We start from the raw sequence: 230,686 nt of genomic DNA, 5'->3' as shown, positions 1-230,686 counted from the left end.
ATTATATGCTGTACAAGCCTCGCGGTGTTATCTCCAGTGTGCAAGATGAAAAAGACCGCAGAGTAGTGCTTGATTTAATGCCGGAAGTAACCGAACGAGTATATCCAATCGGGCGGCTTGATTATGATACTTCTGGTTTGCTGCTGCTGACGAATGATGGCGAATTCGCCAATATGCTCATGCATCCAAGTCAGAAGATTGATAAAGTCTATGTAGCGAAGGTAAAAGGAATACCAAGTCCGGAAGAGTTGAAACAGCTAAAGCGCGGCGTCATGATTGATGGACATAAATGTAAAGCAGTTTATACCAAACTAATGAGTGCAGACAGAAAGAAAAATACCAGTCTTGTGCAAATCATTTTGCATGAAGGGCGTAATCGCCAAGTAAGAAAAATGATGGAAAGCATCCAATATCCTGTTCAAAAACTCAAACGGGAACGTTTCGGATTTTTAACACTTGAAGGATTGCAGCCTGGAGCTCACCGCAAGCTGACACCAGAGGAAGTACATCGCATAAAGAAGGAATACAAAGAAAAGTAAAAAAGTTGTCAAATATGCCAGCAGAACAACATGCTATACTTGGCAAGAGGTGAGTACACATGGATTCCTTGAAAAAACGGCGCTTTCTCATTCGATTGTTTGTGCTTGCTGTCCTGGCATGTGTGCTGCTTACAGCTGGCTGGAAGCTGCTGAATGATGAGAAGACGCACAAGCTTGAGGCGGGCGAGAAGGCACCAGACTTTGTACTGGAGAATATCCAGACAGGCGAGGAATTCAAGCTGTCTGACCTGAAAGGGAAAGGTGTACTCGTAAACTTCTGGGCAACCTATTGCGAGCCATGTAAACAGGAAATGCCTGTATTTGAAAAAGCAGCTTCTACATATGAAAAACAAGACATTATTTTTGCAGCAATCAGTGCTGATCAAAGCAGCCTCGTTATCAATCGGTTTCGTGATCGTTATGCTCTCTCGTTTCCGTTATTGAAAGATAACGGAAACCAGGTAATGGATGCATACGGTGTTGATGCGCTGCCGGCTACGTTTTTTATTCGAGCCGATGGAACGATAAGCAGGACAGTTTACGGACCGCTGCAGACAAAAAGGCTTGAGACGTATTTGGATGAGATTGTGCCTTGAGAAAAGAGGCGAGTACGATGCAGCAATGCCCCGTTTGCAAAAAGGAAAAGCGACAGTCTGAGGAGTGCTGCAGTCCATGCGAATTGCAGCAAAAGAACTGGGATATGCGATATGATGGCGCTATCCGCCGATCACAGCAGCATAAGCGAACAGTTATTGATACCATATGGCGATTCTTCTCTTCCGTACGAAACGGTATGTGTATACTGATTGTCACTTTGCTTGCAACGGCGCTGGGAACAATTCTGCCGCAGCGGGCTTATATACCTCCGGGCAGTATACCTAAGGAATTTTATGCATCACAATATGGGTTGTTCGGCCGGTTATACCATTACTTTGGCTTTGATATGCTTTATAGTTCCTGGTGGTATATGACGTTGCTTGGCTTGCTTGGTGCAAGTATTCTAATTGCAAGTATTGATCGTTTTTTCCCGTTATATCATGCGTTGAAAAACCAGCCTATCAAACGTCGTGTATCTTTTCTCAGACATCAAAGTTATATCCGGGAGTTAGACGTCCAAGCCCCTGCGGTTTTGGTGAAGATAATGAAAGACAAGCGATATCGTGTTCGGCAGGATGGGGAAGACATTCTGGCGGAGAAAAATCGGTTTGCCAGATGGGGTCCGTATGTCAACCATATTGGCTTGCTGCTCATTTTAACTGCTGCATTTTTAAGGCTGTTTCCGTTTTTTTATCAAGATTCTTTTTTATGGATACGAGACGGAGAGACAGCTGTTGTACCGAATACCAATCAGTCATTATTTATCAAAAACGAGCGTTTTATTGTGGATACATATAATGCAGATGATCCGAAATTCAGTGAGGCGATCAAACTGGAAGGAAGAACGATTCCGAAGAGCTTTACTACAAATATAAGCATCTTCCAAACGGAGAAACATGTCGCAGGTGAAGTGGCTGACCTTGATTTACTGTCGCAGACCCAAGTTGGTGTCAATCATCCTGTGAAAGCAGCTGGGTATACGATTTACCAGTCTGGTTATCAGTTAAATGAGTTCAGCAGCCTCACATTTCGTGCCGTCAACGAAGCTGGACAAGCTGCAGATATAACAATAGATACACAAAATCCCGATACAGAATATCAGCTTGAAAATGGCCTGCGTGCTGTGCTGGTTGATTATTATCCGGATTACCAGCTGGACGAAGATAACGTGATAACAGTGTCTAAATTCCCGCGAAACCCTGCGTTTGTGCTGGAGATAACCGATGGCCAACATGCGGAAAGCGTATTTGCATCGGTGGATGAGGTTGTCTCTGAAACAGGCTCTAACCGCTACAATCTTTCTGCTGTGGATTACGAGACACATCATGTGACCGGATTATCGGTCAAGCGCGACTGGACGCTGCCGGTATTCTTGCTTGGCGGCATCATCTTTATGATTGGGCTTATACAAGGGCTGTATTGGCAGCACCGGAGATTATGGCTTCATAAACAGCAAGATGGGACGTATCTGCTTGCTGGTCATACCAATAAGCATACTTCCTCCTTCGAAAAAGAAGCAGATAGGATGTTAGATAACTATCGAAAAGGAGGGAGGTCCTAATGGAAAAACTGCATCTTTTAAGCGGCTATTTGCTGGAAGCAGCTTTTATTAGCTATTTAGCTGGTGTTATTCTTTTCGCATGGGCCGCTGCGAGACGTAAGCAACGCATGCTATGGAAGCTTGCCTGGGGAATAACGGCGCTTGGCTGGCTCGCCCAACTCGGCTTTTTTATTTTGCGGTGGATGTACAGCGGACATGCGCCTGTAAGCAATTTGTTTGAATTTATGACCTTTTTTGGCATGATGATGGTTTTAGTTCTGCTTATTGTTTATCGGTTTTATCCTTACCCGCTGTTCGCTTTATTTGCACTCATTATTGCAATGTTGATTATTGGATGTGCTGCCATGTTTCCGCAAGAGGTAGCGCCGCTCGTTCCGTCTCTGCAAAGTCATTGGCTGTACATCCATGTCACAACCGCGGCGCTTGGGGAAGCAGTGCTATCAATCAGCTTTTTTGCTGGTTTTCTTTATATCCTGCATGAAACAGATCAAACAAAACAGCATAAAAGCGTATGGGCAATTGAAGGGTTGTTTCTTGTTCTTCTTTCCGTTATCGGTTATATGGTGCTGGCGTTTTTATTCCGGATAAGTGGTTATACAGCTGCGGTAATGACAGCTAGCGAAACTGTCATGTATCAGCTGCCACCGCTAATTGTTCCACATGATACTGTCACATCGGTGTTACCGGTGCAAATCAGCGCAGCAGCGTGGATGCGCGGAGAAAATGCAGCGCAGCAGCTGAATACAATTATCATCTCTGTCATTGCTGGTATTTTTCTTTATAGCATTATTTCTGCAATCTTTAGAAAAAGGATCGGGGCAGTTCTCCAGCCAATCGTACAGAAACTGCCAAAAGAAGCACTGGATGACATCGGATACCGGGCGGTCGCTATCGGATTTCCGATTTTCACACTTGGCGCACTCATCTTTGCAATGATATGGGCGCAGCAGGCATGGGATCGTTTCTGGGGGTGGGATCCAAAAGAAGTATGGGCATTGGTTACTTGGCTGTTTTATGCCGCTTTCCTGCATATACGAATGCTGAAAGACTGGCAGGGAATTCGATCTGCTTGGCTGCTTGTAATCGGATTTTGTATTATTATGTTCAATTTACTGGCCGTAAATTTGCTTATCGTAGGCCTGCATGCTTATGCTTAACATAACAAGAGAAAAGGGGAAGGATCATGGAATCAGAAGCACATATTCTAGTAGTAGACGACGAAGAAAGAATCCGCAGACTGGTACGTATGTACTTGGAGAAAGAAGGCTATACGCTTGATGAAGCAGCGGATGGAGAGCAAGGCCTCCAGATGGCGACGGAAACCGATTATGATGTTATCCTGCTCGATGTTATGATGCCTGGCAAAGATGGCATTGAAGTTTGTCAGGAGATTCGTAAAGAAAAAGGCACACCGATTATTATGCTGACAGCAAAAGGCGAAGAAGCAGACCGTGTAGAAGGTTTTGAAGTTGGTGCCGATGATTATATCGTAAAACCATTCAGTCCGCGGGAAGTTGTGCTGCGAGTTAAAGCATTGCTGCGAAGGTCTTCGACAACAAAATACTTGCATACCGATGCGACAGCGAAGGATTTGCTTGTTTTTGCCCATTTGACTATCGATAAGGATGCGCACCGCGTAACAGCGGATAACCAAGAAGTGACGTTGACACCAAAAGAATACGAGCTGCTGCATTTCTTGGCATCTACACCTGACAAAGTTTATGGGCGGGAAGATTTATTGAAACAAGTTTGGAAGTATGAATTCTTCGGAGACTTGCGAACTGTTGACACACATGTGAAAAGACTCCGAGAGAAGCTGAGTAAAGTATCAGAAGACGCAGCTAGTATGATTGTGACTGTATGGGGTGTCGGATACAAATTCGAAGCGGATAAAAGCTAATGCTCTGGGGAAGTGTTGTCAACAAGCTTTGGCTGACCATTCTTCTGCTCGTCTCGGTTGTTCTTGGCTTGCTGACCTTTTTGCTGCTTGAGTTTTTTGGTAATTTTCATATTGAAGAAGCAGAAGAAAGACTTATGCAGACTGCAGCGAAAGTATCTATTTTACTTGAGGAGATAGATAACCAGGGAACGGTCTTTGATACGGCCAATCGCGTACAGGATCCCAACTCCCGGATTGCAATCTTACAAGGAGATACATTCTGGCTGTCAGATCCTGCTAAACAGTCGGACGCTCTGCCCAGCGTGAACAAAGATTGGTTTTTAGAAGATGCTGAACTAAGCAAGGCAGTTACGGACAGAAAAGAAGTGTCAAAACAGCTTGTTCTTCCTGATACAGATGTAAGTGTCCTTGCTGTAGGCACGCCGCTTGAAGATGGCGATGGTGCTGTTTATGTATACCAATCGTTATCTGTCGTAAAGGAAACGGGCAATCAGACGACGCAAATCATTTTGCTTGGTGCTGGAATCGCGTTTGTTTTAACAACTGTGTTTGCTTTTTTCTTATCTTCCAGAATTACAAAACCGCTTATTAAGATGCAGGACGCAGCAATTAACGTTGCTCGCGGTCAGTTCGGGACAACCGTACCAGTTGTCACACATGATGAAATTGGGATGCTGGCTACTGCTTTTAACAAGATGGGAAGACAATTGGAATTTAATATCAATGCACTCAGTCAGGAAAAAGAGCATCTAAGCAGAGTGGTGAATGCCATGGTTGATGGCGTTGTGATGATCAATCGTCAAGGTGAACTCACGGTAACAAATCCCCCTGCAGAAGCTTTCATTCATGACTGGCAGTTTGAAAATGGAGAAACCTTCCACGAAGTGCCAGGTGTTTGGCTCGAGATCATGGAAAGTGTGGTTACGACTGCATCGGAAGTGACGCGGGAATTAACGATACAAGGAAGAGAATGGGTTATTATCGCCACCCCGCTTTATGACGAAGCTGCGATACGCGGTGCGGTAGCAGTTGTACGTGATATGACCCAAGAACGTCGCTTAAATAAACTTCGAGAAGATTTTATAACGAACGTTACGCATGAACTTCGTACGCCAATTTCCTTGCTCCAAGGGTACAGTGAAGCAATCATAGATGATATCGCTGATACGGTTGAAGCAAAAAATGAACTTGCTCAAATTATCCATGATGAATCCCTGCGGATTGGCCGTCTTGTTAACCAGCTGCTCGATTTGGCCAGAATGGAAGCAGGAGACACACACCTGGTCACTGAGGATGTTGACATTAACCCATTCTTAGAACGGATTGTTCGTAAGTTTCAAGGGTTGGCTGATGATAGACAAATTAAGCTTGGCTTAGTGAATGCGGTAGATAAACAGACATATCAATTTGCGCCTGATTCTTTAGAGCAAGTGCTGACCAATTTAATTGATAATGCGATTACGCACACAGAAAATGCTGGTTCGGTTCAAGTGACAGTTTCCGATGATAGTGAACAGCTTGTTATAACGGTGAAGGATTCCGGAACCGGAATTCCAGAAGAAGATCTGCCGTTCGTTTTCGAACGTTTTTATAAAGCTGACAAATCCAGAACACGAAAAACAGGCAAAACAGGAAATGGCCTGGGACTTGCTATCGCGAAAAATATCGTGCAGGCGCACAGCGGAACGATTAAAGTGACTAGCAGACTTCATGAAGGTACAACCTTTATTATTCGCCTGCCGCAGCATACAAAAAAGATATAATATGATAAAATAAGCTCGATTCAAAGCATGTACGGTGTCGAAAAGACTTGATAGGGAATACGGTGAAAATCCGTGACTGTCCTCGCAGCTGTGATTACCAGCGAAAAGAACATAACCACTGTCCGATGGATGGGAAGGGTTCTTAGTAGAAGAAGGTATCAGTCAGCAGACCTGCCTGTATGCTTCTGTTTCACCGCTTCGGGGACTGAGCGGCTGAAGCGACAGCTTCTGATGCTCTTTCCTTTACTAAAAGGGAGGATTTTTTTATGAAGAAAGTACTACATATGCTGAGTGCACTGCTTTTGGCAGCAGGTATACTCGCAGGCTGCGGGACAACAGAAGAGTCGCAGCAGAATAATCAGCAGGCTGAGCAGCAAAACGAACTGCAAGCCACCATCACCTTAACCGAAGATGGACAAGAGATTAGCTCGGAGGAAGTAACTTTTGAAGAAGGCGCTAATCTGATGGATGTCATGAAAGAGAATTTCGAATTAGAAGAAGAAGGCGGTATGATTACGTCTATTGAAGGCCACAGTCAAGATGAAGCTGCGAATAAATGGTGGCTCTTCACTGTTAACGGTGAAATGGCTCCTGTTGGTGCGGCAGACACAGAACTTTTAGATGAAGATGAAGTAGCCTTCAATCTGCAAAAAGCTTCTTAATGTTTGCAACTCGTAAGCTGACACTGTTGGCCATGCTGACAGCACTTGCTGCGACAGGCAGGATATATGCGAATGTATTGTTCCCGTTTCTGCCTAATATGCAGCCGATGACGAGTGTCGTCATTATTTGTTCCCTTTTGTTAGGTCCGGCTGCGGGTGTAATTATTGCCGTGTTGTCTACCTTATTATCCAACATGATATTGGGAATGGGATTATGGACATTATGGCAAATGATTGCTTGGGGACTCATTGGGCTTTTATTCGGTTTAATCGGGTTGCTATGGAGAAATCCGCATCTGCTTGTTATGACAGCAGCAAGCGTACTGACGGGCTATATGTATGGACTGCTCATATCACTGCCGAACTTGTTTATTATGGAGCATTTTCTTGCTTATTATGTGGCAGGGTTAAGCTTTGACACGATGCACGCCATTGGTAATGGCATTTTCTTTTTTATTTTGTATCCTGTCCTGCGCAAGTTATTCGACAAGTGGATACCTGACCATAGGAAAAGAACCACTTCCTCTTAACAAGGAAGTGGTTCTTATATATGTGTTAATGCTTCTTTTCCGATAACTAAATCACTCAGCTTAATAGATTCTGTAGGACAAGAGTCATGCGCATCTGCTACATCTTCCTGCAAATCCTCCGGCACAGCAAAAGTACCAGTATTGCGATCAAGCAGGACAAATGCCAGTCCTTCATCATCGTAATCGTACACATCGGGCGCAACAGCTCCGCATGTTCCGCAGGCAATACACGTATCCTGGTCCACATATGTATACATTACCATCGGAGATTTCCCCCTTCCGCTTCCAACAAAGCTATCACATGCTTTATACTAAGTGTAGCGCGTAAGGAATCGGAATACAAGTTTAGAAAGGTTGATCCTCATGCTCCTGGCTTCCATCATACTTCAAGCAGTCCAGCCTATCCGCAACGAACGGAGTACAGCCTCCATTTACCATCTCCTCCAAGGCAAACGCTCAGCCCAAACACTTCAAGATGCCCACATGTATGGTCTGACAAATTTGTTTGGTATTTATCCGAAGCTGTCTCGGGAATTGTTTGACCAATTGGCAGAGGACTTACTGGAGAATAAAATAGAGATGACGAAAACACCAATTCCATATTTTGACGGAATGGCGTATCAATCGCAAACCGACATCTTTTTGTATCGGCTGCTTTTGCTTCTCCAAATGCTGTCTAATTCAGCAAACGGAGAAAAGCGTTATATTCCTGTAACCGACCAAGCGCAAGTGCAATATTGGGTCAAGCAGTTATATCGACAGAATCAGCCCGAGCTAACGAATTGGCGAAGCAGCTTATATGAAGAGCTGTACGGCTTGCTTGAAAAATTGCCAGAAATGCAGGCAGGGTTATTCGTCGACCGAATAAGCGGCTATCAGCATATCGGCTTAACAGCAGCGCAGCTAGCAGCGAAATATAAGTTACATGAAATAGATGTGCCGCTATATCAAACATCTACGGTTCATTACTTCCTAAATCAAGTGAGAGCAAACAAATCGCTGTTTCCGTATCTTGGAACGCTGATTGAACAGCCAAAACAACAATCCAACACGATTACATCTACTGCACATAAAACGAGGATGATGCTCGAACGCGGTTTAACACTGGATCAAATAGCAGCTGCCAGAAAATTAACGGAAAACACGATTAAAGATCATATTGTAGAGTTAACCTGGCTGGAAGGCAGAAGGCTGGCGAGCAGATTCATTAGCGAGAAAGATGCAGCTGTTATTATGGATTGTGCAGAAAAGACTGGCACAAATAAACTGAAACAGATTCATGCTGCACTCAACGGAAAGTATGACTATTTCCAAATCAGAATGGCACTTGCGCTGCGGAATAAACAGGAGGTGCAGACGTGAAGACAGACTTGCAGCAAGCACTAAAGAAATATTATGGTTATGATCAATTCCGGACTGGCCAATTGGAGATACTAGAAAGTGTGATGCAGAATCGCCATACACTTGGCGTATTACCAACTGGCACCGGCAAATCTGTTTGCTATCAGCTGCCAGCTTTCATGCGGAACGGACAAGTCATTGTCGTCTCGCCTTTACTTTCTCTGATGGAAGATCAAGTGAAACAGCTGCGAGCAAAAGGATTCAAGCGAGTCGCAGCATTGAACAGCTTTCTTAACTATGAAGATAAGCAGCAAGTGACGCGCAATCTAGCTTCTTATGACCTTCTTTATGTATCACCAGAAATGCTTCAAAATGATTACCTGATCAGCCGCTTGATGCAGCTGGAGATTCAATTGTTTGTCGTCGATGAAGCACACTGTATTTCCCAGTGGGGAAAAGAATTCCGCACCGATTATTTACGCTTGGCAGAGGTGATTCGAACACTTGGAAACCCGCCTGTTCTGGCGTTGACTGGAACAGCTACGCCAGAAGTACAGACCGATATTCAGCACCTTTTGGGAGATTTGGAGATGGAGAAACATATTTACCCAATGGATAGACAGAATATCGCTTATTTTGTTCAAGAAGTACAAGATCAGCAAGAGAAGAATGAAACGATGCTCGCTTTGCTTAGGAAAATGCAGGCTCCGACAATCATCTATTTTTCCAGCCGTAACATGGCGGAAAGTGTTGCGGCGCTGATCCGAATAAATATGCCGGATATGGCATGCGCCTATTACCATGGCGGAATGGAGAATGAAGACCGAATTCTCATTCAGCAGCAGTTCCTTGCTGGTCAGCTTCAGATCATCTGCTGTACAAGTGCTTTTGGAATGGGTGTAGACAAAGAAGATGTGCGTTTGATCATTCATTATCATCTGCCAAATGACAAGGAATCTTTCATTCAAGAAGTAGGCAGAGCTGGCCGAGATGGCGAGGAAAGTGTTAGTGTTGTCCTGTACAGCCCTGGAGATTGGCAAATTCCTGTACATCTTATTGAACAAGATTTGCCTGAACAGTCTTCCATCCAGCAGCTGATGCGAAATCTGTACCAGCGGGTAAAAGCAGGGATGACCGATTTGCCTGCTTACGAGTTAATTGTGCAGCATAACCCGATTGGCGAAACGCAATGGCGATTTTTACTATATCAGATGGAAAAACATGATATAGTAAAGGGAAATCAACTGCAGTATAACGCACAAATCTGGAAGGATTTTCTCGAGCAAATAGAGAAACTTGTTGGTGACCGAAAAAAATATAAATTGGTGCAGCTGCAGCGTATGAAAGAATGGATTTACACAGATACATGCAGACGCCAAATATTATTTGCTCACTTCCAGCGCACTGTACGTCCAGCAAGCGGACGCTGCTGCGATAATTGCGGAGATACCCTTCATGACTGGGAAACACTACCTGTGAACGTGCAGCAAGTTACAGCAGGCTGGCGGGAGCAGCTCCGTTTCCTTTTACAGCAATGAAAACGGATAATGGAAGGAAGGACACTTCAATGGCAAAGACAGAAGAGAAGGACCTCGATCTCGAAGAATTAGTGGCGTCCGTGACCCAGTCAGCGGATGAGGAACAAACAGCTGAACAAGATGAAGTATCTGCTTTGCAAGAGGAAGCACAGTCAGAAGGCCGGCGTATTGATGTGTTAAATCTGCCGCCGCGCCGGACAGTCCATGATGGAGCTCGGACAGGCTTTCGTTTGCGCTGGAATGGCACTCTTGTGAGGTTTATCCTCTTGACAATCATCGTGTTGGCCGGAATCTCGTATATTATGCTGTATACGGATGTCCCGTCGCTGTTTCCAGACTTGTTTTAGTCCGTTTTCAGTTTGTACAACAAGGGTATTTTTAGCACAAAGATTAATATACTAACTATACGTACAAAGCTAACTTATTGAATAGGAAAATCAACTAAAAATTGGACGCATCTCTAGGGATGTGCCGCGTACAAAACATAAGGCGAATCATATGCTATCTATATCTAGAATGGCATCCAAGGGGGAAAAGTGATGAAGTTAGAGCGCGTATCATTAAATCAATTCAAGATCTTTCTTACTTTCGACGATTTAATCGAGAGAGGCTTGACAAAAGAAGATCTCTGGCATGATCTTCCTGGCGTTCATCAGCTTTTTCACGATATGATGTTTGAGGCAAGTGATGAATTGGGCTTTGAATTGGAAGGCACACTTCTTGTTCAAGTTCATATTCTGCAAGCACAAGGGATGCAAATTATTGTTACCCAGTATCCCCAGACAGAAGACTTTGAAGAAGAAGAGGATTATATCGAAATGAAAGTGACATTGGACGAGAGCAGAGAGCTTATCTTTTCCTTCACTGATTTTGAAGATATTATCAGCGTTTCCCATCAATTACAGCAGGTGGGTATTGAAGACGCTGCCGTCTATTTTATGAATGATTTATATTATATGGAGATTCAGACGCTGCTGCATGCGGAACAGCGGGAAAATTTAATTGCAGTAATGTCCGAGTTTGCCAACCCTAGCATCGTAACGTCGGTGCGGCTCAATGAATATGGCAAGAAAATTTTTGAAGAAGATGCAGTACGGCAGATTTGCTCGTACTTCGCTTAAGCTATAGAAGGTACCGGTCTATGAGGTGCCCCTTAAAGTTAGCGTGACGCTGGCTTTGGGGTGCAGCTTCCTATTACCGGTATCTTTTTAATTTTATCTAATTCTATTTGTTCTCATTATCCATCTGTCTGCTTTTTTGATAGAATGGATAGGGAATAGAAAGATGAAATTTTTTAATAAAGATGGGGAAACTTTTAGGAGGTAAAGAACAGTGGCCGACAAAGCTGCGGAATCCACCAACAACAAGCATAAGGAAGTATTACAATCGACACAAAGAGTCGTACAATCGGCTTTGCAGAAACTCGGGTATCCTGATGAAGTCTTTGAATTATTGAAAGAACCGATTCGAATGATGACAGTCCGTATTCCAGTTAGAATGGACGATGGAAGTACCAAGATATTCACTGGATATCGGTCGCAGCATAATGACGCTGTTGGGCCGACCAAGGGAGGCGTACGATTTCATCCAGAAGTAAGCGAGAGTGAAGTAAAGGCGTTATCTATTTGGATGAGTCTGAAAGCAGGAATCGTTGATCTGCCATATGGCGGCGGTAAAGGCGGAATTATTTGTGACCCTCGGGAAATGAGTTTCCGAGAGCTTGAAGGAGTAAGCCGGGGATACGTACGGGCAATCAGTCAGATTGTTGGACCGACAAAAGATATACCCGCACCTGATGTGATGACCAATTCCCAGATTATGGCCTGGATGATGGATGAATACAGCCGAATGGATGAATTTAACAATCCAGGTTTTATTACCGGAAAACCAATTGTGCTTGGTGGATCGCATGGCAGGGAGACTGCCACTGCCCAGGGCGTGACAATTTGTCTGCGTGAAGCGGCGAAGCAAAAAGGTATTACCTTGGAAGGAGCTCGCGTAGTCATCCAAGGATTTGGTAATGCAGGCAGCTACTTGGCGAAATTCATGCACGAAGCTGGTGCGAAAGTAATCGGTATTTCAGATGCTTACGGGGCGCTGCATGACCCGGAAGGCTTGGATATCGACTATTTACTTGATCGCAGAGACAGTTTCGGCACAGTAACCAACTTATTTAAAAGTACAATCTCCAATAAAGAACTCTTGGAGCTTGATTGCGATATATTAGTACCTGCAGCCGTAGAAAATCAAATTACCGAGGATAATGCACACCAAATTAAAGCAGAGATTGTCATAGAAGCGGCGAATGGTCCAACAACATTTGAGGCGACTAAAATACTGACAGAGCGTGGTATTTTGCTAGTGCCCGATGTGCTGGCTTCTGCTGGCGGTGTGACTGTGTCCTACTTTGAATGGGTGCAAAACAACCAAGGTTATTATTGGACGGAGCAGGAAGTGGAAGAAAGATTAGAGAAAGTGATGCTAAAAGGGTTCCATAATGTCTACCAGACTTCACAAACGAGACGAGTTGATATGCGCTTAGCAGCTTATATGGTCGGTGTAAGAAAAATGGCCGAAGCATCCAGGTTCAGAGGCTGGATCTAATCGAAACAAAAACAGTGCTCTTATTCTGCAGCTGTCAGGGTAAGAGCTTTCTCTTTTTTTAAAGAGAGGCAGAAAGGAGACAAGAACATGCAAAAAGAAAAAGTTATCATTATTGGAGCAGGACCATGCGGACTTTCCGCAGCAATTGAACTGCAGCAAGCTGGTATTGAACCGCTGCTTATCGAAAAAGGCAATGTTGTCAATTCTATCTATCAATACCCGACACATCAAACGTTCTTCAGTTCAAGTGAGCGCTTGGAAGTAGGCGGTATGCCGTTTGTAACAGAAATGAAAAAGCCAGTACGAAATCAAGCGCTAGCTTATTACCGGACAGTAGCACAGCGTCGAGATTTGCGGATACATACATTCGAGCGCGTCATGCAAGTAACGGGTGAGGAAGGAAATTTCACAGTCTCTGCGAAAACGATTAAAGACGAAGAGAATACGTACCAAGCTGATTTTGTCATTGTTGCAACAGGCTATTATGATCAGCCGTATTTAATGCAGGTGCCTGGCGAGGAACTGCCGCATGTGTTTCATTACTTCAAGGAAGCACATCCTTACTTCGGTAAAAATGTAACAGTTATCGGCGGGAAAAACTCTGCTGTGGATGCGGTGCTAGAACTGCATAAAGCTGGTGCCAATATTACGGCTCTTTACCGTGGCAGCACGTATTCTAAAAGCGTCAAACCATGGATATTGCCTGAATACGAATCGTTAGCCCGAAACGGATACATTGATCACAGATTCCAAGCACATATTAAAGAGATCACCGAAACGCAGGTTATCTTTGAAGAGAATGGCGAAACGCATACTGTGGATGCGGATTTCGTATTCGCGATGACCGGCTATCGTCCGGATTTACACTTGCTGCAAGCAATGGGCATCAGCATTCATCCCGAGACGGGTAAACCAGATTATAATTTGGAAACAATGGAATCGAATGTACCAGGTATTTACATTGCTGGCGTTATTGCTGCTGGAAACAATAATAATGAAGTCTTCATTGAAAACGGCCGTTTTCACGGCGGGAAAATTGCCGCATCCATTGCATCACGCAGCTGAAGGGAAGGAATTGTCCAATGAAAGGTAAAGTTGTCTTAGTAACGACAGGTGGTACGATTGCCAGCGTACCGAATGAGGAAAGCGGAAAACTCGCATCTGGTGAAATGTCAGGAGAGGACTTACGCAGCCAAATTGCATTGCCAGATCATATTGAAGTATCTGTTGTCAATGCGCTTCAAAAACCGAGTATGCACATCACATTTGAAGATTTGGTTTACTTAAAAGAATTGATTGAACAGCAAATGGAGGATCCGGAAGTACGCGGTGTAGTGGTGACGCATGGTACGGATTCGCTAGAAGAAACAGCCTTTTTCCTTGATTTAACGATACAGGATGCTCGCCCTGTCGTTGTGACAGGCTCACAGCGTGCTATTCACGAATTAGGTTCTGATGTTTACATCAACTTGCGTCATGCTGTATTGACGGCTTATGACAAGCAGCTGCACGATTGCGGCACAGTGGTTGTTTTTAACGAGCGCATCTTCCCTGCTAAGTATGTTAAGAAAGAGCATGCTTCAAATATTCAGGGCTTTAACGCATTTGGATTTGGCTATTTAGGTATTATTGATAACGATAAAGTATATTTATATCAAAAACCTGTTAAACGAAATACATATGCTCTGCAGAAGCCGCTCCCGCAAGTAGAGATCATTAAATGTTATTTACAGGCCGACGGTAAATTTATAAAAGCTGCTCGTGAAGCTGGTGTGCAAGGAATTGTCTTAGAAGGGGTAGGCCGCGGTCAAGTGGCTCCTAAGATGAAAGAAGAAATTCTTCGGAGCTTGGAAGCTGGGATTACTGTGATGCTCACAACAGCTTCTGAGGAAGGGAATGTCTACACGACGTACGATTATGAAGGCAGCGCTTATGATTTATATAAGTCAGGTGTTTTGCTCGGTAAAGATTCAGACAGCAAAAAGGCCCGCATGGAGCTTGCTGTTGCATTGGCTTCGGAACAGAAAGATAGATTAATCTAGACCGGAGGACCCATTTCCTTTTTCTTTCCAGTAGCATATTCCCAAAAAATCAAGAGCATGGTACGATAAAGACAGATTGTTAGTTGGAAGAGGTGCTACCATGCTTACGATTCTTTCCGCTGCGATTGCCCCAGCACTCGCTCTCCTTACTTTCTTTTATTTGAAGGATCGTTTGGAGCCAGAGCCGCTGAGCATGGTACTGCGGACGTTTCTTTACGGGGCTTTGCTTGTATTTCCGATTATGTTTATTCAGTATGCATTGAAAGCTGAAGGGATTGGAACGCACCCCATTGTTTATTCGTTTTTTACGATAGGATTTTTGGAAGAATTTTTTAAATGGTTCATATTTCTATATACAGCGTTCCGACACACGGAGATGGATTCGGTTTATGATGGTATTATTTATGGCGTCAGCATTAGTTTAGGCTTCGCGACGGTGGAAAATGTATTGTATTTATTTGCTCATGGTGTTGACTATGCCTTCACAAGAGCACTATTTCCTGTGTCTTCTCATGCACTTTTCGGCGTGCTCATGGGCTATTATCTTGGCAGAGCCAAATTCGGGAGCAAACACCCTCGGCTGCGAATATTAGCTGCAATGCTAATTCCTTTCCTGCTGCATGGATTTTATGACTACATCTTGGTAGTGGTGCAGTTCCATTGGATTTATATACAAGTACCGTTCATGATCATTTTATGGACGATTGGTTTGCGAAAAGTAAGAGCAGCAACGAAACATCCAATTGAAAACATACAAACGACCAAAATATAGAGTCAGGCAGACAAAACTGCCTGACTCTTTTTTTGCTAACTGGATTGCATATTTTCACTAAGCTGGAAGAAAGCTATCGGTAGTCAGATAAGTTTAGGTTGGAGGAAATGAACAATGAGACAAAGACAAATTCGGCTTTGTAAATGGATCTGTGCCGGTTTCATGTTGTTTAGTGTTGTTGCTGTATCACCGCTCGAGTCAAACGCATTTTCAGACCAGGTAATACAGCACGGCGCCACCGGTGATGATGTTGTGGAACTGCAGGCAAGGCTGCAGTATGCAGGCTTTTATAATGGCAAAATAGACGGTGTTTTCGGCTGGGGTACATATTGGGCACTGCGAAACTTCCAATATGAATTCGGAATGGAGATTGATGGTGTTGCAGGGCAGCAGGCGAAAGATAAATTAACTGCTAATACGAACTATGATAAAGCCTTTGTGATGCGGCAAATTCAAGAAGGCAATACCTTTACTTATTACGGTGGTACGCCGCAGGAACAGCAAGTGAAAAAACGCGGCAACGGCGAAAGCGGAGGAGGCGGCAAACAAGCGCCAAGCACTTCGGCGGTCAATGTACCAAATGGCTACTCCCAAAACGATATTAAATTAATCGCCAACGCCGTTAACGGAGAAGCGCGTGGTGAACCTTATGTAGGAAAAGTGGCGGTAGCTGCCGTTATTTTAAACAGAGTAGAAGACCCTTCATTCCCGAATACGATATCTGGGGTTATTTTTGAGCCGAGAGCTTTCACCGCAGTTGCTGACGGGCAAATATGGCTGACTCCGGATGAATCGGCGAAACAAGCAGTATTAGATGCAATAAATGGCTGGGACCCTTCTGGAGGAGCAATTTATTATTTTAATCCGAATACAGCCACCTCACCTTGGATTTGGTCGAGACAGCAAATCAAAACAATTGGTGAGCATATTTTCTGTATCTAGAAAGGAGAGCGAATAATGTATAAATGGGTGCTTATCGGTGTACTCGCTCTGGCGCTGACAGGAACAGCAATCTGGGGTATGAATGAACGCAAGGAAAAAAACGATATACAGATGCAAGCGGAAAATAATTACCAGCGATCCTTCCATGAGCTGACGTATCGCATGGATTCACTGCATGACAAAATTGGTGGTACATTGGCAATGAACTCGAGAGATTCACTATCACCGCAGCTGGCAGAAATATGGCGCTTGTCCTCAGAAGCGCACACAGATGTAGGACAGCTGCCGCTTGCATTGCTGCCATTTGAGAAAACAGAGAAGTTCCTGACGAATATTGGAGATTTTACGTACAAAACTGCAGTTCGCGATCTTGATAAAGAACCGCTTTCCGAAGAGGAAATGCAGCGTCTGGAAAAGTTGCATAATCAGGCAGGTCAAATAAAAGATGAACTGCGTAATGTGCAAAATACAGTGTTAGGAAATAGTTTGCATTGGACAGATGTGGAGCTTGCGCTGTCAGATGACGAGCATGATCATTCAGATAATACAATTATTAGCAGTTTTCAATCCGTAGAGGACAAAACAGGCGGATTTTCTGAAGAGAAAAATTTCAACAATGGCGCGTTGCCTTCTTCGAATGAAGAGCACAAATTCGAAGGCGTTACTGGGGAGCGAATCAATCAAAAGCAAGCGAAAAAAATTGCTGCCGATGCCTTTGCTCTCAACACAATTAACGGAATTGAGGGCGGAAAATCTGGCAAGGGCTCGGATGTGCCGCTTTATAGCCTATCTTACCAAAAAGACGGCGAAAGCGGTTATGCCGATATCAGTCAAAAAGGCGGCCATCTTCTGACGCTCATGATGCAGCGGGAGCGAGAAGAACCGAAGCTTGGACTTCACGATGCGCAGCAAAAAGCAGAAGCGTTTCTGAAAAAACAAAAGCTTTCCAACATGGAAATGGTCCAAAGCAGTCAATATGATTCGGTCGGTATCTTTTTCTTCGTCCCTGTTCAGGATAATGTACGTATTTATGCGGATATCGTTCAAGTTAAAGTGGCGTTGGATAACGGGGATATTCTAGGGCTTAATGCCCGAGACTATTTCATGAATCATCATGAACGCCAGCTGGAAAAACCAAAGCTGACAGATAAAGAAGCAGCGGCAAAACTCAATCAAAACGTTACAGTTCAAGAAACGCATCTTGCATTAATTGAGAATGACACACATGAAGAAACACTTGTCTATGAAATAATGGGAACCAGAAACAACGATACGTATAGGATATACGTAAATGCCAATACAGGAAAAGAAGAAGAAATCGAGAAACAGACTACAACGGAAGCTAAATTTTTGCAAACGACGTAAGGGGAAAGGCAATCAGCCTTCCCCTTTTTAAATATTTTTGCAATAATAGGAAGAAAGAACGACACAGGGGGAAGGGGTAATACTCTTGCTGAAGATAGGTAGCACTTTAGTATTAGAAAAAATAGCAGCAACAGATAGCGAAGAAAGGGTTCGGTATCGTGCAAAAATAATTGAATTAAAGAATGGGATAATCTACATCGACTATCCGATTAATGAACAAACCAAGCGGACAGACATTTTTCCGGTTGGCACTGCATTTAAAGCAATATACGTAACAGAAGCAGATAGTGCTTTTACCTTCCAAACAGACTTAATTGGCAGAGAAATACTAACAGTGCCATCGTTAAAATTGCGTATGCCAGATCAGGATGAGATAAAAAAAATCCAGAGGCGGCAGTATGTCCGGATTCAGACGAGTGCAGACGTGGCGATGTATGGCGCACAAACAAATGTCCCGCCTGTCTCTTCTGTAACGGTCGATATAAGCGGCGGCGGTCTTTCGCTGCTGCTGCCTGAAAAACATGCATTTACAGAAGGGATGCAGGTAAAACTTTATATAGCGTACTTTTTGCAAAAGAGCGGGCCAGGTTTTCTTGAGGCAGAAGGCAGTATTGTACGTCTCGTTAAAAATGAAAGAAACAGGAAGCATACTGCGAGTATTGAATTCGTTGAAATTCATGAACGGGACAGGCAGGCAATCATTCGATTTTGCTTTGAACGGCAGCGGGAACAGCGCAAAAAAGGATTACGGATTAGGTAGACTTCAAATAGACCAGGACGGCAACCTATGATATGCTTTATGAGGTTTAATTTATGATTATGTAGAGAAAAAGGATTGAATGGAATGAATTCGAAAACGATCGCTATTGCAATTGATGGACCTGCTGCTGCAGGCAAAAGTACAGTATCCAAACTTGTTGCAAAAAAGCTGCACTTTGTTTATGTAGATACTGGAGCTATGTATCGTGCACTTACGCTTACCGCTTTGGAAGCTGGTGCTGACCTGGAATCAGAGAAAGCGCTGCTAACCTTACTTCAAGGTATTGATATTGAGTTAATGCAGCATGAAGAAGGACAGAAAGTATTTGTTAATGACAAAGATGTAACGGAAGCTATTCGCACGAATGAAGTGACAAACCATGTATCTATCGCGGCAAAGCATGCATTAGTCCGAGAAGAAATGGTTAAACGTCAGAAAAAGCTGGCTGCGAATAATGGCATTGTAATGGATGGCCGGGATATCGGCACACGTGTCCTTCCCAACGCCGAAGTCAAGATTTTTATGATTGCTAGCGTTAAAGAGCGGGCAGAGCGCCGTTACAAAGAAAACATAGCTAAAGGATATGAAGCTGATTTAGAGCAGCTGAAAGAGGATATTCGTCTGCGTGATAAGCTTGATTCTGAAAGAGAAGCTTCACCGCTTGTCAAAGCAGAGGATGCTGTGGAGATTGATACGACTGCCTTGTCAATCGATGGTGTAGTGGACAAGATTCTTGCTGTCGTGCATGAAGCAATCGGGCGATAAGGAGAGAATAGTATGTCATTATACACTTTTGGCAAAATGGTAGTCAGCACTGTCCTTTATCCTGTATTTCGCATTAAAGTATACGGAAAGGAACATGTTCCGAAAGAAGGACCGGTGCTCGTATGTTCCAACCATATTTCCAATTTTGATCCGCCTGTTCTTGGTATCACTTGTCCGCGTGATATTGCATTTATGGGGAAAAGTGAATTATTCAAGTTCAAGCCGCTTGGATGGCTTATGAAGAATTTAAATGTGTTCCCAGTCAAGCGCGGTATGCAGGACCGATCCGCACTGCGAGTCGGATTGGATTTACTCGCAGAAGGCAAAACGATGGGTCTGTTTCCCGAAGGAACACGAAGTAAGGACGGAAAGCTTGGCGCACCGCTCCCTGGTATTGGTTTTTTTGCCATGCGTTCGGAAGCAAAAGTTGTTCCATGTGCGATTATCGGCTCTTATAAAGGGGTAAAGCCATTAAAGGTCATCTATGGTCCGCCGATTAATATGGAGGAACTGCGCGAGAGAAAAGCGCCGGCCAAGGAAGTGTCACAAGTAATCATGGATGAGATTCAACTTCTAATAAATGAGCATGTCGGATAGAGACCCTATCGCTTGACAAATATCCTCAAATGTTAGAAGTTAGAAAAAAGGACATTTCTATGTTTTTTTACTTATGTTTTGTCTCGTAAACTGAAGGAGGTCTCTTTGATGGATGAAATGAATGAGCAAGCTACGGATTTCAAAGAATTGTCTGTAGGCGATACTGTAACCGGTAAAGTGGTGAAAGTGGAAGATAAACAAGCTTTGGTAGACATTGGCTACAAAGTGGAAGGTATCCTGCCGATCAGCGAATTATCCAGTCTTCATGTAGAGCATGCTGCTGATGCAGTGAGCGAAGGTGAAGAGTTGACACTTAAAGTGAAAAAAGTAGACGATGAGGAAGTCGTTCTATCCAAGCGCGCAGTAACTGCCGAACTTGCTTGGGACGATTTGGAAGCGAAATTCGAGTCCGGCGAGGTCTTTGAAGCAGATGTGAAAGAAGTCGTAAAAGGCGGTCTTGTTGTAGACGTTGGTCTGCGCGGATTCATCCCTGCTTCCCTTGTGGAAACATACTTTGTCGAAGAATTCGACGAATACAAAGGAAAACCGCTTACGCTGAAAGTAGTAGAGCTGGATCGCGAACAGAACCGTGTGATCCTTTCTCACCGTGCAGTTGTGGAAGCAGAAGAATCTTCCAAGAAACAGGATGTCTTAGATAGCCTGGAAGCAGGTCAAGTGATTGACGGTACGGTACAGCGTTTAACTGATTTTGGTGTATTCGTCGGTATTGGCGGAGGCATTGATGGTTTAGTACACATCTCCCAGCTTTCTCATGAGCATGTCGAAAAAGCATCAGATGTGGTAACAGAAGGTCAGGAGATCAAAGTAAAAGTTCTAGGCGTGGATAAAGAAAATGAACGAATCAGCTTATCATTAAAAGAAACACTTGCTGGCCCGTGGGAAAATATTGGAGATCGGGCAAAAGCGGGCGACGTTCTGGATGGCGAAGTGAAGCGTCTTGTCAGCTTTGGTGCATTTGTTGAAGTGTTCCCTGGCATTGAAGGACTTGTTCACATTTCCCAAATTGCGAACCGTCATATCGGTACGCCGCAGGAAGTACTTGAGCCAGGTCAGCAAGTACAAGTAAAAGTGCTTGATGTAAACGAAGCTGAAAAACGCATGAGTTTGAGCATCAAGGAATTAGAACAAGATGAAAACAATGCTGTCATCAAGGAATACGAGAAGGAAGAAGAGCATTCCGGCTTCCAGCTCGGCGATATCCTCGGTGATAAATTGAATAAGTACAAGCAATAAGTGAAAAACACGGCAGCTTAGGCTGTCGTGTTTTTTTGTGTGCGCGTATAGTTTTTCTTCTTACTAGTTATAATGCAGATAGAAGGGGGCGTGAAGATGGACGGCTTTTATTTTTATTGGGCATGCTGGATCAGCTGGGTTCTTGTGACCTTTTTTATGCAGCACTCACTCGCGCGGACTTTATTTGCGCTTGCTATTCTGCTGACGATTTGTGTTTCCGGGTTTTCCGTAGATCTTGCTGGTCATCGTATATTTGCAACTGTTTTTTTGCTGGCTGTCATTGGCTATTTATTTATTTTTTCCAGCAAGCGTGTTGGACGCGGTACGTTCGGGAGTATTTGTATTGGAGTCGGCTATGCGGGTTTACTTTTATGGGAACTTACAAACCCAGTAGCGTTGCTTTTACCGCGAACGTTTTTATTTGCACTGCTTCTGTTTGCGCTCGCTTACTATCTGACCAGAGAGTTGTATTTGCAAATCGGAATTATCTGTGTTGGCTTCGCAGCAGGTGAAGTCATCTATTTGTTTTTATTGGATGTGTATGGGCTGTACCAGGAAGCTGGGAACTTCAAAGCGATGGATATCCTAGGTGTGACAATGCTGCTTATAATTGGCGCCCAGCTTCTCTATAAATTAAGACATTATTTGCGAAAAAAGTCGAAATGGACAGCTGGCAGCAGCAGTTGATGTCGAAAAAGATTGTTTCCACATGTTGCTTTTGCTAGAATAAAACAGTTAGGTTGCATGTGGAGAACCAGCATATAAAGGAAAGTAGGAAAGGATGTTCCTTTCATGAGGAAATCAGTAGTTGCCATCGTAGGCAGACCAAACGTAGGAAAATCAACGATATTCAACCGTCTTGCCGGGGAAAGGATCTCAATTGTAGAAGATACCCCAGGTGTGACGCGTGACAGAATCTACACAGAAGCGGAATGGCTGAACCAGCCGTTTAACATAATCGACACAGGCGGTATCGAGATTGGTGATGCGCCGTTCTTAGTAGAAATCAGAGAACAAGCAGAGCTTGCTATTCAGGAAGCGGATGTCATTGTGTTCATGGTAAATGGACGCGAAGGAATTACGGGAGCAGATGAAGAAGTTGCAAAAATTCTTTTCCGTTCCAACAAACCAGTTGTACTGGCAGTTAATAAAGTGGACAACCCAGAAATGCGGGACCAGATTTATGAGTTTTACAGTTTAGGGTTTGGGGAACCGTTTCCAATATCCGGAACACACGGCTTAGGGCTTGGTGATTTGCTGGATGCTGTTGTTGGGCACTTCCCAGAACGCGCTGAAATGGTGGAAGATGAAGAAACCATACATTTCAGCTTAATCGGACGTCCGAACGTTGGGAAGTCATCGCTTGTGAATGCATTGCTTAACCAAGATCGTGTAATCGTTAGTGACGTGGCAGGAACAACACGTGATGCAGTTGACTCAACATTCACACGTGAAGACCAGGACTTTGTCATTATCGATACAGCCGGTATGCGTAAACGAGGAAAAGTGTATGAAACGACCGAGAAATACAGTATTTTGCGAGCTTTGAAGGCAATTGAGCGGTCGGATGTTGTTCTTGTGCTAATCAATGCAGAAGAAGGCATTATCGAGCAAGATAAAAAAATCGCAGGTTATGCACATGATGCAGGCAAAGCGATTGTTATCGTTGTGAATAAATGGGATACAGTCGAGTCAGATGAAAAGAAAATGAAGGAATTCACAGACGAGATCAGAGCGCACTTCCTTTATCTCGACTATGCACCAATTGTTTTCTTGTCTGCCAAAACGAAAAAGCGTATTCATACACTAATGCCTGCTATTTTAACAGCGAGTGAGAATCACGCGAAACGCATTCAGACAAACGTTCTGAATGATGTCATTATGGATGCTTTAGCAATGAATCCGGCACCAACATATAAAGGCCAGCGCTTGAAAGTACTTTATGCGACACAAGTAGCCGTCAAGCCGCCAGCTTTTGCTGTATTCGTAAACGATCCGGAACTCATGCACTTCTCTTATGTCCGTTTCTTAGAAAATAGAATTAGAGAAGCATTCGGTTTCACAGGAACGCCAATCAAAATCTTCCCAAGAAGAAGATCTTAATCAGGAACGAGGAGGATATGTATGCCGAAACAGATAGCAGTACTCGGAGCAGGCAGCTGGGGAACTGCCCTTGCCATGGTCTTAGCGGATAATGGTCATAACGTGAGGCTCTGGTCGCATAATCCTAATCAAGTTGCTAGCATGAACGCATCACATCAAAATGAGAAATACCTTCCAGGCATTGTACTGCCTGAAGGTATTACTGCTTATGAATCGATGGAGGAGGCTGTGCGCGATACAGCGGCAGTTATCTTAGTCGTTCCTGCGAAAGCAATACGGGAAGTGACAGCAAAGCTTGCTGACCATCTACCAGCAGATGCTGTTATTGCCCACGCAACGAAGGGCATTGAACCGAAGACAAGCAAGCGGGTATCTGAAATGATAGAGGAAGAGTTACAGGAAGTGAATCACCGTCCTGTTGTCGTTCTGTCTGGTCCAAGCCATGCCGAGGAAGTTGCCAAACGGCAGCCAACGACGCTTAGTGCATCTTCTGTTGATATGGAAGAAGCGCAGAAGATACAAGAACTCTTCATGAATGAGAATTTCAGAGTGTATACGATTACCGACATGGTAGGAGTAGAATTTGGCGGTTCTCTTAAAAATATTATCGCATTAGGCGCAGGTATTTCCGATGGTCTTGGATACGGAGATAATGCGAAAGCAGCATTAATCACGCGCGGACTAGCAGAAATTGCGCGTCTTGGTACAAAGCTCGGAGCCAATCCGCTTACATTTATCGGATTATCCGGAATGGGAGATTTGATTGTGACGTGCACAAGTGTGCACAGCCGCAACTGGCGCACCGGTAATATGCTTGGTAAAGGAATGACTCTTGATGAGGCATTGGACCAGATGGGAATGGCTGTCGAAGGTGTGCGTACGACAGAAGCCGTTGCTGAGCTTGCCCAGCAGGCTGGTGTGGATATGCCAATTACGCAAGGTATTAACCAAGTTCTTTTCCATGGTGCGAAGGCAAAGGATATTGTTGATCAATTGATGACAAGACTGCCGAAGCATGAAATGAACGATCTTCAAGATGTATTGAATACACGCTAACCTTTTTTCTCTTCTTGCATATACTGTTTCGTAGTTAAACTGCAAGGAGGAATAAATGTGGCGGACTTTCAGAAAAACTTGATTGATCAGATTCAAAAGAAATCTAATGTCAAGGCTGATGATATCTATAAGGTGGCTAACTCTGTAAAAAGTGCGAATTTCCAAGATGAAGCAACCGTTCGCGGTCTGGTAAAGCAGCTGGCAGCAATGGCAGGCAAACCGCTGACAAAAGAAAAAGAAGATAAAATCGTTAAAGCAATTGTCGGTAATAACATGCCGGCGGATATGAACACGCTGAGTAAGTTTTTCAAAAACTAAGAAGCGTGAAATGGGCAGAACAACTTACCATCCCTCGCCCTTTACGCATAAACTAACTCGCACCAGCATATTTTTCTAGGTTGCCTTAGGTATATTTAGTCTCTTTTGAGAAGAAGCTCTCTGCTTCTTCTTTTTTTTATGGGTATGATCCCCAACTTCCGTGCATAGATTATCGGCAGAGGGCAATATGCTGTTCGTCCTTTCCTGCAAAAATTAGCCCTTGATGCCAGCAGGCAAGGAATCCATTATTTCTAGCATATTTGGATAGGACAACATCATAAACTGCTAGTGTATGTAGCTAAGACTGTCCATGCATCGAATTAGATCGGGAGGGGATCTTTTGGAAAGAGTAGATATTTTTAAAGATATCTCGAAACGGACAAACGGCGATATCTACCTTGGGGTGGTAGGGGCTGTCCGAACGGGAAAATCGACATTTATTAAGAAATTCATGGAATTGGTTGTCCTGCCTAATATGGAGGATGAAGCGGAGAGAGCCCGCGCCCAAGATGAACTGCCACAAAGCGCAGCCGGCCGGACGATTATGACTACAGAGCCTAAATTCGTTCCAAATAATGCTGTGTCGCTGCAAGTGGATGAAGGGTTGGAAGTAAGTGTTCGTGTTGTAGACTGTGTAGGTTATACAGTTGAAGGTGCAAAAGGTTTTGAAGATGAAAATGGACCGCGGATGATTAATACACCATGGTATGAAGAACCGATTCCATTCCATGATGCTGCTGAAATTGGCACTCGGAAGGTTATTCAAGAACATAGTACTATTGGTGTCGTTGTAACAACAGATGGCTCAATCGGTGAGATACCGCGCAAAGACTATGTGGAGCCTGAAGAACGTGTTGTATCGGAATTAAAGGAAGTCGGCAAGCCATTCATCATGGTAATCAATTCCGTTACACCTCATAACCAGAATACAGAGCTGCTTCGCCAGGAATTGATTGAAAAATATGATATTCCTGTACTGGCAATGAGTGTTGAGAGCATGACAGAACATGATGTATACAGCGTACTTCGGGAGTCGTTATATGAGTTTCCAGTGCTTGAAGTGAACGTAAACTTGCCAAGCTGGGTGATGGTACTCAAGGAAGATCATTGGCTTCGATCAAACTACCAAGCAGCCATTCAGGAAACAGTAAAAGATATCAAACGCCTTCGTGATGTCGATCGCGTTGTAGGGTATTTTGATGAATACGATTATATCGCAAGAGCGAACCTTGCCGGGATGGAGCTAGGCGAAGGTGTTGCTGAAATTGACTTGCACGCTCCAGATGCGCTGTATGATCAGGTACTTAAAGAGATCGTCGGTGAAGAGATTCGCGGAAAGGATCATTTGCTGCAGCTGATGCAGGATTTCTCGCATGCAAAACGAGAATATGATCAAGTATCGGACGCCCTTCATATGGTAAAGCAAACAGGTTATGGTATTGCAGCGCCGAGTTTGCAGGATATGGCACTGGATGAACCGGAAATCATCCGCCAAGGCTCACGCTTCGGTGTCCGTCTGAAAGCTGTCGCACCGAGTATCCATATGATTAAGGTCGATGTTCATTCCGAGTTTGCGCCAATTATCGGTACAGAGAAACAGAGCGAGGAGCTCGTTCGATACTTGATGCAAGACTTCGAGGAAGACCCGCTATCCATCTGGGATTCAGATATTTTCGGCCGCTCCCTCAACTCTATTGTTCGAGAAGGGATTCAAGGCAAAATCTCGCTGATGCCTGAAAATGCCAGATATAAACTAAAAGAGACGTTAGAGCGAATTATCAACGAAGGATCAGGCGGTCTTATTGCGATCATTCTATGAGCGGCAATGAGCCGCTTTATTTTTTTGCAAAAAACCCGTGAAAACGATAAATTTAAGGAATTCTGACGTTAATTGTTGAAATATGATGCTAAGTCGTATATGATAAGCGTTGATATCGCAAAGTGAGCGGTATAGATAGGTATAAAACCTGTCGTCTTAGTGAACAAATGATAGCATACGCTATTGTCTTATTGTTCAAGGTAATGCCAGGGAGGTGTAATGATGAATAAAACAGATCTAATCAATACTGTTGCTGAGAAAAGCGATCTTTCTAAAAAGGATGCTACGAATGCTGTAGATGCAGTTTTCGATTCTATTATGGATTCTTTGAAACAAGGTGACAAAGTACAATTGATTGGTTTCGGTAACTTTGAAGTACGCGAGCGTGCTGCACGTAAAGGCCGTAACCCGCAGACTGGGAAAGAAATCGAAATCCCAGCTAGCAAAGTGCCAGCGTTTAAAGCCGGCAAAGCCCTTAAGGATGTCTTGAAGTAATTACATATGGGCTAAAGTGAGGGATACCTGATTCTATCAGGTATCCCTCATTTTTCTATGGCAAGATGGCAGACAAGACGAATCATACCTTGCTATGCTATAATACTTCTTATACAGTTTGAAATACGAAAAAGGGCGCAGGTGATTGTTTTGTCCTATGCATCCATGGAAGAATTACATACACTACGAAAAAAAATAGAGAATCGCATGCAGCAGGCTTATCTTGACGAAAATTTGGATATACCATACTTAGATGACTACAAGCTGCTGCTGCTGCAGACACTATTTGGTCAAGCTAACCTGCCCGATAAGCAGCAGACAGACTATATCGTCACGATTATGCTGATCCAAATGGCGCTGGATACACATGACCTCGTAATCCGGACGACGAAGGCTGATGAGACAGCAGATGAAAGAGTAGACAGACAGTTAACTGTGCTGGCAGGTAACTATTACAGTGCGCTCTACTATAAAATTTTAGCTGAACTTGAAGATATTGATATGGTCGCTTTATTAGCAACTGCGATTAAAGAGATTAACGAGCAGAAGATGGCACTTTATTATGATACAGATTCTGCTGCTGCGTTTTTCCATATTCTTGGCCGAATGGAAGGGGCATTATTTTATGCTGCCGCATCACCATTCATAAAGACAAAGGAATTGGAACCGCTCGTTGATTATTTTATTATCAGCAGGCTGAACCAAGAAGCATTTATGAATGAGCCGACGCCGCTCATCATAAGACTAGGTAAGATCTTAGAACAAGACCACAGCACCCTGACCATCACCGAAGCAATCAATCAAGAGCTGGAGGAAGCGAGCGAGAGACTGACGCGAAACCTCCACAAAATGCCGCAAGTTTATGCAGCTGCAGCTCGCAGACTTTTGCTTCAGGAAAACCGGCAGGAAGAGTTATATCTGGAAGAAGGGTAATTATGGCACAAGAGACGAAAGAACAGCGTGTACATCACGTTTTCGAAAAAATATACGATCGCTATGATTTTATGAATTCAGTCATTTCCTTCAGGCGCCATCGAGCTTGGAGACGAAGTGTCATGAAGAAGATGAATGTTCAGCCCGGAGATGCGGCGCTTGACGTATGCTGCGGCACCGGAGACTGGTCATTTGCGCTCGCAAAAGCTGTTGGACCGACAGGACATGTGACTGGACTTGATTTCAGTAAAAACATGCTGTCGGTAGCAGAGAAGAAGATAGAAGAGAAGCCGCATGAACAATTAACATTTACTTGGGGAAATGCAATGGAGCTTCCCTTTGAGGATAATACCTTTGACTTTGTGACAATCGGTTTTGGTCTGCGGAATGTCCCTGACTATTTGCAAGTACTAAAAGAAATGTATCGCGTCGTCAAGCCTGGCGGTAAAGTGGTATGCCTGGAAACATCGCAGCCTACTACAATTGGCTTCAAACAAGTATACTATTTTTATTTCAAGCGAATCATGCCAGTCTTAGGAAAACTTTTGGCTAAAAGTTATGATGAATACAGCTGGCTGCAAGAATCTGCGAAAGACTTTCCCGGGAAGAAAGAACTTCGGAGTTTATTCCAGCAAGCTGGGCTGACTAATGTAAAGATTAAAACATATACCGGCGGAGTAGCCGCCATGCATATGGGAGAGAAGCCAGCAATGAAAGACTAAGCTGGCAGCAGTCTTGAACGGATGAAGGTGACGTGAATTGAAATTACCGATGATTTACTCATATTTAAAAAAGGACCTGGACAAAATCGAGGATGCAATGACTGACATAATCCGCGCTGAGCATCCGGTCCTGGAGGATGCGTCGGTACAGCTTTTGCGTGCCGGCGGCAAACGAATCCGCCCAGTGTTTGTCTTGCTGAGCGGGAAGTTCGGCACTTACGAACTGCCACGTATTCAAACAGTAGCCGTGACACTTGAGCTGATTCATATGGCTTCGCTCGTCCATGATGATGTTATTGATGACGCAGAGCTCCGGCGTGGAAAACCCACTGTAAAAGCGAAATGGGACAATAAAGTAGCCATGTATGCAGGTGACTACATCTTTGCGCGTTCTTTGGAATACTTGTCCAACCTAAAAGAACCTCGCGCACATCAGATTCTTGCACATACGATTGTGGAGCTTTGTATAGGCGAAGTAGAACAAATAAGAGATAAATATCGTATTGAACAGCATGTGAAAGATTATTTACGGCGGATACGGCGTAAGACAGCTATTCTAATTGCAGCGAGTTCCCGCATTGGGGCAATTGCATCTGGAGCACCGCTTGCTTATGAACGGGCATTGTATCGCTATGGCTATTATGTGGGCATGAGCTATCAAATCATTGACGATGTGCTTGACTTCACTGCATCAGAAGCAGATTTGGGAAAACCAGCCGGAGGCGATTTGCTGCAGGGGAATATGACATTGCCTGCTTTATTTGCTTGCGAAGATGATGCTTTCAGAGAAAAGCTTACGGAAGCATTTCGTAATCCGGAGCAGTTGAATCAGGAAAAATTGCAGCCATTCATTCAGCATATCAAATCGTCAGACGCTATAAAACGTTCGTTGGCAATAAGTGATCGTTACTTACAGAAAGCATATCAAGAATTGGACAAGCTGCCGCCAACAAGAGATCGTAATACGTTAAAACAGATTGCTAGACATATCGGGAAGCGAAGCTCCTAATTGTAAAACGCTTACATCTTTGGTATGATGGCAGCAAGTCCACTAAAAGGAGAAGTATTATAATGGAAAACACATTTTTGATGGTAAAACCGGATGGCGTTCAACGCGGTTTAGTTGGTGATATTGTAACGAGATTTGAAAAGAAAGGTCTCAAGCTTCGCGCCGCTAAGATGATGGTTGTAACAGAAGAGCAAGCTAAAACACATTACATAGAACATGAAAATAAACCTTTCTTTAGTTCACTCATCAGTTACATCACATCAGGTCCGGTATTTGCAATGGTATGGGAAGGCAAAGATGCAGTTGCGCTAACACGCAGCATGATTGGCGCTACCAAACCGACAGAAGCTGCACCGGGAACAATCAGAGGAGACTATGCCATGGAAATGAGCCGCAATATTATCCATGGTTCTGACAGTGCAGAAAGTGCAGAACGCGAAATCACAAATATGTTTGATGCAGATGAACTGCTCAGCTACGAGCAAGTTACAGCAAAATGGTTATATGAATAAAGAGAGCGAAGTTATATAGCCAGAAAAATCCGAACTTTAATGAATTCTTCTATAAGAGTTTATTTTTAGTTCGGATTTTTTATTATGTCACGGGTAAAGTAGTGGAGATGCATCGTTCGGTTTCCGTTCTCATTCAGCATCCAAAACAACAGCAAAGGAGGATATATGAAAAGCTTAGATTCTCCATGTCGCTAGAGATTATAAGACATAATCAGTTTGCAATTATAAGGCATCATACCTTTACCCATTATACGGAATAGATGTTTGTTTAATTGCTTTTCTGCTACTTTTTTATTATTTTCAGCTACCAAGTCTGCCTGTTATACAGTATGATAGAACTATATACATACAAGACAGGGGAAACGTAACATGTCAGCTGATTATGAATACTTTGTAGAACAGATTAAGGGCAGTACAGGCATTGATTTGTCTCAATATAAGGAAGCCCAAATGAAAAGGCGCTTAACTACATTGCGAGAAAAAAAGGGATTTGCCGATTTCAAAACGTATTTCCATGCTATACGCGGGGATAATTCGTTGATGGATGAGTTTTTGGACCGCATGACAATTAATGTGTCTGAATTTTACCGCAACTATCAACGGTGGGAAGTGCTCGAGAAGCGTATTCTCCCAGAATTACTGAAAAGAAAGAAGCCTTTAAAAATATGGAGCGCTGCTTGTTCTACTGGTGAAGAGCCATACACATTAGCCATTCTTTTAGATCGTTATGCAAAAGGAACGTCCTATACGATACATGCAACAGATTTAGATCAGCGGGTGTTGGAGACAGCTCAAAACGGAAAGTATACGGATCGAGCATTAAAAGAAATGCCAGCTGCCATTAAATCTGCTTACTTTACACAAAATGGACCAATTTATCAAATCAAAGATGAGTTAAAGCAGCATATTCAATTCAAGCAGCATAATTTACTCGCGGACGCATATGAAACAAATTATGACTTGATTATATGCCGAAACGTTCTCATCTATTTCACAGAAGAAGCCAAGGCGAATATTTACCATAAATTCAGCAATTCGCTGGCAAACAACGGCTATTTGTTTGTCGGAAGCACCGAACAGATCTTTAATCCCAGCGTCTATGGAATGAAAGCTGTCGATACATTCTTTTATCAAAAACAATAACAAGCCAATGGTATAGTTATAAAAAAACCAAACGATACTGCGATTTAAAATCACAGCATGTTTGGTTTTTTTCTATTCCTTAATTCTCACAACTCTTGATACATGGTGATGTACAAGCTTAGGAAGGAAAAAAGAGATGGTGAATACGAGCAAAAATGCAATAATCCATGAACGGAACCACGTATGGTAAGAAAAAGCATGCAATCCTGAATTAACCGCTGTTAAAGTGAAAGAAATGATGGCAGTCATTATTGCTGCGGTCAGAAAACTGCAAACAATACGATGTGTTTTTAAATTTACAAACATGATTGTACTCCTTTTGTAACTAATCTCCAATAATTATATCTAATCTTCCTAAGTTGTCAAATGTTCAATATGACGTATAATAGGCATTAAATGGAGTTAAAAGGGGTGAAAACAGTGGACGACATTGATTACAGTCTGCTGAAGCAAATGGCGGTGACGATTGGAGATGTTGCCAAAATTACCGATATTCCAATTCGTAAGCTGCGCTATTGGGAAGATAAAGGTTATATTAAGAGTGTTGAAGAACAAGCGCATACTACTAGAAGGTTTGATTATTACATGATTAAGAAAATCGTCTTGATGAAAGAATTGATCGAAGACGGTTATACAGTAGAAGCGTCTTCTCAAAAAGTCGAAGTGCGCATGAAAAAACTTCGGCAGGTATTTGACAATCTGACTAGAAAATAAATGCAAAGAACAGAATCAGAAATATTGTCAGAATAGTTCCCACATAAGAAACGAGTTATGTTATAGTAAATAAAATTACAAAGAACTACAAACAACGGAGGAATATAGATGCGCTACTTAACTGCAGGTGAATCACATGGTAAACAGCTAACAACTATCTTAGAAGGTGTTCCTTCCTATCTACCGTTGACAGCCTCTGATATCAACGCTTCTTTGCTGGAAAGACAAAAGGGGCATGGTCGCGGGAAACGCATGCAAATCGAGAAAGACTTAGTTGATATTGTTGGCGGTGTGCGTCACGGATACACGCTTGGTTCGCCAATTGCACTTGTTATCCATAACGATGATTTCAAGCATTGGATTGATGTAATGGGGGAAGACCCAGTAGAAGATCCGCAAGCCGTCCGCCGAATTGTCAGCCGTCCGCGACCTGGACATGCTGATTTGAATGGAGCTTTAAAATACGGCCATCGCGATATGCGAAATGTGCTGGAAAGATCATCTGCTCGGGAGACTGCTGCACGTGTGGCAGCTGGAGCAGTTGCTAAGAAAATCTTAGCAGAACTTGACATACATATTGTCGGCTATACAAAAGAAATTGCCGGTATTAAAGCAGCTGAGTATCCGGAATATACATATGAAGAAAGAAATACAATTTCCAGAGCTTCGTCTGTGCGCAGTCTTGATCCAGAAGCAGCCGAAATGATGGTAGACGCAATTGACCAAGCGAAAAAAGACGGTGACTCCATTGGTGGTGTGGTGGAAGTTTACGTCGAAGGTCTTCCGGCCGGAATTGGATCGTATGTTCATTATGATCGTAAGCTAGATGGACGAATTGCTGGAGCGGTATCAAGCATCAATGCTTTCAAGGGCGTGGAATTCGGAATTGGCTTTGAAGCTGCCAGATTGCCAGGAAGTCAAGTACATGATGAGATTGCATGGGAAGAAGAAAGAGGATATTACCGAAAAACAAATCGTCTTGGCGGCTTAGAAGGCGGGATGACGACAGGAATGCCGCTTGTAGTCAAAGGCGTCATGAAGCCTATTCCAACACTTTATAAACCATTGCAAAGTGTGGACATTGAGACGAAGGAGCCGTTCAATGCAAGTATCGAACGTTCCGATAGCTGTGCTGTGCCAGCTGCTGCATTGGTAATGGAGCATGTTGTGGCATTTGAAATCGCAAAAGCGATATTAGAGCAGTTCCCGAATGATCAATTTCCAAAGCTGCAAGAGGCGATCAAAAACTACCGGGAAGAAATTCGGGTGTTTTAATGGAACAAATTACAGTCCAAGCAAGTCAGTCTAGTTATAACGTTTCTGTAGGGGCAGGTATCCGGCATAATCTTGCTGCATTCCTGTCAAAATCCTATCAATCCGTGTTTGTCGTGACAGACACGTCAATTGCCCCCTATTATCTGGACGACTATGTAGCTTCGCTTCAGCCGGCAGCCAATGTTACGGTCAAGATAATAGAGCCTGGTGAGGCAGCGAAGAGCAAGGATATGTATTTTGATCTATTAGACAGCATGTTCGAGGCAGGACTGGACCGCAAAGCACTAGTCCTTGCGCTCGGCGGCGGTGTAATTGGGGACTTAGCAGGTTTTGTCGCAAGCACGTATATGCGCGGTATTGACTTTGTTCAGCTTCCTACTACTATTCTTGCACATGATTCCAGTGTCGGCGGCAAGGTGGCAATTAATCATGATACAGGGAAGAACTTAATTGGCAGTTTTTATCCTCCGACAGCTGTCGTTTACGATGTAGAAACAATTTCAACATTGCCAGAAAAAGAGGTGCGCAGCGGGTATGCTGAATTAATCAAGGAAGCATATATCGGTGATACAGATTTTCTGTATGATCTTCTAGATAGAAACCAGATTGATAAAGAAAATCAAGTCCAGCTTATAAATGATCTATCTCTTGGTATTCGAGTGAAAACAAAAATTGTCGAAGCGGACGAAAAAGAAAACGACTTGCGTAAGTTTTTAAATCTTGGTCATACGCTTGGTCATGCGATTGAAGCTGAAGCAGGTTATGGCACTTTTACTCACGGGGAAGCCGTTGCCATCGGCATGCTGTTTGCATTGGAATTAAGCGAAGAAGAATTTGGCGCAGACTTGCGGCTGGATGCATTCCGCAGCTGGCTCGAACGAAACGAATATCCTTTGCAATTACCTGAATTTTCAGCTGAAAGACTTATCAAAAGAATGCAGATGGATAAGAAGTCAGAAAACAAAGAAGTACATATGGTACTGCTACGTGAAATCGGAAAGCCGGTAACAGAGAAGGTAGAACATGCTAAGCTTTCTCGTGCCGTGACATCTTTCCTTGAAAGGATGAGCTGAGCATGATACGTGGAGTCCGCGGGGCAACGACGGTACAGGAGAATGACGAGAAACAGATAATAGAAGCAACAGCAGCTATGCTGGAAGAAATGGTATCCAAGAACAATATCGAACCGGAAGATGTTGTGCAAGTATTAATTTCGGCAACGCCTGATCTCACGAAAACGTTCCCGGCAAAGGCATTGCGTTCGTTTCGCAATGACTGGACATATGTTCCTGTCATGTGCATGCAAGAGCTGGACATCGAGAGCGGTCTGTCAAAATGTATTCGAGTTATGCTGACAGCACGTACTGCTCTTTCGCAGCCGCACATTCACCACGTCTATCACGGGCAAGCAATCAAGCTGCGTCCAGACTTAAAGGAGGAGCATCAATGAAAGCAAAACAGATTCTAAATGAATTGACAGCTTACAAACCAGGAAAACCGATGGAAGAAGTTCGTAAAGAATTCGGATTGGACCGAATTGTAAAACTGGCTTCTAACGAAAATCCGTATGGTTTTTCTTCTAAAGTAAGAGAGGCGCTGCCTACTTTTGCGGATGAGCAAGAGATTTACCCGGATGGATACGGTACAGCACTGAAGGAAAAGCTGGCTGCGCGTTATGGTGTTAATCTGGATCAGCTTGTATTGGGTGCTGGCTCTGATGAAATTATTATGATGCTTTGCCGTACCTTCCTTGCACCTGGGTTGAACACCGTAATGGCACATCCATCTTTCTCTCAATACCCGCATCATGCTTTAATTGAAGGAGCAGAAGTTCGAGCAATTGAAACGAAAAACGGATTTCATGATTTACCGGCAATGCTGGATGCAATCGATGAAAAGACAGGCATTGTATGGCTGTGTACGCCAAACAACCCAACAGGCAACCATATAAACAAAGCCGATTTTGAGAACTTTATCCGCCAAGTTCCTGCAGAAGTGCTGGTTGTAGCTGATGAAGCTTACATCGAATTTTTGGAAACAGATGATTACTTTGACACATTAGCTGCCCTGGATACATATCCGAATCTGCTAACACTTCGGACATTTTCCAAGGCATATGGATTAGCAGCTCTGCGTGTTGGTTACGGAATCGGTCATCCGGACGTCATCCATAAAATTAATGTAGTCAGAAGTCCGTTCAACAATACTACCATCGCTCAAAAAGCAGCCATTGTTGCGCTTGATGATCAGCAGTTCATTAAAGAATCTATCGCGAAGAACAATCAAGTAAAGCATAGTTTCTTAGCTTTCTGTGATGCCCATCAAATCAAATACTTTGAGTCACATACAAACTTTGTCTTAATTTATGACTTGCCTGTCAGCGGTGATGAACTGTTTCAGCATATGCTTTCTAAAGGGTATATCATCCGTTCCGGCGATGCGCTTGGCATTCCGAACAGTGTCCGCATTACCATTGGCAATGAAAAAGATATGACAGAATTTACTGTATTGCTCGACCAATACCTGACTAGTGTGAAAGAAAGCTAAGATGGAGACAGTCGTAATCGCAGGACTCGGTCTGATCGGGGGCTCGCTTGCCCGAAATATACACACGCATCAAGATGTGCATCTAATTGGAGTGGACCAGCGGGAAAGTACATTGGCATATGCGCTTCAGCACCATATTATTGATGAAGCAATGACTTCTTTTCAAGAAGCTGCCAGTAAGGCTGACATTATTTTGTTAGCCGCTCCTGTTTCCAAATCTGTAGAGCTGCTCCTGCAGCTTGATAGCATAGATTTGCAAAAAGACGTGCTAGTGACAGACGTTTCTTCTGTTAAGGGTCCGATATTTCAGCAAGCAGCTGCTTTGCGCTCTGACAGAATTACATTTGTCGGCGGTCATCCAATGGCCGGCTCTCATAAACAAGGGATTGAAGCTTCCAAGGCGCATCTTTTTGAAAATGCTATTTACGTAATGACGCCGGTGCAGCAAGCAACAGATGTACATATCGACAGACTCAAACAACTATTGTCTGGGACGAAAAGTACGTTTATTACATTATCGGCGGAAGAGCATGATGAGATGACTGGGGTTGTCTCCCATTTTCCGCACTTCATTGCATCTGCACTCGTGCAGCAGGCGAAAAAGTGGGAAGCAAAACATAGCTTTTTGCCGAAACTTGCCGCGGGCGGTTTTCGGGACATAACACGTATTGCTTCTAGTAATCCGGGCATGTGGCAGGATATTTTTTTCCAAAACAAAGAAAAGATGGCCGTGCTTCTGGATGACTGGATTAGGGAAATGCAAACTTTTCGTACACTTCTTGCAGAGGATAAGAGAGAGGAAATTCATACGTATCTTACCGATGCGAAAAGTTATCGAGATGGATTAGAACCGAGAAAAAAAGGTGCTATACCAGGTTATTATGACTTGTACGTTGACATTACGGATCAGCCAGGTGCCTTGCAAAAAGTACTTGCTGTAATTGCGGATGCTGGTTTGAGCATTGTCAACATTCAAATACTCGAGCTTCGCGAAGGACTGACAGGTGTGCTTCGTCTCAGCTTTGCTGAACAAAAAATGCAGTTGAAAGCAAAAGGCGTTTTAGAAGTATTCGGCTACGAAGTGAAGATACAAGATTAAAAGGATGATAGCATTGACAAATATAAAACTGCAGCCGGCTGCAAAAGAACTGACTGGTACGATAACTGTTCCAGGTGATAAGTCGATTTCACATCGAAGCATTATTTTTGGCGCACTTGCAAAAGGGCAGACGACTGTTCGTCATTTTCTGGACGGAGAGGACTGCCTGCGAACAATAGATGCATTTCGAGCGCTGGGTGTCTCGATTGAGCAAGAAGGAAATACAGTTACCATTAGCAGTGACGGGAAAGATAGTTTCAAAGAACCGACTGTACCGATTAACTTTGGCAACTCTGGCACGACTGCCCGTCTGCTGCTTGGTGTATTTGCAGCATTGCCATTTCACATTACTGCATACGGTGATGAATCCTTAACGAAAAGGCCAATGGACCGTGTTACCGTTCCTTTACGGCAAATGGGCGCAAAAATTAACGGACGTGCGGAAGGTAAATATTTGCCTTTGGCAGTTGATGGACAAAAGCTATCTCACTTAACGTATCATACACCAGTCAAAAGTGCGCAAGTGAAGTCAGCGTTATTGCTGGCCGGTTTATTAGCAGACGGTGAAACAAAGATTTCTGAAGACGTGAAAACGAGGGATCATACAGAACAGATGCTCACCAGCTTCGGAGCCCAAGTGGATGTGAGTGGCACAACTGTTACCATTAAAGGCGGACAGACACTGCAAGCAGCTGATGTATATGTGCCGGGAGATATTTCCTCAGCGGCATTCTTCTTAGTAGCAGCATGCCTTGTACCTGGTAGTCAGGTGACGTTAAAGAATGTGGGACTAAATCCAACACGCACCGGTATTTTGGATGTGATGCAATCTATGGACGCAGCAATTGAGATCCAGGAGCACCAGACAGAAGCAGGTGAAAAGATAGGTGACATTACCGTCCGATATGGTCCTTTGAAAGGCACAGAAATCGGAGGCGATGTTATCCCGCGTCTGATAGATGAACTGCCGATCCTAGCGCTGCTTGCAACACAGGCAGAAGGGGAGACTATAATCAAAGATGCTGAAGAGCTGCGCTATAAAGAAAGCGATCGAATTGAAGCAATTGCCAGCACACTGCGAAGTTTCGGAGCAGAATTGGTGACGACTCCGGATGGTCTTGTTATCAAAGGAAACCAAAAGCTGCAAGGAACAGAAGCTGACTCTTTTGGTGACCATCGCATTGGCATGATGATTAGTATTGCCAGTTTACTTGCTGATGGAGAAACAATATTAAAAGACGCGGACAGTATTAACATCTCTTATCCCGATTTCTTTAACGACCTAAAGATGCTTCAAAATAGATAATGTCTGATTCCCTTTGAGGGAATCAGGCTTTTTTGCTGTGCGTAAACACTAGCTTTAGGTTACACTGAAGAAAGAAGCAAAAGCCAATAGGCGTGTAAAATAGAAGGAAGTGTTTAGAATGGAAGAATTAAGTAAAGCAATAGCTCTTATGGAGAATGACAAACCTCAAGAAGCAGTCGATACGTTGGAAGCGTATTTGCCTTCTGCAAGTGAAGAAGAAAAATTCACGATAGCTGAACTGTATATGCAGTGGGGGCTGCACGAGGAAGCAAAAACTGTTTTGCTGCAATTGGAGCAGATGTTCCCGGATGAAATGGAACTCAAAATGATGCTGGCTGAATTGTTTATTGATTTAAATGAAGACCAAGAAGCAATCGATAAGCTCGATCAAATTGTAGAAGACGAAGAATTTTATGTTCCTGCCCAAATGCAGCTCGCTGATTTGTACGAAGCACAAGGATTATTTGAAGTTGCAGAGCAAAAGCTGCTCGCAGCAAAACGATTTGATCCATCAGAGCCGGTACTTGATTTAGCGTTGGGAGAACTTGCTTTATCTACTGGTTCTTATTTGAAAGCTATTACGTATTATGAAAAAGTATACGAAATACAAACAGCAATGGGTGATATTGATATTGCGCTCCGACTTGCAGAAGCGTATGCAGCAACTGGTGAATTCGAAAAAGCGTTGACTTACTACCAAGAAACAGACGTAGATGATGTGGAACAGCTGTTCAGTTATGGATTTACAGCATTCAAATTATCCAGATATGATATCGCAATCAGCACGTGGGAAAAGTTAGTCAAACAAGAGCCGGATTATCTTTCTGTTTATGAATACTTAGCAAAAGCGTACGAAGAAGAAGGATTGATGGAAAAAGCATTTGAAACAGCAGAAAAAGGACTATCATTGGATGAGTTTAACCAGAAGCTGTACTTTACCGCAGGCCGCCTTGCCAGACAGCTTGGAAAGAACGACCGCAGCTATTACCTTGTTCGTCATGCCATTGCGCTGGACCCAGGTTATAAAGAAGCCGTTCTTTATCTGATTGAGAACTTCAAGTTAGATGAAGACCACGAAGCAATCATTGAATTATTGACGCACGTATTGGATACAGATGAAGAAGATGCAGCTTATCGATGGGAGCTGGCACGTGCCTATAATGAAACGGAATCGTTTGAAGAGGCATTAAACGCTTATGGGGAAGCATATACTAATTTCAAAGATGATAGCGATTTTCTAAAAGAATATGGATATTTCTTATTAGAAGAAGGGAGGATGCAGCAGGCTGTCGAAATACTTAAAGAGTATCTTCGTTTGGAGCCGTCTGATATCGAAGTCGAAGAGAATATCAATCGGCTCTTGTCTCAATAAATGTATTGAATTGAAATCTTTTCGCTTTCTGGGAGGGGGCACATATGCATATTTCCGTTACCATGCAGGATAAGAAAACGTTCATTCGCTGGTTCTTAGACAATTATCAATTGAAGCGCAGGGAAAGTGTCTGGATCTTGAATTACTTAATCAATCATGATTCATTTCTTGATAATGTTCATTTTATTCGTGAAGCAAGATTCAGTCCCAGAGGAATCATCATATCAGCCCATTGTTCAGAGGAAGTACCATTTCGGTTTTATAAAGACAATATCGTCACGACCGATGCGGAAAAATCATTCCATGATATTCGCATGAACAAGAAAGACCCTGTCTATATTCAACTCAATTTCAAGAATGCTAATCAAAGTATGGAATATGTTGCAGTACTGGAAGACAATCCTTTCTTGCCGGAAGATCATTATGTAACAAAAGAAGACCGGCAGCTGGCAACAAGACTTCTTGATGTATCCCATTTTCAATACAAAAAGAGAAAGTTGCAAGAAGCAATTGATTTAGCGCTTGATAAGAGAGACGAAAAGAAATTCCGTTTGCTTAGCAGGGCGATGAAACAATTGAAAGACGAAGAGGAAAGTATAATTGAACACATTTAAATTGATGCGCTAAGTTGCGCATCTTTTTTCTTTTTCTATTTATATTCTTCAGATAGACAAGAAATTATCTGCTAAAATAGATAACAAGAAATACATAACAGTTTTTAGGAAAGGGCGCGTCTATGATCTATCGGCTTCTTTTTCATCGGTACATAATCATGCTTTTATTTATAGTTAACCTATTTGGAACAATCTACGGGTATATATGGTATGGCTGGCAGCTCGAAATAACACCAGCTGTCTTTCTGGCTTTTGTTCCAGACAGTCCGACAGCTAGTCTCTTTTTCACTATTTTCTTAGGATTGCTGCTGCTCGGTAAACGTAATGGCTATATTGAAGCACTTGCTATCGTTTCATTATTTAAATATGGCATATGGGCGGTTGTGATGAACTTGCTGACGCTCGCTTTAAATGGAACGCTTTCCTGGCAAGGGTATATGCTGATTGCATCTCATTTAGCAATGGCAATCCAGGGATTGCTTTATGCACCGCTTTATAAAGTGAAGCTTCAGCACTTGGCTGTTGCAGCAATCGTCGTACTGCACAATGATATTATTGATTATGTGTTTGATATGATGCCGATTTACGGCCGGCTGACAGCAGATTATAGTAACGAAATTGGTTATTTTACGTTCTGGCTGAGCATCGTATCCATAATCGTTGGTTATATTGCTACACAGCGGAAAGATAAATCTGTTCATTAAGGCGGATGCTGTCATACAAATAATCACCATTGCATAGGCTGTAGGAACTCCTAAAAAAGAGGGGATGCTCATGAAAAAGCTGCTTCTCGTCATTGTTGTTCTGACAGCCTCTTTTTTTATCGTTGCCAACGTTGCCGCTATTCTGCAGCCATCGCAAACAGAGGCACAATCGCCATCTTACGACAATTCTAATCAAACGTTTGACCAACAAGATTATGCATTGCCTGCGTATTTATACACGGTCACTGTCCCGGAAAACAATAGTTATGATACAGCCAAGTTCTGGGGAATACTTGGTATTAGTGCAAGTATTGTCGGCACATTGGTTTATGTCGGCTATAAAAAATACCGAGCAGAAAATGACAAAAGTGTGAACAGGGATCGTAACAGTTGATTTTTTTCGGAATCTTGACTAAAATTGACCTTAATAAGTTGTTCCATAAACCATTTTACGGAGGAATGCATAATGTCACTAGGTGCTTATATTATCTATATAGCACTGCTTCTGATTATCCCTTTATGGGCACAATCGAAGGTAAAGAGCACGTACAAGAAATATTCAAAAGTAGAAACGTCATCGCTTATGACTGGTGCACAAGTCGCAAGAAAGATTTTAGATGATAATGGTATATATGATGTGCAAATCGAAGAGACGCGCGGACTATTGTCCGACCACTATGATCCGCGTCACAAAGTTGTTCGTCTTTCCAGCAGCAACTACCATGGTCATTCTATGGCAGCTGCCGCAGTATCTGCCCACGAGGTTGGACACGCAATGCAGGATGCAGAAGGTTATGGCTTCCTGAAGTTCCGTACAGCGCTAGCTCCGGCAGCAGCGTGGGGGAATAACCTCTCCTTCATTCTTATTATTGCTGGCGCAATCTTTGGAGCATTACAGCTTGTTGGAGTTGGTATCGCGCTATTCTCTATTGCGGTATTGTTCCAGGTGGTTACATTACCGGTTGAGTTTAACGCTTCAAACCGGGCAATGACGCAGCTTGTATCGACAGGCGTCATCCGTAACGATGAAGAGCGTGCGACGAAGAAAGTATTGAATGCAGCAGCAATGACTTACGTAGCAGCAGCGCTTGTAGCTGTAGCCGAGCTTGTCCGCTTCATCCTTATGTTCTTTGTCGGCGGAGATGAAGATTAATTAAAAAACATCCTTCGGGGTGTTTTTTTTGTGCAAATTTACTTATGACAGAAAAGCAAAACTTAATTGCAGGTCGCATGCCAGAAGGAGATGAGGTGCGTGTGTTTTTTTATCTAACAATTTCCTGAACATCCTGTATCCTAGCAGCCGCCGAACCATATACGCACTCCTTACATAAGATGTTCTAAGAGTGAAGCAGGAGGTGTTCGAATATGAGTGCAGGCGGATACGGAAATGCAGGATTTTATTTGATTGTTGTTTTGTTTATTCTATTGATTATTGTTGGTGCAAGCTGGGCTTAACCTAGTAGCGTTAAGGCTGAAATAGTGTAACAGTTAAAAATCCAAACAACCCTGTGATTTTACAACAGCATCGTTTGGATTTTTTCATGCAAGCAGAAATAAGTGCCTGCTTTATTATTGAGCTTGTATCACTTTGATTAGTTCACGAAGATAATCGGGCAAGTCAGGTGGTCGGCGGCTGCTGACGATATGTCCATCCACAACAACTGGTTCATCATGCCAAATGGCTCCGGCGTTTGTCATATCATCTTTTATGCCAGGTGTGCTGGTGACGTTCACACCATCCAAGATGTCGGCAGAGATGAGCACCCAGCCAGCGTGACAAATTTGACCAATTGCTTTTTTATGTGTATGGAAATGACGCGTAATTTCTAATACACTGTCATAACGGCGCAGCTTGTCCGGGGACCAGCCGCCAGGTACGAGAAGGGCATCATACTGCTGTGGATCTGCATCTTCAAAGGATATATCTGACGTTGCTGGAACGCCGTATTTTCCTTTGTAGACCGTCTCAGCAGTTTCACTTGCTAAATGAACCTCTGCGCCAGCTTCCCGCAATCGTAAAACCGGATACCATAATTCCAAATCCTCGAAATCATCACTCACAAAAGAAAGTATTTTCTTTCCGGAAAGTTCCATTTTCTCACCCCATTCGTTTAGTTCTCTCTACTTTACCAATTCATCGCCCAAGATGCATCTGTTAGCTTAATCTGTTTGATACGGATTCTTTTCTGCATCCAGTGTAAATCCTTCTCCCATCACATCGTGTACTTCGCTTAAAGCGACGAAAGCATGCGGATCAACCGATGTAATAATCGCTTTTAGTCGGACAATTTCATTCCTAGCTACAACACAGTACAACACATCACGTTTTTCGCCTGTAAAGCTGCCGCGGCCATCAAGTACTGTTACACCTCTGTCCATTTGTTTGAGGATTTGATTGGCAATATCGGCACTTTTATTGGAAATGATAGTAGCTCCTCGGGCTGAGTAGGCACCTTCTTGAATAAAGTCAATGACACGCGCACCAACAAATACAGCAACAAGTGTATACATGCCTCGAATCAAATCAAGATAAGTAAGAACGGAAGTGACGATGACGACAGCATCGAACATAAACATCGTGCGCCCCATTGTCCAGCCGACATATTTATTTGCCAGACGAGCGATTATATCGACACCGCCAGTTGTACCTCCAAATCGAAAAATAATGCCGAGGCCGACGCCAATAAATACACCCGCTAAAAGCGATGCGATTAAGAGATCATTTCCTAAGTCAATATGGAAGGAATACGTCTGAAACAATCGCAGAAACACAGATACAGCAACTGTTCCGATAATGGTATATGCGAATGTTGTGCGGCCTAGGAACTTCCAGCCGATCAGAAACAGCGGAATGTTCAACACTAAATTCGTAATAGCTGGATCCCAGTCGAATTCGAAAAGCAAAATAAGTGTTATACCGGTGAATCCGCCTTCACCAAGCTTGTTGGCAATATTAAAATGCACAATACCGAACGAAAAGATAGCCGCGCCAAGCAGGATAAACAAGATGTTCTTCAAACGCAGTTTAAACATAACTTACCTCCTAAAAGTGACAATTCCTTCTATATTATAGACAACTATGGCTAACGCTACAAATTTATCCTGCAGGTAAAAACATTTGTCAAAGATGACTCTTTTAAGCTAACATGGTAATGATATAGCGAAAGGAAGATCGCGATGAGTTCAACATATACAACCAAGGAAATACAAGCACGTGTTGACGCTTATATTTCCCAATTTAAAGAAGGTTATTTTTCTCCGCTCAGCATGCTTGCCCGAATGACCGAAGAAGTAGGGGAGCTGGCAAGGGAAGTAAATCATACATATGGTGAAAAACCGAAGAAAAAAAGTGAAGCAGCTAACACCGTGACAGATGAACTCGGAGATATCATCTTTGTGCTGACATGCTTTGCCAATTCGCTGGATATTGACTTATCTGAAGCATTCGAGCAATCAATGTCTAAATTCGAAACAAGAGATAAAGACAGATGGACGAAGAAGACACAGGAGGATGATTTAGAATGACACAAGATACAATTAAGATTATCGTAGCAGGACCTAGAGGCCGAATGGGGTCGGAAGCGCTGCAGCTGATTGAGCGCACAGACCACTTTGAGCTAGTTGGAGCGATTGATCATAAACATGATGGAGTACGCATCAAAGATATCGAGGGCCTTACAGCCAGTGACGCGGTCATCTATACAGACGCTGCTCGATGCTTCGCAGAAGTGCAAGCGGATGTGCTAATCGATTTGACTGTTCCGGAAACAGGTTATACCCATACAAAGCTTGCAATTGAGCATGCTGTGCGCCCGGTGGTAGGTACATCTGGTTTCACAGATGAACAGCTTGAAGAATTGCATGCATTGAGCGAAGAAAAAGGTATTGGAGCCATTATCGCGCCAAACTTTGCTATTGGCGCAGTGCTTATGATGCAATTTGCGAAGCAAGCAGCAAAGTATTTCCCTACTGTAGAGATCATCGAGAAGCATCATGATCAGAAGCTGGATGCCCCGAGTGGTACAGCTGTTAAGACGGCGCAGTTAATTCAAGAAGTACGGGAGCCTGCTAAACAAGGACATCCAGATGAAAAAGAAACACACGCTGGAGCTCGCGGCGCTGATTTCTATGGCATGCGAATCCACAGTGTACGTCTGCCAGGACTTGTGGCGCATCAGGAAGTGCTTTTCGGTGCACCGGGAGAGCAATTTACCGTTAAGCATGATTCCTTTAACCGTGCATCCTTCATGTCTGGTGTACAGCTTGCTGTAGAACGGGTCATGAAAATGAACGTGTTAGCATACGGTTTGGAAAATATATTGGATTGAGGTGTTGGCTTTGCATATTGCGTTAATTGCCCATGATAAGAAGAAACCAGAAATGGTCCGTTTTGCAGTTGCATACCAAGAAATGCTAAAAAAACATACGCTGTATGCAACAGGTACAACAGGAACTCGTATTAAGGAAGCAACTGGATTGCCCGTGGAGCTGTTTCAGTCAGGTCCGATTGGTGGAGATCAGCAAATCGGTGCCCGCATCGCAACCAATGAAATGGATTTGGTTATTTTCTTCCGTGACCCGCTAACAGCTCAGCCGCATGAACCAGATGTGAGCGCCCTTATGCGTTTGTGTGATGTACATCGTATCCCGCTTGCAACAAATCTGGCGGCTGCTGAAATCTTTATTCGAGGTCTAGACAGAGGCGATTTTGATTGGCGTGAAATCATCCGTGATCGAGAGCCTGACCTATGAAAAAACTGAAAATTGGTATCACCTGTTATCCAACACTTGGGGGCTCCGGCGTTATTGCGACGGAGCTCGGTAAGAAACTTGCCAAAAAAGGGCATGATATTCACTTTATTACGTCAAGTGTCCCTTTCCGGCTTGACACCTTGCTTCCCAATGTATTTTTTCATGAGGTAGAGATGAGTCATTATCCTGTTTTTCAATATCCACCTTATGATTTAGTGCTTGCCAATAAGATGGCTGAAGTCATTGATGAAGAGGAACTTGATGTTTTGCATGTTCATTACGCTGTTCCGCACGCAATCTGCGCTATTTTGGCAAAAGCGATTGCCAAGCGGGATGTAAAGATTGTGACGACACTGCACGGCACGGACATTACGGTGCTTGGTATTGATAATGGACTGCGCAAAATGATCATTCATGCGATTGAGGAGAGCGATAAAGTGACAGCGGTCTCCGAGAGCCTCGTAAAGCAAACGAGAGAGATGCTTGATGTGACAAGTCCAATTGATGTTGTTTATAATTTTATTGATGAAGCGATTTATCATCCAGCCGACGTGAAAGATATCCGGAAACAATTTGGCATTGAGGATCATGAGAAGGTGATCGTACATATAAGCAATTTCCGCAAGGTAAAGCGTGTACAGGATGTTGTACAGGTTTTTTCGTATGTGCAGGAAAAACTGCCCAGCAAGCTGCTGCTCATAGGAGACGGACCGGAATACTCAGACATTCTTCGCAATGTACAGGAACGGGGACTAGAGGATAATGTGCTTTTCTTGGGCAAACAAAATAATGTAGCTGCACTGCTGAATATGGCCGATTTGATGCTGCTGCCATCTGAAAAAGAAAGCTTTGGGCTTGTTTTATTAGAAGCAATGGCATGCGGTGTGCCATGTATAGCGACAGATGTGGGCGGTATACCGGAAGTTATTCAGCATAAGAAAAATGGCTTTGTAACGGAACTTGGAGATGTGTTTCAAATGGCTGCTTTCGCTTTGGAGTTACTCACAGATGAGGAGAAGTGGAAGAACTTCTCTGAAGCAGCAATTCGTCACGCAGAGGAAGCTTTTCATTCGGATTATATCGTTGCGCAATACGAAGCCATTTATAAAGAGGTATTACGATGAAAATATTTGAAAAAGCGTTCCGAGTTATGCACGAACTCGAGCTTCATGGCTATGAAGCCTATCTGGTCGGCGGTGCTGTACGAGATTACTTAATTGGCAAGTCTGTTGGTGACCTGGATATTGCGACTTCTGCCAAACCGGAGCAAGTCATGAAAGTTTTTGATAAAGTTATTCCAGTCGGCATTGAGCATGGAACGGTTTTAGTTCGTTATGAAAAGGAAAGCTTTGAAATTACGACATTCCGAACAGAAGGAACGTATTCGGATTACCGGCATCCAGATCGTGTGGAGTTTGTAACGGATATCACAGCCGACTTAGCACGGCGCGATTATACAGTAAATGCAATTGCAATGAACAGAAATGGCGAGATGGTAGATCCATTTTCAGGAAAAGAAGCAATTCAAAAACAACAGCTCACTACAGTTGGCAATGCATATGATCGCTTTGAGGAAGACCCGCTGCGCATGATGCGAGGAGTTAGATTCGTTTCCCAGCTTGGCTATCAATTGGACCAGGAAGCTCGCGAAGTGATGGAAAGCAGGCGTTCGTGGCTGAACCGAATTGCTATTGAACGCGTTGCAATCGAGCTTGAGAAATTATGCCGCGGCGACCATGCTAAAAAAGCTGTGCGTTTGCTTTCGCAAGCAAAACTGTGGGAGGCATTGCCAGTTTTCAAAAAACATCCTGCTCTAATTGACAAGCTGGAGCAGCGTATGCAGCCGCTCGGCGGATTAAGTGAATGGATCGCGCTTTGCGCCATTTACAGCGGTGTTTCTGTCCAAGACTGGGTGAAAGATTGGAAACTGTCCAATAGCGTCAAACAAGAAGCGCAAGCGTTGTTTGATATAATGCAAAGTGATTTGGCAGCTTGGACAGTTTATCAGCTGCCATCCCACTTGGATGCAGGGTATAGCCGATTGATGGCAATCTATAAGGATAAAGACGTGCAAGCTGATGTTGAGAGAATAAGAGCGCAGCTGCCAATCCATCAGCGGGCTGATTTGGCTGTTTCTGGCGGAGATTTTGTCAGCTGGTTTCCAGACAGAAAAAAAGGCAGCTGGATTCGTGAGTTATTCGAAGCTGCTGAAAAAGCAGTGGTGGAAAACCGAATTCCAAATGATAAAGAACGGCTGAAGGAGTGGGTGCTTCATGGATACAACGCGTAACCGGCTAATTCGAGTGCTGCAGGAGCATGAAGGTGCTTATGTGTCAGGCCAGTACTTGTCCGATCAGCTTGGTATCTCCAGAGCTGCTATTTGGAAGCATATGAAAGCATTGGAGGCAGATGGTTACGAGATTGACGCTGTCCCGCGCAAAGGCTATCAAGTGCGGCAGTCGCCTGATAAATTAAGCAAAAATACGCTCAACTGGCAGCTTGATACTGCCTGGATCGGACGGAAGATTATCTTTGAGAAAGAACTTGATTCCACGCAGATGTTAGCCAAAGCGCTAGCTGACCAAGGAGCTGCACATGGAACCGTAGTGCTTGCTGATAAACAGACGAGCGGAAAAGGAACAAAGGGAAGAAGCTGGCATTCACCGGCTGGAACAGGCATTTGGATGAGCTTGATTATCCGTCCGGAATTTGGTCCGCGAGAAGCAGCGCAGCTAACGTTAGCGGCAGCAGTTGCCATAACAAGAGCTTTCCGCAAAGAAGGCATAGACGCTTGTATTAAGTGGCCGAATGATATTTATCTTAATGAAAAGAAACTGGCTGGAATACTGACCGAAATGCAAGCAGAACAGGATTATATTCATCATATCGTGCTTGGTATCGGAATTAACGTCAACCAGACAAAAACAGATTTGCCGCCGGATATACAAGACAAGGCAACATCCTTACATATCGAGACACAAAAAGAATGGAAACGCCAAGAGCTTATTCACCTCATTTGGAAAGAAATTGAAAGCGTTTATGCACTTTACACAACAGCTGGTTTTGCAAGTATTCGGGAAGAATGGATGCAGCTTGCCTCCCGTCTTGGCCGGAGAGTAAAAGTTACGACTCCAACAGCTGTTTTTGAGGCAGTATTTCAAGGAATTGGTGAAGAAGGTGAGCTGATCTTGGAAAAACAAGATGGGCAGACACAGCGTATTTATTCTGCTGAATTAGAATGGCTAGAGGAGTGAAGCATTGAAAACGAGACTTGATCTTCAAAAGATGAAAGAAACCAATGAGAAAATTACCATGGTAACTGCATATGATTATCCGACCGCCAAGTTAGCACAGCAAGCTGGAATGGACATGCTGCTTGTAGGAGATTCATTAGGGATGGTTGTACTCGGTTATGAGTCAACCATTCCTGTCACTGTAGAAGATATGATTCACCATGGCAAAGCGGTAACGCGAGGCGGAAAGGATACGTTTGTGGTCGTGGATATGCCGTTTATGAGCTATCATGTATCTGTGGAAGAAACTATTCCGCAAGCAAGACGGATATTCCAGGAAACAGGAGCGCAGGCGTTGAAACTCGAAGGAGCCGAGCAGATAATTTTGAATAATATCAAGGCGCTTGCCGTCGGCGGTATACCAGTAGTAGGCCATCTTGGTCTTACACCGCAGTCCGTTCATATACTTGGCGGATATAAGGTACAAGGCAAGAGCGAGCAGACAGCCAAGCAATTGCTGGAAGATGCCAGAAAAGTAGAAGCATATGGAGCCATTGCTCTTGTATTGGAATGTGTACCAAAGCAGCTTGCTGCGCTAATTGCAAAAGAATTAACCATTCCAGTTATCGGTATCGGCGCGGGAGCAGAAGTGGACGGGCAAGTGCTCGTCTTTCATGATATAAGTCGTTTTGGAGTGGATCGTCTTCCGAAATTTGCAGTTAGCTATGCAGATTTAAATGAGACAGTTACAAATGTGTTTACAACATACCGGGAAAATGTGAAGAATGGCGTTTTTCCAAATGAGCACCAAAGCTTTACAATGGATGAAGCAGCGTTGCCTAAAATAGGAGAATGAATATGAAAATCATAACGAATCTTAAAGATCTGCAGCAGGAACGACAGTCTCTGGCAAAGACAGCAAAATCTGTCGGCTACGTAGCGACCATGGGTTATTTGCATGAAGGCCATCAAGCGTTAATGAGACATTCGAAAGCAGAAAATGATATTACCGTGTTAAGTATCTTTGTAAATCCGCTGCAATTCGGTGCAGGAGAAGATTTTGAAACGTATCCAAGAGATATGGAGCGTGATCAGCAGATTGCCGAGCAAGAAGGTATTGATATTGTCTTTATGCCGGATGCATCCGCTATGTATCCGGGTGACAGTACAATCAAACTGCAAGTAACGGATCGCGTCGATGTACTTTGCGGCAAATCTCGTCCAGGACATTTTGATGGTGTCGTAACGGTTTTAGCTAAACTGTTTCACTTAATCCAGCCAGATCGGGCCTATTTTGGATTGAAAGATGCACAACAGGTCGCTGTTGTGCAAGCCTTGGTTGATGATCTTAATTTTCCACTGGAAGTTGTTCCAGTAGCGACCGTACGAGAAGCTGATGGACTAGCTAAAAGCAGTCGTAATGTTTATTTATCAGAGCAAGAGAGACAAGAGGCTCCGGTCATCCAGCAGGCACTGCAGCAAGCAAAACAACTGATTGCTAATGGTGAAAATGAAGCGGAAAAAGTGATAAAGCATGTAAAAGAATTTATTATCAGTAGAACAAGTGGTAGAATAGACTACGTTGAAATTTTATCATATCCGGAGCTAAAGCCTGTTGAAGATATAAGCGAGCGCATTATCATTGCAGCTGCCGTCTTTTTTGAGAAGGCCAGATTGATTGATAATATAGTTTTGGAAGCAGACGGATCTAGGATGGACCGTTTCTAATATAGGGGGCTAGTATATGTTCCGCACGATGATGAAGGCGAAAATTCATCGCGCCCGTGTGACGGAAGCGAACTTGCATTATGTTGGAAGTATAACAATTGATTCACAAATATTGGAGCAGGTAGGTATACTGCCACATGAAAAAGTACAAATCGTAAATAATAACAATGGCGCCCGACTTGAGACGTATGTTATACCAGGTGAATCAGGCAGCGGCGTTATATGTTTGAACGGCGCTGCTGCACGGCTGGTACAAAAAGGTGATGTGGTGATTATCGTTTCCTATGCGATGCTTTCAGATGATGAGCTCATTCAATTTAAGCCGAAGATTGCGCTTATGAATGCAGATAATACAATTCAAGAGATCATCGAAGAAGAACCGCCGCTTACTGTCATGCTATGAGGACAGAAATAGGTAGTTGATTGGACTCTTATCCAGGATAAGAGTCTTTCTTTTCTAAGCAGTATGGAGGGTGGAACATGGACAAATTTGTAGTGGTGGATCTAGAAACAACCGGACACGCGCCGTCGAATGGCGATAAAATCATAGAGGTAGGGATTGTCGTTATCCAAGGACGTGTAGTCACAGATCAGTTTCAGACAATGCTGGATCCCGGTATGCCGATTCCACCTTTCATTTCGCAGCTGACAGGCATATCTGATGAAGATGTGACTGGAGCACCGCATTTTGAAGAAGTTGCGGAAGAAATAGCGGCATTTTTTCAAGATAGTTATGTAGTAGCACACAATGCGAATTTTGATTTGCGCTTTTTGAATAGTTCTTTGGAAGAAGCGGGCTTCTCGCCCATTTCCTGTCCGGTACTTGATACAGTTGAGCTGGCGCGGATTATGCTGCCGACCGCACCAAGCTATAAGCTGAGTGTACTTAGTGAATATCTCTCCTTTGAGCATGATCAGCCGCATCGGGCGCTGTCTGATACACTGGTTACGGCTGAGCTTCTGCTGTCACTACTCGAGAAACTGGACAAGCTCCCATATGAAACAATTGCGCATCTTCTCACACTGGAACGTGCACTTAAAAGTGATTTAAGGGAGCTGCTTGAAGCTAGGCTAGAGGATCTTAGTTTTGAAGCGGAGCAGGACAATGGGTTGGAAGTGTATCGTGGTTTAGCAATCCGGAAGCGGCCGGAAAACGAACGTACCGATGCAGCTATTGCACAGTCTTTCGGTGAGCTGGCCGATCAGGTATATCGGAAAGACGGTTTATTATCGGAAGGCATGCAGCGCTATGAACCAAGAAGCAGTCAGCAGGAAATGAGTGAGCAGATTTATGATGTATTCCATTCCAGCAGACATGCTTTGCTCGAAGCAGAGACTGGGACAGGAAAATCACTTGCTTATTTGCTTCCGGCCGTATACACAGCAGTTAAGAAAAAGAATCGCATTGTCATTAGTACACATTTGACACAGCTGCAGGCACAACTGATGGAAAAGGAGATTCCGCTTCTCCAGCGCTTGCTGCCTTTTTCCTTTAAAGCAGCACTGTTAAAAGGGAAACAGCATTATTTAAGTCTCAGCAGATTTGAATCGGAGCTGCAGCAAACTGCTAATGACAATTATGATATTACGTTAACGAAAGCGATTTTGCTCGTATGGCTGACGATTACAGAAACTGGGGATATTGATGAGGTGAACTTGCCTTCAAGCGGCAAACGCTTCTTTCTGCATATGTCGGCTGATGCAGAGGATACCCAAGATCCGTTTTCGCCATGGTTTTCCCGTTCATTTTACCAACGGGCCAAAAAAGCAGCATGGCAAGCTGATATTATTGTGACAAACCATGCATTGCTTTGCAGTGATATGCAGGAAGAATACCAGCTGCTGCCTTCGTATGAGCGAGCTATCATTGATGAGGCGCATCACTTTGAAGCAACAGCTGCTAAGCATTTCGGACTGGCGCTTGACTACGTATCCATCCATCATATGCTTTCCCATGCCAATAAGGTTTATGACAAAGCAACAGAGCAGCTGCCACATCCCCAAGCAGAAGTGCTGCTATGGCAAAGCTTATGGGAACAAACAAAAATAGAAGCGGATGATATGTTCCGTTATATCCATGATTTTGTTTTATCTCAGCATCGTAATAAACTGGGAACGAACGATATCGGACGAATGCAGCTTCGGTTGGAAGAAGTGCGTCACACAAAGGCGCTGTTAGTGATTGCCGAGATGAGCAGCAGGCTTCTATTCGGTATCAGAGATTGTATCCATCATTTACTGCAGCTCGTGAAAACAGCGGAAAAACAAGCGGATAAAAAGATGGCCGACTCGCTGCAAAATGCAGTCAATCAGCTGCAGTCAATTATTGATTCAATTGAACGTATGTTCCTTGTAATAGATGATGACGAGGTTAAATGGATAGAAGTAGATGTGTATGGAGCACGCAATTCCGTGTACTTGTACAGTGAGCCACTTGATATTGCGGATATGCTGCTCGAGCGCTTCTTTTCAGAAAAGAAAAGCATCGTGCTGACAAGTGCAACCTTAACGATGAAACAGTCTTTTGATTTTATTCAAGCACAGTTAGGGTTAGATGAACAGACGGTCACGAAGCGATTCGATTCGCCGTACTCTTATCAAGAACAAGTACAGCTGCTCGTTCCAAACGATTTTCCCGATGTTCGAGGGAAGGATAACTATCCGTTTATTTACGCAGTATGCGAAGCTATTCTTAGTCTAGCTGCTGTAACAGACGGACGGATGCTCGTGCTGTTTACTTCTTATGACATGCTGAAGAAAGCGCATGGATTAGTAAAGGAATTGACAGATGATCAGGATTATACGTTGATCGCGCAAGGAATCACGAGTGGAAGCCGAGACAGATTGAAAAAGAATTTCCAAAGCAATAAGAAATCGATTCTTTTTGGAACGAGCTCTTTCTGGGAAGGAGTAGACATTCCAGGAGAGGACTTAAGCTGTCTTGTCATCGTTCGGCTGCCTTTTCAGCCGCCTGATCATCCGATTTACGAAGCAAAAGCAGCCAAGCTGAAAGCAGAGGGAAAGAATGCCTTTATGGAACTCGCATTGCCAAATGCTGTCATTCGGTTTAAACAAGGATTCGGCCGACTTATACGTTCTTCCAGTGACAGAGGTATCGTGTTTGTTTGTGATGATCGAATGATGAAGACAAGATACGGCAATTATTTTACTGCGTCCATCCCTGAAGTACCGACACATTACCAAAGCACTGCAGAACTTTTAGAGCTGGCAGAGCAATGGTTATAAAAAAAAGTGCGCCACTAGGACGCACAACTGCTGGGTGAAGGAAGATTTTTGTTGAAAAAACTTTGAACTCGTCTTAGAATTACACCAGTACAACTGGTATAATAAGAATGGATTGCTTCTCAACATGTATTAGTTTGTTGCAGAAAGCTGTGTCTATGAGTAACAAATCATGTAAATGGATTGCTCGGAGGTTACAGGATGGAAAATAATAAAATGGAGACATTGTCCACCGTTCGTGTACAATACAGCAGTGACCTGTACAAGCTGGTTGATTCCCTGAATCGTACACTGAAAGAAAAGGACTTGATGTTCGGACTAGCATTGGATGAGGAAGATCATGATAAGGCGATATTCACGATTTACCATACCTAAGTGGGCTAAAATCACCATTCTCGCTGTTTCGGCTGTACTGCTGCTTTTACTCGGTTGCGGTATATATGTCTACTATACAGCAGAGGACAAGCGTACTGCAGGCTTTGAATCCTCAGAGACCTTTGTTGCAGAACATACTGATCTTGAAGAAGCAGATGAAGTGACACGCTTTAATGGCGAGCATGTATACCATGTTGTCACTGGTAAACAAGCTGACGGACAAGAAGCCATCGCTTACCGAATAAAAGGCGAGAAAGACCCGGAACAAATCATTTATACGACAGAAACTGCTGATGAACAGCAGGCAAAAAGCAGCTGGCAGTCTGCGTGCGGCAATAACTGTGAACTGGACGATATCCGACTTGGATTGCATGAGGATGAACCAGCATGGGAAATAACATTCCATGACGGTGAGGACCGTTTAGGCTACAGCTACTACACACTTGATGGGTTGGAGCAGCTGGAAAGCTTTGCTCTATCCAGCCAATATAAATAAGACAACTACATATGTAGACAGACATTGGAGGTTTTTTTTTGAAGACTACAATTGCAAAGCTTAATGAGCATGTAGGAGAAGAAGTAACAATTGGGGCTTGGCTCCGCAATAAACGATCCAGCGGAAAGATTGCTTTCCTGCAGCTTCGTGACGGTACAGGATTCGTCCAAGGCGTGGTCGTAAAAAGCGACGTATCCGAGGAAGTATTCCAAACAGCTAAAAATATGACGCAGGAAACTTCCCTCTATGTAACAGGGAAAGTTGTAGAAGACAGCCGCTCTTCTTTTGGTTACGAAATTCAAGTAAGCGGTGTGGAAGTAATTCATGCGGCTACAGATTATCCAATCACACCAAAAGAGCATGGAACAGAATTCTTGATGGATAACCGCCATCTGTGGCTTCGTTCTCAAAAACAGCATGCTGTTATGAAAGTCAGAAATGAAATCATTCGTGCTACTTATGCGTTCTTCCACGAAAATGGATATACAAAAATTGACCCGCCAATTCTGACAGGTTCTTCTGCAGAAGGTACGACAGAATTGTTCCATACAAAATACTTTGATGAAGAAGCATACCTTTCTCAAAGCGGACAGCTTTACATGGAAGCAGCAGCAATGGCGTTCAACAAAGTATTCTCCTTTGGTCCGACTTTCCGTGCTGAAAAATCTAAAACACGTCGTCATTTGATTGAGTTCTGGATGATTGAGCCGGAAATGGCGTTTGTGGAACACGAAGAAAGCTTGGAAATTCAAGAGAATTACATCAGCTACCTGGTTGCTTCTGTACTGAAGAACTGCAAACTGGACCTTGAAATTTTAGGCCGTGATACCGAGAAGCTTGCTAAAGTAACAGCACCATTCCCGCGTATTACGTATGATGAAGCAATTGATTTGCTGAAAGAAAAAGGTTTTGATGATGTGGAGTGGGGAGAAGACTTTGGTGCACCGCATGAAACTGCGATTGCGGAAAGCTTCGACAAACCAGTATTCATCACGCACTACCCAGCTGAAATCAAAGCATTCTACATGAAGCCGGATCCAAATCGTGAAGATGTTGTCCTTTGTGCCGACTTAATCGCTCCAGAAGGATACGGAGAAATCATCGGCGGATCGCAGCGTATTGACGATCTGGAACTGATGGAAAAACGCTATGAAGAGCACAACTTAACTGGAGATGCGTATAACTGGTACTTGGAATTGCGTAAGTACGGCAGTGTGCCGCATTCAGGCTTTGGACTTGGACTAGAAAGAACCGTTGCTTGGCTTTCAGGCGTAGAGCATGTTCGCGAAACGATTCCATTCCCGCGCTTGCTGAATCGCTTGTACCCATAATAATAAAATAGAAATATTGACAATCCCTTGTCCTTTAGACGAGGGATTGTCCTATTAAAGGGAGGAGAACCCAGATGAACAACAATCATTTGAACTACCAGCAAATACTGGGAAATCCAATTTCCTTTCCCGGTATTTTAATGGAAAGATATACAACACTTGGCTTAAACGAAACGGAAATGATGGTTATCTTGCATATTTGCTTTTTCCAGCAGCAAGGTACTATGTTCCCAACAACAGATGAATTGGCAGCAAGAGTAACGCTGTCGGAGCGTGATGTAGCATTAATATTGCGAAAGCTTGTGCAGCGCAACATGATTCAAATAGATGATGTGCAGGATAGTGCTGTACGCAGCCAGGCATACAGCTTGAACGGCTTGTGGAACCTCGTCTTTCAGGAAACTGTCTATCCAGAGCCGGAAAAGAACACAGATAAAGAAGAAGAAGCTGCTATCTTCATTTTATTTGAGCAGGAGTTTGGCCGCCCGCTATCTCCTTTTGAGATAGAAACAGTTACATTATGGCTGGATGAGGATATGCAGCCGCCATCCTTAATCAAAGCCGCTCTTCGTGAAGCGGTGCTCATGAGCAAGTTGAATTTCCGTTATATCGACCGGATCTTACGAGAATGGAAACGTAAAGGTGTACGTTCCGTAGAACAAGCACGCAAAGAGAGCAAATCCTTCCACGAAAATCAGCGCCCAGCTGCAGCTGCCGTGCGCGCAGAACAGCAAACAGCACCAGCACGTGATGTGAGTGTATATTACAATTGGCTGGAAGAAGACTGAGGAGGAGCTGCATATGCTGAACAAAACACAAATACGCAGAGTGTTGGATACGATGCAGGATATGTTTCCCGAAGCAGCCTGTGAATTGGTTCACAAAAATGCGTTTGAGCTCGTTATTGCCGTATTGTTATCTGCGCAATGCACAGATAACCTAGTAAATAAGGTAACAAAAGATCTTTTCAAGAAATACCAAACACCAGAAGATTATTTAGCAGTGTCACTAGAGGAACTGCAGCATGATATTCGATCTATCGGTCTATACCGTAACAAAGCAAAAAACATTCAGAAGCTGTGTCAAACATTGATTGACCATTATGATGGAATCGTACCAGATACACGTGATGAATTGGTGAAGCTTGCTGGAGTAGGGCGCAAGACCGCCAATGTCGTGGCATCCGTTGCATTCCATGAACCAGCTATTGCCGTAGATACGCATGTAGAACGAGTGTCCAAGCGCCTGGGATTATGCCGCTGGAAAGATAATGTGACAGAAGTAGAAAACACATTAATGAAAAAAGTGCCGCGAGATGAATGGAGCGATACGCATCACCGCATGATCTTTTTTGGGCGTTATCACTGTAAAGCAAGAAATCCAAATTGTTTAGCATGTCCTCTGAATGACATTTGCCGTGAAGGTAAAAAACGTTTAAAAGCAGAAGCAAATTAAAAAGACAGTCATCCTAATAGGAGTGACTGTCTTTTTGTTTAGCATGTTATTCAGATTGCTGTTGTTCTGAATCTTCGTTTTGATTTTGATCAGCATCGGAACCGGAGTCACTATTGGCTTCTTCTTCAGAATTGTTTTCTTGCTCCTCATCAGCTGGCTCTTCCGCTTGCTCATTGCCTGACTGATCCTCATTCTGATTGGAATTTCCGTTACCATTGTTTCCTTGGTTTCCGTTATTTTCGTTGTTAGTATTACCATTTTGATCGTTATTTTCATTTTGATCATTTTGCTCTTGATCATTCTGCTCGTCTTGATTCGGCTGATTTTCTGTGTCCTGTTCCTGCTGCTCGTCCGCATTTTCTTCAGGATTTTCTTCTTCTTCAGCATTTTCTTCTTCACCAGGAACGGTTACCGAAGTAGCTTTTGCTTCACTTTCTTCACCATCAACTGAAGCCGTAACTGATATATTGTAGGTTTGTCCAGCTTCAACGTTTTCTATGACTGCAGATGTGTCAGTAGTTGTTTGGGAACCGTTAGGCTCAGCACTCATACTGAATTCAGCATCTCCATCGTAATTCCAGCTTACGTTAATGCTATTACTAGCTTCATCATAGCTGGCAGATAAACCAGTTACAGGATCAATCTCTTCCTCAACATAACGTTCTGAAGTTGTTCCTGGAAGGTGGCCTTTCAGGAATAGCTCCGTCAAAATGGAAGAGGAGGGGGTAGCAGAGCTTGGAGAAGCAGCGGGGCGAGAGCCTTTTTCGACTTTCGCCTCCACTACGCTGCTGGGTTTTTGAAACTCTCCTGTGTTTTTGCCTTCGTGCACTTCGGTCATAATTCTCTTAAATAATAATTTGGATACATTTGTACCGGCAGAACCGCCGTCGATTATGGAGTCGTCAGCTGTACCCGTCCAAATGGAAAGTGTATAGTTTGTTGTTAAACCATTCATCCAGGAATCCGGACTGCCTTGTTGACCATCTTTATTTGTTGTACCAGTCTTACCAGCAATATCTAAACCAGAAACATTGGCCATTGTCCCAGTACCTTCTGTCATAACCGAACGCATCATGTCTGTTACCATATAAGCAGTTGATTCACTCATGGCCGCGTTTGATTCTGGTTTCATATCTAATGTACTGCCATCGCTGAATTCAATCTTTGTAATCGCATAAGGCTCTGTGTAGATACCTTCATTACCGAAAGCTGCATATGCTCCTGCCATATCGATGGAGTGGAAGTGCGTACCGCCGCCAATAGCGTCTGATAACAACATGCCGCTTTCAGAATTGAATTCTAATCCAAGTCCATTAGCAAAGTCTTCCGCTTTTTCTAACCCAACTGCTTGAAGCGTTTTAACTGCCGGTATGTTATAAGACTGCGCTAAGGCAGTTCTTGCACTTGTCCAGCCGTGGAATCTATTATCCCAGTTCTGAGGTTCAAAAGGATCCGAACCAGGAATATCAATGGATATCGGTTCGTCATTAATTTGCTCATAAGTTGATGTGTAAACGCCATTCTCAAATGCCGGAGCATAATCTACAAGCGGCTTTATACTAGAACCAGGCTGGTTCCCGATACCTTGAATAGCGTAGTTAAAACCACCAAGTTCATTATTCCGGTTACCGCCAATCGCACGGATTGCACCGCTCTTCGTATCAAGCAAGGTGATCCCAGCTTGCAGCTGTTCATCCGGCCATACAATACCGCTGTCTTCACTAAGTGCACTCTCGACTGTTTCCTGTGCATCTGGATCTAATGTTGTATAGATTTTCATGCCATCCAAGTTAAGGTTAGTATCTTCAAATCGTTCGCTTAATTCTTTTTGTACTTGATCAAGGAAAGCGCCGTATTTATTTGCTTGCGGCTGCTTTTCAATAAGAAGATCTTCGACTTTTGTTTGTTTCGCTTCATCGGCTTCTGCTTGTGTTATTTTCTCGTGCTGTACCATCAAGTCAAGAACAGTATTCATTCGTTCTTGTGCCAAGTCAGGATTTTCATACGGGTTATATGCTGTTGGACGCTGCGGCAAACCTGCCAGCAAAGCGGTTTCCGGCAAGGTAAGTTCGTTTAAGTCGTCTTTTCCAAAGTACGTTTCGGCTGCCGTAGCTACACCGTAGGCATACTGTCCATAAAACACCTTATTCAAATACATTTCTAATATTTCTTCTTTGGAATATTGGCGGTCAAGCTTTAAGGCGAGCCACCATTCCTGCATCTTTCGTTTAACCGTTTTCTCTGGAGAGAGGAAGGAACGTTTGATTACCTGCTGATCAATTGTACTGCCGCCTTCTGCTCCAAATCCGTCTTGGAAGTTAGCGAGTACTGCGCCTCCAGTACGAATGATATCAATGCCGTTATGTTCAAAGAAACGAGAATCTTCCGTTGCGGTGACAGCGTCGATTAGCTGCTGCGGCAATTCATCAAAGTTAACTTTCCGTCTATTCTCCGACCCTAATTCTGCAAATTCTTCACCGTTCATATCGTAGATGATATTTGAGGCGGGGTCAGTCAATTTTTCTTCATCCAAATCTGGAGCAGTAGCTGCGTAATATCCAAACACAGCACCGCCTGCAACAACACATAATACACCTAACAATACAATCGTTAAAATAATTTTCTTCCATAAAGGTTTTTTCTTTTTTGTCTGTTTTCTGCGTGATGCACGAGATTGGCCTTTTTCTGCCATTACTCCTCTTCCTCCGTTCTAAAATGAAGCTGATCGATGATGTGTAAATAATCGACCTTTGCCTGATATCTCATCGGTACCAAGTATCCTTCTTCCGCTATTGTCTCATATGGGATAGATTTTCTGCCACCATCATATTGACGTTTCCACCACGGAAAAAGTTTCTCTGCTTCAAAAAAAAATGTCTGATCACGCGCGGAAAAGCGCATGATGACAAAACAAATAGCACCATGGCTGCATACATGCTCCATATGGTTGATTTGATGTTCGTGGAAATTGGACAGCGGGAAGGAGGTTTTGTTTTTGGTAACCTTCGCTTCGAAGTCTACATACTTTCCGCGATAAACGCCATTATAATCCGTAGTGGATGCTTGCTTGAAATAAGCTTCCTTAATTACCGCTGCACTTCGTTTTGGGTAATCGACTTGGACTATCTGAACAGGGGTAGGTTTTTTATGGATGATAGCCTTTTGCTGGGCAAGATAATATTCATTTGTCTCATTGATATCTTCCTCTAATGTCATCCCCCTGTTTCCAAAATCGACATGCTGCTTGAGTTTAGGGGCAGCAGTCTGTTTGATGATCTTTTTCCCATTAGGATATTGCACATTTCTCCCCCCATTATAGGATTGATCATACCATAATCCTTAGAATACTTCACTTTGTGCCGTGATCTCAACTGCTAAAAGGGGCAATTTCATGACAAATAGTAAAACCGCGCTGCTGCTTGCTTCTATTAAAGAGAAAACAACTGCTGCGAACTTAGATAATATCCGAAGAACGATGGCATATCAAGCATTTTATGAAGCAAATCCAGAAATACGCTGGTCTTTTTTAGCCTCCATGGTTTCCAGGAATGCCGGATGGAATATGACAGATTTACAGCTGGAGATGTTTCAAAGATTGCTGCCTGCTCGAGTCAGAAAACAACTATTTTCTCTGTATGAGCGAGCGAATTGGCTCATTTTTTCAGACGCCTATCCGCAGCTTCTGCTGTACGAAGCACATAAGAAAGAACAAATTAACATGATCGATCACCTGCGTCATTTCCGTGTATCCGTGTATATGGAAGAAGTTTGGCACAATTATATAAAGGAAGGAGATGGACAGCAGCTGCTGTATAGCTTAATCATTAACGAACAGCATGTGATCGGTTCGCCTGTGATTGTACAATCTTTCTATAAAAAACATGTTTTCAGCCGATGGCCGTATCGGCTGCAGGATTTGCTCCGGCTTAATGCAGTCTTTTTTCCAACTTTAAAAGGAGAATTGTATGGACTGCATGCACACCATTTCACAAGCGTGAACAAACGAATACAGCTTGGAAAAAAGCTGAGTAAGCTGCTTTTTGATCCCTTGCTGCATGACATGTTCCTTCAGTTCGCTCAGACTGTGCCGCATTCTGGCTCACGTGAAGATTATGAACGGTACAGCCAATACAGAACCAACAACAGCAAAAAACTGCGAGAGTGCTACAAGATTATTCAGCATGAAGATACTATTCGACCGGATTGGTACCATTGTGGGGGTGTGAAGCAGAATTGGCTGACCGAGCCTAATAAAACAACACACCATCCTGCAGGTGCGTTGTTTTATTGGAAGCGAAGTATGATGAATAGAACAAGCAAGTTATTCAAAAGAAAAAGCAAAGCGGTCGATTAATCGCTTTGCTTTCTTCGGCTTATACGGAAGGACGGTTTGGTCCATCTAACTTCTTATCATAACCATCGCCTGCTGTGCGGGCTGTCGGGCGTTTCTGTCCGGTTGATGTTTTCTTTTCTGGCTTTTTCATCATTATCACCCTCCTTTAAGCTTAGGATGAGCGAAACAGGTCTGATTCATGCGAAGCACGACGTATTTTTTGTTGTTTTGTCAGGTGAGCAGGAGAAGTCAGCTGCTAGCAGAAAACTACACATAAAAGGAGGTATTCATATGCAAAATCAACAAGGGGCAACAAAGGAAGAGCTGCAGCTTGCACTGTTTCAGTTAACTGGTACGTATCGGAAATTAGATCAGCGGCTCACTGTTCAGGCTAATCGTTCTCGTATGGAAATGAAGCAGCCTTTGATTGAACGATTGCTGCGTGCCGAATATCGTCTGGATAGAAAGCGGGAGAAAAGCTGTCTTGAACATGGTAAATTAGCCTGAGAGCTTGTATAATAGAACAACACGATGAGCAGAGAAGGGATATTATTGACAACATTACGCGCCTACAATAACCAGCTATCAGAGCAGATGGCGGTTCTTAAAGAGCGGTTTTTGACGCATGAGCCGCCATCAGATAAAAAAGATAAAGAATTCTTTGAGCTGGTAAAGCGGGAGACAAAGCCGATGTATGATTTGCTTCAGCAGTGGAACGAAGCTGCTGCTGCGTTTGTACAGCAGCGGGAAGTGAATGTGCACCCGCAGCAAATCCAGTCGACAGAAGAGAATATCCATCTAATCATTTTGCACAGCTATTACATAGACATCCGATCGGAACGATATATGGATTACCATCATTCAATCGGTTACGTCATCCAACTGCTTAATGAAGATTTGGAACGGTTAGAAGGAGAGGAAGAGTAAGATGACAAAAGATGAATTGATTAGCTTGGCAAAACAAGCAAGAGAGCGAGCTTATATTCCATATTCGAAATTCGGTGTCGGAGCTGTGGTTTTGACAAAATCCGGAAACGTTTACCAAGGCTGCAATATCGAAAATGCAGCTTATCCTGTTACATGCTGTGCAGAACGAACAGCAATATTTCAGGCAATTGCGAATGGTGAAAAGGAATTTGCAGAGATTGCTGTTGTCGCAAATACCGAGCGTCCGGTGCCGCCTTGCGGTTCCTGCCGTCAAGTAATGGCGGAGTTCTTCACGCCTGAAGCGGTAATCCATATCTCCAATATGCATGGAAACAGTAAAAGCATTACTATGGAAGAATTGCTTCCATTTTCTTTTCAGCCGGACGATTTGTTCTCTGATGAAGAAGCAGCTAAATAAGGATGACCATATAAAATCAAAGTGCGTACGGCACTTTGATTTTTTTAAAATTAATTTATCGTTTGATAGGTTAATTCTTTCTACAACCGGGTATACAGTACTAATTAGAATGGAGGTTGTCCGTTGCATAAGAAAAAAGTCGTAGTAATCGGAGCTGGTCCTGGAGGCTTGACAGCAGGAATGCTGTTAGCGTCAAAAGGATACAACGTAGAAATATATGAAAAAAACAGTGTAATTGGCGGGCGAACTTCACGTTTAAAACTGGGAGACTTTCAGTTTGATTTAGGCGCAACATTTTTTATGATGCCCAAGCTTTTGGAAGAAATGTTTGAGGAAGCGGGACGAAATTTGCGTGATTATGTTCAGCTGCAAAGACTGGATCCTTTATATACACTTCGCTTTGGTGATACAACATTTACCCCTAGAGTCAATAGGAAGGAGATGCTGGAAGAGATTGAGCGCGTCTTTCCAGGTGAAAGTGAAGGGTTTATTCGATTTATGGATAAAGAAGGAGAGAAATTTAATCGGATTGAAAAACTGCTGCGACGTCCCTTTCTACATAGAAGAACATACTTAAGCAAAGATGTCCTGCATGCGCTGCCGAAACTGGATATGTTTCAATCGGTTTACAGCAAGCTGTCCACTTATTTTCATGATGAACGCTTGAAATATGCTTTTACCTTCCAAGCTAAATACCTGGGTATGTCGCCTTGGAAATGTCCAGGTACTTTTACAATCCTTTCTTATCTGGAGCATCAATTTGGTCTGTATCACCCAATAGGCGGGGTTAATCGTGTGTGTGAAGCAATGCGCCAGGTTATTGAAGAATACGGCGGAATTGTTCATACTGATGCTCCCGTTGCACAAGTAGTGACAGATGGAAAGCAGGCAAAGGGCATACGTTTAGAAGATGGATCAGAAATTTATGCCGATGATGTTGTCATCAACGCAGATTACAGCTATAGTGTGCAGCATTTGTTCGAGAAGAAATGGTCAAATAAGTTCCAGAAAAAAATTACCAATAAAAAATACTCCTGCTCTACGATGATGCTTTATCTAGGCTTGAAACAGGAAGTAGATTTGGCACACCATACGGTTGTATTTGCAGATGATTACAAAAAGAATGTAGAGGAAATGACAGAACAGCTAGTCCTTTCAGAAGACCCGTCTGTGTATATCCATTATCCGACAAAACTGGATCCAACGACGGCTCCTGCAGGAAAATCAGCAGTTTACATGCTTATGCCTGTGCCGAACACCGATTCGGATATAGATTGGCAAGAAGCAGCACCTCGAATGCGTGAAAAAATGCTAAGGATACTGGAACGGGAAGCCAATGTCGAAAACGCAGAAGCGTTGATAGAAGCAGAGTATTGTATCACTCCTGCAGATTGGGAAGCGATGAATATCCATCAAGGAGCTGTGTTCAATCTGGCGCATTCACTGGATCAGATGATGTATAATCGCCCGCATAATCAAGTGAAGGAACTATCACATTGTTATCTTGTCGGGGGCGGCACTCATCCTGGCAGCGGGCTGCCAACCATTTTTCAATCAGCCAAAATCAGTGCTGATTTGGTGAACGACTATTACGAAAAAAAAGCATCGCACACGTTTAAAGCGACAAAAGAGAAGGTGACAACGTGAAGATTGCCATAATTGGTGCGGGTATTGGCGGTCTGACGACGGCACTGCTTTTAGAAAGGCAGGGGCATGCGGTAACCATTTATGAACAGCATGAGCAGCCGGGCGGCAGAATGCAATACGAAACAGATGGTGTGTTTCAGATAGACCAAGGGCCGACAATTGTGCTGCTGCCGGATATGATTCGTAATGTACTAAGAGCATGTGAGATTCCAGCCGAGGCGCTCGATATCGTCCAATGCGATCCGTTATATGACATTCATTTTGCGGATGGGACGAGTTATACAAAGTATTCAGATCCTGCTCGTCAGCGGGAGGAACTGTCGCATAAGTTCCCAAGTGAGCTTCCGCATTATGATCAATTCATTTCGGATATGGAAGAAGTATACCGTATCGGAGTTAAACAGTTTCTGGAACAGGATTTTTCCAACAAACGCCGTTTTTTTACACCTGCTAACTTACATTTTCTTTATAAGTCTAAAGCGTATCGCGATGTGCATGCTTATATCGGCAAATACTTTACCGATCCAAAACTGCAGCATGCTTACGCGCTTCAATCGTTATACATTGGAGGTTCTCCCTATGCTACACCGGCGATTTACGGACTGATTTCGTATAGTGAGCATATTCATGGCATTTGGTATGTGAAAGGCGGATATGCAGGATTTGTGAACACATTAGTGTCTTACTGCAAAGAAAGAGGAATTGAAATTCACTGCAATTCCAAAGTAGATCGGATACACAAATCAGCAAAGCAAGTGACTGGAATTAACGTGAATGGTTCGTTTGAAGCTTATGACAGTGTTGTATTCAATGGCGATTTTCCAGCGATACATGATTTGCTTGATCAAAAGAAACCTGCCAGAAAACAGCCCGAGGCTTCGAGCGGCTGTCTGCTCATTTATATCCGAGCAAACCGGAAATGGGACAACTTAAACACGCATCAATTTGTGCTGCCAGAGCAGTTTGAAAAGAATATGCGAGCTGTTTTTGAGTCGCAAACTGTTCCGGAAGATCCGTCTTTTTACGTTTTTCATCCAGGATCCATTGATGCCGCAGCAGCACCTGCGGGAGAATCTGCTCTTTATTTTCTGGTTCCCGTTCCTTCTGGCAATAAGATTGACTGGGAGCAGCAAAAAGACTTACTGGCAGAACGTGTCCTAGACAAAGCAGAGCGCTTGCTTTTGCCAGGATTAAAAGAATCAATTGAATGGCTGAAGGTGCGCACACCAGCAGATGCACAGCATGCTGGACTTTACCAAGGCGGAAGTTTCGGAATTGCTCCGAGTTTGTTCCAATCCGGCGGTTTCCGTCCGCAAAATAAACCTTTTCCAATAAAAGGACTGTATGCTGTGGGCGCTTCTGTCCATCCGGGCGGAGGCGTGCCAATTGTCATGCAAGGAGCTAAAAATCTGAGTGAATTAATCATGAGTGAGGTGGACTATTATGCTCAAAAAACCATACGCGAAAGCATGTGAAAAAGCGATGAAGCAGCACTCCACAAGCTTTTACCAAGCATTCAGCGGACTTCCTTCTCCGCGTCGGGAGGCTGTATTTGTCATCTATACATTTTGCCGAATGATTGATGACAGCATGGATGAACCAGAAAACAGTGTGTATACCTTAGATGAACTGGAAGCACATTTTCGCAATCTTGAACAAGCAGATGGGCATTTTATTTGGCCATCTTTGCGTTGGCTTTTCGATACTTTTCCCAATCTGCAACCTGCGCCTTTCCTTACTCAAATGAAAGGCCAGCGAATGGACGAAGCAAATACCATCTATCTGACATTCGACCAGCTGGAAGATTATTGTTATCATGTCGCGGGATCGGTGGGGGAGATGCTTCTGCCGGTACTGCATGATTATCCGAACGAACAGATTGTACAAGCTGGCATACAGCTTGGAAAAGCAATGCAAATCGTCAATATATTACGTGATGTCGGAGAGGATTTAGAACGAGGACGCCGGTATTTACCGCTCACTATCATGACGGCATTTGATTATACGGAAGAAGCGCTTCATAGCAAAGAGATATCTTCAGAATTCCGCCAAATGGTAGATAATATGATGACAATTGCGCAAGGATGGTTTGCGGAAGGTTTAGCTGGTCTTGATACGTATCCAGAAGACAGCGCCTTTGCCATTACGCTTGCTAGCAGCTATTATGCGGCCATTATGGATGTTATTAAAGAAAACGACTACGACGTATTTCACAATCGAGCATATGTGCCGCAAGTACGAAAACTGGCACTCTATCAAGCTGCCAGAAAACAAAGATCCCGCCGAAAACGAGAATCTATTACGTGATTTATCGCATTTTTACTATTTGGCTGCTGATCGGTCTCTTATTGCTTTTGTTCTGGGAACTTCCAGAATGGTTATATTTTGCAAATAGTATTTTTATGATTTTATATGCGGCGGCAGTGTTAGCAGAAGGGTATCCTTATTTTTTCCAGAAGACTGCCATAAGCAAGTCACTTTTCATTCTAGGTTCAATAGGTGTAACGACGTTGTTAATCGAAGCATTAAGTGTTTATAGCGGATTTCCTTTTGGTGAGTATAGGTATACGCCCATGCTGGGGCTCCCTATTCTGAATGTGCCATTTACGATTGCCATAGCTTGGGTAGGATTCATTGTGAACAGCACGATGATCAGCACACAGAAAAATAAATGGCTTCGGGCTTTAGAGACTGGCACATGGGTAGTGCTCATTGATTTAATACTGGACCCGGTTGCACTAGCATGGGATTTCTGGCAGTGGAATGAAGGCGGATTTTATTATGGAATTCCGGCAACCAATTTTATAACATGGTTCATACTGGCGGCAGTATTGTCTCTTTTGCTTCCTTTACAAAAAGATAAGGCTGCAAATCATGCGTCATTTCGCCTGCTTCAGCTTATGTTTTTATTTTTCGGATTGCTTGCTCTGAAGAAAGGGTTTGTCATCGTGGCTGGGCTTGCCATTGTATTTGTATTGATTACGCAAGGGAGGAAAGTAATTGATTCAGGCAGAAAAAAAGCGTTGGTTCATTGAATTATTCGCTGCATATCAAAAATATTATTTACTTCCTAGGCATTTTGACCGCGTAGAAGCGACTGGAGTTGTACAGTCACCCGTCAAACCTGCCATTTTTATTGCGAATCATAGTTCGTGGTGGGATGGCTTGTTGGTCTTCCAAGCTACGGAAAGGCTTCTCAAAGGGAATCATTATATGATGATGGCACAGAAAGGGATGGAAGAGCACCGTTTTTTTCGGAAGTTAGGCGCTTTTTCAGTAGATAAACAAAAAATACGTGATGTCCTTATCTCGCTGCACTATGCGCGACAGCTGCTTGAGAGTGGCAATCATGTCTGGCTGTTTCCGCAAGGTGAGATTCTGCATCAAGACAAGCGCCCTTATCTGTTTCAAACGGGTATTGGCTATCTGCTGCAGCAATCGGACTGCCCAGTTGTTCCTGTGACGCTTCATTATTATTTTGGGGAAAAGAAAAAACCAAGTGCAGCACTCCATTTCGGTGAGCCAATTACAGAAGACTGGCAAAATATGACGAGAGACAGCATTAGTATGTATTTATCCAAAATACTGGAAGATCAAGCGGATATGCAAAAACAGACGATCATCGGCGGATCCAATACACATCCGCAAGCGCAAATCAGCTAAAAGGAGGAGGACAATGTTTGCTTTATTAATTTCAATCATATGCTTGCTCCTTCTGCAGCTGATCTGGAATCTCTATAATAGTCGAACTTTCCCACAAGCATCTCAACATGTTCCAGCGCCAAGCAAGCAGCGATTGAGTGTGCTCATCCCTGCACGAAATGAAGAAGCAACCATTGGCCGGCTGCTGGAGAGTTTGATTGACCAGCAAGCTTACATAAAAGAAATACTGGTCTTGGATGACCATTCTAATGATCAGACCGCAACGATTGTTCGTCAATATGCGCATAAATTGCCTTTAACGCTGCTTTGTGGAAAAGAGCTCCCTCCTGGCTGGACAGGAAAGAATTATGCCTGCCAGCAGCTCGGCGAAAACGCGACGGGGGAGTGGCTTTTATTTTTGGATGCAGATGTGACCCTGGAAGCGAAAGGACTTCAGCGGCTGCAGCGTTATTTGGATGGCAGATTTAAGATGGTTTCAGCCTTTCCGAGACAGCGTGTTCATACGTTTATGGAGAAAATGCTTGTTCCTTTTATGCTTTTTTTAGTGATATGCCATTTACCAATCAAACAAGTGCAAAGAAGTGACGATCCTAAATTTGCAGCCGCTCATGGTGCTTTTATTTGTATTCACAAGCAAAGCTATCAAAATGCGGGAAGGCATGCCGCTATAAAATCTGCTATTGTCGATGACATGGCCTTGATGCGCTTGATGAAACAAGCAAAATCCCCGGTTGCCTTGCTTCGAGGGGAACAATTTGCCAGTATGCGGATGTATGAAAAGAATGCTGAGGTTTGGCTTGGATTTCGGAAAAACATCTTTTCCGGAACTGGCAACAATATTTTCTTAACGTTATTTATTTGTCTTCTTTATAGTGTGCTGTATATAATCCCGGTTGTATCCGCAATTATTGGTATCGTGAATGGTGATATGCAGACAGTGTTAATGGCTGCAGCTGCTTATGCACTCGGAGTACTGATTAACTATCATATTGCTTTTCAAGCAGGAATACAGAGATGGCTCTGTTTTCTTCACCCGCTTGCATGCAGCTTCTTCATCTTACTCGCGTTCGATGCCATACGTATTCATTGGCGAGGGGAAGGATACGAATGGAAAGGCAGGAGATATTATCAATGAGACGTGCTATTATCATCGGAGGAGGATTGGGCGGCCTTACTGCCAGCATTTATCTTGCGTATGCAGGCTGGCAAGTCCAACTCCTGGAGAAAAACAAAACACTCGGTGGAAAACTGCAGCAAGTCAATGCGGCGGGGTTTCATTTTGATTTAGGTCCAAGTACGATTACAATGAAACATATATTTGAACAAGTTTTTCAAGATACAGGGCGTAAAGCCGGTGACTATCTTAATTTTTATCCGATTACACCAATCGGGAAGAATTTCTTTCCGGATGGGTCGGTTGTGGAGTTGACAGCTGACGTGGAAGTGATGCAGGAGCAAATTGCTTCTTACAGCAAAGCAGACGCCAAAGCGTACCCAGCTTTCTTAGCGGAAAGTAAAAGGCTGTTCCAAATGTCAGAAGAGGCATTTCTCGAAAAGCCGCTATTTCTTTGGGAAGAAAAGCTGCAGCCGCAACTGCTGTGTGATTTCGCTCGCATCCGGCCTTTGCAAACATTTCAGTCTTTGCTGCGCCGTTACTTTCGTCATCCGAATACGCGGAGGCTTTTCGGCAGGTATGCGACTTATATTGGTTCCTCTCCTTATCAGGCACCTTCTATATTTGCGATGCTCGCTTTTCTGGAAACTGGAAAAGGTGTATATGGCATAACAGGCGGCACTTATCAACTCGTCGAAGCATTTGAAAAACTTGCTGCTGAGTTAGGCGTACACATTCAAAAAGAGACAGATGTGACGAGTATTCAGGTTAACCATGGTGCTGTAACCGGCGTGACGACAACCAAAGGTAATTACCCCTGTGATACGTTAATTGGCAATGGCGATGCAATCAGCTTATATAGCGGACTTGTGGATGCATCAGATCGGCCGCATGTTTCAGATACGAAACTAAAGAAATTAGAGCCTTCTTTATCAGGTTTTACGATGCTTCTTGGTGTGAAAAAGCAATACAGTCAATTAGCGCATCATAATGTATTCTTCCCAGAAGATTACCAAGCGGAATTTTCTTCAATTTTTAAAGACAAGCAATATGTGAAGGATCCAGCTTTGTATATTTGTTTCTCAGGAGCAGATGACCCAGATCTTGCACCAACCGGTATGAGTAATCTGTTTGTGCTGGCCAATGCGCCGTACCTGACAGGCATCAATCAATTACAGGATAAACAACAGTACAAAAGAAAGCTCATCCAGCAGCTTGAAACGAATGGGCTTACCGCGCTGTCAAACGAAATTATCTACGAGGAAGTGCAAACACCGAAAGATTTAGCCGTTCGTACTCGCGCATACAGAGGTGCTATTTACGGGATGAGTTCAAACAGCTTTGAGCAGGCATTTTTCCGGATCAGCAATAAAGACAAGCATATTAAAGGTTTATGGTTTGCCGGTGGATCAACGCATCCAGGAGGCGGCACACCAATGGTCACATTGAGCGGAAAGATGACGGCACAAGCCATTATAAAAGGATAGATGCAAAAAGCAGGGGGAAAAGGAATGACAGAAGGACAATCCATACATAATCGAAAAGATGAACATATACATATTACGTTAAATGAACAGGTTCAGGGAAAAGGGATTTCTACTGGATTTGAAAGGTATCGATTTGAGCATCAAGCATTGCCTGAGATCAGTTTTAAATCGATCGACACGTCGACAGTGTTTCTTGGCAAGCAAGTGAAAGTACCTTTTTTGATTAGCAGCATGACAGGGGGGACTCCGCGTGCTCATGAAATCAATCGCCATTTAGCCAAAGCTGCACAAGCAAAGGGTTGGGCGCTCGGACTTGGCTCCAGCCGCGTAGCATTGGAAAATAAAGAGGCAGCTGCCAGTTTTCAATTGCGTGAGGAAGCACCGTCTATTCCAATATTTGCTAATATTGGCGCCGTACAGCTGAATTATGGATACGCCGCTGCCGAATGTGAGCAGATCATCCAGATCACAGGAGCTGATGCTATTGTATTGCACTTGAACAGTATGCAAGAAATTTTCCAGGATGAAGGAGACACAGACTTTAGCGGCTTGTTAAGTAAAATTAGCAAAGTAACTGAGAAGTTGTCTGTGCCCGTTGGTGTGAAAGAAGTAGGGTTTGGTATTGCTCCCGATACGTGTTCGCAATTGATTGAAGCCGGGGTACAATTCATAGATACAGCAGGGGCAGGAGGCACTTCATGGATTGAAGTGGAGAAGTACCGTTCCCAAGACCCCATTAAGCAAAATGCGGCTTCTGCGTTCCTGGATTGGGGCATTCCTACAGCTGTTTGCGTCGAACAGCTTAGTAAGTTGTCCACACCGCCAGCATGTTTAATCGCAAGCGGCGGTATTACAAATGGTGCAGAGGCAGCAAAAGCGATAGCTCTTGGAGCCAACATGGCAGGATTTGGACGTTCAATCTTGCCGGAAGCTGTACAATCAGCGGATATGCTGATGGAACGATTCGAACAGCTGGAACTTGAACTGCGTATCAGTATGTTAGGTATTGGAGCCCAATCTATATCTGCACTGCAACATACGGATAGATTAATTAGAAGAAACGCCTGAAATATAGGTGGTTGTCATAGTACATGTTCCTTCCTCCTTTCATATCTTATAAAGAATCCAATACAGAAAGGGGAAAGAACATGCGCAGAAGACATCATTGCCCGCCGCATCCAGTGCACTGCGGGACGAAGACTGTCGTTGACCCTGTCATGAACAACGTACAACACACTTACTCTCAAGAGGTAATTGAGCATATACACCCTGTCCACACAACAGTGGTGAATCATCATAAAGTGAACAATGTTCATATGTACCCGCATACAACATCCTTCGCAAATGAAGAAACATGCGAAGAAACGCACCTAAGCCCTGTACACGACAACAAACCAATGCCTAATCCTTGTAAAGATTGCGGTCCGATGCCAATGCCAATGCAACAGCCAATGCCAATGCCGCAGCAAGTAAGCCCAGAAATGTACCAGCAGCCGATGCAGCAGCCGCAAATGGCTCCGAAACCAAAACCAACGCAAAAGAAATGGTATTAATCTGACAAAAGAGCTGGCGCAAGCCAGCTCTTTTATGTTTAGATAGTAACAGCAAGCAGATAGGAGAACATGTATCTAATGAAGAAATTATACGTCACAGGATACAAGCATTATGAAATGGGAATCTTTAAGATGAACGACCCTCGTGTCCACTATGTGAAAGAAACAATACGAGACAAGCTGCTCGGATTAATGGAAATCGGTTTGGAATGGGTGCTTTTATCCGGACAAACTGGTATCGAGTTATGGGCAGGGCAAATCGTGCTTGATTTAAAGGAAGCAGATTATGATATCCAGCTGGCGGTTATCCCGCCGTTTGATAACCAAGATGCACGCTGGTCAGAGGAACTGCAGGAAGCATATCAGGAACTGATTATGCTGGCGGACTTTTATCAGCCAATTTACGAAGGCGACTATAAGGGAGCTCACCAATTTAAAGCGCGGGATAAATGGATGTTATCCAAAACCGATGCGGCGCTCGTGATGTATGATGAAAATCAAACAGGCAGCGTGGACTTCTTTCTGAAGGAAGCGCAGCGTTATAAAGATTCACATGACTATGAGATTTATTATATGACTGCACTGGACTTACAGGACACGGTGGAGCGAGAACAGATGAATGATCCATCTTATTGGAACCAGACGTGAGTTGAAAATTGACATTCTGAGTTAGTTTTGAAAGAATATACTTATATACAATCGTATAAATGAGGTGAATTGTGTATGGCTTTGGCAAATATCCAACTAACACAAAAAGATATTTTTGAAAAAAACTTCAAAACCGGCATGCGCGGTTATAATCAAGATGAAGTTGACGAGTACTTGGACAAGATCATTCAAGATTATGAGACATTCCAAAAAGAAATCGATCGCTTAAAAAGTGAAAATGAACGACTGAGACAGCAGCAGTCGGGAGAGGGCAGACAATCCCGGTCCATCTTGCAGCAAAAGGAACAAACACCGCAGCAACCTGCTCCTGTACGAGAAACGCAGACGAATCACCAAGTCAATTATGATATTTTGAAACGTTTATCTAACTTGGAGAAAGCAGTATTTGGCAAGAAATTCGCTGAAAACGATGTTTGAGTCCGGACGGTCTTGACTATTAACGTCGAAACGTCTACAATAAGAAAGCAACTTTAATGAGTGTTTGAGTAATCGCTGCAGCAATGCAGAGGAAAGTCCATGCTCACACAGACTGAGATGTCTGTAGTGTTCGTGCTTGGCGAATTCATAAGCCAAGGTAGCATTATATGCTAACGGCAGGCAGAACGCCTAAGTCTTTGGATATGGCCGACATGTCTTGAAAGTGCCACAGTGACGTAGTCAGCTTGGAAACATGCTGAGTGGAACGAGGTAAACCCCACGAGTGAGCAACCCAAATGTTGGTAGGGGCACCCTTGATTATGGGAATTCAACCTAAAAAGGGACAGGCAATACGCTTGTAGATAGATGATTACTGCCGTTGTACGAGGCTGACCACCGCTCGCAGTGCATCGGTACAGAACATGGCTTACAGAACATTCATTTTGGTCCACTGTATACAACAAACAGCCCTTTCTAACTGGTTTCAGCTAGAGAGGGCTTTTTAATACATAAAAGCGAGGTTTTACATGATGAACAGGCAAGTGACCCTGATTGCAACAGCTGCAATGGGCTTAGAATCTGTTGTAGCACGTGAAGTGAAGCAGCTGGGCTATCAAGACGTAACAGTAGACAACGGAAGAGTGCTGTTCCAGGCAGATCCGTCGGCTATTGCACGCTGTAATTTATGGCTTCGGACAGCTGACCGAATTAAAGTGCTTGTCGGAGAGTTTAAAGCAACTACTTTTGATGAACTTTTTGAACAAACAAAGGATTTACCTTGGGAGACGTATATACAAGAAAATGGCGAGTTCCCAGTTATCGGAAAAAGCGTCAAGTCCACGCTATACAGCGTTCCTGACTGCCAGCGTATTGTGAAGAAAGCTGTCGTTGAACGGTTAAAGAAAAAATACGGTATTGCATCCTGGCTTGACGAATTAGGTCCTCGTCACCGTATTGAAGTTGCCATTTTGAAAGATACAGTAAGTTTGACATTGGATACGAGCGGTACTGGCTTGCATAAACGCGGCTATCGTGTCGGACAAGGCGAGGCGCCAATCAAAGAAACATTAGCTGCATCATTGGTGCTCTTGACAAATTGGCGCCCGGAATTTCCATTGCATGACCCGTTTTGCGGCAGTGGTACGATTGCCATTGAAGCTGCTTTAATTGGTCAAAATATCGCACCAGGGTTCAACCGCGAATTTGATGCGGAAAACTGGCACTGGATTAAATCTGACATTTGGGAAAAAGCGTTAGAAGAAGCAGAAGACTTGGCGAACTACGATCAGGAACTGCATATCTCAGGATCCGATATTGATCATAAAATGATTGATATTGCGAAACAGAACAGCATGGAATCTGGCCTTGGCGAATTGATTGATTGGAAACAGATGCAAGTATCCGATTGGAATCCTAGGCTTCATAATGGCTATATGATTACCAACCCGCCGTATGGTGAACGACTCGGAGATCGTCCTGAGGTAGAAAAAGCATATCGGCAGCTTGGCGGTATCATGCAGGAAAACCCTACTTGGAGCGGTTATATCCTGACATCACATGAAGGCTTCGAATCATGTTACGGAAAACAAGCGACGAAAAAACGCAAGCTATTCAACGGTTTTATTAAGACCGACTATTATCAGTATTTTGGTAAACATATCTGAAAAAGGGGAGCGGATAGTATGTCAGATGCAACACAGCAATATTGGGACTTAATACAGGAACAGAAAGCCTACGAAGAAGCAATAGCCCTTATGCATTGGGATTTGCGTACGAAGGCACCTAAAGCCGGTATGGAACAGCGGGCTGAAGCGATTGGTTATTTATCGCAGCAAGCACACCGCCTGTCTACATCTGACAGACTGAAAGAACTGATTGATGAACTGAAGCCAAGTGCAACGGATGATATTTTAGTGAAATCTTTGGCAGAAAGCGAAAAAGAATACGACCGTAATAAGAAAATCCCTGAAGCCGAGCATAAAGCCTATATTATGCTGCAATCAAAAGCGGAATCTGTGTGGGGAGAGGCGAGAGAAAAAGGCGACTTTAGCTTGCTTCAGCCTTATTTGGAAGAACTCGTTGCCTACAAAAAGAAATTCGCTTCGTACTGGAACCCTAATCAGCATGCTTATGATGTGCTTTTAGATCTTTATGAGCCAGGTATTACAATGAAGAAGCTTGATGAGGTATTCCCAGCGCTGAGAAAATCACTGACACAATTGCTGGAGCAGATTAAACAATCACCTGTGAAGCCGGATGTGAGCGTGCTGGAAACACACTTCTCCAAGGAGCAGCAAAAAGCATTTACCGTGGCTGTCTTGAAAAAAATGGGATATGACTTTGATGCGGGGCGACTGGATGACACGATTCATCCTTTCGAAATTACGCTGAATTCTAATGATGTCCGAATTACAACGCGATATGATGAAGAAGACTTCCGAATGGCTGTGTTTGGTACCATTCATGAAGGCGGGCATGCACTGTATGAACAAAATATCAGTGATAAATTAGCAGCTACACCGTTAGCTGGAGGCACGAGCATGGGAATCCATGAATCACAGTCTTTATTCTGGGAGAATTTCGTTGCGAGAAGTGAAGCATTTTGGAAAGGGCATTTCGAGGAATTTAAGACATACGCTCCTGCATCTCTGCAGGAAATCGATTTTGCTGCTTTCTATCAGGCGGTTAATGAAGTTAAAGCTTCTTACATTCGCATAGAAGCAGACGAATTGACTTATGCGCTGCACATCATGATTCGCTATGAATTAGAAAAAGCTTTGTTTAAAGATGAAATTACGGTTGCAGAGCTTCCAGAGATATGGAATAAGAAGATGAAAGAGTATCTTGGCATAGTACCGGAAAGTGATGCACAAGGCGTTCTGCAGGATATCCACTGGTCCGGCGGTGATTTCGGCTATTTCCCATCCTACGCTTTAGGCTATATGTATGCAGCGCAATTTAATAAAAAAATGCGAGAATCTCTGGATACAGACAGCTTAATAGAAGCAGGAGACTTTGCACCGATTAAACAATGGCTTACAGAGCAAATTCATCAATACGGAAAAGCGAAGAAACCCTTGGAATTGCTGCAAGATGTTACAGGCGAAGGATTGAACGCAGATTATCTTGTCACTTACTTGACGGAAAAATACAGCAAGATCTATCAACTATAATAAAAAAACGATGCAGAGAATCTGCATCGTTTTTTTAGCTTAATGCCTGTGCCATGTCTGGTACGTTCAAGTCAGCTTCTTTATAGATACCTTCTAGGTCAGACTGGAATGTATCGAAGTGTTTCTGAGCTGCGTCGAAGTTTGGCTCCGCTGCTGAAGCATCGATACTTTTGCTGATTTCCTCAAAATAAGATTTCAAAGAGTCAAGTGAAGTTGTATACGTTTCTTTTTGTTCGTCAGAAAGGTTGCTTTCCAACTTGTAATCAGCCAGTTTAGCTGCTCCTTCATCAGCGGCTTTCTTTGCAGATTCTGCCGCTGTGTTTAATGCAGCTTCTGTGGTAGCTTCGTCAGCTGCAGCAGCCTGGTAAGCTGAAATAGGCGCATAATAAGTGCTGAAATCAGCTGTAAAATCCATTTGTGTTTGAAGCAATTCTTTTTTAGTATCTGTTGTTTCCGTCTTTTCTGTCGTATCAGATCCGCTGTCTGATTTACTTTCTGAATCAGCGCTGGCACAACCTGTTGCAAGGATAGCTACGATAGCCATTGATGCAAACAAATACATTAACTTTCTCAAACTAACATCCCCTTTCGTATAGCTTTTTTAGTTTAATGCCAAATTTTTGAATTGTAAATACTTATGAGAAAAGTTAGTCAAATCTGAATAATCTAATAAATATGATAAACAGGAATTTTCGCTATTCTATTGAAACAGGTAACAAGAATGCTATAATAAGAGGCGGATTTTCTAATAAAGGAGCTTTTTTGCGCATGGTGAATAAACAAAGTTTGGCCTGTTTTCTGGATGATTTATGGGCGAAGGGTTTTAAATTAACAGATGAAGACATTCAATTTATTTACTTTGGCAAAAACTTTGCTAATGCATCTGATTGGAAAGTTATTTTTGCTGTCCAGGTAACGCTGCGGTTTCAACACGCGTTTGATGGCAGTTTCTATCTGAGTGTATTGGATTTAATGAAGGAAGACAATGTACAAACAAAAAAACAAGCAGAAGAACTGCTTGCTAATAAAGGATTACATCTTCAATCTCATTGAAGCTGCCGGATTGCTTCCCGTGCAAGCTGATCTGCTGCTTTGTTCTGTTTCTCTGGTATCCATTTAATGAAGAAATAGGGGAAACCACTGCTTAACTGTAGGATTTGCTCTAAAAGGGGCTGAAAATCCTTGTTTTTTGTATGCTCCTTATCAATGGCCTGTACAGCTGCCTGAGAATCAGAGCGCAAGGAGATAATCGCCTCGGGATGATCGTTCTGGCAAATTTCCAGCGCTTTGATGATAGCCCAGAACTCCGCTTGATGATTCGTCATCATGCCAAGCGGAACGCTGTACGTCTTGCGCATACCTTCATAGACGATGACAATACCAGCACCGCTTAACCCTGGATTACCGCTGGTAGCACCGTCGGTATATACCTCGATCAATACCCATTCCTCCTAATCTTCTATTTTACGAGACATACGCTTTGCTCCGTATAAAAACGGCGTGGAGATAATGCTGACAATGAATTTTAATACATAAGTCGAAATGAATATCTCAATCCACACAGACCATTCATATACGCCTGCAAATGCAATCGTACAAAAGACAAGTGTATCTATCAGCTGACTGAACATCGTACTGCCGTTATTCCGCACCCACAAGTATTTGTCATCTGGAAGCAGACGCTTAATGAGCGCATAGAGCCATACATCTAAATATTGACTAATTCCAAATGCAAGCAAGCTTCCAAGTGTAATGCGGGGAATAAAACCAAATATGGTGCTGAGGGATCCTTGGGCAAAGTCGCTCTCTGCTGGGTCAAACAAAAGCACACCTTGCATAATCAGCGTCATCGTGATCAAACTAGCGAACCCGAGTCCAACTACTTTTCTGGCTGCTTTCTTGCCATAGTTTTCATTCAGTATATCAGACGCTAAAAAGATTGTCCCGAACATAATGTTACCCATCGTTGCTGTTAAACCGAATAGTTCAATGGTTTTCGTTACCTGTATATTTGCCACAACTGTCGCCATCCCGACCCATACGAACAATCCAAGTCGTCCGAACAAACGATACATGACTAACAGCAGAATAAAATTTATAACTGCAAATACAATCCATAATATTTCGTTGTTCAATGCTGCTCCTCCTAGTTAAAATTACTTAGACAATGGAAGAGTATACGCTTTTTTCTAAGCCGATGCAACATTCGACAGTATTATAAAGAAAAGCGGCAACCCTATGGATTGCCGCTTATGTACAATATTATAGTTTTACTACGTTAGCTGCTTGGGGGCCTCTGTCTCCTTCGATTACTTCAAAGGATACTTCCTGACCTTCTTCAAGGTTTTTAAAGCCTTCTTCCTGGATGGCGGAGTAATGTACAAACACATCGTTACCGTCCTCAACTTGAATGAATCCGTAACCTTTTTCAGCGTTAAACCACTTGACAATTCCGTTTGGCATATTCCTTATCCTCCTAAAGACGTTTCACAGAAAACGTATAAAATTACAAAAAGACGTGCAAGAAATGAAAAAGGCAGTTTGTTAGAAGGGCGGAATACATGAGCTCTTCTAACAAGCTGCCGACGTTCTAATTCCGCTCATCTTGTTTGCTTGCCACCAATATAGCTTATTTTGAAAAATGCGTCAAGTAGGGAAAAACACAGATGCGATGGGAAAGTAACCGCTTTCCCATCAAGGAAAATAGTCTGCGAGATTGCTTATTACTCAAATATTGCGACATCTTCTCCTTATTTTCTGCCAGGAATCCTCATCGTTGAAGGGATTCTGCGATTCTATTACAATAAAAGAAATTAACGAAGGTCGAAAGGAGGAAAGTTATGGCGATTCAAGTCGGTGTGACAGGCTGGGGCGATCATGACAAGTTATATACAGAGGCAAAAGAGCGACAGCAGAAGTTAAAAACATACAGCACGCATTTTGATGTGGTAGAAATAGACGCATCCTTCTATGCCATTCAGCCGATGAGCAACTACGAAAAATGGACAGCCGAAACGCCGGCGGATTTCTCTTTCATTATAAAAGCGCATCAAGATATGACGGGACAGAGCAGGAAAAAGATGACGCGAGCAGAAGCTGCACGTTTATTTGAAGCTTTTCACTCCTCTATTCAGCCGGTCATTGAAGCAGACAAACTGGCCGCTATTCTTTTTCAATTTCCGCCTTGGTTTAAGGTCGAGAAGGCTAGTATCGATCGGCTTCGCTATATTCGGTCGTTGACAAAAGGGCTGCCGGTCGCCATTGAATTTCGGCATCAATCTTGGTATACAGAAGCCTATCGAACGCAAACGCTGCACCTTTTGCAGGAGTTGGATTTCATCCATACTGTCTGTGATGAACCGCAAGCGGGAAGTGGTTCTGTTCCAGCTGTTCCGATAGCTACGAACAAAGAAATGACACTCGTGCGATTTCACGGACGAAATGTCCATGGCTGGAACCAGCACGGAAGGGAAGACTGGCGGAAAGTTCGCTTTTTGTATCGTTATAATGAAGCGGAATTGAAAGAATGGCAAGCTGCAGCTTCCAGACTCGAGCAGTCCTGTAAACGCGTTGTTCTGCTATTCAATAACAATTCCGGAGGCGATGCGAGTGATAATGCGAAAGAAATGATGCAGCTGCTCGGTCAAAAGCTGCCAGATCCCCCGCCAGAACAGCTTCATTTATTTTGATTAGGAAGGATGTTGACTAGTGGAACAGGAAAAACAATTGGAAGAGATGGAGCGCTATGCGCATACTATCTTTCGAGAAGATGCAACGGGACATGACTTTTACCATATGAAACGGGTGGCAAAAATGGGCCGTAAGATAGCATTTAAAGAAGGTGCGGACCCGTTTCTAACGGAAGCTATTGGCTGGATGCATGATATTGGAGATCATAAACTGTTTGATCAGCCGGCAGATGCCATTGCTGAGGCGCAAGCATTTCTGCGAAGAATTGAATTGGAAGAAAGCACGATACGAGAGATTTTCCAAGTATGCAAGGATATATCATACAGCAAGGGGCGTATACCAGAAACGCTGGAAGGAAAAATCATTCAAGATGCCGACCGTTTGGATGCTATTGGTGCAATCGGAATTGCACGGACATTCGCTTTTGGCGGTGCTGCCAGCCGGCTTATTCATTGGCCGAATGATCCCAAGCAGTCGAGCATTCAGCATTTTTATGATAAACTATTAAAATTGAAAGAAACGTTACATACGGACACAGCTAACCAGATGGCCAAGAAAAGACATGCTTTCATGGAAAGTTTCCTAAATCAGTTTTTTGAGGAATGGGACATGCCGTGTGACGATATACGATAAAAGGAATGTGATAGTTGATGACAACCTCTGAACAAACTTATCTGGATTTATGCAGATATGTCTTAAATAACGGTACAAAAAAAGAAGATCGTACAGGAACCGGTACGGTCTCCGTATTCGGTTATCAAATGCGTTTTGATTTGAACCAAGGTTTTCCGCTCTTGACGACAAAACGTGTGCCTTTCCGCCTTATTGCAAGTGAACTGCTTTGGTTCTTAAAAGGAGACACAAACATTCGTTACTTGCTGGAACATAACAATAATATCTGGAATGAATGGGCGTTTAAGAACTGGGTCGAAAGTGAGGCGTACGATGGACCTGACATGACAGATTTCGGACGCAGATCATTGCAGGATGATTCTTTCCGCGCGGCTTATGATACAGAAATGAATAAGTTTAAGCAGCTCATTTTGACTGATGATGACTTTAGTGAAAAGTTTGGTCATCTGGGCGATGTATATGGAAAGCAGTGGAGAGGCTGGCAGACAACCAAAGGCGAGACAATCGATCAATTGCAAGACATAATTGAAATGATCAAGAAAAATCCAGATTCACGAAGATTGATTGTTTCCGCATGGAATCCAGAAGATGTGCCGACAATGGCATTACCGCCATGCCATACGATGTTCCAATTTTATGTTGCGGATAATAAATTATCTTGCCAGCTGTACCAGCGGAGCGGCGATATCTTCCTTGGCATCCCGTTCAATATTGCCAGCTATAGTTTGCTGACGCATTTAATTGCGAAAGAATGCGGTTTGGAAGTTGGAGAATTTATTCACACAATCGGAGATGCACACTTGTATACAAATCACTTGGAGCAAGTGGAAACACAGCTTAGCCGCACACCTAAACAATTGCCAACTCTGAAAATTAAAGACAGTTTCCGTTCGGTATTCGATGCTGCTATGGAAGACTTGGAAATCGTCGGCTATGAACCGCATCCAGCTATTAAAGCGCCAGTCGCAGTCTGAGGAGGAATACAATGATTTCTTTATTATTTGCAATGGATCAAAATCGCGGTATTGGATATAACAACGACTTGCCGTGGCGCCTTCCCAGAGATTTGCGCTTCTTTAAGGAGAAAACAACAAATCAGATTATTGTAATGGGAAGAAAAACGCTGGATTCGATGAATGGTGCGCTGCCTAACCGAACGAATGTTGTACTGACGAGAGATGATAATTTCGAGGCTGGTCAAGTGATTGTCTTGCATGATACAAAGGAAATAGAATCGTTAGCGGACAAGCATCCAAATCAAGAGATATTCGTTATCGGCGGAAGCGATATTTTTGCGCAAACAGTAAAAATAGCAGACCGTATTTATATGACGTATATAGATGAATCTTTCCCGGCAGATACTTTCTTTCCTGCTATTTCAATGGAAGACTGGCAGGAAACAGGGCGGGAAAAAGGCGAGAAGGACGAACGCAATCCATATGATTATTATTTCATCAAGTATGACCGAGTGAAGCGCTGAATGCTTTACGTGCTATTGCCGCCTGCTTGTTTCTTTCTTCTAATCGTACTGACAATTTATTATCCCGTTTGGAGGAACAAGAGCAAGTTCAAGAAAGAAGGTGAATAAATGCGATCTTTTTATCATTATATGATGACGCATCGCGGACGAAAGAAACCGACCGATGAGAGCCGTCTTGCTGACTGGATGTTCGGTGAACATAACTTCCCAAAGCACAGTTCTTCTTATGATGAGATTAGCGAATACCTAGAGTGGAACAGTCCGTTTCACGGATCTTTACAGGTATTCGACCGTCTGTGGAGCACTTATGAATCGTCGGAATAAGAGAATGATAGGAAGCTGGGAAATTACTATTTAAGCTTTATAAAAATCCAAACAACACTGCAATGAACAGCAGCGTTGTTTGGATTTTTTGCATTGGAAACGAAGCGGAGTTGTGTTAAGGGAAGCCTTCACTCCTGTAAGCAGTGTACGCAGAATCCTCGAAAATAAGAAGCAATCTTCTTGTCGGTGTCTACTTCAAGCTAGAGACAGCATCCCAGAAGGCTGCATGAAGAAGCGTAGATTTTTAATCATTGGGTTTTAGGATAAATTAATCTTGTATTGTCGCAGGCTCGTTTTTTATATCCTAATTTAGGTAAAATTTTGTCAAATATCATTGAAAGTTTACTTGTTTATTTATACTATGGAACTACGCAAGGTGGTGTCAGTTTATGGAAGGCGAAATGTTTGCATGGTGGTGGATTGTTCTAGCATATATTCTAGGTTCCTTGAATGGAGCTTATTATCTTGTGAAATGGAAGCAAGGAATTGATATACGAACGACTGGAAGCGGTAATGCAGGCGCGACAAATGCCGGAAGATCAATGGGGAAGAAAGGCTTTCTGCTCGTTCTTATATTTGATTTAGCTAAAGGCATGCTTGCTGTGCTGCTTGTCCATTGGAGCGGTGGAACAGAAGTTATCGCAGGTCTATGTGCTGTTGCGGCCGTATTAGGGCATATTTTCCCGATTCAGCTTCGTTTTCGCGGCGGTAAAGGAATTGCTGTGTCACTTGGAGCACTTGTAATCTTTTCTTATCAAGCAACCTTTCTCTTAATTGCCGTATTTCTATGTATCTATCTTTTCTTAAGAAGATTTAGTGCCTCAGGATTGCTCGCTTACGTGATTACAGCTGCACTGCTCCCGCTTTTACGGTTGGGCGTACTTACATTCGCAGTTTACGTTGTAGTGACTGTCCTTGTCCTAGCAGCACATCACACACATGTGAGAGCTGCCTGGAGTTATTTGCTATTACGTAACGAAAGGTGACTTACAATGAATTCGACACAATTACAGTATAAAATCGCAACAGAAACATGGGAATTCGAACAAATACACGCTCTGAATTATCGTACGTTTACAGAAGAAATTCCTCAGCATGAAGAGAATGAGGGACGCAGCCGAATCGATCGCTTTAATGAAGAAAATACATATATTATTGGGCTTGACGGACAAGTGGTCGTTGCTATGATTGCTTTTCGTTCGAATAGACCTTTTTCACTTGATCAGAAATTAGATAACCTTGATGATCTTCTTCCTCCGCATAAAGCCAAATGTGAAATTCGGCTGCTTGCTGTTGAAAAAGCTTATCGGAACAGCTTTGTTTTCTTCCGCCTTGCTGAGGCTTTGATTAACTATTGTCTAGATAATGGCTTTGACATGGCTGTTATTTCCGGTGTTATGCGGCAGCAAAAGCTCTACCGGCATATGGGATTCGTTCCGTTTGGTAGTTTGACTGGAAATGGAGATGCGCAGTTCCAGCCGATGTACGTGACGGAAAAATTGTTCCAGCGTAAAGCTCGGGCTTTTCAGCGAATACTTTCGAAGCAAGAACCTGTTAGCTTTCTGCCGGGACCTGTTCCTATGGCCGACGAAGTAAAGCAGGCGATGGGTCAGACTGCACGGTCGCATCGCGCGCCTGTTTTTATTGATCAGCTTCATCAGCTGCGTGACAAACTTAAAAAACTGACACATTCTTCACAGGTGCAAATTATGCTGGGATCGGGCACACTTGGAAATGATGCTGCAGCAGCTCAGCTTTCCCTTCTAAAACAGCACGGACTTATCCTCGTGAATGGTGAATTTGGTTTGCGACTGACAGATCACGCACAGCGGGCAGGACTATCTTTCACTACCTTGGAGATACCTTGGGGACAAGCATTTGATTATCAGCACATTTTAGCAGAAGCAAAGAAGCATCGTGTTGGATGGATCTGGGCTGTACATGCAGAAACGTCAACTGGTGTGCTGCAGGACTTGGATAAGCTGAAGCGAATCACCAAGCATATAGACAGCAAGCTTATCCTGGATTGCTGCAGCTCCCTTGGTAATATGCCCATTGATTTGAGCGATGTCTTTTTAGCAACCGCTGGAAGCGGCAAAGGATTGGCTTCTTACGCGGGGTTAGCATTCGTTTTCTATCATCATGAAATCAAAATCGCAAACAGCATTCCGCGTTATCTGGATCTTGGTCTTTACCATGAATATGAAAGTACACCATTTACACATTCTTCTAATCAGCTCGCGGCACTAACTGTAGCAATCAATCAATGGGAAAAAAAGAATATTATAAAGCAAGTTAGCTTGTTGACAGATAAACTTGTCAGCCTTTGCAATCAAAAGGGAATTTCCATTTTGGCAGACAACACATGCCGTGCTCCAGGTATACTGACAATCACCCTTCCTAAGGAATGCCGGTCCGAAACGGTTGGACGCATACTTGCGGAGAAAGGATTCCTGATCAGCTGCAATAGCAGCTACTTGATTGAAAACAATTGGGTGCAGTTAGCTGTTATGGGGCATCATGAAGAGAAGGATCTGGTTCGTGTCACGGAGGAACTTGCCAGCCTGATCGGAAAGAAGGAAACTATCACCCAATGAGATTTTTGTCCACTGTCAAAGGTTACTGCTCGGTTGGAGCGGTCCTTCTGTTATGTAAGATGTATCTAATAAGTATTATCTATTTCGACTTGCCATTATATGAACCGTTTGATTATATACAGTTGTTTTTTTCAAGTTTGTCGTCTGTCGCAGTGCTCGTGCTGCTGTTATACGTTTTTGCTCGTAAACTGCGAGCCGGCTCACTATTAATTCTGCATATAATCCTGACAGGCGTTCTCTACGGTAACTTACTGTATTTTCGCTTTTACATCGACTTTGTGACATTGCCTATCCTATTCCAATTCCAGAACGTCGGCGGTCTTAGCCAGAGTACAGTAGAATTGATGGACCCGCTAGATTTGGTGTTGTTTGCGGATACCGTTTTTCTGCTAATCTGGTGGCTGGTCAAACGGCCGAAACCGGTGCGTTTGACCTGGAAGAGAAAAGGAGTTTTTACTAGTGCTATTATCCTGCTTATTGGACTTAACATCGGCATTAGTCAAATTGGCGCTGGAGATCAGCATGATGGCAGCTTTAACCGTACTGCTAAGGTAAGTGAGCTAGGTCCGGTTTATTACCACGGATATGATATCTACCAAACTGTTCGCGCTGAGCTCAGCAGTGAATTTGCGTCAAAGAAAGATTATGAGAAAGCTGCTGCTTACCTGGAGCGCACCAACAAGGATATTCAGTCTGATTATTTTGGTGTTGCAAAAGGAAAGAATGTCATTCTTGTGAATCTGGAATCAACACAGCAGTTTGTGATGGGACGAAAAGTAAAGGATGAGGAGATTACCCCCTTCTTAAACAACTTAATTAAGGACAGTTTTTATTTCGATAATGTGTATCATCAAACTGCCCAAGGAAAAACGTCTGATGCTGAATTTATGTTTGATCAGTCCTTTTATCCGTTATCGAGCGGATCTGTTTATGTACGCCGTCCGGATAACGAATACGTATCCATGCCTGAAATACTAGCCAAGTCTGGTTATCATAGTGCTTCTTTCCATGGAAATGTCGCAAGTTTCTGGAATCGCGAAGAAGCATACGATGCATTTGGCTACAACGATTTTTTCTCAATGAATTCTTATGATGTAACGGAAGCAAACAGTGTGAACTACGGTATCAAAGATGGCGCATTCCTGGAACAATCCATGCCTTACTTAAAAAGTTTAAAAGAACCGTTTTACAGTAAGTTCCTGCTGCTGACAAACCACTTTCCTTTTATCTTGGATGATGAGGATATTATGCTGGATGATGCAGATACAGGTGTTGATGTAGTGGATCGTTATTTCCAGACTGTCCGTTATCAAGATGAAATGCTCAAGAATTTTTTTGAAGACCTGAAAAAAGCCGGCTTGTATGAAGACTCTGTTGTAGTTTTGATTGGAGATCATTATGGGATTTCCGAAAGTTATTATGACGGCATTGAAACTTACCTTGATGAGGAACTTTCCACACCGGAGAAACTTGATTTACAGCGGGTGCCATTGATTATTCACGTGCCTGGTGAGGAAGGAAAGGCCATTCATCATCCTGCCGGTCAAATTGATATTCAGCCAACAATCTTGCACCTGTTAGGCATTGATACAAATGCATATCCTCATTTTGGACAAGATCTGCTGGCAGATGATCGTAATTCTTTCGTTGTATTGCGAGATGGTGATTTTATTACAGAGGATGTAATCTACACAAGTCAGCTTTGTTACGACAGAGCGACATCTGAAAAAACGGATATGAGCCTCTGCGCTCCATTTTTTGAGAAACGGAATAAAGAATTGTATTACTCAGATGCCATTTTGAATGGTGATCTGCTGCGCTTTGCCAAATGATGTGTGTGTCCAGCCCTGCCAAGGCTGGACACTTTTTGCTTGTATGCAGATTCTGCTACTGCTGCATGCAGGAGCATCTTTTGTAAATAAAAAATATTTACATAATCTTTCCAACATGCTATTGTAAAAAAGGTTCAATTCATACTTAACTGATAGGGATTATTGATTTTGGAGAGGAGAATTTGGTTTGGACTTATTTACAGCTATTAATATTGTTGTTTTATTAGGATTGCTTTTTGTACTCTATTGGATGCAAAAGAAACATGTTTCCTTTTCAAAACGCGTATTGACCGGATTAGGGCTTGGGATAGTATTTGGAGTTGCTCTGCAATTAATCTATCAGCCTGCCTCCGACACGATTACTCAGACAAACGATTGGTTTGGAATTGTGGGAAGCGGATATGTTAAACTTCTGCAAATGATTGTTATGCCGCTTGTCTTCATTTCTATCGTTGCAGCGTTTACGAGATTGAAGAAGTCCGCCAATCTGGGTAAAATCAGCGGGCTGGTAATTGGAACATTGCTTTTAACAACAGCTATTGCAGCTGCTATCGGTGTTGCATCCGCTGTCGGATTTGACCTGAAAGCGATTGATGTTAATACAAGTGCTGCCGAGGAAGCGAGGGGGCAGGAATTAGAAGAGCGTTTAACTGATGTACAGAGTACAACAGTGCCGCAGAAAATATTGGAGTTCCTCCCAACTAATCCATTCCAGGACTTAACTGGAGCTCGGCCAACATCTACAATAGCAGTGGTCATCTTTGCAGCATTTGTTGGGGTCGCTTACTTGGGAGTAAGAAGAAAACATCCTGAACAAGCTGATTTTTTCCAGAAAACGGTGGAGTCCTTGCACAGTATTGTGATGCGTATTGTAACACTCGTATTACGACTTACACCCTACGGGATACTTGCTTTAATGGCCAGAACAGTTGCAGGAAGTGATTTTAATGCCATCGCAACACTAGGTAAGTTTGTTATTGCTTCTTATGTGGCGCTGATTGCCATGTTCCTGGTTCATTTGCTTATTTTGACTGTTATGGGACTTAGTCCAAAACAATATGTGAAAAAAGTTATGCCTGTTCTGGCATTTGCCTTCACTTCACGCACCAGTGCAGGAACGTTACCATTAAATGTTGATGCACAACGGAATAAGCTGGGCGTTCCAGAGTCTATTGCGAACTTCTCTGCTTCGTTTGGTATTACAATTGGGCAGAATGGCTGCGCTGGCATTTATCCAGCTATGCTGGCTGTCATGATTGCACCTTCACAAGGTATTAATCCCTTGTCGCCGTCTTTCCTTTTCACACTCATACTTGTCGTCATGATTAGTTCGTTCGGTGTAGCTGGTGTTGGTGGGGGCGCAACATTTGCTTCTTTAATTGTTCTCTCCACGATGAACTTGCCAGTAGCTTTAGCAGGTGTATTGATATCGATTGAGCCACTTATAGATATGGGCCGTACAGCGGTAAATGTGAGCGGATCCATGGTATCCGGCCTGGTAACAAGCCGTTCTCTAGGAGAATTGGATACAAAAAAATATCGTTCAGATGATGTTTCCTCTGAAAGTACTGCAGTATAAACTGACTTTTTGATATGCCGTTCCCAGCCGGGAGCGGTATTTTTTAATGAAATGAGATATCGATTAGCTGATTAAACGGAATACGAACAGGATACAAACGGTCTGCCGTATCAAGAAGCAGATATTGTTCAGCTGGTTTCAACCCGGTCACAATACCTGAGACTTTATTTACGTTGCTGCCGCTGCTATAACTAATACGTGCTTTTGTTGTTCCTATTTGAATCAGCCGGACTTTTTGTTCCAGCTCTTCCAGTTGCTGTTCATCTAAAAGTGGCGCCTTTTCAATGCCAATTTCACGCCCCATTTGCTGCAGCATCTCTACATGCTCCGGCAGCATTAAGGATGTCCATTTTATTTTTCCTCGATCATGCACCATACATCATTCCTCCTGTTCTCATTATATACGAACGCGTGTTCCTTTTTCAAGTGACAAAGAACATTTGTTCGTATATAATACAAGTAAATAATAAGCAGAAAGCAGGGATCTAAAATGAAACAAAGCGCAGTGGCAAAATTTTTGAAGCAGCAAGTGATAATGATTTATATGGCAAAAGATGGATCGGTAACCAAACGCCGTATACAGATAGATCGTATAACAGAAACATCTGTTACTGGTTATTGTTATTTGCGAAAACAGCAGCGCACATTTCGACTGGATCAGATTCTCGCCATGCAGCCACAAACAACCTCGTGGCGCATTTCTTCTTAACAGCTATAATCACCTCCGCACTTCTTCCTGAATATTGTACTAGGGATATAACCAGATAAAAGGAGAACGTGCGATGACCACCTTGTTTGATATCCACAATTCTGACTATCACGAGCTAACCTTATGGCAGCAAGATATGCTCCAGAGCTTTCATAGCAAACTATCTGATCAAGAAAGTAAGTTTCCTTGTATTCCAGCAACTGCAGGCCATGCGCTTGACCAATTCCGCTATGGCTTTGCTGATGATCCAACAACAGAAGATGCGGCCAAACAATTGGCCGGTTTATTAGAGGCATATGGAAAGAGTGCAAGAGAGTTAGGTTCTTATACTTCCCTGATTGTGTTTTTTGATACAGCAAAACAGCAAGCGCTTCAGTTGGATGTTCCGGCTTATTTCCAAATCTTCTGGGAGCTGCTAAGCAAGGCGACTGCCTATGATACAAATGACTGGCCTGACCAAATTCCTGAAGATCCTAAAGAGATACTTTGGGAGTATTGCTTTGGAGAAGAAAAGTATTTTATGTACTGCGCTACACCGTCTCATATAGTGAAAAAGAGCCGGAACTTTCCGTGTATGATGCTAGCAATCACACCTAGATGGGTGTTGGAGGAGTTTCAATCAAAGCCGAAGCCTGCAGCAGCGATAAAGAATAAAATTCGGCAACGGATACGCGCGTATGATTCCAACGATGTTCATCCTGATTTGAATGCTTACGGTAACAAAGACAATCTGGAATGGAAACAATACTTCCTCCATGATGACAATTCCTCACCTGCACAATGTCCGTTCCACCGAAGAAAGCAGAACTAGCAATTTCCTGGCGGTTCTTCCCATACCACCCTTAAACAAATCATGCTAGAATAATAGCAGGAGGAATTCGTATGAAACTATTGCATACCGCTGATTGGCATTTGGGCAAGATTGTCAACAGCGTACATATGACAGACGATCAAGCGCTAATCTTAGAGCAGATCAAACTAGTCATAGAAAAAGAACAGCCTGACGCAGTTATTGTGGCTGGAGACTTATATGACCGAGCAATTCCGCCGCGTGATGCGGTCGAGCTCTTAAATAATACGTGGAACTGGCTGATTGGCGAAAAGGAGATCCCGGTATTGTCAATCAGCGGTAACCATGACAGTCCTGATCGCCTTGATTTTGGCAGTCAGCTGTTTAAAGCAAGCAACCTATATATTGAAACAAAACTGCGAGAAGGACTCGAACCAGTGACCTTGCAAGATGCGTATGGACCAGTCCATTTTCATTTGATTCCATATACCGAACCAGCTGATGTTCGGACCTTTTTTAAAGACGACACAATTACTACCCATCAGCGTGCGATGGAACGCATTGTGTCTTATATAACAGACAACAACAATATGGCAGAACGTCATGTTTTTGTTGGACACGCTTTTCTGGCAGGAGGCATGGAATCTGACTCTGAGGAGCGGCTTTCCATGATTGGAGGAAGCCCATATGTGGATGCATCACTGTTTGAACCTTTCACGTATGCTGCTTTTGGGCACTTGCACCAAGCGCAGCGAATTACGAGTGATCATATTCGCTACAGCGGTTCACCGCTGAAGTACTCCTTTTCAGAAGCAAATCATAAGAAATCAGTGACCATCATTGAGTTGGATGAAGCAGGATTTCAATCATTTGAGAAAATTGACCTTGAGCCAAAACGAGATATGCGCATAGTCGAGGGCTATTTTGATGAGTTGATGGAGGGAGTCTCCGGCGGTAGCAAAACAGATTATTTGCATATTCGTTTGCTTGATGACGGACAGCTGCTGGACCCGATGGGCAAGCTGCGCAAGCTTTACCCGAACATCCTTCGATTGGAGCGAAAAGCAAAAAGCGGCGCTAGCTCCATGTCTGATATAAAGGAAATCAAAGAAAAACAGCGCATGTCCCACTTGCAGCTGTTTGCTGCATTTTATGAGGAGATGAAAGGTGAAGCTATACCGGAGCATCGCCAAACGCAAATGGAAACAATCATTCAGCGTCTAGTTGAGGAAGAAAGGAGGGGATAATGTGCGTGCTATTACCCTGCAAATGACCGCATTCGGACCATACCACAAGCCGCAGACTATAGATTTTAGGGAGCTCGGGGCTGAATCTATCTTTTTAATTACTGGACCGACGGGCGCCGGAAAGACAACTATCTTTGATGCAATTTGTTACAGTCTTTATGGACGGGCAAGCGGCAGTGACCGGGATCAGGATTCTCTTCGCAGTCATTTCGCTGCGCCAGGCGAGATTACGGAAGTACGCTATTGTTTCTCCTTGCGCGGAACCGAATATGAAGTAATACGTTACCCGAAACAGCAAAAGAAGAAAGAACGCGGCGAAGGATTTACCGATGATCCGGCAAGAGCAGAATTTTACGAATGGAAAGACGGAGAAAAGTCTCTTATTACATCTCGAATCAAAGAAGTCAATGAAGTTATTGAAGAAAAAATCGGACTTGATTATGAGCAATTTCGTAAAATGATTATGATTCCGCAAGGGGAATTTCGGAAGCTTATCTCAGAAAACAGCAAAGATAGAGAAGAAATTCTCCAGCGGATTTTCCGGACGTATTTTTACGAACGCATGACAGAAACGCTGAAGGACGAAGCCAAGCAATTAAAAGAGAGTTTGCAGCAAACCGAATGGAAAGAACAGCAGCAAATCAGCAAAATTGAATGGCGCTCACAGGAGCCGTCTGAAACAGACAGCGTCCCTGATGTCATGAAAAAACTGCAGCTTGAACTGGATGCAATGGACCTTTCTGTCACCAACAGTGAAAAAGAGCTGATTAATCATAAACAAATTTGGCAGGAACGACAAAAACAGCTTTATGAAGCAAAACAGCTGCTTGCTACATTTGATCATCTGGAACAAGCTTTAAAACAAGATCAACAGCTCCAGCAAAAGCAGCCGGAAATGAAACAAAAGCAAGTACGTCTTCAAGAGATGGAACGCGCCAGCCGGCTTGTGCCTTACGAACAGCAGCTGGCCGCCCGCAAAGATGAATGGCAGCGCCAAGTAAGGCAGCAACATGAGACAAAAACAAAGAAAGATCAGTTAGAGAAACAGTTCGAAACAACCAAGTCTTCATACATGAAAGCAAAGGAACTAGAGCCTCAACGGCAAAAACAGCAAGAGCAGCTTCAGCTTCAAAAGCAGCAGCTGGAACAATTGCAAACATATGAGTTGCGCAAGCAAGAATTGAACAGCATCCAAAAGAAGCTGGAAGAAAAACAGCAGCAAATCAATAAACTAAAAGATGCACAGACGGAACGGAAAAATAAACAGCTTGCACTAGAAAAAGATATAAGCCGAGAATCAGCAATTATACAGGCATATTACGAAGAGCAGCGTGAGCTAGAAAAGATGGAGCAGCAGCTGACAGAAATAGCTCGCTTAAAAGATGCTTTCCGTCAGCTGCAAGAGATGCGTACAAGTTACCAGCAGGCCGTACAGCGATTGCAGGAACAGGAAAAAAATGTGCAGCAGCTGCGCCAGGAAATTAAGGAGATGGAAGAAGCACAAGCAGCTCACCATGCCGCTCATTTGGCACAGCAGCTGACAGATGGCGAGCCATGTCCGGTCTGCGGTGCTACCGAGCATCCCTCTCCTGCACATACGTCTGTGCATGTTCAGTCTTTTGAACTGTTAAAACAAAAAAGAGCATTACTTGAAAACGCCCAGCGTGCATATGATGATGTACAGAAACATTATGTAGAAGCTAAATCCAATGGGCAGGCAATCCGGCAAGTTACCGACGAATTGGCTCAGAGTGTTTTAGGTGACTCGGCTTACGATCAGTCAAAAATAGATGAACTGACAGAAGAGACGCACAAACATAAAGAAAAGATTGCTAGCTCATTACAGCAAAAGCAAAAAGAGCGCAAGCATATCGATCAGTTAAAACAGACACTCGTGCAGATTAAACAAACGTTTGAACAAGAAGAAAAAACTGCTGAAGAGCTGCAAACTACGATTCGGAGTCTTGAGGAATCCTGCCATCACATGGAAGCAGAAGTTCGTTTACAGCGGAAGCAGCTGCCAGACGTACTTCCGGATCCGTCAGATTGGGAGCTTTCCATTAAACAAGCAGAAACTGCACTCCAAACAGCGATAAGCGAATGGGAAGCACTGCAGCATAATTATGAAGAGATATCCAAAAGCAGAGAACAAATTGCGGCTGCTTTGGAATCGACTGCAAAATTCACATCTGATTTGGAACAAACATATCGTCAGCAAGAAAAAGAATATCTTGCGAAGCTTGAAGATGCGGGGTTTGCAAACACAGAAGCATTTCTAACAGCTAAAGGAACAGATAGAGATATGCGGACACTGCAAGAGGAATTAGAGCGCTATGATCAACAGCGCCGCAGTCTCAGCGAAAGAATTGCTGAATTGCAAACGCAGACAGATCAGCGTGAGAGACCGAACCTCACTGTTTATGAGCAAAACGTAACAGAAGCAGAGCAAGTTTTTGAAGCGAATAATACGAAACTAAATGCCGCAAGAAGCTATGTTTCACAGCATAATCTTATTAAGAATTCATTACTAGCACTTCAAGAAGAAGCAGCTGATCAAAAGATTCGCTATTATGATATTGGGGAATTGGCCAATCTAGCTAAAGGAGACAACAGTCTTCGTCTATCGTTTGAGCGTTATGTGCTAACAAGTTTCTTAGATGAAATCATTCTCCAAGCAAATATCCGATTAGAAGAAATGACAGATCATCGCTACCAGCTGAAGCGGAGCGGTCAAATAGCCAAACGCGGAGCACAAAGTGGATTGGACTTAGAAGTGATCGATCATCATACCGGTCAGGAGCGGCCAGTTAAGACATTATCCGGCGGCGAAGGGTTTAAAGCAGCTCTTTCCTTGGCACTCGGGATGTCGGATGTCGTCCAGGCACACGCAGGCGGCGTTGAACTGGAAACATTATTTATTGATGAAGGTTTTGGTACATTGGATGAAGTATCGCTGGAACAGGCGATTGATAGCTTGAAGGGACTGCAAGCCAGCAATCGGGTGCTCGGTATTATTTCCCATGTGCCGCAATTGAAGGAAGAGATTCATGCAAAGCTGCAGATTGATAGTTCCCCAACTGGATCAGCAGCAAAATTTATTTTCCAATAAGGAGGAGACACGATGGGAACACCTATCAATTTTGAAACCATTCTGCGTACAGAAGGCAAAGAAAAACGCATTGACAGTAAAGAAAATATATTTCAGCTTCAGCTGCAAGGTTATCATCTATTTCCGCTGCACCAGCCAATCGAAATTACCCGTACGAAAGAGACAGATGAGATCGGTACAGCTATCATTGTCGAATTAACGCTAAAAGAGCAGCAAACTTTTTGTACGTATCAGCTAATTTCGTTATCAAGCGTCAATTGATGACATTTTCTACTATGTTTTAAGATTTTACATTGGGGAATACTGCGCTTGCCCGGGAAATAGTTCATCGAAAGGGAAATATCTTGCCTTTCTGCTGAATAGACTGGAACAGAATACTTCTTTCTAGCGTACACTGGTATAAATATTGACGCGAGAAGAGGTATAACATGGCAAGAAATCCATTCGGCCCTCCAGTCCGCAGCGGGCAGGGTTTTACCCCTGTGCGCCGGAATCCGTTTCCTTCCAGACAAATAGCTGTACAGCAGGCGCCGCGCACGAATGGCGGTGTAGCTGGTCTTTTGCAGAAGGTTTTAAATCGCGGAGGAGGTGCTAAGACGCAGACAGCAGCAAGAGCCGCCCTGCCGGCAAGCACCAGTACTTCAAGCGGTATATCGTTACTTGACATGGTAAATCATACGCAAAGCGCTCTTAAAGCAGCCGAATCTTTTATGCCTATGGTTCAAGAATATGGACCAATGGTGAAGAATCTGCCCTCGATGCTGAAGATGATGAAGGCGTTAAAAGATATCGACTTTGACGAAGAGGAAGAAAAGGCAGCGGAAAAAGCAGCAGAGGGTAAAACGGAAGAAAGTATGTCTCCGAGTTCGCTCACCGATAAAAAGGAATCAGAACTGGATACCAATACAGCCTCTGTAAAGAAAGAAACGAAAAAAAGTACCGGCGCTTCCCTTCCGAAATTGTATATATAAGCGTGGTACTTGATTTTTTTCTCCAAAAGAGGAAAATATAGAGCATATGATAAAGGAGGGATTTTTAGTGGCATTACAACACGCAACCTTTGCAGGAGGCTGTTTCTGGTGCATGGTAGAACCATTCACAGAACGTCCTGGTATTGAGGCTGTAGTCTCCGGATATACAGGCGGCGACAAACCGAATCCCACATACGAAGAAGTTTGCTCGAATACGACCGGACACGTCGAGGCTGTCCAAATTACGTTTGATTCAGATGTTTTTCCTTATGAAAAACTGGTAGAGACATTTTGGCAGCAGATCGATCCTACAGATGCAGGCGGACAATTTCATGACCGCGGCCAATCTTATGAGACAGCAATCTTTTACCATGATGAACAGCAGCGGCAAGTGGCAGAAGCATCCAAAGCGAAGCTGCAGGAGAGCGGACGGTTCCAAAAAGATATCGTGACGCCGATCCTGCCTGCCAAGCCGTTTTATCCTGCTGAGGAGAAACATCAAGATTATTACAAGAAAAACAAGTTTCACTACAAAATGTACAAGCGTGGGTCAGGTCGTGAGGACTTTATCAAGCAGTATTGGGGTCCGAAAAAAGATAAAGCAAAATTAAAAGAAATCCTCACACCAATTCAGTATCACGTAACCCAAGAGAATGGGACGGAAAGACCTTTCGAAAATGAATATTGGAACAATACGAATGAAGGCATTTATGTGGATGTTGTTTCTGGTAAGGCGTTATTCTCCTCAAAGGATCAATATGATGCTGGGTGCGGATGGCCAAGCTTTACGAAGCCAATCGATTCGTATGAAGTGAAGGAAAACATGGATCTTACACATGGTATGGTAAGAACAGAGGTCCGGTCAGCAGAAAGTGATTCGCATCTTGGACATGTTTTCGAAGACGGACCGCAAGCAACTGGCGGTTTGCGTTACTGCATGAACTCTGCTGCAATGAAGTTTATTCCAGTGCGTGATATGGAAAAAGAAGGATATGGAGAATATTTATATCTCTTTAAGTAAGATTTAGATTTAGATTTAAATAATTATAGCAACTGGCTTTGCTCTTGTTCGCTTGTTTAAGGAACAAGAGCATTGTTTTGGACAAGGAGCATAAAACAATGGATTCTTCGTTATGGCTTGAATATGGCTGGATCTTACTAGTCTTGATTGGATTGGAAGGATTACTTGCAGCCGACAACGCGCTTGTGATGGCGCTTATCGTAAAACACTTACCAGAGGAAAAACAGAAAAGGGCTTTATTGTACGGTTTAGGCGGGGCATTCATTTTCCGATTCGCTTCCTTGTTCTTTGTCAGCTACCTGGTGAACATCTGGCAGATTCAAGCATTAGGCGCTCTTTATCTACTATATATATCAATATCGAACCTTGTTAAATTGAAAAAGAATGGCGGGGAAGAGGATGCTGAAAGCCCGTTCAGTAAAAAGAGCTCCGGTTTCTGGATGACCGTTTTGAAAGTGGAACTAGCAGATATCGCGTTTGCTGTAGACTCCATCTTAACGGCCGTTGCACTTGCTGCATCTTTATCGGCTACCCCGCTTCCGCATATCGGCGGAATGGATGGCGGTCAGTTCCTCGTTGTACTTGCCGGAGGTATGATTGGATTGATCTTGATCCGAATTGCTGCTTCTTATATCGTGAAAATCTTGGACAAGCGTCCAGGACTAGAGGCCGCAGCGTATTTAATCATCGGTTGGGTCGCGATTAAATTGGCTGTTCATACGCTTGCACATCCAGCGCTTAAGCTCATTCCAGAGCATTTCCCTGATTCAACAGGATGGAACGCAACGTTCTGGATCGTGATGGCAATTATCGCAGTTAGCGGCTGGTTCTACAAACCGAAAAGCGAAAGGTCATGATCTGAGTGAGCAGTACTGGTCACATGCGACCTATTTTACAGTCTTATGCAATTGCTCTTATCGGAGGCGGCCTCTTTCTTGCGCTGCATTTGCCGCTTCCGTGGATTCTTGGACCTGTAACCGCGCTGCTGTTATCTAAAATCATTTGGAATACAAAAACAGCAGCATCCCAGCAGCTGCGTAAGGGAAGTTATTGGCTGCTTGGAATTCAAATAGGTAATACGTTTACGGTGCACACGTTTCATAATGTGCAGCCGTATTTATTAAATTACACATTGCTGACTTTGCTTCTGATTGGCATTTGTATGGTGAATGCTTATCTGGTCAGCAAATGGGTGAAAGTAGATATGAAAACAAGCATGCTCGGCAGTATACCTGGGGGTCTTTCTGCTGTTACTGCATTAAGTGAATCAATGAAAGCCAATACTGGCCTGGTTACCATCTTCCAAACGATCCGGCTGGTCAGCATTTTGTTTATTATCCCGTTTGCCGCAACGCATTTCTTTCTGGACAGCACTGTTCAATCAGCGATACAGCTTCCGCAAACAGAGCAAGGTGCTTGGTGGACAATTGTACTTTATGTTCTCATGTACATACTTGCCCGGCTTACAGGCAAATTCATTCCGTCATCCTTAGTCATTGTGCCAATGCTGCTTACCGCAGTTCTCCAAGTAAGCGGCATGCAGCTTTATCAGTTTCCGCATTTATTTTTTGTTCTGGCACAGTTGACAATTGGCGTATATTTAGGTCATTCTATTTCTATACGGGATTTAAAAAAAGCTGGCAGACTTTGTTTGTATTATACAGGGCTGTCTTTGCTGTTAATTCTGCTCTCGTTTGGCCTTGGTTATCTGTTCAGCTTGACCACCTCACTGAATATGGCGACATCTATTCTTAGTATGGCGCCAGGCGGATTAGTGGAAATGGCGCTTACCGCTCAGACGACCGGCGGCGATCCGTCTATTGTCAGTTCGCTGCAGACGATACGGCTATTGTTGGTCGTGCTTGTTTTGCCGCTGCTGCTGCAGTGGACGCTGCCTAGACTTGAGAAACACCATCGAAAGGAAGAGTTATAATGATACACAAACATTGGCAAGATAACGAAACGATTAAACAAGTGGAATGTGTTCACACAGACGCGAAAAAATATGTTGTAAACACAACGCTTACACCCGGTAAGATTTACGACGTAAAAAATGAGACAGAGGAATTCATCTTTATCATTGATAATACAAATCGTATAGGTGCATTTCGCAAAGATTATTTTAAAGAAGTGTAATAATTTTACAGTAAAAAGGCTAACCTAGTAGAGGTTAGCCTTTTTTGTAGGCTTGTTTTTTCCTGTACTTGTAATTGTCTAGCGCTTAACCGATAATAAGGCTAAGGATATTAAGAAGGAGATGGGGCTTGTGAAAAGGATCATTCTTGTTCGTCACTGTAATGCGGAAGGTCAGCATAAGGATTCACCGCTCACCTATGAAGGAATCAATGAAGCCCGTTCGTTAGCAGCCTTTTTGAAACGTCTGGACTATCCAGTTCAGCGGATCCTCTCCAGTCCCTTCTTCCGGGCCGTTGAGACAATTAAGCCTTTCGCTGATGCTGCGGATATTCCTATTGAGCTGGATAGAAGGTTGCAGGAACGCATTTTAAGTGAAGAGCCTGTTGATGATTGGCTGGAAGTACTGGAAGAATCATTTACAGATTTTGATATGCGTCTGCCTGGCGGCGAGTCATTCAATGATGCGAAACTTCGAGTACGTGCGTTGCTTGATGAACTCGAATCAGAGGAGCAGGTAGAGAATGTTGTGTTAGTAACGCATGGGAATCTCTTAGCGATATTATTAAAAGAGTTCCAAACTGATATTGGTTTTTCACATTGGAAAGGATTCTCCAATCCAGATGTTTTTCTTGTGCAGCGCGGCGGAGGCAGCTATATGGTGGAGCGAATCTGGAACGTTTAGTTATGTTCTGTTTCGGTTAACAGAACCATTAATATGCTGCTAAGCTTATGATAAATAGTTTGTATTTGATCGATGGGCAGAGGATTCGTTCCTTTGCCCAATTCAATTGTAAAGCCTGGACGCCGGTAGGCAGAGATAAACCAGTCTTTAAACCCTGCATAATTGTCCAATGTTTTTACAGCATGATAACCGCTCGCATATTCCATTTTCTTTGCTGTATGTTCGGAAATAGACGGCTCTTTCTCCTCAAAACTCCAATAAATCTCTTCTCCCTGTGTATGCAGCGCTGCAAGTAAGTCGAAATTACGAGATTCCACTAATTGATACATGCCAATAGATTCGTTTTCCGTTAACGGCGTACGTCCGGGAAAGTCCCGCGGTCCAGGTAATTTTGGCTTGCGTTCCTGCTCATACTCCCATTTAGCAGGGTATTGCTTGTTTAGGTCTACACCTGCTATATTTGCTTTCCACCCGTGAAAATCTGTATTCCCTTCATTCAAAAAGCAAACAAGTTCTTCATATTCCTGCGCTGCCTTGCTGCCATGTATAACCAAGTCCACGCCATCGGGATTTACCATCGGTACGACCGAAAGCGTTACATCTCGGAATATTTTGCTTGCCGGATGTCCAAATAGCTTCTGGTCATGTGTAATTGCAACTAAGTACATATTCACAAATCGCATGAGTGCATTTGTAGTAATCCATTCATTTCCATGAAAGCTCGCATTTATATGAATCTTTCTTTTCCCTTTGCCAATTTGGAGTTCTGTTACTGGTTTGCCTAGCACGCTTTTATATATGGTATGCATATGAAATATCGGAAACAGCTGCTGCAATTCCTGAATGTCCTGAAGGAGGGTCGCATAGTCATAAGCGTAATGGAAGGTTGTTTGCGGCTTGGTGACGCTGCGAGGCAAGACAAGTTCTTCCCCTGCAGCAAATTGCGATTGACCATATAACAAATTTACTTTACGAATTGGCATCTTAAAGGCTGCCGCGAATGCTTCAGCGGAAAAGTCGTTTTCCAATACAATTCTTTCTCCGCGATAGCCGGGCACCTGAATCGCCTGCAAAGCCGGTACATGCGTGGAGAGAAAGGGATTTGCCGCAAAAAGCACATATGTTGGCAGGTGAAACATTGTGGCAACTGTGCTGAGCTGGCACCCGTGCTGCAGTGTTATTTCCATCTAGTTCGCCTCCTTTGGTACAGTGTATGTCTTAAGAGATAAAATTATGGTGATGAACCAAGCTGTCAAATTGTTGAGTACGAGCGTTGTTATTATCGAATATTGTTGTTATAATTTGAAACGATAGGGTATAAATACATAAAGCTCAATTGTATTTTGCGAATAAGCAATATACCTTGGTAAGGAACCGAGCCTTTTTGGCTGGTTTATTTATAGTAGTAGAGGAGGCTATATATATGGCTTTTGTCATCACTTCCCCGTGTGAAGCGGAAAAAGCCGGCGAATGTATGGAAGTTTGCCCGGTTGACTGTATCGCGGAAGGTAAAGATATGTTCTATATCGATCCTGACATCTGCATCGACTGTGGTGCATGTGAAGCGGTATGCCCGGTTGAAGCAATCTTCATGGAAGATGAAGTACCTGCGGAAGAAAGCAAGTACATTGAAATCAACCGTAAGTTTTTCCAAGAGAATTAAGACGATCCACTGCCAGTTGGCAGTGGATTTTTTTGTTTACTCTTCCTGTAATTAGGTTAAGAGAGAAACAAAAGGAGTGGTGAACATGTCTAGTGGAAAACATGAATCTTATTGGATCGAGACGAGCGAATTTCCGCAATTTGAAAAACTGCAAGCGGATATTAACGCCGAGGTATGTGTAGTAGGCGGTGGTATAGCCGGTATTACTTCTGCGTACTTGCTTACTAAAAAAGGCTATAAAGTGACCCTAATTGAAGCATTAAAACTTGGACATGGAACTACAGGTTATACAACTGCGAAACTCTCCGCACAGCATGAGCTTATTTATGACCAGCTAATAAGTAAATTTGGTGAAGAAACGGCGAAAATTCACTATCAAGCTGCTATGGAAACCATTGAATTTGTAAAGGAAACAGAAAAAGAACTGCAAGCTGATTTTCAATTCAATATGGAGCCAGCTTACGTATTCACGGATGAGGAAAAGCAGATTTCTCAGATTGAAAAAGAATGGTCTGCTTATGAGAAGCTTGGCATCCCAGGGGCTTTGTTAGATGATATTCCCTTACCAGTATCCGCGAAAAAAGCAGTGCGTATGGATCAGCAAGCACAATTTCATCCATTATTGTTCTTACAAGCAATGACCAAGTATATTACCGCAAATGGCGGCACTATTTATGAAGATACACGTGCAGAGACAATTAACGAAGTCGGCAAGACAACCGTAAAGCTGAAAGATGGCGGCAGCGTGACAGCTGACCATGTTGTTATTGCTACGCATTTTCCGTTTTATGATTTCAAAGGAGCTTACTTTGCTCGTCTTGATATGGCTCGCTCTTATATTGTATCAGGTAAAAGTCCGCTTGCTTATCCAGGAGGCATGTATATTTCCATCGACAGTCCCTCCCGATCCGTCCGCAGCGCCAAGGATAAGAATGGAGAGACATTGTGGCTGATTGGCGGAGAAGGACATCGACCTGGTAAAGGAAAACAAATGAAAGAGCATTACAGCAACCTCCGAAATTGGGGACGTTCCGAATTTGATATGAAAGAATTTGAATATAACTGGTCATCAGAGGACTTTATCAGTTTGGACAGTTTGTTTTATATAGGCAGAATAACAGAACAAACGAAAAATATTTATGTAGCTACTGCATTCCGAAAATGGGGAATGTCAGGAGGCATAACAGCAGCGAAAGAAATTGCATCATTGATTGAATCTGGGGAGAGCTTGCATCAGAATATTTATGATCCAGCACGTAATGATGGCGCAAAAGGTATTAGTACATTAGCGAAGAACTTGGTTGAAGTAAGTAAGGAGCTCGTATCCGGAAAGCTTGAAAAAACAACCAAATCCATAGACGAGTTAGAACCAGGAGAAGCCGGGAAGATACGCAATAAAGGGAAACTTATTGGAGTATATAAAGATAATGACGGTACACTTCATAAGGTAGATACCACATGCACCCATATGGGTTGTGAAGTACATTGGAACGACGCCGAAACAACTTGGGATTGTCCGTGTCACGGCTCTCGTTTCCGAGCAAGCGGAGAAGTAATTGAAGGCCCGGCAGTGAAGGATTTGAAAAAAGCAGATTAAGAAAAAACGCTCGGCAGGGATGCCGGGCGTTTATCTTACTTCAAACTTTTTAAAGCCTTGTTGTTTTTCTAGGTATTTTACATCAACATTTTTAACTTTCACTTGTGCATTCGGACCTTTTTTCACTTCTTTAATGAATTTCTCCACTTGATTATCTTCACCTTCTAAGTTTACTCGCACCGTACCATCCGCTTCATTTCGAACAAATCCTACTAAATCGAGTTTGCGGGCTTTCTCTGCTGCAGAAAGACGGAAACCAACTCCTTGCACCTTACCTTCCACAATCATTTGAACGCATTTCATAAGCTGCGCCTCCTTTTTTTCAGGTGTTCCCTAGCAGCGTATACCAAAAACCTCTGATTAACACCTCGTATCTTTGGCGAAAATGAAGTTATCAAAACATGTATGGAGGAGAAAGTATGGAACATAATCAAAGTTACTGGCGGGAGAAAACAAATATTCCGCAGTTTGAATCACTCCGATATGATGCCGAAAGCGAGATCGTAATTGTCGGCGGCGGTATTACGGGTATTGTAACCGGTTATATGCTAGCACAAGAAGGCAAGCAAGTTACCATTCTAGAAGCTGATGCGTTGTATAGCGGAACGACTGGCTACACAACTGCAAAGCTCACAGCGCAGCATGGGCTTATTTATGACGAATATATGCAGCATTTTAATACAGATATAGCAAAAACGCATTATGAAGCTTGTATGGACGCTATTGCTTTTGTGAAAGACACAGCAAAGAAACATACTATTGACTGTCATCTTACGGAACAAGATGCCTATATTTATACAAAGGAAAAGCAGAATATCCAGAAACTCGAGAAAGAATTCGAAGCCTATCAGAAACTTGGGATAACTGGCGAACTCACAGATACTATTCCGCTTTCGTTTGAAGTAGAAAAAGCATTGGTCATGAAAAACCAATATCAATACCATCCGCTTCAGTTTTTGAATGGCCTGCTGCAGGCATTTTTGGAGAAAGGCGGCAAGGTATATACCAACACACCTGTCGACACGATTGAGGAAGGCAGTGAGCCTGTTGTGGTGACAAAGACTGGATTAAAAGTAACTTGTCAAAAGATAATTTCAGCTTCACACTGGCCTTTCTACGACGGAATGGGATTTTATTTTGCTAGATTGTATCAAGACAGATCTTATGTAGTAGCGGCTAAACCGAAAGATACTTACCCTGGGGGGATGTATATCAATGCAGATACTCCATCTCGTTCGGTACGCAGTATAGATACAGAAGAACACGGCACATTGCTGTTAATTGGCGGGGAATCGCATCGGACGGGTGAAGGGCATCCAGAAGAAAAGTATTATAAGGAACTAACAGATTATGCTGCTTATTTAGGAACAGAAACACCTCTTTATATGTGGTCCGCACAAGATATTGTTACATTGGATAATTTACCTTATATCGGTTATATCAGTAAGGGAAAGGATAATATCTTCGTTGCAACGGGTTATCGTAAATGGGGAATGACAAGCAGTATCGTTGCTGCTCTCGAAATTAGTTCGCTGATTTCATCCGGAATCAGTCGTTATAAAAACATTTATCAGCCATCGAGGTTTCAAGCTGACCCGGATGTGGGTAGTTTAACTAAGAATGTAATGGAAGTGGCAAAGGAATTTGTGATTGGTAAACTGGAACAGCCTTATGAATACGTCCCTCACTTAAAACCGGGAGAAGCAACCAAGGTACGAACCAATGGCTTGCTGCTAGGTGTCTATAAAGATGAAACTGGAGAAATTCATCAAGTGGACACTACATGTACACACATGAAATGCGAAGTGAATTGGAACAGTGCAGAATCCAGCTGGGACTGCCCGTGTCATGGGTCTCGCTTTACTGGAACAGGCGAAGTCATTGAGGGACCAGCGAAGAAACCTTTAAAAAAATTGGACCATGGTTTAAACAGTTAATGTTTCGTTTACAAATTCTCAATTCTTCCTTAACACCTTATGGTTTTTCATTACAGCACTGTTAGCATATAATGTTAACGAAACGTACCAAGAAATGTTGATGTTACAGGAGGATGAGTCATGAAAATTGTTGTAGCTGGTGGAGATGGTTTCTGCGGTTGGCCAACGGCACTATATCTGTCAAAGCAAGGTCATGAAGTAGCAATCGTCGATAACTTAGTAAGACGTAAGTATGATGAAGAATTACGCTCCAATTCCGTCACACCAATTTATTCTTTGGAAGAGCGGGTAGCCAAGTGGAATGAGAAGACAGGTAAGGAAATCAAAACATACATAGGCGACTTAAATCACTATGATTTCCTTAGCGAAGTATTCCGTCAAACACAGCCTGATGCATTTGTACACTTTGCGGAACAGCGCTCGGCACCTTACAGCATGATTGACCGGGAACACGCGGTTTACACGCAGCAGAATAATGTGATCGGAAACTTGAATGTGCTTTATGCGATCAAGGAATTCGCTCCATCTTGTCATTTAATCAAGCTTGGTACAATGGGAGAATACGGAACACCGAATATCGATATTGAAGAAGGTTATATCGAGATAGAGCATAAAGGCAGAAAGGACAAACTGCCATTCCCGAAACAGCCGGGTTCTTTCTATCACTTGTCTAAAGTGCATGACAGCCATAATATCATGTTGGCTTGTAAAATCTGGGGCATTCGTGCAACAGACTTGAACCAAGGTGTGGTATATGGCCTTCACACGGAAGAAACGAAGCTGGACCCCGTTCTGGCAAACCGTTTTGATTACGACGGTGTATTCGGTACAGCATTAAATCGTTTCCTTATTCAAGCGGCAACCGGACATGACATTACTGTCTACGGCAGCGGCGGTCAGACGCGCGGCTTCTTAAATATCACAGACACAATTCGCTGTGTAGAAATTGCTGCTGAGAATCCGGCAGATGCAGGCGAATTTCGGGTATTTAATCAGTTCACAGAGTCATTCTCTGTCCAGGAACTTGCGGAGAAAGTACAGAAAGTGAGCCAGGAGAAAGGTCTTGATCCACAAATCACATCAATTGAGAATCCGAGAGTAGAAGCGGAAGAGCATTATTACAATGCGGTAAACACTCGTCTCCGTGATCTTGGACTAGAACCGAATCTTTTAACCGACGACGTACTGCGTGCTATTTTAGAAACGGCGATTGAACATAAAGATCGCGTTATTAAAGAGAATGTACTTCCGACAGTAACGTGGAAATAGGAGCAGACGGTGAAAATCGTTATAATAACGGAAACATTTCTGCCATCGACTGATGGTGTCGTTACACGGTTAACCGAAGCGATTAAATATCTCCGCAGCCAGAAGCACGAAGTCGTCGTTATCGCTCCAGATCTCGGGGTAAAGGAATATCAAGGTGCACTTGTTGAGGGAATTGGGACGGTTACAATGCCATTTTACCGTTCGAAGCAGTTCTCCTTGCCAACAAGAAAGATAAAACCCTTGCTGAAGAAACACCAGCCTGACCTTGTCCATGTGGCGAACCCAGCTTTGGTCGGCGTAGCAGGAATCCATTATGCGAAGAAGATGGGCTTGCCGCTTATGGCATCTTATCATACGCATATCCCGAAATATCTGGATTATTATAAGCTTTATAAACCGTTAAAACCATTGTTCTGGTGGCATTTCCGCAGACTTCATAACGCAGCTGATTTGAATCTTTGCACGTCGCAAGCAATTAAGCAGGAATTAGATGAGCAAGGATTTGAGCGGATGCATGTCCTGCGCAGAGGTGTGGATGTAGAAAAACGGCACCCAGCTTATTATTCAGAGAATATGCGGGTACGTCTGCTGCAAGGTGCATCAGATAAAAAACTGCTCATCTTTGTGGGCAGATTAGCAATTGAAAAGGAAATTCATAAGATTCGGCCTTTATTGGATGAAAGAGATGATTTAGCATTAGCGATTATTGGAGACGGACCTGCCCGTAAAGAGCTAGAGAAGGTATTTGAAGGAACACATACACTTTTCACAGGTTTCCTCCATGGAGAGGAATTGTCTCAAGCATTTGCTTCAGCAGATGCCTTTGTTTTCCCATCCATTACCGAGACACTTGGCCTCGTTCTATTAGAAGCGATGGCTTCCGGTATACCCGTTATCGCAGCAAAAAGCGGACCAACGTTGGAGCAAATTGAAGAAGGGAAGACAGGCTTCCTTTTTGAAAATGAAAATGTGTCCAGCATGAGCAAAGCTGTCGAACAGCTCGATCAACAGGAATTAATAGCGGAAATGAAACAAAATGTGCGGCTAGAGGCGGAAAAACATTCCTGGACAAATGCTTCCAAAGAAATGTTTGACTACTATTTAGCGACAATGCATGCAAGATCGCCGGTATTTCAAGCCGTGCAAAACCCGAGCTCCCACTAAGGAAGCCGGGTTTTTGCATGTTTAGCAGTTCTTACATATGGATAACAATAAGAAAAAGCACATAAATGAGGTGCAGCAGCATGAAGGGACCATCATTTTTTAAAGGATTGCTAATCGGGATTTTGCTTGCCATTCCATTTTGGGCAGTGCTGATTTATTTACTTTTTTTCCGCAAAGGCTGACAATAGAAGGAGAAAGGGAGTCTTAATCATGAAAGCAATCAAATTACAAGGTTTCGGCGGCACAGAACAATTAAAGCTAGAGGAAACCGACAAACCAAAAATTAAAGCGGATGAGATTCTTGTTGCAGTCAAAGCATCAGCAATTAATCGCGCCGATATTGAGAAAAGAAAAGGAAATTATCCTTCCTCGGATTTTGATCCGGTATTAGGATTAGAAATAGCTGGCGTTGTGGAAGAAGCTGGTCCAGAAGCGAGCGGATGGTTGAAGGGAGACCGTGTATTCGGATTAATTCCTTCAGGCGGCTATGCCGAATATGCTGTCATAAACAGCAAACTGGCCATGTCTATCCCGGATGAACTAACTTATGAACAAGCGGCAGCAGTACCGGAAGTATTCTTAACTGCTTATCAAACACTGCATTGGCTTGGTGAATTGAAACAAGGAGAAACGGTTCTGATTCATGCAGGTGCAAGCGGTGTTGGCACAGCAGCTATTCAACTAGCAAAACAAGCCGGAGCAACGGTAGCAGTGACAGCTGGATCTCAAGAGAAATTGGATTTCTGTAAAGATCTAGGCGCTGATATTACCATTAATTACAAAGAAGAAGATTTTGCTGAAAAATTAGCAGACACAGGCGCTGACGTAATCCTGGATTTTGTCGGAGCACCATATTGGGATCAGAATATTAAAACACTGAAAACGGATGGCAGAATGGTACTAATTGGATTCCTAGGCGGAACAGAGCTTGAAAATGTAAGTGTAATGCCATTGCTTGCAAAACGCTTACACATAAAAGGAACGTTATTAAGCACCAGAACGATTGATTACAAAGCGAGATTAACAGCAGACTTAATCGATAATGTACTGCCATTGTTTGAAACAGACTCAATTAAACCAATCGTTGATAAAGTATTTTCATTAGAACAAGTCGCTGATGCCCATGATTACATGGAAAGCAATAAAAACACAGGTAAAATTGTATTGCATGTAGCAGAATAATCGTAAACAGATTGTGCAGGTATAAATCTGCGCAGTCTGTTTTTCTATTTCGTCTCACTATCTCAAGAATACTTGGATATTGAGACGTGAAATGTGATTTTCTGGTTACTTCCGATAATATATATTATGTAAACTAGAAAAAAGAATAAAATAAAGCAGCTGTTGCAACTTACCCTTCTGCCGTTTCTTGCTGCTGATCATCTCTTTGGCAGCCGTTTGTTTAGTTGCTAGTTGATTAACTTAAAAACTGTACATGCTGCCTGAACTTAAAAAAGCTTTCAGTATCTATAGCTTTTATTTCATTCAATGGATTGCTACGTTTATAAAACCTGGCTTACAACGATGTTAATTCTATAAACTATTTCTATTTTCTCATTAAAAAAATCAGTGTTACCTGTACGTTTATAACACTGATTTTTTTAGAATTTAGTTAAATTGTATACGTCTGCTGCTTGTTTTGCTTCTTATGCTGGAATGCTAAGTAAATAAATGCTGCGGTTCCTGTTGCCAACATTACGGCCCGGATTGCCGATACTTCTGTATAACCTAGCATCATACGAACTAATCCCATAAGACCCATTAACATTAGCAAGTAAATACCAGCAGCTTTATTAGCGAATCTGTTCTTCAAGCAAATACCTCCTTAATTCACGTTTGTTTAACATATAATATTTCATTTTAAAATAAAGTTGGTAATTTAGAATTTGCTATATCTATATACAGTCTTTATTAACTTACTTGTGTGCCGCAAATTTCTTCATATAAACGCTGTAAGCTCGCTTGCAGTACGTTTTACACTTTCGGAACTACGAGTCCTGTATTTATCATTTTGCCCGCTGGAGCGCCTTATTTGGCTTCTCCTGTAAAGTGAAAAGTAATAAGCATTCATTCGTATATAATTTGTGTATAATTTAACCTAGAAATACACGTTGGTTGCAGGCTGCACATATCGAAGAATTTAAACGATCTGTAACTGCGTCTTACTGATTTTGTCTGCGAAAATGCCCTTTTTTACGGGATGCGAATATATGTTCCCACAACAAAAAGCAGTTGTTTCTAATGCTATAGAAGCACGTAACGAACAGAAAAGTGTCCTTGTGAACTGAAATGATGCTTTACACCAGGGAAATTCGCTAGTTTGCATGTTACGATTTAAACGCTGCGGTAACCATTTTGACTAAAAAGTGCCTGTTTTTACGGGGAGAGAACATTTGTTCTGTTTGACAAGAAAGAAAACTATCTGGATATGCTGTAAGCAGGCTGCTTATATGTTAGTTAAGGTCATTCAGTTGCTTTGTGAGCTCGTTAAATCGCTTATCCAATTCCTTATACATGGTATCCGCCGCTGTCAGCAAGCTCAATTTACCGAGTACTTCCTGCCGCTCATTGGCTAATTGCAGGCGCATTGTCTCTTTATCTGACATGCTTTCGGTTTTATCGCCATCAAGCCGCCTTTGTATAGTGCCTTCTGCGATAAGAAGCTGCGTATCGGTCACTTTTTTCCGAAAATAGCGATCATGTGATACGACGATCAATGTACCTTGATAAGCGAGTAACGTTTTCTCTAGTTGCTCACGTGAAGGCAAATCCATATGATTGGTCGGTTCATCTAGCAAGAGAACGTCTTTCTCCTCTAAGATATGCTGCATAAGCTTCAGTTTAACGCGTTCCCCCATACTCATGTCTTTGATAGTCAATTCCCAGCTTTCTGTCTCAAAACCGAGTTGTATGAGTAAATTTCGAACAATCCCTCTTTCTGCATATGTCTCTTTGTGGAATAATTCTGATGGCTTCTTATCTAAAGGCAGATCATAGACGTTTTGTGATAGGTAACCTATTTTTGCTGGTGGTGAGACCCATATCTCGCCTTTATAAGCCTCTTTTCCAACAATCATGTTTAAAAAGGTCGTTTTTCCGCTCCCGTTTGCTCCTAACAAGTTGATTTTCTCTCCGTACTGAACGGTAAAGTTTACGTCTTCAAATAATGCTTTCTTTTCGTATGTTTTTGTTACGTTTTTACATGCTAGAAATCGTTTGCCTACTTTCCGTGCATGCTTGAGTTGGAAAGAAACCGCTTGCTCTGGTGCGACGGCTTCTGTCTTTTCCCTGGCCAATTCCTTCTCTAGCCGCTTTTGCTTCGATTTTACTTGTTTATCCATTCGTTTTGCTTTCTTTCGATAATACTCCTTTGCGCCTTCTTGCTTTGTCGATTGTGCATGGGCTTTGGCACTCCAGCTTTGTAAAGACAGCATTTGTCCTTCCACCCGTTTAATCCGTTTTTGTTGTTTCTCATATGTGTGCTGCTGATCCGCTTTCTTTTTCTCTCTGAATGCCGTATAGTCCGTGTAATTACCATCTAGCGTATAAAGTTTAATTTGTTCAATAGACCAAATCTTCGTTGCCGCCTGATCAAGTAAATAACGGTCATGTGATACAATAAGAAACGTTTTAGTGGATTCCTTCATCTCATGAAATAGTACACGAACACTTTCTTCATCAAGGTGATTGGTTGGTTCATCCAATAGCAGTATATCCGCATTACTTGCAAATCCGCGAGCTAATCTTGCTTTTAGCTTCTCACCGCCGCTCATAGCTTCATATGGAACAGATGGGACCTTCCACAGTTTCCGCAGCCGCATTTCTTCTGTGTTGCTCGTCTCTGATGAAAAAGAGTTATTCTCCTGCTCTATTAGTTTTATTTGCTGAGCCGCTTTCGAACGCCATACCGATCCGCTCGTTGGCTGCTTCCTCCCTGCCAATATATCTAGCAAGGTACTTTTCCCGGCGCCGTTTCTGCCGATTATACCAACAATGTCACCTTCGTGAACGGTCGCCTGTGCTTTTTCGAATAAAACGGTTTCTGTGTGCATGTATGTGACGTCCTGTAGTTTTACTAATTCTCTCAAGTAAATCGCTCCTTTAAGACAGGAGGACAGAAAAAAATCCTCCCAAATGAATTGGAAGGATTAGCCGTACCGGTTTATAGATACACTCCTAGCGGGAAACGTACCTGTTACTCGATGAAAGATGGGCAGACTAATCCTATTTTTTACGCGTTGAAAAATCATTTTTTCAATTCGTTAGAAAATAAGATTAGTTTTTCATTGGTCATCCATCATCCTCTCGTGTTTGTTGCACTCAGTATAGCAGATAGAGACGCTGAGTCAAATAGGCAATTAAATCAGTTGTTCTTTTCGTACCGTCCCCGGAGCTAGTACGCTCTCATCCAATCCCGAACGATACGGTTTGTCAGCAGTCGCTTGCTTGAACTCTGTCTTTGCTTGTTCAACAAGCGCCGGTTCACTGAACAAATCATATGCTGTAAGTGCCATGATTTTAGCTGCGTAATGCATACCCTTTAAACCAATACTTGTTCCAAATACGGCGGTTGCTTGCCAGGCATGTACTTGGGTACCAATTGGACCGCATGTAGTGCTGATACTTGCTAATGGCGTAATCCAGCTTACATCCGCAACATCAGTTGAGCCGGGCATTGTCTTTTCTTTTGCTGAGAGATCATAGAAGTTTTTGGTTGGCAGGATGTCGTTTGAATCGAGTTTCAGTTCGGCGCGAGAGGCTTCTATCAATTTAGGATCCATTGATTTACGGAGTATAGAGGAATAAGCCACTTCATCTGAAGTAAAACGCTGCATCGGGAAGTTCTCCATATTGCGGTAGTGGAGTGTATTCAACGTATCGTTCGTGAGCATATGATAACAATTTGCTAACAACTCATGAGACGTCGATGTACCCGTGATTAGAGCTGCTCCTTTTGCTATATCATGCATGCGTGCGAGCATATCTTCTACTTGTTCACGATTAGCGCCGCGCAAATAGTACCAAACTTCTGCTTCATCTGGCACAATATTCGGTGCCTGGCCTCCATTTGTAATGGCATAATGAATTCGAGTGCCGTCTACAAGATGTTCACGCAAGTAATTGGCACCAATATTCATGATTTCTACGGCATCAAGTGCACTGCGTCCAGCATGAGGAGCTCCGGCAGCATGTGCTGGTATACCATGAAAACGATACTTAATTGATATCATTGCTTGTGTACTAAAGTTTTGGACCACATTGCTTGTTCCTGGATGCCATGTTAAACAGCAATCTAGATCATGAAATACGCCTTCTCTTGCCATAAACGTTTTCCCGGAGAGTACTTCTTCAGCCGGACAGCCGTAATAGCGAATAGTGCCCGTTAATTGCCCATCATCAATCAGCTGCTTTAGTGCAAGGACAGCTTCAACTCCTGCGGTACCGAGAAGATGATGCCCGCACGCGTGACCTGGCTTATTCGCATGAACCGGATCTTTATATGGTTTTGTAGACTGAGCGAGACCAGGCAAGGCATCAAATTCTCCCAATATGCCGATTATAGGGTAGCCTTCTCCATACTCCGCATAAAAAGCTGTCTGTATACCTCCAATAGAATCTGTCAGTCGGAATCCAGCATCCGCTAGCATATCTTTCTGGGCGGCACTTGCATAGGTTTCTTCATAAGCAATCTGCGGGTTATTCCAAATATCCAGCGCTAAGCGGCCTGTCAACTGTTCCAATTCCTCTAAACGACGCATCAGCTGCTTTTTACTCACTAGTCATCTCTCCTTCATGAGCTAATTTGCTTGGTTTGATATGGTCCAGAAACATACTGATTACAACTGTCAGTATCATACAGATTAATCCTTTGAAAAAGACAGGAACGGGCAGTTGCGTCAATAAAACGCCGAATCCAATACCAATAACACCGAAAAGCGGCTTTCGCATTGCCAACTGCGCAATCATTCCGCCGAATATTGCCGGAATAATGTAAGTAAAGGCAGCTTGTAAAGATTCCGGAATGACAGAGAGAATAAACGAACCTGCTAGTATAACTGGGATCAATACAGCAATGTTCATAAAACTAGCTGTGGCTATAGCTAACGTTGCGGCAACTTCTCCTTTCCTCGTTCCAGGCTCAGCACCAATTACTTGCTGTGCTGCGGCCGCGGAGGGTAAGCACATATTCGCTATATTACCAGTCAAGAAACTAAGATACGTACCCGAAACTCCTAATGTGGCATAATAGCTGACTGGCTCCACCACCCAAGCAAATCCAACCAATGCTATATATGCAAGAAAAGCAGCAAATATTGCTTGCCAGCCAGGGTGGTAGCCTGCTACGAACGAAAGATAAAGCGGTAAGGCGGCTGATAAGACGATAACGCTGCCAATCGTCAGCCTGCCCCAGAAATGTGCATTGACGTGAAATGCATCAAATGTTTGCTGCTGCGTTTCTACAACTTGTTTTTGTACAACGACCTGCTCTGCTGTTTTTACCATTCTTCGTCCCTCCGTTTCTTATCCAATAAAATAACCGACCGTGAGACCGCCAATAATAGCAAACCCTAATGCCCATTCCTTCAGCCAGTTTTGCCGCAGCTTATTTGCTGCCAGTAACGTTAATATAGTAATAAGAATGCTCGTGACAATGACTACCGTATGACCGCTGCTTTTTACTGCTTCGTTGGCAGCGAAGTATCCAAAAGCGCCGAGCATGGCTGCCGTCGAAATAATGACCATCTTCTTCGTTCCGTTTTTCTTTGCTGTGATTTTCTTTTGGAAAGTACCGAGTGACTTTGTGAAGAACAATGTGACAATCAGCCAGCCGGTTCCTCCGATACATAATGTCCAAGCAATCGTCGTGAAGGCTTCCGGTCCAAAGTTTTCCGCCCCCAGCTCCGTTCCATAAGCACTGGAAGCCATTTGCGCACCAAGCGATTCTGTTGCGGAGGAACCAATAATGGCGCTGCGCATCATGGTTAGCGGGTTCCCAATCAAGGTCATTAGTGAGACAGCTATAATGATATTCCCTAGTGAAGGCCCGATAGCTGCAATAGCACCTGTCTTCATTGCACTTTTAGCTTCCTTCTCTGTCATGCCAACACTCTCTCTTACTTGAAAAGCAGATCGGATAAAGACAATGCCCTGAAATATAACAATTGCAACGACAACGAGACAAAACCCCCATAGTACGCCACTGTTCATAATTTCACCTATCTGCAAATGTGGTCCCCCCTTAAAATGTATAACTATTCTGACTATTATGTTAGTAGCTTCCTTGTATGTGTGTCAAAACCTTTATGAAAAACAGGTCTATATATGCAAGAAAGTTGCCATGACAATACGGAATACTACCTATCGCTTGTCAGATTCTTTACCAAGAGGAGTAGATAAAATTGAATTATTGGCTGATTTATATGACGATTTTACATTTTGCGGCAGTAAGATGTATCCTCTAAAAAAGAAATACAAAATTAAATGACGAAGGGAGAAATAATTTTCCCGCTTCACCCCATTATGTCACTTGTATGCTTATTAAAAATTATAGTTCTAGCCCTTGGGGAAATCATGGCTATTATTAAATTGCTACGGAAAAACTAATAGACGATAAAGATAAAGTCATGCATAACCTGCTGACATAAACAGCCACAACGATTGTCTGCTTAATCATCTTACGGAAAAGTTCATCTTATCTTAAATTATATCTGTCCTTTCCTGCGCTTTAACAAAATTGATATATGTATTAACTGCTTCCTTTCCTTTCCCGTGACATAAACCCCACCTTCTTCTCATACATCTAGAATATGGACAAGTTGAGGTGACTAATGTGGGAAAACAATCATTGTTAAAAGGTACGATTATTTTGGCTATTGCTGCTTGCTACAGTAAGCTGATCGGCTTTATGAATGGTATCGTGTTATCACGGCTGTTGGGACCTGAAGGAATCGGACTAGCTATGATGGCGATGCCGGTCACGGGCTTGCTAATTGCAATTACAGGTTTTGGATTAGAGGTGGCGGTCGCCAATTTGGTAGCTGAGAATAATGCTTCCAACAATCGGACAAGACTGCGGCATGTGCTGTCTTTATCTTTTCTAATTACAGGAGCGTTAAGTATTGTCACTTCTTTGCTGCTATTTGGTCTTATCTCATATGCACCGGGATTGTTGTTTGCTGATCAGCGAGCGATTTACACATTCACTGCTATTATTCCGATTATCCCAATCGTTGCTATTTCTTCCATCTTGAAAGGCTATTTTCACGGAAAACAGTATATGTCTCCTGGTGCCTTCGCTTCCATATTGGAACAAAGCGTGCAGCTCGTTGTGACGTATATGCTTGTTCAATATTTGCTGCCATACGGACTGGGTGTTGCTGCCGCGGGTGCGGTAATAAGTATGGTGATTGGCGAAGCAATATCTTTAGGAGTCTTAATGGTCGCTTTTCAGAGGCAAAAAGAATTCAAATGGCGGTTTCTTCATATTGTCGGAGATTTAGTCCGCGATGGAAAACAGCATACACGTGATTTGATAAAAGTAGCGCTTCCGAATACCGGGACGCATCTGGTTAATAGTTTTGCTGCCGTATTAATGCCGATTATTATTACACACAGCTTTATTACAGCAGGCCACACAGCGGAAACAGCTACAGAGACGTACGGATTATTGATGGGATATGTAATGCCGCTCGTTTTCGTACCAACTTTTATTACACATTCACTTTCTACCAATTTACTGCCCTCGATCAGTGACTTATACGCCAGACGTCAATTTCAGCAAATGTATAGCAATATTAACCAAGTCATAACCGTTACAATGATGATTTGTATTCCTTGGGCGTTGTTTCTCTATTTCTTTGCAACTGATTTGACGATTTTGTTTTATCACTCCGAAGATGCCGGTCTGCTTATCCAGAAAATGATTTTCTGTTTTATGCTCAGCTATTTGCAAATCCCGCTGCAGGCTGTCTTGATTGGCATCGGTAAAAGCAGTGTTGTTTTATACAATAATTTAATTGCAGCGCTTGTCAGTCTGCTCGTTATCTATTTTGTTGCCTCGCAGCCGAGTATGGGCGTAAATGGCGTAATTCTCGGTCTGAATCTTGGCGAAGTTCTCGGGACGCTGCTGCATTTTGCAAGTTTGTACCAAGCTGTCCGCTTTCCATTTGGTTTTGCTCGGTTTTATAAACTGCTCGTTGCGATTGTTTGTATGGCATCTGCCGCGATTTTTCTATACTTGACTCTAGATTCTTATATCGCCAATGGCTATGTTTTACTCAGCAGTGTATTACTTATATCCGCTGCCATTTACTTGCTGCTCCTTCACCGATTCCGTTTGCTAAAACAAGAGCAATAACGAATCATGCTTGAAGCCGATAATTACGCTAGGTTATACTTATACTAGTAATTGAGGTGAAGACATTGTATAAATTATTGACGCATAACGACTTGGATGGTGTCGGCTGTGGAATCTTAGCGACACTTGCTTTTGGAGAGGATGTCGAAATCCGCTACAACTCCATCAGCAGCTTAAACGAAGAAGTGAAGAAATTCTTGGCAGATCCAACCCAACATCATAAAGAACTTTGGGTAACAGATCTTGCGGTAAATGAAGAAAACGAAGCTGCAATCTCTGCTTTCATTAAGGCTGGAGGCAAAGCCAGACTCGTGGATCATCATAAAACGAGTGAGCATTTAAACACACACGAATGGGCTTGGATTGCGACGAAGCAAGATGATGGTGCGCAAACATCGGCTACAAGCATGCTTTATGATGTTTTAGTACAAGAAGGACACATGGAAAAATCAACATCGGTGAGTGAGTTTGTGGAACTTGTCCGCCAATACGATACATGGGAATGGGAAAAACGGCAGAACGAAGCAGCTAAGCAGTTGAATGCCTTGCTCTTCTTGCAAAGCATTGACGAATTTGCGGATGTGATGATTGATCGTCTGCAGCAGAGCGATTCGTTTGTTTTTAATGACTTGGAAGCAAAATTGCTGCAAGTACAGGACGCACAAACAGAACGCTATATTCGGAAGAAACGAAAGCAAGTTGTTCCAATTAAAGTAGATACATATCTTGCCGGCGTTGTACACGCAGAATCTTATTTGTCCGAATTAGGCAATGACCTTGGCAAGACTTTCCCGCATTTGGACTTTATCGTGATGGTTATGATGGGTACAAAGCGTTTAAGTCTCCGGACCATTCATGATGATGTCGATGTATCTGCTATCGCCGGGAATTATGGCGGAGGCGGCCACCAGAAAGCATCTGGCGCGACGTTAACTGAAGATGCGTTTGAGCTGTTTGTTAAACAAGTATATGAACTGCCAACATTGCGTCCAGACGCACTGGAAAACAAATTTAATACACCAGAGAACGATTTGGGAACATTGTACGGCAATGAGCAGAATGATAAATTCTTTATCGTTCAGCAAAATCGGAAATACTATATCATGAAAAATCAAAAGCCGGCAGAGATTGGCTATGATACATTCGCAGAAGCAGAAAAACAATTGAAGCGAGAAGAACTTGCATTTCTTGTTAACGATCACCGCTATGTCAAATATTTGAGTGAGCGTGTCAAAAAACAGGACCTTACTGTAAATCAGCCGGTCGTTAAAAAACAAGCAGACTAAAAAAGAAGGCGGCATGCACCTGAATAAGTGTATGCCGCCTTCTTTTCTTTCTTATAAACTCTCTGCTGTTGCTATCGCTTGTTCCATTAACTGAATGTCTTCTTGAATCAAGCTGCGAATCCCGGAATCCGGGCATCTTCTGTATTCGTCTTCAAGCCGTCTTAACTCTGCGTGGAAGATATCTGCGTCCGAAAAGTGCATATAAATTGCCTCCATATGGCTTTTACTTATATATATGCCGAAACAGCCAAGAAATATACTCCTTAAATAATAAAAAATATTGTTGTCCCTTTGTATGTTGTGTGATAGAATCTCTAACATAGTTTAAATTTCATTTATTTTAAATTGTCAAACTATTTAGAAAAAGCATCTTTGTCTATGGAGGTAAATTTATGAAAAAATCAATTCCGTTTTCTTACGTCATCATTACTGGGTTCATGCTTTTTGCCCTCTTCTTTGGGGCAGGCAATCTAATCTTTCCAGCTTTACTAGGTCAGCAATCAGGAGCGAATGTGTTTACTGCTAACCTTGGCTTTATAATTACGGGAGTTGGCTTGCCGCTGCTCGGCATTTTAGCATTCGCTATATCCGGTAAAAATGATTTGCAAGACTTAGCAAGCCGCGCGCATCCGATTTTCGGCTACGCATTCACGATTATTCTGTACCTTTCCATCGGTCCGCTGTTTGCTATGCCGCGTACAGGAACTGTTTCGTTTGAGATCGGTGTGCAGCCATTCTTATCAGGTGATTTTGGAGCATGGCCATTGATCATTTATTCCATCGTATTCTTTGGACTAACATGCTTCTTCTCTTTAAAGCCAGCTAAGATTGTTGAGGTTGTTGGAAAGTACTTAACACCAGCATTATTAGTTGTCATTGCTGTCCTTATTATTACCGTGCTGGTAAACCCAATCGGCAGCCCGCAGGAAGCAACAGAAGCATACAGCAGTAACGCTTTCTTCAAAGGCTTCCAAGAAGGATACCTGACGATGGATACATTGGCAGCATTCGTATTTGGCATCATTGTTATTAATTCAGTTAAAAATATCGGCATTACAGATCGTAAGAGTATTCTTGGATTCACATGGAAAGCAGCTGTCATTGCAGCCGTGCTTCTTGCTTTAATCTACACTTCCCTTTCTTACCTTGGTGCAACAAGTGTAGCAGGAATCGGTCAGTTGGATAATGGCGGTTCCGTGTTAGCAGGTGTTTCTGACTTTTATTATGGAAATGCTGGTAATGTGTTGCTTGGTTTGATTGTATTTGGCGCTTGTCTCACAACAAGTATTGGTCTAGTAACGGCTTGCAGCAGTTATTTCAGCCGCCTGCTTCCAAATGTTTCTTACAATGTACTTGCTATTGTACTATCAGCGTTTAGTGCTGTTATCGCCAATGCTGGTTTATCTAATATCATTACTTTCAGCGTACCTGTCCTAACAATCATTTACCCGTTAGCAATTGTGTTGATTTTCCTTACATTCTTGCATGATGCTATCGGCGGAAGCAGAGCTGTCTACTTGATGAGTTTGTTGTTCACGTTTGCAGTTAGTTTGATGGAAGGTCTTAATGCTGCCGGAATCCCTATCCCAGGAGTGCAGCAATTCTTAACAGATAACCTGCCAATGTACACATTAGGTCTAGGTTGGCTGCTGCCAGCAATTGCAGGAGCAATTATTGGCTACGTAATCCATCTTGCAACAAAACCTAGTAAAACGGAATTTAATAAAGCGAACGCTCGCTAAATAAACAAAACGCCCGGTCCTTTGCCGGGCGTTTTGCATGTTTAAGAATTGAGTGTGTCGATAAATACTTCCAATTGTTTATCTGTATACTGTCCTTGCGAAAAGTTTACCAAACCTCGAAGCGGTAAGTCATTTAGCATTGGGAAAAGCATCTCTTCTACACTTTGTGCTTCTTCTGATATTAAGCCTAGCTTACCGCGGAGTGATAATAACAGTTTCTCCATTTTATCACGATTGTGCGGATCTTCGAGTACATCTGATACCGTACTGTTTCTCCCGTATTTCGGTGTTGGTGCCGCTGTTTCGGTAACTTCTACTGTCTCTTTTAGTTGAATGGATTTGGATGAGCTTCCTACCAGGATATCAAATGCACCCGTTTCCACACGCCATGATTGCTGTTCTGGATCATAAAACGCAAATGCACGTGAATCTAAGACAATGGCAATCTCTTTTTTCTCTCCAGGTTCCAGCGCTACTTTTTCAAAACCTTTCAATTCTTTAACCGGGCGTGCGACACTGCTCTTTTGGTCGGAAATGTACACTTGCGCTGCTTCCTTCCCTTTCTTGTCTCCTGTATTCGTCAGCGTAAAGCGAACAGTTAAGGTATCTGTATCTTGTATGTCATTAGCGGACAGCTCCAAATCACTATATTGGAATGTAGTATAAGAAAGACCATGGCCAAATGGATACAGTGGTGTAACATCTTTTGTATCGTAGTAACGATAACCTGTATAAATCCCTTCCTGATAAACGACGCGATTCTTTTCTTGGTTAAAGTTAAGATATGCTGGTGTGTCTTCTAATCTGACAGGAAACGTTTCTGTGAGCTTACCCGATGGATTAGTATCGCCATAAAGTATGTTCGTAATAGCGCTGCCGATTGCTTGTCCGCCCAGATACGTTTCCAAAATGGCATCTGCATGTTGATACCAAGGCATTTCCACTGGAGAACCGTTACTTAAGACAACAATGAGTTGCGTGTTTTGATTTTTTAAGCGCTCCAGAAGTAATAGTTGATTCTTGGGAAGGTGCAGATGCTCACGGTCAAATCCTTCTGACTCTTGCTCCTCTGGTAATCCTAAGAACAGAATCACTTTATCTGCCGCTTTTGCTGTGTGTTCTGCTTCCCGAAGGAGTTTTTCGTCGGGTTCTTCAGCTTCTGCTGCATATCCTTGCGCGAACTGTATATGCTCGCCTGCTTTCTCTCGAAGTTTGTCTAGAGGTGTATCAAGTTTCGTTGGTGTAACTTGTGAGCTTCCGCCGCCGCGGTACCGTACTTTATCCGCAAGATCACCGATGACCGCCACTTTCTCGGTTGTTTGTAACGGCAAGGCTTGCTGTTCGTTGCGCAGCAAAACAATACTGTCTGATGCAATTTCCTCTGCTAACTGGTGATGCTTTTCTTTTAGATCGCCAGCAGTCTTGCTGTTAGAAGCATCCGCTTTAAATAAAATCGTAAAGTACGCTTTCAATCGCGCATCTAATACCGCTTCATCCAATTGACCGTTCTGAATAGCAAGTTTAATCTTTTCATCAGATAAACCACCAGAAGGCGGCATCTCCACAGACAGACCTGCTTCTAACGCACGTACGCGATCATCCACTGCTCCCCAGTCAGACACGACGAATCCTTCAAAACCCCATTGTTTATGTAAGACGTCTTGCAGCAGTTCCTTGTTTTCTGACGCATAATCACCGTTCACTTTGTTATATGCTGTCATAACTGTCCAAGGCTGTGCCTTTTTCACCGCTTTTTCGAAGGCAGCCAGATAAATTTCATGTAATGTTCGTTCGTCTATAATTGTATCTACTTCCATCCGGCGGTATTCTTTATTATTAGCAGCAAAGTGCTTCAGTGATGTGCCGACACCTTTATTTTGCATGCTATTGATGTAAGAAACTGCCAATTCACCTGCTAAATAAGGATCTTCTGACAGATACTCAAAGTTTCTACCGCCAAGCGGAGAGCGTTTTATATTTATTCCAGGTCCGAGAACAATTTGTACATCTGTTGCCAAAGCTTCTTCCGCGATTGCTTGTCCAAGTTTTGCGATTAGCTGGCGGTCCCATGAAGATGCGTATGCAGCAGGCGCTGGGAAGCAAGTAGCTGCTTCACTGTTTGATAAGCCGATGCTGTCGTCACCAGCCGGTTTGCGCAGTCCATTCGGACCATCTGAGAAACGCATAGAAGGTAGGGACAAACGCTTCAATGATTCTGTTTCCCAAAAACTTGCTCCCGAGCAGAATCGTACCTTTTCTTCTAATGTCATATTATTTATTCGTTCATTTATATCTTTTTCCATGTTTATCATCCTTTCGCCTTCTTATTTCTACCCTGTACGAAAGCATGTAAACAAAAAGGACCAGACACCAAGTCTGATCCTGCTAACGTTCACTATATATAGATATTATCCCGCGTCTGTTCTTGGAACCGATTCGAGATCATAAGAACAATCTTCTAAAATACCAATAAAGATGTCAACAATGTCCGGGTCAAACAAACTGTCCTTGCAGCGAATCAATTCAGCTGCTGCATGTTTGGCAGACATGCCCTTACTGTACGTCCGTTCCGTAGTCATAGCATCGAAGGCATCTGCAACACCGACAATACGGGCGAATAATGGTATTTGCTCACCTTTCAGCTGTTTTGGATAGCCGCTGCCATCCATCCGTTCGTGATGCAGCATAGCGGTATCAATTGATTTCTGAAAGAAGCGATTCGGTTTAATAGCGGAAAGAATACGTGCTCCAATTTCTGTGTGCTTCTTCATTAGTTCAAACTCACTGTCCGTCAATCCAGTTGTTTTTCGTAATATCCGGTCTTCAATTCCAATCTTGCCGATATCATGCAAAATAGCTGCCTGATAAAGCTCAAAGCACATCTGAGAATCAAGTTTTAACCTTTTTCCGATCAGCCAAGCATAACGCGCCACACGCTCTGAATGCCCTTTTGTCAGCGGATCACGTGCATCAAGCGCTTCTGCAAGCATTCGAATCATGCTGACGAACATCTTATACAGCTCATCGTACATCTGACTATTGTGTAACGACAAAGCAGATTGCTCAGCCAGCATCACGACAAGTTTTATATTGCGTTGACAAAAGAAGCGTCCGTTCTTCCTATTCATCAGCTGAATTGCACCTAATACATTTCCCTTAGCTTGCAAAGGCACGGTTAAAAGCGAGGTGGCGTGCTGATCAAGATACGCAGTGCTACAAGCTGGCAGAGCTTCTCCAGCATTGTCTATAAAATCTGTGTCTCTATTCTGAATCACTTTACCGACAATGCCTTCTCCTTCTGCCAGCGTTAAATCTGGAAGACGCTCAGCTGCCAAGCCAACTGCCGCCTTTGCGCTGATTTGCTTTCTTTCATTGTCTGGCATCCATAAAATCGCCGCTTCTGCTTCCACAATCATTACCATTTGATCAAGTATGCCTTGGAATACATCCTGCAAATCGATAGCAGCGTTTAATTCCTTTAAGGCTTCCAGCATTTTTGACAGTTCCTTTACTTTTGATTCCAGCATTGTTATCGTGGCCACAGCACTTCCTCTTTTCATCTATCTCATACTTCCGACATGGTCCTTTATTCCTGTTAGGTTCTGTATGATTAAGTATAAGCGAACAGAAGGGAAATTAGAAGGTGTTTCTACGAGGGTTTTGAGGGCATAAATTTAAATTATATAGTAGGCAAATAACAGGTTCAGTTTAGGAGTACAAAACACAAAAAATCAACGGAAACAGAGCCTATATTTAGTAACTAACACTTGAAATAACTTATAAATTAACATTAAAACCTACGCAAAAAGAGGAGCTTAATTATCGAAGCTCCTTTTCCTATGATTTTAAATGGCATTTTATTCAATTAACGCACCTTTTAATTTAAGAACATCATTCCACATCTTATTCAAAAATCGCGCCCGATTGCTGTAAATTGACATATTGAATAAGAAATTACCAATCTAATTGCAGCAGTTCTGCAACAATCTCATCACTACCAGGAAGAAACATAAACACTGAAATAACGATAAATAGAACTCCAAAAACAAATAGCAATATAACGACTTTAACAGCCGCAGGCACACCCTTTTTCATAAGACCCAAAATAATAAAAACAATACCTATCAAAAGCAATAGTAAGTACCAAAACCCCATCACACTACTCCTTTCTATAAGCAATCTGAATCATTTGTTGAATAGCAGTTTAATCATTGCTATTGCACTAAACTGCCGTTAATATATTCTAACACAAGATTTTCCATTTACCTTCAAAAAACAGTTCAATTTTCTTTAAGTGAATTAACATAGATATAAGATATTTCCTAAAGAAAATTCTTATCTGTTATTCCTAATCTTTGAGCGGGAGTTTTTACGGTTGTTTGTTCACCTTCCTTGGTTTTGAAAGGTAACAGAAGTTGTAGCACGTTCTTAGTATGGTTAATGCCGTTTGGACAGACTTAGGTTTAAAGTTTGGCAAAATCCTGTACTCGCTAATATTGCAGCAAATTAATATGTATCTCAAATTGTATTGCGCTGGCTTTATCAGCTTGGCAGTATTGCTATTGGAAATCAGCTACTCCAAACCGCCAGCAAGAAAACATTGCTATCTTTGATTCTGAAGTGAATCAAGCGAAAAAGATGGCCATCAGCGGTCTGACTAAGGCAGATGGAAGAACTGCCAATCAAGTTTCAGCTGTTAACGAATAGTATCAAAAAGAGCCATGTGTGCACTGCACAGATGGCCCTTTTGATTTTCTTATTTCTTTTCAAATTCCATATTCCAGCTGTAATACTCATTATCTGTATTTTTCTTATAAGATAAATAAGCGGAGAATTTTTTCCCTCGCTTGCTCGTCAAGCCTTTCACATGTGCTGTTCCGCTTTTCAGCAACGCTTTCACCATGGTTTTCGTCGGTTTCTTCCGCATAGAACCGAGGAATTTATCCGCTTTCCAAATGATAAAGCTGCATGATTTTTTGTAGTTTTTACAGCCAAAGCCTTTATAGCCTTCTACTACATCGCCGCCGCATGCTGGACATTTTCCGAGCACTTCGTATGTTAATGTTTGTTTTTTAATGGTTCGAATCGGAGCGGCTTCGTCTTGTTTCATCGTTTGGACAGCATCTTTTGTGAAGGAAAAAATCATTTCCAGGAATTCTTCACGGCCAACTTTCGCATCCTCAATATCTGCCAGCGTCTTCTCCAGTCGTCCGGTAAAGTTCAAATCGAATAAAGGTTTAACTGGGAATGTATTCACGAGCTTTCTGCCTGTATCTGTCACATGCAGTTCTTTGCCTTTATTGCTGATATACTGAATATCTTTTAGCTTTTTAATTGTTTCTGCCCGTGTTGCAGCTGTACCGATGCTAAAGCCGCGCAGTACTTCCTCGACTTCTTCTTCCTCTTGTTTGCCTTTTCCGCACGTTTCCATCACACGCAGTAAAGTCTTTTCTGTATGCGGTTTCGGCGGCTGTGTCATATGAGATGTAACCGAGGTTTCCCATGTATCCACGAGCATGCCTTTTTGAACATCCGGCAGCAGTGTTTCTTTTGTTTGCTGCTTCTCGACCTTTTTCCAGCCATCCACGAGCTGGATTCGACCTTTGGAGATAAAACTTCCTGGAAGCGACACTTCTGGGATGACAGTTTCCAATGTTGTTTCCTGGTATACAGCAACCGGCATAAATTGCATAATAAAACGATTCTTAATCGCTGTATACACAAGCTCCTGATCTGGCGTTAACCGTTTTGGCAGTACATACGTTGGGATGATGGCACTATGACTTGATACTTTGCTGTTATTGAAAACGCGCTTTGACCGAGTGAATTTGATTTCTGATTCATAAGGTAAACCAGCCGCTACTTTCTTCAATACACCAGCAGCTTTTCCGACAAGGCTTTCCTCCAGTGCCGTACTGGATGTACGCGGGTAGGTGATATACTTTTTCTCGTAAAGCGTTTGTGCCACTTTCAGCACTTTATCAGAAGTCCAGCCGCTGTATCTGCCGGTCATATACCCTTGCAAACCAGATAAGTTGAATAACGGCGGACACCATTCTTTTTTATCTTCTGTTTGCTTGTCTTTAATTTGCCCTTGTTTGCCTTGTATTTGCTGAAATATAGCCTGTAACGGTTCTCGTTCCTTGAACTTGTCCGTTTTGTCCGCTTTGTACACCCCTTCATAAAATTGCTTTTCAGGTGTACGGAACGTTGCTACCAGTTTGAAATACGGCTCCGGCTTGAATAATCGAATCTCTTCATCACGGTCATAAATAATTTTTAACGTCGGCAGCAAGACTCGTCCGATATTGAGCACTTTACCGCGTCCGCTCTGATAGCGGAGTGTCGCAACAGAAGTCAAATTAATCCCGATAACCCAATCCGCCCACTGCCGTCCGATACCTGCATCATAAAGCGGTGTTAATTCCGTATTCGGGCGCATATTTTGCAATCCGCGCAATACTTCTTGTTCTGTCCACTCGTTCAGCAGCAGCCGGTATATTGGTTTATTCGGCTTAATATAGTGAATAATGCTGTCGCCAATCAACTGGCCTTCCCGGTCAAAGTCACAAGCAGATACAATTTTATCAACGTCTCTGCGCTGCATAAGCCGCTTAACGATACTGATTTGCTTTTTCGCTCCTGGATCTGCAGTATCCCGGTTACGAGGATTTGATTTTACTTTGTAATGAAATGTTTCCGGAACAAATGGAAAATTGTCAAGTTTCCATTTCGCCATTTTGGTGTCATAATCTTTTGCATCATACAGCTGAAGCAGATGACCAAAAGCCCATGTAATAATATAATTAGGCCCCTCATAGAAACCATCTTGTTTTGTCTTAATTTTTAATGCATCGGCGATATTCTTCGCGACCGAAGGCTTCTCCGCCAATATGACAGTCATACTCATATATAGCTAAAACTCCTTTTAAACTAACAAACTAGTAAGCTTTATTGTACCACAAAAAAGCACCAACCCTTTCAACCAGGTCAGTGCTTGCCTTTTAAAGTGCATCCAGCAGTGTAGAATGAACAGTGCGTAAAACATCGCCGCGGCTGATTACTCCGACCACCTGTTTTTCGTCATTTAGTACAGGTATCTTTTTGAAGCGATGCTTGGCTAAAATGTTCACTACTTCTTCTAACTCATCCTCTTCAGACACGGTAACAATTCCTCTTTTTTTGGCAAGATTTATTACCGGATGATCTTTTAACTCTTCTACAATCTTATCCAGTTTTTCTGATCTGTAGCTTACTGTTAATAAGTAGTTAAAGACACTCACATCTTTCGGCTGAATGCCTCGCAGAATATCACCGTCACTGACGACACCGACGATGTGCCGATCTTTATCCAGTATCGGCATTCCGCTGATTCGCCGATTCACGAATATCTCCAATACACGTTTCACAGTATCTTGTTCGTTCGCTGCAATCACGTCTGTAATCATGAAGTCTTTTGCTTTCATATAAAAGCCTTCCTTCTGTATGGGATGATTTGCTACATCTTTATTATACGCTTTCACACGTTGATTCGCTATTAACAGGAACTAAATTTGTTATATTTGCCGTCAGCATCCAGTGTTCGTAAATGTATGTTAAAATATGTATAAGACTATCCAGAATTACTTTTCCCAAGAAGCTACACACCGAAAGAACTGACATCCTTTCTATAACCGATAAAAGGAGACATGCAGTATGTTCATGAGCTTGATTACGCTGGCGTCCTTAGTCATCTGGATTACGGCATCCCAAGAGTTAATTAAATCGTCAGAAAAACAGAATAGGCGAAAGATAATTACGTTAACCTCTGCGGGTACATTAACTACGGTAGCCGTAACCATTTCACTTTTCCAGAGACTTCCGTTCTAAATGGAGTGTAAATGATCTTTCTGGTAACTCCGAAACGTATTTCTTCAAAAGTTCTATCCATCAAAAAAGCTCAGATTTTTATCTGAGCTTTTTGCACGTCTTTTATCATTTATTCTTTTTCAAAACGCTTTGTACTGCGCACCGTGTCAATTGGACGAACGAGTTTTTCGATGCGTTCTCGTTCTGGTTCCAGGAATGGAGGAAGTGACAGCTTTTCTCCTAGTGTTTCATATGGCTCGTCTCCCATGAATCCGGGTCCGTCAGTTGCAAATTCAAAGAGAATCTGCGGAGCCACACGTGAGTATAATGATTCAAAGAAATGACGATCCACGTACCCGGATGTTTGGAATCCAAAGCTGTGCATCCGTTCAATCCATTCTTCCAACACAGAACGATCCTCTACACGGAATGCTGCATGGTGCACCGTGCCGTATCCTTGTCTTCCATCTGGTAAAACCGTATTGTGCTCAACGATTACGCGCGCACCATTTCCGCCTTCGCCAACTTCATACAAAAATAGTGATCCTTCTTGTGCTACCGGGCGGAATTGCAGCACTTTCTCCAGCATTTCTTTGAAGTAATCAATATGAGCCGTCCGGACGTGAATTGGACCAAGCCCTGTAATCGCATATTCCAACGGTACCGGTCCGTCTTGCCATGGCGTTCCGGATGCCACCCCTTCATCATGTTCGTCGCTGATCAGCTGGTATTGCTGCTCATCAAAATCTTCAAATGTTACTGTTTTAATACCAAATTGTTCTTTCACGCCACGATGTTTTACGTCCAAGCGATCAAATCGTTTCACCCAATAATCCAACGCTGCGTCGGATGGCACACGAAAGCCCGTTTTGAAAATTTCATTCGTACCGTGCGTACCTTTCGGAATACCAGGGAAATCGAAGAAGGTCATGTCTGTCCCTGCACTTCCTTTGTCATCAGCAAAGAATAAATGGTACGTCTGAATATCATCTTGGTTCACTGTCTTCTTAACTAGACGCATGCCTAGCACATATGTGAAGAACTCATAGTTTTTTTCTGCACTGCTTGTAATTGCCGTTACATGGTGAATACCTTTTAAATGATTCATGTTTATCACTCCAGCCTATAGAATGGAATTACCTCGAATTCGAGATAATAGTATTATGACTGATATACTAGCTGGTGTCAAATAGATAGAAATCAAAGAAATGCCGCTTTTCATTTCAATTGCATCAATTCCTTTCAATTCGACGGTTAATTGATGCAATTTTTTCACTTTTTCTTTTTTCTTTATTTTGTATCCTTCCCTCATTTTGACCGCGGCGGCGCCGCCAACTTATGCAACTTTATTATTTCAATTTCAATGCAAAACAATAGAGGTTGCTCTTGTGTTTAAGAGCAACCTCTATTTCTAGATTTGATATTCTTTTAGTTTCTTTGCTTTATTTCTTAGGAGATAGATCCCTATTATACCTACTATATAGATTGGACTGAACAAAGCTACTACCCATAACGATTCTGGCATCGCAGCAGAGAGTGGCAACCAAGCAAATAATTGCATCAGTAAAATAAATAATACGAAATTAGCTACTTTTACATATTTATAAGCTCTTGAAACTGAATCAGAATATATCTCTAACTTGTCGGAACCATCACTTTCTTTACAAAAATATAACCAACCACCAAAACCAGTCACATATTCCCAACCATCATCCTCAAATAACTGAAAATATTCTTGGTTTTGCAAGCCTATTTGATAGTCCAGACGATACACCAGCTTTGTCGGTGATGTTGCTTTAAAATAATATGTAAACCAGCTGTAGCGCTCTAACTGCCATCCTTCCTGCGCCATTTTCTGAAGCCAGACTTCTTCTCTTTGATCACTCCATGCCCAAAACCACTTTCTTACCTTCTTTATTTCTGCCATCGTTCTCCTCCTAATTGCTTCTCACTGATTGCTACTAGTTTTTGAAGTCTTTCAAATTCTGCCAGCAGCAGCTCCTGCCCAAATTCGGTCAACTGATAGGTCTTTTTTGTATCTTCCTGGTCTGTTTTCCGAATAAGCTGTAATTTCTCTATCTTTTTCAGTACACCATACAATGTACCAGGACCTAATTTGACGGTGCCGTCACTGATTTGCTCTACCTCTTTCATAATTCCATAACCATGCAAAGGCCGACGCAAAACCATTAGGATGTAGTACGTTGTATGAGTTAAAGGAAGCAAATCTGCAATTCTTTTCAATTGAATAACCTCCTCGTATATCGTCAAGCGATATATATATCGCATATCGATATAGTACCATATTTTGTTTTGATAAAGCTACCATTTTTTCCATATAAGATGGTAATATAGCATTGTATAAAAAAGGAGGGTGTACATGAAGAGTGCAATCGTTGATCGAGGTTTTTTGCTTTGGATTACACTTTCATTGGTTTCGCATGGCGCAGCTGTACTTTTAGCTACTGCAGAAAGTGAATCCTTCGTTTATTTCATCATCATTGGTTTCGTTTTCCTTGGCTTCTCTATTCACCGCGCAGATCGCTTCTATAAAGCACAAAAAACTAGCGCCTGAACATATGTCCAGGCGCTTTACCAATGCTTAACATCTTTGAAATCCCGCATAATGATGCGCGATTTCTTGATATCGTCATATAATCGATATGGTTTGCTCGCTAGCCGAATTGGCAGCGTAAAAAGAAACCGACTTAGATCATCCCTATACTCTGTTGTCATTCTGGAAGGCTTTGAAAGAAGCCGTTGCTGCCACTCTTGGATGAATTCCTTTTGCAAATCAAGCCGGACATCGATGGCGTGATGGCATTGTGTGCAGCAAATTGTTTTTAGTTTGTCATTGATGTAGGTGATAGTAAATGGAGACTCTTCGCGACAATGGATACAATATAGCTCTGCTTCCATGCGACTTTGTTTCACCGTTAACTCCTCTTTTCCTAAATATCCTTCCTACTCTGTACTTTCGCTGTTCGTATGCCAATATCCTGTCTATTTTCATCAATTATTATGCATACTGTCCAAATTATCATAAACCAATTTCAATAAATAATCTTCAATCACCGGTCCATCCTCTTCATCTAACAAGCCGTTTAATACAATCGAAAAAACTATCTGTTCTCCGGTTTTGATTTTCATATATCCAGATAGTGAGCTTACTCCAGTCAGCGTCCCTGTCTTTGCCGTGACGTTGCCAGCTAGCTCTGAATCTGCAAAACGGTTGCGAAGTGTTCCACCGAGCATTCGTTCAGGTTCACCGGCGATTGGCAGGGAACGTCTAAAGTAAGGGAACCAGGATTCTTTTTGGGCTTTTGTTAGTAAGGTCGTCAGCTGTTTTGCTGTTATACCATTTGCATGAGATAAGCCCGCTCCGTCACGAATTATCATTTGTTCTACTGGCAATTGCCGCTGTTTAAGGTAGTGCTTCATTTGATCAATACCGTCCGCCCAGTTACCAGGTTTCTCTTTGCGGCCGATTTGTTTTATAAACATTTCCGCATGTCCATTGTTACTAAGCTTCATAAACGGAAGAAGCAATTCCTGCAGTGGTGCAGATTCCTTTTTTAATAAGGTTTGAGAGCGGGACGGAGCAGTACCTTTTTTGACTGTTCCTTCCCAGTTGATACCCGCATCACTTACATAATCAGCAAATAGATGCAGCGCATATTCCGTTGGTTCCCAAACCGCTACCCTTTCCTGCTCTTTATCTCCTTTTGCAATGCTGCCAGAAATAACAATCTCATTCTTTCCATGTGAACGAACGATATCCAAATCCGTCTCTTCTTGCTCTCCTACAATTACAGCATCATTGCGTACCGTTATGTAATCTGTTGCTGGAGTTGTCCGAATTGCCGGTACCTGAGAAGAAGTATCTGCACGCACTTCAACCTTGACCGTTCCTGTATCATGATCTTCATCTGGTGAAACAGTCAATGCGCTGATTGCTGCGCCATAATATGCGGATTCATCTTTCCAAGTTGTATCCTCGCTATAACGTTCCTGATCAAACCAACTATCATCTGCCATTATATCGCCACTGATATGATGTATTCCCAAGTTCTTCAGCTGTATCGTCAGCTGCTGTAAATCTTTATATGTCAGAGACGGATCACCTTGGCCGACAAGGTAAAGATTCCCTTCCACTTTTCCATCTTTTACATGCCCATCTGTAGCAACTTTGGTTTTAAATTGATGTGATGGACCTAATTCATGTAATACAGCAGCTGCCGTGAGCAGCTTCATGTTAGAAGCAGGCCGCATCCGCACATCCGCATGCTGCTCGTAAAGTGTCTTTCCTGTCTCTGCATCTGCAATATGAATAGCCGCAACCGCTCCTTGCAGACGCTCTTCTCCCGCCAGGTAATCCTCTATCCTCTCTTTCATCCTATCCTCTTTTCCGGCTACGTGAACATGCGTATGAGGTACCATGCATAGGAAAAGCAGCAATCCGCCAGCTAAAATTCGCAAAAGTATACGAAACATTAGCATCCCTCCTTTTTTACACATCCTACTTAGCCTGTATCGTTTCTACCATATATATGTATTTATATTTAGTTTATCAAACTTTCTGACATCTTAGAATGAAGGTGTGAAGAGAACTACTTTACTGATTCAGACTGGAGAAGACTGAACCAAACAAGTTTTAGGTAGGTTTTATCTATTTATGAAGTTTTGAAGCCGTTCTTAGTTAGTTCACTTCACAACAAAGAATCCAGCATTATTTGTTGGATTCTTTGTAAGTTATTTAGGGATCATTTATGTTTTCATAACTTTAATTAGTTGGTTCTATTTTATTAAGTAAATAGACGTAGAGAAACCTCTGTTTCTCTACGTTTCGAACACATGACCTAAAAAGTCGGTTCACTCTGTATCCAGCGACAAGTAAACCGGGCAATGATCGCTTCCCAGCGTTTCTGCATGTATTTCTGCTTCGTTAATTCTGTTTTTCCATCTCTCCGACACGATAAAATAGTCAATCCGCCAGCCGATGTTTCTTTCTCTCACTTTGTTCATGTATGACCACCAGCTATATGCATCGGTACGTTCTGGATACAGATAGCGGAAACTATCGACAAATCCGGTGTTAAGGAAGGTTGTCATCTTTTCGCGCTCTTCTGTCGTAAAGCCGGAGTTGCCGCGGTTTGTTTTGTAATTCTTCAAATCAATCTCTTGATGTGCGACATTTAAATCACCGCATAAGATGACTGGTTTGCGTGCATCCAGCTCCTGTATATAAGCGAGAATCCGATCTTCCCATTCCAACCGTTCCGTGAGACGTGCTAAATCACGTTTGGAGTTTGGCGTATACACGGTTATTAAGAAGTAGTTTTCAAACTCCAATGTGATGATTCTTCCTTCTGGTTCTATGATATCTTCTTCTAAACCGTACGTAACATGCAACGGCTTTTGTTTAGTAAAGACAGCCGTACCTGAGTAGCCTTTCCGCTCGGCATAGTTCCAATATTGATAATAACCGGGCAAGTCTAGTTCAATTTGCCCTGCTTGCAGCTTTGTTTCCTGCAAGCAGAATATGTCTGCGTCTTGTTCTTTAAAATAATCCAGAAAACCTTTCTTTACGCATGCTCGGATGCCGTTTACGTTCCATGATACAAGTTTCATTGCTATATTCCCCCGTGTTGTCTCTAATCTGTGATGTGTAAGATGATTTTGCCTGTATGTGTTCTGCTTTCCAAGAGCTGATGTGCTTTTGCAGCATCTTCCAGCTTGAATTCTTTTATTCTCGGAAAGGTAATTGCTTCTTTCTCAATTAAATTGATGACTTGGTTTGAAACAGCTTGCAGTATTTCAGGTCGCTCCTGACGTGTTGTTCCAAGACTGAAACCAAGCAGCGAACGACAGGTGCTGTGAACATCTGTTGTGGTCAGTTCACCAGGACCTCCGCTGGCATTCCCGTAATTTACTAATCTGCCATAAGGCGCCAAACAAGCTAAACTATCTTCTGTAATTTTTCCTGCAAGAGAATCGAAAATCAAATCTGCGCCAGTGTCTGCAGTGAGATCGTTAATGACGTGAGAAAACCTGTCGTAGGTAATCACGTGATCTGCACCCATTTGCAAAGGAACAGCGGCTTTGTCCATGCTGCTAACAGTTCCAATTACCTTACCAGCGCCAAATAACTTGGCAAGCTGAATTAAAGTCAGCCCGGTACCTCCTGCTGCCGCGTGAACGACAACCGTTTCCTCTTTCTCCAGTCGGCCAATTCGCTGCAGCAGCATAAAAGATAGAAAGGAAGGAATTGGACTTGCTGCCGCAACAGCTGTGTCCACATGGTCGCTAATAGGATAAGTGAGTTTTGCGTTTGCAATTGCATATTCGGCATAAGCCCCGCCTTTGACAAACGCTATTACACGCTGCCCCGATTTAAACCCTTCCACTGCCGGTCCAGCTTTGTCTATGATTCCGACTGCATCTAATCCAGGAATACCAGGTTTTCCTTTCCCCTTTGTTCCTTTTCTTTTCTTAATATCTGCGAAATGCACGCTTGCTTTTAATACTTTTATGCGAATTTCTCCAGCTGCAGGTTCAGGCAGCATTGCTTGTCTGTATACTAGTACTTCCGGACCGCCTGTCTCTTCAGCAACAACCGCACGCATCGCTCATTCTCCTTTAATATAAGATACGGAACCTAAAGTCATAAAATACTTTTCTCCGCATATTTTATCATATTGCAGCATGTTTTCCGTCCCAAAACTCTTAGGAAAAGGAGCTGTACAATGAATACTGTGCATATAAGAGATGTAAAAGCAAAGATTGATACGTATATAGAAAATCTGAAAGCCAAGCAGGAAAAAGATGGTGCTTGGCGGATGTGTTTTGAAGGAGCAATTTTGACGGATTGCTTTTATATCATGACATTTACATCATTTCATAGAGAATTAGAGACTGTGGAAAAACTGAAGGGGCGTTTGCTTCAACAACAGCGTGAAGATGGCAGCTGGTCAAACTATGCGGGAGAGAGGAATGGAAACCTGTCTGCTACGGTTCTCGCCTTTGCTGCACTCCGTTTTTCGGGTGTAGAAGCAAGTCGGCTGCGCCAAGCAGAGCAGTATATTAACCATAACGGCGGAATTAATAAAGCGCACTTTATGATTCGCTTCATGCTGGCTGTACATGGCATGATAGCGTGGCCGCCGTTTCTAAAATTCCCGATGACTGCTTTGCTCGTACCAACTACATTTCCGATTAACTTCTTCCAGTTCAGTTCTTATGCCAGAATTCATTTTGTTCCAATGCTGTTGCTTCTAAATAAAAAATTCAAACGAATCAGTAAGCACACTGTTTCACTCGATCACCTTTTGTACGAAGATGAATGGGATGAAAGAACAGATGATGGATCCTCATGGAGGACAATAACAAATGAATGGAGCAGGCTTGCTCGGCTGCCAGCGCGCCTGCACCGAGCTGGTTACAAGTATGCTGAACAGTACATGCAAGAAAGAACAGAATCAGATGGAACACTTTACAGCTACGCAAGTGCCTCCTTTTTCATGGTTTACGCGTATTTGGCGTTAGGATACGAAGAAAAGAATCCGAGAATACAGGATGCGCTGAATGGCGTACACGCACTCGTTAATGAAAGTTGCAACGGTATCCATGTGGAGAACTCCACCTCTACGGTTTGGGATACAGCATTACTTAGCTACGCTTTGCAGCAAGCCGGTGTTTCCAGCAAAAGTACGATGATTCGGTCGGCTACACATTATTTGCTGCAGCGCCAGCACACGCAGAAAGCAGACTGGCAAATCCATGCGCCCAACGTGGAACCTGGAGGCTGGGGATTTTCTGATATTAATACGAATCACCCAGATCACGATGATACTGCCGCTGCTCTGCGGGCGCTCACCAGATCTGCCAGAGATGATATGGATGTGAAGCGCGCATGGAAAAAAGGCTGCGATTATTTATTAGCCATGCAAAACAAAGACGGCGGCTGGGCTGCATTTGAAAAAGATACCGATTGGCGGCTGCTGACAAAGCTTCCGATTGAAAATGCGCGGGATGCAGCGATTGATCCGTCCACCGCCGACCTGACCGGCCGCGTGCTAGAATTTCTTGGAACGTATGCCAGCCTGAAGCAAGATCATTATAGTATGAAAAAAGCAATCAAATGGCTGCAGAAGCATCAGGAATTGAATGGATCGTGGTATGGCAGATGGGGTGTCTGCTATCTATATGGTACATGGGCTGCGCTTACCGGACTTTCAGCTGCCGGAGTGGAACCCAGCGCGCGATGTGTGAAACGTGCAGTCAATTGGCTGAAAGCTGTTCAGCATGACGATGGCGGCTGGGGAGAATCGTGCCGAAGTGCAGAAGTAGGAACATTTGTAGATTTGCCAATCAGTACGGTCGTCCAAACCGCTTGGGCAGTAGATGCCTTGATTGCATGCGGAGAACAGAATAGCGAAGAAGTGCAGCAAGGAATCCGCTTTTTGCTTATAGCAAACTCCCAGCAAGCCGCCGTCGACTATCCGACCGGAATCGGTTTGCCGGGTCAGTTTTATATTCGCTATGAAAGCTATCCGTATATTTACCCGCTGCTTGCTTTAAGTCATTATCATATTAAAGTGAAGCATCACTGAATGGCTTTTACCATACCGCCATCAACGACAAAAGCTTGGCCCGTTACATACGTATTCGCCGAGGAGACAAGAAAAGCAGCCATTTTCGCAAACTCCTCCGGCTTGCCGTATCGGCCGATTGGAATCGCTGCTTGGCTTTCTTGTTGGATTTCTGCCAAACGCTTACCTAACTGATCTGCGGATTTCTGATCCAACTGATCAACGCGATCAGTATGAATTTTTCCAGGTCCTAATGTATTGATTAGAATGTGATCCGGTGCCAATTCTTGCGAGAGCGACTTTGCTAAACCAACGATGCCTGCTCGAAAGGTATTAGATAAAAGTAAGTTATCAATCGATTGCTTAATAGAAGAGGAGGCGATATTTAAAATATGACCTCCTCCATTCTTTTTCATGACCGGTACAACTGCACGAATAAACCGAACAAAACTAAGCAAATTCAGTTCAAAAGCCTGCTGCCAGTCTTGATCTTCAAAATCAGCTAACTTACCAGCTGGCGGACCGCCGGCGTTATTAACCAGGATATCGATGGAACCGGTATGCTGTTTCGCTGCTTCTACTGCACGCATTATCGCCTGTGCATCTGTTACATCACAAACAGAATAGAAAACAAGACTATTGCCAGAAGCTTTTATGGTTTCCTCTTGGGCCAGTTTGAGCGTTTGTTCGTCCCGGCTCAAAATATGGACGATGGCACCTTCTTCAGCTAACTGCAGCGCTGTAGCCTTTCCTAAACCTTTACTTGCAGCAACAACTAATGCCGTTTTTCCTTTCATACCCAAATCCATTTTTACCCCTCCTTATTCTGCTAGTTTAGCAATCTTACTTTGTATCCAGCGCTTTGCTGTTTCTTCCGGAATGTCATATGTACCGCCTTCACGAAGCAAGTTGCTTTTATACATCGTCTGGACGAGCATCGTCACTTTCATTTGCTCTTCCCCCTTCCTATGGTCATTATACACCGAAGCCGCCCTAGCTGGCAGGCTGGGCGGCTTGTTTAAAATAATACGATATAATTTCTGTGCACGACGGCTTTATGCCAAGTGGAAGCAGGAGCGTGATCGCCTCGTTCGAGCATTTCTCGTAAATCTGCTGAAGATATGTCGCTAATCCCTCGGGCAATCCGTTGTTTATCTTCTGTCACAATATCCACAACTGCTGAAGGTGAAAAGGTTCCTTCTACTTCAGTGACGCCAATCGGCAGCAAACTCTTCCCTTGCTCAAGCAGCGCTTGTACTGCCCCTGCATCAACAGTCAAAGTGCCTGTTGCTCTTGCGTGATGCGATAGCCACTGTTTGGTTTTCCGCTGTACTTCTGCTGCTTCATCACCAATATACGTTCCGGCTCCTTCACCTTGAGAAATGGCCAGTAAGGTAGACGTTTCATTCGTTGTACCGATAAAAACAGGAACACCTAATTCTAATGCTGTCTGAGCAGCCAGTACTTTTGAATACATACCGCCTGTACCTACTTTTGATCCTGATACTTGTTCAATAGAAGCTTGCATTTCAGAAGGGATTGTTTTCAGCCGATCATATCGTTTAGCATCAGGATACGTGTTCGGATTTTTGTCATATATGCCGTCCACATCCGTAATTAATATCAGCAGATCCGCTTTGACTAATCCGCTCACATAAGCAGAAAGCATATCATTATCTCCAAACGTCAATTCTCGAATAGAGATCGAATCATTTTCATTGATAATTGGGATGATGTTTCGCTTCAACAGCTCTTGCAATGTATTATAGCTATTGTTATATTGATCCGCATTGGTAAACACATCTCGTGTTAAAAGCAGCTGGGCACACTTCATATCGTGCTTGGAGAAGGCGTCCGTATATGCTTGTACAAGCAGCCCTTGCCCTATTGCAGCTGCCGCCTGCTTTCCTTCAATTGTTACCGGCCTGGACGGATAGCCTAGCTGAAGAAATCCCGCAGCCACGGCACCAGAAGAAACAAGAATCACTTCATAGCCTTCGTTTGCAAGCATTGCAATTTGTTCTGTATGCCGGCGAATCTTCTGTTCACTCATTCCGCCGCCAGCTTCTGACAGCATGCTGCTGCCTATTTTCACAATTATCCTTTTCATCTCATTCACCTTTTCATCTTGCAAATCAAATTTTATTATTAACGATTATATAGCAAATTGACGTAGGATGTAATAGCTTTTCTGGACAAATCAGACATGAGGAGCGTAATTAAATAGATAGCAGGGTGCGGCAGAATAATAAACAAGATATTCAAAATTACGGCTTGCAAAACCCTTTATTGGATGAATCTCTTACTCATTTTGTTCTAGCTTTGGAATTTGACGTAAAACAAACTCCATTCGATCAATCTTCTTATTCTCATCCCTTATAAAACGAAGGGTGGATGGCATTTCTCTTATCGTAAACAGAAACTCGTCGTTTCCGATTGGCTCAAGCACTGAAGCAGGCAATCCAGCTGTTGCTAATTGCAGCTTTCCACTTTCTACATACAATTTATTCATCATACCGTCCCCTGATAGGAAAGTTCCCTCATATTCCATTAAATCTTCAGGGGCTATATCCGAGGTTTGAACGTTTAAGTGCGATGCATCAATTGTCTTATCCAAATGAAGACTGGCAAATGCACTAAAAAGCAGTTTCGAAGATGGTGCTCCTGCTATATTTGCAAGCGTTATTCCCGTCAGATTAAGTTCAGGCAAAATATTCATCTGGGCAGTTACACCCTTCAGATCTCCGCCATGATGAATAAGCTTATGACCAAAGAAATCAGGTATGATGGTTAAACCATAACCATAAAAACTTCCATGTGCACATGGAATATACGGTGTTGTCATTAACTCCACGCTCTCAGGTTTCAAGATTTGCTCAAGACCAACCTTTCCGGCGTTACGAATAATTTCTGTAAACTTGAGCATATCATTCACTGTGGATTTTAAGAATCCTGCCGGGCGCATCGCTGGAGCGTCCCAAGGATTATTGGACCTAAAGACAACTTTTTCACCATCATGCTCTCGGATGTCATATAAAACAGCTATATCTTCCTCCGCGTTCATATCAGCTTTGTAATGGAAACCACTGTTATGCATACCGGCAGGCTCTAAAATATTCTCTTGCACATACTGTTCATACGTCGTACCGCTCACCTGTTCAATTATTGCACCTAAAAGGGCATAGGCGTCATTAGAATAACTGAATTCAGTTCCCGGAGCTCCAAGCAGTGTAAACGCTGTTTTGGAAATAGAATCTATTAAGTCAGAATATGTATCAATCGACGGAATCGCATCCAAAGGATTACCTTGCTGTTCATCTTCCCCAAATTTCGGGTCCTTTTCCATGCTCTTTTTAATTGAGCCAATTAAAGTGAGTAATGGCGGTATACCTGATGTATGTGTCAAAAAATGATGAATCGTCATTTGATTCGTGTACGCTTCATTTGATGTCTTCAATTCCGGTAAGTATTTAGTGACACAGTCTTCTACTGATAGTTTACTTTTTTCTTGCAATTGCAGAATAGCTATTGCTGTAAAGGCTTTTGTAATAGAACCAACACCAAAAACGGTATCAGATGATAACGGAAGCTGTGCTTCTACGTCACGATGACCAAACTCTTTCTCATAACATAATTCACCATCTTTAGCTAAGCCGATTGCAAAACCAGGTACTTTGTATTTATCCAACAACGTATTGGTATATCGTTCAAATTCATGCACGTTTGTTCCTTGATTCATGAAGTAAACCCTTCTCTCTTTTTCTCGTCTTCACGTTCTTTTTTGAGTATGTTAGGCAGCTCTTCCAATCATACCAAATTATTGTAACATCTATAGTCCTGCATGTATGTACGTTTGGATCAAGCTTATTATCTAATGCTAAGAAACCAAGCGGTGCTTATGTGTCAAAGCACCGCTTGGTTTCTCAAAGAGTTAGTTATAATTTTATTTTACTTATTTAAGGTTTCTTGTATTTATTTCACTTCAACAGTCCAGCCGAACGTATCTTCAACTTCGCCTTTCTGGATGCCTGTGATTGTATCATAAATACGCTTGGCAACTTCTCCAGTTACACCATTGTTGATTTCATATGTTTCGCCTTCGTAGGACAGTTTGCCGACAGGGGAAATGATGGCTGCTGTTCCTGTACCGAATACTTCTTCTAGTTTGCCTTCCTTCTGGGCTTGCACTACTTCCGCAATCGCTATACGACGTTCAGTGACTGAATAGCCCCAATGATTCAATAGCTGCAGCACACTGTCACGCGTAACACCTTGCAAGATGCTTCCGTTAAGCTTTGGTGTCACGATTTCGCCATCGATTTTGAAGAAGACGTTCATGCTGCCGACTTCCTCTACATATTTCTTCTCAACACCATCCAGCCACAAAACTTGTGAAAATCCAGATGCTGCAGCGACTTCTTGCGCTTTCAAGCTGGCAGCATAGTTACCGCCAGTTTTGGCGTCGCCTGTGCCGCCTTTGACTGCACGTACATAGTCATTCTCTACTGCGATGCTTACCGGGTTAATTCCTTCCTTATAGTAAGCGCCCACAGGAGACAAAATGATGATGAACTTGTAGCTGACTGATGCAGCTACGCCAAGGAACGGCTCCGTCGAAATAATGAAAGGACGAATGTAAAGCGAAGTTCCTTCTGCAGTCGGAATCCAATCCTTCTCGACCGAAATAAGCTGTCGCAATGCTTCTAAAGCCAAATCTTCGTCTAGTCTCGGAATACACAATCTGTCATTTGAACGGTTAAGTCGTTCAAAGTTTTTGTCAGGTCGGAACAGCAATACTTTTCCTTCCTCTGTAACATAGGCTTTTAAGCCTTCAAATACAGTTTGGCCGTAATGGAAGCACATCGCGGCTGGGTCCAGCTCAAGTGGTGCATATGGTACAATCTGCGGATCATGCCAGCCAGTCTCAGCTGAATAATCCATTGTGAACATGTGATCCGTGAACACCTTCCCGAATTCTAGTGTACTTGCTTCCGGTTTCTGTTTTAAGTTTTCGCTGCGTGTAAAAGCAAAGGTTTGTTGTTTCAAAGCTAGGACTCCCTGTCATTTTAAATTTTTCTTTCTTTTCTTCTCCTAAATTGTTCCTAATAATAGAATATTGCGACAACAATATCTTATCAAAGAATTATATAGGAGATAGCATATAGTTTCAACCTAAAATTTTAACAATTTTTTCGACTGTATGTTACGATAGATGCATATTAGGGTAAAGCTACATAGAGAAATAAAGGAGGCACGTTTATGGAGATGGGTACAATCATGTGGATTGTGTGCGGTGTTATCGTAATCGGTGCGCTGGCAGTTGCTGCTGTTATGATTGCAAAAGCTGTAAAATCCATGTTATCGACGAAAAAAGAAATCAATCAAATTATGGCGCCAATGCAAGCGGATATGCAGACAATTAAACAGGAACAGACTGTTTTACAGCAGCATCAAAAAGAAATTCAAACTAATGTACAATCCATGACGGAAGGTTCCAAGACAATCATCACATCCGTCAAACAAACGCCATCCATACTAAAAAAACAATTTAAAGAAACACAGCTGCAAAACAAATAGCCAGCAGTCATTGACTGCTGGTTTCTTTATGCTTCCGTCAGTTCATTTAACTGACGCAATATGTGCTCAGCCTGCTGCATTGCATTTTTCACATCCATTAACTCATGTGAAAATTGCTGGATGCTTTGTTCTGTACGAGAGCTTATTATCTCATTATCCTGGGAATGACTCATTATTGTCTCAAATTGAGCTGTAACATCCCCTAGCTGCACAGTGCCGCTATTGATTAAATCCTCACCTGTACCCATGAACTGATTCACATTGTGTATTTGTTCATGCGTTTCTTGAATGAGTCCCGTAACATCAGAAACAGATGCTTTCGTTTCTTCTGCTAATTTACGAACTTCACTAGCCACGACGGCAAATCCTTTTCCTTGTTCTCCTGCCCGAGCTGATTCAATAGATGCATTAAGCGAAAGCAAGTTTGTTTGTTCCGCAATTCCTTCTACCAACTCAACAATGCTTCCAATCTTCGAAGCTGCTTCTTCAAGTGTGGCTAGTTCTGCTTGAACTGCACTCATCTGCGCAGCGATACGTTGCATACGTTCTTGCTGGGAGATAAGCCCGGCTTGTCCTTCTTCTGCGTGTGTAACTACTTCCTTCGCGGTCTGCTTCGTTTCTAAGCTTTGCTCTGTCAGCGATTCAGAAGAAGCAACCAATCCCTCAACTGCTCGATTCACTTGTGTAAAAATACTGGTAAGCGTTTCGGACGTATGCTGAATACTTCCGTGCAGCTGATCCTGGTTTGCTATGTGTTCGATATGTACCCGCTCATGTTCCGTGTTGTACGCATCCAGCACAATTTGCTGCTCAATGTTGAATATTTTAGTTGTCGCTAGTACTGCTCTTCGATACGCAGGAAAATCCATTTGCTCATTTTCAAAGATTTGCAGCATTTGTTGCAGCAAATCTTGAAACGCTCCCATATACCACTTTGGCTCAAGGCCGATTTTTGCATGTATGAAAGCAATTCGCTTCCGTTTTTCTATATAATCATGATCTACTCGACCATTGAACATTTCCTGAATATGCTGTCTCAATGTGCCTTTCAGCCGTTCTACTGTACTATTGCTTTCAATAATATGCAGCAAGTTCTCTTGATTCATAATGTTTTGATAAAAACTGCTTACAATTTTGTCTATTTCTTGACAAATGACAGGCTCTAACTGGGTTAAAATACGCAAGTCTTCCTCTGTCAGATTAATCATATCCAGCTGTTTTTTTAGTTCGCCATCAATCTTTAATACTACTTCTGCTCTTTGTGTAACTGCGGTGTTCTCTGTTTCTGCTTTTCTCTCTTTTTTGCGCTTTGTAAACATATGCGCCCTCCTCATTAATCCCACTACTTGTATATCGGCAGATTAATCAGCTATCTGAAGGTATTCTGTCAAAATACTGGTAAACAATCTAACAAGTTACTGGCTAACACAAGCTTCTGACGGCATAATAAAAGCAGAACCTCCAGATTGGAAGTTCTGCTGTAAATTAAGGTAAAACTGTCTCACCCATGAGCTGAAGATCTACTTGCTTGGCAACGTCTCTGCCTTCGTTGATTGCCCAAACGATTAAGCTTTGACCGCGTCGGCTGTCACCAGCAGCGTAGACGTTATCTACGTTTGTACGATAATCTCCGTAAGCTGCTTCCACTCGTTTGTTTGGCGTTACATTTACACCAAATTCAGTAAGCAATGGCGTTTCTGTTCCTTCAAAACCAATTGCAATCAAGACGAGTTCAGCAGGCCATACTTTTTCGGAGCCTTCAACTTCTTGATAAACAAACATCCCTTTATCATTACGTACCTTCTGCATATCCACTGTATGCAATTCTTTTAAATTGCCCTGTTCATCTTTTACAAATTTGGTTGTCTGGATACTATATTGACGAGGATCTTCGCCATACGCAGCTTTTGCTTCTTTATGTGCGTATTCCAAACCAAATACATGCGGGTATTCCGGCCATTGGTTATCTGCACTGCGGGCAAGCGGCAATGATGGATGCTTACCGAATTGCGTCACGCTCTTTGCGCCTTGTCGGACAGCAGTAGCAATACAGTCTGCTCCTGTATCGCCGCCTCCGATAACGATAACATCTTTACCGGCAGCGTTGAATTCTGGCTGCGCATCTTGTTTGCCATCAAGCAATGCTTTCGTTGAAACAGTTAGATAGTCCATTGCAATATGGATACCTTTCGCTTCTCTTCCTTGAATGACAAGGTCGCGCTGCTGCTGAGCACCAGTGCAAAGAATAACAGCATCGTACTGCGCGCGAAGGTCATCTGCCAGTATATCCTTACCGATTTCAGTATTTAAGATAAAATCGATTCCTTCTTGGCGCAGTAGATTGACACGGCGCTCTACGACATCTTTTTCTAACTTCATGTTAGGAATACCATACATTAGCAATCCGCCAGCACGGTCGGCACGTTCATATACCGTTACAGAGTGGCCTGCTTGGTTCAGCTGATCAGCACTTGCAAGGCCTGCTGGACCAGAACCGATAATGGCAACTTTCTTACCCGTACGCTTCGCTGGGATACGCGGTGTGATCCAACCGTTTTCAAACCCTTTGTCGATAATGGCACGTTCAATATTTTTGATCGCAACTGCTGGATCGCTAATTGCAACGGTACAAGAACCTTCACACGGAGCTGGACAGACACGACCAGTGAATTCCGGGAAGTTATTCGTCAGCATCAATCGTTCTAATGCTTCCTTCCACTTTCCTTTATACACCAAGTCATTCCATTCTGGTATCAAGTTATAAATCGGACAGCCGGATGTGCTGCCGCCGATCTCCATGCCGATATGACAGAATGGCGTACCGCAATCCATACAGCGGGCACCTTGTGTCTTCAGCGTAGCATCAGAGAAAGGAGCGGCGTATTCGTTCCAGTCCCGGATGCGCGTTTTAGGATCACGTTCATTTGCTTCTTCTCTTTTGTAGTCAATAAATCCGGTTGCTTTCCCCATACTTACACCTCTCTCTTAATGTACTGCTGCAGGCTTTTCGGATTCCTTCACTGGACGCGGCTGCTGATTCTTCAGCACAAACGCCTCCATGACTGCTTCCTCCTGCGTAAGTCCGCGCTCTTGCTGCTCTTCGATTTGGTGCAGCATGCTGCGGTAATCAATCGGAATTACTTTTACAAAGCTTGCAAGTTCTGCTTCCCAGTTTTCCAAGATAATGTTCGCTTTTTCGCTGTCTGTATACGCTGCATGCTTCTCAATCATCGTGCGCAGCGCAGCGATTTCCTTCTTATCTGTTAGCTGTTCAAAATCAATCATCTCCGTGTTGCACAACTGTTTGAATGCTGCACGGTCCGTTGTATGGATGTAAGCAATACCGCCAGACATACCCGCAGCGAAGTTCTTGCCTACCTCTCCAAGAATAACCACTTTACCGCCAGTCATATATTCACAGCCATGCTCTCCGATGCCTTCGACAACTGCAGTGGCACCACTATTTCGAACGGCAAAACGCTCACCAGCCATACCGTTGATATATGCTTCACCGGAAGTCGCTCCGTATAGGGCCACATTCCCAGCAATAACATGCTTCGCAGCCGAAACCCGGAAATCTAATGGTTTTTTGACAATTAATTTTGCTCCAGATAAGCCTTTTCCTACATAGTCATTGGCGTCTCCAGTCACTGTCAACGTCATGCCTTTCGGTGTAAAAGCACCAAAGCTTTGCCCAGCGGAGCCGTTGAAGTGTAAGTTAACAGTGTCTTCCGGCAGCCCAGCTTCAGCAAATTTCTTGCTGATCTCACTCCCGGCAATCGTTCCTGCAACACGATTTATGTTGCGGATTGGCAGCTCAAGATGCACTTGTTCTTTGCCAGCGAGTGCTTTTTCCATATGCGGCAATATATCTGTTGTATCCAATGCAATGTCGATTTTATGGTTTTGCGGCGTTGTATACGTACGTGCACCATCAATTTGATGCAGCAATCTGCTCAAATCAAGCTGACCAGCTTTCCAGTGTGATTTAGCACGATCAGATACTTCCAGCACATCTGTACGCCCAACCATTTCTTCCATATTGCGGAAACCAAGTTCAGCCATGATTTCACGAACTTCTTGCGCGATGAAAGTCATAAAGTTAACAACATGATCTGGGTCACCAATAAATTTCTTCCGCAGCTCTGGATTTTGTGTTGCGATGCCAACCGGACATGTATCAATGTGACAGACGCGCATCATTACACAGCCAAGTACAACGAGTGGTGCTGTCGCAAAGCCATATTCCTCTGCTCCAAGCAAGGCTGCCATTACGACATCACGGCCGGTCATCAGCTTGCCGTCGGTTTCCAAACGAACGCGGTCACGCAACCCATTCAGCATGAGTGTCTGATGCGCTTCCGCTAGTCCGATCTCCCATGGAAGGCCGGCATGCTTAATACTTGTCTTCGGTGAAGCACCAGTTCCGCCATCGTATCCGCTAATAACAATAACGTCTGCGCTTCCTTTTGCTACCCCGGCAGCAATCGTGCCGACGCCGCCTTTTGCAACCAATTTAACACTGATACGTGCATCGCGATTCGCATTTTTCAGATCGTGGATTAGCTGCGCCAAATCCTCAATGCTGTAAATATCATGGTGAGGCGGTGGTGAAATCAGGTTCACACCTGGTGTTGATTTACGTACATCGGCTACCCATGGATATACTTTCTTCCCTGGAAGCTGACCGCCTTCTCCTGGTTTTGCTCCTTGTGCCACTTTAATCTGCAGCTCATTTGCCTGGACAAGGTAAGAACTCATTACGCCAAAGCGGCCGGAAGCGATTTGTTTAATCGCACTTCGTCTGGAATCACCGTTTTCGTCCAACTGATAACGCTTGGCATTCTCGCCGCCTTCTCCGCTATTACTTTTACCGCCAAGACGGTTCATCGCAATAGCGAGTGCTTCATGTGCTTCTTCGCTAATAGAACCGAATGACATGGCACCTGTTTTGAATCGCGTGACAATGCTTTCGACTGATTCCACTTCTTCAATCGGAATAGAATTGACATGTTTGAAGTCAAACAAGTTTCGTAAGAATCCTAGACGCTCCTGATCGGCCGCCTCAGTATATTCTTTAAACAAATCATAGTTATTTTGACGGCATGCCCATTGCAGCGTATGAATTGTTTTTGGGTTGAAGGCATGATGCTCACCATTTGCACGCCATTGGAACTCGCTGCCTGTATCCAGTGTTGCAGCTGCTGATTTGTAAGCAGCTTGATGACGTTTTTTCGCTTCCGCAGCAATTGTATGCAAGTCAATCCCATCAAGCTGGGAGGTAGTTCCGGTAAAATACTTGGAAATAACAGCATGACTAATACCAACCGCTTCGAAAATTTGTGCACCTCGGTAGCTTTGTACCGTACTGATGCCCATTTTCGACATCACTTTCACAACGCCCTCTGTCATTGCCGCAGCATATTGTTTCACAGCTTCCGGATAGGATAGCTTAATATCTTCGTTATCAATGCTTTCTTTCAGCGTAGCATAAGCCAAATAAGGATGAATAGCATCTGCACCATAGCCTAACAGTGTCGCAACATGATGTACTTCCCGTACTTCTCCGGCCGAAGCAATCAAGCTGACTTTTGTGCGCAAACCTTTGCGAACAAGGTGCTGGTGCAAGCCGCTTACGGCAAGAAGTGTAGGTACTGGTACATAAAGATCCGACATCAAGCGATCCGTCAGCACAAGAACGCTGACGCCCTTGCTGATTGCTTCCTCTGCTTCTTGGAAAATTCGCTGCACGCTCTTTTTCAAATCTTCACCGAATAATGTATGGATCTCCTGCAGTTTGAAATCACCGCTAGGTTCAGCAACAAGTTGCTCCAGCTGATTATTCGTCATAATAGGAGATGCTAACTTGATTCGTCGGCAGTTTGCTTCATCAGGATGCAGCAGATTGCCTTCTTTCCCAAGATAAGAAAGTGTGCTTGTAACGATTTGTTCGCGATACGCGTCAATCGGCGGGTTTGTTACTTGTGCGAACAATTGTTTAAAGTAATGGAACAAAGATTGCGGGCGGTCAGACAGTACACTTAGCGGTGTATCATTTCCCATGGCACCGATTGGGTCCTTGCCTTCAGATACGAGCGGTACGATGTATTTTTGTACATCTTCATACGTATAACCGAAAGCTCGCTGTTTGGTGACCAAATCTTCTACTTTGCTGTCGTCCGTTGTTGTCCGATCTTCCAGTGACACCATATTGTTATCCAGCCATTTTTGATATGGTGCTTGTGCAGCCATTTCCTGCTTGATTTCTTCGTCCGGAATCAAGCGGCCCTGCTCAATATCTAATAACAGCATTTTTCCAGGACTGATCCGATTCTTCTCCAGTACATTTTCCTCTTCCACGTCTAAGACGCCTACTTCAGAAGAAAGGATAAGATGATCATCCTTCGTCACATAATAGCGGCCTGGACGTAATCCGTTTCGGTCAAGAACGGCACCAATTTGTTTGCCATTTGTAAAGGAAATGGCAGTCGGACCATCCCATGGTTCCATTAACGTGCTATGATAAGCATAAAAAGCTCGTTTTTCTGCATCCATATATGGATTCTTATCCCATGGTTCCGGAATCATCATCATGGCAGCATGAGCTGGTTTGCGGCCAGCTAGCACGAAGAATTCAAAAGCATTATCCATGATGGAGGAATCACTGCCGTCTGTGTCTAATATAGGAAGAATCTTTGCTGTATCTGCTCCAAATGCTTCGGATACAAGCTGCTTCTGACGAGCACGCATCCAGTTTACGTTCCCCTGCAGCGTGTTAATTTCTCCATTATGAATAAGATAACGATTTGGATGCGCACGTTCCCAGCTCGGGAATGTATTCGTACTAAAGCGAGAGTGCACAAGTGCAAATGCACTTTCAAAGAGCGGATCTTGCAGATCAAGGTAGAACTGGTCCACTTGAACAGATGTGAGCATCCCTTTGTAGACGATGGTCTCACTAGAGAAGCTGGCTAAATACAAATGCTGCTGCATTTCTTTCGATTCTTGTTCCGCCTGTTTGCGAATCACGTAAAGTTTCCGTTCGAACGGAAGCCCTTTTTCTGTTGTTTCTCCAATACCAACGAAAAGCTGACGGACGAAAGGCTTCACATCACTCGCCATTGTTCCGATATGTGTATCATCAACAGGCACAGTGCGCCAGCCGATTACCTGCTGTCCTTCTGCTTCTACAAGAGCGTTTATTTTGCTTTCCAGCTCTTCCTGCTGTGCATCTTGTGTATTGAAGAATACCATTGCCACACCATAGGCACCTGGTTCAGGTAATGAAAATTCTGTCTTTTCGGAAAAAAAACGATGTGGAAGCTGTACCATTATTCCAGCACCATCTCCTGATGCAGGATCGCTCCCCTGTCCGCCGCGGTGATCCAGCTGGCATAACAGCTGCAATCCTTTTTGAACGATATAATGGGCGGCTTCCCCTTTCATATGCGCGTATAAGCCGATACCGCATGCATCGTGCTCAAATTCCGGGCGATATAAGCCTTGTGCTTTTGGTAGAAAATGAAATGCCATTATTAATCCCTCACTCTCTCTGTCTCGAACCGACATGTTGTCTTAGTAACCATTGTAAGGTTTTCTAATTAATCGAAACAATATATAATTTAGATAGAATCAATCTCATTTTGAGATAGGTAGGAGGAAAACACAATGGAATTGCGTCAACTGCGCTATTTTATCGAGGTCGCCAAGCGGGAGCATATGTCGGAAGCTGCTGAATATTTACTTGTTGCACAGTCTGCCATCAGTCGACAAATCAGCAATTTAGAAGATGAACTCGGTGTCGATCTGTTTGAACGGGAAGGCAGAAATGTGAAACTGACTAAAATCGGCCGGACTTTTTTGAATCATATTGAAAAAGCTATGCATGCAATTGATTACGCGAAAAAACAAATTGATGAGCATTTGGATCCAGAACGAGGTTCCATTAAAATCGGTTTTCCAACCAGCTTAGCAGGTCAGCTGCTGCCAACTGTTATTTATTCCTTTAAAGAGGCCTACCCGAATATACAGTTCCAGCTCCGGCAGGGAACTTACCAATTTTTAATTGAGCAAGTATCACGTGGTGATATTGATGTCGCCTTTATTGGTCCTGTACCAAGAGAACATGACCGTATCGAAGGCGAAATTCTGTTTACCGAAAGTTTTTCTGCTCTCGTGCCAGTTGCACACCAATTCGCAGAACGCGAACAGCTGCAGTTAAAAGATTTACAAAACGAGCAATTTGTTCTCTTTCCACACGGATTTAAATTAAGGCAGCTCGTGATGGATGGATGTAAAAAAGCTGGTTTCGTGCCAATAGTATCGTCAGAGGGGGAAGATTTGGATGCGATAAAAGGACTTGTCGCAGCTAATATCGGTATCAGCATTTTACCGGAAAGTACATTTTATGATGCGACACCTCGGCTTACGACGAAAATTCCTATCACGTTCCCGGAAGTCAGAAGATCTGTCGGTATTATCATGCCAAAAGAAAGACAAGTGGCGCCTTCTGAACGCTTATTTTATGATTTTGTCCGTGAGTTCTTTTCTCGCTTGCAGCAGTTCAGATAAAAAAAGAGTAATTGTGCAAGATGCACAATTACTCTTTTTAGTTTGTTACACTGTCAGCCGGATGCAGCAAACGGCTCAGCTTTGTTAATTCGAACTCTTCAAGCATTGCCTGCTTCTGCTTCACGTCTACTTCCCATTTTGCATCTTCAAGCGAACAGCTAATCGGCACTTCACAATGAATAGCTGCAAGCTTTCTGCTTAAATGCAGGTTATCTAAGTCAGATTCAATTTTCTTTCGTACGCCATTCGGCAGTTCTTCTAGCTTCTCTAGAAGCTGATCAATTGTTTCATATTGCGTAAGCAGTTTGATTGCTGTCTTTTCACCAATCCCTTTTACGCCTGGGTAATTATCGGAGCTATCCCCCATCAAGCCCTTCATATCAATGATTTGGGCAGGTGTCAGGCCTTTTTGTTCCAAAAAGCTAGCTTCTTGGAATACTTCGTAGTTGCCCTCACCTTTTCGCATAATCGCAATATCTACATTCGGACGAACCAGCTGCAGCATATCTTGATCTCCTGTAAGAACTGTTACATGATGACCTTCTTCCGCATACAAACAAGCCAATGTGCCAATACAGTCATCTGCTTCGTAATTCTTCAGGCCAATATTCGGAATACCGTAACCCGCAGCAACTTGCTTTACTGCATCAAATTGCGGGATTAGCTCAACAGGCGGTGCCTCGCGGTTCCCTTTATACGTATCCAGCATCTCGCTGCGGAACGTTTTCGAACCCATATCCCAGCAAGCAGCAACATGTGTCGGCTCAAAATGATCGACAGCCGCAGCTAAGTGACGAATAAAGCCATGCAAGCCGTTCGTCGGCATACCTTTCGAATTTACCATAAAATAATTGCGGTAAGCCGTAGCGTGGAATGCACGGAACAAGATTGCCATGCCATCTACTAATAATATATGATTTTTCATAATAATATCTTTGTCTCCTTCATATCTTTCATCCTTCTAGTTTACCATACTAGTACAAGCAGATTAAATGGGGTAAAATAAGTCGTAGTAACACCTGGAAGGAGCTAGAAACAATGACAACAAACTTTGCTAAAGCAACATTTGCAGGAGGGTGCTTCTGGTGTATGGTAAAGCCGTTCGACCAGTGGGACGGCGTGGAATCGGTCATCTCCGGCTATACGGGAGGCCATGTCGAAAACCCGACATATGAACAAGTAAAAACAGGTACAACAGGTCATTATGAAGCTGTTGAAATTACGTATGATCCAACAAAAATAGCGTACCAGCAAATATTAGATCTCTACTGGCCGCAAATCGACCCAACAGATGCAGGAGGTCAATTCCACGATCGCGGCGACCAGTACCGGACTGCCATCTTTTATCATGATGCTGCACAAGAAGAATTAGCAAACTTCTCGAAGAAAGCACTTGAGGAAAGCGGCAAATTCAAACAGCCGATTGTCACTGAAGTATTGCCGGCAGCCGTCTTCTATCCTGCCGAGGACTATCACCAGGACTTCTATAAGAAAGAAACCGAAGCTTATGAAGAAGACCGTGCGAAATCCGGCCGTGATGAATTTATTGAAGCGCATTGGGACAAATAAAAGGAGCGATAATTTTCGCTCCTTTTCGCACACATTTGTTTACATAATATTATTATGGTCAACTTCACGTTTGATTAATTCATATGATTTCCATTTTGCTTCTTTATCGTAGATATTGGTAATCAGCATAAACTCATCAGCTTGATAAACCTCTTGCAGTCTTTCCAGCTCTATCCTTACTTTCTCTGGTGTTCCAATCACACAGCGTTGGCGATTTTTTCGTATCGACTCTTTATCCGCTTCTGTTAGTTCGCGCTTGCTTATCAGCTCCGGAGATGGAATTTGCGTATCGCGTCCTTTGCCGACACTAAGCAGCCAATGATCCTGACTTTCCGCTAATGCTTCAGCTTCTTCCTCTGTCTCTGCACACACAACAAAGATACAAACAATACCGTATGGCTTGTTTCTCGTTTTAGATGGGCGGAATGCTTCCTTATATAAAGGCATTGCTTTCGGCTTAGCAGGACTGATAAAATGACCGAACACAAAACCAATACCTAAATCAGCAGCCCGCTTCGCACTTCCTTCCGATAATCCGAGAACCCATAACGGCGCTGCTTCTGCTATACGAGGAGAAGCTTTTACCGAGCGATAAGGATGGGCACGAGGCAGCGTATTATATAGGAAACCTTGCAGTTCCTCCAGTTTTCTCGGAAACGCTCCCATCCCACTTTCCGCACCATCAGCTAAGGCACTTCTCGTTTGTTCCGTCCCTCCAGGAGATCGGCCCACGCCAAGATCAACTCGTCCGGGAAACAGACCAGCCAATGTATGAAATGTTTCCGCTACTTTCAGCGGACTATATTGAGGCAGCAAAACACCGCCAGTTCCAACTTTAATTGTATTCGTCGCACTGGCAATCCGTGTTGCCATAATCTCAGGCGCCACACTTACCAATCCATTCGTATTGTGATGCTCAGCAAACCAATAGCGCGCATAGCCAAGCTGTTCTGCATGCTGCGCTAATTCAACGCTCTCCTGCAACGCATCCTCCGGCGAAGCGCCTCTTCTAATCGGCGCCTGATCTAATACACTGAGCTTCATACGCTCACCTGCCCTCTTCTCTTCTTTCTTTATCTTATTGTAGGGAAAATGGCAGCTCGCATACAAGGTATCCGCTCATAGACACCGGCATTCTGTTAGCTTCTTATGATTCGATTTGATTTTTAACCGCTTTCATAGTACGTTATTAGTATCTCATTATCTTTTCTTGTAATTAAATAGTCACTTTAATCTTTTTTGAAAGCGCTTTAAAACGGGAGGTATCTTATTAATGAGTGCAGTCACTCCAAAGAATTTAAAGGATATAAAATACCTTAGTGAGTTAATGTATGAAACAATGCACATACCTGCTTTTTATTTAAATAAGAACTTTAAGGTTGTTACAAGTTTTCCGGCAAATGTAACGAGCAATCTCCTTTATCCATCTTATGACAAATTATTACAACAACTAGATTTTTTTACTGCTCCTTTAAATGTTCCCGTTTTATGCACCACAAGCTTATTGGAGAACTATATCTTTTTCAAGGTTGGAGACAATGATAAATTACATGGTTTTTGGGTTTTAGGCCCCTCCATCTATTCGTCTATTGGTAATGAAACAGTATTCGGGTTAATAAATGATAGTCAACTGAGATTCTCAATGGACACCTTGGCAAATTATTATGCATCTTTATCTGTGATAAATCAGCGTACTCTTCTGCACATAAGCGTTATAGCTGCTAATCTTTTGTATGATGAGCGCCTTACAGTTAATGAAGTTATTCAAAAGAACAACCATTTATCAAAGAATGCCACTCTAGAAGAGAATCCTGATTTACATATATCTAAAAATCGACAAGAAAACTTTTTTCACAATTCTTACAAATGGGAACAAATGGTGATGAAATGTGTTAAAGAGGGAGATAAAGAGAACCTCAAAAACTACTTAAATAACCCTGATTTTGATGGGCACTTAGGGATTCTTTCAAAAAAAAGTCATTTAAGAAGTCAAAAAAACTTAGTTATAACGTCTATCACTCTTGCTACACGTTATGCCATTGAGGGCGGACTTCATCATGAATTGGCTTACACCATGAGTGATCACTATATACAAGGGGTGGAAGACTTTAAAGAAGTGTTAGGTATGGAGTATTATCTTAATGAAGTCCTATATGCTTTTACAGATCGTGTAGATGAGATTAAACAGCAAAAGTACACTCCTCCTATTAATAAGTGTCAATCCTATATTTTTAAACATCTTTATGAGGAAATTAAATTGGGACAAATGGCGAAGTTAGTGAATATGCATCAAAACTATTTATCAGCATTGTTTAAGAAAGAAGTAGGCATGTCTATGACGGAATATATTCTTAATCAAAAAGTAGAAGAATCAAAAAGGCTTCTTACTCAAACTGATTATCAAATTTCTGAAATTTATACCTTGCTTAATTTTCACGATCAAAGCCATTTTACAAAAGTTTTTAAAAAGTACACCGGAACCACACCTAAAAAATTCAAATATAACAAAGGGAGTAATACTAACCTTTTTATCTGACAACCCTTTTTAAACGAAGATTCTAATACTTAGTTACGAACTTATCATAAAACCTGCTGATCACATAACAAAACTAAAACGAGGATTAAGGCAGATTTTGTATTTCGGTATATCCTGTCTAAATCCCAATGCCCGAAAATGTTTGGAACGGTGTAATTTTTGATTGCTTTACTGGAGTTATTGGCGTCGTTATTAGCTTCCTATTTGTTCCGAAGATATATGGTGTCGAGAAATAAATGTAAGTTTTGTCTTTCTTAAACAAAAACGAGTGTAAAAAAAGCATATACAGAGATTGAACTGTAACCCTGAGAGTAACACAATGGTGACGTTTGGTGACGTTTACACCTTTGCTACTCTCTATCAGGTTACGAATTACTTCTTGCATATTATCTATAAACCAATCACCGATACATATCGGCAAGCGGATGGTTGAAGGGGTTTTGATCGCTGGCTGAGAAATGGGTCAGTTCCTATGTCCGCAACTTTTTCACTATCTGCTAAACCTAGCCAAAAATTGCTTTGTCCTTTCCTCCTTCGTTTGTTCAAATAATTCTTTTGGCGAACCTTGTTCCACTATTACACCATCTTCCATGAAGATGACGCGATCTGCAATTTCGTAAGCAAAGCTCATTTCATGCGTTACGATAATCATCGTTACACCGGTTTGTGCGACTTTTTTTATGACATCCAATGTTTCTCCAACTAATTCGGGATCTAGTGCTGATGTAGGCTCATCGAATAAGATCACTTCCGGATTTAGCGCGAGTGCGCGGGCTATTCCAACTCGCTGCTGCTGTCCTCCAGATAATTGATGCGGGTAAGCGTCTCTTTTATCCTTCAAGCCTACTTTACTTAATAACGCCAGGCCTTTTTCATAAGCTTCTTCTTTAGGCACTTTTCGTGCAACAATAAGGCCTTCTACAATATTCTCAATTGCTGATTTATGATGGAATAGATCATATTGCTGAAAGACCATTGCTGTTTGTCTGCGTACTGCGAGTATTTCCTTCGATTTTGCTTTCTTAAATTCTACTTTTGTCTGACCGATACTGATTTCTCCTGCATCAGCTCTTTCCAGGAAGTTGATGCATCTTAAGAACGTGGATTTTCCGGAGCCGCTCGGTCCTACTATCACTACTACTTCTCCTTTGTCGATTCTCACGTTCATTCCCTTTAAGATAGCGTTTTTACCGAAGGATTTGGATATATTCTTAATTTCTATCATGCAAACTGTCTCCTTCTGCTTCTATGTGCGTATTTCTCGTATCCTGCCGTTACTGCTTCGATAGACGCACATACTCCCCAATAAATGATCGACACGGCTACATATGCTTCCAGATAACGATAATTTACATTTGCTTCAATTACCGCACCATTGAGAATATCTACGACAGATACCATCGAGACAAGAGAAGAAGCTTTAATTAAACTGATTAGCATATTATTCACTAAAGGCAATGCCAGCGGAATGACTTGCGGAATCATCACTCTTCGTAAAACCTGTAAGTTAGTCAAGCCAACAGAATAGGCTGCATCAGTCTGTCCTTTTGGGATCGAAGCTAACGCGCCTCTGAATATTTCCGATAAGCCGCTTGTCGCGTATAAAGTGAGTGCAAAAATAGCAATCCACCTTCTATCTATGTCACTGAAAGAGATAGACAGGGCGAGAGAGTCTGCCATTTTATCCAATGCGTCTGAAAAAACAAGGTAGGAAACGAGCAAAATTAACACAACTGGTATAGCTTTAAATATCGTCACAAACCATTTAAAGAATACAGCGAGTATCGGTATCTTATAATGACGTATTAACGCGATGCCCAACCCAATAACCGAGCCAAATAGAAGCGGCAGAAACCCTAATAACAGCGTAGTAGGTAAATAGTGCAACGCAGCCACAAAAGCTTCCAACATAAACGCAAAATCAAAATCCATACACTGAGCTCCTTCCTATTTGGTAAAGTCTCCTCCAAGATATTCTTCTGAAAGCTCGGCCAATTTTCCGTTGTCAATTAATTCTTGTAAAGCTCCATCTATTTCCTTTTGAAGTTTTGTATTATCTTTTTGATAGAGATAATATGTTTTAGACACATTCACCGGCTCTCCTGATGTAATAAGATTTGCATTGAATTGTTTGTTTAATTTATCTATATCATATTTGGTCAAAAGCGTCGCATCCACTGTCCCATTTTGGAGATTGTTTATGAGCAATTCATTACCACCATCACCATAGATAATTTCAATTTTATTGTTATGTTCTTTGTTATACTGCTCTAAAAGGTAAGCAAAGTTGCTTCCCGCTGATGTGTGCACTTTCTTTCCAGCCAGATCGTCCAGCGTTTGGAAATCATTTTTAGAATCTCCATCTACAACTACATAGCTTGTATAATCTGTATAACCGACTGTTCCAAATAGGTACTTTTCTTGCCTTTCTTCGTTGATTTCGTATTGATGTGCTGCTAAATCTACTTTGTTTGCATCCAATGCAGGCAGCACGTTCTTAAATTCAAATGACTCATATTTGAATTTATATTGCGGCAGCAAATTATCTACTTCATCCAGAACAGCTTTCTCATACCCTGTCAGCTTCCCGTTTTCATCCAAATACACAAATGGCTGGTAGGCGTTCCCTGTTCCAATCACCAATTCTTTTGCATCATGATCGTTATTAGCAGCACTCGCTTCTTCTGCATTATCTGCACTTCCGCAAGCGGAAAGCAGTAGCGTCATAAGAACAGCAACGCCTAATATACTGTATATTTTGAATATTGAATAAATTTTCATAATTTTACCTCCTGTTTGGCTTTACTTTATGCTTTTTTGTATTGTCATTGCACTCTCGGCTCTCTCTATCGATAATGGCTGCATGGTAACCTGTTTGCTTCTTTTAGGTGCATGCATCCTTTTTTCCAGCATATTGAACAGTTTCTCCAATGTTATGCTTAGGGCGATAAAGATGATGGCTGCAATAAAGTACCCTTCTAACACACGATAATATAAAGCTCCTAAGGTTTGCACTTTGCCCATAATGTCCAGCACACCTAAAGAAAAGGCTAACGACGTATTTTGAAGAAGGTTTACAATCGAAACACCAAAGTTCGGAAACGCAATTTTCCCTGCTTGCGGAATTAATGTTCGCCGGTACGCCTGCCACTTGGTCAAGCCGATGGATGCAGCTGCTTCATATTGGGATGCAGGAACACTTGATATAGCTGAACGGAAGATCTCTGAAAAGTATGCTGAGGTATTTATGCCATAGGTGATGTAAATGAAGTACAGCTTATTCCAGTTTGATATATCTATACCTAATGCGCCAAGTAAGCTTGGAACTCCATAAAATACAATGAACATTTGGACTAAAATAGGCGTTCCTCGGATAAAAGAGACATAAACAGCACTAATCTGATTTAAAAATGGTATCCTTTCAATCCTGCAATACGCAATGATCAGGCCTAAAAAACTGCCAATTAGCGTGGCGAATAAAACAATGAGTAATGTTGTCGGCAATGCCGACAACACTTTAGGGAATAAAGTGATCACATATTCCCATTTGAAGAACTCATTCACTGCTGTACCTCCTCTTTACTTAGAAGATTGTTCCACTTTCTTATCAGCAAATGCCGGAGTACCTAAAACATTAGCATCAAATCGTTCAGGAATAAGAACTTTGTACATAAGGACGCCTAAGTCTCCATTGTCATTTTCATGCTCAAAATATCGCTTATACCCTTTGCCCTCATACATCTGCAGCAGCCAAGGGTGTTTACGACCAGAAGTGCCTAATGTATATGCTGGTGCTTTAAATGTTTCTATTAACAATGTGTTCTCCACATAGTCCAGCAATTTATTTCCGATTCCTTGACCCGCTAAGTCTGGAGCTGTCGCAAACCACCACACGAATGGGTAGCCTGAAACCGGCGACGTGCTTTCCCATGGGAAACGAATCGTAATGGTTGATAGCAATCTGCCGTCTCTTTCCAAGACGACCGCTGTCGAATTTTTAATGTTGTCTGTGACCATCTCCAATGTAGCTCTCGTTGACGGCCAATCAATTCCCATCTCTCCAAGTGGTTTAAAAGCACTAGATAGCAGTTCTAAAAATGCCGGTGCATCGGCTTCGGTTGCAATACGAAAAATGTCTTTACTCATCATGATCCTCCAGTTTAATTATACAAAGTTAAAGCTTCTTTCAAAGCTTCTATATCGGGTTTCAACACCGCTTGATAAGATGCTGTTCCCGTACCTATTTCTACAACAGGAACATAGCGGATGTCATATTTCACCTCCAAAACATCACGAAATGTATCATTTGCTGTCACATCTATTGTTGAAAAAGGAATTTCTTTCTCTGTTAAAAATGCTTTCACTGTCTCACAATAACTGCAGCCTTGCTTGCTCCATACTACTATTCTTTTCTCAGCGGCCATCAAATACGCACCTCACCAGTAAATTTTTGATTATAATTATCGTCGGTGTCTAATGCTTCTTTAAGCGATGTAAACATTGCAATTCTTTGCTCGATGTCTGCAATTGGCGATAGCACAATCACTTCGTCAATGTCATATGTTCGAGATAATGCATGCAAGTTTTTGCTTACTGTTTCTTTCGTTCCTGCCAGATAGCCTGCTTTCTGGATTTTTATAAAGTAGTCTGCCTTATCGGCGTCTTTCACAAGCTCCTTTGCATCGTTTATTGATCCGACATTAAGCTTTCTTCCATCAGAGAATGTTATTTTAACAGATTCTTTTTGTTTTATGTACGAAAGCGCCTTTTCTTCGTCTTCTGCCACAGCGACTGTGAGCGCCAGAAGAAATTTATGCTTCGCACCTTTAGGGCTGTGTTTTTCAAAGGCCTCTCTAGCTTCTTGTAGTACCACATTGTCTCCGTTTATAAAATAAGCGAATACAAAGGATATGCCTTGTTTTGCCGCAAGTTCCGCACTCTCGGCGCTTCCACCTAACAAAAACATTTCGGGTGCAGAACTTGGAACTGGCGTCGCTTCTAATTTTTCTGTCTGCTCCTCTCTATTCACATATGCTTTCAGATCCAGTAATTTTTGTGTGAAGTCTTTATGTGCTGGCTTTAAGTCCTCCTGTAATGCTTGCGTAGAAACGTTTAATCCGCCAGGCGCTTTGCCGACGCCAAGATCTACTCTGCCAGGAGCAAGTGAAGCTAACACATGAAATATCTCGGCCACCTTGTAGGGACTATAGTGCTGCAGCATTACACCGCCTGAGCCGATTTTCAGTGTGTTTGTTCTTGCCAATAAGTAGCCGATAAGCGCTTCTGGAGCCGACCCTGCTACGTCTCTGCTGTTATGATGCTCGGATACCCAAAATCTGTGGTATCCAAGTTTTTCTGCGGCCTGTGCGAGTCTGACCGTATTCTGAATAGCCTGCTCTGCTTGTTCTTCTTCTCCTACAAGACTTTGATCAAGAATATTGAGTGTGATAGACATCCATCTTCCCTCCTAAAGAACTTTTATACAATGCAAGCGCGTTGTTTAGCCGCGTTACTGCTTCTGAATCCAGCACGTATTGATTTTCCTCCAGTTTTGTAACTTGTTTGTCTAATACGAAAACGCCCGTATGAACCGCAGTGGCTCCCAAATTATGAATAACTGGTTTGAGTGCATAATCAAGGACAAGCAGATGCGCATTGGTTCCGCCTAAAATGAGCGGCAGCACCGACTTTCCTGTTAAACTTTTCTGCGGAAGCATATCTAAAAACGTTTTTAAAATACCGGAGTAAGCTGCTTTGTATACGGGCGACAAGAAGACGACACCATCACTAGCTTTTACTCGCTCAATTGCTTCTTTCATTTCTTTGTTAGAAAAATCAGCAGTCAGCAAGGCTTTACTTGGCAGCTGGTGCACTTGAATGACATTTAGCTCCGCTCCTCCTGCTTCCAAAGAACGTTGAACATGCTGCAGTACGCCAGTAAGTCGGGAATGAACAGAATTTCCGCCGGCCACTATGGTAACTCTTGTCATCGTGATCCTCCTTTTAATTCCACCTAAACCACTTGGAATAGTTGATCATGTAAATTATAATAAGGCAAACAATCAAAAAAGTATAATTAGTTTTAGTAAACGCACAATTCAGAACTTTGAAATTAGAGAGGAGCGAGGGGTTATCATGGAGATTCGCGCTATCCGAACTTTTGCTACAATCGTCAAACAGGGCAACTTTTTAAAAGCTGCCGAAGTTTTAAATTATTCGCAGCCAACCATCACCTTGCACATCAAACACTTAGAAGAAGAAATTGGTGAGAAACTGCTTGAAAGAGGAAAAACGTTAAAATTGACCGAATCTGGCCGAGTCTTTTATGAGCGAGCTAAAACGCTGCTGCAAGAGTACGAAAAACTAACGAACACGCTGCAAGATTTAGAAGTTGGTATGGCAGGATTGATTCGTATAGGCATATCGGAACCTACTGCCAGCTTAGAGTTTCCTAGCATCATTGCTGACTTTAAAGAGAAATATCCACATGTAGAGTTATCGATACAAGTTGCGGATGCCAATACACTAAGCTCGCTGCTGTATAATGACGAGATTGACTTTGCCATTTGCGGAGCCCCTGAAGTTTCCATGAAGAATGTATTCAAACCGCTGTATCAAGATGATATTGTGTTGTTAGTGCCCTCTTCCCATCCACTTGCAGAAAAGAGTACTGCAGACATAACGGAACTGCAGCATGAAACCATTTTATTCACACCGCATAATTGTCCGATACGCATTCAAATTGAACAAAATATCGTGGAAGCAATCGGTACAGCTTATAAAAAAATTGAAATAACGAGCAGTATGTCTCATAAACACTACGTGCAGGCAGGTTTGGGCGTCTCTCTATTTACACGGACTGCCCATTCCTTCTCCATCCCCGGTACTAAAGTGGTCGAAATAAACGGGATATCGGTTTCCCCGCCGATCGGTCTGCTTAGAAGAACACATGACACGCCAGGAAAAGCTGCCACACAGTTAATTGAATTAATAGAAGATGCCTTTCATAACAAGTCGGCTGCTGGCATTGCTCGTGCAGTTAGTAACTGAAAAAAGAGGTTAGCCAACCAGGCTAACCTCTTTTCTATTACCTTACAGTTTCTTTACGATGAACATTCTCTTTATATGCCAATCCAAGATTCCCCCGCAGCGTTTCAGCTTTGTAACTTTTATCGTAATATCCCTTCTCCTCTAATATGGGGATCACATGCTCTACCCATTCGTCCAGGCCGCTGGCAAGAATAGGAGCCCCAAAAATAAAGCCATCGGCAGCTTCTTCTTCTACCCATTGTATCAGCTGATTTGCAACCTGTTCATACGTGCCGAAAAATGCACTTTTCGGAGTAGTCACTTGCAAGGCAACTTCCCGCAATGTAAGCTGATTGTCTTTTGCTAGTTTTTTGATTCCATCCGTTGTCGATTTGAAGCTGTTTGACCCAACCTCTCCAATATCCGGGAATGGCTCATCCAATGGGAATTGACTAAAATCATAATGATCAAAAAATCTTCCTAAATAATTTAACGCTTCCTCAATGGACACTAAATTTTTGATGGCATCGTATTTTTTCTCTGCCTCATCTACGGTACTTCCAACTATCGGGTGTATTCCAGGGAAAATCTTTATTGCAGACTTTTCTCTTCCCATAGCCGCAGCACGATTCTTTACATCTTTATAAAAGGCCTGCGCTGTTGCCAGGGAGTCTGCATTCGTAAAGACAGCATCCGCCCCCTTTGCCGCGAGATTTTTTCCCGCTTCGGAAGACCCCGCCTGGAAAACAACCGGCTGTCCTTGATCCGACCGTTCAATATTAAGTGGACCTTTTACGGAGAAATGATTGCCTTCATAATTCAGCGTATGAAGTTTTTCTTTATTAAAAAACGTACCTGTTGTACGGTCTCTAACAAAAGCATCATCTTCCCAAGAACTCCAAAGCCCATTCACAACGTCCAAGTACTCCTCTGCAATCTCATACCTTAGTGCATGATTGGGATGATTTCTGATTGTATGATTTTCAGCCGAACCCTCAAGCGGTGACGTGACCAAATTCCATCCTGCCCGCCCCTTACTTAGTTTATCGAGGGATGCAAACTGTCGCGCAATAGTAAAAGGCTCGCTGTAGGAAGTTGAAACGGTCCCAACAAGACCGATATGTTTTGTTACAGACGCAAGCGCAGATAAAATGGTTAACGGCTCAAACCGATTTAGAAAATGCGGAATCGACTTTTCACTTATATAAAGACCATCCGCGACAAAAACAAATCGAAACCCTGACTCCTCTGCCTGTTTCGTTATTGATTGATAATAATCAATGTTCACACTTGCATCTGCTGGCACCGATTCGTCCTTCCATGCATTCATATGACCGCCCGGACCATGCAGCATCAATCCAAACTGAATTTGCTTTTTCCCTGCCATGCGCATCTACCCCTTCTGAATGTAATTGTATTATTTTTATCATAAGGCAGATTGACAAGTAAGTATAATTGGTATTTATAAATTGACTCTTTATTAAATGTAATAGTTAGAAAGGATAGTGATACGGATCTGAGGAAATACGGATGCTTTTATACATAAAGGTACGAATAATATAATCTCTAAATCTAGGTTTTTCGAAGGAACTTATCATGTATTTTTTTATATAGTATTAAAATAATATTTCGAATAATGTTTCGGATAATGTAACAGCTTCTTATATACTATTATTCAGTCAAGTTTTGAATAAGGAGATAACAACGTGACGAAATACAGCAGTATGTCATGTCACTTGCCCCCATAAAGATAAAGTTAACCTGGTGAAGGAAAACTTGTCCGATGAACAGTTGTACAAGGTTACTGCTCTGCTAAAAGTACCCCGAATGAGGACACTTTTAAAAAAGTTCCCTCATTCAGGGTATTGGTGCTTGATGACCTAAAATAGTCATTTATAGTCAAGATCCTATTAGGAGCGAGGTTATACAGATGTCCAGAATTATACTTACAGAATCAAATCGCAAGCATAGTTCAGACTTTCTCGACTACCTCTTTTATTTATAGATAGTAAATATATTATTCTTCTTCAAAAGTAGCTGGATTTAGGAAACTTCTGATTCGTCCATCCTCTTTAGTGAAAGAGGAGATGGTCTTCATTTCTTCATCATTTAATTCAAAATCGAATATTGCCAAATTCTCCTGCTGGCGATAAAACTTGGATGATTTAGGTATTGAAGCGGTTCCTAACTGGTAATGCCAGCGCAGAATAATCTGGGAGACAGATTTATGATGTGTATGCGCCAACTCATTCAGGCTTTCATTTTGTAAAAGGTCGCCTCCGAACCCTAGTGGACTCCAAGATTGTGTTACTACGTCGTGTGACTTGTTCCAATTGCGCTGTTCTTCCTGGTTAAAGTATGGGTGCAGTTCTATCTGGTTAACAGCAGGAAGCTCGCCTGTTTCCAGTTTAAGCTTCTCCATATGTTCCGGAAGAAAATTACATACACCTATAGAACGAACTAAGCCCCAGCGCTTTGCTTCTTGTAAGGCTTGCCAAGCTTCCACGTAAAGATCTTGCTTTGGATTTGGCCAATGAATTAGATAAAGATCATAATAATCTAAATTGGCGCGATAAAGTGATTCTTGTATAGCTGTAATTGCTTTGTTGTATGCATGATGGCGCCCAGGAAGTTTAGATGTTACTTGAAGTTTCTCTCGGGGCATGCTGCTATTACGAATCGCTTTACCTACAGTCCCTTCATTTTCGTACATGTAGGCTGTATCAATTAGTCGGTATCCAGCATCAATGGCGCTAATGATGGATTGGGCGCCTTGCGCTCCAGATATACCAGAAGTTCCAAAGCCCATAGCTGGTATTGTATTACCGTCGTGCAACTTTATTGTTGGAATAGTTGTTTTCATGATGGCTTGCCCCTTTCGATAATAGTACTTATTTTACTTTGTAAAGTACAGTATCCATTATTTTGTTAATGTGTTGTAGTCAAAGATAAATCGTAAATATCTGCATCTCTTCGTATTTCCCTCTGTAAATATGCATTGGTGAACCCGTTACTAGTGTTCTAGCATCTGCTTTTGCGCGGAGTCAATTACCTGCATCACCTTTTCACTGTGCTCCAGCATAGCAAATGCCTTATCTAGATCATTTCTGTTGATAATTTCATTGAAAGCAACAAATTCATCGTACATCCGATGTGGCGGATAGTTAAGTGATGACATAATTGCTTGTCTGCTCAAAGAGGTTAGCTCAAAATTAGTAATATCATTTGAGCTGCCGCTTAAATGAATAGAACCTTTGTCACCTTGAATCGAAATATGGTTTGGTGATGTGCTGTCTTTTGCCCCTATACATACACATTTAAATGAATTGTAATCGAGCAGCAGTATTCCTGATGTGTCGATACCTTTTTCTATGTTTGGCATATAGGTTACCTGCTTTGGAGCACCAAATAATCCAATGGTAAAGTGTATATTATAAATGTTAATGTCCATCAGTGCTCCGCCAGCTTTAGCAGGATCAAAAACGGAATGAACAATTCCTTTTTGAAAATCACTGTAGCGAGAAGAGTACTGGGAATAATTGCACTCGACGATTTTTACGGTTCCTACTTCACTTAGGCTATCTCGAATTAACTGATATTGTTTAGCATATTGGTTAGAGATAGCTTCAAGCAAAATTAATTGTTTTTCAAGAGCGCGTGTTTTAAGCACGGTAAATTCTTCTAACGTAGCAGTGAATGGCTTTTCGCAGATTACATTTTTGCCGCTTTCGAGAGCTAGTTTTGTATAGGTAAAGTGCAAATGATTTGGTAATCCAATATAAATCGTGTCTACTTTAGGGTCATTCAACAGCGCTTGATAATCTGTATAAATACTCGTTATGGCATGTTCTTCCCTTAGCTTGTCCAGCTTTTGTTGGTGAGAAGGCTTGGAACAAAGAGCCTGGACAGTAATAGATGGTATTTGATCGATAAAATTAAACAAGTCGTGCACGATCATACCCGCACCAATAATCCCCATATTCATGTTAGTTACGCTCCTTCATCGCCCGTTCTAAGATGTCCATTACGCGTATCGTTTCTTCATCTTTAATCTTCTTTTCTGCGCTTTCAAAAATTACTCGGTACACATCATCATAGACGCGGCCATAATCACCATTTACGGATATAACCTTTTCTTCGTGGTAGATACCGTTTTTATCAAGATACGTTAATGTACCGTAGTGGGCAGGCAAATCTACCCCGAAATCATCATGCCCTTCTGGTAAGTAATTCAGTTTTAAATGTTCTTCTTGCCTGTCTTGTGTTTCTTTGATAAATACGCCCTTTTTTCCGTAGACAGCAAAGCTAGGACGCGGTTTTAAGCGATAGAAACTTGATCTAATCGATACTTTGTACGTCGGATAATAAAGATCTAAATCAAAGTAATCGTTCATCTTATCAGCTCCTGAAAGCTGTCTAACATCAAAATGCGTTCGTTCTGGATCTCCGAAGTAGGAAATCGCTTGATCAACAGTGTGAACGCCATGGCCATATAAAAAGCTGTTATGCTCGGAAAAAGGCTGTTGGGCTGGCAATTCTGCGCGGTAATAATCGTAATTCATTTCTACTTCAATAAGTTCGCCAAGCTTGCCGCTTTCGATTACTTTTTGTATGGTAAGGAAATCAGCATCATGTCTTCTATTTTGATAGCATTGGATAACCAAATCCTTTTCCTTTGCTAAAGCAAATAATTCTTTTGTTTCCTCGGTATTTAAAGCAAACGGCTTTTCTACCATCACATGTTTGCCATTCTCCAGCGCCATTTTTGCATACATATAATGTGATTCTATCGGAGTGCAAACAGATATAAGGTTGATTGCTGGATTGGTCATGACTGCAGTCAAATCGTCTGTATACGTAAAAGATGGATAATCCGGCCTATCCTTTTTATCTAGATTGCGGGCATAAATCATCGTTACTTCTATATGCTCACGGTGCATAAGAAAAGGAAGATGATAGCGATTCGTGCTTTTACCATTTCCTATAAAACCAATTTTCAGCATGTATTAATCCTCCATTCAGCATAAATCCATCTTAATTGTATAGAAAATAGCAGACATGTAGTTACAAAATGGGGAAGATGGTAAAATTGTTTGTAGAGAAGCGTAAAGGTCATAAAGATTTGGACAAAATGTTTAGCTTCAAAAGAGGATGCCATGAATATTATAGGAAAATTAATGACAATGCGTCATTTCACACCAACTGAAAAGACAATTGCTGCGTACATTCTAGAACATAAGGAAGATGTCATACATTTGAATGTCCAGCAGTTGGCAAAGGTAGCTTATACCTCACACTCGGCCATAATTCGCCTTATTCAGAAGTTAGATCTAAAAGGATATAAAGAATTCATTGTTGGTTTAGCTCAAGAACTGCAAGTAACAGCGGCTCATTCTGCAATTGATATCAATTATCCATTTGACTCCACTGTACCAGCCCTGCAATTAGCTAATGAAATGGCCGAGTTAATGTCCAGTACTATAGAGAAAACGTTCAATTACTTACAACAAGAGGATCTTGCAAACGCCGTTCAAATGCTGAGCAGTGCGAATCGAATTTATATATATGCGTATGGCGATTCACAAATTCGGGCATCAAGCTTCCAAAACAAAATGCTGAAGATCCACAAGCATGTGATTATCGCTACTGAATTAGCGGAATGGGCCTACCATACACAAAATAGCGATAAAAACGACTGCGCCATTATGTTAAGCTACCACGGGATGAGTGATACACTCGCCAAAGCAGCTGCTTATCTACATGCACAAGAAACGCCAATCCTTGTCATTACTGCAGAAGAAGAAGGAAAGTTGACGAAGTGGGGTACTACTAATTTGATTGTGCCAAACAGCGAAGAAAAATTTGCAAAGATTGGTACGTTTTCTTCTCAGCTATCTTTTGAATATATCTTAAATATTTTATACGCCTGCTTATTTCAAGAGAATTACGAAGAAAACGTCGCCAAGGCACTCGACGCCGATCGTTTTTTCTAAAATGACCAATATAAAAAGAAACTGGAGCTCTTTCAAGAAAAGATCTATATAGACTCTTTCAGTACCTGGGGGCATGAGTCGGTTTCCATTAATCCAGACACTCTAAACACGTAACCTGAAATCACAGAACTTCTGGTGCTACTTTAGAATGTGCTGACAAATGATTCCTAAAATGAGTTAAAATATGCTGTCGATTTTGAAAACGAATATACATGCGCAATTTCTTAAATAACGCTAATAGCTGATTCTATTTCCGTTTTTGGTATGTACACTCCCCATCAAGTGATTTAAAAACGTTTTATACTCTCAATTGTCAGTTTAAGCTAGACATTATCAACTCACCCAAATAACTCAAAAATTTCTCCATTTGTGTGCGGTAATTTAAGGACTTTCTCGGAATATGGTTTCGTTTGTTTGCGACTGCTGAAACGACATCCCGGTCAACTTCATTGAATTCCATCTCTTTCGGTAGCCCATCCTTTCGCAATCGACCATTTGAGTTTTCATTTAGCATCCGTTGGAAAGGGATGCCGGGATTGGCGAAGAAAATGCTGCTTTATAAACGGTTAAATTGACTATTTAGGATAATTAATATATATTTATTTGCGTGCGCAAGCAAATAAAATGTATGAGGAGTGATAAAATTGGCAATAATTACAACGCCTTATAAACTGAAAGATCTCGATCTTAAAAATAGAATAGTTATGGCTCCGATGTGCCAATACTCTGTCGAAAAAGAAGACGGTATCCCTAATGATTGGCATTTTGTCCATTATGTTTCCAGAGCTATTGGTGGTACAGGATTAATCATTATGGAAATGACAAGTGTTACTCCAGAAGGTAGAATTACCAATGGCGACTTAGGGTTATGGTCTGATGATTCAGTACCTGCATATAAACGAATCATTGATGAAATTCATAAATACGGAACAAAAGCAGCTATACAGATTGCTCATGCTGGTCGAAAAGCTGAGGATGCTAAACAGCCTGTCGGACCATCGGATATACCAGTCGAAGTATTACCTGAGGAGACAAAAAATGGCAGTCTCAAGCCACCTAGAGCTTTGGATGTTAAAGAAATCCAGACTATAATTACGCAATTCAAAGATGCTGCAAGTCGAGCAGTAAAAGCTGGATTTGACACTATAGAATTGCATGGAGCACATGGTTATTTGTTACATCAATTTATGTCCCCTGCTATCAATAACAGAGAGGATGCTTACGGTAAGGACCTTGCTCTATTTGGAGAAGAAGTAGTCAAAGCTGTTCGTTCCGTAATACCAGAAGATATGCCGCTTATCATGAGAATGTCAGCGATTGAATATATTGATGGAGGTTATGAAATAGATCACGCAATAAAGATGGCCAAACGCTTTAAAAATGCCGGGGTAGATATGTTCCACGTATCAAGTGGTGGTGAAGGTCTTCCTGGGAAGAAAAAGCCCGGTAACCACCCTGCATACCAGGTTCCTTTTGCTCGTGCATTTAAAGAAGCTTTGCAAATACCTGTTATAGCCGTAGGCAAGTTGAGTATTCCCCAAGTTGCAGAGGCAGCATTAGCCAATAAAGATGCTGATCTTGTAGCAATCGCCAGAGGCATGCTAAACGATCCTTACTGGGGATTACACGCTATAAAAGCTATCGCCCATAAAGTTACACCTCCAGTACAGTATAGTAGAGGTATACGATAAATTTTACAGTACATCTTAAAACAACCAACCCAAGCTGGATTGGTTGTTTTTCTTATAATTTTATCTCTTTGGAGGAGTAAATCTCTTTGCATTACTATCACTTGGGTACTCTATTCCATTAGGATAAGTTATTAGCTCAACTACCATCCCCCATGGAGCTGTTCCATATGCGAATTGATTCTCCTCAGCATTTCCCTCTATTTCATTTAGAATCTTCGTTGGTTTCGTATTTAATTGGCCACCAGCTTGTTCAAACTTTGTAACAGCTTCCGCCATATTATCAACATAAACAGCAAAGTGCTGGATACCCAAATCATCTGGATTACTCGGTTTTCTTTGTTCTATACCTTGATATTGGAATAGCTCCATACTAATACTGTTTCCTATAGACACTACTCTCATATGAACAACCTCTGAACCTTTTTTCAACCCAAGAATCGTCTCGATTTCTTCTCCGCCCATAGCTCCCTCTTCAGGCTTCTTGGAATCATAAGCTACTTTAGCGTCAAATGCATTTTGTAAGAATGCAGTTGCTTCTTCCATATCCGGAACTGTAATACCGATGTGATCAATACCTCTTATAAAGTTATCCATAGTCACTCACTACCTTTCTACTAGATAAAATTTAAAATAATAAATAATCCAATGAATATACGCCTGGTCCCATAATAATTACGGCAATTGCAACAAAAATGATAAGTATGTTATATTCCGCGCCATTATTGGTAATCCAATACCCATTTCTTCCTGTAACCGTAATTATTGCTGCCACCATGGCAGCGATAATCATAACGGAAGCAAGTGGTGTTAAAAGACCAAGAGCTAATAGTAATCCTCCTCCCATTTCAGATAGTGCTGCAAAGAAGGCCATTAACTTTGGAGGCTTTAATCTCATATTACGAAAACCCGTTATAGTCTTATTCCATCCGTTTCCCCCAAACCAACCCATGGTCTTTTGTAATCCATGTCCAATGAAAGTAAGTCCTAATAGAACTCGTACTAACAATATAGCTAAACTCAATTCCGTCACCTCTTTCTGACTACTCTAACCGTACAGCGACTTTCATTGTGGCTATTGACGCAAGGAGCAGTACTGTTAAGTTAATCTAAAGTAGAGAACGGTAACCACCCAGGTCGGCTTTGCACGTATTCCCACATTGCATCTGGTAAAGTTAAATCATCCCAGTCATTAGACTTAATTTCAGTTCGGATCAACGACTCATCTCCATTGCTTACTTTCTCTATCCAATCTGGTTCTACTAGTAATGCTCTTCCCAAAGCAACCAATGGTACGCCAGTGTTCAATGCTTTAATTGCTTCATCAGGTGTTTTAATTTGTCCTACAGTAATAAGTGGGATGTCTTCCCCAAGATGTCTCTTGATTGTTTGAATGACCGGTGTTGAATCCTCTTTATCTCTCAAGGAACTTTGCATGAAATGCCCTAACGAGATATGGATATAGTCTAAATTTTCTTTTTTAAGTGCGGTTAATAACTGCAAAGTCTGCTCCAATGTAATCCCTGGTTCTTCTATCTCTTCTGGAGAAATACGATATCCAAAGATAAATGGATTTTTAGCATACTTCTCTATAGTCGCCTTTACTTCTCTTGTCACCTCTAACGGAAATCTCATTCTATTGCTAAGTGAGCCTCCCCATTCATCGTTACGACGATTAGAATGCGGGGAAAAGAATTGCTGTATTAAATACGTATTTGCACCGTGAATTTCTACTCCATCAAATCCAGCCAGAATTGCGCGACGCGCAGCTTGTCCAAATGCTTTGACCATTTCACTTACTTCTCCAAGTGTAAGTTCTCTCGGCTTTTCAGCATCATCTCGTAATGCAGATTCGGGACTTGCACTAACCAACTGTTCTCCTCCAATTGATGCACTCGTTCCCATCCTGCCCACATGAAAGATTTGTAATATTGCTTTTGAACCACTGGCCTTTATCGTGTCGGCTAACTTTGTAAGGCTTGGAATATGCTCATCTGAAGCTGCACTTAACGATCCAGGGAATCTACCGTTATTCATTACATGGGCACACGAAGTAATAACTAACCCCACTCCATTAGTGCGGCGTTTATAATAATTATGTTCATCCGTTGTGACCATGCCATTCTCAAAGGACGATTGGGTTGTCATTGGTGCCATGACTACTCTGTTATTAACAGAGACTCCATTTGGAAAAGTATAAGGTTCAAACAACTTGGTATAAGATTTATTCATAATACAACACCTTTCTTTTATTTGCTTGCGCAAGCAATTTTATAACTATATATTCACCTCTCTTGCATTTCTTAAACATGTTTTAGATTGCAGCCATTATTTCATTAAGGTATCCTTAAATTAAGATACTAAAATTAGGAGCACGCTATGAAAACTGAGAACTTAATTGAAACTTGGTTCAACTTTTCCAAATACTACAATAGAATCTCAAACGCAATTGACTATACTCTAAAAGAACATTTCGGTCTGGAACTAAAAGAGTTTACTTTACTCTATACACTTTCTGAAGCGGACGAAAAAAAGCTACGGTTACAAGATCTACATTCCAAAATTGATTTAAGTTTAAGTGCATTGTCGAGAATGGCATCCAGATTGCAAAATTATAAGGATGGAGAACTTGTATCCCGAGTGACTTCACTTGATGATAAAAGAAGTGCCTATATAGTCTTGTCAGAAACGGGAGAGGAATTGTTAGAATCCATGTTAAAGACTATTGATGAAGCATTACACAAATCCTTATTACCAAAAGATATTTCTAACATAGTAGAATTACTTAAATAAGGAAGGGTATTTATCCCCTTCCTTATTTTTATTTAATCGTCATCATTATTGAATTTATCTCTTTCTACCATTTCCCTCTAATTAGGAGAAATGTTTACAATAGGAGTTTTTATAAGATCAAAAATAGAGGCAGCATATCTTTTAACGGTTGATAATATTCTTTCTAAACTTATTTATAGGGATAGGATCCTTATAAATACTTTATCTTTAAAATCCCTGTCAATCATTAATCAACGCTTTTTCTTATTTGTTAACTGCTGTGTGGTGATAGTTGCTTTTCTGTGAAACCTTTATCCGCAAATTCATCGAAATTATCACTAACAAATTTAGACTCTTGCCAACTATTGTTGCTAGTGCACGTATTCGTATGTTCACAGCGAGATGCTCCTACAAAGGAATTGATTATAACCTTAACCAACTGTCGTTTATAAATACCATTTGACCCTTTTCTTAAAATTGAAAATCACCATCTTTCATCAATAAAACTTCTGCTCTCCCTTCTTTCCTCCCTGCCACATTCATATCTTCGGAACCAAAAGTCACATTAACTAACAAGAGGGACGAATTCAGTCCTGCTTCTTTCAACGCTTTCCCTGATAGGTTGCTGCCATGTTGTAGGTTGGATGGAGAAGCGTTGCCGATGCCAATATGGCAGGCCGTATTTTCATCAAACAAGGTATTGTAAAAAAGCATATCCGCATGAGCAAGAGGAGAATGGTTAGAGACCAAGGCAATTTCCCCGAGATAATGGGAACCTTCGTCTGTTTCGATGAGATGTTCTAACGCTTCCTGGCCAGTGGCGGCATCATAGGCCGTAATCTGTCCATCTTGAAAAATGAGGGAAACATCATGGATGACTCTCCCCCCATAGACAAGCGGTTTTGTGGCTACTAGTCTGCCATTCACCTTGTCTTTATGCGGTGCTGAAAATATCTCCTCTGTAGGGATGTTCGGAAAGAACGAGATTCCCTTGTTATCTGTCACTCCCCCGCCGATAAATACATGATTGTTAGGCATGCCGACGACGAGGTCCGTTCCTCGGCTATTGGTAAAATGCAAGGCTTCAAATTGATGATTGTTTAAAAATGTTTTCCTGGACTCAAAGGCTCGGTTATGATTTTCCCAGTCTTTGATAGGATATATTCCATCTGCCCGTGCCCCACTTAAGATGGCTTGCCATAACAATTGCACGGCTTCTTCTTTCCTTACGTGAGGAAATACTTTTGCGGCCCATGAGAAGGACGGAACAGCTAGAAGGCACCAGCGTACCTCGTGGGACCTAATCTTTGCATAATGATTCTCCAACTTGGTGCGGAAGGCCTTTTGAAAGTGGCTAATTCGTTCTGTGGAAACGCCCTTAGAGATGTCGAAGTTTTCAGAAATAATGTGGATGTAAGCAGCACCTGCAGCGTCCCACTCCTTATACCGTGCATGCTGCCAGTTGGGAAAGTGATTGATGGCATCATCTGCGGCATGTATATAAAATGCTTTGGTAGACTCTTCGTCTGTCCAGTCCATCACTACATTTGAAGCCCCCGCTTCATAGGCTGCCATTTGGATAAGACGTGCAAAAGTTACATTTTTTACGTCACTATGGATAACCACTAATTGATTTTTTTGCACATTTACACCAAATCGTACCGCAAGTTCGGCATACTTTTGTAATTGGTTTTCACTAACCAGTTCAAATATTCCTTTCATAAGTTCACACACAGCTCCTAACTATTTATACCTTGATTAAATGAAAAATTGAATTAGAAAATTTCGTTATAGATAACATACTGCTTTCAAGTTAAGGGATTTTAGCAAGAAATTCTTAAATAGATTGTATGAATATGAATTTACTCATATCGAAAAGGACATATTACCTCATGAGTTGTTGACGAACCAAAAATCAGAAGTAACTCGATAAGAAACATTCTACGGCTTAGAAACTTATAAAAAGTAAAATGCTGTTATTATTTTCTACTCTTCTAATCATCTCTTCCGTTTGATCCTTTTCATGTATTTATATCTAAAAAACACCAGTTATCATTGTAAGAGGAGTTAATACAAGACCTATAACCGCAGTTGATATAATAAGTGGCAGTCTCACTTTTCTATCATGGACAAACAAAGAAAACAGAAAGGCAATCAAGGAGGTGATTAGTATAATGGTGATAACGCCATCAACAAGAAATCTTAATTCCTTCCAGAATTCAAGAGTTAACTTTATGAGCAAGAAATTTGTTAGCCCTAAAGTTAACGAACATAAAGCGCACAAAGTACTTATAGCAGCAGGACCTTTAAAGAAGTTCTTATAACTCAAGAGAATACCCCAATTTTGTATTCAACCAATTTATACCAACGATATGTTGTTATGTCAATTTCGAAACCATTATGTGAAAATAGCCTAATGTATGCAATAAAACCCCTGATAGCTATAGCTCATCAGGGGTTTACCTCAATTTATGTCCAGACAATAGTTAGGATGGTTTTTTACTCGCATACAAGTACCTGCCTCGAAAACAGGGCTTTCACACCTTTATTCGCCACACCGCGATCCACTATGGTGAAGCCTGCTTTTAGAATCATCTCGTCCATATTTTCAATCGTTAGAATAACCATTTTATCCGCTATTCTTCTGGCGTGCTTAATAATTGTATACTGCTCTTCCGTTGTTGCTCGGGAATAAATGTTGTATGGCATATCTACAATTGCCACATCATAATGGCCTTGTTCGTCTGCAATGTCTTTTACTTCTGCTTGCCCTTGGTAATCAAAATGGACAATATTCTCTCTAGCTCCTTTGACTACTAAAGGATTTCGATCCGATCCGATAATTGGAATATTCATCGAGAGCGCTTCAACGAGCACCGTCCCTATTCCGCAGCACGGATCGATCACACGGACACCTAATGGGTCAGGAACTGCTATATTGACAACCGCTCTGGCCAAACGTGTGCTTAGTGCAGTGGAGTATTCCTGCGGTTTCTTTACATGATGCAGCCACACAGATTCGCTTTCCTGGTAGGCACCGAAATACCAGCGCCCTTGAAACGGAACAATACCAAATAGAATGTCAGGATTATGCATATCTGCCTCTCCGACAATGTTCCAGCCAATTTCTCTCTCAATTTCCCGTCTTTGTGCAAATTCAATTTTTTGATCATCAGGAAGGTCATTTATTTTCAGGTAAAGCACCTTAAACGTTTGGTCATGCAGCTCTATCTGTTCCACTTGTTTGGAAATAGCTTCAACTGTATCAGCTGTATAAAGAATCGAAAGTCTTCCCTTTATAAACGGACTTCTGCTTGGATCTATATTTTTCGTACTTTTTATAAGGTTGTCTGTTTCTTCCCCGAAAAGGGCTCTTTGTTCTAATCCACAAAGAGAATCTTCTTCGAGCCCATGTGCGTACGTGTATAGGTATTCTGGTTGTGCTTTGTTTTGAGTTATCATTATTTAAGCCTTTCTTGACCACGATTTAAGTCTATTATAACAGAGAATCAGCAATAGCTATTTTTATAGAGGTTTCCTGACAGAACTTGTCGAAGGTGTTATTAATCCTAGGAAAAAATACATAACACAAATTTGCGGAGTGATCATTTGCATATAGCATGCTTACATGCCCATTATTCGAATATAAACTATATTGAGAAAGCTTTGGCTCCCTACGATGTTGCTTTAACACACTTTACAGACCCAGCCCTGATGCATCATTTTAAAGAAAATCAATCATTTAATCCATATCGCAAGGTCGAGGAACAAATACATTGGATAAGCTCAACTAATCCAGACGCTATCCTTATTACCTGTACGAACTATATTCTCTATTTACCGACAGACATTAACATAGATATTCCAATCATAAAAATTGATGAGCCATTCTTTCATGAGTTAGACAGATATGAAACTGCCAGATTGTACTTTACGAATCCAGATACAGTCCAAGGAACCATGGACCGACTGTATTCAGTGAACGATAAAGCAAACAGCAAGAGGTATTTATTTGAAATCATTCCTAACGCATTTCAGCTTATTATGGCTAACAGAAAAAACGATTACACGAAAGCGATAATCGAACATGTACTTAATGCAGAAGCTAGTGGAGTTATTGCTTTTCCACAACTATCTATGGTTGATGCTGCAACGCTTATCCAATCTAATTCACATGTAAAAATAGTAACTCCTATTGATGCTTTAACTGTTTATTTAGAGAGGGAATTTTGCCTTATCTATAAATAAATATAAGCTGACTATAAGTACAAGTAAAAATCAACTGGAACCATTATACACACAAAAAAAGCCGCCAAGATTGGCGACTTTTTCGATTAACTAATTAATAACGATCTGATTCTCGACTTTCTTCCACTGCATCTTCTGTTGCTTCGTTTGCAGATAAGGAACCTTGTCCAAACTTTGTTTTCCCTGATTCTCTTCCAGGAAGTTGATCTTCCTGGTTATTTTCCTTGATCTCTTTTAATTTTGCTTCAATGCCTTCTTTCACACGACGGCCGTATTCTTCATCTGCTTGCGTAAAGTGTTCGACCATGGCATCTTGGATAGATTTATCACATACTGTTAATGCGTCAGAAAGATTTTTGATCAGTTCCTCCCGCTCCCAATCCTCTAAACTACGGTATGTTTCTCCTGCTTGACCGTAATTGTTAGGACGATCAATTGGTGCGGTCATTGCTGCAGCGTTATAGGTTGGACGGTGTGGTACACGTTCTTCTTTATTCGCTTCCTGATAACCGCCAAGCATGGATGGCTCATAATTGATATGTGGGTCATCACCAGATTCTTGCGGATCGCGTGTATCCATTTGCCCACGATGCTGATTGGTGTGTACAGGGGCTTTCGGTGCATTAACCGGCAGTTTCAAATAGTTTGCTCCTACCCGGTAGCGCTGTGTATCGGAATAGGAGAACGTACGACCTTGTAACATCTTATCGTCCGAGAAATCCATTCCGTCAACAAGTACGCCTGTACCGAAGGCAGCTTGCTCAATTTCTGCGTGATAATCTACTGGATTGCGGTCTAGAACCATACGCCCGACTGGCAGCCATGGGAATTTATCTTCCGGCCATAGTTTTGTATCATCCAAAGGATCGAAGTCAAGTTCTTCGTGGTAGCCATCTTCCATGATTTGTACAAAAAGCTCCCATTCCGGGTATTCGCCACGCTCGATTGACTCGTATAAATCTTGTGTAGCATGGCTTGTATTTTTCCCTTGAATGTAAGTTGCTTCTTCTTGGGTCAGATTCCGGATGCCTTGCTTCGGTTCCCAGTGGTATTTCACAAGGACAGCCTCGCCTTTTTCATTTACCCATTTGTACGTATTCACGCCGGAACCTTGCATATGGCGGTAGGTTGCTGGTATGCCATATGGGGAAAACAAAAATGTAATCATATGTGTTGCCTCTGGTGTACGTGAAACAAAGTCAAACATACGCTGCGGGTTGGGCACATTTGACACTGGGTCAGCTTTAAACGCATGAATCATATCAGGAAACTTCATCGCATCGCGGATAAAGAAAATCTTAAGGTTGTTACCTACCAAGTCCCAGTTTCCATCTTCTGTATACATTTTCACCGCAAATCCACGCGGATCTCGATCTGTTTCTGGAGAATCCTTCGAGCCTGCTACTGTTGAAAAACGAACCATTAAAGGCGTCTTCTTACCAGCGCCTGAAAATACTTTAGCCCGTGTATACTTTTCTACAGGTTCGTCCCCTACTTTTCCGTACGTTTCAAAATAACCGAAGGCGCCAGCTCCTCTAGCATGTACGACCCTTTCAGGTACCTCTTCACGATCAAAATGGGAGATTTTTTCAATAAAGTGATAATTCTCAAGTGTTGCTGGTCCACGGTCACCAATTGTACGGATATTCTGATTATCCGTAACAGGATGCCCCTGCCTCGTAGTTAACGATTTTCTCTCAACATTCTTATTTTTGTCTTCAGCCAAAATGGAGTACCTCCTTAAATAATTCATACTGATTCTTATAATGAATTAAAAGATAACTTCTAGTTACAAATTGTTTCCCGGTTTGCATCATTTTAAACTCTTATTTCGCCTTTTCATCAAGATGTTGCTACTCAGCTAATCCATTTTCTAAATTGAAGTAGTGGGGATAATTTTCAAACATCCCTAAAGGTACTATTGGTGAGAATTTTCACTATAAAGTATTCTTAGCTTTTCGCTTCTCTACTCTCATTTAAAAGGGTGATCAGGTATGAAGTATTTAGCTCTAATTGGCGGTATGCTTGGTCTGCTTGTTTCGCTTGCAGCACAACTCTTTGCCGTTATCGACGATTCGTATACGTTTGGGAATATAGGTTTCTTAGGTATGCTTAGTGGAATCACCGCAGCAATTAGCTCCTTTTATGTCACTAAAAAACCAATGATAAGCGGCACGTTACTTATCTTGACTTCCATTACTGGTATTTATGCACTTGCTTTTCTTTCTTTAATTCCAAGTACGATGATACTTTTAGCTGGTATGTATACGTTAGACAGGAGTAATCAAATTCATTAGTAACGATTATTTATCTAGGATTTTTTCATGTTGTATGCTGATATTTTATATTCTCCGATTCTCCCGACTAACTTGCTGAAAAAATCTCCACCTTACCATCCTGGAATTGTTTTAAAAACAAAAATAAAGCCAAGGAAATGTCCTAGGCTTTATTTTTGTTGCAATAGTCAATCTTCTTTTAACAAGCTATCTTGCGCACAATTACGTTATTAGTGACTGTGATTCATTGCAGGTCCAAGGTATTTCCTTTCTTGTTTTTCGCTACCACGAAGTTAATAATCATCCAAATAATCTGTACGGCCAATGGGATAATAAATACCAAAGTAAGAATGATAAAGCTAATCATTCTGGTTTCATAAGTCTGTACAATTCCAGCTGCGTCTACACTTCTGGTCCAGACAAAAACTGAAATTGTAATTATTCCTGTAAGTAATATAGCATTAATAATCCACCAAGCAATCCAAGATACTTTCATAAGTATCCCCCCACTCATATGGTTTTTTTTACCATAACATATTCTTGTTACATTGAACACCTTAAGTGAAAAAGCAAATAACTAACATACCATGAAACAAAATTGATGACGGCTTAAATCTAACTACGAATCTGAGCCATCATTCTAGTTCTTTTTAGAAAAGCACTTTAGAAATTTTGTGTTTCTGGATAATAATGCAATCTTCATTTAATCAAATGTGTTAAAATTCAGAAAAAGATGGGGGTATAAAATGTCTGCATCCTTTATCGTCATTGTCGTATTAGCGTCAGCCTTAATCTGGAATGAGGTCAGCCGAGAAGTGATAAAAGACAAAGGCCATAATGAGAAAGAAGGGTTAGGAGTAAAAGTATTGACTTTAATATGTGCAGGTACCTTACTAACGCTAATTCTCACTATCTCACTTCTTCAAGATCTTCTAAATAATACGTAGAGAAATATCGGAGAAAACGAGGTGACTGAAAGCAGATTTATTCCTGCTTTTAGTCCTTCTGTTTTGAGGTACTCAGCATCTGTAGCAGCAAAACTTTCTTGTTTGTTTTATGTTCTTTTAGTTTTTAGTTCGTTAATCTTACTCGAAATAAAGCCCCATTTTTCCCAAAAGACTTTTAGCTGCTTTTGACCTGCGGCATTTAGCGTGTAGAACTTTCTGGGCGGCCCCATCGTGGATGGCTTTTTCTCAATGTCCACAAGCTTGTTTTTCTCAAGACGTGTTGTAATTGTATACACTGTACCTTCCATCACATCTGTAAAACCAAGTTCTCGCAGCTGTTTTGTGATTTCATAGCTATACGTTTCGCCGTGGCTAATGATTTCAAGCACACAGCCTTCTAGTAATCCTATCAGCATTTCTGGTATGTTTTCCAAGAAGTTCTCTCCCATTATTAATCTAGATGCATTGTAACACAGGACTTTATGCCGTACCTCGCATTACCTACTTCGCGTCCGCTATATCGTATTGCAGAGTCGTAACGGTTGTCAATAATCCCTTTAGCGTTCTTAGATGATAAAGAAGAGCGTCACCACTCTTCAATCGGCGGACGCTCTCCTTTATTATTCCCCTTCTTTTGGAAACGCCGTGCTAGCTCTGCTTCAACTTCCTGCAGGCGAACGCCTTGATTGGCGAGCAAAACGAAGCTGTGATACAGCAAATCACTTACCTCATTGACCAATTCTTTTGCGTCATCATTTTTTGCTGCAATAACAACTTCCCCAGCTTCTTCGATGACTTTCTTACCGATTTTATCGACTCCTTTTTGATACAAATAGTTTGTGTAGGAATTTTCGACAGGGTGTTTTTTCCGATCTTCAGCTTCTTCCATCACTGTATGGAAGATATTTGTTTCTTCTGTTTCTCCTGTAATTGGCGTCTCGTTATAGAAACAGCTCACTTCTCCTGTGTGGCAGGCTGGTCCTTTCGGAAGGACGCTAATCAGGATGGTGTCCTGATCACAGTCTAGTTTCATGTCGACAACTTGCTGGGTGTTACCAGACGTTGCTCCTTTGTTCCATAGCGCTTCTCTTGAGCGGGAATAGAACCATGTTTGTTTTGTTTCGACTGTTTTTTCGTATGCTTCTTCATTCATGTAAGCAAGCATCAGCACTTGCTTCGTCTGGCTATCCTGCACGATGGCTGGGACAAGTCCTTTTGTAAAATCAGGCTTCACGGATGCGCACTCCTTCCTGTTGGCAATTTTGTTTCACTTCATCAATGCTGAATGTTTTATCATGGAAGATGGAAGCAGCAAGCGCTGCTGATACATCTGTTTGCTGGAATACTTCGGTTATGTGTTCAGGACTGCCACAGCCTCCTGACGCGATGACGGGAATACGAACTTTTTCCACGATTGCTTTGGTAAGCGGCAAGTCATAACCGGTTTTCACACCATCTGCATCCATGCTGGTTAGCAAGATCTCTCCTGCACCTCTTGCTTCGGCTTCTTTCGCCCATTCGATAGCATCAATACCAGTATCTTTGCGCCCGCCGTGCGTGACAACGTGCCAGCCGTCATCAAAACGCTTTGCATCAATAGCAACCACGATACATTGGGAACCGAATCTCTCTGCTCCTTGCGTAATCAACGCTGGATTTGTGACTGCAGCCGAATTAACCGCTACTTTATCAGCTCCAGCTTGCAGCATTGTCTTCATATCTTCAATTGTACGAACGCCGCCTCCAACTGTGAATGGTACAAACACATGCAATGCAGTTTGGCGGACAATATCCATTATTGTAGCTCGTCCTTCATGCGTTGCAGAAATATCGAGAAAAACAATTTCGTCGGCTCCGCTTTTCGAATAAGCTGCTGCCATTGCCACAGGGTCTCCTAATTCACGCAGCGAAACAAAATTTGTCCCTTTCACAACTGTTCCTTCCTTTACATCCAGACATGGGATAATACGTTTGGCGATCATTTGCTTTCCTCCTTGCGCACAGACTGCTGGCTGCTTTCAAACACACTTTGCAGCAATAGCTGTCCCACTTTCTCACTTTTCTCCGGGTGGAATTGAATACCGCAAATATTATTCTTTTGCACAATAGCCGGGATTTGTGTGCCGTATTCTGTACTGGCGACAATGTACGCTGCTGGTGTATAGGCTTGATAGCTATGCACGAAGTAGACATGCTTCCCTTGATGATCAGAATAAGTTGGGAAGTTATCGCTCACTTCTAGTGCATTCCAGCCAATGTGAGGAAGCAAATGCTCTGTTTCAATCTTGGCAACTGTTCCAGGCAGGAGACCGAGTCCCTCGGTTTCGCCATGCTCAAAGCCTTTCTCAAAGAGCAGCTGCATGCCGACACAAATGCCGATAAATGGTTTGCGAGATGCCAAATCTAGGAGCAAATTGCGAAGATTCCGTCGCTCGATTTCTTCCATTGCGGCACGAAACGATCCGACTCCGGGCAGAATAATATGCGTTGCTTGTTCAAATTCTTCTTTCTTATCCGTCAGAATCGTTTCATAGCCTAGCTGTTTACAAGCGTTGGCCACACTAGCCACATTGCCAACACCATAATCAACGATTGCAATCATTCAATCAGCCCTTTCGTACTGTTGACGCCTTTAATAGCAGGGTTCACTTGAATAGCAATCGCTAGCGACTGCCCAAGCGCTTTAAACAACGATTCTGCTTTGTGATGCGTGTTGGAACCGTAGTGGACTTTTGCATGAAGTGTCACACCAGCATGAACCGAAAAAGCTTGGAAAAATTCTCGTACAAGCTCGGTATCAAAGTTTCCGAGTTTTGGATTGTCAAACAATGCATCGAAAACTAAGAAAGGACGGCCGCTTATATCAAGCGCGACAAATCCTAATGTCTCGTCCATCGGCACAAAAGCATGCCCGTATCGGTTTATCCCTTCTTTGCTGCCAAGCGCTTCTTTTATCAGCTGTCCGAGTACAATGCCAGTGTCTTCCACTGTATGATGGCTGTCGATATGCAAATCACCCTCTGCTTCCACTACTAAGCCAATTCTTGCATGACTTGCGAACAGCGTAAGCATATGATCGAAGAAACCTACACCTGTATTGATAGAGATATTGCTGTTATCATCTAAATTCACTGAGATACTGATTTTTGTTTCTAACGTTTCGCGTGCTTTTTCGGCTTTGCGCATCGTACTTCCCCCTGTCTATTCCTTGAAACGAATGTTAATCGATTCTCCGTGCCCTGCCAGCTGCTCCTCGTCTGTTAACTGGACGACGCTTCCTTGGCTTTGTTTTAGTGCTTGTTTATCGTAGTACGTGTACGTCGTTTTTTTAATAAAGTCATCCACGCTGAGGCCAGATGAAAATCTAGCTGTGCCATTGGTCGGCAGCACATGGTTTGTTCCTCCATAATAGTCGCCTAATGCTGTCGGAGCATATGCGCCTAAAAAAACGGATCCGGCATGTTTAATTTTGCCTAGCTTTGCTTGTGGATTGCTTGTTTGTATTTCCAAATGTTCTGGGGCGAAGCTATTGGATAATGCAAAACTCTCCTCCAGTGAATCTGTCTGTACAATAGCGCTGTTCCCGTTCAGTGCTTCTTTGGCGATAGCTCTGCGGGGCAGCTTCTCCAGCTGTCTTTCCAGCTCACGTTCCACTGAATAGATAAGCATATCGCTATTTGTCAAAAGCACAACCCTGGCATTTTCATCGTGTTCAGCTTGTGCTAACAAATCTGCTGCAACAAATGCCGGATCCGCTGTTTCATCCGCAATGATGGCAACTTCAGATGGTCCAGCAATCATATCGATTCCTACTTGTCCAAACACGAGCATTTTAGCTGCAGCTACATAAGCATTGCCAGGTCCGACAATCTTATCGACTGGCGCAATCGTTTCGGTGCCGTAAGCTAAAGCACCGATTGCTTGAGCACCGCCAATTTTATAAATCTTATCAACGCCAGCAATTTCTGCTGCAGCAACAAGTACTGGCATAATAGCTCCGTTATCTCTCACTGGTGTCACCATAATAATTTCCTGAACGCCTGCCAGACGAGCTGGTATAGCATTCATTAAAATTGTCGATGGATATACAGCTTTGCCCCCAGGTACATAAATACCTATCCGCTCCATCGGCAGCACGAGTTGCCCGAGCTGTTTGCCATCTTCTGCAGTCATGATACGAGAAGTGATAACCTGTTTTTCATGGAACGATCGGATATTAGCAGCCGCTTTTTGTAAAGCTGCCAGTGTTGCAGGCGCAACTTTTGCCTTGGCTTCTTGGATTTCTGCTTCTGATACAAGCAGCCCCTTCGCTGTGGTACCGTCAAACTTTGCTGTGTACTTTTGTACGGCTTCATCTTTGTACAGGCGAACATCCTGCAAAATTGCCGAAACGGTCTGCAGTACTTCAGCATCAAAACCACTGTCTGTATTGCGAGTGCAAAACTGTTCCAGAAATTGCGCGCTAGTAAGTCTCTTCATCATGTGCTCACTTCTTCCTGCAGAATGTTTAAGTAAGGCTGCAATATATCACGTTTCATTTTTAAAGAAGAACGATTGGCAATGACTCTGGCAGTGAAGTGTTGAATATCCTCGATAACTTCTAATCCGTTTTCCTTTAACGTAGTGCCAGTTTCCACGATATCGACAATCGCATCCGCCAATCCAAGCAGCGGAGCCAATTCAACAGATCCTTCCAGCTTAATAATATCGACTGATTCACCTTTATCTAAGTAAAATTGCTTTGTTATATTCGTGTATTTGCTGGCGATTCTTTTCTTCCGGTCAGGCCAAACTTTCGTTTTTTCCGCAGCAACCGCCATCTTGCAAGCACCGAACGGAAGCGGAAAGAGATTGAACACATCAGGCTGAAACTCCGCTATAATATCTTCGCCAACTACACCTAGATCGGCAATGCCATGCTCCACGTACGTGGTCACGTCAACGCCTTTTGCGAAGAAATAAATAGCTTGATCTGTCTCCACACTCAATTTGCGCCCTTTTTCCACAAGCGGTGTGCTATCAATGGCGCGCTCCTCCAAGTAAGCAAGGAATTGTTTCTCAACACGGCCTTTCGTTAACGCAATAACTGGTTTCATTTAACCTTCACCTCGTATTCTTCGCCGTTTCGAACTAGCTGAAAGACTTGATCATATGATTCTGCCGTTTCACCCACTCTGACATCTACGACAGCATGCGGGAACTTATCACGCAGTTTTTCTGCAGCAATCAAACCTTGTTCATCAGTCATGAGGCACACTCTTTCTTGCTTAGCTGCTGCTGGTAGTGCTGCTGCGAGGACATCCATATCAAATGCTAATCCGACAGCACTCATGCTGCCGCCAAACTGTTCATACAGCTCATCATATCTGCCTCCAGAGAAGCACTCTGCTCCGTTTGCTGCTACAAATCCGCGGAACATGGCGCCATTATAATAAGGGAGCTGTTTGACACGCCCAAGATCAACAATAACGTCCTGCCCAAGCTCTTCTAACGCTAATGCCAGCTGCTGCAATTCTTGAATAACAGCAAGCAGCTTCGGTTCCTCGGCCCATTCCTGCTCGTATTTAGCTAATACAGCTGTCCCGCCGAAAGCATCGGCCAAATCAGCAACCGCTGCCGCTGTTTGCTCGCTGCCTGTTTCGCTAATCAACCGATACACTTCGTCTTTTCGTTTATCATGCATAGCCTGCCTTACTTGAGATGCTTTTTCTTCATCCAATTCTAACGAAGCGATAAACGTTTCAAAGATTTCGGTATGCCCGAGTTCAACGCTGTAACTATCCACGCCAAGCTCTCGTAAGAAACGAACGGCAGTGAACAGACTTTCATATTCCCCGTAAAGCCCTGGTGTTCGAATAATTTCAATTCCTGCTTGATGACTTTCGACGCCATTATGATCTTTTCGAAACACGGAACCCGCGTAAGCCCATTTCTGCTGCTTTGACTGCTGATTGGATAAAGCTCTTGCTACAGCGATTGTCCAATCAGGTCGCAGTACTTCAATCTCTCCTTCTTCATCAAACCATTTGAGCATCTTTTTCATTGTCATTCCGGCATATGAATTAGTGAAAGTATTGCTATATTCAATAACTGGCGTCTCAATCGATTGATAATTCCGTAAATTCACAACAGACTGGAACGTTTCATATATAGCGACGCGATTAGTAAGCTGTTTGCCTGTCAAATCGCGGCTCCCTGCAGGTAAGAACATCTCGAACCCTCCGATTCTATCTTTATCATTCTACCACTTTACCAAAGTAAAGGATTTCTATTGATTTGAATGTAACATAATGAGATACTAGCGTCAACACATAACGAAAGGAGCAAGCATATGATTGGAGATTTTCACGTACATACTCAATATTGCCAGCACGGATCCGCCGATAAAATGGAAGCTTATGTCCTGCAGGCAATAGAGAAAGGACTGACTCATCTTTCTTTCACCGAACACGCTCCGCTTCCGGAAAGCTTTACGGACCCCGCTCCCCAGCAAGACAGCACCATGGATCGGGATAAGGTGGAAGCTTATTTGAAAGAAGGACAAGCGCTGCAGAAGCAGTATGAGCAAGATTTGCAAATTAACATCGGATTTGAAGTCGATTATATCCAAGGTTATGAGTACGAAACAAAGCAGTTTCTTGATATGTATGGAGCCGAAATAGATGACAGTATCCTCTCTGTTCATATGCTGCAAGCGCCAAATAAGTCTTTTTTCTGCATGGATTTTAGTGAAGAAACGTTTGGTCGTGCAGCAAAAGCTTTTGGCGGACTGAACCTACTCTATAAAGCTTATTATGACAGTTTACAAGCGTCTGTTGAAGCAGAACTTGGCAGATTTAAGCCAAAACGTATTGGCCACATCACGTTGATTCAAAAATTCCAACTCGCTTACCCCCAGCCTGCTGACTTTTGGGAAGAACAACAGCAGCTATTAGCATTGATTAAAAAGAACGGTTATGAACTGGACGTGAATACGGCCGGGCTGTTCAAGCCATTATGTAAAGAAATGTACCCGCCAGTTCGACTTATTCACCACGCCATAGAGCTTGGCATTCCGCTAGTTTCGGGGTCTGATAGTCATGCAGCTGCAGGAATTGGGAAAGGTTTTGAAGAACTGCAAGACTATCCGTTACAGCTTCCGCAAACATAATGATAATACAATAGCTGCGCTAAAATCTGTTTAGCGCAGCTATGATAAAGAAAGGGTCCTTCTAACAAAACGTGTTATCTACCAATGAGATGGTCTTTATAAAGTGGGCCACGTGGAACATTTTCTCGACACCATCCGGATACTACCGACAGCCTTTTTCTAAAAAAGTCTTCTGTGATACAGCTTGTCCAGCACCTAAACAATTTATCACACTGCACCCTATAAATCGTTTTTCTCTTCATTCGCTATGTATCCAGCAGCCATAATCAGCCTGCAAATTTCCACATCGTACACTGCTGGCTTCCTAATCGGGAAATCATTTGATGCAAATTGCGAAGTGCCGCACAATATAAATCGTAACAGTTTAGGCAATCTGCTGAACGACATACACGATAAGGGACTTTCATCATGCTCACTTTAACTCTGTCGTATCAGTCTCTTCGCTCTCACTTTATAATAGGAACCTGCGATTAAAGAAGCAAAAAATAAAGGCGACGAAGTAAACATACTCTCATCAAATCCTTCCTCAATAAGAAAATCGAATGTATACCCCACAATTAGTAATCCTGTAATAATAAAGCACATAAGCGAACTTTTTTTACATTCTTCTGGCGTACTCTTTTTCAACCCCTCCACCTCCTAAAACATGTAATAATGGTGACACCACCTATAAATATTACTATAAAATTACATATTAGCAAATGGCTGTCTGCATGGTAATATTCTTAAAAACTCAATCACACTTCCTTTATATGGTACTATTGAATATGTATACAGACTAGTTTTAAGAGAAAAGGAAATAATCACACGAAAAAGCAAACAATCATCATTTACTGCCATACTATTTTATTCGTGCTAGTAATGTTACTGACTGGCTGTGCAAATAATGAAAACGAAACCCAACAAGCTCCAAACAATAGTGCTTCCAGCGCAGAAGAACATACGAATGATGAGAATACGCAGACAGACGCAGACGAAACATCAGCCTCTAACGCAAGATTAGATGCTACTAAGAGAGATGATTCTGTAGAGGAATCTAAAGAAAACAGTACTGAAGAAACTGTTACAAATGAAAAACAAGATAGCAATTCAGATCCTACAGATGAGAACGAGGATTTGTTAGCGGGATACTCCGATGAAGAAATCGAATATGCCCGTATCTGGCTGCTGCTCGGACCAAATCAACAAATCGGCGAGTTGAATGTAACACATATCCCAGCAGGCACACCGCTGGAACCTGAGTATTTCCCAATTGTGGACTATCCAGAAGATGTAACCCAGCTGAGCGGTTCCCGCATAGCAGATGAATCTGTCACGTATAGTAGTAATGGAGATGGTACCATTAATGTTTTCAATGTACCTCTGCTTGGAAGATGGTTCGGAGGCACTCCACCTGATGAAAATCTGGACACAGCTGCAATGCGAGAAACGTTTGAAGAAATTATTGCTGCTACAGAAGAAATATACGTTGATCCAGGAAACGATGAAGCAGTCAAAAGGCTTATCGAGTTTATCAATCAATAAAAGTACCTTCCATACTAAAAATATAAAGGTAAGAAGAAATAAATCTATTTCATTTCTTCTTACAGCTTTATAGCTTCACCAAACTAAGGATGTGAGGACATTGAAAAAATATAGCTTTCCCTTTCTTTTCTCTATTCTATCCCCACTTTTGACTCTGATTGCAGCAGCTTTATTGGATATAGCTATCAATGTAGTACCGCCAAGTGTAGTCCATGTAAGAGAAGTCATGAACTTTCTAATCGTCTTTCTGTTAATCAATCCTCTAATCGGCCTTGTGTGTTCTTTCTTTATAAAAAAGAAAAAGTTTAAGATTCTTCTAGTAATTATTAATTTGATTTTCTCGATTCTCTTTGTCATTCCCATGATACTTTTATCTGCCTTTATTTATGGAGATGCTTCATTCGCTCCTTAATGCATTCGATAGCGTTTAAAAAGTAGAATTATTTATTCTTACCAAAGGGGTGTACGATATAAAAACAAGAAACGTACTATACAAGGAAGTTCAAAGGCCCCAGCTCATTATTTGGATAATATTCCTATCCATTGCCGCACTCATGTGGTATGCGTTTATTCACCAAGTTTTGCTTGGAAATCCATTTGGAAGCAAACCCGCATCAAATGCTACTGTAATCGTATTTTGGCTTATATTTGGGCTCGCGTTTCCTTTAATCTTACTAAAATGGACGAAACTAATTGTAGAAGTGCATGAGGACGGTCTATACATTCGCTTCATGCCATTTCATTTGGAATATAAGAAGTTTTTATACAAAGAAATAAAGAGCTACAAGTCCATCAAATTCAGCCCGTTTACTCGTTTTGGCGGCTGGGGATTTCGTGTAAACTTCAAGGGAGAAACGGGGTATATATCAAGCGGAAAACAGGGCATTGAACTAACGTTGAAATATCAGACTGTCGTGATAAGCGCAAAAAATCCGGATGAACTAATAAAAGCAATGGACATAAAAAATGCTTTATAATTAGGTAAGTATCTATTTTAGGTACTTACCTTTCTGAACCAGTGGGTAAAATCTACTCTATGAAAATCTTTATTCACAGGATTATTTGTTCAGCTATTGTCAATTAGTTATCAGCTTCTATATCCCACATCCTTTGCACATTTACTAATTCTCTTCCCATAAATTCCATCTTATAAATATCCGGTTTCGACGTGCTATGTAAAAAATCTAATCCATAGCAGCTGTCGAAATACCCCAACATCAATGTCATTACTGCTCCGTGGGTACCTATTACAACTTTCTTACCCTGGAATTTATCTAACAGTTCTAACAAAACGTTTACCGCTCTTTTTTGACAATCGGCATTAGATTCTCCACCCTCTAAAGCATAGCTTGCATCATTAAATGACGTCTCCAGCAGCGGAATTAATTCTTTATCTCCTACTCGATTATCGTCAGCTGAGAATCTTCTCTCTTTTAAATCTTCATACACGAGAACGTCTTGGTTGATTTGCTTCGCTATTTCATTAACGGTTAAAATAGCACGTGTGTATGGGCTTGATACAACAACATCTATTCCTTCGTCTGCTACTATTGCCGTCACTCTTTGCGCATCTATGTAACCGTTCTCCGTTAACCCTCTTGTTCTTTCATTCCCTTCTTTAGGTGAATCTCCGTGTCTTACCATATAAATAAATGTTTGCATAGCTTCCTCCAAATGTTGCTTGCCTTATGTTTATTCGCTAACTCGCACGTGCGGACAGCGTTTCTGCAGCTCACTAAGAAACTCTTTTTTTAGTTCTGGTGAAATTTTCACACTTCCAGCTATACCTGTTTTATAGTATAGTTCCAATGCATCTCTAGATGACAAAATACGATAACCTGTAAATATATCTTTCGTTGCCTCTACTTTTATTATATCACCGTAAGAAATTCGACTTCTGAATAGTCCCCCTTTTACGAATAAGTGTTTCTGACAAAAAACATATTTAATAGAAAAAATGGGCCATATAAGTATACTCACCATCAGAGAGAATGCTGCTATCATAAGGAAGGCCGCTAACCAGGTAACCCCCTTCATAAACATCAGCGGCCAGAAACATGCTAAAGCAACGATAGCCAATACGATTAAAATGAAATTCACAAAAAAAGCATCTACCTTGGAACGGAAAATCATTAGAATGCTCCACCTCCAAACTGTAATTGAGGTTTCGTGCTTGGGCGAAAAAAATTGGTTGTTCAAAAGTACTTGATGGGCTAGTTTCTGTTGGGAATAAGATGAACAACGATGTCTTTAATAGAGGTGAATACAATGTGAAGTACTGCCAAGAAAGTAATAATCTTGAAATAAGGGTTCTCATACAGAGTGATATATTCCGTAAACAAATGCGTGTTGACTAAACTGTGCGCAAAATTACCCATTAGGTTTAGGTTAGGTTCCAGAAATGTATCATCAATAATGATAAATATTGTCTGCATGATAACGAATCCAATTAACGTTATCGTCCACTTCTTCGTTAAACTCGCGCGACCTTTCTTGTTATTTCTGCTCAATAATTCGAAACCTCCTTCCCTTCGTATGGTTCAAGTAAAGCATATCACGAATAAACCATATTTTGTAAGTTGATAACATGATTATTACTTGTTATTTTGTTCACTTATTTACGAAGTGTTCCTCATTAAGTTTCAGCAAACAGACACAAAAAAAGACTGCCAGAAATACCTAGCAGTCCTTTCCTCTTTCCTTATTCTCTATCCAAATCCCGAACGGCCGGACCTTCCACTACTTCTCCGACAGCCGTAAAGCGTGAGCCGTGACAAGAACAATCCCACGTATGATCCGCGTCATTCCACGCAACCGGGCAGCCATTATGGGTGCAGGCTGCATTCATTTTGTGCAGCTCTCCGTCTTTATCTCGGTAATAAGCCATTGTCTGGCCGTCTTTCTCTAAAAGAGCACCTTTTCCGTTGGGCAAATCATCCGGTTGGACAACCTTTTCATTACTAATTCGATTAACGTCATCTTCTCCGAAACTAGCAGCTTCTGCTTCTTCCATGTCGCGTCCAATCTTATATAAATCAGCAAACGCATTTTCTTTTCCGTCGATTAAATCTGCCAGCAAGGTTGCAGCTGCTACACCGTTGGATAATCCCCATTTTCCGAATCCAGTTGCGGTATAAACACCTGGTGCTTCATCACTCACTTTGCCGACAAATGGCAGCTGGTCAGTTGTGAGCAAGTCATGGCTGGACCAATGCTCATACAGCTCCTCTACTCCGAACTGTTCGTCAGCAAATTGATAGATTCTTTCATAGCGATCAAGGACCGAAGTACCGTCACCTGTCACATGTGATTCTCCGCCGACTAACACATAGTGATCTTCGCCTTTTTTCAAGCTGCGAATCGATCGTTTCGGAGACTCGAGACTAATGTACATGCCTTTTGGATAAGGTTTCTTCGACTTGATTGCAATACCGTATGAGTTCTTTGGATTCATATTGGAGGAAAAGTATTGATTTTCAAGCTCCAATGGGAAATGTGTCGCACTTACAACATTATTCGCTGTAATGGAATAGCCGCTTTCGGTATGAACAACTGGACGGTCTTCGGTATCAAAAGATACAGCCAAGCTGTGTTCGTAAATGCTACCGCCGCGCAGCTCAATCTCTTTCAGCAATCCTACCAAGTACTTCACCGGATGAAACTGCGCTTGCTGACGCATAACAGCCGCTGCTTTAATCGGTATATCAAGTGGCAGGTTATCGGTTAAATACCCGTCGATTTGCAGTTTGCGATACGCCTCGACTTCTTTCTCAATTGTTTCGGTACCTTCATCCAGCTGGGTATAAATATAAGCGTCTTGCTCTTCAAATTCACAATCAATACCATGTTCAGCTGACGTATCTTTTACATAGTTGATGGCTTGCAGATTGGCTTGGAAATATTGCTTGGCTGTTTCCTCCCCATATCGCTCAATCAAGCCTTGGTAAATAATATCATGCTGTGCTGTCAGTTTACTTGTCGTGTAACCAGTAGTTCCTGAAATAAGCTCACGGCCTTCAATTAGAACAACGCTTCGGCCTCGCTTTGTCAGTTCATAAGCTGTCGTAATGCCAGCAATGCCTGCACCGATGACCAATACATCTGTATCCAGATCTTTCTCAAGGGCCGGATAGGACGGCATATCGGTGGAATTTCGCCAGTATGATGTTGGTTTATCTGAGAATATCTTTTTTGTTTGCTCCATAACTGCTAACCTCCTGGACTATCGCCTTTTGGTTATACAGTAACCTTATTTGCCAGCCATCAAACTTTTTTGCGCAATAGTAAATGAAACGTTTCTAGCACTTCTTGAAGCTTTTGCTTAGAAGAAGTGTCGGTCAATGCACGAAGCATGCCGCTATAATAGCCTGCTAGCTGCTCGTACGCCTGCTTTTGCAGACGCTTTTCTTCCGCTTGCCATATTTGGCTGTAATGGTTTTCCATAGCAACAATATAGTCCTTCAACATGTCTGTCAGCATCGGATCCAGAAGTTTTAACAGCTCCTCTTTTAGCTTTTCTTTTTCATTTCCTTGGAAAAATGCCTTTGCTCCACGGTATAGCTTTTGTATTCGTGCTATATCTGTTTTCTGGAAAGTAAGCTCTCTCTCGGGCGGCGTTGTTTCAGGAAGTCTGTTATCGACCGCAGCAGCAACCGTTAATGCTTTATTAACTTCTTGTACTGTTTGTTCCGCTCCAATTCGCCAGCGCTCCAACTGCTCTCGGACAGTCCTGTCGACTCGGATGGTAACAGCTCGATACTCCTGTTCCAGCTGCAATTGAATTTGATGAGAGAATTCCGTCACTTGACGGCCGACTTCCTCTCTGCCTGAAGCGCCGCTGCTTCTTATACGAGAAGGATTGAAGCATTGCTTGAACAAATCGTTTGCTTCCAGCAGCTGTCTTTCTTTTACATAGTGCAGTTGCTTTTCAATGTGCTGGCTGATCGCTTGTTTGAATACTGGCTGTGTATACGTTTTAATTGTGCGCAGTACGTTTTCTTGCTCCACTTTGTATTGGCGGACTTTTTCTTGCTTGGATTTTTCATCCAGGTCCATTGCTTTCCCATATGCACGCAGCTGGTTATATTGCCTTTGCAGTTCTTTTCTCGCACTGTCGATAATCACATCCGTCAATTCATGCCGAATAAAGCTGTTTAACTCTTGTTCAAGTTTTCCTAATCCAGAGTCCAGCAGTTGGTCGGATTGCTTCTCCTGCAAACCGAGTAAGCTGCTTAACGCAAGGAGCCGCGGCTGACGAATTTGGAAGGCTGCCAGATTTTCTGCAACATAATTCGTAACATAGTCTTTCTCTGCTTCATCCTTTGCTAAATCACTAGCGTTCACAATAAAGAACATATTATCCTTTTCCAAGGCACCTTTTACTTTTCCTAATTGCTGCAATACTTGTTCGTCTGCTTTGGAGAAAGCATGATTATAATACGTAACAAACAAGATAGCATCCGCGTGCTTCATGAATTGGAATGTGACATCCGTGTGGCGTGCATTAATAGAGTCAGCTCCTGGAGTGTCAATTAGCGTCACACCTTGCTTCAGGAACATATTGTCCAAATAGACAGTAATTTGCTCAATAAAACAGCTTAACGATTCTTTTGTGACGTGCTCGCTGAACTGTTCAAATGGGATTTTCCCTTCTGATCCCAGATTTGTTTGCACAAATTGATAACCAGATTGGACGGCTTGCAGAAACGCTTGATGCCTTTTATCTTCCGCCAAGTCTGATGGATCCTCTGTTAAGAATGTATCCATGTCGAGCTGTTTACCGCTAAGACTTTCGATATCTGCCTTTATGTGATCCTGTGATTTCCACTTGACAACAACAGTTTGGTGTGGGTGCGTCTTTGTTGCCTGCTTCAGCATATTAATGGAAGCGGTTGTCGGATTTGGCGATACTGGCAGCAGACTCTCCCCAAGCAATGCATTCGCAAATGAAGATTTTCCTGCGCTGAAAGCACCAAATAACACGAGTGTATAATCTTGGTGCGTCAATTTTTCTTTTCTATTCTTTAAATCTTCAATAGCAGATTGAAACCCTTCCATTTCCGTGAGAGCAGCTGCAGCATTGTCGAGAAGCTGTGCCATTTCCTCGGGTGATAGCTTTGATCCTAAGTCATGTTGTACCTGTATTTCCTGCTCAAGTTCAACTTGTTTAACAGCCGCTTCAGCACGCAATAAATCTGCACTGTTTTTCTCATCATATCTGTTCGCTATCGCTTGCTTCGCCTGGTCGATTGTTTCCGTTTCGATATGGTCCTCAGTTCGGTGTATGTTCGCAGCTAATTCTTCAAAACCAAGCTGGAGCTGGTTGATTTTTTGCTGGATATGATTATTTTCTGCTACTTTTTGTTTTTCCTGCTTTTCCAGCTGTTCTGCTTGTTCAAAAGCAGTATCTGTCGTAGCAATAGCCGCTTCCACTACAGAAAGAGCAGCTTTTTTATACGCTAGCTTAATATGATCCTGCACAGCAGCTGTATAAACGAGTGTATACGTTCCATTCATACTTGCTCCTTGCTGAATATGCTGCTCCAGCAGGTCAGCTGGTATGTCTGCTTTAAAATCCTGCAGCAGTTTTTGCACCGATTCGGTATACACATCATGCTGATTGGCCCATTCAATTAGTTTGTCACGCAAGCGCCAGATCAGCTGCTTTTCGATTTGTTTTTGGATATGCTCCTCTGTCTCAACACGCCGCCGTTCTCTTTCTTCTGCTGTTTTTCGTTTGCTGTTAAGCAGACCAATTTTAAAGTCTGGGAAGGTGGACTCTAAGTATTTCTCTGCTGATTCACGGACTTCAAAAGGCATTAAGTTCGCATTTTTTAGCGTCTGTTGGATGGTTTCCCGCCCGTTTTCTTCTGCTGTTTGCTGTTTTTTTCGCCAATTGGCAGCTTCATTTGTCTGATCATCCATTAGTTCATGAAGCTGTTCTGCCAGCGCTGCTTTTTCTTCTTCTGCCTGCTGCTTTGCTTCATACAGATAGTCCTGAATCAGCCGCTGTCTTCCCCGTTCTAAACCTGCTTTGTGCAGCTGTTCTTTCTCTGTAAGCAGCTGCTGCATCTTTCGCTTTACATCATACAGCTGATTATGCGGATGTGCTGGATCTTTTAATGTGGTATAGAAGATATTTTCGGGTGTAATTTGCCATTGCTGAAATACTGTCTGCACACCTTTTTGAAAAACCGTCCAAGATAGCTCTTCTTCGCGATGTTTATCTATTTGGTTAACGATAAGATAAAACGGCTGCTGCTGTGCTGAAAGCTCTTGTAAAAACAGCAAATTCACTTCTGATTGTACATGGTTATAGTCTGTCACATAAAACATACTGTCCACCAGATGTAAGGCCGACTCAGTCATAAAACGATCCGCATCATCACTGGCATCAATACCGGGGGTATCCATCAAAGCAACTTGTTCTGGAAGTCCGGTTTCCTTATCTTGTATAGCAATTTTACGGATATCCTTATTCCGGCAATATGCATCAAGTGTTTCTTTTCGGTAAGGAGCTGGCAGCTCATACTTTGTTTCATCGGATCCATACGCAAATACTTGCGGTGTACCTTGTTGAACCGTTACGATATTAGCACTTGTTGGAATCGGACTGGTTGGCAGTACGTGGGTGCCGAGCAGCGCGTTAATAAGAGAACTTTTCCCTGCCGAAAAATGACCCGTAAAACAAATAAAAGCTGTTCGGTTTTCCGCTTTCTCGACTAAATCAAGTGTCTTTCTACTAAACTGTGCCTCGTTTTTTGCTTCGAAAAATTGATATAATGCCGACAGACTGAACAATTCCTTTGTTTCTGCTGTACGCCGCATAGATGACCCCTCCTCTTATGTATGCGCATTCATATTTTTTATTATAAAACAGGAAAACCGCACTTACCATTGTAAATGCGGTTTTTTTGTTTATTCTCCCATATATGGAATATGAACATCGGTCTCCAATTCACCTGTAAATTGGCTGATTGACAAATCATTTCCTTTTATCCAGCTAGCAAAATTTATTTCGACTGGCTCTTTATGACCAATAGCAAACCCCATTTTCAGTTCTTTTGGTTTGTAGACAGAGGTATGAATTGTGCCCGCCCAGTTGCGATAGCTGTCGGAAAAAACATCATACTTTGGATCATTCAAAAGACGGAAACCTTCGTTTGCATGCATCTCTTCTTGGTGATGTTGTTGAATAATATCCATGCGGCGCTCACTGTCGACAAGATAATGACGATTTTCTTTCGTCAGCACATCAAAATGATTCGTACTATAATGCGCTTTTTTCACAGCCGTTCCCCGCGGACTTCCCTCTATTACGCGGCGGGTTCCAGCTGCATCGTTTATCACATAGTTAAATGAATGCCGATGCGGCATTTCTGTCAGCTTTTCTACCGCCTCTTCCGTAGTAGAAGCTGTTTCTAATACGATTCGTGCCAGCATGTTGCAAATAAAGCCTTCCTCGGCAAAACGCTGATGCACAAAATTATACCCAATCGTCAATCCTTTCTCGTTCATCCCATCAATGCGGCCAAGAATCCGCTGAGAAGGTCCGATTGTAGCAAAGTACTCTTTATCTGACGGCTGAAACAGAACAAAACGGCCTTCATATGTTTTTGGATGATAATCGTAATTACGAGCAAGAAAATCATTTCCAGTAACAATGGAGCAGCCGGAATTGATTCGGTATTCTTGCTGAAAACCGCTGTAATCCATCAATGTCTCTTCAATGGAAAGGCCGAGCGCATCACTCAATCCTGTCAGCTCTTCGTAAATGCCAGAATGGTAGCTGCGGAACATGCGAAATGCATCCGCGGCAGCAACTGTGTAACGACGGCGGTTCCGCTGTTTCTGCTTTTGCTGATACGTGTATAAAGGTGTATCTTTTAAACGTTCCCCTTGCATAACGCCAAAGTCGTAATGCGATCCTCTAAAGGTGAACACGCTTGATTGTATTTGTTTCATAGGAGAACCCTTCTTTTTTCTATAGTGTCTTCCTATTATCCAATACAATACCGGACCGAGGGAAATGATATGCTTAACCCTCCTCCACTTTACAAACTGTAAGCTGCATCGGATAAGACTCCAGAACACTCGTATATAGCACAGTAATCTCATCGCCATTTTCAACTGTATCCGGTATGACGGCATCCCTTAGTATGTATTGTGTTTTGTCTTCAGACACAAGAAAATATTGTCCATCTTCTTTTGTATCCAGATAGCCAGTCATTACTTGATGGCATTCTTCTGGTGTAGGTTTTGCAGTGGAGCAGCCTGCAAACAATAGTGCTAAAAGCAACATAGCCATGTACTTCACTTTTCTTTCCTATCCCGTTTGGACAAATAAGCAGAAAGCGGCTTCCCCCAGCTCCATACACCAGCCAGTCCCAAGACTCCCAAAGCAAGCCAAACGAAGAAACGCTGCTCCAAAAAAAGCAATCCAGAAATCATTCCAAACAAGACAATAATTGAGCTTAGTATCCGCACAATCCTGCTCCTTTCTTTTACTAACTGTTTATATCAGTTTTTTATGTAAATTATTCCTAGATTACTGTTGATGAAAGGGAACAAATGTTCTAAAATAAAGAAAAGAAACTGATGAAGGTGGTATAGTTTGAGATGAGGCCAGAACTTACGAAAGATATAACTATTCAAGAGTTTCGAGATTTTTACTGGTTAAAAGAAGAACTGCAGCACTTCTGCAGAGAACATGCTATTAGTGCTTCCGGTTCAAAGATGGAGATTGCCGACAGAATTGAAGTATTTCTGCAGACCGGAGAAATTAAGAAACCAATCCGTAAGACGAAAGGGAAGCAAAAAACGCCTCAAGCAGCATTAAGTCTTGAAACAGTTATTAGGGAACATCACCGCTGCAGCCAAGAAGTCCGCACATTTTTTAAATCGGTTATCCCCACGTTCCATTTCTCCACTCACATTCAGAACTACTTTAAAACCAATATTGGCAAAACGTATCAAGATGTTGTCGAGGCGTGGTATGAGGAGGAGGCGCGTAAGAAAAGTCCATCCTATACGAAAAATATTGCGCCCCAGTTTGAGTACAATCGCTTCATTCGTGACTTTTTTGCTGATCCGAAAAATCGTAAAAAAAGCCGCCAGGATGCTATAGAAGCTTGGAATAACATCAAGAAACTGCCGGGAAGTAATGCATACAAATCAGTAAACTAGCTCTTCGATGCACTAGAGAGGATCTAACACTTGCCCTCATGACTGTTAAAGCACTTTTCACAAGTAAAGTTGTCTTCTTTCTTTAAAAACGCAATTATTTCTGTCATTCCCTTGCGCTTTGGATATCGCATTTTCACATATATGAGATCATCAGCATTGATCTGTTCATCACAATGCGAACATACAGGCTTTTTCCAGACATTGTATACACCGCCTTCATTCTTCTGCTTGTCTATACGATACACTGTCTCGAAAGTTTCTAAAAACAGGTGCAAAAAAAGAAGCAGCTCGCCGCTGCTTCAATCATCTTCCCTATCGTATGTGATAGTAACAATTTCTCCGGATTGTGCATTGATGACAACATCAGCTTCGTCATCAGCTGTTTGGAGTTCCAATTCATAAACTGGCAGTCCGTCTTCTTCGTCAAACTCCGATTCTGTAACGCTGCCGCCCACTTCGTCAGTAGCAATCTTGATTGCTTCATCCATTGTAATCTTCACTTCTGCTTGTGATGCTTGTTTATTTGGAGGAGTGGTTTGCTTGTCAGCAGACTGTTCCGGGTCTGGTTCCGAGCTATCTTCCTGCTTCTTGTCGTCAGCAGAATCTTCGCCTTTTTCCGTAACTTCTGGCATTAAGGTAGATTGTATATTACTTTCCTTCAAGTTAATCACTTCTCCGGTATCTCCATTCAAAATCAGGTCGTACCGTGTTTCTCCATTTTCCAAATCAATTTCATACCGAGGTTCGCTGCCGCTTCTGTCTAATTCAATTTCAGTAACAGTAGCACTATATTGTTTCTCCGCTTGTTGACGTGCTTGCTCAATTGTCATTTCCGGTTCACCAGCTGATGCTTGCATCCGATAAAGACCAAAGACAGCAACAACGAGCACGGCAATTGTGACAGGAATGATCCATCTTTTCTTCATTCTGATCGCCTCCAGGTAGCATTCTACAGTTAGTATATCCTTCTCTCATTAAAGAATGGCTGTGTGTATTATTAGAATTTGATGAGAGTCAACACATCAGCGTGACAGGACAATAGTAAAAACAGAGCCTACACCTGGAGTACTATCGACTTTGATTTTCCCCTCATGCAGCTCGACTAGCTGCTTGGCAATCGCGAGGCCAAGTCCACTTCCGCCTTTAGATCGTGTACGCGCTTTGTCTACTCGGTAAAAACGGTCAAATATAAGCTGCTGATCCTTTTTATCTAGACCCTCTCCAAAGTCTGTCACAGAAAGAAGCGCTTCATCTTGCGTTGATGTAACAGAGACTTCAATGTGCTGGTCACTATATTTAATGCTGTTGCTCAGCAAGATATAGATAACTTGCTTAAGCATGTTCGCATCACCCAATACCGTGACAGCTTGCTCTGCATGCACGGTAATCTCACGCTGATGCGCTGTTTCCATTGCTAGGGAACAAGTTCTAGCTAGCTCAGACAGATTGACAGTTTCTTTTTCCAGTAAAGCTGGGTCATCTTTTGCCAAGATAAGCAACTGGTCGACCAATGCCTGCATGCGTTCTGTCTCACTATGAATGGCTTGTACTGCTTCCTGCTGAACAGCAGGATCATCGGCTCCCCAGCGATCAAGCAGCTTGCTGTAACTTTTGATAATGCTAATCGGCGTTTTAAGCTCATGAGATGCATCGGAGACGAACTGCTGCTGCTTAGAGAAGTTGGCTTCCAGCTGGTTGACCATCTCATTGAACGTATCACTAAGAGCCTGTAATTCGTCATGCCTTCTATTATCGATTTTCATTCGTTCCCATTTACCGCTATTGCGTATAGCTTGCATTGTTGAAGTTAATGCAAGAATTGGTCGGAGTAGAAAGCTCCCTAGCAATCTGCCGCCAAAAATACAAGGAATCAGGATAATCAGTCCTGCAAGCGTCAGACTGTATTTCAGCACTTGAAGTGTCTGGTTCAGACTGACCAGCTCTTCAGCAACTTGCATCGTATAAATGTCATTATTGCGGATAACTGGAATCTCTACCTCGGCATACCAGCTTCCCTCATGGTAGTATGTATGATCTTTTTCTTGACTTGAAAATGTAAAAGGAAGCTCTCGATATTTCTCGGCTCTGGTAATGACACCCTCGCTCTGGCCATTCGGGCCAATAAAGCGAACCATTCCCTCTGCTGGCAAATCAGCTTGGAACAAACTTGTTCGCGCCGTATCCTTCCAATCAACGGTAGCTGCTGTTTCTGCCAGTGCGCGCCCTTGATCATGAAGTCGCTCTATGCTGTTATGTAAACTCACCTGCCGAAACAAGAAATAAATAGATGCATTTACGATCAGCAATAAAATAACGAGGGTCACAATTATGTATAATTGGATCCTTGTGCGCAGCTTCACTTCTCTTCATCCTTTATTGTATAACCCACGCCTCTGACAGTTTTGATTAGCCTGCGATTCGTATTGGCATCCACTTTTTTCCGAAGATAGCGAATATAAACGTCCACGACATTTGTATCTCCGGCGTATTGAAAACCCCACACACGTTCCAGCAGCTGATCTCTTGTTAGAACTTGCTTTTCATGCTTCATCAAAAATAACAGCAAATCATATTCACGCGGTGTGAGCTCTACTTCATGTTTACCGCGCATTACTGTTCGCGTCTTTTCGTCTAACGTCAAATCCCCTACTTGCAATACTGGCGCTTGCTCAGCAGCTGTGCTCGTATGGCGAAGATGTGCACGAATGCGTGCCAGCAGCTCTTCAATTTCGAATGGCTTTGTCATATAGTCGGTTGCACCTAAATCAAAACCACTGACTTTATCAGGAACAGCGTCTCTTGCCGTCAGCAGCATAACTGGTACATGCGCATCGTTCTTACGAATGCGGCGCAGCAGCTCCATGCCACTTAACGATGGCAGCATCACATCCAGCAGAATAAGTTGATAACTGTTTCCATAAAATGCTTCCAATGCATCCAAGCCATCGTATTTCACATCAACTGTGAACCCTTCATGTTCGAGCTCCAGCTGCAGCAAACGCGCCATTTTCTTTTCATCTTCCACAACCAAAATTGTTGTCTGCTCCATAGGCTTTGCTTCCTTTCCTTATGTCGCTTTGATCTCTCGGTAGCTTCCTCCGTAATACAGGACGGGGTCACCATCACGCTGTACTAAGTCTTCAACTTCGCCAATCAATATGACATGATCTCCAGCTTTTACCTTTTCTACAACTTTGCAAGCAAGTGTAACGAGTGCACCTTCCACAACAGGAACATCTTTCAGTTTTGTAATCGGCAGCGGCTTATCTTGTGCAATCTGTTTGGCGAACACCATGCTCACTTCTTTTTGCTCTTCTGCTAAAACACTGACTCCGAATGTGTCATTTACCTGCAGAACATTATATAATGTAGCCTTCTCATCGATTGACACAGCAATTAAATGCGGCTCCAATGACACAGACATAAAAGCGTTCACTGTCATGCCTTTCATTTCTCCAGCTGCTTCTGTTGATACAATTGTAATACCTGTCGCAAATTTCCCCATTGCATCTCGAAATGTTCTATTATCCATCTTGTATCCCCCTCCGTACATGAACTATACGTAAAACTATACCATGCAAATTAGTTTAGCTGTCAATTATTCTATCCTTCAAAGGCTTATCTTGTGCTGGAAATATAAAAAAAGAGAGGCAAGACGCCCCTCTAGTTTACATAATAATATTCCTGTCTACTTACTCTTCTTGTGGAAAAGCAATATCGTAGACTGCTTCCGGATATGTGTCAATCACTTCTCCGTGCTTATCTGTATCTAAAACGTAAGAGCCATTGCTGTACCGGTCATTGGCATTCAGCTTCATTGGCTCCAGCAGATGATTTTCTTTATCTTTTGTTTCCATATGAATCGTCATTTCTTGTTCTACTACATAAAGTCCGACTATGCGATGTGGACTTTTCTTTAATTCACGAAGCATTACAACACCACGTTTTGCTCTGCCGGTTGGTTCAAATTCTTTCAGTTTCATCCGTTTTGCTGCGCCTCGATGCGTTATAATCGCAATACTTGGTGCATGTTGCAAATCAAATGTCTGTGCACCTACGATGTGCTCGCCTTCTTTCAGCTGCATGCCTTTTACGCCAGCTGCACGTATACCAATCGGACTGACTTCTTCTTCAGTAAACCATAGGCCATAGCCCGTATTCGTAGCCATAAATAGCTGCTTTTGTCCATCTGTTAATGCAACATGACATACTTCATCGTCATTTTTCAAATTGATAGCAGTGAGTGACTTATTCGCTCGTGATGCTTCGTACAGCTGCAACTCGCTTCGCTTTACAAGCCCATTTCTTGTGAAGAATACAAGATAGCCGCCATTTTTAAAATCACGGACTGGTATGCTGGCAATTACTTTTTCGTCTTTTTCCATACTGACGATATTGGCCAGATGCTGTCCTTGGTCTTTCCAGCGAATGTCCGGCAGTTCATGCACCGGCAAATAACTGAATTTCCCTTTATTCGTAAACACGAGCAGTTTGTCCGTTGTATTTATCTCTTGCAAGCCAACAAGATGATCTTCTTCCTTAATGGCCAAACCATCGCCATTTGAGGCTTGGTAGGAACGCAGGCTTGTCCGTTTAATGTATCCATCATATGTTACCGTTACGAGTACTTCCTCTGATGCAACCATAACTTCAAGATTGATTTTCAGTTCTTCGATTTCATTTTCGATCTGTGTACGACGATCGGTATGGAAGTTCTTTTTAATCGCACGAAGATCCTGCTTGATAACTTTATGCAAAACCTTTTCGTTTTTCAAGATATCTTCAAGCTTTTGAATTTGTTCATCCAGCTCGTCAGATTCCTTCTGTAAGGCCGTAATATCTGTATTCGTCAAACGATACAGCTGCAAGTTTACGATAGCTTCGGCTTGTGCTTCAGTAAAGCCGTAAGCTTCTTCAATTCGACGCTTGGCATCTGCTTTATCTTTAGACGCCCGAATGGTCGCAATAAGCTCGTCAAGAATCGAGATAGCTTTGATTAAACCTTCGACGATGTGTTTGCGGTCTTTCGCTTTTTGCAAATTGTATTGTGACTGTCTTGTTACAACCTCTTTCTGATGCTCGATATACGCATCCAGCAGCTGTGTTAAACCAAGCAGCTGCGGCGTTTTATCTTTGATGGCCACCATGTTGAAATTGTAAGAGATTTGCAGATCTGTATTTTTATATAAATAATGCAAAATACCTTGTGCATCTGCTTCTTTTTTCAGCTCCACGACGATACGCATACCAGTACGGTCGGTTTCGTCTCTTACTTCAGCGACACCTTCGACTTTTCGGTCCAGCCGCAGCTCATCCATCCGTTTGACAAGATTCGCTTTATTTACTTCATAAGGAATCTCATCAATAACGATTTGCTGTTTGCCGCCCTTAATATCTTCCATGCTTGTTTTTCCGCGAACAATGATCTTACCCTTACCAGTCTCATACGCCTTCTTAATGCCCTCGACACCTTGGATGATCCCGCCTGTCGGGAAATCTGGTCCCTTCATGACGGTCATCAATTCGTCTACAGTGACAGTTGGCTTGTCCATTCGCATAATAACTGCATCGATGACCTCACCTAGCTGGTGCGGCGGAATTTCCGTTGCATATCCTGCTGATATACCAGTAGATCCGTTCACAAGCAGATTCGGGAACTTCGCTGGAAGTACCGTTGGCTCTGCGTTTGTATCGTCAAAGTTCGGGACAAATTCGACCGTATTTTTATCGATATCACGCAATAATTCCGAAGCAATGCTGGAAAGCCTTGCTTCGGTATAACGCATCGCAGCTGGCGGATCGCCATCGACACTACCATTATTGCCGTGCATTTCTACCAGCACATTACGAACTTTCCATGTTTGACTGAGCCGAACCATTGCTTCATACACGGAACTATCACCGTGCGGGTGGAAGTTACCGATTACCGTACCGACGGTTTTAGCAGACTTCCGGAACGGCTTATCATGTGTATTCCGCTCATCGTACATTGCATATAAAATCCGGCGCTGTACCGGCTTTAAACCATCTCTGGCATCCGGCAGCGCGCGGTCTTGAATAATATATTTACTGTATCTGCCGAATCGGTCTCCGATGACTTCCTCCAATGGCAGATCCAAATATTTTTCCAAAAGAAATCCCCCTTAGTTATGCAGCTTGTCGTTTTCGAGGATATTTCCGTCTTCTTCCATACCGAAAGCGACATTACTTTCGATCCATTTACGGCGCGGCTCTACTTTGTCACCCATCAACGTCGTAATGCGGCGCTCAGCGCGTGCAAAATCCTCGATTGTTACACGAATGAGTGTGCGCGTTTCAGGATCCATTGTTGTCTCCCAAAGCTGATCGGCATTCATCTCACCGAGTCCTTTGTAGCGCTGAATTGTATAGCCATTTTTTAGCTCCTGGACGATGGTGCGCATCTCCTCATCGCTCCAGGCATAACGGATCACTTCTTTTTTTCCTTTGCCTTTTGAAACTTTATACAGCGGCGGCAGCGCAATATAAACTTTGCCTTTTTCAATCAATTCTTTCATATAGCGATAGAAGAACGTAAGCAGCAAGATTTGAATATGCGCTCCATCCGTATCGGCATCTGTCATGATGACGACTTTGTCATATTGCACATCATCAAAAGAGAAATCTGCTCCGACTCCGGCACCAATGGTGTGGATAATTGTGGAGATTTCCTCGTTTTTCATGACATCCTGCAGCTTCGCTTTTTCTGTATTGATAACTTTTCCGCGTAAAGGCAGAACCGCCTGAAATTTACGGTCACGGCCCTGTTTCGCTGAACCACCGGCAGAATCACCCTCTACCAAGTACAGTTCGTTTTTCTGCGGATTACGCGATTGAGCTGGTGTCAGCTTACCGCTTAAAAGCGTATCTCTGCGCTTTTTCTTTTTGCCGCTGCGGGCATCTTCCCGGGCTTTTCGAGCTGCTTCGCGGGCTTCTTTTGCGCGAATAGCCTTTTTCACAAGCATCCCGGCAATATCCGGATTCTCAGATAAGAAGTAAGAAAGTTTTTCAGAAACTAAAGCATCTACTGCTGAACGTGCTTCGGAAGTACCGAGCTTACTTTTCGTTTGCCCTTCAAACTGGAGCAGCTCTTCTGGAATACGGACGCTGACAATTGCTGTTAGTCCTTCCCGAATATCTGTTCCTTCGAGGTTTTTATCTTTTTCTTTTAACAAATTATTGCGGCGTGCGTACTCATTAAATACACGCGTCATACCGGATTTGGCGCCTGCTTCATGGGTTCCGCCATCCTTGGTGCGAACGTTGTTAACAAAGCTTAGCATTGTCTCTGTATAGCCATCATTGAACTGAAAGGCGAAGAATACCTCAATCGCTTGCTGTTCACCTTCAAAAGCAACAACAGGATGGAGCGTATCTTTTTCCTCGTTCAAGTAATCAACGAATGACTGCAGACCGTCCGGATAAAGGTACGTTTCTTCTTTGCCGCTGCGCTCATCCTGAATATGGAAAGCTACTCCCTTTAACAAGAAGGCTGCTTCACGAAGACGCTCAGTCAGCGTTTCGTAATTGTAAGTAGTTGTAGAGAACATGGACGGATCCGGTTTGAAGTGGATACTTGTTCCCGATTTTTTCGTTTTTCCTTGCTTTTCAAGTGAAGTGACAGGCTTTCCGCCATTTTCAAAGCGCTGCGTGTAACTAAATCCATCACGGTGAATAGTCACGACTAGCCGTTCTGACAAAGCGTTCACAACGGAAGCACCAACCCCATGCAGCCCTCCGCTTGTGCTGTAGCCGCCTTGGCCGAATTTCCCGCCGGCATGCAAAACAGTGAATATAACTTCAGGTGTCGGTCTTCCGGTAGCGTGCATACCAGTAGGCATTCCCCGTCCGAAATCCTCCACCGAAATACTGTTATCTTTGTGGATAATTACATTAATTTTTTCTCCATAGCCTGCCAGCGCTTCATCCACGCTGTTGTCGACAATTTCATAAACTAAATGATGTAAGCCCCGGCTGTCGGTGCTACCGATATACATGCCCGGTCGCTTTCTGACCGCTTCAAGTCCTTCCAGCACTTGAATTGAGTCATCTGAATAATGCGATGTTTGTTTAACCAATGCAACATCGGCTCCCTTCTTCGAACAAAAAGAACTGTTTCCAAGTCTTCTTCAGCCCGCGCTGAAGAGACAATACGCTATGTTCATCATAACACCGAACATACGTTTGTGTAAACTGGCCCCCTTGGTTAGCAGAGTCCAGTGTATGCCTAATTAAAAGTAGCAGAATAATGCCAGTCAATCAATCCACATTTTGGGATTCATTCAAATTAAACGTTAGCTGAGAGCCTTATAATAGCCATTTTTGAGATAAAATCAATAGGTTGTTATGTTTTCTGTATAAAATGAAAGTCTCTGCTCTCTAACTATACGCTTCTTTTGCTATATATGTACACCTGCCTCGAGGGCAGGTGGTGAATCATGTACCGCAAAACGTCTGAAACGGTTCGTCTGGCTCAGGGGGATTTGCAGTGTATTTCGGATCTGATGGCGTATAATTGTAAGGGTCGGAAACAGCTTCCAATAAGGAATCAAATAATGTATAATCGCCATTTCCTGCCGCATCCAATGCCTCTTCGACCAAATGATTGCGCGGGATAATATTTGGATTCGCTTGTTTCATCGTTTGTCTGACTGTTTCTGTATGCACAGCGCTTGTGCGTTTATCCCACCGTTTTTTCCAAGAAAGAAAATCTTCATCTTGTTGAATCGTTGCTAAATCATCAATGGTCAAAGCGCGGAAAGTGTTCGTATAATCCGCACCAGTCTGCTCCATCCACTTCAGTAGATCCTCAACGAGCGCTTCATCACTTGCTGCTGCTTCCTGTATGCCAAGTTTCCGATACATTATATCCAGCCAGTACTTGCGGTAAATACTCGGATATTCCTTCAAGATAGCCTCCGCTTTCTTAACCGCCTCCTCAGGTACATCATCCATGAGCGGCAGCAGTGTTTCCGCAAATCGAGCTAAGTTCCAAGCAGCGATTGGCGGCTGATTCGCATATGCATAGCGCCCTTGCACATCAATAGAACTAAAAACAGTTTTCGGATCATATTCATCTAAAAAAGCACAAGGCCCGTAATCAATCGTTTCTCCACTAATCGTCATATTGTCGGTATTCATCACACCATGAATAAATCCAACACTAACCCATTGAGCTAGTAAAGAAGCTTGACGATCGACAACAGCTTGGAAGAAACGAAGATAGCGGTCTGATTTCTCAACTAATTCAGGATAGTGGCGTTCGATGCTATAATCCGCCAAAGATAGTAAGTCCGTTTCCGAACAAAATCTGCGTGCATATTCGAATGTTCCTACACGAATATGACTTTTGGCTAATCTAGTCAATACCGCTCCTGGCAGCGCCGTTTCGCGATAGACAGGATCACCTGTTGAAACGACAGCCAAACTGCGCGTTGTTGGGATGCCTAGTCCATGCATTGCTTCGCTGATTATATATTCACGCAGCATTGGTCCAAGTGCTGCTCGTCCATCTCCTCCTCGTGAATAAGGAGTTCTTCCTGAGCCTTTTAGCTGAATATCCAGTTTCTCACCTGCATTGTTTTGCCATTCTCCTATAAGTGTGGCTCGTCCATCACCAAGCATGGTGAAATTCCCAAATTGGTGACCGGCATAAGCTTGTGCAATAGGCTTGGATGCTTCTGGGAAGCTATTACCCGCCAACGCCTGCAGTATGCCTTCTTGTTCGATACCGAGCTGTTCGGCTAGTGATTGATTCCATTTGATTAGCTTCGGTTCGCTTACAGGGTTTGGCTCCACCTTCGAATAAAAAACTTCCGGCAATTTGGTTGCATAGGATGCGTGCAATTTCTTGTCTAAGAACATGATTCTTCCCCCTTTTTTAAGGTTTGTATGTCTTATTATACGCTAATGAGAGAGAAACCCCACCTGCTGGGTGCAGATGGGGCAAGCTTAATTATTGGAAGGTCCGACAAGTACACTATGTGCTACTTTAATGCAAAGGTCCATCATGACTGTAAATCCTTCTTGCTTTAAATAGGCAGCTGCTTCTTCGTCATAAACGCCTTGCTGCGCCCAAAAGACGCGTGCATTCGTTTTACTCGCTTCTCTTGCCAAGTCCGGTAAGTATTCCGGCCGGCGAAAAACATTGATGATGTCGATTTGGTCTGGTACATCAGCCAAGGAAGGATATGCTTTTTCACCTAGTACTTCCGTTATCGTCGGGTTGACAGGAATAATACGATATCCTGCCTGCTGCATCGCCTGTGATACACCATAAGATGTGCGCGTGGGAGAATCGGATAATCCAACCACTGCAATTGTCTTTGCTTTTGTTAATGTATCACGAATTACGCTATTTTCAGGATTTTGAAATATCATGTGCTTCTCTGCCTCCTTTAAAGTAGTCCTTTTTGTTCTAAGAATTCTTTTGCTACTTGTTTTGGCTTCTTGTCTTCAAAGTCCACTTGATAGTTCATCTCTGTCATTTGCTCATCTGTTATTTTCCCTGCAAGCTGACTCAATATGTCCGCAAGCTCCGGATATTTATCAAGTGTTTCTTGACGCATTAGCGGTGCTCCTTGATATGGCGGGAACAAATTCTCTGGATCATCCAGCGTAACGAGGTTCAAATCCCGAATATAGCTGTCTGTTGAATAAGCATCAATCACATCGACATCGCCAGCCTCAATAGCTTGCTGACGAATACCAGGATCCAACGTCTTCAATTCACCAAATTCCACCCCATATATATCCTGAATGCCTAGGTAACCGTCTTGGCGATCACTAAATTCTAAAGTAAAACCAGCGGTCATATCATCATCGATACGTCGAAGGTCGCCAATCGTTTTTAGATTATTTTCTTCTGCGAAAGATTGTTTCACGGCTAGTGTGTACGTATTATTGTATAGCATTGGCTCCAGATACGCCATGTCAAAGCGCTCTGCCATACCCGCTTCTGCTTGCTGATATACTTTTTGAGCATCATTCGTCTCGGCTTGTTCGCCTAGGAAGGTCACAAGCGCTGTTCCAGTAAATTCTGGATAAATGTCAATACTGCCGCTCTGTAATGCTTCAAAAAGGAAATCTGTTTTCCCAAGATTCGTCTCTAATTCTACTTGTAGATCGGTCTGATCCTCAATTAATAGTTCATACATATTGATTAAGATAGAAGGCTCGGCACCCAGCTTACCGCCGATTACTAGATCAGCTTGATTATCCTTGCCAACCACAAATGGGGTTACAACACCGATAATCGCTACGATTAACAGCACTAACAGTGATTTAAATCCAAATCGTCTGCTGGTACGTTCAAATACCCGAATAACCAGATCCAATAGAATAGCCAGTAAAGCTGCCGGAATTGCACCGAGCAAAATCAAGTTTACATCTCCGCCGCGGTCAATTCCTAACAGAATAAGTTCCCCTAATCCGCCGGCGCCAATCAATGCAGCAATTGTCGTTGTTCCAACAATCATGACCATCGCTGTCCGAATACCTGCCATAATGACCGGCATCGCCAACGGCAATTCCACTTTGCGAAGACGCCGGAAGCTGTTCATTCCCATGCCTGTTGCAGCTTCTTTTAGTGCTGGGTCTACGCCGGCGATACCTGTATATGTATTTCGCAAAATTGGAAGCAGTGCATAGGCGATAAGCGCCACAATGGCCGGGCGTGTTCCAATTCCGATTAGCGGAATGAGAAAAGCTAAAATAGCCAAGCTCGGTATCGTCTGCAACACAGCTGTTATCGCAATAATCGGTTCTGCTAATCTTTTCGACCGGCTCAGTAACAAACCGAGCGGTACCGCAATTGCAATACTAATAAGTAAGGCGATCACTGATATTTGCAAGTGTTCACCTAAAGCTGTCCAAAACGAATCACTGCGCTGCTGGAAAACTTCAAGAAATGTATTCATTGTGTTACCACCCCATTCTTGACTTCCGTCTTACTGGCTAAAAAGCGCAGCAGCTCTTGCTGGGTTATCGTGCCAATTACTTTATTGTCCTTCGTTACCGGTAAGACACTCGTGCCAGCTTCCTCGAACACCGCAACAGCATCTAATACGTTCATATCATTGGGCAGTTCACCTACATCTTGCTGTTTTCCGTTTTCTGCAGCACAAAGTAGTTCCCCTTCACTGCCAGTTACAATATAAGCAACGTCGCTGTCATACTGACCTGCTTCAAATGCCTCTAGGGAGAGCATGTGCGAAGCGGTTTGAGAAGCCACAACGTCAACAGCAGTCTGCCAAGGTGATTTCTTATCTCCGATAAAGCTGCGTACAAACGAGTCTTTCGGTTCCAAAATTACATTCTGCGGGGAGTCTACTTGCACAATTTCGCCTGCTTTCATAAGGCAGACGCGGTCTCCAAGTGCTGTCGCTTCGTCAATATCATGCGTCACAAAAACGATCGTTTTCTTGATTTTCTGCTGCAATTTCCGAATGTCCTTTTGCAGCCCTTCTCTGCTGATGGGATCCAATGCACTAAACGGCTCATCCATAAGCAGAATTTGCGGGTCCGCGGCAAGCGCCCGGATCACACCAATACGCTGCTGTTGTCCGCCGGATAGTTCTGATGGCATCTTTTTCATATAAATGGACGGCTCCATTCCGACCATCTGCATTAATTCCTTCGCACGATTCTGGATATTTTGTTTCTTCCATTTTTTCATTTCCGGCACAACGGCAATGTTCTCTTCTACGGTCATATGCGGGAACAGCGCAATTTGCTGCAGCACGTACCCGATATTCCACCGCAGTTCATTGATGTTATAGTCTTTCAAGCGTTTACCGTCTATGTAGATATCGCCTTCTGTTGGCTCCACCAGACGATTAATCATTTTCATTGTTGTCGTCTTGCCGCAGCCACTCGGTCCAATCAGTGCAAGCAACTCGCCTTCTCGAATTTCGAGATTGAAATTTTTGATGGCTTCCGTTCCGTCTCTGTATGTTTTACTTACCCCTTTAAATTCAATCATTACGTCACCTCGTTTTTGTCTGTGCAGCAGAAAATCACACTATTGACCCTATTACCCTTGCCTCTAGGGCATTAATCCTATACTATGTAAAAAGTTATGCTATCCTATGATACTTCGTGCTAAAATGGATAAGCAAGTAATAGGAACGCCTTAGCTGTTAAAGGAGAATGAGAATGGTAATGGAATACATATTATTCATCCTGCTCGCCTACATCATTGGTTCAATTCCATCTGCACTGATTGTTGGAAAAGCAGGCTACAATATAGATGTCAGGGAGCACGGGAGCGGCAATCTCGGTGCTACAAATACATTCCGCACGCTCGGTAAAAAGGCTGGAATCATCGTTTTAATTGCCGACATCTTAAAAGGGACAATTGCGACTATCCTGCCGGTTCTGTTTGGATTTGACCTTTACTTACTTGTCATCGGACTAGGCGCAGTCATCGGCCATGTTTACCCTGTATTTGCACGCTTTAAAGGCGGAAAAGCAGTTGCCACATCCGCTGGTATCATTCTTGGTGTAAACGCGCTGCTCTTCTTAATTGTCATCGCAAGCTTTGTACTCGTTTTGCTGCTCAGCAAATACGTATCACTTGCTTCCATGACTGCAGGAGTTGTCAGCGTTATTGTTTCCATTTTTATTGCACAAGACCTGATACTAACGATTGTTCTCGGTATACTCGCTGTGTTTATTCTATATAAACACCGGCAGAACATCGTCCGAATTATTAAACGGGAGGAACCGAAAGCATCCTTCCTCGTGAAAAACAATTCCAGATAGTCGGGATTGTTTTTCTTTTTCGTATAATTTACCCGGCTCAGACAATTGAATTTCCCTTGATGCATCGGGTATACTTTAAGCTAGTCCATAGGACGTCTGAAAGGAGCACAAACATGCAACACCTACACACACCAACTAAAAAACAGCTGCCTGCGAAGGCAGAACGTCATAAATTATTCGGCTCCGTGCCGCCCGGTGAGAAGACAAAACCGGAAAATAAAGCTGATATGGCCGATTTACAAAATACGAAAAAGAACTTTTTATTCCATATCGATGCAGTCGGTATTGCGAATGTAAAACATCCAATCCAGGTGATCAGCAATACAAGTCCGGCAATGCAGACAACAATCGGAACATTTGAGTTCACTTCCAGCATTCAGCAGGATAGCAAAGGAACGAATATGAGCCGTTTTACCGAGCAGCTGGATATGTACCACAAAAATGGCTTCACTGTTTCTGTCCAAAGTTTACAATCATTTGTAGCCGAACTTGCTGAACGGTTAAAGCAAGATGATGCGAAAGTAAAAGTTACTTTCCCATGGTTTTTTGAAAGAAGCGGCCCTGCATCTGGCATGACAGGTTTAAACCATGCGGATGCTTCTTTGGAAGTGTCTTATCATAAAGAGACTGGTTTCCGTACAACAGCTAAACTGTCCGGTACTGTCACAACACTGTGCCCTTGTTCGAAGGAAATTAGTGAGTATAGTGCGCACAATCAGCGTGGTATTGTTTCGATGGAGGTACAGCTGACAGATGCTTTTAACGAAGATGTGCAAGACTGGAAAGAAGATTTGCTTGAGGCTGCCGAGAGCAATGCCAGCGCTCGGATTCACCCGGTATTAAAGCGTCCGGATGAAAAGATGGTAACAGAAACAGCGTATGAAAATCCTCGTTTCGTAGAAGACATGGTGCGCTTGGTAGCAGCTGATTTGTACGAACTGGATTACGTGGAGAAATTCACTGTTTCCTGCAGCAATCAGGAATCCATCCACTTACACGATGCTGTCGCTACATTGAGCTACGACAAACGCGACGAGATGGAGTAAACCGATGGGCAAGGTATTTTTAGCCTTGATCCGTTTTTATCGCCGTTTTATTAGTCCGCTAACGCCACCTACTTGCCGCTTTTATCCTACCTGTTCCCAATATGGATTGGAAGCAATTCAGCGATACGGCCCATGGAAAGGTGGCTGGCTCACAATCAAACGCATCTCAAAATGCCAGCCGTTTCACCGGGGCGGATTCGACCCTGTTCCAGGCTGCGGTTGTGAACAGCATGAAAAAAAGCAGTAATCCATCATGGATTACTGCTTTTTCTGTTGTGTCAGTCCAAATCGCTCCAGCTGTTCATATTGCTGCTCTGCCTGAAGAATATGCCGCTGATAGTCGCCGATCAAATCAAAATGAGGCAAATCACCATGTTCGTCAATCCAAGCTTCTTTCAGTCCATATTGCGCTCCCCAATTTATCAGCTTCTCCCGATCCGCACAGCCTGCTTTGGTAACCGTCTTTGCATCAGGAAATCGATCATCAAGCCAGTAGTGCGTCAAGAAAGCAACTTCTCCGTTACGAACTTGCTGCTTCCATTGTTTCAGTTCTTCCCGTTTCACACCAAATGCCATTGCTTATGCTTCCAATGCCTTCGAATAAGCAGCATGCCATTCTGGCAGCGAACGACGAATGGAAACAGGTCTGAAGTTTTCTTTTTTCACGACGGTGTGCGTACTTGTACCAGAGACACATAACTTTCCGTCTTCATTCCTAATTTCATAAGCATACATCGTACGAATACCATCATAAGATTGAAGCCACGTTTCGACGACTGGTTTTTCCCCATAACGTACTGGATAATGGAAGTTCAAATTTGCATCCACCACTGGCGAAAGAAAGCCGTCCTCTTCCATAGCAGCATAGCGCAAACCTAATGTTTCAATAAAATCTGTTCGGCCGATTTCGAACCAAACGAGATAATTCACGTGATAAACAACACCCATTTGGTCTGTTTCGCCGTAACGTACACTTATTTTTGATGTTGAACTTTTCATAAAGCACTTCTCCTAACCATATTCCAAGCATTCTCTATATCTGACTTTGTTAACATATCCATATTTGTTTGCTCTTCTTCAAGCAAGCGCAGCGACTGAAACTGAATTGCTTCATCAAGCAAGTTTGTCACAAACCGGCCATTACCCGACACTGTTTCCGTGTTCAGCTGCTCCTTCAGATATGCTTCTGCCTCTTCTGCAAGCGTATAAGCATAGTTTTCCATTGCCCGCTTAAACATTGCGACTAGCTCCTCGCTGTCGTAATCAGGAAATACAAAATACTTCTTAAATCGAGAAGCGAGTCCTGGGTTGCTGTCAATGAACCGTTTCATCTCTTGCTGGTACCCAGCAAGTACGACAACTAGATTTTCATTGTGCTTTGTCATCTCATCCACTAGCGTATCAATCGCTTCCTTTCCGAAGTCCTGCGCACCCCGGAATAAGCTGTATGCCTCATCGATGAACAACACGCCCCCAAGCGCATCACGAATCACCGCCTTCGTCTTAGCAGCTGTCTGACCGACATAACCTGCAACTAAGTCACTTCTGGAAGCGACAACCAGATGTCCGCGCTTCAGCAAACCGCGCTCTTTTAATATGCCTGCATATATCTTGGCAATTGTCGTCTTACCTGTACCAGGATTTCCGGTAAATACAGCATGCAGCTGGATAGGTACAGCTGGAGCTCCTTTGCTTTTACGCTCTTGCTGAATTTGAACGAAAGAAGATAACTTCTTCACTTCATTTTTAATCGTTTGCAGACCGATCAGCTGCTCGAGCTGTGCTAGCGGTTCGGATGTGTCTTCTGCTTTATGTGGATTAGTCACATCTGAAGAGGACAGCTTCATATGATCAATCCAAGAGTCTGCTGTAAGGGTTCGATCAGCGCCTTTTTGGAAGATAATACGCAGTACAATATCACGTACTGTTCTTGCATTCCCGAATGTATCGTCCACTTTTGACTGCTCAATCGTATCTTCTACCAGACGCAAAGCATCTTCTGTAAAGAAGAAATCATTGGAAAGCGCCGTGTTTTCCGCAATTTTAAGCAGTTCCTCCGTTTTAAAATCGGGTAGTTCCAAATAGTTCTGATCTGGTATCCGGCTGCGCAATCCTGGATTAGCAAAAAGAAATTGACGCGTTTCCTCTGGGTAACCAGCCAAAATAACAGCGAATTTGCCGCCATATTCATTGCTTGTCATACTTGATACCAATGTATCAATAACTGCCTGGCCATAATCATTGCCGCTTTGACCTTCTCGCTTGAGACTGTATGCTTCATCAATAAATAAAACTCCGCCAAGTGCTTGCTGCACATAATTGGTTGTGTTTTCTTCACTTTGGCCAAGATATGAACCAACCAAATGTGAACGGTTTACCTCCACCAGATGGTCTGATTCGAGCAGGCCAAGCTGATGATATAGCTTTGCCAGCAATCTGGCAATCGTCGTTTTTCCTGTCCCTGGATTTCCAGTGATAACCATATGCAACCCTGGCTCATCTACCATTTGGAAACCAAATTGCTTCCGCTCTTGCTGGTAACGCAAGTAATGATAATAGTCGTGGATATAATCCTTCACTTCTTGCAAGCCAATCAACTGGTCCAACACTTCAAGCGGGCGGTTCTCACTTGCCTGTGTCAGCACATTCGGCAATGCATCCTTTAAAGCTGTCAATGACTTTGTAATCTGCTGAACAGTCGCATTCATGGCAGATACAGGAGAACCTGTCTTTCTTTTTTCAATTGTTTCAATTGTTTGCTCCAAAAGAACAAGCAAATCCTCTAATTCTTCATAAGACCGATTATAAGCCGCAGCCAGCTTGTTCGTTCCGCTTAGACGGCGCGGATACATCTGCAATGCTTCTGTCAGCTGGTCATGCAAACTTTGTGATTTTTTTAACTTCGCCGGATCAAAATCTGTTTCACGTATCGACCATTGCGGCAGATCAGTATCCATTAAGGTTAGATAATAAGAATTCACCTGTGCAAACTGATCAATCTCCTGCACAATTGGATGCGTGCGCTCAGATGCTGCCAGCAGCTGTTTGCTAATTGGATCTTGCTTGTGCACACGCATAATCCGATAAAAAGCAATAATTCGATATAGTCCTTGTTTTAATGTTTCTTCTTCACCTGTCAATTTCGATGCCATACGTAACGCCTCTATCTCAGATAGAGGCGGTGTGCTATCCATCGAACGCCATGCAATCACTTGTTCGGTCAGGGTATTCTCTGTCTGTGCCACAAGTATGCCCCTTTTCTCTATCAATTATTTTAGCATACTCGAGCCATACAGGTGAACTAACGAACACTAATCTGTCCACTTCTCCAATTGTTCTTTTGTGACAGGTCCTGGTATTACTTGCTGCTTGCCATGGTTAACGATAACAGTGAATGGAATTGCCTTTTGACGGAAGTAATCTGCTACCTCCCCTTTTTCATCCAAATAAACAGGAACATGGAGGTCACTCTTTTCTGCAAAGTTTCTAACTTGCTCACCGCTTTGTTCACTTTTTGTGGCGTTCACACTATACACATGGACGCGGTTCCCCGCGCTGTCGAAAAATGCTTCCAGCTCGGATAAGTCTTCCATACATGTCTCACACCACGTAGCCCAGTAGACAAGAACGATTGGTTTCTTATCGTTATGCGCAAGCAACGTCTCCACGGATTTCAATTCCAATGTCTGGGCATGGACGATAGACGGCATACTTAGTAGAAGTAAGGTAAACAGTATCGCTATTCGTTTCAACTTGATTCCTCCTCGCCGTTTATTTTAGGCGAAAAGAAGATATACTAACCAAAAAAAGAAGCAGCCATATGGCTACTCCTTCTTCCTTATGCATGCTGCAACTTATTACGAAGCACCATGTTCAAAATACCGCCATGACGGTAATAGTCGATTTCAACTTCACTATCAAATCGTGCAACTGCATCGAATTCAGTTACTTTGCCATCTTCAGCCGTTGCTGTTACTTTCACAATATCTCGTGGTGCCACATTCTCATCAACAGCTACACTGATACTCTCACGGCCTGTCAATCCAAGAGAATCCGCGCTTTCACCTGGCTGGAACTGCAATGGCAGCACACCCATCATAACAAGGTTAGAACGGTGAATACGCTCAAAGCTCTGCGCGATAACAGTCTTAATTCCGAGTAGGTTCGTACCTTTTGCTGCCCAGTCACGGGAGCTCCCCATACCGTAATCTTCACCGGCAAAGATAGCCAAACCTGTTTGATCAGTTTGATATTTCATTGCTGCATCATAAATCGGCATCACTTCATCTGTCGGCCAGTAAGTTGTATATCCACCCTCTGTGTCTGGAGCCAGCTGATTGCGGATACGGATGTTGGCGAAAGTACCGCGCATCATCACTTCATGGTTACCACGGCGGGAACCATAAGAGTTGAATTCACGAGGTGTTACACCTTTAGACTGCAAATATTGACCTGCCGGCATGTCTTTGGCAATGGCACCTGCCGGAGAAATATGATCCGTTGTTACGGAGTCAGCAAATTTCCCGATTACACGCAAGCCTTGCAGCGGCTGTACAGTACCGCTTCCTCCAGCGATATTCTCAAAGAAGGTAGGGTTTTGAATATAAGTCGAATCTTCATTCCACTTGTACAGCGGCTGATCCGTAGTTTCAATTTCATTCCATTTTTGATTGGAATGGAACACATCTTCATACTCTTTGCGGAAGATTTCCGGTGTTACGACTTGCGCAACAGCTTTACGGATCTCCTCATTTGTTGGCCAGAGATCTTTAAAGTAAACATTGTTGCCATCTTTATCTGTGCCGATAGGATCATTATTCAAGTCAACATCGACCGTACCAGCAAGTGCATATGCAACTACGAGTGGCGGAGAAGCCAAATAGTTCGCCCGTACAAGCGGATGAATACGTCCCTCAAAGTTACGGTTACCAGAAAGAACAGATGTTACCGTCAAATCATTGGAAGCAATTGCTTCTTCGATTTCCGGAGACAATGGACCGGAGTTACCGATACAAGTTGTACAGCCGTAACCGACAAGTGTGAACCCTAACTGATCCAAATACGGCGTCAATCCTGCATCCGCCAAGTAACGCGTAACAACTTTGGAACCTGGAGCAAGTGATGTTTTTACGTAAGCTGGTACATTCAGCCCTTTTTCAACTGCATTCTTCGCTAGAAGTCCAGCACCAAGCATAACGTAAGGATTGGATGTATTCGTACAGGAAGTAATCGCAGCAATTGCTACGGCTCCTGTTTTCATTGTAGATGTTCTGCCATCCGGATGATTGATGTCGACTGATTTATCGAACTCGCTCTTATCAAGACCAAATCCTTGGTTTCCTGCTGGTGCAGTAATTGAATCATTGAATGACTTCTGCATACCAGAAAGCGGGATAAGATCCTGCGGACGTTTTGGTCCGGAAAGGTTTGGTTCGAGTGCAGAAAGATCGATTTCAACAAGTTCCGTATACTCTGGATCACGTAAGTCAGGAGAATACCAGAAATCATTCTCTTTTGCATATTTCTCAACTAAGTCAATCTGTTCCTGGCTTCTGCCTGTCAGATGCATGTAATTAAGTGTTTCTGCATCAATTGGGAAGAACCCGCATGTTGCACCGTATTCAGGCGCCATGTTAGAGATAGTAGCACGGTCTGCAAGCGGCATGTCGGCTAAGCCCGGACCGAAGAATTCAACAAATTTTCCGACTACGCTCTTCTGACGCAGCACTTGCGTTACTTTTAACGCCAAGTCAGTTGCAGTAGAGCCAGCTGGCATGGATCCGACAAATTTAACACCAATAACATCTGGTGCAGGGAAGTAGGATGGTTGTCCAAGCATACTTGCTTCTGCCTCAATACCGCCGACACCCCAGCCTAGCACACCAAGACCGTTAATCATCGTCGTGTGAGAATCCGTTCCGACGAGCGTATCCGGATAGGCAGTATACGTACCTTCTGCATCTTCATTTTCATGAACGACACTTGCTAAGTATTCCAAGTTTACCTGGTGAACAATCCCAGTTGCAGGCGGTACAGCACGATAGTTATCAAATGCTTTCTGCGCCCAGTTTAAAAATTCATAACGTTCATTGTTTCGCTCAAATTCCAATTCCATGTTCACTTTCAGTGCATCCTGTGTTCCGTATTTATCAACCTGAACAGAATGGTCAATAACAAGATCAACAGGGATCTCAGGGTTGATGCGGTCTGCATCTCCGCCTAAATCCACCATTGCTTTTCGCAATGATGCCAAATCTACAACCGCCGGAACGCCAGTAAAGTCCTGCAGGATAACGCGGGAAGGCTTGAATGGTACATCAGTAATGTCCCCATTCCCCCAGTTCGCTAAGCCTTCGACATGCTCGTCCTTAATGGCAAAACCATCATGCTGACGAATCAGCGATTCAAGCAGCACACGAATGGAGAATGGAAGCCGGGAAACTGTTCCGATCCCTTTCTCTTCAAGCGCTTTCAATTGATAGTAATTGTACGTCTTTCCGTTTAATTCAAACTGTTTTTTTGCGTTGTATGAATTATTACTCACCATCGTATGAACAAACCCCCTTGTGAATTGCCTGCCCTATCCCAATCCTATGATAGAACAGCACGAGCTAACATTGATTTGCACTTTTTATTCTAAATGAAAACGATTCATAAGTAAATTAATTAAGAGCAAAAACCACGCGTAAAATGGGGAATTCTAGCGCATTTTGGACATCCCCTAAATATTTTAATAACGCTCGCATAGTGTTTCTCTGACATGGAATAATAGGTAGTGCGGAGGTGAAGAAATGGGAGAACATAAAGGGAAACAGCGGAAACACCCGGAGAAAGTGAACGAGCCGCTCAGCGGATCAAAAAAAGTCAAAAACAAAAATCATAGCAGACAAAAACAGCATAGTTCTCATGACATGTAAATACAGCATGGCCTCTTAACGGAGAGGCCATGTATAAATATTTATTAGTTCATAACCGGCAGAAACACACTGAAAGTACTCCCTAACGTTTCATTTCGCAGGATATCAAGTCTGCCATTATGCTTTTCAAGTATTTGGGTACAAATCATTAAACCAAGACCTGTCCCCTCTTTCTTTGTTGTAAAGAAAGGCTCTTTCAGCTTTTCGAGCACATTATCCGGAATACCCGGCCCTTCATCAACGACATCAACGATACAAACCCCGTCTGCTTGCCTTTGACGAATATCAATCTTACCGCCATTGGGCATTTCTTCAAGTGCATTCTTGATAAGGTTAATGAACAGCTGTTTGATTTGCGATCGATCACAGAGCAAACTGGAATTCTGCCCTTTCTCAAAAGTGATTTGCACATTCTGCAGGCGAGCTTGCGAATAAAGAAGTGTTATAACGTCTTGCAGCATTTCGTGTATTGTTTCTGTTTCTTTATTCTCTGCCACTGGCTTTGAAATGAATAGAAGTTCAGATGTAATCGTTTCAATCTTCTCAATTTCTTCCACCATGATTTTATAATATTCTTCTTTACGGCTAATACCGGCTTGAATAAGCTGCAAGAAACCCTTCAAGCTGGTCAGCGGGTTTCGGATTTCGTGCGCAATACCGGCTGCAAGCTGCCCTGCTACACTCATCTTCTCAGACCGAAACATCATCTCTTCAATTTCTTTTTTGTCAGACACATCCTTGGCAACTCCGATATAATACGAGGCTTCCGGCGTCTCTACAAAAGAGATACTCGCTTCCATCCATATATGTTTTCCCCGATTATCTAAAGCTGTCAGATGGAATCGCTGCGGCCATTCTGTTGTGGAGTTAATCCTATTACGAAGTACAGGGACATCACAAGGATCCAAATAAGCTAAAGAAGACGTACCATAGACTTCCTCGGGAAGATAACCGAGCATCCGTGTAATCGATGTGGAAGTGTATTGAATCATACCTTCTTCGTCACAGACGAATACAATGTCAAAGCCGTTTTCATCAATCCACTTCAGCATCGGCTTAGGAAGTCCAGCAAAAGTACGTCCATCAAAGCTCATTAAATTAAATGAAGCTGCTTGTTTTTGTTTCTCTCTATTATAGTCGTCTTCTTTCAAGCTCCTTCGCCCCCTAATATGTGACCTTAATCGCGCATCTTATGTATGTAAAAGTCCTTTTGTTATGTATGTTACTACAATTAAGAGAAAAACAAAACGTTCGTACCATGATTTTCCTAAATCTTGTACAGACAATACACCTATACAAAAAAGACTTTCTTACGGGAAGAAAGTCTTTTTACAACATTAGGAGACTTGCATACGCCTCTCAAGCCGTTTATACTTCCAAAACATTGCAATCCGCCAAGAAACAATCATACCAAAAGCCAATAAGAAGAAGACACCGCCCATTGTCCCGATTTCAATTGTTTGACCAATCGCCACCTTAAGAAGCACCCGAACGAAGACTAGTCCAACCAAGATAACAGCAAATGCTTTAGATGGCTTTAGGAAAATCGCCTCATCTCTCACCTCAAAATTTGAAGTTAGGATCAGCAAGCTGGAAAAAATCACTCCAACTCCTAAAGAGGACCATACTTCCCACCACGGAACCCGGAATACGGGAAACAGAAACATAAGCGCACCCGTGCTCATAAAAAGCGGCGGCAGGATGATTTTCTTTGCGGTAACCGGCCTGGCAGCAGCACGCATCCGAATCATTGCTACAGCTAGTCCCATACATGCTACAAGTATTGTACTAATGATAACAGGTAATGTCATACCCTTCACTTCTTTCAATTACAATCTGTTTAAGCGAGAATTCGCTCCACCGTCTCAAGCACACGTGCATCTTCAAAAGGCTTCGTGATAAAATCTTTTGCCCCAAGCTCAATTGCCTGCATCACAATGCGCTGCTGACCCATAGCGGAACACATAATAATTTTAGCAGAAGGATCCATACTAACGATTTCCTTCAAAGCGGTAAGTCCGTCCTTATGCGGCATGGTGATATCCATAAATACAATATCAGGTTTTGTTTCCTGGAATTTAGCAATCGCTTCATTCCCATCAGCTGCCTCGCCAGCAATTTCATGTTGAGCCTCTGTTAGCAGAGCACTTAATGTTTTTCGCATAAATTTCGCATCATCTACTATAAGTATCTTGGCCACTGGTATTCTCCTCACTCGTTGAACGATCTTGTGCGATAGATAATATAATGGTTAAGGCGATTCCGACCACGGTAAGATACACGCCCAAATCAAAAAGCGTCGCCGTTGCCAATTCCATCTTACCTATTAGAGGTACATGTACATATGTAAATGTGTGACTAAGAAACGGCTGTCCAAAAACAAATGAACCGGCACTTGTCAAAATAGCAATCAACACACCTGTCATCGTTAAAATACGATAATTAATTGGCAAAACTTTGCTGACAGTCTTGAAGCCGTAAGCCATATACATTAGTACTAAGGCCGCTGCAGTTCCAAGTCCTCCGATAAACCCACCACCTGGAGAATTATGGCCTGAAAAGAATAGATAGACCGAAAAACCAAGCAATAGGAAGGAAATTAGCACAGTCGTTGTTTTAAAGATTAAATTGTTTGGTGAATTTTCCACAAGCCACACCCTTTCCCTTCATATTTTAAACTACTTCTTGTCTTTTTTCACGAATTAAAAACCATAAAAGGAGAAAAAACTAGCTAAAAATGCTGTAATTCTTGTAGTCAAATCAAATAAAAGCAAAATGCCAACAACTATAAGGAAATATCCGCTCAGTTCGTGCAGAAGTTTTCCTGCTTTTTGCAGCTTTTGTAATTTATACCCAAAAAAGCCCCATACAAAGAAAGGTATACTAAAACCGAATATATAAGCCAGCATCAGAGGCACAGCTTCCAGCGGCTGCAAGGCAGCACTTGTCATAATACCAGCAAGTATTGGACCTGTACATGGTGTCCACCCCATTGCGAATGATAAACCAATAAGCACTGATCCAACATATCCTGGCGGCCGGCTTTTAAACCGCAAAAGTGTTTTCGACGACTGCCACCTTCCCCCTAACAGACCAATCTGCACAGCTCCGAAAATCATGAGCAATGCGCCTCCTGCCACGCGTATGTAGGACTGATAAACATAAAGCCATTCCGACAAAGCAAAAGCACTATATCCCAGCAATAAGAAAATGCCCGAAAATCCGATTAGGAAGAAAAATGTATGCCAAAACCAGCCGGCAGATCGCGGTTCTTGTTTATTAAAACGAGGATTTACGCCTGTTAAATAAGATAGAAACGCCGGATAAAGCGGAAGTACACATGGAGAAAGGAAAGAAAGGAACCCAGCAGACAAAGCTAGTATCATCGTTACTCCCATCATATCTCCCCCCGCTCACTGCGCTACGTACAGGTAAAAGGAATCCCAACTCGGGATTCCTGCTATTATTTCATCTATACTATAGCACAGTTCAAAACATACCGACAGTCTGCGCATTGCGATCTTTAATAACGCGATTATTCACATACCGATGGAAGAACCACTCACCTAACCCAATTACAAACGCTGAAATCAAAGACGCCAGAATAACAAGATTACCTGGATTCAGCAGCAACTCACCTAACACCCAAAGCACAAAAAATGTTAAAATCGCATCACTAATCGTAGCCATTATATTGCGCTTCATATAATCGCCACCCGATTTACTCCGATCACCCGCTCTGCTTAGGATAAACAAGTCCCCTATTATATATGCAGCAACCGTCAATATAGCACTTATCAGCAGGGTATCACTAAACTCCACATTAAACATTAGGGTGAAAATAATCGTTAAAACAGCAAGAATCATGATAAATTTAATCACTAGCGCTTTTACATGTTTCATTTTTTCTCACTCCTTTTTGTCTTTCACATACCTTGTTTGGTTATAAGCTAAACATCTTTCCTGCGGTTTCAGTTCAGGCATATTACTAACTTGAAAAGCGAGGATACAGGCCGCTTCATTCAGACAAGAGCATATATTTCTGATTATTTTGACTAATAAAGTTAAAACATGCTACATTAACTATAACTAATAACGAACAGGAGCGGCTAGCATGGCATTGCCAATCTTCTTTATTGGTAATCTGCTGTACATCGCAAATGCCCCTATTTTCTCAAAAGCATATAAGACATTCGAATATTTATACTTAATTGTATTCCTAATGTACGTTGCCATGGTTTCCAGCAATAGCATTGACTTATCTGGTGATCTATTTTTAATGATCACAACAGCAGTTTATGCTCCAGTTGTGATCAAGCTGGTGAAAAAGAATAGTTAGGAAACGCTAACTCAAATCCCTTATTCTCGCTATGCAGGTTCGGGACCACTGTTATGAATGCTTCCCATTATTTGATTTGCAATGCACATACTCATAAGCCAAGCGAAATGCCAATAAAAGTAGTAAGGGAATATATACAAATAATGTTCCATCAACCCACAAGTTAAATATATTTAGAACGGGAAAGACTACCCCTATTGATAACACCATCCTAAAAATTATTTCGAATACATGATACTTCGAGCCAGAACTTTTCTCCTTTTTTCGGTCAATAAGTCCAGTTGTAGATAACACCGCCATAATAAGAAAAAAAGGAAACCAAATACTCTGGTAGACAAGTAGCATTACTGCAACGGATGTAGCTAGAATTGGGATTGAGAAGTTGCTCAAATCATCACCTCGCTTTTTTATATAGTTTCAGAGTAAGCCTAGAGATTAGTTAGAATTGTAACATTTAATACTTCTCTGGTATGTAAATATCGTTTTAATAATTCTATCTTCTTTCATCCAAAAATTAAGTCTCCCTTTCCTCCTTGTTACAACAGATAAGGAGGAGATATTATGTTAAAACAAATCAAAATTAGATTATATGAAGAGTATGTATTGGCAAGAATGGATATTTCGCAGAAGGCTTTGCTCGACTTTGTGGGGAGCGAAGATGATGACAAAGAGATAATGCCGAATCTGACACTGCATCACCTACAGCTAGAACAGTTCACAAAGAATGAGATTGCTCGTTTGAATTTATTTATAAGAAGGATATAAGAGCCATGTATGGAAAAGATGTAGATCACTACAAAATAATTGAATCTGCATTCATAAAAAAATAGTAACCATCCCTTGTTACTTAGTTTAAAAAGTGGATGGTTATTATTTGTCTGTCACTCTTTTCTATATTTATTAACAAGTATCCTATCGATTTACATTGGCAATGTACTGCATCATGACTTTATACTGTTCTTTGATTCATGGAGAGGCCACGGGGGTTGAGCTCCCCTTAGTTTAATACTGCCCCTCCTCTTCTTCGGTATCTCGTTTAATTCTGTCAATTGTTTCATAAGTCTCTTCAAGATGTTCGGCAAGATTGTTTACTTGAGCTTTTAAATAAATCTGTGCAGAATCCTCTTCAGCATCTTTATGTTGAGTAATAGCTGCTGCTTCATCCTCAGTGATAATCTCCTTAACAACTAGTAACTCAGTCAGCTTATAAATTACATGCTGCTGTTCAACTACTTTTCTACTCATATTACGGATTACAGGACTAAACATTACATGTTCAACTGGATTTAAATAACCTTTTTCGGGAAACTGTACGGATGATTCTACTAGAACAAGTCTTAATTTATATTCAACTCCAGCATTCTCAAAAATCAATTGTCCAAACCTTCCATAGAAGTTTATACCGAAGAAATCTGTACTGAAGAAAGAGCCACCTTCTATATGCTGCGAGTAGAATTTTAGAAAACTTTCAAAGTCTTCTGCTCCAATTGTACTGTCAGTAATATATAGGTTTCCATTTTCATCAGGCTGTACTGCATAATCTTTTACGTCTATTTCAAAATTAGCTATTTTCATTAAAAGCTCTCCCACTTCAATCCGTATTTAATTCCGACTCTGCTTTTAGTTCTAAAATTACCCTTCTGACATACTCATTTATCATGTGAAGCATCGGATTATCAAGTCCGAATATTGTGCTTTGGGAAACATAGTCGCTTGGCGATATAGCTCTTAGCATAATAAGATCATATTAATTGCTTTACATAGTAATGCGGTGGATACTATCTACCTTTGTTAAGCAACTTGTATTTTCCGCTGGATATCTTTTCTATAGAAGCTGATTTTTGAAGGAATTGCATTTTCTTATTAACACTTTTCACTGAGTTTTGCATATTTCAGCAATGTGTTTTTGCCTAATGCGAGCAATTCCCTCCTCATTTCTCCTATTATCCAAAGAACTTAGGATAAGATTATAAGGTTTTAGTTCAGTTGCAATTAATTGATCTATTCTGTCCATGCTTTCTCCTTGGTGTGAAAGAAATATCTTACCCGAACGTCTTTTCGATCAGCTTTTTAACGTTGTGGCTTATGGATTTACCGTCCTTGGTTAATTTTACTGATGCGTATCCGTTTGGCTTTCCATAACCGAGCATATCCTGGCCTTGTAGCCTCCTACCATCAACACCAATACGATCCAAGCTTCGTACTGATCCATCCACTGCTATCTCATATAGTCCTTTATAACCTGGTACTGGTCTGTACTCTTTATCCATTTGCCACACTCCTCACTAAACTAAGCCCCAAATTGCAGAAACTCTTTTTCTTTCTTCTTCAGCAAATGTCTTGGGATCTTCAAAATCTCTTCCCAGTTGTTGAGCCAATGTAAAGAACCCTTCTCCAGATACTCGACTTTTCTTAGCAACGACCATTACGCTAAACATTCCCCTGTTATTCTTTTCTTCATGTATGGAAATTGCCTCGAGTAACTCAGGCATTTTTGGTGATCTATGATGTAGCGGTGTTCCTTTTGCTTCCAGCACTTCTGATAGCTCACTATAGTAAATCGCTCTTCCTTTTTCCTTATATAAGTCTATTATAATATCTCGGACTGCCTCTAGATTTTCCTTTGTATATTCCATATACTAACCCTTTCTTATCATTAATTGTATATCATCAATTTGGGTGCATTTAGCACCATGATGATTTAAAGAAATTGCTAAATTCGAAATTTAAGAATTAGCAATAGGGAAGACCCATTCTAATTCAATTCCAACTACTCCTTTATAACTGTTAATTACCATGTTATTCTAAATTCATTTTTTGAACAATAGCTGTCTCGGAAGTTTTTCTATAAACGCAGTTCTTCATGGAATTCCTTTTACTTCAATAGTTTAAATTACCTAGCAATGATACAATACAACTAAAATTTGGTTATATTGTATTTAATTCGGAGGAATGTTCATTGAAGAAAAAGCCAGTCATTATTACTAGTGTCTTAATTTTAGCCATTCTCGGAGTTGGTGGAACTGCTGCATACGCCACTTCAGTTCACCATCATAAAGAAGGATTATCTACAGCTAAAAAGAATTTAAATAAGGAAAATGAAGATTTAAATAATCTCCTTAAAACTGTAGAAAGTTTTGAAGATGATAATGGTTACCTTTCAGAACTCTTGCCTCTTATTTATCATTGTCTTCTTTGCGTAACCCCTAGCTAAACAATGATATTCATATTCCGTTAAAGCCTCATTGAACAACAAAAAACCACTCCTTCCGCTTAATTTTCCAGCAGAAAAAGTGGTTTAGAAATTTAATTAACCAAGTCACCTATAAAATCAAAGAAAGATCAACCTGATTAATCATATCTCTTGTTTGCAATGCTATATCGCCAACTTGAAATGTTAAAGCTATATAGAAATAATTGCTTATTTACCTTGTTGGTTGTTCATTGCGCGCATCATTTGGTTGATTTTCTTTTGGGATGGTTTTTGACCCATTTGCATCATCATTGTACGAAGCATCTGTTCATTAATTGGCGGGTTCTTTTTAAGATAGTTCATCATGTATTTACGAGCGATGAAAAATCCAAGAGCGACGCCGATAATCAATGTAGCCAGTGCAATAAGTACGATCCAGATCGTGCTCATATTGGCTTCCTCCTTCAAAATATCTCTAATCTAGTATAGACAATCAAAAGGAAGAATACAATAGATGAACTCGTGATTGCAAGTCATTTTTTATGATAGGCGAAATCCACCCGCAATTGTCAGCTGCCGGTTCAATAATAAAGAAGGAAGAATCAAACTGACGGAGCTCTGTGAATATGGTCTCTTCAGCAGTCGTCAAACTATCACATACGATGCGGAGATAACGTGGATTTGTCTCAATATGAACATTATTTTCTCCCTGCTCTAGAGAGGCACCGTGGGGAAAGTCGTACGTAATATAGTCGAGCTGATCTTTTACATAAGCTGTATTTTCCGCTTGACTAGAAAGGAGAAAGCGGTAGAGGATATCCGTTTTATAAAAATAGCGAAAATAAATCTCATGTTTCACCCAATAGACGAAGTATTCTTTCATAAGCTTGTCCTCCTTCACCCTTTGTTAATTAGTATACCTGCCGAGTTTTGCTTAATCCCTCGGAACTTGTTGCAAAGAGACACGAAGAAGCAGGGCTTTCATCGATTTTTGTCATATAAAAAGGTCGGCCATCGAAATGGCCGACCTTTTCTCATTAATCTAAGATAGATTCTACTTGTTTGATAACATTCTCAACAGTAAATCCGAATGCTTCAATCAATTTATTTCCATTACCAGAAGCACCGAATGTGTTGATGCCGATTACTTTACCTTCGTCACCAACGTATTTTTCCCACCCTAGTGGGGAAGCCATTTCGATACCAACACGTTTCTTCACAGCAGGAGGAAGTACGCTGTCTTTGTAGGACTGGTCCTGCAGTTCGAAACGATCCCATGAAGGCATGCTGACAACAGCAGCTTCAATGTTTTTCTCGCGTAGTGCTTCTTGTGCGCGTACAGCTAGCTGCACTTCAGATCCAGTTGCTAACAGCAATACATCCGCTGTCTCTTTGTTTGCTGGGCTGACAACATATGCACCTTTCTTCACGCCTTCATATGCAGCTTCTTTTGTAGAAGGCAGTGTAGGCAGATCTTGACGCGTCAATACAAGCGCGGAAGGAATCTTTTCTGATTCAAGTGCTAGTCTCCAAGCAGCTTGTGTTTCATTGCCATCTGCTGGACGAACAACACTCAATCCAGGCATAGCACGCAAAGATGGCAATTGTTCAATTGGTTCATGCGTAGGACCATCTTCTCCGACAGCAATGGAATCGTGTGTCAATACGTATGTCACAGGCGCTCCCATTAGTGCTGACAGACGGATAGCCGGGCGCAAGTAGTCACTAAAGACGAAGAACGTTCCGCCGTATACTTTCAAACCGCCATGCAGTGCCATTCCGTTTAAAGCAGCACCCATCGCAAATTCACGCACACCGAACCAAATGTTGCGGCCGCTATAGTTGTTTTTAGTGAAATTCTCTTCTTTTGCAAGAAGCGTTTTGTTCGACCCAGCAAGGTCTGCACTGCCGCCAAACAAGCTTGGAACAGCATCAGCAATCGCATTCAGCACTTTACCAGATGCAGCACGCGTAGCTGTTTTGTCTTTGCCTTCTTCGTATGTTGGCAGTGTATCTGTCCAACCTTCAGGAAGCTCGCCTTTCATTGCTGTAGCCAGTTCTTTGGCTAACTCTGGATGTGCTTCTTCGTATTTAGCGAACAATGCATTCCAAGCTTCTTCCGCTTTTGCACCTTTGTTCACAACTTTTTCTTCAAAATCGCTGTATACTTCGTTCGGCACATGGAAATCTTCGTGTGCCCATTTGTAAGCTTCTTTTGTTAATTTGACTTCATCTACACCAAGCGGCGCACCATGGGAAGCGCTTTTCGCTGATTTATTCGGAGATCCGAATCCAATCACCGTCTTCACTTCAATTAGTGTCGGCTGTGAAGTGTTCGCTTTTGCTTCTTTTACTGCCGCACGAATAGAATCCACATCAGTACCTTCTTCAACGCGGATTACCTGCCAGCCGTAAGCTTTGAAACGATCCTCCACATTCTCAGAGAAGCTGTGATGCAAATCGCCGTCAAGGGAAATATCATTGGAATCATACAATACAATAAGCTTGTCCAATCCTAAATGACCAGCAAGTGATGCTGTTTCATGTGAGATTCCTTCCATCAAGTCACCATCACCGCAAATTGCATACGTATAATGATCAACAACCGGGAAGTCAGCTTTATTGTATTTTGCAGCTAAATGCGCTTCTGCCATTGCCATACCTGTTGCCATAGCGATACCTTGTCCAAGCGGACCAGTTGTCGCTTCCACACCGTCTGTATGATGTACTTCCGGGTGGCCTGGTGTACGAGAGCCGAATTGACGGAAGGATTTTAGATCGTCAATAGATACCTTGTATCCA

The 230,686-nt window shown here is 42.5% G+C and carries 238 protein-coding genes, 1 other RNA gene, 1 pseudogene and 1 riboswitch (2 of these 241 running past the window's edge); of the genes and pseudogenes, 133 read left to right on the top strand and 107 right to left on the bottom strand.

Annotated elements, in window-relative coordinates; translation table 11 throughout:
• The 8 genes from KS242_RS09670 to KS242_RS09635 all read left to right on the top strand — a co-directional run.
• On the top strand, positions 1-539 hold the 3' portion of the coding sequence (locus tag KS242_RS09670; RefSeq protein WP_217321175.1) for a pseudouridine synthase. 196 nt of this gene lie to the left of the window's left edge; 539 of the gene's 735 nt are visible here — the last part of the coding sequence; the start codon falls outside the window, past its left edge; its stop codon occupies positions 537-539.
• 59 nt (positions 540-598) lie between these two features.
• Positions 599-1,135, top strand: coding sequence for a thiol-disulfide oxidoreductase ResA (gene resA, locus KS242_RS09665; protein ID WP_217321174.1), 537 nt, complete (start codon positions 599-601; stop codon positions 1,133-1,135).
• Complete coding sequence (locus KS242_RS09660) at positions 1,132-2,697, top strand: cytochrome c biogenesis protein ResB (protein WP_217321173.1); 1,566 nt, start codon at positions 1,132-1,134, stop codon at positions 2,695-2,697. Before resA ends, KS242_RS09660 begins: the two co-directional genes overlap by 4 nt.
• Positions 2,697-3,854 carry a c-type cytochrome biogenesis protein CcsB gene (ccsB, locus tag KS242_RS09655; RefSeq protein ID WP_371747529.1) on the top strand — a complete coding sequence of 386 codons (1,158 nt, stop codon included), beginning with the start codon at positions 2,697-2,699 and terminating at the stop codon, positions 3,852-3,854. Before KS242_RS09660 ends, ccsB begins: the two co-directional genes overlap by 1 nt.
• A 26-nt stretch (positions 3,855-3,880) precedes the next feature.
• A complete protein-coding gene (locus tag KS242_RS09650) occupies positions 3,881-4,597 on the top strand; it encodes a response regulator transcription factor (RefSeq protein WP_217321172.1) in 717 nt (238 codons plus the stop codon).
• Positions 4,597-6,360, top strand: a complete 1,764-nt coding sequence (locus KS242_RS09645) for an ATP-binding protein (RefSeq protein WP_217321171.1) — start codon at positions 4,597-4,599, stop codon at positions 6,358-6,360. The genes KS242_RS09650 and KS242_RS09645 overlap by 1 nt, the downstream gene beginning before the upstream one ends.
• 15 nt (positions 6,361-6,375) lie before the next feature.
• Positions 6,376-6,555, top strand: a riboswitch (cobalamin riboswitch).
• Between the two features lie 71 nt (positions 6,556-6,626).
• Complete coding sequence (locus KS242_RS09640; protein WP_217321170.1) at positions 6,627-7,022, top strand: DUF4430 domain-containing protein; 396 nt, start codon at positions 6,627-6,629, stop codon at positions 7,020-7,022.
• The gene (locus KS242_RS09635) at positions 7,022-7,552 is read left to right on the top strand and encodes an ECF transporter S component (protein WP_217321169.1); all 531 of its coding nucleotides are present in this window, start codon (positions 7,022-7,024) and stop codon (positions 7,550-7,552) included. Before KS242_RS09640 ends, KS242_RS09635 begins: the two co-directional genes overlap by 1 nt.
• A 14-nt stretch (positions 7,553-7,566) precedes the next feature.
• On the opposite strand, the gene KS242_RS09630 is transcribed toward KS242_RS09635, so the two are convergent.
• Positions 7,567-7,815 (bottom strand): ferredoxin, encoded by a 249-nt coding sequence (locus tag KS242_RS09630; protein ID WP_217321168.1) that lies wholly within the window; start codon positions 7,813-7,815, stop codon positions 7,567-7,569.
• Positions 7,816-7,915: 100 nt separating this feature from the next.
• Here KS242_RS09630 and KS242_RS09625 point away from each other — a divergent pair, with 100 nt between their 5' ends.
• The 25 genes from KS242_RS09625 (at position 7,916) to KS242_RS09505 (ending at position 31,642) form a co-directional block, all read left to right on the top strand.
• Positions 7,916-8,914, top strand: coding sequence for a YpbB family protein (locus KS242_RS09625; protein WP_217321167.1), 999 nt, complete (start codon positions 7,916-7,918; stop codon positions 8,912-8,914).
• Positions 8,911-10,431: a RecQ family ATP-dependent DNA helicase gene (locus tag KS242_RS09620; protein ID WP_217321166.1), complete on the top strand. Its 1,521-nt coding sequence runs from the start codon at positions 8,911-8,913 to the stop codon at positions 10,429-10,431. Before KS242_RS09625 ends, KS242_RS09620 begins: the two co-directional genes overlap by 4 nt.
• Before the next feature lie 29 nt (positions 10,432-10,460).
• A complete protein-coding gene (locus KS242_RS09615) occupies positions 10,461-10,778 on the top strand; it encodes a hypothetical protein (RefSeq protein WP_217321165.1) in 318 nt (105 codons plus the stop codon).
• Between the two features lie 192 nt (positions 10,779-10,970).
• Positions 10,971-11,552, top strand: a complete 582-nt coding sequence (locus KS242_RS09610; RefSeq protein WP_217321164.1) for a genetic competence negative regulator — start codon at positions 10,971-10,973, stop codon at positions 11,550-11,552.
• Between the two features lie 211 nt (positions 11,553-11,763).
• Positions 11,764-13,035: a Glu/Leu/Phe/Val family dehydrogenase gene (locus tag KS242_RS09605; RefSeq protein WP_217321163.1), complete on the top strand. Its 1,272-nt coding sequence runs from the start codon at positions 11,764-11,766 to the stop codon at positions 13,033-13,035.
• An 87-nt stretch (positions 13,036-13,122) separates the two neighbouring features.
• Entirely contained in the window at positions 13,123-14,100 is a 978-nt protein-coding gene (locus KS242_RS09600; protein WP_217321162.1) for a YpdA family putative bacillithiol disulfide reductase, read from the top strand.
• A gap of 17 nt (positions 14,101-14,117) precedes the next feature.
• Positions 14,118-15,077 (top strand): asparaginase, encoded by a 960-nt coding sequence (locus KS242_RS09595; protein WP_217321161.1) that lies wholly within the window; start codon positions 14,118-14,120, stop codon positions 15,075-15,077.
• A 100-nt stretch (positions 15,078-15,177) separates the two neighbouring features.
• Positions 15,178-15,849 (top strand): glutamic-type intramembrane protease PrsW, encoded by a 672-nt coding sequence (gene prsW, locus KS242_RS09590; protein ID WP_217321160.1) that lies wholly within the window; start codon positions 15,178-15,180, stop codon positions 15,847-15,849.
• Positions 15,850-16,011: 162 nt separating this feature from the next.
• Positions 16,012-16,791, top strand: a complete 780-nt coding sequence (sleB, locus tag KS242_RS09585; protein ID WP_254391871.1) for a spore cortex-lytic enzyme — start codon at positions 16,012-16,014, stop codon at positions 16,789-16,791.
• A gap of 15 nt (positions 16,792-16,806) precedes the next feature.
• The gene (gene ypeB, locus KS242_RS09580; protein ID WP_217321158.1) at positions 16,807-18,156 is read left to right on the top strand and encodes a germination protein YpeB; all 1,350 of its coding nucleotides are present in this window, start codon (positions 16,807-16,809) and stop codon (positions 18,154-18,156) included.
• 85 nt (positions 18,157-18,241) lie between these two features.
• Positions 18,242-18,916: a flagellar brake protein gene (locus KS242_RS09575; protein WP_217321157.1), complete on the top strand. Its 675-nt coding sequence runs from the start codon at positions 18,242-18,244 to the stop codon at positions 18,914-18,916.
• Positions 18,917-19,000: 84 nt separating this feature from the next.
• On the top strand, positions 19,001-19,681 hold the full coding sequence (gene cmk, locus KS242_RS09570; protein WP_217321156.1) for a (d)CMP kinase: 681 nt from the start codon (positions 19,001-19,003) through the stop codon (positions 19,679-19,681).
• A gap of 12 nt (positions 19,682-19,693) precedes the next feature.
• Positions 19,694-20,278: a lysophospholipid acyltransferase family protein gene (locus tag KS242_RS09565; RefSeq protein WP_217321155.1), complete on the top strand. Its 585-nt coding sequence runs from the start codon at positions 19,694-19,696 to the stop codon at positions 20,276-20,278.
• 108 nt (positions 20,279-20,386) lie between these two features.
• Entirely contained in the window at positions 20,387-21,532 is a 1,146-nt protein-coding gene (rpsA, locus tag KS242_RS09560; RefSeq protein ID WP_217321154.1) for a 30S ribosomal protein S1, read from the top strand.
• Positions 21,533-21,628: 96 nt separating this feature from the next.
• Positions 21,629-22,219, top strand: coding sequence for a YphA family membrane protein (locus KS242_RS09555; RefSeq protein ID WP_217321153.1), 591 nt, complete (start codon positions 21,629-21,631; stop codon positions 22,217-22,219).
• A gap of 105 nt (positions 22,220-22,324) precedes the next feature.
• A complete protein-coding gene (gene der / locus KS242_RS09550) occupies positions 22,325-23,635 on the top strand; it encodes a ribosome biogenesis GTPase Der (RefSeq protein ID WP_217321152.1) in 1,311 nt (436 codons plus the stop codon).
• A gap of 21 nt (positions 23,636-23,656) precedes the next feature.
• Positions 23,657-24,691 (top strand): NAD(P)H-dependent glycerol-3-phosphate dehydrogenase, encoded by a 1,035-nt coding sequence (locus KS242_RS09545; RefSeq protein ID WP_217321151.1) that lies wholly within the window; start codon positions 23,657-23,659, stop codon positions 24,689-24,691.
• Between the two features lie 57 nt (positions 24,692-24,748).
• Entirely contained in the window at positions 24,749-25,009 is a 261-nt protein-coding gene (locus KS242_RS09540) for a stage VI sporulation protein F (protein ID WP_217321150.1), read from the top strand.
• Between the two features lie 340 nt (positions 25,010-25,349).
• Positions 25,350-26,828, top strand: coding sequence for a stage IV sporulation protein A (gene spoIVA / locus KS242_RS09535; protein ID WP_077308962.1), 1,479 nt, complete (start codon positions 25,350-25,352; stop codon positions 26,826-26,828).
• Positions 26,829-27,050: 222 nt separating this feature from the next.
• Complete coding sequence (locus KS242_RS09530) at positions 27,051-27,323, top strand: HU family DNA-binding protein (RefSeq protein WP_077308964.1); 273 nt, start codon at positions 27,051-27,053, stop codon at positions 27,321-27,323.
• A 150-nt stretch (positions 27,324-27,473) separates the two neighbouring features.
• Positions 27,474-28,256 carry a heptaprenyl diphosphate synthase component 1 gene (locus tag KS242_RS09525; RefSeq protein WP_217321149.1) on the top strand — a complete coding sequence of 261 codons (783 nt, stop codon included), beginning with the start codon at positions 27,474-27,476 and terminating at the stop codon, positions 28,254-28,256.
• 2 nt (positions 28,257-28,258) lie between these two features.
• Positions 28,259-28,978, top strand: a complete 720-nt coding sequence (gene menG / locus KS242_RS09520; RefSeq protein ID WP_217321148.1) for a demethylmenaquinone methyltransferase — start codon at positions 28,259-28,261, stop codon at positions 28,976-28,978.
• Between the two features lie 37 nt (positions 28,979-29,015).
• Complete coding sequence (hepT, locus tag KS242_RS09515) at positions 29,016-29,987, top strand: heptaprenyl diphosphate synthase component II (protein WP_217321147.1); 972 nt, start codon at positions 29,016-29,018, stop codon at positions 29,985-29,987.
• A gap of 62 nt (positions 29,988-30,049) precedes the next feature.
• A complete protein-coding gene (gene ndk, locus KS242_RS09510) occupies positions 30,050-30,499 on the top strand; it encodes a nucleoside-diphosphate kinase (protein WP_217321146.1) in 450 nt (149 codons plus the stop codon).
• Positions 30,500-30,868: 369 nt separating this feature from the next.
• Complete coding sequence (locus KS242_RS09505) at positions 30,869-31,642, top strand: CheR family methyltransferase (protein ID WP_217321145.1); 774 nt, start codon at positions 30,869-30,871, stop codon at positions 31,640-31,642.
• Positions 31,643-31,714: 72 nt separating this feature from the next.
• Here the strand turns inward: KS242_RS09505 and KS242_RS09500 are convergent, their stop codons facing one another.
• A complete protein-coding gene (locus KS242_RS09500; protein ID WP_217321144.1) occupies positions 31,715-31,948 on the bottom strand; it encodes a DUF2798 domain-containing protein in 234 nt (77 codons plus the stop codon).
• A gap of 105 nt (positions 31,949-32,053) precedes the next feature.
• Between KS242_RS09500 and KS242_RS09495 the strand changes: the two genes are divergently transcribed.
• From KS242_RS09495 to KS242_RS09435, 13 genes are all read left to right on the top strand, one after another.
• The gene (locus KS242_RS09495; RefSeq protein ID WP_254391676.1) at positions 32,054-32,356 is read left to right on the top strand and encodes a MerR family transcriptional regulator; all 303 of its coding nucleotides are present in this window, start codon (positions 32,054-32,056) and stop codon (positions 32,354-32,356) included.
• A gap of 108 nt (positions 32,357-32,464) precedes the next feature.
• Positions 32,465-33,631 (top strand): chorismate synthase, encoded by a 1,167-nt coding sequence (gene aroC, locus KS242_RS09490; protein ID WP_217321142.1) that lies wholly within the window; start codon positions 32,465-32,467, stop codon positions 33,629-33,631.
• Positions 33,631-34,704, top strand: coding sequence for a 3-dehydroquinate synthase (aroB, locus tag KS242_RS09485; RefSeq protein WP_217321141.1), 1,074 nt, complete (start codon positions 33,631-33,633; stop codon positions 34,702-34,704). Before aroC ends, aroB begins: the two co-directional genes overlap by 1 nt.
• 2 nt (positions 34,705-34,706) lie before the next feature.
• Entirely contained in the window at positions 34,707-35,081 is a 375-nt protein-coding gene (gene aroH, locus KS242_RS09480) for a chorismate mutase (RefSeq protein WP_217321140.1), read from the top strand.
• Positions 35,078-36,178, top strand: coding sequence for a histidinol-phosphate transaminase (hisC, locus tag KS242_RS09475; protein WP_217321139.1), 1,101 nt, complete (start codon positions 35,078-35,080; stop codon positions 36,176-36,178). Before aroH ends, hisC begins: the two co-directional genes overlap by 4 nt.
• 1 nt (position 36,179) lies before the next feature.
• Complete coding sequence (locus tag KS242_RS09470; protein WP_217321138.1) at positions 36,180-37,277, top strand: prephenate dehydrogenase; 1,098 nt, start codon at positions 36,180-36,182, stop codon at positions 37,275-37,277.
• A gap of 13 nt (positions 37,278-37,290) precedes the next feature.
• Positions 37,291-38,583: a 3-phosphoshikimate 1-carboxyvinyltransferase gene (gene aroA, locus KS242_RS09465; protein WP_254391675.1), complete on the top strand. Its 1,293-nt coding sequence runs from the start codon at positions 37,291-37,293 to the stop codon at positions 38,581-38,583.
• A 118-nt stretch (positions 38,584-38,701) separates the two neighbouring features.
• Positions 38,702-39,955, top strand: a complete 1,254-nt coding sequence (locus KS242_RS09460) for a tetratricopeptide repeat protein (protein ID WP_097041134.1) — start codon at positions 38,702-38,704, stop codon at positions 39,953-39,955.
• A gap of 44 nt (positions 39,956-39,999) precedes the next feature.
• Positions 40,000-40,569 carry a ReoY family proteolytic degradation factor gene (locus KS242_RS09455; RefSeq protein WP_217321136.1) on the top strand — a complete coding sequence of 190 codons (570 nt, stop codon included), beginning with the start codon at positions 40,000-40,002 and terminating at the stop codon, positions 40,567-40,569.
• A 122-nt stretch (positions 40,570-40,691) separates the two neighbouring features.
• A complete protein-coding gene (locus tag KS242_RS09450; protein WP_217321135.1) occupies positions 40,692-41,273 on the top strand; it encodes a lipoprotein heptaprenylglyceryl N-acetyltransferase LhaT in 582 nt (193 codons plus the stop codon).
• 70 nt (positions 41,274-41,343) lie between these two features.
• Positions 41,344-41,667 (top strand): sporulation protein YpjB, encoded by a 324-nt coding sequence (locus KS242_RS09445; RefSeq protein WP_217321134.1) that lies wholly within the window; start codon positions 41,344-41,346, stop codon positions 41,665-41,667.
• Between the two features lie 72 nt (positions 41,668-41,739).
• The gene (locus KS242_RS09440; protein ID WP_217321133.1) at positions 41,740-42,426 is read left to right on the top strand and encodes a zinc metallopeptidase; all 687 of its coding nucleotides are present in this window, start codon (positions 41,740-41,742) and stop codon (positions 42,424-42,426) included.
• A gap of 212 nt (positions 42,427-42,638) precedes the next feature.
• Positions 42,639-42,728, top strand: a complete 90-nt coding sequence (locus KS242_RS09435; RefSeq protein ID WP_077309003.1) for a YjcZ family sporulation protein — start codon at positions 42,639-42,641, stop codon at positions 42,726-42,728.
• A 114-nt stretch (positions 42,729-42,842) separates the two neighbouring features.
• Here KS242_RS09435 and KS242_RS09430 read toward each other — a convergent pair whose 3' ends face one another.
• Together KS242_RS09430 and KS242_RS09425 are read right to left on the bottom strand one after the other, a co-directional pair.
• Positions 42,843-43,367, bottom strand: a complete 525-nt coding sequence (locus tag KS242_RS09430) for a type 1 glutamine amidotransferase domain-containing protein (RefSeq protein WP_217321132.1) — start codon at positions 43,365-43,367, stop codon at positions 42,843-42,845.
• A gap of 66 nt (positions 43,368-43,433) precedes the next feature.
• Positions 43,434-44,306 carry a YitT family protein gene (locus tag KS242_RS09425; protein ID WP_077309009.1) on the bottom strand — a complete coding sequence of 291 codons (873 nt, stop codon included), beginning with the start codon at positions 44,304-44,306 and terminating at the stop codon, positions 43,434-43,436.
• Positions 44,307-44,450: 144 nt separating this feature from the next.
• Between KS242_RS09425 and KS242_RS09420 the strand changes: the two genes are divergently transcribed.
• The 15 genes from KS242_RS09420 to nth all read left to right on the top strand — a co-directional run bounded on the left by KS242_RS09420 (position 44,451) and on the right by nth (position 57,886).
• Positions 44,451-44,798 carry a nucleotide pyrophosphohydrolase gene (locus KS242_RS09420; protein ID WP_217321131.1) on the top strand — a complete coding sequence of 116 codons (348 nt, stop codon included), beginning with the start codon at positions 44,451-44,453 and terminating at the stop codon, positions 44,796-44,798.
• Positions 44,795-45,601: a 4-hydroxy-tetrahydrodipicolinate reductase gene (gene dapB, locus KS242_RS09415; protein WP_217321130.1), complete on the top strand. Its 807-nt coding sequence runs from the start codon at positions 44,795-44,797 to the stop codon at positions 45,599-45,601. Before KS242_RS09420 ends, dapB begins: the two co-directional genes overlap by 4 nt.
• 10 nt (positions 45,602-45,611) lie before the next feature.
• Positions 45,612-46,025, top strand: coding sequence for a methylglyoxal synthase (mgsA, locus tag KS242_RS09410; RefSeq protein WP_077309015.1), 414 nt, complete (start codon positions 45,612-45,614; stop codon positions 46,023-46,025).
• Positions 46,022-47,149: an N-acetyl-alpha-D-glucosaminyl L-malate synthase BshA gene (bshA, locus tag KS242_RS09405; RefSeq protein ID WP_217321129.1), complete on the top strand. Its 1,128-nt coding sequence runs from the start codon at positions 46,022-46,024 to the stop codon at positions 47,147-47,149. Before mgsA ends, bshA begins: the two co-directional genes overlap by 4 nt.
• Positions 47,146-48,315 (top strand): CCA tRNA nucleotidyltransferase, encoded by a 1,170-nt coding sequence (locus tag KS242_RS09400; protein WP_217321128.1) that lies wholly within the window; start codon positions 47,146-47,148, stop codon positions 48,313-48,315. Before bshA ends, KS242_RS09400 begins: the two co-directional genes overlap by 4 nt.
• On the top strand, positions 48,299-49,279 hold the full coding sequence (locus KS242_RS09395) for a biotin--[acetyl-CoA-carboxylase] ligase (RefSeq protein ID WP_217321127.1): 981 nt from the start codon (positions 48,299-48,301) through the stop codon (positions 49,277-49,279). The genes KS242_RS09400 and KS242_RS09395 overlap by 17 nt, the downstream gene beginning before the upstream one ends.
• A 4-nt stretch (positions 49,280-49,283) precedes the next feature.
• Positions 49,284-50,114 (top strand): 3-methyl-2-oxobutanoate hydroxymethyltransferase, encoded by an 831-nt coding sequence (gene panB, locus KS242_RS09390; protein ID WP_217321126.1) that lies wholly within the window; start codon positions 49,284-49,286, stop codon positions 50,112-50,114.
• A gap of 2 nt (positions 50,115-50,116) precedes the next feature.
• Positions 50,117-50,986, top strand: coding sequence for a pantoate--beta-alanine ligase (gene panC / locus KS242_RS09385; protein ID WP_217321125.1), 870 nt, complete (start codon positions 50,117-50,119; stop codon positions 50,984-50,986).
• Between the two features lie 16 nt (positions 50,987-51,002).
• Positions 51,003-51,389, top strand: coding sequence for an aspartate 1-decarboxylase (gene panD / locus KS242_RS09380; RefSeq protein WP_217321124.1), 387 nt, complete (start codon positions 51,003-51,005; stop codon positions 51,387-51,389).
• A gap of 77 nt (positions 51,390-51,466) precedes the next feature.
• Complete coding sequence (gene dinG / locus KS242_RS09375; RefSeq protein WP_217321123.1) at positions 51,467-54,232, top strand: ATP-dependent DNA helicase DinG; 2,766 nt, start codon at positions 51,467-51,469, stop codon at positions 54,230-54,232.
• 198 nt (positions 54,233-54,430) lie between these two features.
• Entirely contained in the window at positions 54,431-54,604 is a 174-nt protein-coding gene (locus tag KS242_RS09370; protein WP_217321122.1) for a YpmA family protein, read from the top strand.
• Positions 54,570-55,100 carry a cell wall elongation regulator TseB-like domain-containing protein gene (locus KS242_RS09365; protein ID WP_217321121.1) on the top strand — a complete coding sequence of 177 codons (531 nt, stop codon included), beginning with the start codon at positions 54,570-54,572 and terminating at the stop codon, positions 55,098-55,100. The genes KS242_RS09370 and KS242_RS09365 overlap by 35 nt, the downstream gene beginning before the upstream one ends.
• Before the next feature lie 38 nt (positions 55,101-55,138).
• Positions 55,139-56,431, top strand: a complete 1,293-nt coding sequence (asnS, locus tag KS242_RS09360; protein WP_217321120.1) for an asparagine--tRNA ligase — start codon at positions 55,139-55,141, stop codon at positions 56,429-56,431.
• Positions 56,432-56,505: 74 nt separating this feature from the next.
• On the top strand, positions 56,506-57,219 hold the full coding sequence (locus KS242_RS09355) for a DnaD domain-containing protein (protein ID WP_217321119.1): 714 nt from the start codon (positions 56,506-56,508) through the stop codon (positions 57,217-57,219).
• A 13-nt stretch (positions 57,220-57,232) separates the two neighbouring features.
• Positions 57,233-57,886: an endonuclease III gene (gene nth / locus KS242_RS09350; RefSeq protein ID WP_217321118.1), complete on the top strand. Its 654-nt coding sequence runs from the start codon at positions 57,233-57,235 to the stop codon at positions 57,884-57,886.
• 46 nt (positions 57,887-57,932) lie between these two features.
• On the opposite strand, the gene KS242_RS09345 is transcribed toward nth, so the two are convergent.
• Positions 57,933-60,578 carry a penicillin-binding protein 1A gene (locus KS242_RS09345; RefSeq protein ID WP_217321117.1) on the bottom strand — a complete coding sequence of 882 codons (2,646 nt, stop codon included), beginning with the start codon at positions 60,576-60,578 and terminating at the stop codon, positions 57,933-57,935.
• Positions 60,578-61,186: a Holliday junction resolvase RecU gene (gene recU, locus KS242_RS09340; RefSeq protein ID WP_217321116.1), complete on the bottom strand. Its 609-nt coding sequence runs from the start codon at positions 61,184-61,186 to the stop codon at positions 60,578-60,580. The genes KS242_RS09345 and recU overlap by 1 nt, the downstream gene beginning before the upstream one ends.
• A 91-nt stretch (positions 61,187-61,277) precedes the next feature.
• Here recU and KS242_RS09335 point away from each other — a divergent pair, with 91 nt between their 5' ends.
• On the top strand, positions 61,278-62,240 hold the full coding sequence (locus tag KS242_RS09335; RefSeq protein WP_217321115.1) for a DUF2515 family protein: 963 nt from the start codon (positions 61,278-61,280) through the stop codon (positions 62,238-62,240).
• Positions 62,241-62,259: 19 nt separating this feature from the next.
• On the opposite strand, the gene KS242_RS09330 is transcribed toward KS242_RS09335, so the two are convergent.
• Positions 62,260-62,373, bottom strand: a complete 114-nt coding sequence (locus KS242_RS09330) for a spore protein (RefSeq protein ID WP_217321114.1) — start codon at positions 62,371-62,373, stop codon at positions 62,260-62,262.
• A gap of 137 nt (positions 62,374-62,510) precedes the next feature.
• Here KS242_RS09330 and KS242_RS09325 point away from each other — a divergent pair, with 137 nt between their 5' ends.
• The 17 genes from KS242_RS09325 (at position 62,511) to KS242_RS09245 (ending at position 77,287) form a co-directional block, all read left to right on the top strand.
• Positions 62,511-62,726, top strand: coding sequence for a hypothetical protein (locus KS242_RS09325; protein ID WP_217321113.1), 216 nt, complete (start codon positions 62,511-62,513; stop codon positions 62,724-62,726).
• Positions 62,727-62,771: 45 nt separating this feature from the next.
• Entirely contained in the window at positions 62,772-63,146 is a 375-nt protein-coding gene (locus tag KS242_RS09320) for a DUF1798 family protein (RefSeq protein WP_254391674.1), read from the top strand.
• Position 63,147: 1 nt separating this feature from the next.
• On the top strand, positions 63,148-63,564 hold the full coding sequence (locus KS242_RS09315; RefSeq protein WP_217321111.1) for a cytidine deaminase: 417 nt from the start codon (positions 63,148-63,150) through the stop codon (positions 63,562-63,564).
• Positions 63,565-63,687: 123 nt separating this feature from the next.
• The gene (locus KS242_RS09310) at positions 63,688-65,211 is read left to right on the top strand and encodes a phytoene desaturase family protein (protein ID WP_254391673.1); all 1,524 of its coding nucleotides are present in this window, start codon (positions 63,688-63,690) and stop codon (positions 65,209-65,211) included.
• Positions 65,208-66,686 carry a phytoene desaturase family protein gene (locus KS242_RS09305; RefSeq protein ID WP_217321110.1) on the top strand — a complete coding sequence of 493 codons (1,479 nt, stop codon included), beginning with the start codon at positions 65,208-65,210 and terminating at the stop codon, positions 66,684-66,686. Before KS242_RS09310 ends, KS242_RS09305 begins: the two co-directional genes overlap by 4 nt.
• Positions 66,655-67,518 carry a phytoene/squalene synthase family protein gene (locus tag KS242_RS09300; protein WP_217321109.1) on the top strand — a complete coding sequence of 288 codons (864 nt, stop codon included), beginning with the start codon at positions 66,655-66,657 and terminating at the stop codon, positions 67,516-67,518. Before KS242_RS09305 ends, KS242_RS09300 begins: the two co-directional genes overlap by 32 nt.
• Complete coding sequence (locus tag KS242_RS09295; protein ID WP_217321108.1) at positions 67,515-68,246, top strand: carotenoid biosynthesis protein; 732 nt, start codon at positions 67,515-67,517, stop codon at positions 68,244-68,246. Before KS242_RS09300 ends, KS242_RS09295 begins: the two co-directional genes overlap by 4 nt.
• On the top strand, positions 68,212-68,874 hold the full coding sequence (locus KS242_RS09290; protein ID WP_217321107.1) for a lysophospholipid acyltransferase family protein: 663 nt from the start codon (positions 68,212-68,214) through the stop codon (positions 68,872-68,874). Before KS242_RS09295 ends, KS242_RS09290 begins: the two co-directional genes overlap by 35 nt.
• 13 nt (positions 68,875-68,887) lie before the next feature.
• Positions 68,888-70,009 carry a glycosyltransferase gene (locus KS242_RS09285; RefSeq protein WP_217321106.1) on the top strand — a complete coding sequence of 374 codons (1,122 nt, stop codon included), beginning with the start codon at positions 68,888-68,890 and terminating at the stop codon, positions 70,007-70,009.
• Positions 70,006-71,475, top strand: coding sequence for a phytoene desaturase family protein (locus KS242_RS09280; RefSeq protein ID WP_217321105.1), 1,470 nt, complete (start codon positions 70,006-70,008; stop codon positions 71,473-71,475). Before KS242_RS09285 ends, KS242_RS09280 begins: the two co-directional genes overlap by 4 nt.
• Before the next feature lie 24 nt (positions 71,476-71,499).
• Complete coding sequence (gene fni, locus KS242_RS09275; RefSeq protein WP_217321104.1) at positions 71,500-72,543, top strand: type 2 isopentenyl-diphosphate Delta-isomerase; 1,044 nt, start codon at positions 71,500-71,502, stop codon at positions 72,541-72,543.
• Between the two features lie 80 nt (positions 72,544-72,623).
• A complete protein-coding gene (locus KS242_RS09270) occupies positions 72,624-73,028 on the top strand; it encodes a CotD family spore coat protein (protein ID WP_217321103.1) in 405 nt (134 codons plus the stop codon).
• A 78-nt stretch (positions 73,029-73,106) separates the two neighbouring features.
• Entirely contained in the window at positions 73,107-73,676 is a 570-nt protein-coding gene (locus KS242_RS09265; RefSeq protein ID WP_217321102.1) for an SLOG family protein, read from the top strand.
• A gap of 75 nt (positions 73,677-73,751) precedes the next feature.
• Positions 73,752-74,114, top strand: a complete 363-nt coding sequence (gene gpsB / locus KS242_RS09260; RefSeq protein ID WP_217321101.1) for a cell division regulator GpsB — start codon at positions 73,752-73,754, stop codon at positions 74,112-74,114.
• A 60-nt stretch (positions 74,115-74,174) separates the two neighbouring features.
• Positions 74,175-74,549, top strand: an RNA gene (rnpB, locus tag KS242_RS09255) — RNase P RNA component class B.
• A 95-nt stretch (positions 74,550-74,644) separates the two neighbouring features.
• Positions 74,645-75,778: a THUMP domain-containing class I SAM-dependent RNA methyltransferase gene (locus tag KS242_RS09250; RefSeq protein WP_217324115.1), complete on the top strand. Its 1,134-nt coding sequence runs from the start codon at positions 74,645-74,647 to the stop codon at positions 75,776-75,778.
• A gap of 18 nt (positions 75,779-75,796) precedes the next feature.
• Complete coding sequence (locus KS242_RS09245; protein ID WP_217321100.1) at positions 75,797-77,287, top strand: carboxypeptidase M32; 1,491 nt, start codon at positions 75,797-75,799, stop codon at positions 77,285-77,287.
• Positions 77,288-77,321: 34 nt separating this feature from the next.
• On the opposite strand, the gene KS242_RS09240 is transcribed toward KS242_RS09245, so the two are convergent.
• Positions 77,322-77,861, bottom strand: a complete 540-nt coding sequence (locus tag KS242_RS09240) for a hypothetical protein (protein WP_217321099.1) — start codon at positions 77,859-77,861, stop codon at positions 77,322-77,324.
• Positions 77,862-78,055: 194 nt separating this feature from the next.
• Here KS242_RS09240 and KS242_RS09235 point away from each other — a divergent pair, with 194 nt between their 5' ends.
• On the top strand, positions 78,056-78,340 hold the full coding sequence (locus KS242_RS09235) for a DUF6123 family protein (protein WP_217321098.1): 285 nt from the start codon (positions 78,056-78,058) through the stop codon (positions 78,338-78,340).
• On the opposite strand, the gene KS242_RS09230 is transcribed toward KS242_RS09235, so the two are convergent.
• From KS242_RS09230 to KS242_RS09220, 3 genes are all read right to left on the bottom strand, one after another.
• A complete protein-coding gene (locus tag KS242_RS09230) occupies positions 78,334-78,726 on the bottom strand; it encodes a ribonuclease HI family protein (RefSeq protein WP_217321097.1) in 393 nt (130 codons plus the stop codon). The genes KS242_RS09235 and KS242_RS09230 overlap by 7 nt on opposite strands.
• Before the next feature lie 12 nt (positions 78,727-78,738).
• Positions 78,739-79,422 (bottom strand): queuosine precursor transporter, encoded by a 684-nt coding sequence (locus KS242_RS09225; RefSeq protein WP_217321096.1) that lies wholly within the window; start codon positions 79,420-79,422, stop codon positions 78,739-78,741.
• A gap of 127 nt (positions 79,423-79,549) precedes the next feature.
• Entirely contained in the window at positions 79,550-79,750 is a 201-nt protein-coding gene (locus KS242_RS09220) for a cold-shock protein (protein ID WP_077309081.1), read from the bottom strand.
• A gap of 377 nt (positions 79,751-80,127) precedes the next feature.
• Here KS242_RS09220 and KS242_RS09215 point away from each other — a divergent pair, with 377 nt between their 5' ends.
• The 9 genes from KS242_RS09215 to KS242_RS09175 all read left to right on the top strand — a co-directional run bounded on the left by KS242_RS09215 (position 80,128) and on the right by KS242_RS09175 (position 89,422).
• Positions 80,128-80,976 (top strand): DUF72 domain-containing protein, encoded by an 849-nt coding sequence (locus tag KS242_RS09215; RefSeq protein WP_217321095.1) that lies wholly within the window; start codon positions 80,128-80,130, stop codon positions 80,974-80,976.
• 19 nt (positions 80,977-80,995) lie between these two features.
• Entirely contained in the window at positions 80,996-81,610 is a 615-nt protein-coding gene (locus KS242_RS09210; RefSeq protein ID WP_254391672.1) for an HD domain-containing protein, read from the top strand.
• A gap of 17 nt (positions 81,611-81,627) precedes the next feature.
• Positions 81,628-82,584 (top strand): thymidylate synthase, encoded by a 957-nt coding sequence (locus KS242_RS09205; RefSeq protein ID WP_217324113.1) that lies wholly within the window; start codon positions 81,628-81,630, stop codon positions 82,582-82,584.
• 11 nt (positions 82,585-82,595) lie between these two features.
• The gene (locus KS242_RS09200) at positions 82,596-83,090 is read left to right on the top strand and encodes a dihydrofolate reductase (RefSeq protein WP_217321094.1); all 495 of its coding nucleotides are present in this window, start codon (positions 82,596-82,598) and stop codon (positions 83,088-83,090) included.
• 108 nt (positions 83,091-83,198) lie between these two features.
• Positions 83,199-83,414 carry a YozE family protein gene (locus KS242_RS09195; protein ID WP_217321093.1) on the top strand — a complete coding sequence of 72 codons (216 nt, stop codon included), beginning with the start codon at positions 83,199-83,201 and terminating at the stop codon, positions 83,412-83,414.
• 389 nt (positions 83,415-83,803) lie between these two features.
• Positions 83,804-84,400: a glycerol-3-phosphate 1-O-acyltransferase PlsY gene (gene plsY, locus KS242_RS09190; protein WP_217321092.1), complete on the top strand. Its 597-nt coding sequence runs from the start codon at positions 83,804-83,806 to the stop codon at positions 84,398-84,400.
• Between the two features lie 6 nt (positions 84,401-84,406).
• The gene (locus tag KS242_RS09185) at positions 84,407-86,011 is read left to right on the top strand and encodes an aminotransferase class V-fold PLP-dependent enzyme (RefSeq protein WP_217321091.1); all 1,605 of its coding nucleotides are present in this window, start codon (positions 84,407-84,409) and stop codon (positions 86,009-86,011) included.
• Positions 86,008-87,843, top strand: coding sequence for an LTA synthase family protein (locus tag KS242_RS09180; protein ID WP_217321090.1), 1,836 nt, complete (start codon positions 86,008-86,010; stop codon positions 87,841-87,843). Before KS242_RS09185 ends, KS242_RS09180 begins: the two co-directional genes overlap by 4 nt.
• Positions 87,844-88,030: 187 nt before the next feature.
• Entirely contained in the window at positions 88,031-89,422 is a 1,392-nt protein-coding gene (locus KS242_RS09175) for an L-cystine transporter (RefSeq protein WP_254391671.1), read from the top strand.
• A 43-nt stretch (positions 89,423-89,465) separates the two neighbouring features.
• Here KS242_RS09175 and KS242_RS09170 read toward each other — a convergent pair whose 3' ends face one another.
• Complete coding sequence (locus tag KS242_RS09170; RefSeq protein WP_217321089.1) at positions 89,466-89,798, bottom strand: YolD-like family protein; 333 nt, start codon at positions 89,796-89,798, stop codon at positions 89,466-89,468.
• 114 nt (positions 89,799-89,912) lie between these two features.
• Here KS242_RS09170 and KS242_RS09165 point away from each other — a divergent pair, with 114 nt between their 5' ends.
• From KS242_RS09165 to KS242_RS09115, 11 genes are all read left to right on the top strand, one after another.
• Complete coding sequence (locus tag KS242_RS09165) at positions 89,913-90,131, top strand: WYL domain-containing protein (RefSeq protein WP_217321088.1); 219 nt, start codon at positions 89,913-89,915, stop codon at positions 90,129-90,131.
• A gap of 73 nt (positions 90,132-90,204) precedes the next feature.
• Complete coding sequence (locus KS242_RS09160) at positions 90,205-90,942, top strand: YqcI/YcgG family protein (protein WP_217321087.1); 738 nt, start codon at positions 90,205-90,207, stop codon at positions 90,940-90,942.
• Positions 90,943-91,013: 71 nt separating this feature from the next.
• Positions 91,014-92,168 carry an exonuclease SbcCD subunit D gene (locus tag KS242_RS09155; RefSeq protein WP_217321086.1) on the top strand — a complete coding sequence of 385 codons (1,155 nt, stop codon included), beginning with the start codon at positions 91,014-91,016 and terminating at the stop codon, positions 92,166-92,168.
• Between the two features lies 1 nt (position 92,169).
• Positions 92,170-95,277, top strand: a complete 3,108-nt coding sequence (locus KS242_RS09150) for an AAA family ATPase (RefSeq protein WP_217321085.1) — start codon at positions 92,170-92,172, stop codon at positions 95,275-95,277.
• Between the two features lie 12 nt (positions 95,278-95,289).
• Positions 95,290-95,538 carry a DUF2584 family protein gene (locus KS242_RS09145; RefSeq protein WP_217321084.1) on the top strand — a complete coding sequence of 83 codons (249 nt, stop codon included), beginning with the start codon at positions 95,290-95,292 and terminating at the stop codon, positions 95,536-95,538.
• 167 nt (positions 95,539-95,705) lie between these two features.
• Complete coding sequence (locus KS242_RS09140) at positions 95,706-96,248, top strand: YqfQ family protein (protein WP_217321083.1); 543 nt, start codon at positions 95,706-95,708, stop codon at positions 96,246-96,248.
• A 46-nt stretch (positions 96,249-96,294) separates the two neighbouring features.
• Positions 96,295-97,269 carry a peptide-methionine (S)-S-oxide reductase MsrA gene (msrA, locus tag KS242_RS09135; protein ID WP_217321082.1) on the top strand — a complete coding sequence of 325 codons (975 nt, stop codon included), beginning with the start codon at positions 96,295-96,297 and terminating at the stop codon, positions 97,267-97,269.
• A 98-nt stretch (positions 97,270-97,367) separates the two neighbouring features.
• Complete coding sequence (locus KS242_RS09130; protein WP_217321081.1) at positions 97,368-98,126, top strand: TerC family protein; 759 nt, start codon at positions 97,368-97,370, stop codon at positions 98,124-98,126.
• A 23-nt stretch (positions 98,127-98,149) separates the two neighbouring features.
• Positions 98,150-99,202, top strand: a complete 1,053-nt coding sequence (locus KS242_RS09125) for an AbrB family transcriptional regulator (RefSeq protein WP_217321080.1) — start codon at positions 98,150-98,152, stop codon at positions 99,200-99,202.
• Complete coding sequence (locus KS242_RS09120) at positions 99,202-99,405, top strand: DUF6501 family protein (RefSeq protein ID WP_217321079.1); 204 nt, start codon at positions 99,202-99,204, stop codon at positions 99,403-99,405. The genes KS242_RS09125 and KS242_RS09120 overlap by 1 nt, the downstream gene beginning before the upstream one ends.
• A 121-nt stretch (positions 99,406-99,526) precedes the next feature.
• Complete coding sequence (locus tag KS242_RS09115) at positions 99,527-100,087, top strand: histidine phosphatase family protein (RefSeq protein WP_371747528.1); 561 nt, start codon at positions 99,527-99,529, stop codon at positions 100,085-100,087.
• Here KS242_RS09115 and KS242_RS09110 read toward each other — a convergent pair.
• The gene (locus KS242_RS09110) at positions 100,084-101,274 is read right to left on the bottom strand and encodes a M14 family metallopeptidase (protein WP_217321078.1); all 1,191 of its coding nucleotides are present in this window, start codon (positions 101,272-101,274) and stop codon (positions 100,084-100,086) included. The two genes, KS242_RS09115 and KS242_RS09110, sit on opposite strands and share 4 nt — an antisense overlap.
• Positions 101,275-101,510: 236 nt before the next feature.
• Between KS242_RS09110 and KS242_RS09105 the strand changes: the two genes are divergently transcribed.
• The gene (locus KS242_RS09105; RefSeq protein ID WP_077309121.1) at positions 101,511-101,750 is read left to right on the top strand and encodes a ferredoxin family protein; all 240 of its coding nucleotides are present in this window, start codon (positions 101,511-101,513) and stop codon (positions 101,748-101,750) included.
• Between the two features lie 85 nt (positions 101,751-101,835).
• Positions 101,836-103,347: an FAD-dependent oxidoreductase gene (locus KS242_RS09100; protein WP_217321077.1), complete on the top strand. Its 1,512-nt coding sequence runs from the start codon at positions 101,836-101,838 to the stop codon at positions 103,345-103,347.
• 30 nt (positions 103,348-103,377) lie between these two features.
• Here the strand turns inward: KS242_RS09100 and KS242_RS09095 are convergent, their stop codons facing one another.
• Positions 103,378-103,650, bottom strand: coding sequence for an acylphosphatase (locus tag KS242_RS09095; protein WP_217321076.1), 273 nt, complete (start codon positions 103,648-103,650; stop codon positions 103,378-103,380).
• Between the two features lie 116 nt (positions 103,651-103,766).
• Between KS242_RS09095 and KS242_RS09090 the strand changes: the two genes are divergently transcribed.
• The 4 genes from KS242_RS09090 to KS242_RS09075 all read left to right on the top strand — a co-directional run bounded on the left by KS242_RS09090 (position 103,767) and on the right by KS242_RS09075 (position 108,899).
• Positions 103,767-105,284 (top strand): FAD-dependent oxidoreductase, encoded by a 1,518-nt coding sequence (locus KS242_RS09090; protein ID WP_254391670.1) that lies wholly within the window; start codon positions 103,767-103,769, stop codon positions 105,282-105,284.
• 120 nt (positions 105,285-105,404) lie between these two features.
• On the top strand, positions 105,405-106,553 hold the full coding sequence (locus tag KS242_RS09085; protein WP_217321074.1) for an NAD-dependent epimerase/dehydratase family protein: 1,149 nt from the start codon (positions 105,405-105,407) through the stop codon (positions 106,551-106,553).
• Positions 106,554-106,562: 9 nt separating this feature from the next.
• On the top strand, positions 106,563-107,717 hold the full coding sequence (locus KS242_RS09080; RefSeq protein WP_217321073.1) for a glycosyltransferase family 4 protein: 1,155 nt from the start codon (positions 106,563-106,565) through the stop codon (positions 107,715-107,717).
• A gap of 210 nt (positions 107,718-107,927) precedes the next feature.
• Positions 107,928-108,899, top strand: a complete 972-nt coding sequence (locus KS242_RS09075; RefSeq protein ID WP_217321072.1) for an NAD(P)H-quinone oxidoreductase — start codon at positions 107,928-107,930, stop codon at positions 108,897-108,899.
• A gap of 430 nt (positions 108,900-109,329) precedes the next feature.
• Here KS242_RS09075 and KS242_RS09070 read toward each other — a convergent pair whose 3' ends face one another.
• The 5 genes from KS242_RS09070 to KS242_RS09050 all read right to left on the bottom strand — a co-directional run bounded on the left by KS242_RS09070 (position 109,330) and on the right by KS242_RS09050 (position 114,944).
• Positions 109,330-109,530 carry a hypothetical protein gene (locus tag KS242_RS09070; RefSeq protein ID WP_217321071.1) on the bottom strand — a complete coding sequence of 67 codons (201 nt, stop codon included), beginning with the start codon at positions 109,528-109,530 and terminating at the stop codon, positions 109,330-109,332.
• A 640-nt stretch (positions 109,531-110,170) separates the two neighbouring features.
• Positions 110,171-111,805, bottom strand: coding sequence for a ribosomal protection-like ABC-F family protein (abc-f, locus tag KS242_RS09065; protein ID WP_217321070.1), 1,635 nt, complete (start codon positions 111,803-111,805; stop codon positions 110,171-110,173).
• 270 nt (positions 111,806-112,075) lie between these two features.
• Entirely contained in the window at positions 112,076-113,494 is a 1,419-nt protein-coding gene (locus tag KS242_RS09060) for an amidohydrolase (RefSeq protein WP_254391669.1), read from the bottom strand.
• Complete coding sequence (locus KS242_RS09055; protein ID WP_217321069.1) at positions 113,487-114,221, bottom strand: small-conductance mechanosensitive channel; 735 nt, start codon at positions 114,219-114,221, stop codon at positions 113,487-113,489. The genes KS242_RS09060 and KS242_RS09055 overlap by 8 nt, the downstream gene beginning before the upstream one ends.
• A gap of 18 nt (positions 114,222-114,239) precedes the next feature.
• Positions 114,240-114,944, bottom strand: a complete 705-nt coding sequence (locus tag KS242_RS09050) for a DUF5058 family protein (protein WP_254391668.1) — start codon at positions 114,942-114,944, stop codon at positions 114,240-114,242.
• 604 nt (positions 114,945-115,548) lie between these two features.
• Between KS242_RS09050 and spoVB the strand changes: the two genes are divergently transcribed.
• Both spoVB and KS242_RS09040 read left to right on the top strand, forming a co-directional pair.
• A complete protein-coding gene (gene spoVB, locus KS242_RS09045; RefSeq protein WP_217321068.1) occupies positions 115,549-117,075 on the top strand; it encodes a stage V sporulation protein B in 1,527 nt (508 codons plus the stop codon).
• 65 nt (positions 117,076-117,140) lie between these two features.
• Positions 117,141-118,361, top strand: coding sequence for a DHH family phosphoesterase (locus tag KS242_RS09040; protein ID WP_217321067.1), 1,221 nt, complete (start codon positions 117,141-117,143; stop codon positions 118,359-118,361).
• Positions 118,362-118,412: 51 nt separating this feature from the next.
• Here KS242_RS09040 and KS242_RS09035 read toward each other — a convergent pair whose 3' ends face one another.
• Positions 118,413-118,562, bottom strand: a complete 150-nt coding sequence (locus KS242_RS09035; protein WP_217321066.1) for a hypothetical protein — start codon at positions 118,560-118,562, stop codon at positions 118,413-118,415.
• Positions 118,563-118,753: 191 nt separating this feature from the next.
• Between KS242_RS09035 and brnQ the strand changes: the two genes are divergently transcribed.
• The gene (gene brnQ / locus KS242_RS09030) at positions 118,754-120,103 is read left to right on the top strand and encodes a branched-chain amino acid transport system II carrier protein (protein WP_217321065.1); all 1,350 of its coding nucleotides are present in this window, start codon (positions 118,754-118,756) and stop codon (positions 120,101-120,103) included.
• Positions 120,104-120,144: 41 nt separating this feature from the next.
• Here brnQ and KS242_RS09025 read toward each other — a convergent pair whose 3' ends face one another.
• From KS242_RS09025 to KS242_RS08985, 9 genes are all read right to left on the bottom strand, one after another.
• Positions 120,145-122,406: a glycoside hydrolase family 3 C-terminal domain-containing protein gene (locus KS242_RS09025; RefSeq protein WP_217321064.1), complete on the bottom strand. Its 2,262-nt coding sequence runs from the start codon at positions 122,404-122,406 to the stop codon at positions 120,145-120,147.
• A 105-nt stretch (positions 122,407-122,511) separates the two neighbouring features.
• Positions 122,512-123,645: an HD domain-containing phosphohydrolase gene (locus KS242_RS09020; protein WP_254391848.1), complete on the bottom strand. Its 1,134-nt coding sequence runs from the start codon at positions 123,643-123,645 to the stop codon at positions 122,512-122,514.
• Between the two features lie 412 nt (positions 123,646-124,057).
• Positions 124,058-124,258 (bottom strand): hypothetical protein, encoded by a 201-nt coding sequence (locus tag KS242_RS09015; RefSeq protein ID WP_217324011.1) that lies wholly within the window; start codon positions 124,256-124,258, stop codon positions 124,058-124,060.
• A 601-nt stretch (positions 124,259-124,859) separates the two neighbouring features.
• Positions 124,860-127,007 carry a type IA DNA topoisomerase gene (locus KS242_RS09010; RefSeq protein ID WP_217324108.1) on the bottom strand — a complete coding sequence of 716 codons (2,148 nt, stop codon included), beginning with the start codon at positions 127,005-127,007 and terminating at the stop codon, positions 124,860-124,862.
• Between the two features lie 100 nt (positions 127,008-127,107).
• A complete protein-coding gene (locus tag KS242_RS09005; RefSeq protein WP_217324010.1) occupies positions 127,108-127,569 on the bottom strand; it encodes a CBS domain-containing protein in 462 nt (153 codons plus the stop codon).
• Positions 127,570-128,081: 512 nt separating this feature from the next.
• On the bottom strand, positions 128,082-129,059 hold the full coding sequence (locus tag KS242_RS09000; RefSeq protein ID WP_217324009.1) for a ring-cleaving dioxygenase: 978 nt from the start codon (positions 129,057-129,059) through the stop codon (positions 128,082-128,084).
• A gap of 15 nt (positions 129,060-129,074) precedes the next feature.
• Positions 129,075-129,227: a hypothetical protein gene (locus tag KS242_RS08995; protein WP_217324008.1), complete on the bottom strand. Its 153-nt coding sequence runs from the start codon at positions 129,225-129,227 to the stop codon at positions 129,075-129,077.
• A gap of 135 nt (positions 129,228-129,362) precedes the next feature.
• The gene (locus tag KS242_RS08990) at positions 129,363-129,878 is read right to left on the bottom strand and encodes a DUF2812 domain-containing protein (protein ID WP_217324007.1); all 516 of its coding nucleotides are present in this window, start codon (positions 129,876-129,878) and stop codon (positions 129,363-129,365) included.
• Positions 129,866-130,141 (bottom strand): PadR family transcriptional regulator, encoded by a 276-nt coding sequence (locus KS242_RS08985; protein WP_254391870.1) that lies wholly within the window; start codon positions 130,139-130,141, stop codon positions 129,866-129,868. The genes KS242_RS08990 and KS242_RS08985 overlap by 13 nt, the downstream gene beginning before the upstream one ends.
• 190 nt (positions 130,142-130,331) lie before the next feature.
• Here KS242_RS08985 and KS242_RS08980 point away from each other — a divergent pair, with 190 nt between their 5' ends.
• Entirely contained in the window at positions 130,332-130,526 is a 195-nt protein-coding gene (locus tag KS242_RS08980) for a hypothetical protein (RefSeq protein WP_217324005.1), read from the top strand.
• Between the two features lie 17 nt (positions 130,527-130,543).
• Here KS242_RS08980 and KS242_RS08975 read toward each other — a convergent pair whose 3' ends face one another.
• The 4 genes from KS242_RS08975 to KS242_RS08960 form a co-directional block, all read right to left on the bottom strand.
• Positions 130,544-130,885: a bh protein gene (locus KS242_RS08975; RefSeq protein WP_217324004.1), complete on the bottom strand. Its 342-nt coding sequence runs from the start codon at positions 130,883-130,885 to the stop codon at positions 130,544-130,546.
• Between the two features lie 78 nt (positions 130,886-130,963).
• A complete protein-coding gene (gene dacB, locus KS242_RS08970) occupies positions 130,964-132,445 on the bottom strand; it encodes a D-alanyl-D-alanine carboxypeptidase/D-alanyl-D-alanine endopeptidase (RefSeq protein WP_217324003.1) in 1,482 nt (493 codons plus the stop codon).
• 378 nt (positions 132,446-132,823) lie between these two features.
• The gene (locus KS242_RS08965) at positions 132,824-133,582 is read right to left on the bottom strand and encodes an exodeoxyribonuclease III (RefSeq protein WP_217324002.1); all 759 of its coding nucleotides are present in this window, start codon (positions 133,580-133,582) and stop codon (positions 132,824-132,826) included.
• 23 nt (positions 133,583-133,605) lie between these two features.
• Positions 133,606-134,577, bottom strand: a complete 972-nt coding sequence (locus KS242_RS08960) for a quinone oxidoreductase family protein (RefSeq protein ID WP_217324001.1) — start codon at positions 134,575-134,577, stop codon at positions 133,606-133,608.
• A 120-nt stretch (positions 134,578-134,697) separates the two neighbouring features.
• On the opposite strand from KS242_RS08960, the gene KS242_RS08955 reads away from it, so the two are divergent.
• Entirely contained in the window at positions 134,698-136,563 is a 1,866-nt protein-coding gene (locus KS242_RS08955; protein WP_217324000.1) for a terpene cyclase/mutase family protein, read from the top strand.
• Here KS242_RS08955 and KS242_RS08950 read toward each other — a convergent pair.
• The 5 genes from KS242_RS08950 to KS242_RS08935 all read right to left on the bottom strand — a co-directional run bounded on the left by KS242_RS08950 (position 136,557) and on the right by KS242_RS08935 (position 141,588).
• Positions 136,557-137,351, bottom strand: coding sequence for an SDR family oxidoreductase (locus tag KS242_RS08950; protein WP_217323999.1), 795 nt, complete (start codon positions 137,349-137,351; stop codon positions 136,557-136,559). The two genes, KS242_RS08955 and KS242_RS08950, sit on opposite strands and share 7 nt — an antisense overlap.
• A 12-nt stretch (positions 137,352-137,363) precedes the next feature.
• Positions 137,364-137,492, bottom strand: coding sequence for a hypothetical protein (locus tag KS242_RS18210; RefSeq protein ID WP_256444539.1), 129 nt, complete (start codon positions 137,490-137,492; stop codon positions 137,364-137,366).
• A 68-nt stretch (positions 137,493-137,560) separates the two neighbouring features.
• A complete protein-coding gene (gene proB / locus KS242_RS08945) occupies positions 137,561-138,652 on the bottom strand; it encodes a glutamate 5-kinase (protein WP_217323998.1) in 1,092 nt (363 codons plus the stop codon).
• A gap of 192 nt (positions 138,653-138,844) precedes the next feature.
• Entirely contained in the window at positions 138,845-140,281 is a 1,437-nt protein-coding gene (locus tag KS242_RS08940) for a serine hydrolase domain-containing protein (protein WP_217323997.1), read from the bottom strand.
• Positions 140,282-140,514: 233 nt separating this feature from the next.
• Entirely contained in the window at positions 140,515-141,588 is a 1,074-nt protein-coding gene (locus KS242_RS08935) for a branched-chain amino acid aminotransferase (protein WP_217323996.1), read from the bottom strand.
• A 213-nt stretch (positions 141,589-141,801) separates the two neighbouring features.
• Here KS242_RS08935 and KS242_RS08930 point away from each other — a divergent pair, with 213 nt between their 5' ends.
• The gene (locus tag KS242_RS08930; protein WP_217323995.1) at positions 141,802-142,119 is read left to right on the top strand and encodes a hypothetical protein; all 318 of its coding nucleotides are present in this window, start codon (positions 141,802-141,804) and stop codon (positions 142,117-142,119) included.
• A gap of 26 nt (positions 142,120-142,145) precedes the next feature.
• Here KS242_RS08930 and KS242_RS08925 read toward each other — a convergent pair whose 3' ends face one another.
• The 3 genes from KS242_RS08925 to gltB form a co-directional block, all read right to left on the bottom strand.
• Positions 142,146-143,438, bottom strand: a complete 1,293-nt coding sequence (locus KS242_RS08925; RefSeq protein ID WP_217323994.1) for a globin-coupled sensor protein — start codon at positions 143,436-143,438, stop codon at positions 142,146-142,148.
• A 166-nt stretch (positions 143,439-143,604) separates the two neighbouring features.
• On the bottom strand, positions 143,605-145,089 hold the full coding sequence (locus KS242_RS08920; protein ID WP_217323993.1) for a glutamate synthase subunit beta: 1,485 nt from the start codon (positions 145,087-145,089) through the stop codon (positions 143,605-143,607).
• Between the two features lie 15 nt (positions 145,090-145,104).
• The gene (gene gltB, locus KS242_RS08915; protein ID WP_217323992.1) at positions 145,105-149,652 is read right to left on the bottom strand and encodes a glutamate synthase large subunit; all 4,548 of its coding nucleotides are present in this window, start codon (positions 149,650-149,652) and stop codon (positions 145,105-145,107) included.
• 135 nt (positions 149,653-149,787) lie between these two features.
• Between gltB and KS242_RS08910 the strand changes: the two genes are divergently transcribed.
• Entirely contained in the window at positions 149,788-150,690 is a 903-nt protein-coding gene (locus KS242_RS08910; RefSeq protein ID WP_217323991.1) for a glutamate biosynthesis transcriptional regulator GltC, read from the top strand.
• A gap of 37 nt (positions 150,691-150,727) precedes the next feature.
• Here the strand turns inward: KS242_RS08910 and KS242_RS08905 are convergent, their stop codons facing one another.
• Entirely contained in the window at positions 150,728-151,615 is an 888-nt protein-coding gene (locus KS242_RS08905) for a 5'-3' exonuclease (RefSeq protein WP_217323990.1), read from the bottom strand.
• A gap of 113 nt (positions 151,616-151,728) precedes the next feature.
• On the opposite strand from KS242_RS08905, the gene msrA (KS242_RS08900) reads away from it, so the two are divergent.
• Positions 151,729-152,259, top strand: coding sequence for a peptide-methionine (S)-S-oxide reductase MsrA (gene msrA, locus KS242_RS08900; protein ID WP_217323989.1), 531 nt, complete (start codon positions 151,729-151,731; stop codon positions 152,257-152,259).
• A 39-nt stretch (positions 152,260-152,298) separates the two neighbouring features.
• Here the strand turns inward: msrA (KS242_RS08900) and KS242_RS08895 are convergent, their stop codons facing one another.
• Entirely contained in the window at positions 152,299-153,303 is a 1,005-nt protein-coding gene (locus tag KS242_RS08895) for an LLM class flavin-dependent oxidoreductase (RefSeq protein ID WP_217323988.1), read from the bottom strand.
• Positions 153,304-153,532: 229 nt separating this feature from the next.
• Here KS242_RS08895 and KS242_RS08890 point away from each other — a divergent pair, with 229 nt between their 5' ends.
• A complete protein-coding gene (locus KS242_RS08890; RefSeq protein WP_217323987.1) occupies positions 153,533-154,795 on the top strand; it encodes a helix-turn-helix domain-containing protein in 1,263 nt (420 codons plus the stop codon).
• A gap of 490 nt (positions 154,796-155,285) precedes the next feature.
• Here the strand turns inward: KS242_RS08890 and KS242_RS08885 are convergent, their stop codons facing one another.
• From KS242_RS08885 to ssuE, 8 genes are read right to left on the bottom strand one after another with little or no spacing between them, the layout of a single operon-like run.
• Positions 155,286-156,020, bottom strand: coding sequence for an amino acid ABC transporter ATP-binding protein (locus tag KS242_RS08885; RefSeq protein WP_217323986.1), 735 nt, complete (start codon positions 156,018-156,020; stop codon positions 155,286-155,288).
• Positions 156,017-156,727: an ABC transporter permease subunit gene (locus tag KS242_RS08880; protein WP_217323985.1), complete on the bottom strand. Its 711-nt coding sequence runs from the start codon at positions 156,725-156,727 to the stop codon at positions 156,017-156,019. The genes KS242_RS08885 and KS242_RS08880 overlap by 4 nt, the downstream gene beginning before the upstream one ends.
• A 15-nt stretch (positions 156,728-156,742) precedes the next feature.
• The gene (locus KS242_RS08875; RefSeq protein WP_217323984.1) at positions 156,743-157,576 is read right to left on the bottom strand and encodes a transporter substrate-binding domain-containing protein; all 834 of its coding nucleotides are present in this window, start codon (positions 157,574-157,576) and stop codon (positions 156,743-156,745) included.
• A gap of 21 nt (positions 157,577-157,597) precedes the next feature.
• A complete protein-coding gene (locus KS242_RS08870; protein WP_217323983.1) occupies positions 157,598-158,359 on the bottom strand; it encodes an amino acid ABC transporter permease in 762 nt (253 codons plus the stop codon).
• Between the two features lie 15 nt (positions 158,360-158,374).
• On the bottom strand, positions 158,375-158,941 hold the full coding sequence (locus tag KS242_RS08865) for a GNAT family N-acetyltransferase (protein WP_217323982.1): 567 nt from the start codon (positions 158,939-158,941) through the stop codon (positions 158,375-158,377).
• Positions 158,942-158,955: 14 nt separating this feature from the next.
• On the bottom strand, positions 158,956-159,219 hold the full coding sequence (locus KS242_RS08860; RefSeq protein ID WP_217323981.1) for a glutaredoxin family protein: 264 nt from the start codon (positions 159,217-159,219) through the stop codon (positions 158,956-158,958).
• A complete protein-coding gene (locus KS242_RS08855) occupies positions 159,219-160,250 on the bottom strand; it encodes an LLM class flavin-dependent oxidoreductase (RefSeq protein ID WP_217323980.1) in 1,032 nt (343 codons plus the stop codon). Before KS242_RS08855 ends, KS242_RS08860 begins: the two co-directional genes overlap by 1 nt.
• Positions 160,225-160,785: an NADPH-dependent FMN reductase gene (gene ssuE, locus KS242_RS08850; protein WP_217323979.1), complete on the bottom strand. Its 561-nt coding sequence runs from the start codon at positions 160,783-160,785 to the stop codon at positions 160,225-160,227. The genes KS242_RS08855 and ssuE overlap by 26 nt, the downstream gene beginning before the upstream one ends.
• 145 nt (positions 160,786-160,930) lie before the next feature.
• Between ssuE and KS242_RS08845 the strand changes: the two genes are divergently transcribed.
• Positions 160,931-161,845, top strand: coding sequence for a LysR family transcriptional regulator (locus KS242_RS08845; protein WP_217323978.1), 915 nt, complete (start codon positions 160,931-160,933; stop codon positions 161,843-161,845).
• 37 nt (positions 161,846-161,882) lie between these two features.
• Here KS242_RS08845 and KS242_RS08840 read toward each other — a convergent pair whose 3' ends face one another.
• The 4 genes from KS242_RS08840 to KS242_RS08825 form a co-directional block, all read right to left on the bottom strand.
• Entirely contained in the window at positions 161,883-163,211 is a 1,329-nt protein-coding gene (locus tag KS242_RS08840) for an LLM class flavin-dependent oxidoreductase (protein ID WP_217323977.1), read from the bottom strand.
• A gap of 630 nt (positions 163,212-163,841) precedes the next feature.
• Positions 163,842-164,687, bottom strand: a complete 846-nt coding sequence (locus KS242_RS08835; protein WP_217323976.1) for an aldo/keto reductase — start codon at positions 164,685-164,687, stop codon at positions 163,842-163,844.
• A gap of 150 nt (positions 164,688-164,837) precedes the next feature.
• A complete protein-coding gene (locus KS242_RS08830; protein ID WP_217323975.1) occupies positions 164,838-165,809 on the bottom strand; it encodes a Gfo/Idh/MocA family protein in 972 nt (323 codons plus the stop codon).
• 1 nt (position 165,810) lies between these two features.
• Complete coding sequence (locus KS242_RS08825; protein WP_217323974.1) at positions 165,811-166,827, bottom strand: Gfo/Idh/MocA family oxidoreductase; 1,017 nt, start codon at positions 166,825-166,827, stop codon at positions 165,811-165,813.
• Positions 166,828-166,980: 153 nt separating this feature from the next.
• On the opposite strand from KS242_RS08825, the gene KS242_RS08820 reads away from it, so the two are divergent.
• Positions 166,981-167,817, top strand: coding sequence for a MurR/RpiR family transcriptional regulator (locus KS242_RS08820; RefSeq protein WP_217323973.1), 837 nt, complete (start codon positions 166,981-166,983; stop codon positions 167,815-167,817).
• Positions 167,818-168,130: 313 nt separating this feature from the next.
• On the opposite strand, the pseudogene KS242_RS18100 reads toward KS242_RS08820, so the two are convergent.
• Positions 168,131-168,367, bottom strand: a pseudogene (locus tag KS242_RS18100) (IS30 family transposase); the annotation flags it as partial.
• A 94-nt stretch (positions 168,368-168,461) separates the two neighbouring features.
• On the opposite strand from KS242_RS18100, the gene KS242_RS08815 reads away from it, so the two are divergent.
• Positions 168,462-169,508: an NADH:flavin oxidoreductase/NADH oxidase gene (locus tag KS242_RS08815; RefSeq protein ID WP_217323972.1), complete on the top strand. Its 1,047-nt coding sequence runs from the start codon at positions 168,462-168,464 to the stop codon at positions 169,506-169,508.
• A 60-nt stretch (positions 169,509-169,568) separates the two neighbouring features.
• Here KS242_RS08815 and KS242_RS08810 read toward each other — a convergent pair whose 3' ends face one another.
• From KS242_RS08810 to KS242_RS08800, 3 genes are all read right to left on the bottom strand, one after another.
• A complete protein-coding gene (locus KS242_RS08810) occupies positions 169,569-170,102 on the bottom strand; it encodes a VOC family protein (protein WP_217323971.1) in 534 nt (177 codons plus the stop codon).
• Between the two features lie 31 nt (positions 170,103-170,133).
• Complete coding sequence (locus KS242_RS08805) at positions 170,134-170,538, bottom strand: DoxX family protein (RefSeq protein WP_371747618.1); 405 nt, start codon at positions 170,536-170,538, stop codon at positions 170,134-170,136.
• Positions 170,539-170,609: 71 nt separating this feature from the next.
• Positions 170,610-171,737 (bottom strand): NADH-dependent flavin oxidoreductase, encoded by a 1,128-nt coding sequence (locus KS242_RS08800; protein ID WP_217323969.1) that lies wholly within the window; start codon positions 171,735-171,737, stop codon positions 170,610-170,612.
• Positions 171,738-171,884: 147 nt separating this feature from the next.
• Here KS242_RS08800 and KS242_RS08795 point away from each other — a divergent pair, with 147 nt between their 5' ends.
• Complete coding sequence (locus tag KS242_RS08795) at positions 171,885-172,298, top strand: MarR family winged helix-turn-helix transcriptional regulator (protein ID WP_217323968.1); 414 nt, start codon at positions 171,885-171,887, stop codon at positions 172,296-172,298.
• Positions 172,299-172,748: 450 nt separating this feature from the next.
• Here the strand turns inward: KS242_RS08795 and KS242_RS08790 are convergent, their stop codons facing one another.
• On the bottom strand, positions 172,749-173,999 hold the full coding sequence (locus KS242_RS08790; RefSeq protein WP_217323967.1) for an aminopeptidase: 1,251 nt from the start codon (positions 173,997-173,999) through the stop codon (positions 172,749-172,751).
• Between the two features lie 777 nt (positions 174,000-174,776).
• A complete protein-coding gene (locus tag KS242_RS08785; protein WP_371747632.1) occupies positions 174,777-175,736 on the bottom strand; it encodes a TRM11 family SAM-dependent methyltransferase in 960 nt (319 codons plus the stop codon).
• A 150-nt stretch (positions 175,737-175,886) separates the two neighbouring features.
• On the opposite strand from KS242_RS08785, the gene KS242_RS08780 reads away from it, so the two are divergent.
• Positions 175,887-176,525: a hypothetical protein gene (locus KS242_RS08780; protein WP_217323965.1), complete on the top strand. Its 639-nt coding sequence runs from the start codon at positions 175,887-175,889 to the stop codon at positions 176,523-176,525.
• Between the two features lie 94 nt (positions 176,526-176,619).
• Here KS242_RS08780 and KS242_RS08775 read toward each other — a convergent pair whose 3' ends face one another.
• Positions 176,620-178,278 (bottom strand): catalase, encoded by a 1,659-nt coding sequence (locus KS242_RS08775; RefSeq protein ID WP_217323964.1) that lies wholly within the window; start codon positions 178,276-178,278, stop codon positions 176,620-176,622.
• A 241-nt stretch (positions 178,279-178,519) separates the two neighbouring features.
• Between KS242_RS08775 and KS242_RS08770 the strand changes: the two genes are divergently transcribed.
• Positions 178,520-178,822: a hypothetical protein gene (locus KS242_RS08770; protein ID WP_217323963.1), complete on the top strand. Its 303-nt coding sequence runs from the start codon at positions 178,520-178,522 to the stop codon at positions 178,820-178,822.
• Positions 178,823-179,045: 223 nt separating this feature from the next.
• Here KS242_RS08770 and KS242_RS08765 read toward each other — a convergent pair whose 3' ends face one another.
• On the bottom strand, positions 179,046-179,297 hold the full coding sequence (locus KS242_RS08765) for a DUF3923 family protein (protein WP_217323962.1): 252 nt from the start codon (positions 179,295-179,297) through the stop codon (positions 179,046-179,048).
• Between the two features lie 250 nt (positions 179,298-179,547).
• Here KS242_RS08765 and KS242_RS08760 point away from each other — a divergent pair, with 250 nt between their 5' ends.
• The gene (locus KS242_RS08760) at positions 179,548-179,748 is read left to right on the top strand and encodes a hypothetical protein (RefSeq protein ID WP_217323961.1); all 201 of its coding nucleotides are present in this window, start codon (positions 179,548-179,550) and stop codon (positions 179,746-179,748) included.
• A gap of 107 nt (positions 179,749-179,855) precedes the next feature.
• Here KS242_RS08760 and KS242_RS08755 read toward each other — a convergent pair whose 3' ends face one another.
• The 8 genes from KS242_RS08755 to KS242_RS08720 all read right to left on the bottom strand — a co-directional run bounded on the left by KS242_RS08755 (position 179,856) and on the right by KS242_RS08720 (position 185,959).
• The gene (locus KS242_RS08755) at positions 179,856-180,182 is read right to left on the bottom strand and encodes a PadR family transcriptional regulator (protein ID WP_217323960.1); all 327 of its coding nucleotides are present in this window, start codon (positions 180,180-180,182) and stop codon (positions 179,856-179,858) included.
• 152 nt (positions 180,183-180,334) lie between these two features.
• Entirely contained in the window at positions 180,335-180,982 is a 648-nt protein-coding gene (gene hisIE, locus KS242_RS08750) for a bifunctional phosphoribosyl-AMP cyclohydrolase/phosphoribosyl-ATP diphosphatase HisIE (protein ID WP_217323959.1), read from the bottom strand.
• Entirely contained in the window at positions 180,972-181,730 is a 759-nt protein-coding gene (gene hisF / locus KS242_RS08745; RefSeq protein ID WP_217323958.1) for an imidazole glycerol phosphate synthase subunit HisF, read from the bottom strand. The genes hisIE and hisF overlap by 11 nt, the downstream gene beginning before the upstream one ends.
• Entirely contained in the window at positions 181,727-182,350 is a 624-nt protein-coding gene (gene hisH / locus KS242_RS08740) for an imidazole glycerol phosphate synthase subunit HisH (protein ID WP_217323957.1), read from the bottom strand. Before hisH ends, hisF begins: the two co-directional genes overlap by 4 nt.
• Positions 182,347-182,934 (bottom strand): imidazoleglycerol-phosphate dehydratase HisB, encoded by a 588-nt coding sequence (gene hisB, locus KS242_RS08735; RefSeq protein ID WP_217323956.1) that lies wholly within the window; start codon positions 182,932-182,934, stop codon positions 182,347-182,349. Before hisB ends, hisH begins: the two co-directional genes overlap by 4 nt.
• Positions 182,935-182,949: 15 nt before the next feature.
• The gene (gene hisD / locus KS242_RS08730) at positions 182,950-184,230 is read right to left on the bottom strand and encodes a histidinol dehydrogenase (RefSeq protein ID WP_254391846.1); all 1,281 of its coding nucleotides are present in this window, start codon (positions 184,228-184,230) and stop codon (positions 182,950-182,952) included.
• Positions 184,227-184,844 carry an ATP phosphoribosyltransferase gene (gene hisG / locus KS242_RS08725; RefSeq protein WP_217323955.1) on the bottom strand — a complete coding sequence of 206 codons (618 nt, stop codon included), beginning with the start codon at positions 184,842-184,844 and terminating at the stop codon, positions 184,227-184,229. Before hisG ends, hisD begins: the two co-directional genes overlap by 4 nt.
• On the bottom strand, positions 184,841-185,959 hold the full coding sequence (locus KS242_RS08720) for an ATP phosphoribosyltransferase regulatory subunit (RefSeq protein WP_217323954.1): 1,119 nt from the start codon (positions 185,957-185,959) through the stop codon (positions 184,841-184,843). Before KS242_RS08720 ends, hisG begins: the two co-directional genes overlap by 4 nt.
• Positions 185,960-186,079: 120 nt before the next feature.
• Here KS242_RS08720 and hisJ point away from each other — a divergent pair, with 120 nt between their 5' ends.
• Entirely contained in the window at positions 186,080-186,898 is an 819-nt protein-coding gene (gene hisJ, locus KS242_RS08715) for a histidinol-phosphatase HisJ (protein WP_217323953.1), read from the top strand.
• Between the two features lie 417 nt (positions 186,899-187,315).
• Here hisJ and KS242_RS08710 read toward each other — a convergent pair whose 3' ends face one another.
• Positions 187,316-187,525 (bottom strand): hypothetical protein, encoded by a 210-nt coding sequence (locus KS242_RS08710; protein WP_217323952.1) that lies wholly within the window; start codon positions 187,523-187,525, stop codon positions 187,316-187,318.
• 234 nt (positions 187,526-187,759) lie between these two features.
• Between KS242_RS08710 and KS242_RS08705 the strand changes: the two genes are divergently transcribed.
• Positions 187,760-188,422: an NUDIX hydrolase gene (locus KS242_RS08705; protein WP_217323951.1), complete on the top strand. Its 663-nt coding sequence runs from the start codon at positions 187,760-187,762 to the stop codon at positions 188,420-188,422.
• A 461-nt stretch (positions 188,423-188,883) separates the two neighbouring features.
• Positions 188,884-189,399, top strand: coding sequence for a DUF6141 family protein (locus KS242_RS08700; protein ID WP_371747617.1), 516 nt, complete (start codon positions 188,884-188,886; stop codon positions 189,397-189,399).
• A 103-nt stretch (positions 189,400-189,502) separates the two neighbouring features.
• Here the strand turns inward: KS242_RS08700 and KS242_RS08695 are convergent, their stop codons facing one another.
• From KS242_RS08695 to KS242_RS08660, 8 genes are all read right to left on the bottom strand, one after another.
• A complete protein-coding gene (locus tag KS242_RS08695) occupies positions 189,503-190,084 on the bottom strand; it encodes a histidine phosphatase family protein (RefSeq protein ID WP_217323950.1) in 582 nt (193 codons plus the stop codon).
• Positions 190,085-190,114: 30 nt separating this feature from the next.
• Positions 190,115-190,555 (bottom strand): PH domain-containing protein, encoded by a 441-nt coding sequence (locus KS242_RS08690; protein ID WP_217323949.1) that lies wholly within the window; start codon positions 190,553-190,555, stop codon positions 190,115-190,117.
• A gap of 80 nt (positions 190,556-190,635) precedes the next feature.
• Positions 190,636-190,932: a YfzA family protein gene (locus KS242_RS08685; RefSeq protein ID WP_217323948.1), complete on the bottom strand. Its 297-nt coding sequence runs from the start codon at positions 190,930-190,932 to the stop codon at positions 190,636-190,638.
• 191 nt (positions 190,933-191,123) lie between these two features.
• Positions 191,124-192,626, bottom strand: a complete 1,503-nt coding sequence (locus tag KS242_RS08680; RefSeq protein WP_217323947.1) for an FAD-dependent oxidoreductase — start codon at positions 192,624-192,626, stop codon at positions 191,124-191,126.
• A gap of 59 nt (positions 192,627-192,685) precedes the next feature.
• Complete coding sequence (locus tag KS242_RS08675) at positions 192,686-196,249, bottom strand: dynamin family protein (RefSeq protein ID WP_217323946.1); 3,564 nt, start codon at positions 196,247-196,249, stop codon at positions 192,686-192,688.
• Positions 196,250-196,339: 90 nt separating this feature from the next.
• Complete coding sequence (locus KS242_RS08670; RefSeq protein ID WP_217323945.1) at positions 196,340-197,386, bottom strand: C45 family autoproteolytic acyltransferase/hydrolase; 1,047 nt, start codon at positions 197,384-197,386, stop codon at positions 196,340-196,342.
• 73 nt (positions 197,387-197,459) lie between these two features.
• Positions 197,460-197,729: a hypothetical protein gene (locus KS242_RS08665; RefSeq protein WP_217323944.1), complete on the bottom strand. Its 270-nt coding sequence runs from the start codon at positions 197,727-197,729 to the stop codon at positions 197,460-197,462.
• 5 nt (positions 197,730-197,734) lie between these two features.
• Positions 197,735-197,908 (bottom strand): hypothetical protein, encoded by a 174-nt coding sequence (locus tag KS242_RS08660; protein WP_217323943.1) that lies wholly within the window; start codon positions 197,906-197,908, stop codon positions 197,735-197,737.
• A gap of 132 nt (positions 197,909-198,040) precedes the next feature.
• Here KS242_RS08660 and KS242_RS08655 point away from each other — a divergent pair, with 132 nt between their 5' ends.
• Entirely contained in the window at positions 198,041-198,607 is a 567-nt protein-coding gene (locus tag KS242_RS08655; RefSeq protein ID WP_217323942.1) for a DUF6434 domain-containing protein, read from the top strand.
• A gap of 299 nt (positions 198,608-198,906) precedes the next feature.
• Here the strand turns inward: KS242_RS08655 and KS242_RS08650 are convergent, their stop codons facing one another.
• From KS242_RS08650 to KS242_RS08605, 10 genes are all read right to left on the bottom strand, one after another.
• Positions 198,907-199,533 carry a PepSY domain-containing protein gene (locus KS242_RS08650; RefSeq protein ID WP_217323941.1) on the bottom strand — a complete coding sequence of 209 codons (627 nt, stop codon included), beginning with the start codon at positions 199,531-199,533 and terminating at the stop codon, positions 198,907-198,909.
• 96 nt (positions 199,534-199,629) lie between these two features.
• The gene (locus tag KS242_RS08645; RefSeq protein WP_217323940.1) at positions 199,630-200,967 is read right to left on the bottom strand and encodes a sensor histidine kinase; all 1,338 of its coding nucleotides are present in this window, start codon (positions 200,965-200,967) and stop codon (positions 199,630-199,632) included.
• The gene (locus tag KS242_RS08640) at positions 200,964-201,656 is read right to left on the bottom strand and encodes a response regulator transcription factor (protein WP_217323939.1); all 693 of its coding nucleotides are present in this window, start codon (positions 201,654-201,656) and stop codon (positions 200,964-200,966) included. Before KS242_RS08640 ends, KS242_RS08645 begins: the two co-directional genes overlap by 4 nt.
• Positions 201,657-201,674: 18 nt before the next feature.
• A complete protein-coding gene (locus KS242_RS08635) occupies positions 201,675-202,139 on the bottom strand; it encodes a flavin reductase family protein (RefSeq protein WP_217323938.1) in 465 nt (154 codons plus the stop codon).
• A gap of 160 nt (positions 202,140-202,299) precedes the next feature.
• Positions 202,300-204,738 (bottom strand): DNA topoisomerase IV subunit A, encoded by a 2,439-nt coding sequence (parC, locus tag KS242_RS08630; protein WP_217323937.1) that lies wholly within the window; start codon positions 204,736-204,738, stop codon positions 202,300-202,302.
• A gap of 12 nt (positions 204,739-204,750) precedes the next feature.
• Positions 204,751-206,703, bottom strand: coding sequence for a DNA topoisomerase IV subunit B (gene parE, locus KS242_RS08625; protein WP_217323936.1), 1,953 nt, complete (start codon positions 206,701-206,703; stop codon positions 204,751-204,753).
• 358 nt (positions 206,704-207,061) lie between these two features.
• Positions 207,062-208,489: a protein adenylyltransferase SelO gene (locus KS242_RS08620; RefSeq protein WP_217323935.1), complete on the bottom strand. Its 1,428-nt coding sequence runs from the start codon at positions 208,487-208,489 to the stop codon at positions 207,062-207,064.
• A gap of 87 nt (positions 208,490-208,576) precedes the next feature.
• Entirely contained in the window at positions 208,577-209,005 is a 429-nt protein-coding gene (locus KS242_RS08615) for a CoA-binding protein (RefSeq protein ID WP_217323934.1), read from the bottom strand.
• 17 nt (positions 209,006-209,022) lie between these two features.
• Entirely contained in the window at positions 209,023-210,543 is a 1,521-nt protein-coding gene (locus KS242_RS08610) for an ABC transporter permease/substrate-binding protein (RefSeq protein ID WP_217323933.1), read from the bottom strand.
• On the bottom strand, positions 210,540-211,607 hold the full coding sequence (locus KS242_RS08605) for an ABC transporter ATP-binding protein (protein ID WP_217323932.1): 1,068 nt from the start codon (positions 211,605-211,607) through the stop codon (positions 210,540-210,542). Before KS242_RS08605 ends, KS242_RS08610 begins: the two co-directional genes overlap by 4 nt.
• 179 nt (positions 211,608-211,786) lie before the next feature.
• Between KS242_RS08605 and plsY (KS242_RS08600) the strand changes: the two genes are divergently transcribed.
• The 3 genes from plsY (KS242_RS08600) to yidD all read left to right on the top strand — a co-directional run bounded on the left by plsY (KS242_RS08600) (position 211,787) and on the right by yidD (position 213,682).
• Positions 211,787-212,389 carry a glycerol-3-phosphate 1-O-acyltransferase PlsY gene (plsY, locus tag KS242_RS08600; protein WP_097041943.1) on the top strand — a complete coding sequence of 201 codons (603 nt, stop codon included), beginning with the start codon at positions 211,787-211,789 and terminating at the stop codon, positions 212,387-212,389.
• 113 nt (positions 212,390-212,502) lie between these two features.
• Complete coding sequence (gene folE2, locus KS242_RS08595) at positions 212,503-213,435, top strand: GTP cyclohydrolase FolE2 (protein ID WP_217323931.1); 933 nt, start codon at positions 212,503-212,505, stop codon at positions 213,433-213,435.
• A gap of 4 nt (positions 213,436-213,439) precedes the next feature.
• On the top strand, positions 213,440-213,682 hold the full coding sequence (gene yidD, locus KS242_RS08590; protein WP_217323930.1) for a membrane protein insertion efficiency factor YidD: 243 nt from the start codon (positions 213,440-213,442) through the stop codon (positions 213,680-213,682).
• An 11-nt stretch (positions 213,683-213,693) separates the two neighbouring features.
• Here the strand turns inward: yidD and KS242_RS08585 are convergent, their stop codons facing one another.
• The 5 genes from KS242_RS08585 to acnA form a co-directional block, all read right to left on the bottom strand.
• Positions 213,694-214,011, bottom strand: coding sequence for a hypothetical protein (locus KS242_RS08585; RefSeq protein WP_217323929.1), 318 nt, complete (start codon positions 214,009-214,011; stop codon positions 213,694-213,696).
• 3 nt (positions 214,012-214,014) lie between these two features.
• Positions 214,015-214,434, bottom strand: coding sequence for an acyl-CoA thioesterase (locus tag KS242_RS08580; protein ID WP_217323928.1), 420 nt, complete (start codon positions 214,432-214,434; stop codon positions 214,015-214,017).
• On the bottom strand, positions 214,431-216,680 hold the full coding sequence (locus tag KS242_RS08575; RefSeq protein WP_371747616.1) for an AAA family ATPase: 2,250 nt from the start codon (positions 216,678-216,680) through the stop codon (positions 214,431-214,433). Before KS242_RS08575 ends, KS242_RS08580 begins: the two co-directional genes overlap by 4 nt.
• A gap of 66 nt (positions 216,681-216,746) precedes the next feature.
• Positions 216,747-217,187, bottom strand: coding sequence for a TlpA family protein disulfide reductase (locus KS242_RS08570; RefSeq protein ID WP_217323927.1), 441 nt, complete (start codon positions 217,185-217,187; stop codon positions 216,747-216,749).
• 86 nt (positions 217,188-217,273) lie between these two features.
• Positions 217,274-219,982, bottom strand: coding sequence for an aconitate hydratase AcnA (acnA, locus tag KS242_RS08565; protein WP_217323926.1), 2,709 nt, complete (start codon positions 219,980-219,982; stop codon positions 217,274-217,276).
• A gap of 244 nt (positions 219,983-220,226) precedes the next feature.
• Between acnA and KS242_RS08560 the strand changes: the two genes are divergently transcribed.
• Positions 220,227-220,352, top strand: a complete 126-nt coding sequence (locus KS242_RS08560; protein ID WP_097040822.1) for a small acid-soluble spore protein P — start codon at positions 220,227-220,229, stop codon at positions 220,350-220,352.
• Positions 220,353-220,396: 44 nt separating this feature from the next.
• Here KS242_RS08560 and KS242_RS08555 read toward each other — a convergent pair whose 3' ends face one another.
• From KS242_RS08555 to KS242_RS08530, 6 genes are all read right to left on the bottom strand, one after another.
• Complete coding sequence (locus tag KS242_RS08555) at positions 220,397-221,503, bottom strand: ATP-binding protein (RefSeq protein ID WP_254391845.1); 1,107 nt, start codon at positions 221,501-221,503, stop codon at positions 220,397-220,399.
• A 186-nt stretch (positions 221,504-221,689) separates the two neighbouring features.
• Positions 221,690-222,163, bottom strand: a complete 474-nt coding sequence (locus tag KS242_RS08550) for a CcdC family protein (protein ID WP_217323925.1) — start codon at positions 222,161-222,163, stop codon at positions 221,690-221,692.
• A gap of 29 nt (positions 222,164-222,192) precedes the next feature.
• The gene (locus KS242_RS08545) at positions 222,193-222,552 is read right to left on the bottom strand and encodes a response regulator (RefSeq protein WP_217323924.1); all 360 of its coding nucleotides are present in this window, start codon (positions 222,550-222,552) and stop codon (positions 222,193-222,195) included.
• Positions 222,527-223,009: a Na(+)/H(+) antiporter subunit B gene (locus tag KS242_RS08540; protein ID WP_371747615.1), complete on the bottom strand. Its 483-nt coding sequence runs from the start codon at positions 223,007-223,009 to the stop codon at positions 222,527-222,529. Before KS242_RS08540 ends, KS242_RS08545 begins: the two co-directional genes overlap by 26 nt.
• Before the next feature lie 45 nt (positions 223,010-223,054).
• Positions 223,055-223,750, bottom strand: coding sequence for a cytochrome c biogenesis CcdA family protein (locus tag KS242_RS08535; RefSeq protein ID WP_254391844.1), 696 nt, complete (start codon positions 223,748-223,750; stop codon positions 223,055-223,057).
• Between the two features lie 91 nt (positions 223,751-223,841).
• Entirely contained in the window at positions 223,842-224,255 is a 414-nt protein-coding gene (locus KS242_RS08530; RefSeq protein WP_217323922.1) for a YndM family protein, read from the bottom strand.
• 211 nt (positions 224,256-224,466) lie between these two features.
• On the opposite strand from KS242_RS08530, the gene KS242_RS08525 reads away from it, so the two are divergent.
• Together KS242_RS08525 and KS242_RS08520 are read left to right on the top strand one after the other, a co-directional pair.
• Entirely contained in the window at positions 224,467-224,691 is a 225-nt protein-coding gene (locus tag KS242_RS08525; protein ID WP_217323921.1) for a hypothetical protein, read from the top strand.
• 561 nt (positions 224,692-225,252) lie between these two features.
• Complete coding sequence (locus KS242_RS08520; RefSeq protein WP_217323920.1) at positions 225,253-225,456, top strand: hypothetical protein; 204 nt, start codon at positions 225,253-225,255, stop codon at positions 225,454-225,456.
• 237 nt (positions 225,457-225,693) lie between these two features.
• Here the strand turns inward: KS242_RS08520 and KS242_RS08515 are convergent, their stop codons facing one another.
• From KS242_RS08515 to KS242_RS08505, 3 genes are all read right to left on the bottom strand, one after another.
• Positions 225,694-226,266, bottom strand: coding sequence for a hypothetical protein (locus KS242_RS08515; protein WP_217323919.1), 573 nt, complete (start codon positions 226,264-226,266; stop codon positions 225,694-225,696).
• Positions 226,267-226,733: 467 nt separating this feature from the next.
• Complete coding sequence (locus tag KS242_RS08510; RefSeq protein ID WP_217323918.1) at positions 226,734-226,961, bottom strand: NUMOD4 domain-containing protein; 228 nt, start codon at positions 226,959-226,961, stop codon at positions 226,734-226,736.
• A gap of 15 nt (positions 226,962-226,976) precedes the next feature.
• Positions 226,977-227,327, bottom strand: a complete 351-nt coding sequence (locus KS242_RS08505) for a hypothetical protein (RefSeq protein WP_217323917.1) — start codon at positions 227,325-227,327, stop codon at positions 226,977-226,979.
• Between the two features lie 323 nt (positions 227,328-227,650).
• On the opposite strand from KS242_RS08505, the gene KS242_RS08500 reads away from it, so the two are divergent.
• Positions 227,651-227,905: a BAR domain-containing protein gene (locus tag KS242_RS08500; protein ID WP_217323916.1), complete on the top strand. Its 255-nt coding sequence runs from the start codon at positions 227,651-227,653 to the stop codon at positions 227,903-227,905.
• Between the two features lie 207 nt (positions 227,906-228,112).
• Here KS242_RS08500 and KS242_RS08495 read toward each other — a convergent pair whose 3' ends face one another.
• From KS242_RS08495 to tkt, 3 genes are all read right to left on the bottom strand, one after another.
• A complete protein-coding gene (locus KS242_RS08495) occupies positions 228,113-228,334 on the bottom strand; it encodes a YneF family protein (protein ID WP_077309359.1) in 222 nt (73 codons plus the stop codon).
• Between the two features lie 43 nt (positions 228,335-228,377).
• Positions 228,378-228,767 carry a sporulation inhibitor of replication protein SirA gene (gene sirA, locus KS242_RS08490; protein ID WP_217323915.1) on the bottom strand — a complete coding sequence of 130 codons (390 nt, stop codon included), beginning with the start codon at positions 228,765-228,767 and terminating at the stop codon, positions 228,378-228,380.
• Between the two features lie 154 nt (positions 228,768-228,921).
• Positions 228,922-230,686, bottom strand: the 3' portion of a protein-coding gene (gene tkt, locus KS242_RS08485) for a transketolase (protein ID WP_217323914.1). It continues 239 nt past the right edge of the window; only the last 1,765 of its 2,004 coding nucleotides appear in the window; its start codon lies off the right edge, out of view; it ends in the stop codon at positions 228,922-228,924.

Origin of the sequence: Terribacillus sp. DMT04, assembly GCF_019056395.1 — a bacterium.
Taxonomy (GTDB): domain Bacteria; phylum Bacillota; class Bacilli; order Bacillales; family Amphibacillaceae; genus Terribacillus; species Terribacillus aidingensis_A.
The sequence above is the reverse complement of the archived record's forward strand: the minus strand, read 5'-3'. Positions and strand labels throughout refer to the sequence as shown.

Excerpts from the sequence above, each read along its gene's own strand:
- resA (WP_217321174.1), top strand. The coding sequence starts at position 599 with ATGGATTCCTTGAAAAAACGGCGCTTTCTCATTCGATTGTTTGTGCTT.
- ccsB (WP_371747529.1), top strand. The coding sequence starts at position 2,697 with ATGGAAAAACTGCATCTTTTAAGCGGCTATTTGCTGGAAGCAGCTTTT.
- KS242_RS09650 (WP_217321172.1), top strand. The coding sequence starts at position 3,881 with ATGGAATCAGAAGCACATATTCTAGTAGTAGACGACGAAGAAAGAATC.
- KS242_RS09645 (WP_217321171.1), top strand. The coding sequence starts at position 4,597 with ATGCTCTGGGGAAGTGTTGTCAACAAGCTTTGGCTGACCATTCTTCTG.
- KS242_RS09640 (WP_217321170.1), top strand. The coding sequence starts at position 6,627 with ATGAAGAAAGTACTACATATGCTGAGTGCACTGCTTTTGGCAGCAGGT.
- KS242_RS09635 (WP_217321169.1), top strand. The coding sequence starts at position 7,022 with ATGTTTGCAACTCGTAAGCTGACACTGTTGGCCATGCTGACAGCACTT.
- KS242_RS09630 (WP_217321168.1), bottom strand. The coding sequence starts at position 7,815 with ATGGTAATGTATACATATGTGGACCAGGATACGTGTATTGCCTGCGGA.
- KS242_RS09625 (WP_217321167.1), top strand. The coding sequence starts at position 7,916 with ATGCTCCTGGCTTCCATCATACTTCAAGCAGTCCAGCCTATCCGCAAC.
- KS242_RS09615 (WP_217321165.1), top strand. The coding sequence starts at position 10,461 with ATGGCAAAGACAGAAGAGAAGGACCTCGATCTCGAAGAATTAGTGGCG.
- KS242_RS09610 (WP_217321164.1), top strand. The coding sequence starts at position 10,971 with ATGAAGTTAGAGCGCGTATCATTAAATCAATTCAAGATCTTTCTTACT.
- KS242_RS09600 (WP_217321162.1), top strand. The coding sequence starts at position 13,123 with ATGCAAAAAGAAAAAGTTATCATTATTGGAGCAGGACCATGCGGACTT.
- KS242_RS09595 (WP_217321161.1), top strand. The coding sequence starts at position 14,118 with ATGAAAGGTAAAGTTGTCTTAGTAACGACAGGTGGTACGATTGCCAGC.
- prsW (WP_217321160.1), top strand. The coding sequence starts at position 15,178 with ATGCTTACGATTCTTTCCGCTGCGATTGCCCCAGCACTCGCTCTCCTT.
- sleB (WP_254391871.1), top strand. The coding sequence starts at position 16,012 with ATGTTGTTTAGTGTTGTTGCTGTATCACCGCTCGAGTCAAACGCATTT.
- ypeB (WP_217321158.1), top strand. The coding sequence starts at position 16,807 with ATGTATAAATGGGTGCTTATCGGTGTACTCGCTCTGGCGCTGACAGGA.
- cmk (WP_217321156.1), top strand. The coding sequence starts at position 19,001 with ATGAATTCGAAAACGATCGCTATTGCAATTGATGGACCTGCTGCTGCA.
- KS242_RS09565 (WP_217321155.1), top strand. The coding sequence starts at position 19,694 with ATGTCATTATACACTTTTGGCAAAATGGTAGTCAGCACTGTCCTTTAT.
- rpsA (WP_217321154.1), top strand. The coding sequence starts at position 20,387 with ATGGATGAAATGAATGAGCAAGCTACGGATTTCAAAGAATTGTCTGTA.
- KS242_RS09555 (WP_217321153.1), top strand. The coding sequence starts at position 21,629 with ATGGACGGCTTTTATTTTTATTGGGCATGCTGGATCAGCTGGGTTCTT.
- der (WP_217321152.1), top strand. The coding sequence starts at position 22,325 with ATGAGGAAATCAGTAGTTGCCATCGTAGGCAGACCAAACGTAGGAAAA.
- KS242_RS09545 (WP_217321151.1), top strand. The coding sequence starts at position 23,657 with ATGCCGAAACAGATAGCAGTACTCGGAGCAGGCAGCTGGGGAACTGCC.
- KS242_RS09530 (WP_077308964.1), top strand. The coding sequence starts at position 27,051 with ATGAATAAAACAGATCTAATCAATACTGTTGCTGAGAAAAGCGATCTT.
- menG (WP_217321148.1), top strand. The coding sequence starts at position 28,259 with ATGGCACAAGAGACGAAAGAACAGCGTGTACATCACGTTTTCGAAAAA.
- ndk (WP_217321146.1), top strand. The coding sequence starts at position 30,050 with ATGGAAAACACATTTTTGATGGTAAAACCGGATGGCGTTCAACGCGGT.
- KS242_RS09505 (WP_217321145.1), top strand. The coding sequence starts at position 30,869 with ATGTCAGCTGATTATGAATACTTTGTAGAACAGATTAAGGGCAGTACA.
- KS242_RS09500 (WP_217321144.1), bottom strand. The coding sequence starts at position 31,948 with ATGTTTGTAAATTTAAAAACACATCGTATTGTTTGCAGTTTTCTGACC.
- aroC (WP_217321142.1), top strand. The coding sequence starts at position 32,465 with ATGCGCTACTTAACTGCAGGTGAATCACATGGTAAACAGCTAACAACT.
- aroB (WP_217321141.1), top strand. The coding sequence starts at position 33,631 with ATGGAACAAATTACAGTCCAAGCAAGTCAGTCTAGTTATAACGTTTCT.
- aroH (WP_217321140.1), top strand. The coding sequence starts at position 34,707 with ATGATACGTGGAGTCCGCGGGGCAACGACGGTACAGGAGAATGACGAG.
- hisC (WP_217321139.1), top strand. The coding sequence starts at position 35,078 with ATGAAAGCAAAACAGATTCTAAATGAATTGACAGCTTACAAACCAGGA.
- KS242_RS09470 (WP_217321138.1), top strand. The coding sequence starts at position 36,180 with ATGGAGACAGTCGTAATCGCAGGACTCGGTCTGATCGGGGGCTCGCTT.
- KS242_RS09460 (WP_097041134.1), top strand. The coding sequence starts at position 38,702 with ATGGAAGAATTAAGTAAAGCAATAGCTCTTATGGAGAATGACAAACCT.
- KS242_RS09455 (WP_217321136.1), top strand. The coding sequence starts at position 40,000 with ATGCATATTTCCGTTACCATGCAGGATAAGAAAACGTTCATTCGCTGG.
- KS242_RS09450 (WP_217321135.1), top strand. The coding sequence starts at position 40,692 with ATGATCTATCGGCTTCTTTTTCATCGGTACATAATCATGCTTTTATTT.
- KS242_RS09445 (WP_217321134.1), top strand. The coding sequence starts at position 41,344 with ATGAAAAAGCTGCTTCTCGTCATTGTTGTTCTGACAGCCTCTTTTTTT.
- KS242_RS09440 (WP_217321133.1), top strand. The coding sequence starts at position 41,740 with ATGTCACTAGGTGCTTATATTATCTATATAGCACTGCTTCTGATTATC.
- KS242_RS09435 (WP_077309003.1), top strand. The coding sequence starts at position 42,639 with ATGAGTGCAGGCGGATACGGAAATGCAGGATTTTATTTGATTGTTGTT.
- KS242_RS09430 (WP_217321132.1), bottom strand. The coding sequence starts at position 43,367 with ATGGAACTTTCCGGAAAGAAAATACTTTCTTTTGTGAGTGATGATTTC.
- KS242_RS09425 (WP_077309009.1), bottom strand. The coding sequence starts at position 44,306 with ATGTTTAAACTGCGTTTGAAGAACATCTTGTTTATCCTGCTTGGCGCG.
- KS242_RS09420 (WP_217321131.1), top strand. The coding sequence starts at position 44,451 with ATGAGTTCAACATATACAACCAAGGAAATACAAGCACGTGTTGACGCT.
- dapB (WP_217321130.1), top strand. The coding sequence starts at position 44,795 with ATGACACAAGATACAATTAAGATTATCGTAGCAGGACCTAGAGGCCGA.
- bshA (WP_217321129.1), top strand. The coding sequence starts at position 46,022 with ATGAAAAAACTGAAAATTGGTATCACCTGTTATCCAACACTTGGGGGC.
- KS242_RS09400 (WP_217321128.1), top strand. The coding sequence starts at position 47,146 with ATGAAAATATTTGAAAAAGCGTTCCGAGTTATGCACGAACTCGAGCTT.
- KS242_RS09395 (WP_217321127.1), top strand. The coding sequence starts at position 48,299 with ATGGATACAACGCGTAACCGGCTAATTCGAGTGCTGCAGGAGCATGAA.
- panC (WP_217321125.1), top strand. The coding sequence starts at position 50,117 with ATGAAAATCATAACGAATCTTAAAGATCTGCAGCAGGAACGACAGTCT.
- panD (WP_217321124.1), top strand. The coding sequence starts at position 51,003 with ATGTTCCGCACGATGATGAAGGCGAAAATTCATCGCGCCCGTGTGACG.
- dinG (WP_217321123.1), top strand. The coding sequence starts at position 51,467 with ATGGACAAATTTGTAGTGGTGGATCTAGAAACAACCGGACACGCGCCG.
- KS242_RS09370 (WP_217321122.1), top strand. The coding sequence starts at position 54,431 with ATGGAAAATAATAAAATGGAGACATTGTCCACCGTTCGTGTACAATAC.
- KS242_RS09365 (WP_217321121.1), top strand. The coding sequence starts at position 54,570 with ATGATAAGGCGATATTCACGATTTACCATACCTAAGTGGGCTAAAATC.
- KS242_RS09355 (WP_217321119.1), top strand. The coding sequence starts at position 56,506 with ATGAACAACAATCATTTGAACTACCAGCAAATACTGGGAAATCCAATT.
- nth (WP_217321118.1), top strand. The coding sequence starts at position 57,233 with ATGCTGAACAAAACACAAATACGCAGAGTGTTGGATACGATGCAGGAT.
- KS242_RS09345 (WP_217321117.1), bottom strand. The coding sequence starts at position 60,578 with ATGGCAGAAAAAGGCCAATCTCGTGCATCACGCAGAAAACAGACAAAA.
- KS242_RS09335 (WP_217321115.1), top strand. The coding sequence starts at position 61,278 with ATGACAAATAGTAAAACCGCGCTGCTGCTTGCTTCTATTAAAGAGAAA.
- KS242_RS09330 (WP_217321114.1), bottom strand. The coding sequence starts at position 62,373 with ATGATGAAAAAGCCAGAAAAGAAAACATCAACCGGACAGAAACGCCCG.
- KS242_RS09325 (WP_217321113.1), top strand. The coding sequence starts at position 62,511 with ATGCAAAATCAACAAGGGGCAACAAAGGAAGAGCTGCAGCTTGCACTG.
- KS242_RS09315 (WP_217321111.1), top strand. The coding sequence starts at position 63,148 with ATGACAAAAGATGAATTGATTAGCTTGGCAAAACAAGCAAGAGAGCGA.
- KS242_RS09300 (WP_217321109.1), top strand. The coding sequence starts at position 66,655 with ATGCTCAAAAAACCATACGCGAAAGCATGTGAAAAAGCGATGAAGCAG.
- KS242_RS09285 (WP_217321106.1), top strand. The coding sequence starts at position 68,888 with ATGTTTGCTTTATTAATTTCAATCATATGCTTGCTCCTTCTGCAGCTG.
- KS242_RS09280 (WP_217321105.1), top strand. The coding sequence starts at position 70,006 with ATGAGACGTGCTATTATCATCGGAGGAGGATTGGGCGGCCTTACTGCC.
- fni (WP_217321104.1), top strand. The coding sequence starts at position 71,500 with ATGACAGAAGGACAATCCATACATAATCGAAAAGATGAACATATACAT.
- KS242_RS09270 (WP_217321103.1), top strand. The coding sequence starts at position 72,624 with ATGCGCAGAAGACATCATTGCCCGCCGCATCCAGTGCACTGCGGGACG.
- KS242_RS09265 (WP_217321102.1), top strand. The coding sequence starts at position 73,107 with ATGAAGAAATTATACGTCACAGGATACAAGCATTATGAAATGGGAATC.
- gpsB (WP_217321101.1), top strand. The coding sequence starts at position 73,752 with ATGGCTTTGGCAAATATCCAACTAACACAAAAAGATATTTTTGAAAAA.
- KS242_RS09250 (WP_217324115.1), top strand. The coding sequence starts at position 74,645 with ATGAACAGGCAAGTGACCCTGATTGCAACAGCTGCAATGGGCTTAGAA.
- KS242_RS09245 (WP_217321100.1), top strand. The coding sequence starts at position 75,797 with ATGTCAGATGCAACACAGCAATATTGGGACTTAATACAGGAACAGAAA.
- KS242_RS09235 (WP_217321098.1), top strand. The coding sequence starts at position 78,056 with ATGGTGAATAAACAAAGTTTGGCCTGTTTTCTGGATGATTTATGGGCG.
- KS242_RS09220 (WP_077309081.1), bottom strand. The coding sequence starts at position 79,750 with ATGCCAAACGGAATTGTCAAGTGGTTTAACGCTGAAAAAGGTTACGGA.
- KS242_RS09215 (WP_217321095.1), top strand. The coding sequence starts at position 80,128 with ATGGCGATTCAAGTCGGTGTGACAGGCTGGGGCGATCATGACAAGTTA.
- KS242_RS09205 (WP_217324113.1), top strand. The coding sequence starts at position 81,628 with ATGACAACCTCTGAACAAACTTATCTGGATTTATGCAGATATGTCTTA.
- KS242_RS09200 (WP_217321094.1), top strand. The coding sequence starts at position 82,596 with ATGATTTCTTTATTATTTGCAATGGATCAAAATCGCGGTATTGGATAT.
- KS242_RS09195 (WP_217321093.1), top strand. The coding sequence starts at position 83,199 with ATGCGATCTTTTTATCATTATATGATGACGCATCGCGGACGAAAGAAA.
- plsY (WP_217321092.1), top strand. The coding sequence starts at position 83,804 with ATGGAAGGCGAAATGTTTGCATGGTGGTGGATTGTTCTAGCATATATT.
- KS242_RS09185 (WP_217321091.1), top strand. The coding sequence starts at position 84,407 with ATGAATTCGACACAATTACAGTATAAAATCGCAACAGAAACATGGGAA.
- KS242_RS09180 (WP_217321090.1), top strand. The coding sequence starts at position 86,008 with ATGAGATTTTTGTCCACTGTCAAAGGTTACTGCTCGGTTGGAGCGGTC.
- KS242_RS09170 (WP_217321089.1), bottom strand. The coding sequence starts at position 89,798 with ATGGTGCATGATCGAGGAAAAATAAAATGGACATCCTTAATGCTGCCG.
- KS242_RS09165 (WP_217321088.1), top strand. The coding sequence starts at position 89,913 with ATGAAACAAAGCGCAGTGGCAAAATTTTTGAAGCAGCAAGTGATAATG.
- KS242_RS09160 (WP_217321087.1), top strand. The coding sequence starts at position 90,205 with ATGACCACCTTGTTTGATATCCACAATTCTGACTATCACGAGCTAACC.
- KS242_RS09155 (WP_217321086.1), top strand. The coding sequence starts at position 91,014 with ATGAAACTATTGCATACCGCTGATTGGCATTTGGGCAAGATTGTCAAC.
- KS242_RS09145 (WP_217321084.1), top strand. The coding sequence starts at position 95,290 with ATGGGAACACCTATCAATTTTGAAACCATTCTGCGTACAGAAGGCAAA.
- KS242_RS09140 (WP_217321083.1), top strand. The coding sequence starts at position 95,706 with ATGGCAAGAAATCCATTCGGCCCTCCAGTCCGCAGCGGGCAGGGTTTT.
- msrA (WP_217321082.1), top strand. The coding sequence starts at position 96,295 with ATGATAAAGGAGGGATTTTTAGTGGCATTACAACACGCAACCTTTGCA.
- KS242_RS09130 (WP_217321081.1), top strand. The coding sequence starts at position 97,368 with ATGGATTCTTCGTTATGGCTTGAATATGGCTGGATCTTACTAGTCTTG.
- KS242_RS09125 (WP_217321080.1), top strand. The coding sequence starts at position 98,150 with ATGCGACCTATTTTACAGTCTTATGCAATTGCTCTTATCGGAGGCGGC.
- KS242_RS09120 (WP_217321079.1), top strand. The coding sequence starts at position 99,202 with ATGATACACAAACATTGGCAAGATAACGAAACGATTAAACAAGTGGAA.
- KS242_RS09115 (WP_371747528.1), top strand. The coding sequence starts at position 99,527 with ATGGGGCTTGTGAAAAGGATCATTCTTGTTCGTCACTGTAATGCGGAA.
- KS242_RS09110 (WP_217321078.1), bottom strand. The coding sequence starts at position 101,274 with ATGGAAATAACACTGCAGCACGGGTGCCAGCTCAGCACAGTTGCCACA.
- KS242_RS09105 (WP_077309121.1), top strand. The coding sequence starts at position 101,511 with ATGGCTTTTGTCATCACTTCCCCGTGTGAAGCGGAAAAAGCCGGCGAA.
- KS242_RS09100 (WP_217321077.1), top strand. The coding sequence starts at position 101,836 with ATGTCTAGTGGAAAACATGAATCTTATTGGATCGAGACGAGCGAATTT.
- KS242_RS09095 (WP_217321076.1), bottom strand. The coding sequence starts at position 103,650 with ATGAAATGCGTTCAAATGATTGTGGAAGGTAAGGTGCAAGGAGTTGGT.
- KS242_RS09090 (WP_254391670.1), top strand. The coding sequence starts at position 103,767 with ATGGAACATAATCAAAGTTACTGGCGGGAGAAAACAAATATTCCGCAG.
- KS242_RS09085 (WP_217321074.1), top strand. The coding sequence starts at position 105,405 with ATGAAAATTGTTGTAGCTGGTGGAGATGGTTTCTGCGGTTGGCCAACG.
- KS242_RS09075 (WP_217321072.1), top strand. The coding sequence starts at position 107,928 with ATGAAAGCAATCAAATTACAAGGTTTCGGCGGCACAGAACAATTAAAG.
- KS242_RS09055 (WP_217321069.1), bottom strand. The coding sequence starts at position 114,221 with ATGGTAAAAACAGCAGAGCAGGTCGTTGTACAAAAACAAGTTGTAGAA.
- KS242_RS09035 (WP_217321066.1), bottom strand. The coding sequence starts at position 118,562 with ATGCACTTTTCGGACGCAGATATCTTCCACGCAGAGTTAAGACGGCTT.
- brnQ (WP_217321065.1), top strand. The coding sequence starts at position 118,754 with ATGAAAAAATCAATTCCGTTTTCTTACGTCATCATTACTGGGTTCATG.
- KS242_RS09025 (WP_217321064.1), bottom strand. The coding sequence starts at position 122,406 with ATGGAAAAAGATATAAATGAACGAATAAATAATATGACATTAGAAGAA.
- KS242_RS09015 (WP_217324011.1), bottom strand. The coding sequence starts at position 124,258 with ATGGGGTTTTGGTACTTACTATTGCTTTTGATAGGTATTGTTTTTATT.
- KS242_RS09010 (WP_217324108.1), bottom strand. The coding sequence starts at position 127,007 with ATGACTGTCATATTGGCGGAGAAGCCTTCGGTCGCGAAGAATATCGCC.
- KS242_RS09005 (WP_217324010.1), bottom strand. The coding sequence starts at position 127,569 with ATGAAAGCAAAAGACTTCATGATTACAGACGTGATTGCAGCGAACGAA.
- KS242_RS09000 (WP_217324009.1), bottom strand. The coding sequence starts at position 129,059 with ATGAATCATTTAAAAGGTATTCACCATGTAACGGCAATTACAAGCAGT.
- KS242_RS08990 (WP_217324007.1), bottom strand. The coding sequence starts at position 129,878 with ATGGCAGAAATAAAGAAGGTAAGAAAGTGGTTTTGGGCATGGAGTGAT.
- KS242_RS08985 (WP_254391870.1), bottom strand. The coding sequence starts at position 130,141 with ATGGTTTTGCGTCGGCCTTTGCATGGTTATGGAATTATGAAAGAGGTA.
- KS242_RS08980 (WP_217324005.1), top strand. The coding sequence starts at position 130,332 with ATGAAGAGTGCAATCGTTGATCGAGGTTTTTTGCTTTGGATTACACTT.
- dacB (WP_217324003.1), bottom strand. The coding sequence starts at position 132,445 with ATGTTTCGTATACTTTTGCGAATTTTAGCTGGCGGATTGCTGCTTTTC.
- KS242_RS08965 (WP_217324002.1), bottom strand. The coding sequence starts at position 133,582 with ATGAAACTTGTATCATGGAACGTAAACGGCATCCGAGCATGCGTAAAG.
- KS242_RS08960 (WP_217324001.1), bottom strand. The coding sequence starts at position 134,577 with ATGCGTGCGGTTGTTGCTGAAGAGACAGGCGGTCCGGAAGTACTAGTA.
- KS242_RS08955 (WP_217324000.1), top strand. The coding sequence starts at position 134,698 with ATGAATACTGTGCATATAAGAGATGTAAAAGCAAAGATTGATACGTAT.
- KS242_RS08950 (WP_217323999.1), bottom strand. The coding sequence starts at position 137,351 with ATGGATTTGGGTATGAAAGGAAAAACGGCATTAGTTGTTGCTGCAAGT.
- KS242_RS18210 (WP_256444539.1), bottom strand. The coding sequence starts at position 137,492 with ATGAAAGTGACGATGCTCGTCCAGACGATGTATAAAAGCAACTTGCTT.
- proB (WP_217323998.1), bottom strand. The coding sequence starts at position 138,652 with ATGAAAAGGATAATTGTGAAAATAGGCAGCAGCATGCTGTCAGAAGCT.
- KS242_RS08940 (WP_217323997.1), bottom strand. The coding sequence starts at position 140,281 with ATGAATCAAGGAACAAACGTGCATGAATTTGAACGATATACCAATACG.
- KS242_RS08930 (WP_217323995.1), top strand. The coding sequence starts at position 141,802 with ATGGAGATGGGTACAATCATGTGGATTGTGTGCGGTGTTATCGTAATC.
- KS242_RS08925 (WP_217323994.1), bottom strand. The coding sequence starts at position 143,438 with ATGTTTACAAAGCGCAAAAAAGAGAGAAAAGCAGAAACAGAGAACACC.
- KS242_RS08920 (WP_217323993.1), bottom strand. The coding sequence starts at position 145,089 with ATGGGGAAAGCAACCGGATTTATTGACTACAAAAGAGAAGAAGCAAAT.
- gltB (WP_217323992.1), bottom strand. The coding sequence starts at position 149,652 with ATGGCATTTCATTTTCTACCAAAAGCACAAGGCTTATATCGCCCGGAA.
- KS242_RS08910 (WP_217323991.1), top strand. The coding sequence starts at position 149,788 with ATGGAATTGCGTCAACTGCGCTATTTTATCGAGGTCGCCAAGCGGGAG.
- KS242_RS08905 (WP_217323990.1), bottom strand. The coding sequence starts at position 151,615 with ATGAAAAATCATATATTATTAGTAGATGGCATGGCAATCTTGTTCCGT.
- msrA (WP_217323989.1), top strand. The coding sequence starts at position 151,729 with ATGACAACAAACTTTGCTAAAGCAACATTTGCAGGAGGGTGCTTCTGG.
- KS242_RS08895 (WP_217323988.1), bottom strand. The coding sequence starts at position 153,303 with ATGAAGCTCAGTGTATTAGATCAGGCGCCGATTAGAAGAGGCGCTTCG.
- KS242_RS08890 (WP_217323987.1), top strand. The coding sequence starts at position 153,533 with ATGAGTGCAGTCACTCCAAAGAATTTAAAGGATATAAAATACCTTAGT.
- KS242_RS08885 (WP_217323986.1), bottom strand. The coding sequence starts at position 156,020 with ATGATAGAAATTAAGAATATATCCAAATCCTTCGGTAAAAACGCTATC.
- KS242_RS08880 (WP_217323985.1), bottom strand. The coding sequence starts at position 156,727 with ATGGATTTTGATTTTGCGTTTATGTTGGAAGCTTTTGTGGCTGCGTTG.
- KS242_RS08875 (WP_217323984.1), bottom strand. The coding sequence starts at position 157,576 with ATGAAAATTTATTCAATATTCAAAATATACAGTATATTAGGCGTTGCT.
- KS242_RS08865 (WP_217323982.1), bottom strand. The coding sequence starts at position 158,941 with ATGAGTAAAGACATTTTTCGTATTGCAACCGAAGCCGATGCACCGGCA.
- KS242_RS08860 (WP_217323981.1), bottom strand. The coding sequence starts at position 159,219 with ATGGCCGCTGAGAAAAGAATAGTAGTATGGAGCAAGCAAGGCTGCAGT.
- KS242_RS08855 (WP_217323980.1), bottom strand. The coding sequence starts at position 160,250 with ATGTCTATCACACTCAATATTCTTGATCAAAGTCTTGTAGGAGAAGAA.
- ssuE (WP_217323979.1), bottom strand. The coding sequence starts at position 160,785 with ATGACAAGAGTTACCATAGTGGCCGGCGGAAATTCTGTTCATTCCCGA.
- KS242_RS08845 (WP_217323978.1), top strand. The coding sequence starts at position 160,931 with ATGGAGATTCGCGCTATCCGAACTTTTGCTACAATCGTCAAACAGGGC.
- KS242_RS08840 (WP_217323977.1), bottom strand. The coding sequence starts at position 163,211 with ATGGCAGGGAAAAAGCAAATTCAGTTTGGATTGATGCTGCATGGTCCG.
- KS242_RS08835 (WP_217323976.1), bottom strand. The coding sequence starts at position 164,687 with ATGAAAACAACTATTCCAACAATAAAGTTGCACGACGGTAATACAATA.
- KS242_RS08830 (WP_217323975.1), bottom strand. The coding sequence starts at position 165,809 with ATGAATATGGGGATTATTGGTGCGGGTATGATCGTGCACGACTTGTTT.
- KS242_RS08825 (WP_217323974.1), bottom strand. The coding sequence starts at position 166,827 with ATGCTGAAAATTGGTTTTATAGGAAATGGTAAAAGCACGAATCGCTAT.
- KS242_RS08820 (WP_217323973.1), top strand. The coding sequence starts at position 166,981 with ATGAATATTATAGGAAAATTAATGACAATGCGTCATTTCACACCAACT.
- KS242_RS08810 (WP_217323971.1), bottom strand. The coding sequence starts at position 170,102 with ATGGATAACTTTATAAGAGGTATTGATCACATCGGTATTACAGTTCCG.
- KS242_RS08800 (WP_217323969.1), bottom strand. The coding sequence starts at position 171,737 with ATGAATAAATCTTATACCAAGTTGTTTGAACCTTATACTTTTCCAAAT.
- KS242_RS08795 (WP_217323968.1), top strand. The coding sequence starts at position 171,885 with ATGAAAACTGAGAACTTAATTGAAACTTGGTTCAACTTTTCCAAATAC.
- KS242_RS08790 (WP_217323967.1), bottom strand. The coding sequence starts at position 173,999 with ATGAAAGGAATATTTGAACTGGTTAGTGAAAACCAATTACAAAAGTAT.
- KS242_RS08775 (WP_217323964.1), bottom strand. The coding sequence starts at position 178,278 with ATGAATTATTTAAGGAGGTACTCCATTTTGGCTGAAGACAAAAATAAG.
- KS242_RS08770 (WP_217323963.1), top strand. The coding sequence starts at position 178,520 with ATGAAGTATTTAGCTCTAATTGGCGGTATGCTTGGTCTGCTTGTTTCG.
- KS242_RS08765 (WP_217323962.1), bottom strand. The coding sequence starts at position 179,297 with ATGAAAGTATCTTGGATTGCTTGGTGGATTATTAATGCTATATTACTT.
- KS242_RS08760 (WP_217323961.1), top strand. The coding sequence starts at position 179,548 with ATGTCTGCATCCTTTATCGTCATTGTCGTATTAGCGTCAGCCTTAATC.
- hisF (WP_217323958.1), bottom strand. The coding sequence starts at position 181,730 with ATGATCGCCAAACGTATTATCCCATGTCTGGATGTAAAGGAAGGAACA.
- hisH (WP_217323957.1), bottom strand. The coding sequence starts at position 182,350 with ATGATTGCAATCGTTGATTATGGTGTTGGCAATGTGGCTAGTGTGGCC.
- hisB (WP_217323956.1), bottom strand. The coding sequence starts at position 182,934 with ATGCGCAAAGCCGAAAAAGCACGCGAAACGTTAGAAACAAAAATCAGT.
- hisD (WP_254391846.1), bottom strand. The coding sequence starts at position 184,230 with ATGATGAAGAGACTTACTAGCGCGCAATTTCTGGAACAGTTTTGCACT.
- hisG (WP_217323955.1), bottom strand. The coding sequence starts at position 184,844 with ATGAAACCAGTTATTGCGTTAACGAAAGGCCGTGTTGAGAAACAATTC.
- KS242_RS08720 (WP_217323954.1), bottom strand. The coding sequence starts at position 185,959 with ATGTTCTTACCTGCAGGGAGCCGCGATTTGACAGGCAAACAGCTTACT.
- hisJ (WP_217323953.1), top strand. The coding sequence starts at position 186,080 with ATGATTGGAGATTTTCACGTACATACTCAATATTGCCAGCACGGATCC.
- KS242_RS08705 (WP_217323951.1), top strand. The coding sequence starts at position 187,760 with ATGTTACTGACTGGCTGTGCAAATAATGAAAACGAAACCCAACAAGCT.
- KS242_RS08695 (WP_217323950.1), bottom strand. The coding sequence starts at position 190,084 with ATGCAAACATTTATTTATATGGTAAGACACGGAGATTCACCTAAAGAA.
- KS242_RS08690 (WP_217323949.1), bottom strand. The coding sequence starts at position 190,555 with ATGATTTTCCGTTCCAAGGTAGATGCTTTTTTTGTGAATTTCATTTTA.
- KS242_RS08680 (WP_217323947.1), bottom strand. The coding sequence starts at position 192,626 with ATGGAGCAAACAAAAAAGATATTCTCAGATAAACCAACATCATACTGG.
- KS242_RS08675 (WP_217323946.1), bottom strand. The coding sequence starts at position 196,249 with ATGCGGCGTACAGCAGAAACAAAGGAATTGTTCAGTCTGTCGGCATTA.
- KS242_RS08670 (WP_217323945.1), bottom strand. The coding sequence starts at position 197,386 with ATGAAACAAATACAATCAAGCGTGTTCACCTTTAGAGGATCGCATTAC.
- KS242_RS08665 (WP_217323944.1), bottom strand. The coding sequence starts at position 197,729 with ATGGCTATGTTGCTTTTAGCACTATTGTTTGCAGGCTGCTCCACTGCA.
- KS242_RS08655 (WP_217323942.1), top strand. The coding sequence starts at position 198,041 with ATGAGGCCAGAACTTACGAAAGATATAACTATTCAAGAGTTTCGAGAT.
- KS242_RS08650 (WP_217323941.1), bottom strand. The coding sequence starts at position 199,533 with ATGAAGAAAAGATGGATCATTCCTGTCACAATTGCCGTGCTCGTTGTT.
- KS242_RS08640 (WP_217323939.1), bottom strand. The coding sequence starts at position 201,656 with ATGGAGCAGACAACAATTTTGGTTGTGGAAGATGAAAAGAAAATGGCG.
- KS242_RS08635 (WP_217323938.1), bottom strand. The coding sequence starts at position 202,139 with ATGGATAATAGAACATTTCGAGATGCAATGGGGAAATTTGCGACAGGT.
- KS242_RS08620 (WP_217323935.1), bottom strand. The coding sequence starts at position 208,489 with ATGTTCTTAGACAAGAAATTGCACGCATCCTATGCAACCAAATTGCCG.
- KS242_RS08615 (WP_217323934.1), bottom strand. The coding sequence starts at position 209,005 with ATGATATTTCAAAATCCTGAAAATAGCGTAATTCGTGATACATTAACA.
- KS242_RS08610 (WP_217323933.1), bottom strand. The coding sequence starts at position 210,543 with ATGAATACATTTCTTGAAGTTTTCCAGCAGCGCAGTGATTCGTTTTGG.
- KS242_RS08605 (WP_217323932.1), bottom strand. The coding sequence starts at position 211,607 with ATGATTGAATTTAAAGGGGTAAGTAAAACATACAGAGACGGAACGGAA.
- plsY (WP_097041943.1), top strand. The coding sequence starts at position 211,787 with ATGGAATACATATTATTCATCCTGCTCGCCTACATCATTGGTTCAATT.
- folE2 (WP_217323931.1), top strand. The coding sequence starts at position 212,503 with ATGCAACACCTACACACACCAACTAAAAAACAGCTGCCTGCGAAGGCA.
- yidD (WP_217323930.1), top strand. The coding sequence starts at position 213,440 with ATGGGCAAGGTATTTTTAGCCTTGATCCGTTTTTATCGCCGTTTTATT.
- KS242_RS08585 (WP_217323929.1), bottom strand. The coding sequence starts at position 214,011 with ATGGCATTTGGTGTGAAACGGGAAGAACTGAAACAATGGAAGCAGCAA.
- KS242_RS08580 (WP_217323928.1), bottom strand. The coding sequence starts at position 214,434 with ATGAAAAGTTCAACATCAAAAATAAGTGTACGTTACGGCGAAACAGAC.
- acnA (WP_217323926.1), bottom strand. The coding sequence starts at position 219,982 with ATGGTGAGTAATAATTCATACAACGCAAAAAAACAGTTTGAATTAAAC.
- KS242_RS08560 (WP_097040822.1), top strand. The coding sequence starts at position 220,227 with ATGGGAGAACATAAAGGGAAACAGCGGAAACACCCGGAGAAAGTGAAC.
- KS242_RS08550 (WP_217323925.1), bottom strand. The coding sequence starts at position 222,163 with ATGACATTACCTGTTATCATTAGTACAATACTTGTAGCATGTATGGGA.
- KS242_RS08535 (WP_254391844.1), bottom strand. The coding sequence starts at position 223,750 with ATGGGAGTAACGATGATACTAGCTTTGTCTGCTGGGTTCCTTTCTTTC.
- KS242_RS08530 (WP_217323922.1), bottom strand. The coding sequence starts at position 224,255 with ATGAAACATGTAAAAGCGCTAGTGATTAAATTTATCATGATTCTTGCT.
- KS242_RS08525 (WP_217323921.1), top strand. The coding sequence starts at position 224,467 with ATGGCATTGCCAATCTTCTTTATTGGTAATCTGCTGTACATCGCAAAT.
- KS242_RS08520 (WP_217323920.1), top strand. The coding sequence starts at position 225,253 with ATGTTAAAACAAATCAAAATTAGATTATATGAAGAGTATGTATTGGCA.
- KS242_RS08515 (WP_217323919.1), bottom strand. The coding sequence starts at position 226,266 with ATGAAAATAGCTAATTTTGAAATAGACGTAAAAGATTATGCAGTACAG.
- KS242_RS08510 (WP_217323918.1), bottom strand. The coding sequence starts at position 226,961 with ATGGATAAAGAGTACAGACCAGTACCAGGTTATAAAGGACTATATGAG.
- KS242_RS08505 (WP_217323917.1), bottom strand. The coding sequence starts at position 227,327 with ATGGAATATACAAAGGAAAATCTAGAGGCAGTCCGAGATATTATAATA.
- KS242_RS08495 (WP_077309359.1), bottom strand. The coding sequence starts at position 228,334 with ATGAGCACGATCTGGATCGTACTTATTGCACTGGCTACATTGATTATC.
- sirA (WP_217323915.1), bottom strand. The coding sequence starts at position 228,767 with ATGAAAGAATACTTCGTCTATTGGGTGAAACATGAGATTTATTTTCGC.